This window comes from Butyrivibrio sp. AE3009 (assembly GCF_000420845.1).
Classification (GTDB): domain Bacteria; phylum Bacillota; class Clostridia; order Lachnospirales; family Lachnospiraceae; genus Butyrivibrio.
Map to the genome: position 1 here is coordinate 57,672 of NZ_ATVS01000001.1, position 226,218 is coordinate 283,889.

A 226,218-nucleotide genomic window follows, 5' to 3' on the forward strand; every position below is an offset into this window, starting at 1 on the left:
ATTCTCCGAGTCGCCAAGAGACTTGAACTCTCCGTTCTCAATATATGCCAGATCGTCATAGTCCGTAGTCTCCGTACTAAGGTTACGCTTAGTCAGATACATGTTGGTTATCCTTGCCACAAGAGCATAGAATACTGCAAAAACAGGTACTCCCACAAACAGTCCGATGATTCCCCACAGTCCTCCGAAGAGCGTGATGGCAAAGATGACCCAGAAACTTGACAGTCCCGTTGAATTGCCCAAAATAAGAGGGCCTAAAATATTGCCGTCAAACTGCTGAAGTACAATTACAAAGATGAGGAAAACCAGCGCCTTGATCGGATCTATCAAAACAAGAAGCAACGCTCCCGCAGCTCCGCCGATGTAAGGTCCAAAGAAAGGAATAATATTTGTGACACCTACAATAACGGAAATCAGCACCGGATAAGAAATCCCCAGTATCCTGCAACCAAAATAGCAGATAATTCCGATAATAAGAGAATCTATAAGCTTGCCTCCAACGAAACCAGCGAAGGTGTTGTTTACAAATCTAAAGCCTCCGATGAGCTCATTGGCATACTCTTCCTTCAAGAAGGCGTAAGCCATCTTTTTACCCATTGTGGCGAATCTCTCTTTAGCATTAAGAACATAGATTGCAACGATGAAGCCTACGATAATATCGATGAATACACCAAGCACTGAGAAAAAGCTCTTGGATGCCACCTTCACAATGGTATTCACATTTGGTAAAAGAGGCATAAGTTTCTTGGAAAGAAAGCTGCTTAAATTGGCGTAATATGCATCCAGCTGTGAATCAATGATCCTTTGTAGATCCGGATTGTTCTCAAGCAAAAGATTGGAATACTCATCAATATTCTTAATGTATACAGGGAGATTATATACAATCTCTCGAATACTGCTGATAAGCTGAGGAATGATGATCCTGAAAAGGCCATACACAATAAGAATAAAGATTCCCATAGTAAGAACAACGGAGATTGTCCTTATCTGCTTCCTTTTCTTTTTGTCCTCAGAGCCGTAAATCGATACCTTTATTCCCCTTTTTCTATAAATAGGAATCAGGATCTTCTCTTCTATTCCCTCCAAAAGAGGTATGAGAACATATGCCATTACAAGGCCGAAAATAATCCCTGACAGAGAATTGGCTATTTTTCCCAAGGACGTCATCATGTCCTTGTTTTCAAAAATAAAGGAATAGGCAAGCATTATACATACTGCCACACAAAAAACGGTCATTCCCCAGGTCACTTGATTTTTCTCAGGTTTAAGGCGCATAGCTCTTCTCCCTTTATAAGAATTTATTCTTGGATCATTCCCTCAAGTACATATGCAAGGCTGGCCAGATAGTCTTCATCAATGTCCTCGGCCTTTCCCGCATCGCATTTCTCCGCAAGAGCGGGATTAAGCGGAATCCTTCCCAGAATATCAAGTCCCTTTGAAGCAGCATAGCTCTCAATCTTGCTCTTTCCAAATACGTAGATTGGCTCATTGCAGTGAGGACAATTCATATAACTCATGTTCTCAACAATTCCGAGAACAGGAATATTCATTATATTTGCCATGTTAATGGCTTTCTCAACGATCATTTCAACAAGTTCCTGAGGTGTTGAAACCACGATGATACCGTCAACAGGAAGTGACTGGAACACGGTAAGCGGCACATCGCCGGTTCCCGGAGGCATATCCACGAACATGAAGTCCACATCGCCCCAATTAACATCTGACCAGAACTGCTTAACAATGCCTGCGATGACAGGGCCTCTCCATACAACGGGATCGGTCTCGTTGTCCATAAGCATATTAAGAGACATAACCTTCATGCCCTTCTCAGTGACAGCGGGAATAAGACCGGTTTCATCCGCGTAGTTGTGTTTGCCAATTCCAAACATCTTAGGAATAGAAGGACCTGTTATATCAGCGTCCATGATAGCTGTCTTGTAGCCTTTATTATTCATTGCAACAGCTGAAAGGCCGGTGACAAGACTCTTGCCGACACCACCTTTGCCACTTACAATACCTATTACCTTCTTAACATGAGAATGCTCAGAGAGTGCAACCTTGAAGTTGTCATCCATCTGCTTCTTAAACTCTTCCGGTGACTTAGCCATTAAAAAAATCTCCAATCATATATTAATTATTTTGAATTTCTGTAGGTCTCTTCATCCTTGGAATCCGCAATGTATTCCTCGATGATAAAGCGGGGTCTTCCCTTGGTCTCAAGATATATCTTGCCTACATATTCTCCGATAACCCCCAGGGAAATCATGATCAGGCCTCCAATAGCCCAAACTGACAACACTGTGGTGGTCCAACCGGGTATAGTATGACCTGTAAAATGTCTCACAAGACTGTAAATCAGAACTGCAATGCTCACAAAGAAAATGAAGAATCCCAGACCTGTTATCATTTTAATAGGTTTGGTACTAAGACTGGTGATTCCCTCAACAGCAAAGCTCAGCATCTTCTTAAGCGGATATTTGCTGGTGCCTGCAAATCGCTCAGCCCTCTCGTAATAGACCTTCTCTGTCTTAAATCCGATCATGGGAACAATGCCGCGAAGGAACAGATTCACTTCTCTGAATTCAGAGAGCGCCTCCAGCGCACGTCTGCTCATCAGCCTGTAATCAGCGTGATTGTACACAGTTCCCGCGCCAAGGCTGTTCATTACATTGTAATATCCTTCTGCTGTCGCTCTTTTGAAAAAAGTATCCGTCTCTCTCTTGGAGCGCACGCCGTATACGATATCCGCACCTTCATGATATTTCTGTATCATCTCGTCGATCGCATTAATATCATCCTGAAGATCTGAATCCATGGAAATCGCCATGTCGCATACATCCTTGGCAACCATGAGCCCTGCAAGAAGTGCATTCTGATGCCCCATGTTCTTGGACAATTTGATGCCTTGAAAAAGCTCATCAGACTTATGAAGTTTGTCTATTATCTCCCAGGTGGAATCTTTGGAACCGTCATTTACAAGAAGGACACGGCTGTCTTTTGAAATAAGTCCCCGTTCCATCAAGGATGACAGTTTTGCTTTTAATCTCTTTGAAGTCTCCGGCAGAACCTCCTGCTCGTTATAGCAGGGGATAACACAGAACAATCTATTATTCATACACTTTCTCCAGTTCCTAATATACCTATATTATAATAGTACAAAACTTCCATTTTTAAAAGGACATAGAAAAAGCCTTTAGATTCTCTTCATCCAGGCATCTGCCATATCAGTCCACTTGCCCACATCATCTCTGAGGCTAAAATCAATCCCCATCGCTGGCATCTCATTGCCGCCAAAGAACTGATCGATAAGCTCCTGCTTCCTTTGCTCTGACACGTTCACCCCTTTGCCATCCTTTACAGAGAAAGCTGCCCTCATAGTCTGTTCCATGCAGAACTCCCCGCCGGACCAGCCTCTGAAAAATGCATTGTTGGCAGCGCTAAGTCCATGGAAGCCCACGGGAAATACATAGTGAGCAAAAGGAACATTATTTTTCCTAAGTGCCATAGCAAAGAGATAGCTGTTCTCAACAGGCACCAGATTGTCCTCCTGGGTCTGCCAGATAAAGCACGGAGGTGTATTCTCGCTGACATGATTCTCCAATGAGAAATAATCCAGCTCTTCCTGTGTAGGCTCATTACCAAGAAGCGCTCTCACCGAATCCTTATGAGTATATTCTCCTGTCGTGATCACGGGATAAGCCAGGATAATTCCGTCTGGTCTGTTTGACACAGCTGAGTATTCCGGGTTCTTATCCTCAATATCCTCATAATGAACAGCGAGGCTTCCGCATACATGAGCACCTGCAGAAAAGCCCATTATAAACAGCTTCTTGCCGTCAATTCCATATTCCGAGCCATTTTTTCTGATATATCTCACAGCTCTTGAAACATCATTCATAGGCTGAGACTTAAGAGGCACTGACATGGTGATATCCGTTGTATAAGTAAGTACGAAAACATTCATACCCCTGTCAAAAAACTCCATGGCAGGCAGTTCACCCTCATGAGGAGTGCACATGCAATATCCGCCTCCGGGCACCACCAGCAGACAGTCGCGCTTGACGTCATCATTATGAACAAATGCCATCAGATTAGGAGTAAAGCCATAGGATGCTGCGTAAGTATATTCACCCTCACCCCAGATATCTTTACGAAATCTCTTGATCTTAGGCATTTCCATTCCCTGAAGATTGTAGTCTTCATCAGGATAATCAGGCTGCCATTTATCTGCCTTCTCTCCCGTTGCAGCCTCAATAACGCTGTAATAAGCCTCTTTGGCCTCGCATTTGCCGCTGAACAAAAGAGGATAGCTCTTCTCTCTTCTAAATCCGGTGAGCCAGCTGTTCTCATCAAGAAGGTTCCAGAAGGTAACACTGGTAATATTGGCCTTGCCTGATTTCCTTGCTTCAAGATAGATCTCGAAGAACGCCCTGTATCTCTCAGCCAGTGCGTGCATAGACTCTTCTCCCGGGGCTGCGTTGTGCATATCAAGCTCGGTGATATTGATCTTAAGTCCCAGAGCGCCGTACATCTCAAGAGCTTTTTTATAATTATCAAGATCCGGGTGATCCATCATCAGGTGAGACTGGAGTCCCATTCCGTCAACAAGGCCTTTTTCTTTAAGAGGTGTAAGAACTTTTTCAATGATGAAGTCTCTTTTCCAAGGCTCAGAAGTCTCGTAGTCATCGTAAAAAAGATCCACTCCGGGAGCTGCATATTTTCTGGCATATTCAAAGGCTTTGATAAAAAAGTCTTCGCCCACAGTCCTAAACCACAGAGATTTCCTGAAATCGCCCTCATCCACAATCTCATTAAAAACATCCCAGGCATATACTATTCCGGGGTAATTATTCTGTACGAAATCAAGAACTCCGTGAATGTAGTTCTCAAGTCTTGAAAGGATAGTCTCCCTGTCTGCAAAAGGGAACATCTCATTGTAGTTCTCGCAGAAAAACCACTTCGGAGTCTGATTGTGCCAGGCAAGAGTATGACCTCTCATGGCGATATTATTTGCCTTGGCAAATTCAAGATAAGGTATTGCGTTCTCGAAGGTAAGCGCCGGAGCAAGATTGTATTTATCAGGCTCTGCCTTGTTCTTGTCAGTATCAAGAAAGAACATGGGCTTCATATCATTCTCGCAGGTAAAGCTGTTAAACTGCTCTGTCAAAAGCTTCATATGAGCAGGTGTGTGAAGGTTCCAGCGGGAAATCGCTGCGCCGATCTTAAAATAGGATTCGTAGGCTGTTTTTAAATTCATAACTCTCTCCAAACTTATATAGTTTCTTGTTTTTGCTCTCCGAAATCTATGATAAATAAATACTCACGCCTACACTACGCATATTTTGTTGTTTTATTCTCAAATGTCGCTATAATGAACCGATCTGACAAAATAAAAAATGCGATGAAGCGAACTGCTCCACCGCATTAGAATATGCTGATCAATTCTTGTTTATGTAATTGATAAGCCCTTCACTGTCGATGATCTTCTGCATGAACTCCGGAAAAGCCTGTCCCTTGAAGCTCTTGCCTGTTGTCTCATCAGTGATGATTCCGGTATCAAAATCAATGCTTACTGTATCGCCGGCGCTGATAGCATCAGCAGCCTCCTCGCACTCAATAATGGGAAGTCCGATATTGATGGAATTTCTGTAAAAGATTCTTGCGAAACTCTTTGCGATTACGCAGCTGACTCCGGCGCACTTGATAGCAAGAGGTGCATGCTCTCTTGAGGAGCCGCAGCCGAAGTTCTTGTCTGCCACGATGATGTCTCCCTCTTTTACCTTGGAGGCGAATTCCTTGTCTATATCCTCCATGCAATGCTTGGCAAGCTCAGACCCTTCCGTGCTGTTAAGATATCTTGCAGGTATGATAACGTCTGTATCTACATTGTCTCCATATTTAAAAACTGTTCCCTTGGCGGCTTTCATTTTTTATCTCCTTATTATTATGATGTATGGTGTCAAAAGTACCTTTTGACACCATATGATATACGGATTGCTAAGCATATAGCATAATCACAATCCAAGCTCTGAAGGCTGTGAAACCTTACCTGTTACTGCGCTGGCAGCTGCAACCGCAGGGGATGCAAGGTAGATCTCCGAATCAATGGCCCCCATTCTTCCAACAAAGTTTCTGTTGGTGGTGGATACGCATCTCTCTCCTGATGCCAGAACGCCCATATAACCTCCAAGGCAAGGTCCGCATGTAGGAGTTGAAACTATGGCGCCGGCCTCAATGAAGATCTTAAGAAGCCCCTCTTCCATAGCATGTAAATAAATCTTCTGAGTTGCAGGGATGATGATACATCTGACTCCCTCAGCCACATGATGGTCTGTAAGAACCTCAGCTGCGATTCTCAGATCATCGATACGCCCATTGGTACAGGATCCGATCACAACCTGATCAATCTTAATATCATCAATATTGTCAAAGGTATGCGTATTCTCGGGAAGATGAGGGAATGCGACCGTTGACTTAAGTGTACTAAGGTCAATGGTGTACTCTTCATCATATACCGCATCGGGATCTGCTTCATATACAGTGAATTCCCTATTAGGAGCATGCTCCTTCATATAAGCCTTAGCCACATCATCCACAGGGAAAATGCCGTTCTTGCCGCCGGCCTCGATAGCCATGTTGGCAATGGTGAATCTGTCATCCATTGAAAGGTTCTTAATGCCCTCTCCAACGAATTCCATGGATTTATAAAGCGCTCCGTCAACACCGATCATTCCGATTATATGAAGGATAACATCTTTGCCGCTGACCCATTTGGAGGGCTTACCTACAATGTTGAACCTGATGGCGGAAGGAACCTTGAACCAGGCCTTACCTGTTGCCATTCCGGCTGCCATATCAGTGGATCCGATACCGGTGGAGAAAGCACCAAGGGCGCCATAAGTACAGGTATGGGAATCTGCTCCGATTATCAGATCTCCTGCCACCGTAAGTCCCTGCTCAGGCAAAAGAGCGTGCTCGATACCCATCTGACCAACTTCGAAATAGTTGGTGATCTTGTTGCGCATAGCGAACTCTCTTACACACTTGCAGTTCTCAGCAGACTTTATATCCTTGTTAGGTACAAAGTGGTCAGGTACAAGGGCAATCTTGTCCTTGTCAAAAACCCCTTCTTTGTTGAACTTCTTCATCTCGTTAATTGCAACAGGACTGGTAATATCGTTGCCAAGCACCAGGTCCAAATTAGCTTCTATAAGCTGTCCTGCCTCGACCTTCTCAAGTCCTGCATGGGCTGCCAGTATCTTCTGGCTCATAGTCATTCCACTCATACCTTATCTCCTTAATTTATATCAAATATTTATCTGTAAATATAACATAGCAAAAAGAGATTTATAACATAACAAATTTAATCGTTTTTCTTGATGTTTTTTATTGCCGCTGCGATATATATTGCAAAAATTAAAATCCCAAATAAGCTTATGCCCAGTCCTGCCTTGAATCCTTCAGGCTCGTAGTCCACCCTGATCTCATGGATTCCGCCGGACACAGGGATTGCCATAAGACCGTAATCCGCTGTTATTATAGGCGTCTCAACTCCGTCCACCTTACAGGAAAATCCCTCTGTACAGGGAACAGAGAAAAATACAAGAGTGTTGTCTTTTATCATTGAAGTCCTGGCAGTAAAGCCGTAGGTATCAGTCTCAAAGCTCTGACAGGAGGTTGTCGCTCTGTCACTGCATTCCTTAGCAAAACTGTTATAATCAAGTTCATCTGCCTTAAGATCCCCGGAAGTAAGCTCGGTCATAGCCAGCTTCCCGCTGTATTCATCAGCTATATCATCGGGAATGATAAGAACCCTCACCAGGTCATAATCATAATCCGCAGCCTTAAGTTTGTCCCACTCGGACTCCCTTATGTAATGTTCAAAGGTAAATCCCATGGGTATAAAGTTCAGGTTCTCAAAGATATCGAAACCATCCTGGTTATCAGCAAAATAGTAGCCGTCAGTACCCTCTCCGTTACTGTATACCCTGTTTTTACTGATTATTGCATTCTCAAAATAGTATCTCGCTGACAGAAGAGCTCTGGCGCCGGCTCTCGTAACAGGAATATTGGTCTCAACAGTTCTTGTTATTCCGCAGCTCCCTTTAAGGAAATCAAATATCTCCGAAGGAACCGTACTGAGGAAACAGTGTATCGAGGGCACTCCCCAGACCATATCGTAGTTGGTTGAAGTACTGTCAACCTCTCCTCTGCAGAACTGACTTTGATCCACATCCACCTTGTTAAAGAGCATCTGCTCCTGCCATTTCTCTTTGCCGCGATCGCTTATGATGGAGCTTCCGTTCTTAATCGGTATAAAGGTTGAGAGAATGCAGCTGGCAATAACAACTCCGAGAATCACTTTATCCCTGAGTCTTATAAGAGGTCTCTTTATCTCAATTCCTTCGATGTTCTTGAGCTTCTTGTTGCGGGGAAGTGCAAATACCACTCCGATCAAAAGAAGACTCAGGATAGCGGAACCTATCATGTCTCTTACAAATATCTTGTTGTTATCGGACATGTTGAAAAATACCACCTTGCCGTCATCGTTCTTGGAAGGAAGAAGGTATATCACAACAAATATAAGGAACATAGCTACCGCTACCAGCGCGCCCTTCTTGAGCTGAGGAGACTTGCCCCTCTCAAGGACCTGCGCAGTCATAAGGCACATCAGAAGAATCGGCATATAGTACCATCTAGCATAATATGCGCTGTTAAACATAGAAAAAGATGCATTGAACACGGGAACAAAAGCAAAGACAGCACACAGGATCAGCATGCTCTTTTCCCAATGTCTCTTCTTGTTAAGAAGGAAAAATGCCACTACGCCCGATATTCCAAACAGAGGAATATACGCAGCAAGAGATGCATTCTTAACAGTTCCTGTGTAAAAAAGTGTGCCTTTGCCGATGATGTCAGGAAGCATGGAAACGCTCTTAATTATATCCCAGATAAGCTTCTCGCTGGGATAGATCAGCATGTCGTAGCCGGTGATGAAATTATCAAGTCTTGAATTGCCCTGAACACCTGCGAAGGCCTGTAACAGGAAAAATGCCGCAATCATAACGCCAAGGACGCCGCCGGAAAGAGCTCTTAAGAACATCCTTCTGATATTAACAAAACTATTGCCCCTGAGGTATCTGATGCAGAAATAGATCAGCAAAAACAGTACCTGTCCGAAGAAGAAATAATAGTTAACAACGGACATGTACATGGTCATTATTACAAAAAATATAAATTTCCAGCCGGAAAGTCTGAACCTGCAGTGTCCTCCCTTGTCATCCACAGCCATAAGCTCTTCAAAGGCCATAAGAAACAGCGGGAAAAATGCCACTGAATCAGTAAAGTGGTTGAATACTATATTGCAGGCATTAAAACCGGAGAATGCAAAAAGGTAGCCGCCAATCATGGCATTGGTATATTTTCTTACATATCGCCTGATGTAGAGGTATGCGCAGGTCGCTGCAGATGCATACTTCATAGCCATGAGAAAAGGCATCAGGTAAGGGATTGCTGTTTCGGGAAATAGCGTTGTGATCCAAAAGAACGGACTTCCCCAGAGATAAAAGGCGAAATCACCGAACATGGTACCGCCAAGGTCCACATTCCAGTTCCAGAAAAACTCACCGCTTCTAACCGCCCTGTGAGCAAGGATATAGAAAGGAACCTGCTGGATATTGTAATCACCGTAATAGAAAAAGGGTAATCCTCTGGAAATAAAGATAGGAAGTACAGCAAGAATGTACATCACAAAAGAACTGGTAAACATGATCACAGGAACATACCATCTTTTCTCCGCGTTATCACTGCTCACCTTATAGTCCTTAAAACCAAAATCTGACATTTCATAATCTCCTCAAAAACAAATAGAGTGTCACTATACTATTGATATAATGACACTCTAATTAATTCTATTCTACTTAGAGGATATTTTCAAATACTTATCAGTTGTTGATAAGCTTATCTGACTCGTTGTTCCAGCTGTAGAGCTTACGGATCTCAGCACCAACCTGCTCAGCCGGATGCTCAGCAGCAAGCTTTCTCATAGCCTGGAAGTGTACCTGTCCGCCTGCCTCTGACATGTCGAGAAGGAACTCTTTTGCAAAGGTTCCATCCTGGATGTCGGAAAGGATCTTCTTCATTGTCTTCTTGGTCTCTTCTGTAACAAGCTTGGGTCCTGTGATGTAATCACCGTACTCAGCTGTGTTGGAGATTGAATATCTCATTCCTGCGAAACCTGACTGATAGATAAGGTCTACGATGAGCTTCATCTCATGTACGCACTCGAAGTATGCGTTTCTGGGATCGTAACCTGCCTCAACAAGAGTCTCGAAGCCTGCCTGCATAAGTGCGCAAACACCGCCGCAAAGAACAGCCTGCTCACCGAAGAGGTCAGTCTCTGTCTCTGTTCTGAAGGTTGTCTCAAGGATACCTGCTCTTGCTCCGCCGATACCTGCGCCATAAGCCAGGGCAAGATCAAGTGCCTTACCTGTAGCATCCTGCTCAACAGCTACAAGACAAGGAGTTCCCTTACCTGCCTGGTACTCGGAACGAACTGTGTGTCCGGGAGCCTTAGGAGCGATCATAGCTACGTCAACATCCTTGGGAGCCTTGATAAGTCCGAAGTGTACGTTGAAGCCGTGAGCGAACATAAGCATGTTGCCAGGCTGAAGGTTGGGCTCGATGTCCTCTTTGTACATCTTGGCCTGCTTCTCATCGTTGATAAGGATCATGATGATATCTGCCATCTTGGCAGCCTCTTTTGTATTGTAAACCTTGAGTCCCTGAGCCTCAGCCTTAGCCTTGCTCTTGGAGCCCTCGTAAAGACCGATAACAACGTTGCAGCCTGAATCCTTCAGGTTAAGTGCATGAGCATGTCCCTGTGAACCATAACCGATAATAGCAATAGTCTTACCCTCTAAGAGTGATAAGTTACAATCTTCCTGGTAAAAAATACGTGCATCCTGTGACATTTTGTTTTCCTCCATATCTTTTTTCTTAATATTCCTATAGTCTTTGGCAAAAGCTATATATATCAATTTTGAACTAACAAAATTAACATCTAAGTTATTCGTCGAGGTAGATTACCTTGTCTGTACCTCTTCCGAGACCTGCAATACCGGTTCTGGCAAGTTCTAAGATCTCATAGCCCTCAAGAAGCTTAAGGAAAGCGTCTATCTTGGACTGGTTGCCGGTGATCTCGATAATAAGTGAATCGGGGCTGACATCTACGATGTTGCCTCTGAAAATATTGGCAGTTGCAAGGATTGACTGTCTCTTGTCCGCCTCAGCCCTAACCTTGACCATCGCCAGTTCTCTGTAGACCGAATCCTCCGGAAGGAGCTCATGTATATCTCTTACATCCACAAGCTTGGCAACCTGTTTCTCAATCTGATCCAGGATAATGTCATCTCCCGAAGCCACAATTGTGATTCTGGTGAACCTAGGATCCGCCGTAACTCCCGCTGTAATGCTCTCGATGTTGTATCCTCGTCTGGAAAACAGACCTGAGATTCTGGAAAGAACACCGGAGGTATTATCAACCAGAAGCTGAAATACTTTTTTCTGCATTTTACTCTCCTCAAAATCTACTGAATCTCCCTTGTTTGCTTGCGCCTTTAGCACTTTAAAGTACTAATTTCTAGTTTCGTTAATTATCGTTATATCGATATATATTCGGTAGATTTTTAAATTATTTTGCACTGATTACTCTAAATTATAGCACTGTATACAATCATGTCAACAACTTTTTGTTTTCCACTTTAAACCATTGAAGTATAGCTTGCTACAGTCCTCCTTCATGCAACAGCTTCACATACTCCTCATAGCTGATCCTCACTCCGCCCATACTCTCCAGATGATCCGTATGGAACTGGCAGTCTATCATCACATAGCCATGCTCTGCCAGAATCCGTGCCAGCGAAATGAGGGCAATCTTGGAGCCGTTCTCCATATCTGAGAACATACTCTCTCCAAAAAAGCATTTTCCAAGACTTACACCATACAGTCCTCCCGCCAGTTCGCCGTCAATATAGGCTTCCACTGCCAGGGCCAGATTTCTATCCGCAAGCCTCTTATATGCAGCCTCCATGTCATCATTTATCCAGGTTCCTTCCTCAAATTCACGTTTAAGTCTGCATCTGTGCATGGTATCTGCGAAGTCCCTGTTTAACTTGACGGATAAACTATGCTTACGGGCAAACTTCCGCATGGAATGGGACACATGAATCTCGGTAGGTCTTATGATAAATCTCTCTTTGGGACACCACCACAAAATAGGTGACTTGTCATACCAGGGAAAAATGCCGTTACTGTAGGCCAGGATCAGTCTCTCCACCGACAGATCTCCGCCCACGGCAAGAAGCCCGTCGTCATCGGCAAGCTCAGGCATGGGAAAAAATATATCGTTGTCATCAAGTCTGTAAACAGCCATATCTAAACCTCTTTTAGAAGAAAGACCCGCCAGTCCTGAAACTGACGGGTCCTATAATCATTAAACCTAAATCAAAACGATCAGAAATCAACCTCTGTATCGTAGTAGCAGCACTTAAGGAGCTTCTCCATCTCTTCCTGGCTGGGCTGACGAGGATTGGATCCTGTGCAGGCGTCAAGAATAGCATTGGCTGCGATATCATGGAGTCTCTCAAGGAATACATCCTCAGCAACGAAGCCTGTCTCTGCAGGAAGTCCGTCTGCACCGTACTTGTTGATGCTGTGAGGAATATTCAGGTCATCATTCATCTTGCGGAGATACTCGATAAGAAGCTTAACCTTCTCGTCGTCGTTTGATCCGCCAAGATGCATGTAATCAGCGATTACACCGTAGCGCTTCTTGGCTGTCTCGTCCTTGGCATTGAAGGCGATAACCTTAGGAAGGTACATAGCGTTAGCTGCGCCGTGGATGATATGTGCACCCTTATCAGCAAAAGCAGCACCTGTCTTGTGAGCCATTGAATGAACGATTCCAAGGAGTGCGTTGGAGAAGGCCATTCCTGCAAGGCACTGTGCGTTGTGCATCAAGTCTCTTGACTCCAGGTCTCCCTTATAGGATTTAACCAGATTAGCCTGGATCATCTCGATTGCGTGAATTGCAAGACCATCTGTGTAATCACAGTTAGCTGTTGAAACATAAGCCTCAATGGCATGTGTGATGGCATCCATACCGGTATGGGCAACCAGCTTGACTGGCATTGTATGTGTGAGCTCAGGGTCTACGATAGCCACATCGGGAGTGATCTCGAAATCAGCTATAGGATATTTGATTCCCTTTGCATAGTCTGTGATGATTGAGAAAGCTGTAACCTCGGTAGCTGTTCCCGAAGTAGAAGGAATAGCGCAGAAATGAGCCTTGGTACGAAGCTTGGGAAGTCCGAATACCTTGCACATATCCTCAAATGTGGTCTCAGGATACTCGTACTTGATCCACATAGCCTTGGCTGCATCGATGGGTGATCCTCCGCCGATTGCAACAATCCAGTCAGGCTGGAACTTCTGCATGGCCTCAGCGCCCTTCATAACAGTCTCAACTGAAGGATCAGGCTCGATTCCCTCAAACAACTCAACTTCCATACCCGCTTCCTTAAGGTAGTCTTCTACCTTCTGAAGGAATCCACCTTTTTTCATGGAGCTTCCGCCAACACATACGATGGCTTTCTTTCCCTCAAGAGTCTTCAAGGCTTCAAGAGCTCCTTTTCCGTGATAAATATCCCTTGGTAGTGTAAAACGTGCCATAAAGAAAAACCTCCTTAAATATAATTTATTGAATAATTAGTAACCCAATATCAATTATACAGTCAGAAGGCTTTTTAATCTATTAAATTCTGAAAATATTCAGACAATAATTCGGATATTTACTGAAAAATCCGTAGCAGAAATCAGTTGAATAAGTAATGTCCGTCAACATAGACGTGTTCAATGTCACTGTCATCGCTGCTGTTATAGCGAATAGTCAAACTATCAATGTATAAAACACCGTTTTCAAGCTGTATTGGCTCCTTAACAAGCTCAGCAAGATCGTCGGAATCCGCATCCATCTTGCCCAGTTCCTCAAGCCGGGATATCTTATCGGACAGGTCTATATAACCAAAGCGAACCGGTTCATAGGCAGAAGATTCAAGCGGAATTTTGTTCGGAACGATATCTTCATACACCCTTGTGTGAATATTCGAAAAGTGGGCGTACCCTTCAGTATCATATATGTCTCTATAATATTTTGCACAAATATCAATATAACGCTGGTTTTCTGCTTCATAACCGGACTTATCTGCATAGTCCGATAATGCTTCCATTATCTTATCCGAATTATAGGTCCGATAATACTTATCAAGATACCTTTGACCTTCTACGCTGCAGTCATCTTTGATCGTATTGTATGAAGACTTGGCCCTGTTGGCAATTTCCTTGGTCACAGCCCCGCCGGAATTTACCTGCGTCATAAACTGTTCCAGCACCTTTTTCTGAGATCTTGTAACCACAGAGTAAACATTAATCGCCGGTACAAGATAAAAGACCAAAACAAAGATAAGCACCACAGGAAACAGAACTCCTCCAAGCCCCTTTTTCCTACAAAAACATACTGCATAATAAATCTCATATAATACTTCGAACACGATAAGCATTATGCCCAGATACCTGCTCATGGTCATTCCGTACTGTGATACTCTCATACTGATGCACATGATCTGAACCACTATGAAAGGTATAAACAAAAATGGAAAGACCCTTAGAGCCGTATAAAGTCTTCCTTCGGTAAAGCCCTGAGCCGCCGTCCAGATAAACAGTCCACAGCCAAAAAGAGCAGCCATAATGGAATATACCTGATTGGAGGGAAACGTCCATGTGACAATTATCTTAACTATATAAGCATAAACTATAACAAATGCCACCGCTAAAAGGGATGTGAGCACATATCCGAAAAAGACTTTAGAAAACTTGGACAGATCCTCCTCAAACCTGGAAAAGCCGATAATATAAGCGGGATACGCAATAGTCCCGGTGATCAGCCACCCCAGAAAACTCTCAACATAAATTCTAAAAAACAAAGCTTCAAACACCCAAATCATGCACAGCATTCCAAGCAGCATGACTCCATAAACAAGAGAAGCTTTCATCGTACCGAGAAATGCTTTTACCAGGTAATTCTCAAATTCTTCCCCTGACTTTTTGTACATAAAGAAAAAGGAACTGACACCGCATACAGCCAGATAGACATAGAATACACGTTCAAAGTAATCGGGAAAATACCCGAGAAGTGTCTTATCATAAGCAGATAAATATACCTCCATCCAACCGTAGATTCCGGAAATGGCAAGCCCGATCAGACTGACAATAATATAAACAAAAGACTTGTTGATCTCCTTAAGGGATGAGATCTTACCTATGCTCTTTTTATATGCAAAATTGCACTCGCATACCAAAAAAGCCGGTGTGATAACAAATAATAATATGGATAAAAACTTGGCAAAATTTGCTATGACATTACCAAAATAGATACTGAGACTAAAGAATTCATCAAGAATTCCATAAGACAATGCAGCAAGAAAAAAACAACAAACAGAAACAGGATGCTCTTTGAGAACTTCCTTGGCGCTTCCTTTTACTTTATTTAACCACAACATACTTTTTTCAAATCCCCTTTATTACTGTTCTTTACATTTTGTGAGAGCCACCGTTCCGGTGCGGGCAATCTCAACAATACTTACACTCTTTAGCATCTCGATAAAAAGCTCAATGCGGTCGGAGGTATCGCAGATCTGGATGATCATCATGTTCTTGGACATGTCCACGATCTGAGCATGCATGATCTCGCAGTTCTCCATGATATCACGTCGGTTCTCCTTATTATACTTAACCTTCATAAGCATAAGCTCTCTGTTGATACTCATGCTCTCCTTGAAGGTCTTGACCTTGATGACATCAATCTTTTTGTTGAGCTGCTTCTCGATCTGCTCAATGGTCCTCTCATCACCGGAGGAAACAATCGTCATGCAGGATACGCTGTGATCCGCAGTCTCACCTACAACCAGTGAATCAATATTGAAATTTCTTCTTGAGAAAAGACCTGCTACCTTGGAAAGTACACCGGCTCTGTTTTCTACAAGAACGGAATATATTCTCTTCATACTCATTCCTCTTTCGGATATGTCAGAATTTTACAAGTTCCAAAGGGTCTACTCTAACTTCCATAAGGCAGGACTCGTCATCCTTAAAGAACTCCTTAAGCTCTGCGTCTATATCACTGTTGCCGTTAACCTTCATATAGCCCATTCCATAGGCGGCAGCTATAAGTGCCAGATCAGGATCGCCCTTGAGTTCTACCATGGAATAATTGTCATCATATGCATAATGCTGATGCTCTCTTACCATTCCAAGGAAGCCGTTCTTCATAACGATTATCTTGATGTTGATACCATACTGTCTCATGGTGGCAAGCTCCATCATGGACATCTGGAAGGCTCCGTCTCCGGTAACCGCAACGACCTGTTTCTTCTTATCTGCCAGCTTGGCTCCCATTGCTGCGGGAATTGAATAGCCCATGGTTCCCATTCCGCCTGAGGTTAAGAATCTTCCGTTTCTCACAAGGTGGTAAGCACAGGACCACATCTGATTCTGGCCTACATCTGCAACATAGATGGCATCATCTTCCATAGCATTGGACAGTCTTGTGATAAAGTCCTTGGGTTCCACATAATCACCCTGTCTTGGAATCCTGCAGGAAGCCATTTCCTTCTTGTAGCCATTTAACAGTTCCAGCCAGTCGTCATGATCATCGGCGTGATCGTCCTGCTCAAGGAAATCCTGGAATATATGCTTGATATCTCCTACAAGAGGAATTGTGGGTCCTACATTTTTACCAATCTCGGCGGGATCTACATCTATGTGAACCATTACCTTGTTCTCTGTTATAAGATCAGGTCTGTTCACTGCCCTGTCCGCAACTCTGGCTCCAACCATAAGCAGAAGATCCGATTCATTCATTGCCCTGTTGGCATAGGGCTGACCGTTATTACCCACCATGCCGAAGTAAAGAGGATGCTCAGAGGGCATTACTCCGATTCCCATCATTGTGGATACTACGGGAACATGATTGAGTTCTGCAAATTTTCTGATCTCTTCTGTGGCCTGGCTTAAATGAACGCCGCCTCCTACGCAGATAATGGGGCGTTTGGCATTTTCAACTTCCTTGATAACCTTTTTGATCTGAACTATATTGCCCTTGACTGTGGGCTTGTAGCTACGCATGGAGATAGACTCGGGATAGCTGAATTTCTCAGTAAGCTCTGCGTTCTGCACATCGAAAGGAATATCAATAAGTACAGGCCCCTTTCTGCCGGTTCCTGCAATGTAAAAAGCCTCCTTGATGATTCTGGGAATATCATTGACATCCCTTATAAGATAGCTGTATTTAACAAAAGACTCTACAGCACCGGTAATATCAGCCTCCTGGAACACATCACTTCCAATCATGTCGCTGTTAACCTGTCCTGTTATTGCAACAAGAGGAATACTGTCCGCATAGGCTGTTGCAATGCCGGTTATAAGGTTTGTGGCACCGGGGCCTGAAGTTACGGCGCACACGCCCACCTTGCCGCTGATTCGTGCAAAACCGCTGGCAAGATGCGCAGCGTTCTGCTCAGTCCTAACCAAAACTCTCTTGATATTGCTGTTTATCATCTGATTCCAGAAGGGATCAATGGCAACTCCCGAATATCCGAAGATTACTTCAGTTTTCTCTTTTTCAAGACATCTTACAATAGCCTCTGCACCTATCATAAAAATCCTCCGTATTGGCAAGCTCTATATTTTAGTCAATATTCAAAATACTTTTTATCACTCTTACGGCATCTGCAGCGTCGGATGAATAGCCGTCAGCGCCGATTTCCATTGCATAATCTCTGGTTACAACAGCACCACCTATTACTATTTTAGCATTAACTTTGTTCTCATGTGCATATTCCACCACATTTTTCATCTCCTTCATTGTGGTGGTCATAAGCGCTGACAGAGCGATAATGCTGGCGTCGTGCTCTTTTGCTGCCTTGACGATTTCTTCCTTTGGAACATCCTTGCCAAGATCAATTACGTTAAAGCCGTAGTTCTTAAGCATCAGAGCGACAAGGTTCTTACCAATATCATGAATGTCACCGTGTACCGTTGCTATTACAACCGTAGGGAGCTTGGGTGCTCCTTCGGAATCCTTCTGAAGAAGAGGTTCAAGATATCCTATGGACATCTTCATTGCTTCTGCGCCTGAGATCAGCTGTGGCAGGAAGTATTTGCCCTTATCAAATAGCTCTCCTACTTCGTTAATGGCCGGCATCAGCACGTCATTAAGGATTACCTTAGGCTCTATTCCGCTGTTAACAGCGTTCTCTGTATCTCTGACGATCGTTCTCTTATTACCGGTGAGAACATCTTTTTTAATAACTGCGAGAGTATCATTCTCAGTTGCAGCACCGGTTGCTTCTGATGATTTGGTACTGTCTGATGTAGAAAGGCTGGCTCCTGTCCAGGTACTGTCCTTGCCAGCCTTTACCTGAAGCGCCTTGAGAGCAGCTTCCTTCTGGGCATTTCTCTCTGCAACAAGCTGCATTCTCTCGATGTATCTGATGTCAGCTCCTTCTTTTCTCTTAAGAAGGTCGGAAGCAAAGGCTGCATTCCCCAACAGTTCCTGGGAAGGATTGGCTATGGCCATGGTAAGACCTCTGTCTATAGCCATGGTAAGGAACGCTGTATTAACACTCATTCTCTCCGGAAGTCCGAAGGATATGTTGGAGAGTCCGCAGATAGTGGCAAATCCGTTATCGTAACAATAATCTATGGTATCAAGTGTATTGATGGCTGCAGAAGGTTCCGCACCAACAGTGGCGACGAGACCGTCAACCACAATATCCTCTCTGCACATTCCAAGGTCATAGGCCATCCCGGAGAGCTCTTCGATGTTACCTATTTTCTCCGCTGCATCCTTGGGAAGTCCGTCGGGATTAAGTGGTAAAAGAATAAACATCGCGCCGTATTTTTGGGCAAGAGGAAGGAAGGTCTCAGCCTTACCTTTCTCCAGCGAAATGGAATTCATAAGTGCTCGTCCGGGGTAAATACGAAGAGCGGCCTCCATAACCTCTGCTGAACTGGTATCTATACACAGGGGCAGATCAGTGATGGACATAACCTCTTCCATTACCTTGAGCATCATTTCCTTCTCATCAATTCCGCTCATGCCTACGTTAATATCAAGTATTGATGCTCCTTCACTCTCCTGACTGGCTGCAAAATCGCAGACCATGTCAAGATTGCCTTCACGAAGCTGGGCCTGAAGTTTCTTCTTGCCAGTGGGGTTGATTCTCTCTCCCACGATCATAAAAGGATCATTCATTCCAAAGGAAAGGCTTCTTCTCTCAGAAGATAAATATCTTCTCCCCACCATCCTTCTGGGAATAGGATTGCCCTCATTATCTCTTATTTCCGCAGGATCAAGAGCTCCGTACTCAGCCTTAAGCCCCTTGATGTATTCGGGAGTTGTGCCGCAGCATCCACCTATTACAGATGCGCCTGCGTTAATAAGTCTTCTCATCTCTGCAGCAAAAGTATCAGCTTCCATGTCATAGCCGGTGGTTCCGTCAGGATTAACGGAAGGAAGTCCGGCATTGGGCTTGGCTATTATTGGAACAGTGGTAACAGCAGCCATATTCCTGATGATCTCTTCCATCTTGTCAGGACCTGTTGAACAGTTAGCACCAATGGCGCACGCCCCCAGTGCCTCAAGTGTTATTGCACTTGCCGCCGCATCTGATCCATAGAGTGTTCTGCCATCACCTTCAAAGGTAAGAGTAACCATTACAGCAAGGTCAGATACCTCCTTGGCTGCGATCAGAGCCGCTCTGCACTCCTGAAGGCTCATCATTGTTTCAACCACAAGCAGGTCGCAGCCCGCTTTTTCAAGGATCTGAATCTGCTCCTTGTATACGGAAATAAGTTCTTCGAAATCAAGGTCGCCTATAGGCCTTAACTGTCTGCCTGTCATGGTAAGGTCTCCCGCAACAAGCGCTTTTTCTCCTGCCGCTTCCTTAGCGAGGTTAACAAGCTCTGTGTTAATCTCTTCAATTTTGTCCCCAAGACCATAGTCCGCAAGCTTGATCCTATTTCCGGTAAATGTAGGGGCATAGAGAATATTCGTGCCGGCCTCAACATAAGCCTTCTGAAGATCACGCATCACATCTTTATGTTCAAGGATCCAGGCTTCAGGGCATACACCTGCAGGCATTCCCGCCTTCATTAGGTTCGTCCCCGTAGCTCCGTCCAAAAATACTACTCTTTTATTACAATAATCAAGAAATTCCTGTCTGTTCATACCTATTTCCTCTGCAAAACATACTGCATTCTAATATATAAGAAAAAAAGATTAATTTACAGACTGTATAATTAACCTTTTTTCACATTAATTACGCTACGATATAATTTGGGAAGTCCATAGAAGATTATTATGGACAATATCATCAATACTACCGGCTTAACAATTCCCGGAACAGGAGGAAACACTCCCCTGATTACTCCAAGATTAAGGATTGCCAAGATCAAAACATGGTAAAAATATATGTAGGAAGATGCTTCTCTTCCCATCTCAGATAAAAGACCACCTTTTTCAGAAAGCGACTCCGACAAAAGAAGTATTCCCATCACAATAAAAAACGAACCAATGAATATTTCCTTTTCCCCGATGATAAAAGTCTCGAAGCAACTGGACAAAATACCCGTGGACAAAAAGCATATGCCCGGAATCTTCCACAGATTAACTATCCTGTTATAGTCTTCTGTTGTCTTGTCCTTTTTAAGTCCTTCTACAATATCTCCCCACAGCACTCCCAGAAGTACGTAGGGAATACCGGTAAAAAACCAGCTTCGTAGCACATATGGGGTAGTAAGAGTAATGCCAAAAACTCTCACAATCTTAAAATCCTGCATCCAAGTAAAAATATGCAGCGCAAGAAGCAAAACAGCCATAACCGGCTTGTAACATTTCCTAAGAACAGGTGCCGCTGCTATGATCACTACCAGTACATAGATCCAGGCAAACAGATACCACATATGATCAAATACATAACTATCATCGTAGATCACTGTTCCGGTATTGAATATAAGGAATCGCTTGATAGAGCCGGGATTGAATCTGCCGGCAAACACCTCAGACAACTTAGCTCCCACAAGAACATGATATAAAACTGAATATAAAAGATAGACTGTATAGACTATGACTGTGATTCCAATCGTCTTTTTAAGTGAACGAAAAGCCCTGCTTCTTATCCCTCCTGTTGTATAGACTCCGGATAAAAGATACCTTCCGGACACAGCAAAGAAAAATGGCACCGCAAATCTCGCAATAGCCTTTACATACTGTCCGAAAGGATCAGGAAACCTTACATGGATCGTAATTACCGCAAGGCATGCTATTAATTTCATGGTATATAAAAACTTATTCTGATTCATACTATATCTTAATCATCTCCAATTGTTGAGAACTGCCCTGCCTCCTGAGTGGTAACGATAACATTGTCGCCCTCCGGGATCTCGCCATGAAGAACCTGCAGCATTACCTGCACACGACTGTTGGCTCTCTCATAATACTGCCTTGCCAGGTCCTCGTTCTCCTCGCTGAACTCACCGTCATAGGCAAGATGATAATATTCATTGGCACTCTGCATATAATCTGCAGCCTCTTTGGAGATCTCGGAAATTGAATCAAATTCCTCAGGAACATCTGTGGCAGCCATGATCTTATATGCCTCGTTCATCTGATCCATAATTAAAAGAAGCTGAGCAGGTGCATCCTCAGCCTCCGGATCAATGGTATTAATCTCCGAATTATAATAGGAAAGCTTGTTATAGAATGTGGTCATGTCCTCTTTGTATGCGGTAAGTTCTTTGGAATCTTTCTTGCCGCAGCCAAACAGCATGCACATAAGAAGTACTGTTACAACCAGTACCGAATATCTCTTCACTGAATTAAACAACAATTTATTCACCTTACTCCTCAAATCAATCTGAATACTTCGACGCAGCCTTAAGTCTGGTCAGGGCTCTTGCAAGACCTGCCTGGGACTTCTTGAATTCCTTGATGGACTGCTTCTGCTGAAGATGCTCCATGGCAAACTCGTAGGCCTCCTGAGCTCTTCTCTTATCAATATCTTCAGGCTTCTCCACGGTGTTGACGATAATAGTACATTTGTTATCCGTGGTGCACTGAAGTGATCCAAGGCTCACTACACCATAGATCCACTCGCCGCCCTTTTTCTTGATCTTGATGACTCCATCGCTGATGGCAAGGATCATCTCCTCGTGATTGGCAAGAACCGCGAGTTCTCCGTCCTCACAGGGAACGATGATCTCCTCAGCTTCATCATCAAAGAATATTCCGTTAACCGATATAACCTTAAGCCCGAAGGTTGGGGCCTTAACATCACTCATAGATTACGCCTCGATCTGTTTGGCTTTCTCAATAACGTCATCAATGGTTCCGACGTTGAAGAATGCCGACTCGGGATACCTGTCCATCTCTCCTGCAATAATGGCCCTGAAGCCCTTGATGGTCTCGGAAAGAGGAACATATTTGCCCTTAAGTCCCGTGAACTGCTCTGCCACATGGAAGGGCTGTGATAAAAATCTCTGTATCTTTCTTGCTCTGTGAACTGTAAGCTTATCCTCGTCAGAGAGTTCTTCCATACCAAGGATTGCGATGATATCCTGAAGCTCCTTATATTTCTGAAGAATCTCCTGAACCTTGGTGGCTGTCTCGTAATGCTCTTTGCCTACGATATCTGCTTCAAGGATACGGCTGGAGGACTCAAGAGGGTCAACCGCCGGGTAAATACCCTGCTCAACAATCTTTCTTGATAAAACAGTGGTTGCATCAAGATGAGCAAAAGTCGTAGCAGGCGCAGGGTCCGTAAGATCGTCCGCAGGAACGTATACAGCCTGTACGGAAGTTACGGAGCCAAATCTTGTAGAGGTGATTCTCTCCTGAAGCATACCAAGATCTGTTGCCAGTGTAGGCTGATAACCAACGGCGGAAGGCATTCTTCCAAGAAGAGCAGAAACCTCAGATCCTGCCTGAACAAATCTGAAAATATTGTCAATAAACAAAAGAACGTCCTGATGCTTAACATCTCTGAAATACTCAGCCATGGTAAGTCCGGTCTCGGCAACTCTCATACGTGCCCCGGGTGGCTCGTTCATCTGACCGAAAACAAGAGCAGTCTTGCTGATAACTCCTGACTCTGTCATCTCTGACCACAGATCGTTACCCTCTCTTGAACGCTCACCTACTCCGGTAAAAATAGAATATCCGCCGTGCTCTGTGGCAATATTCTGAATAAGCTCCTGAATAAGTACCGTCTTACCTACGCCTGCGCCGCCAAAAAGTCCTATCTTACCGCCCTTTGCATAGGGAGCAAGAAGATCGATAACTTTGATTCCGGTCTCCAGAACCTCAACTACAGGGCTCTGGTCAACCAGCCTCGGAGGCTCTCTGTGAATAGTCCACTTCTCCTGAGTCTTGCATTCACCCTTGGAATCAATAGTCTCTCCAAGTACGTTAAAAAGTCTTCCCAGTACTTCTTCGCCTACAGGAACAGTTATCGAACCACCTGTGGCAATGACTTCCATATCCTTGGAAAGTCCCTCACTGGGAGACAACATGATGCAGCGAACCACATCACTTCCTATATGCTGGGACACCTCCATAACACGCTTGTTGCCTTGAACATACACTTCCAGGGCATCACTTATGTATGGAAGATCACTGTCATCAAATTTTACGTCTACTACAGGTCCCATGACCTGAATGATTTTTCCGTTTTTCAAATATGTGCCCTCGTTTCATCAATGTATTTTGCGTCGCCTTCCCGCAGGATCTGATCATTCTTCACAGCCTTCTGCACCTTGGCACGTTTAAGTGCCTTGGCGCCACTGACAACCTCAGTAATCTCCTGGGTTATCATAGCCTGTCTCTGTCTGTTGTAGGTCCTCTGCAGGCCGGATATCATCTTCTCTGCGTTCTTGTTGGCTGCGTCCATAGCCATCATTCGTGAACTCTGGACGCTGCAGAAAGACTCAACCAGCGCTCCGTAAATAAATCCCGTTACATAGTTGGGAACAATATTATCCAAAATAGCTGAAGGGCTTGGTTCCATCAGGAATTCATCAAGAATCGCGCCCGGTGCAAGGGGCTGTTTTCTGATATCCGTGATGATATCAAGAGGAAGAAGCTTCTCATATCTGGTCTCACATACCGTTCCATGAACGGTTGTATAGATGACATAGAATTCATCTATTTTTCTTGAATAATAGTAATCCAATATCTCAGCAGCAATCTTCCTGGCCCTGTGAAGAGTAGGATTCTGAGAGGTAAACATAAAGGATTCCTCTATGGGCATATCTCTTGAAATAAAGTGAAAACGGCCCACTTCTCCGATGACGAAGAGTTTCCAATTATCTCCGTCGTTCCTGATATGCTCTTCGGCAAGGTTTAATACATTGTGATTGTATGCTCCCGCCAGACCCTTGTCGTCTGTAAAGATGATGTAGCCCTTTCTCCTGTCCTTCTCCGGAATATCAAGCCTTGTCTCCAGAAAAATATTATCAACCCCATCGGGAAGATTGCTTACCACCCTCTTGATCATGGCTATGGTCGAGAAAAAGAAGGGTTCCGTATCAGTGAGCATCCTTCTAGCCTTCCGGAGCTTTGTTGAGGATATAAGGTACATCGCATTTGTAATTTTACGGGTATCGTTAACTGAATTAATACGATCCCTTATTTCCTTGATAGTTGCCATTACTCTGTCTCATCTTCCATAAACATATCAACAGCTTCAAGAATACGTCTCTTAAGCTGGTCAGACATCTGTCCGCTCTTCTCAAGCTCACTGCAAATATCGCCGTGCTCTGTGTTGAAGAAGTTAAGAAGCCTGTCCTTAAGATCTCTGACCTTAGGAACCGGCACACTGTCAAGTCTTCCGGAACCTACTGCCACAAGAATGATGACCTGCTCATGCATCGCAAGCGGATGCTCCAACGGCTGTTTCAAAAGCTCCATAAGAACATTGCCGTGTCTAAGCTGATTCTTGGTGGTCTCATCAAGATCTGAACTAAACTGTGTAAACACAGCCATTTCCCTGTACTGAGCAAGATCAACTCTGATGCTGCCGGCAGCCTTCTTCATTGCCTTGGTCTGAGCTGCGCTTCCAACTCGGGATACGGATAATCCTACGTTAACCGCAGGTCTCATACCTTCAAAGAACAGATCACTCTCAAGGAAAATCTGTCCATCTGTAATAGAGATTACATTAGTGGGGATGTAGGAAGATACATCTCCCGCCTGAGTCTCAATTATAGGAAGGGCCGTAATGGAACCGCCTCCAAGTTCAGATGAGAGCTTGCTGGATCTCTCAAGAAGTCTTGAGTGCAGATAGAATACATCTCCCGGATAAGCTTCTCTCCCCGGAGGTCTCTCCAAAAGAAGCGAAATTGCTCTATAGGCAACCGCATGCTTGGAAAGATCGTCATATACTATCAGAACAGCCTTGCCCTGACTCATGAAATACTCTGCCATGGCTGTTCCCGAATAAGGCGCAATATACTGAAGAGGTGCAGTGTCTGCTGCAGTTGAGCTGACAATTATCGTATAATCCATTGCCCCTGTTTTCTTCAGTGTCTGAATAATCTTGGCTACTGTAGAAGCCTTCTGTCCAATGGCAACATAAATACAGATAACATCCTTGCCTTTCTGGTTAATGATGGTATCCAGTGCTATAGAGGTCTTACCGGTCTGTCTGTCGCCAATAATAAGCTCTCTCTGTCCTCTTCCGATAGGGAACATGGTATCTATGGAAAGGATACCTGTCTGCAAAGGCTCATTAACAGACTGTCTCTCTATGATTCCCGGAGCCTTCTTCTCAACAGCACTGTAGCCGGACTCCTTGATATCTCCAAGGCCGTCAAGAGGTGTGCCAAGGGCATCAACCACTCTTCCGATAAAAGCCTCACCCACGGGGATACCTGCTTCCTTGTAGGTTCTGACAGCTCTGGTGCCCTGTCTGATGCCTGTATCATTACCAAAAAGGATACAGCCGATATGGTCCTCTCTAATATCCTGAGCCATACCTCTGGTGCCATCTTCAAATTCGATGATCTCACCGTAAAAAGCATGCTCTATTCCCGTAATATTGGCGATTCCGTCACCGACCCATTCAACGAAGCCCACTTCTCTGTCGCCCACTGAAAGATCAAAATCATCAACCTTGCTCCTGAACAAGGACATGATTCTGGCCGGGTCTGAATCTCCGCTGCTACGGCGGACATTTATCAGTTCTGAGCGAAGCTGCTTGGCTCTTCCGGCATCGCTCCAGTCATATTCGTAATTACCGCATGAAACAATAAAGCCGCCACCGATGGAAGAATCTTCCTGAAACTCCAGCTCGATGTCACTACTGTCCACATCAAATTTGCCGCTGAGAACAGACTTGATCTTCTCAACCTGTTCAGGGCTGGGAGCAGTGGCAGCATATCTCAGTGTTGCCTTAAGATTCTTACTCATTTTTAGCCCCTGCTTCACTTATAAATTTGTCATAGAGTTCTCTGTCGTTCTCGGTGCTATGCTTGGTTGCAGCGATCTTGGATGCTGCTTCCACAACCATATCTGCCAGCTGAGCTGCATATACTTCCTTGACTCTCTCGTTCTCTACTTCTGCATTGTGCTTAGCCTCGGTAACAATCTGCTCGCCCTTCCTCCTGGCATCATTAACTATACGCTCATACTCGTCATAGCCCTGCTTCTTGATATCAGCAAGGATCTGTTCCTTCTCCTCATCTGCAAGCTCGATTCTCTGAAGATACTCAGCCTTGGTCTTCTTGGCTTCCTCGATCATCATATCCGCTTCCTTGGAGGCCTCTTCGATCTCAAGCTGTCTCTTCTCAAGAACCTCATCGACTCTTTTGAAGAGGAACTTCTTGATCAGAAAATAAAGTATGAGTAAATTGATTACTGTCCATAATACATTCCAAAGATTAACGCTTAACACGGCTTTCCCCTTTGTCTAATAGTTTTATCATCCAAGAAACAGAATGATCATGATAGCTACTACGAAACCATAAATAGCTGTAGCCTCTGCAAGAGCACAACCAAGAAGAAGCAGCTTCATGATCTTGCCGTCTGCTTCGGGCTGTCTTGCAACAGCATCAGTTGCCTTGGCAGTTGCTATACCGATACCAAGACCTGCTCCCAAACCTGTAAATGCAGCAATTGCTGCTCCGATCGCTGTTAAACTCATTTTTTATATCCCCTTTCTACACTTTATTCAAAATTATTCAACTGCTTCTTTTATATACAATGATGTCAGGAATACAAATACATATGCCTGGATAAGGCCATCAAAGATATCAAAATACAAACTGAAAGGAACGGGAAGTCCCACAGGAAGTATATGCTTAAGAAGCTCCATAATAACCGTGGCTCCCAAGATATTACCGAAAAGTCGCATACACAGAGACAACGGTCTGATAGCCAGCTCCAGCACATTCATAGGTGCTATGACAGCCATTGGCTGTGCAAAAGCCTTGGCCCATCCCTTGACGCCCTTACTCCTGATTCCGGCGGCCTCAACCATTATAATACTCACAAGCGCCAGAGCAATTGTGACGTTAAGATCCATAGTCGGCGGTACAACACCGAACAGTCCCATCACATTGGAGCAGGCCAGGAACACCAGCACCGATACTATGTAGGTAGCGTAGTCCTTGCCCTCTTCACCCAGCATACCGACCGCAAGGCCTCGAATCCAGATAACAAAGCCCTCAACAGCTGCCTGTCGCTTGGAGATATTATGCACTTTCATATTATGGGTAAAAATCAGAATCAATATGAAGACAACTAAAATAAACACCCATGACAGTACAACGGACTTGTTAAAATCACAGTTACCGTTGCCAAAGGGCATGTGAATAAGGGTCTTGTCTTCAAGTAGCAGTTCCTTCAAAACTTCCTTAATATTCATACCTTTAATCCCCCAAAAAATCTACCTTTCTATTATAAAAAACAAAGGCTGAATGTGCAATGAAAACTTGCCTCATTCAGCCCTTAAATCATGCTTGGTACTGCTTACTTCTTGCTCTTTTTCTTACGTTTGCTTTTATCGTTTTTACTATGCTCGGTTTTTTCTTCTTTTATTTCTTGCGCGCTCTCAGAAGCTTCATCGCTGTGCTCCTTATTCAAGCCATCCTTCTCAAGCATTTCTTTATACTCCTTGAGCTCTTTCCTGAACAGATCATCCTGGGAATCGTCATAGAATAGCTGTTCCTTGCTCTCGATTTTCTCCGATACGTTACTCTTAAGTTCCTTAAGAGCCCCCGGAAGCTTTCTACCGTGCCTGTGGATATTGACGATGACAACTATGATAATTACCAATATCAAAAGGAGCACACCGATGATAATGGCAATTGTCAGGTAGTATACCCTGTTTGTATTGGGGACACCAACGGACAACACAAATTCATTACCCTCAATTTCGTAGGTATAATATCCTCCCATGGTACCGGTCTTTTCAATAGGAATTCTCTCATCTCCGTTGACCAGATACAAAAGATGTTGTTCCCCGAAGATTCCGGGCAAGCGCCTGGTCAACTCTCCCAATGCATTATTCAGCCTGAATCTGATCATATGAATATTGTTGCCATCCGTAGGTATCTTTACCTTTAGAGTTTCAAAATTATATTGAACATCTTCGGCGGTGTCTCCAGCCTTATAATTCAGAGTTCTCTCAACTTCCAGTTCATCCTCTTCTCTGAAGGCTCCGTCCACCAAAAGCTCAGACTGATGGAAATCATCATCCTCACTCTTTTCTGCAAGAGTGGTTCTGAATCTCTTATAATGTGCAGTAATTGTGGTGTCGCAGGTTATCCGCTCAACCCGATCTCTATCCCATTCGATATAGAAACCATCCTTTTCATCTACCGCAGGATATTCATCTTCATTAATGGAATCTCCATATTTTTTACTGATCTGGCCTATCTTTTCCTTACCACTGTCGAGATCATCGTCCTCAAGAATAAAGTTTACTGTGAGATTACTGAATTCATAAGGTAATTCCCGATATTGAATCATCGGCTCCGTGTCACTTGCCTCCCCGGTACCGGCTTCCTTTATCTCACTTTCCTTTTCTTCCGTCTCTTCCTCCAGCTCTTTGAATACCTTATTCTGAGATACGCTGTCATAGCTAACAGGTTCAGCCTTGAGCGCATAGCTCACCCTGTCTATACCTGAAAGATCATCACTGACAAAATAGTTATCCCTCACCTCACCGGATTCTTCGATATGACCTGCTACTGCACCGTACCAGTCTGTGGCTTCTCCGACAGTAACAATTGCCAGGCATTCCTTAATATGTTTGCCGTTTCCGGCAATTCCTCCAACGTAAGTATTGCCGTCCAGTTCTCCTTTAGCATAGGATCTGACAATATGTGCTATTGATGAACCGGCGACGCCACCTACATAGTTACCGGATGTAGATATAACCTTCGCATAACTTCCGCAGTTAAGTATCGTTCCCATCTCCTGCAGTCCGCATATACCTCCTGAATAATTCTTAAGCGCAATAATATCGCCATAGTTCCTGTTATCGCGAAGAACACATCTGGTAATATAGGAACTGTTAAGCAGGTTATCTTTATTTCCTGTCAGGTCACTTTCTCTGTCAAAATCATATTCAATTGCCATGGTACCTGCGATTCCCGAGGTATCCAGATCGCCTTTACATTCACCGTAATTGAAACAGGAATCTATTGTAGCATCTGTAGTATTGGCTGCTGCCTCATAGGATGCATCAGTTATCAGATTGGTATAATCCTTTTCAAGTACACCATCGATCGCGTCGGTATACAATTCAAGAATATTGTTAAACTGATCACTGATATCCAGAAGATCATCTATCAATACTCCGCCGGCATTGTTAACCTCCTGGTTAAGAATGCCGAAGTTATCGTTCATGCCCTGCATATTATCTGCAAGGCTGGCCGTATGAGCCTTGTACTCGGATGAAAACTGCGGAAAAGTAATGCTGTCTTTAGCTGCAATATTTCCGATAATATTCTTGGTCTGGCTTCCCGCTGTTCTGAAATTATCCGAAGCATCCTCAAGGTGATTCATCGCCTCCTGAGCATCAGATCTTACCGACTTGCCCATTTCCGGAAGGTGCTTTTCGTATATACCAAGAATAGTGGAAGTCTTGGATGCAACATCATCGGTATAGGTTCCTTTTGTTCCGGTAACGGGATTGACATAATTGGCCCTGGCATACTCATCGCAATTTGACGCAGCTATCGCAGTGGCAAGCGCATCCAGTTCGCTGTCGTCATCGTTATCTTTTATTGGAAAAGTCACACCTTCCTTGTGCTGCCAACTTCCCGGGGCATCTGCATTAAGACCACTTCCGATATTTCCCTCTCCCCAGGCTGAATAATCCGTCACCGCATTTCCGGAAGAATCTACATATACAAGGTCTGATGTGGACTCTTTTTCCAATCTGTTATCCCTGATAGCAAGGTTATAATATGTCCTTTCGGATTGGTTATACAGTGCCTTGTACTGGGCCTTAGCGCTTTCCAGTACAAGCTTGGCCTCCCTATACTGTTTGAGTTCATCCTCGTCTTTGATGTATTCTTCAATATCAAGGTGTCCAACAGCATCCTTCACATCTTCAGCTGTAGACTTGATATTTCCAACGCCTGAATCTATGTTGTCAATGGGGCCTCCGTTTTGGGAACTCTCCTCAAGTATATAATCAATTCTGGAAAAAGCCTCTGTAGCTCCGCTTGCGACACCATTTGCAAAATCTATCGCGCCATCAGCCAGATACCTTGTATCGCTCACAGCTCCCGCTGTAAACCTCTGAATAACGGCAAGTCTGTTTGATACGATGTTTGATTCATTCTTGGCATCATTAAGAGTTACCGTCACGCTGTCATGAAGCTTGGACACTGCCTGTTCAAGCTGATAGGCAACATCAGAGCTAAGGTCAACAGTAAGATAAGGTTCTGCCTGACCTACAATTCCTCCCACGTCCTTACGTCCCTTAACGGTTCCGTTGTTGGAACATCTGATGACATATCCAGACTGCCTTCCGGCAATTCCGCCTATATTGTAACCAACATGATCATAACCGACATCTGCGTTGTTAATACAATGTGAGATAATACCGATGCTGAGTCCCGCAATACCTCCAATATCAGATACGGTCACATCCCCCTTGGCTTCCTCCTTGTCCTGTTTAACCCCGTCCTTGGCGAAATTAAGGACCTTGTTAAGTCCTTCGAGTGAATCTATGGTGATCTCCGTATCGGTGTTGGTGGTATTGACCAACGCTTCATTTCTGCAGTTTGACAGGTTACCGTAGTTTTCTCCGGTTATTCCTCCAATGAAATGCTTTCCGCTTATGAAGCCTTCCGAAATACCTGAGGAAATTGTACCGCTTAACTCATTGATTCCCGCAATACCTCCAATATAGTCATTTCCTCTGACAATCCCCTTGAAGGAGCAGGCATTTAATCTGCCACAGTTATCCCCTGCAATACCTCCGACTATTGTAGAATTTCCTTCCGGTTGAACAATACCTGTGATCTTAAGATTTTGGATAAGCGCTGTTTTCTGCACATAAACAAAAAATCCTGCGTAGGAAAGTCCTCTGTCTATGTTTACTTCAGACACGGTATGCCCCTGTCCGTCGAATATTCCGCCAAAGGAAGGTATGCCGTCAAAATCCTTGCCAAGAAGCGAAATATCCTTGGTGAGGATTACTTTTTTATTGACAGACCAGGTATCAAGACTGCAGCTTCTTGCAAGTTCCATAAGTTCATCTGCCGAACTTATACTTATCTCCTCCATCTCTCCGGGGATGGTATCATTAATCTGCTGCCGAATGTCCTCATCCACATCCACAGCATTTTCTTCAGCTCTCTCCTGTGTGCCTGTCGTATACGTTAATTCAGGTGCGTTCGTTTCTGCGTCGTTTTTATCATCAGCAAAAGAGACAAGAACCGATGAAGTGAAAAGAAACGTAACAAGGAGGGCTGCCAATAATCTCTTTTTCATATCACACTTCCTCCTCTCCGGTCATAGTAATCTGATCTACATTCTGCTCCGAATCCTCCAGTTGTTCAACATCACCGTTATCAATGAATGCGCTGACATTACCCTTTACCGTTGCATGGACCACACCGTTTACAGTTCCTTCTATTCTGCCGCGTACGAAGCCGTCTATCCTCATAACACCGGACAATTGCCTTGTCTGAATAGGCATGTTCATTACAAATGCAGTAAGCTCGATCACCTTATCACCCACAAGAAGTATCTGCGGAAGGACGAACATAGTTACAATAATCGATATGATGGTTCCTCTTCCCAGACACTTTCCGATGCCGTATATAGCACAGTCTGAGGTCATGTTACCTATAAGCGTTCCTGCTACGGCAAGCATAGTTCCTGATGTGATGATGGTCGGGAAGGACAAATTCATGGTTTCAATGATTGCCTCTCTCTTGCCTCTTGTGCTTCTAAGCTCTGTATACCTGCCGGCAATAACAATGGCGTAATCGATATTGGCACCCATCTGTATGGAGCTTACGATCAGATATCCAAGGAAAAACAGGTTGTCGTGCTGCAATGCAGGGAATGAGAAATTGATCCAGATACATCCCTGAATAACTGCGATAAGAAGTACAGGCATTCCCGCAGACTTAAATGTAAAAAGAAGTACCACAAGAACGGCAAGTATGGATATCACACCTGTGACCATATTATCTCTGGAAAAACATTTTTTAAGATCCAGCTGACTGACTGATTCACCAACGACGTATATCTTATCCTTGTCGTAATACTTTTCGGTGATATCATGCAATTCTTCAATGAAGGCAAAGGTCTCATCCGATTCCTGAGGAAGTGTAGAGTAAACAAGTATTCTGGAGTAGTCCTCACCCTGAAGCTGCGCTTTGGCAAAATTCATCATTCTGTTGGCGTCTTCCAGTTTGTCCATGAGAGAATCATCAAGAGTTACATACCCTTCACTTACCTCCTGATATATGAACAAGAACATATCGATAAGCGGAACTTTGTAATTGGCAAGTCCATTCACGACCTTGGCATAATCGGAATCATTCACCGCATATGCAGCATATACAAGCTCCGCCACTTCATAATCAACATCAAGAAGCTCAGAAAACTGCCTTGGCGATAACCTGTCAGTAAGTGTATACCCGCCCAGAGCCTGCGCATTTGCAAGACCGGTGACCTTGCTTACATGCTGGTTGTTTTCAAGCTCTTCAATAAGCCTTTTTTCTTTTTCATAATCACCTGAAGGAAATACAAGTGCCAGCATGTTATCGGAGGCAAAATTTTCCTTCTGGAGATTTTCTGCCTTCTGCACTTCATTGATAATAGGAGGGGTTATCCTGCTGTAGCCAAATACATAGGGAGTCCCGTTGGATATTCTCTGGGCGGCAATGATAATGACCACAAAAGCGGGGGCGATTATATATCTTGACGCATAGGCGAATTTTCCCACAAAAGGAATCTGGGGGATAAAATTTTTGTGCTTGGTTTTTTCCATAAGACCTGAAAAGAGCATGATAATGCCGGGCATCAGTAAAAATACCGACAAAAGACTCAAGATTATGGCCTTGATCAGAACAATACCAAGATCCTTGCCGATTCCAAACTGCATAAAGAGCATGGCTATAAGACCGCCCATAGTGGTGAGGGAACTCCCCGAAATCTCCGGGATTGCCTTGGACAAAGACACAATAGCCGCTTCACGGGCTTCCATCTTGGCCCTCTCTTCCTTGTATCTGTTAAGGAGAATAACAGCGTAGTCCACAGACAGTGCCAGCTGAAGAACTATAGTAACCGAATTCGATACAAAGGAAATGGTCCCCAGAAGGAAATTGGTTCCCATCTGCACAAGAGCCGCAGAGCCAAAGGTCAACAGAAGAATCGGAACCTCAGCATAGGCCTGCGATGTAAGAAGCAGTACCGCAATGACTATCACTACAACAATAACAGAGATAACATCCATCTCCTTGCCTATAAGTTCTGACTGTATATCTCCAAGTGTAGTGGACTCATAGGAATCATACTTATCAAAGTATGCCCGTACCTGCTCAAGGCACACCAGGCATTGTTCATCCTTTTCATCATAATCAAAGGTAATATTAAAAAGAGCGGAACCGTTAGCATAATGATCACTGCTGTCATCGGCTTCACAGGAAAAAACTCCGTCCATTGCCTCTATATCCTCTTTTATCATAAGCGCCTGATCATAGGATATATTGGCCACCATAACCTTGACGGTTCCGTAGGTTGTGAACTGCTCCTGCATAAGGTCAAGCCCCTGCCTGGTTTCACTGTCGGAGGGAAGATAATAAGCCAGGTCATTCTCGACGGATACCCAGCCCCGTGATATTACGGAGAAAATGCACAAAATAGCATAAATAAGAAAGAACAGATTCCTTTTATCAACAATAAATGCGCAGATTTTCAGCATGACGCTGCCACCTGCATTCCCCTGTTTTTTTTCCATGTATATGACTCCCCCATAGTTTTGTACTATATATTATAACACAAATATATGCATGATTGTTTACATAAAGAATGGGCAGGCAATATTTTTTGCCTGCCCGAATTATTCTTATATTGCTACAATGGATTCATTTTCTATGTCGGCCTTGAAGGTAAGCTTGCCATAGGCCTTTCTGTCCTCTTCGATCTTAAGCCTGATTCCGGCTATGATGAAATAGGTTCCGGCATATACAACCTCTGTTACAAGAACCCTTGCGCCTCGGCCTTTGCCAATCTCATCTTCCAGAGCTGCTTTCTTTTCCTTCAGTTCTTTGATTTTGAGTTCCTTGGCACTGTATGCGGCGTTGATCTTGATCTTCCACTGCATTATCCGCTTATCACCGGCCCCCACTTCCTGAATTCTGATCCTCTCCGAATCCAGAGCACTGAGCTCATCCTCTTCCCTGCTAAGCTCCTTGGTAATTGCATTGTACCGGGTGAGGATCTGATTATTTACACCAATGTTGACTATTGTCTTGGCACCGCTCTTGTTTCCGAGATGTGCTACTTCCATACCGTACAGAGCATTGGCTGTACCGCCATATATGATACCGGCTCTTCCGTATGTCTTAAGAAGTCCCGATGCGAAGATCTCACAGTTGATAAAAAAGTTGGCGGTGATATTTCTTCCTTTGACAGTGGCGCCCTCAAAATACTTGGCAGAAACATTGCCCTTTGCATCGACGCCACCTCGAAGCGGGCAGGTGCAGCCTCCTATTATAATGACGTTTCCTCCGCTTATGATATCCGAGGACTCCATATGACCTCCCACAAGCACATCGCCGGTGGCTTCTATCTCACTTCCGGAATTAACATTGCCGGTCACATAAACGGTTCCATCATATTTAATCTTCTTGTCAGTTATGTTGACTTCAGGAAGGACTATGAGTTTCTGAATATGAACCTCGCCATCTTCCATCCTGATGGAACCGCTTAGTGTTGCCACATAGGTCACTCTGTCATTAAGAATCATAAAGCCGGTTCCCTTAAGGATGGGGATCTCTTTTCCCGGTTTGGCCACAAGCTCTTTTCCAAAAACGTCGTAGCCTTCTTCTCCCTTTGTTGCCTTATGATACCGGGCAACCTTATCACCCACTTTGATCTGTCTCAGCATCTCAATATTGGACAGGTCTGCGGTACCATCTTTTAAGATAGTAGGCTCCGCCATCTCAGAAGTATCAAAGAAATATTCATAATAGCCGTCCTCTCCGTTGACAGGCTGCTTTCCAACCGCCGCAACGAACTTATGGCCTATCTTCTTGTTTTTAACTACATCCGCAATGGCGTTGTAATCAATTCCAAAGGCAACTTTTGCCTTGGTCAAAAAGCCAAGAACTGCCTTCTCTGTATATGCGGCACCGTCTCGTCTTAGAGGCAATGTCATATAACAGATCATATTGTTGGATTCCACGGATATGATCTCATCTCTTCTGACAAGCATATCTTCAGCCATACGATCATCAACAGTCCTGCCTTCAAGCTTGGTAAAGATCTGTTCGCCTTCACCCTTTTCGCCTGCTGCTTTTGCCTGGGCATTAAGGTATGCACCTTCATCAAGAAGTTTTTGTCTGATGCGGTACATATCTCTTGCGGTGTACATAAGGCTGGAATACTTGCTGATATCCAGGCCTTCCTCGATGCCCATTCGTATCTCAAACATCTGATCCGCATGATAATATGGATTACAGTATGGAGTGATATCTATCTGATGCTCAAGCCCCAGTCTCATTTCCTTCATTTGCTGCCAGCCATAGGCCGGATCTGCATATTTGGCCACTTGAATTCCCGCCTCAAGACCAAAGCGTATCTCTCTTATGGCATCACCGCGCATATCGGAAGTGATGAAACGATCAATGGGAAGGATCTCCTTAAGCGATATTCTCACCTGTTCCAGCTGTTCCTCATCAAATCCCTGCTGGATATATGAAGAAATATCAATATTTTCAACAAATGCCTGATGCATCTGATTCAGGATGCTGGCATTGTACCTGTCTATGGTAGCCTGGTCAAAATTAAGGCCGTCCTCAGCTGCCTTTCTTATGGCACGCATCTTAAGATAAGGCATCTCAACTCTTGCAAAACCAGAAATGTCTATTCCTGCCTGCAGCGCCTTTCTTATCTCTCTCATCTGCTGAGAGTTAAAAGCCGGGTCAAGATAAAAGATGACAGGAACTCCCTCAGTCTTACTAAGGCCGAGCCTTATCTGCTTCATCTGATCGGCGAAGTATTCTTTTTGGGCATAGGTGGAAACATCGACTTCATCAAGAATTCCCTGCCTTATCTGGGACAGCTGCTGAGTGTCAAAGCCCTGCTTGCGGTACTCAGACATATCAACCTTCTGATGCATCTCAAGACGCATCTCCTCCATTGCTGTCCAGGGAATTTGGGGATTAAAATACTTAGTTACGTCAACCTTCTGAGTAATTCCTTTTCTGATCTCAGACAATTGGAGCGCATTAAACTTAAGGGCCTTAAGCTTTTCAACATCAGCCCCCACCTTCTTACATAGTTCCAGTTCCTTCTGATATGCCATGTCATCAAAGGAATCCAGTCCTGCGTTGGTATTCAGTTCATCAATCATATCCATTTCAGGCAGCATATTTTCTCCTATGATAATGATCTGATGTTAATATTATAAACCTTTTTAAGTTTATCTACTATCAACATACAGTGTATATTCATCAGTATTTATTGAATTTTAAGAATTTACTATACACTTCTCCGTCAACGTTCTGAGTTATTTGACATTTTCACCAAAAATCCCCCCGCTATTTTCTACGTTTTTAAGCCATGAAAGCGCTTTCATTCTGTATCTCCCTATGCTATGATTCTATCGTGTTTTGGTTTGGGAGACTAAATGCAAGTGACAATTAGGAGGTATTGAAAAATGTTTCGTAAGTATGTAAAAAAGTTATTCGTAGCCATACTGACAGCATCTGTGGTAATATCCGCAGCTAATGTGGCTACACCGGGGAAAACCGCTGAGGCGGGATCGAACATCATTGCAGATGGATGGTATTACATCAAAGATATCGGCAGTCAGAAATATCTTGATGTAGCAGGGGGAAACGATTCCAACGGCGCAAATGTCCAGCAGTGGAAAGGCATCGGAGGCGATGCTCAGAAATGGTACGTAACCAATTTAGGCAGCAACTATATCACCATCAGAAGTGGTCTTAAGGGGGGCCGCATGCTGGATGTTAACGGTGGTAAGGCTGACAATGGCACAAATATTCAGATCTGGGTTGCCAACGGCAGAGATTCACAGACCTTTAAGGTTAAAAAAATCTCCAGCGGTGTGGTAGCACTTCAGACAAAATGCAGCAATAACAAGCAGGCTGTTGATGTTAACGGCTCATCTTCTTCAGACGGCGCCAATGTTATCACAATGAAATACACCGGAAAAGCCTGTCAGCAGTTCAAATTTGAAGCCTGCAATCAGGGTTCAAGCGGTTCAGGTTCAAGCGGCGGCTCAGGCTCAGGCAGTGGCTCAGGTTCAGGCAGTGGTTCAGGAAGTGGTTCCGGATCAGGTTCAACAGCACCTTCCGGCAACACCATCACAGTTAAAAATGGTGGAACAACTCTTGAGTCAGCAATCAGCAAGGCTTCAGCAGGAACAACCATTATTATCGATGGTACTGTAAAGAGCGGCGCTGTTAAGCTTAAGAGCGGAGTACATATTTCAGGTAAGAACAATGCAACCATCGACTTCTCTTCTACAAGCGGCAATTCAGGAAGAGGAATCACAATCTCCGGAAGCGGCAGTAAGCTCGAGAACTTCACAGTTAAGAATGCAGCTGACAACGGTATTTTCATCGATGGCAGCAACAACACTCTTACAAATGTAACCTGCTGCTACAACAAGGATGCAGGCTTCCAGGTAAGTAACGGCGGTGCCAACAACAAGTTCTACAGCTGCCATTCACACCACAACGCAGATCCTAAGGGTGAGAACGCAGACGGATTTGCTGTTAAGCTTCATTCAGGTGTAGGCAACTACTTCGAGAACTGTGTAGCCGAATACAACAGTGATGACGGATGGGACTGCTATGCAGCTCACGGTGCAGTTACACTTAAGAACTGCAAGGCTAACTACAACGGCTATTGCAATGGTATTTACGGTGATGGCAACGGATTCAAAATGGGTGGTGTAGACAACAAGACATCAGGCGTTGCAGCTCACCTTGATCCTCTTAACCACTATCTTGAGGGATGTCAGGCAATCGGCAACTATGCCAGCGGATTCGACAGAAACAACCAGAACGGTGTTGTAACCATGAAGAACTGCCTTGCAGACGGCAACAAGAAATACAACTACAACTGGCCTAAGGAAGGAACTCCTTCAGCTCTTGGCAAGAAGGTCACCTTCGGAACAGCAATCATTCAGGATTGCACATCCAAAAACGGTAAGAACAACATCAAAGGCGCTACATTAAAGGGAACTTGCGTTGGTTTCTGATAATATAGACATATATTAAACGCAATTCTCCCACACTGGATACAAATAAACGAAATAGTTTGAATAAATGCAGGAAAAATGCACTTTCCTGCATTTATTTTTTATTCCGAATGTAATATAATGATTTAGCCTCAAACTACTAAAGAATGCATTAACAGTGCAGTTTGAGACCAAATAACCAAGGAGCGTATGAAAAAAATGCAGAATAACTATGATCCTGTGACAGGACAACCAATTCAGCCTACGTACAACAACCAGCAACCATACGGCAGTAATAATTATCAACAGCCTTATAATAACAGTAACATGTATCAGCAAAACGGGTTAAACAACACCAATCAGTATCCTACAAATCCCGGACAGATGCAGCCATACATGTACCAACAACAGATGGTTAGTTCACCTACTCAAAAGTCCCCATCTATAATGCTCAAGATCGCTTTATTCGGTGGAACACTTGTAGCCGCAATTTTGCTGGTTTTCGGTGGGCTCTTCATATATGACGCAGTAACAAGAAAAAGTCCGGCTCCCGAGGTTTCCGTTACCGAGGATTATATTCCCGATACTTCCGATATAGAAATTGACGAACCAGAAGCAAACACAGTTACAGATACCGGGATCACATCGGCGCCTACGTACAGCGAATCAGACAGTATTTATTCCTTTAGTCTGTTTGATGTGAACTATACACTTCCACTTGATTTCAGTACTCTTCTCGACAACGGATGGCATTTCTGCAATGAAGAAGACAAAGATAAGCAGATTCAGCCGGACGATTCAGAATATGTTGATCTGTACTGCCCCGGTGATAACCTGCAGCATTTCGAATTCAGAGTTGCCAATTTCACCTCCGCTCCGTTAAACGTTCGTGATTGCAAGGCAACACACATTTCCGTAGCAACACTGTCACTTGAGAAACTTGGAACTGATTTAAGATTCTTTGGCGGCAAGCTATCAACCAGAAACTCCTCTCGCGATGAAGTATTGGCCGCTATAGGAGAGCCCAAGTTTTCCAATGAGTCCGATTCTTCCTCGTCCTACACTTTTGTATTCGAGAACAACATGGATTGCCGTATCGTTGTAAGCTACAGTGATTCACAGCATACCAAATGGATACAGATCGTTCATCATGTAAATGAATAAATAATTGCGCCGCTAGGCGCACCTAAAAAAGAGGGTTGCCACTAAAGTGGCAACCCTCTTTTGAGTTTAATCTAAATCAGAAATTATTTATTTCTGTTGTCGTTGTAAACCTTCTTAGCCTCTTCAAGACCAGCCTTAAGTCCTGCAAGTCCTGCCTTAGCTACCTCTGCAGATGTCTCTGCAAGCTCCTTAGCGATTACCTGAGCCTTCTCAGCAGCCTCTTTAAGCTTCTCCTTGGTCTCCTCGTCTACGAAAGACTTGGTTGCATCGCAAGAAGACTTAGCAGCCTTGTCAGCGATTGCAGCCTGAGCAGCAGCAAGTCTAGCTACAGGTACACGGAAAGGTGAGCATGATACATAGTCAAGTCCGATCTTGTGACAGAACTCAACTGATGAAGGATCTCCACCGTGCTCGCCGCAGATACCAACATGAAGTGAAGGATTTACGGGCTTACCAAGCTTAAGTGACATCTCCATAAGCTTACCAACACCAGTCTGGTCAAGCTTAGCGAAAGGATCGTTCTCGAAGATCTTGGTGTCATAGTAAGCATTAAGGAACTTACCAGCATCATCACGAGAGAATCCGAATGTCATCTGTGTAAGGTCGTTAGTACCGAAGCAGAAGAAATCAGCTTCCTTAGCGATCTCATCAGCTGTAAGAGCAGCTCTGGGGATCTCGATCATTGTACCAACTTCGTACTCAAGCTTAGCGCCTGCAGCTGCGATCTCAGCATCAGCTGTATCAACAACTACCTTCTTAACGTACTTAAGCTCCTTAACTTCGCATACAAGAGGAATCATGATCTCAGGCTTAACATTCCACTGAGGGTGCTCCTTCTGAACTTCAAGAGCAGCGCGGATAACAGCCTTAGTCTGCATCTTAGCGATCTCAGGATATGTAACTGCAAGACGGCATCCTCTGTGACCCATCATAGGGTTGAACTCGTGAAGAGATGTAATGATAGCCTTGATCTCCTCTACGCTCTTGTTCTTTGCAGCAGCAAGCTTCTTGATCTCATCCTCAGTTGTAGGAACGAACTCGTGAAGCGGAGGATCAAGGAATCTGATTGTAACAGGGCATCCCTCAAGAGCCTCATAGAGAGCCTTGAAGTCTGACTGCTGGTAAGGAAGGATCTTATCAAGAGCTTCCTCTCTCTCTTCTACTGTATCTGAGCAGATCATCTCACGGAAAGCAGCGATTCTGTCTTCCTCGAAGAACATGTGCTCTGTACGGCAAAGACCAATACCCTCAGCGCCAAGCTCTCTAGCCTTCTTAGCATCTGCAGGTGTATCAGCATTTGTACGAACCTTAAGTCTTCTGAACTCATCAGCCCATGCCATGATACGTCCGAACTCGCCGGCGATCTTAGCATCAACTGTTGCGATCTGGCCATCATAGATGTTACCTGTTGTACCATCGATTGAAATAAAGTCGCCCTCATGGAACTCTTTTCCTGCAAGAGTGAACTTCTTGTTCTCTTCGTCCATGTTGATGTCGCCACAACCTGATACGCAGCACTCACCCATTCCACGAGCAACTACGGCAGCGTGTGATGTCATACCACCACGAACTGTAAGGATACCCTGAGCAGCCTTCATACCTGTGATATCCTCAGGAGATGTCTCAAGACGAACAAGTACAACCTTCTCGCCTCTCTCAGCCCAAGCTACAGCGTCATCAGCTGTGAATACAACCTTACCGCAAGCAGCTCCGGGTGAAGCGCCAAGACCCTTTCCGATAGGTGTTGCAGCCTTAAGAGCAGCAGCATCGAACTGAGGGTGAAGAAGTGTATCAAGGTTACGAGGATCGATCATTGCTACAGCTTCTTCAGGAGTCTTGTGTCCCTCATCAACGAGGTCGCAAGCAATCTTAAGAGCAGCAGGAGCTGTTCTCTTACCGTTACGGCACTGAAGCATGTAGAGCTTCTTGTTCTCTACTGTGAACTCCATATCCTGCATGTCATGGTAGTGATTCTCAAGAGTCTCACAAACCTTGATGAACTCAGCATATGCCTCAGGGAATTCCTTCTCCATCTGAGCGATAGGCATAGGTGTACGAACACCGGCAACTACGTCCTCACCCTGAGCGTTGATAAGGAACTCACCCATAAGTTTATTCTCACCTGTTGCAGGGTCACGTGTGAAAGCAACACCTGTACCAGACTCATTATTAAGGTTACCGAATACCATAGGCATTACGTTAACAGCTGTTCCCCATGAATAAGGGATATCGTTATCACGACGATATACGTTAGCACGAGGGTTATCCCATGAACGGAATACAGCCTCGATAGCAAGCTTAAGCTGCTCTACAGGATCTGAAGGGAAATCCTTGCCAAGCTGATTCTTGTACTCAGCCTTGAACTGTGTAGCAAGTTCCTTAAGATCAGCTGCTGTAAGATCTACGTCAAACTTAACACCCTTCTCCTCTTTCATCTTGTCGATGAGCTGCTCGAAGTACTTCTTACCTACTTCCATAACAACGTCAGAGAACATCTGGATGAAACGACGATATGAATCATATACGAAACGCTCGAATGCAGGATCAGGATTGCCCTTGATCATTGCATCTACTACCTCATCATTAAGACCAAGGTTGAGGATTGTATCCATCATACCAGGCATTGATGCACGAGCACCTGAACGAACTGATACAAGAAGAGGATTCTGAAGATCACCGAACTTCTTGCCGTTGAGCTCCTCCATCTTCTTAACACCTTCCATAGCCTGAGCCATGATCTCGTCGTTGATCTTACGACCATCCTCGTAATACTGTGTGCAGGCCTCTGTTGTGATTGTGAAGCCCTGAGGTACAGGAAGACCAATGCTTGTCATCTCAGCAAGGTTAGCACCCTTACCACCGAGAAGGTTACGCATTGTCATGTTACCTTCGCTGAACATATAAACCCACTTGTTCGCCATGTTTTTACCTTTCTTACCGATCCTCTAATCGGTAACCTTTCTATTTGCATATTATAACCACCATATACTTATCATTGACGGACGCTTCCGCAATGACATATATGTATTCAAGCAATCTGTTTGAGTACATATACATCACGGCGGTAGCAAACACTTCAGATAAGTTATGGATAATTATCAGACTTTATTTCCCTGCTTAGGGATGAAACTGTCAAAAATGAAAATATCGAAATTCTTCTTGGCCCGTTCAAGCTCTTCCTCACTCTTGATGGTCCAGCCTGCGGCCACGTTCCCGTACAGATGTCTGCATAGCCAAAGTGAATGGCTGGTAGGGAACTTATGATTAAATGCAATGAAATCCGGCTTAGTAATAAAATTAAGCAGTAAGCTGGTAAGAATGAAATACAGAACCCCCTTGAATTCCTCAGGCTTATCCTTGTGGAATTCATCCGAGAGCTGACCTCTCATGACATCGGGACGATTCTTCCTATACCAGAAAACACCGAGAGGATTGAAGGATTCGATACAGTAGACTCCCTTGTAATCCTTAAGAAGATCATTGACCTTGGGACATACCGAAAGGTCCTTAAGCTCAATCTTGAGCTCTACAATAAGCGGAACCTTACCATCCACCATCTTAAGAAAATCTTCAAATCTCGGAATCTTCTCATCAGAAGAAAGAAGGTGAAATTGCTGCAATTCCCGGTATGTATAATCAATTACCTTACCGGCAACTCCTATGGAACCATCAGGATTGTTACAACCTTCCTCTAAATGTGAGGCCTTGTCATCATATCTGGCAACTCTGGCCAGTGTGAAATCGTGAAAAATCACCGGAACACCGTCCTTGGTGAGCTGAACGTCACATTCAATGCCATATCCGCCATCCACAGCCTTCTTAAAAGCAGCCATGGAATTCTCCGGGGCCTCGGAAGTATTGTCATGTAAGCCTCTGTGTGCGTACAGCACCCTGGTGTAAGGCTCTCTTGAAGGCTTATGCAGCATTCTTGGCATTATCATAAGAAAATACAGCACTGCCAATGCCAGCACGATAAAGCATAAAACCTCAAAAAACAACATCCAAATCACTTCCTACTGATAATTTTTTAACTAATCCGCTAAATATTTTACAGCCTATTTGTTAATTTCGCAACAAAAAAGTCCCACAAATCGCAAAATTTGTCGGGACTTTGTATTATTGTTATTATTTTCACGCAATATCAAAAATCACTCATACAGTTCAATGCGCCGGATGCACCTCTGCATCAGCAGGAAGCGCTGTTCCCATGCCACCGATGATATCCATTACTCTGGCAAGCCCCCTGTAGGCCCTGGCTCTTGAAATATAAGGGCAGCCTGCCATCTTATAATCCGGGCCATCGGAAATGATCTCATCATCATTATCAAAATCAAAATCATTCTCATTACCCTTGCAGATATCGCCGATAATATCGAGATCATATGCCTTCTTAAGGCACTCCTCCATGGAAATGTTTCTCTTGGACTTATCCTTCTCCATAAAGCGGATTAGAAAACTTGCATATTCACCGTAGGACAAGGCATCATCGGGTCTGAAGAACTGCTTGTCGCCTATTCTCTTGATGGTTATGTCATCTATCAGATTCTCATCTATAAGAGCCTGAACATAGCCTGAATCCCATTCATCAACAGCTATGTCGGCGTATTTCTTATGATAAGGTCTGACTCCTGTCTTCCTGAAGGCCTTGAACATGCTCATAAGAAACTGCGCTCTCGGCATCTCATCATCAGGATGAAGATGCATGACACAAGGATCCAGGATTCCATATTTCAGAGCCTCATTAATGAATATACAATCTCTGATCTTGGGAATATCCACATAAGGAAGCTCTATTCCGGGGAAATCCGATGCCGGAATCTCCTTAGGAGCCTCTTCCATATCGAAGGATTTCTCTGAAAAATCAGCAGCTCGGCCGTTATCATAATCATTAATAGAACAATCGGGAGCCTTCCTGCACTCTTCTATGAACCGGTCAGCAATAATCATTGCTCCCAGATCATTGGTATGAGTAATATCACCTTTTATAAAGAAATCAGATGCCCTATCAGAAACACTGACCCACTTATCAAAAGTAAATTCATGAAGATCAACAAAAAACGCATTGCTATTCTCAGCGGCCTTGCGCGCTGCCTTCGCATAGGATGAAAGCAATGAATAATGCCTCGGCATATCCAGCTCTCTGGCTTCGCCCTCACTTAATGTGAGTGGAATACGGCTGATAGGAGAACATATTATAGCCTTGGCACCTACAGCGTCGGCCTCTTCTACATATCTAAGAAGGTTGTTGTAATATCCCTTGAACGCACTAAGGTTTCTTCTCTTCTGATCGTTATGACCAAACTGAATAACAAGAAGATCACCAGACTTAATAAGTTCCTGGACAATGGCGTAATGACCATCATCTCTGAAACAGTTGGAGGTAAGTCCTGAATGCGCCATGTTGCATACAGCCGCACCTTGGATAAACATAGATAGCATCTGGGCCCATCCGCCGCAGCTGTCCTTGGGGAAATACGGTACTCCCGCATTCTGGTCCGTAAGCGTTGAATCACCTGCGATCCAGATTACAGGAACCTCCTTCTCTTCTATAGTAATATCAACTGAAATATCATCACGTAAAACCGGAGATACAACATTCTCATCGTAGGCTAACAGGTTCTCACCGGTAAGGCTGATATAAACAGCCTTCTCTTCACATCTCCTTGAAGAAAGAGCGGGAATATACGGAGTTACGGCAGTATGGAACTCTTTCTCATAGGAACCGCCCGCTTCGATGACAACTCCGCGGTCTATCAGATTCCTTCTTCCGGCAAAAAGAATAAGATTCTCCACCTTATCAGAACCGGAAGTGATCCTTACTATAACCCTGTAGGTGCCAAAGACAGGCACCTCAGCCTTGATAATAAGGACTTCTCTGTCCGGAAAACACTCATTCTTCTCAAAAACTCTTCTGTTCCAGCCGCCGCTCTTAAGTGCCTGTTCGGAAGCTGTGGGTTTCAGAGTTCTTGCCATATCAGGCTCCCATGTCCCATAGCCTTTTTCGGTTGTAAAGGTACTATCCGCAGCACCTCCGCAAATAGTAAAATTTTTCAAAAACATCGCCATACTCCTATAAACATCTTTTTACATCTTACAACAAAGTTTATATTTTATAAAGCGAAATTTTATAAAATTTTAATACTTTTCAACCATTAATCGTCTACATCAAAATGTTCAAGCACACTTTTCTTTTTCTCAGGTCTGGTATCTCCATGCTTAACCATAGACATGGTGCAGAATGCCAGCGCCGAGAAAATAAACGCATAAGGGAAAAGCGTTTTATAAGAAACATGTTCCAAAAGAAATCCCGAGAAAATCGGAGTAAACACCTGCGCTGCCATGGAAAAGGTGTAATAGGTTCCTGTAAACTTACCTATATCTCCTGCCTTACTCATCTCAACAACCATGGGATAAGAATTGACGTTGATGGCTGCCCAGCCGATTCCAACCAGAGCAAAGAATATGTTGATTGAGGTTGAAAAATGAGGATAAAGTCCGGTGATTACAAAGCTTGCGGCCATAATCGAGATACCGATAAGGATAGTCTTCTTTCTTCCAATCTTGCCTGAAACATAAGCGATCGGCACATAGCTCAGGGTCGCAGCACCGGTGGCAACAAGAAGGCAAGTTGCGTAAGCGTTGTCATGAAGGTCCCACACCTCCACTACGAATCTTGAAAAAGCTGTAGTTACTGCGTTATAGGCGGTAAACCACAAAAATACCGATACAAGAAGAAACATCAGGCTCTTCTTAACATCCGCAGGCATGTCGTTCTTGCCACCCTCGGCTGTCTTCTCGTCATTGTCAAAAGATTCTCCCAGGGAATGAAGTCCGCCTTCAGTCTCTATGATTTTTTTGATCTTCTTCTCCTTGATAGTTACAAATACTAAAAGAACCGCAAGTATCATGCATGCAATAAGGCTCATCACAAGGGGAATATAGTTGGTCCTCGCCGGATCATCAGCTTCTTTTAACAAAACCTTGATCATCACAAGGATATAGATGCCGCCCAGGGTTCCCATAAGATTGATAATGGCGTTGGCACTGCTCCTGCAGGGAGCCGGTGTAAGATCGGGCATAAGAGAGACCGCCGGGGATCTGTAGGTTCCCATCGCAATAAGAAGAAGGAGCAAGATCACGATGAACAAAGGAAGACTTCCGCTGGGGCGGGCAACTGCTATAAGAATAAATAACAGCGCCGTGGACAGGATTGTTCCTATTACTATAAAGGGCATTCTTTTACCCATTTTGGTATCAGTCTTATCTGAAAGAGCGCCGAAAAAAGGCAGAAGAAACAGAGCCAGCACGTTATCAAGAGCCATAACCACACCGGTTGCCGTCTCACCCAGCTTAAAGGTATATTTCAGTATCTTGGGAATCTCATTGTCATAGAACTGCCAGAATGCGCAGATAGAAAAGAACGCAAATCCGATAAGAATAGTACGTTTGTAATTAAGCTTCATATTTAGTTCCCCCAATCATTTTTTCACATATAAATATATTAAGGAATGAACGCTTCTTTAGCAATGTGAAAAAGCTACAATACGAATGGTTGCATTTTATAGAAGATTCTCATATAATACGAACTGTTGCAAAGGATAGATTAATTGAATTTTGAGAGGTTATTTTTTAATGATTAGTGCAAATAACGTAACCTTAAGAGTTGGTAAAAAAGCTCTTTTTGAAGAAGTTAACATCAAGTTCACTCCCGGTAACTGCTACGGTATCATCGGAGCAAACGGTGCCGGTAAGTCAACTTTCCTTAAGATCCTTTCAGGACAGATTGAGACCACCAACGGTGATGTAGTTATCTCCGATGGCGAGCGTCTCTCCTTCCTTGAGCAGGACCATTTCAAATATGATGAGAACGTGGTTCTCGATACCGTAATTGCAGGTAATGCCCGTCTCTTCGAGATCAAGAACGAGAAGGACGCCATCTATGCAAAAGAGGATTTCACAGACGAAGACGGAATCCGTGCCAGCGAGCTTGAGGCAGAATTCGCCGAGATGAACGGCTGGGAAGCTGAGTCTGATGCAGAGTCACTTCTTAACGGACTTGGAATTGATACAGAGTTCCATTACAAGCTTATGAAGGAGCTTGATGGTGCACAGAAGGTTAAGGTTCTTCTTGCAAGAGCACTTTTCGGTAATCCCGATATCCTGCTTCTGGACGAGCCTACCAACCACCTTGATCTGGATGCTATCGCATGGCTCGAGGAGTTCCTTATCAACTTTGAGAATACAGTTATTGTCGTATCCCACGACAGATACTTCCTTAATAAAGTATGTACCTACATCGCAGACATCGACTACGGTAAGATTCAGCTCTATGCCGGTAACTACGATTTCTGGTATGAGTCATCTCAGCTGATGATCCGTCAGATGAAGGAAGCCAACAAGAAGAAAGAGGAACAGATCAAGGAACTTAAAGAGTTCATCGCTCGTTTCTCAGCTAACGCAAGTAAGAGTAAGCAGGCTACTTCCAGAAAGAAGGCTCTCGAGAAGATTGAGCTTGATACTATCAAGCCTTCCAGCAGAAAGTACCCTTACATTGACTTCAGACCTAACCGTGAGATCGGTAACGAGGTCCTTACCGTTGAAGGTCTTTCCAAGACTGTTAACGGTGAGAAGGTTCTCGACAATATTTCATTCGTAATCCAGAGAGAGGACAAGGTCGCTTTTGTAGGCGGTAACGAGCTTGCCAAGACCACTCTCTTCCAGATTCTTTCAGGAGAGCTTGAGCCCGATGAAGGAACCTATAAATGGGGTGTAACCACATCACAGGCATACTTCCCCAAGGACAACACCAAGGAGTTCGACAACGACTACACCATCACCGAGTGGCTTACAGGCTATTCTGAGATTAAGGATGCTACTTATGTAAGAGGCTTCCTTGGCCGTATGCTCTTTGCCGGTGAGGACGGTGTTAAGAAGGTTAAGGTATTATCCGGAGGAGAAAAGGTAAGATGTCTTCTTTCCAAGATGATGATCTCCGGTGCCAACTGCCTTATCTTCGATGAGCCCACCAACCACCTTGATATGGAATCCATCTCCGCTCTTAACGACGGAATGATCAAGTTCCCCGGTGTTGAGCTCTTCGCCTGCCGTGACCACCAGGTTGTTCAGACCACAGCCAACAGAATCATGGAGATTCTGCCCGACGGATCACTTATTGATAAGAGATCCACCTATGATGAGTACCTTGAAAATGATGAAATGGCAAGAAAGCGTACAGTATACAACACTGTTGCCGAAGAGGAAGAAGACGACTGATTCCACCATTTTGTAATATAGCGTAGTTAGTATCCCGCCCCGGCGGCTTACAATATTATTTATGCGAAAGCGGAGGAGAAAAAAGCATGCAGACATTTAGTCCCGTAAAAGAAGGAAAGGTTAGAGAAATCTACGATATCGGCGAGAACCTTATCATGGTTGCCACCGACAGAATTTCAGCTTTTGATGTTATCTTAAAGAACAAAGTCAACAAAAAAGGCGCAGTTCTTACACAGATGTCCAAGTTCTGGTTTGACCTTACCAAGGATATTGTTAAGAACCACATGGTCAGCACAGATACAGCTGATATGCCTGAGTTTTTCAGAACACCTGAGTTTACAGGAAACAGCATGCTTTGCAAAAAGCTCACAATGATCCCCGTAGAGTGTATCGTTCGTGGCTATATAACAGGTAGCGGCTGGAAGAGCTATGTAGAAAACGGAACAGTTTGTGGAATCAAGCTTCCTGAGGGACTTAAGGAATGCGGCAAGCTCCCTGAACCTATCTACACTCCCAGCACCAAGGCAGAGATCGGTGATCACGATGAGAACATCGATTTTGACCGCAGCGTAGAGGTTCTTGAAAAGGCCTTCCCGGGACACGGCGAGGAATACGCTACCAAGATCAGAGATTACACAATCGCTCTTTACAAGAAATGTGCAGACTACGCTCTCACTCGCGGCATCATCATTGCAGATACCAAGTTTGAGTTTGGTATCGATGAGAACGGCGAGGTTGTTATCGGTGATGAGATGCTCACTCCCGATTCATCACGTTTCTGGCCTGTAGAGGGCTACGAAGAAGGTCACGATCAGCCTTCCTTCGACAAGCAGTTTGTTCGTAACTGGCTTAAAGCCAATCCCGACAGTGATTACAACCTTCCTCAGGATGTAATCGACAAGACTATAGATAAGTATCTTGAAGCTTATAAGCTTCTTACAGGCAGCGAACTGAACGTATAAATCATAAAAAGGTTGGAGCATTTATATGCTTCAACCTTTTTGGTTATCTTACTATTCTAATTTAATTATTTAGGAATATTATCCTCACAGATTCCTTGTCGAAACAGGCTGCAAAGGCTTCATTAACCCAGTGGTCCTTATCATCGTTCACACCTGTTCCCAATAACACACCTGAATTAACAAGACTCACTTCCACTTCCACGTCCTGTTCATCAGCCCCGCGCACATCTTCAATCATTTCGGCGTTCATACTGCAATAGCTATGCATGGTCCCGTCAGCAAATTCCCGTGCCGTCTTGTATAGCATCAGATCACCAATACCTATGGTTCTGATATTCAGATAAGCCATGAAGATCAGTATCGGTATCAAAGTACCCCAGTTAACAGCAATGTTCTTTTTGGCCATCTCTTCTCCGACCATATTGGAAACCAGAGCTATAACCAAAGCAAAAGCAAGTACGATTTCCAGATCCACAAGGAAAAGAATTCTCTCCTGTCCTGTTACTCTTCCATACCCAAGACTTACCGGAAAAACTGAAGCACCAAGAATAAGCACAACTGAAACTATCCCATATAGAATCTGTTTATCCCTGATACATTTTCCCTCTGCCCTAAATGCCAGGAAGGCGAAGAACATTATTATACATGCCATTACAATATACTGATTCTTATACAGAACATATGCCCTTCCCAACAATTGTCTGATTGTATTGGCCAGTGCAGTCACGACACTGAGTCCGTGTCCCGATTCTCCCTCCAATCTGTCAAAATTTCCCGGTGACAATACATTGATCACTGCGCTGAGGACAGCTCCTGCAAACGGAAGCCAGGATAACTTTTTACTTACAGTATCTTCTTTTCCGGCTACAATCTTAGAAGCAAAACCAAGTGCTATACACAAACCGCCTGCGCAGGCAAAACCCGCCACATTCAGCGCTCCGCCGCAGCCAAGCATCAGACAAACAGCAGCTCCGATAAAACTTTTTCTTTTACCGTACAGAAAATACTGCACATACTGTTCCAAACCGATAAACGCCATAGCCATCGGAATCGTATATCCACCCGCTCCCGTGAGCCAGTACAGTTCTTCCCTGGCAGGAGTAAGATTCATTCCGGTAAAAACAACGACATTCATCATCACTAAAACAGCCGGCCACTTATATGATTCGTCAACAAGGAATCGCACCATAGAAACCAATCTAAACAGTGCATAGATAAAAAGAATAAAGGATAAAAACAAATAGATTCTGACACCGGTATAACTTAATTTAGTTATGCCTACGGCAAACATATCAAGATGGTTGGTAAACCATGCCCCCTGCCAGTTCCCATACATCCAAAGAGCCTGTGATATCGCTGCTGTAAAAATACTGGGATAATGCTGATTACTCCTTAGCATATCATAGAAATTAAAATCATCGATAACCGGCACCGAATAGATGATCCCCAGTGCCAGCACCAGAATAAAGCTCATCAGAATAAAAGCAAGAACAAACGTTAAAACAGTGCGATGCTTAATCCCCCTCATAACATCTCCCCAAGATTTAAACTATAATTCCTACCTTTCTATTTTCTCACTATAATGCAAAAAAATAAATAGTAAAATGATTATTCGTAACTGCGAAACTTACAGTACAGTCATCCTCAAGTACACGCTCACCAATCTTTACCACCGCATGGCCATGGAGACTGGCGTTCGACTGACTTGTACTAACTCTATGTCATACCAAAAAGGTGCCAGGCACCGCGTGCCTGACACCTTTAGTTTATTTATTATCTTACAGCGCCTTCTTGATTGCCTCGAGGAAGTCGCTGTATTCCTCGAAGGCAGGAAGCTCGGGATGATCTGCCTTGATCTGCTCTGTTGAGCGGAACAGGAAGCCTGCCTTGGAGGCCTGGATCATACCAAGGTCGTTGTAGCTGTCACCGGCAGCGATGGTCTCGTAGCCGATGGACTGAAGAGCCTTGACTGTTGTGAGCTTGGAGTTCTCGATTCTCATCTTGAAATCTGTGATCTCACCGTTATCGGCAACCACCAGTGAATTGCAGAAAATGGTGGGCCAGCCAAGCTTCTCCATAAGAGGAGTTGCAAACTGTGTAAAGGTATCACTGATAATGATTACCTGTGTGATCTTACGAAGCTCATCAAGGAACTCCTTTGCTCCCGGAAGGGGATCGATCTTGGCGATGGTCTCCTGTATCTCTTTAAGTCCAAGGCCATGCTCTTTAAGGATTCCAAGTCTCCATCTCATGAGCTTGTCATAGTCAGGTTCATCTCTGGTGGTTCTCTTAAGTTCGGGAATTCCGCTGGCCTGTGAAAAGGCGATCCATATCTCCGGTACAAGTACTCCCTCAAGGTCCAAACAAACGATATTCATAATACACACTCCTTCATATATACTTTAACACATTAAATCCATAAAGATTGTAGCATACATGTAGCTTCCAGACAAACCCAAAAGATTTATTTTTTGCCTGCTGCCATTTTAATAGGCGGAAGAAGTTCCTCAGGAACAAAGAGCTTACCTCTTCCTACAGCCAGATCAATATCCTTCTTATTGGCTCCATGGAAATCAGAACCTCCGCTGACAAGCAGGTCATACTTGCCTGCGAGAGCCTTCATATCTCTTTCTTCCCGTGGCTCATAGGTGGAATAAATAGCCTCCAATCCCATAAGTCCTGCTGCCTTCAGGCGCTTAACCAGATTTTCCAATCTCTCATCACTCATGCGATACAAAATAGGATGAGCCAGAATAGGCACTCCTCCTGCCTGCAGAATATGCTCTATAGCCTGCTCCGGAAGTATCTTTTCCCTTGGCACAAAATAGGGGCAGTTGTCCCCGATAAGTCTGTCAAAAACCTCCTGTCGACTCTTAACATATCCCTTTTCCATAATGAGCTTTGCATAGTGAGCTCTTGTTATGACAGCTCCGGGATTCTTCTCCACAAGTTCATCATAGGTGATGGGTATGCCGGCTTCCTCAGTGAGTTTCTTGCACATCTTGATATTTCTGTTAATTCTGGAATCCTTGAATTCCTGAAGCTTCTTCTGATAAGCTTCATCCCTGTGATTGATGTACAGGCCTACGATATGAACATCCTTGCCTTCCTCAACTGTGGAATATTCTATACCGGGCACAAACTCCATATCCGGGTACTTCCCAGCAGTATAGGCAATTCCTTCATCCAGCCCTGCGACCGTATCATGGTCTGTAAGTGCTATTGCCGAAAGTCCCTTATCATGGGCATAATCGATAAGCTCCTTAACAGAATAACTTCCATCCGAACAATTGGAATGTGTATGTAAATCTATCGCTCTCATTATTTTCTCTCCATATAAAAATTTATGACTATTGGGTCTGACATATCAGATAGCCCCTAAAATAAACTCCGCCAGGCCATCATGATTGTTATCTTCTTTGGTAACAACATCTGCACTTGCCTTAACTACATCCGTGCCGTTTATCATGGCAATGCCGCAGCCTGCTGCCTCGATCATGGACAGGTCATTCTGCTCATCTCCCGCAGCCAGCGTATTCTCTACAGGTATCCCAAGATAATCAGCAAGCCTTTTTACCGCACTTCCCTTTCCCGCAATGGAAGGAAATATCTCCATGTAATATGGATTGGAATACAAAAGGGTCAGCTCATCCCCCACCATCTCCTGAAGCGCCATTCTAAATCTCTCCTGCTTCTCATGATCATGAAGCTCAATGGCAATCATCTTGGAAGGCGGTGTCACTATATACTGCATAACATCGTCAGCCACTATCAGCGGCGTCTTAATAACCCTTCTGTAATAATCCATACACTCCCCATTCCATCTGCTGACGATATGAGTCTCATTATAGGTATGGCAGTGCATATCATATTCTGCCGCAAGGTCCATGATCTTCGGCACAAGTTCGAGCCTAATACCGGTCTTGTATACATATTTCTCATCATCAACACTGAATATTTCTGTACCGTTGGAGCCGCAAAGATAGCTCCCCTTAAAATCAAGCCCCAGCCCATTATAAACTGCTCTTGCACTGTCAATGGCCCTTCCCGTATTTATACAGAAATGATTCCCTGCCTCCGTGAACCTCCTAAGAGCCTCCATGGTAGCAGGTGTTATTATCTTCTCTTTATTCAAAAGAGTTCCGTCCAGGTCAAAGAAAAAAATCTTACTGCTCAAAATATCCTCCAATAAACATTTATAACTTTAACCATTATACCAAAAAAGGTGTCAGACACCGTGAACAAATTGTGAGTAAAGGTCACAGTTTGTTCACGGAGCCTGACACCTTATATGAATTGTATATTATCAGCCCTCTACGATAAGGTATCTGCCATCGCCGATATCAAATACTTCGTCAGCATCAAGAACGTTGCCCTCAACGTCTACACCGGATTCCTCGAAATATTCTTCGACCTCATCCGGTCCGTCAACAACAACTGCCATGCAGTCCTCAAGGAAAGCCTCTGCCTCTTCCTCATTGGATGCCACATCCTCCGGGAAAAGCTGTCCCTGATTCTCCAAAAAACATCTGATCACTGCCTCGTCATACTCGTGCATACAAATTGTCCTCCGAAACTCTATAGTAGTCCGTTATTCTTAAGTTCATGATAGAGTCTTGCAATGGGAAGCCCCACAACATTGTAATAGTCGCCTCTTATACCGGTGATGTATATTCCAAACAGTCCCTGAACGCCGTAGGCTCCTGCCTTGTCATCCGCTTCACCGGTGGCCACATAGGAAAGGATCTCCTCCTCTGTCATAGGTGCCACATCCACCAGCGTCTCCTCATGGAAAGTAAAACTGTAAGGCTTACCATCCTTCATGGTAAATACTGTTACTCCGGTATATACCGCATGGGAGTCGCCCTGAAATCCTCTGATCATATCAGCGGCATCCTTGCGGTCTCTGGGCTTACCAAGTACCCTACGTTTATATGATACAATGGTGTCTGCGCCAATTACAACGGGGATATCTGTAGAATTGGTTAAAACTTTATTAAATATCTCGGAAGCTTTCTGATAAGAAAGCTCTTCAACTATCTCCTCAGGCAGCTCTTTACTGGTAGCCTCCTCGCCTATGGCGGGTATTACTTCATAATTGGGAATCACCTTGGCAAGAAGTTCTTTCCTTCTCGGGGATCCCGAAGCAAGAATGTATTTCACTTACTCTTCTCCTTTATTACCATAAAAATATTCGAATAATATTATAATCACATATGCTTCTCAGGTACAAATACTCTTGTATTCTGAGCATTCATGACCTTGGCCGCAGCTGCTGCCTCATCTCCGAATATCTTCTGAGAATTGATCTTCTCAGCGTACTCTTCGCCGGTGGTAACCTCCTTGGAGAAGGTTCCGTCAGGCTGCATGATATGTGCCTTTACATTGTCCTTAAGCTCTGTATCAAGAATGTGCCACAGCTTCTCCCGTAGTTTCTCGTTCTCAACAGGGAAAAGAATCTCTACACGCCTCTCAAGGTTTCTAGGCATCCAATCGGCACTGGAAGCATAGAACTCAGGGCTCGTTCCGTTCTCAAAATAGAACACTCTGCTGTGCTCCAGGAAGTTACCTACAATAGACCTTACTGTAATATTCTCGCTGACTCCCGGTATTCCAACCTTAAGGCAGCATATACCTCGTACTATCAGATCTATCTTAACTCCCATGCTGCTGGCTCTGTATAACTCGGCGATAACCTCCTTGTGACAGATGGAATTCATCTTGGCAATGATCCTTGCGGGTTCACCTGCCTTGGCATGTTCTTCTTCTCTTTTGATTAGATCTATGATCCTATCCTTAAGCCACAGAGGTGCAAGGGACAGCTTGTTCCAGCCAAGGGGCTCAGAATAACCTGACAGCATGTTAAATACCGCAGTTGCATCCTCACCGTAGGACGGTGCGCAGGTAAAAAGTCCTACGTCCGTATACTGTTTAGCCGTGGAATCATTGTAGTTACCTGTTGCAAGATGCACATATCTCTTGATTCCGTCCTCCTCACGTCTTACCACCAAAGTGATCTTACAGTGAGTCTTAAGTCCCACAAGACCGTAGATAACATGACATCCCGCTTTCTCAAGCATCTTGGCCCAGACGATGTTGTTCTCCTCATCGAATCTTGCCTTGAGCTCCACCAGAACCGTAACCTGCTTGCCGTTATCTGCTGCCTTGGCAAGGGCTGCAATGATCGGAGAGTTACCGCTTACTCTGTAGAGAGTCTGTTTGATAGCCAGAACATCGGGATCCACAGCCGCCTTTTCGACGAAGCGAACCACATTCTCAAAGGTCTCATAAGGATGGTGCATCAGCACATCTCCCTCTCTTATGACCTCGAAAATATCCCTGTCGTTGTTAAAGGCCACCACCGGCTGAGGCGGCTTGTAGCTGTGCTCCTTGAGATGCTCGAAGTCGTCCAGCTTGTACACCTTCATAAGGAAGGTCAGATCAAGGGGACCCTCTATCCTGTATATCTCATTGGCATCAACTCCCAGATCACCGGCGATGATCTTAAGAAGCTTCTTATCCATATCCCCGGAGACTTCAAGCCTTATGGCCTGTCCCCACTGACGGAGCTTGAGCTGCTTCTCGATCTCCTTTAAAAGATCCTCCGCCTCATCCTCGTCGATGGATAGATCCGCGTTTCTTCCTGCCCTGTAAGGGGCACTGGTGATTATATCGTAGTTCATGAAGAGCTTACTTAAGTTCTTCTGTATTATCTGCTCTAACAGAACAATCTTGCGAAGTCCCGTTTCGGAATCTGAAGAAGGAATCTCCAGGATTCTGGGAAGTACATCAGGCACCTGTACCGTTGCAAAATCAACGCCGTCCTTGCCCTCTTTTTTCTTAAGAAGCGCACCTATATTAAGGGTCTTGTTCCTGATAAGGGGAAATGGCCTTGAAGAGTCCACCGCCATTGGTGTAAGAACAGGGAAAACGAATTCGTCGAAATACCTGTCCACATAGTCGCTCTCCTTCCTGCCAAGCTCGTTCACATCGCAGATCTTAAGCCCATTGTCCACCAGCTGGGGAACCAGGAACTGATTGTAGATCTCATACTGCTTGTCCACAAAATTGTGAACGGCAAAAAGCACTGCATCCAGCTGCTCACCGGCTGTCATGCCTGCAATATCAAGCTTCTTGTAGCCGGCATTGATCATGTCCTTAAGGGATGCAACTCTTACCATGAAGAACTCGTCCAGGTTGCTGGCAGATATAGCCAGAAACTTCAGCCTCTCAAACAGAGGATTGTGCTCATCCTCCGCCTCGGACAGAACTCTTTCGTTAAAAGAAAGCCAGCTCAGCTCTCTGTTTATGTAGAGCCTTGAATCTTCAAAATCTACAGTTTTGTTTTTGTTCTTATCCTTTATCTTATCCTTTATCTTAGCCATATCAGATGATCCTCTTTTGCCTGATGACAGGTCTTACACCAAATACTTCCTCAAAAAAGCTTGCTCTGTTTCCGAACAGTCCCTTCTCAAGGGTAATGTCCGCATTGGTATCCACATATATCTCCAGCTCTCCGTCCTTGATGGAAACCCGGACATCCTTGAACTTCTGCTTGTGGGTCCTGTCAAGGCCGTTGGCTATTCTGATTATAGCTGTGAGCTTGGCAACTCTAAGGTAATCCTCCTTGGAGAACCCTTCAAAGAACTTGCTGTTACTTGTGTAGTAATCGAAGGCCTCATGATTGAATCTGACCACGTTGGCCACGATTTCCCTCTCTCTGTGGGACAGGCCTATGATCTCCGTTGACATGATGATGTTGTAGGAGCAGTCTCCAAGGTAAACGAGACTAATGTATTTACCGCAATCATGAAGTATGGTTGCAATCTGTAAAAGAAGCCTGTCTCTTCCGGTAAGTCCGTGGAGGTCCGCCGTACTGTCAAACACCGTTAGTGCTATCTTCTGCAACGTCTCACGCCTTGATTTACTACCCATGAATCTCTTGGATATATTCTGGGCGCAGGCGATGATATCCTGTTCAAAATCATGAGGCGAACTGATGAAGCTCTTTTTCTCCGCGTACTCATAGGCTATACCGTCGCAGAGTGTAATGCCGGGAGCCCACAGATTGTCAGCCTTAGTCTCATCTAGAATACATTTGATGATAGTTCCCGATACATACAATAAAGGTACGTTATCCTCAGGAATATTAAGCTTCTTGGCTACTTCGATGGCACTGGTATTGTTGGCCTTCTCCAGGAACTTCATGTACTCCTGTCTTGTTGCATAGCCCGGTCTGTCGGTTCCCATCCTGTGCCTCTGAATAACCGGCGAAATGTAGTCGTCTACGATTATGATATTTTCTATTTTTCTGTCCTTAAGATGGATCTTGGAAAAGACACTTAGCTGGGAATTGACCAGCTCCGAAACCAGGTCTCTGTACTTAAGCTTGGTGGCATGTACTTCCTCCATGGTGGTGTGGATCCTCAAAACACCGGTGGTAAGATTCTGGGTGGCAACCAGAGCATCCTTTTCAAAGATGGATATCTGAATACTGCCGCCACCTATATCCACAATGGCAGTGGGACGTTTGATGATCTCCTCAAACTGGTCCTGTTTCAAGGCTATAGATTTGTAGTCGAGAAATCTCTGCTCTGAGTTACTTAAGATGTCGATGTGTATGCCGGTCCTTTGCTCTATCAGGTCCTGAACCACAACAATGTCCTTGGTCTCACGCATGGCACTGGTGCCGTAGGCCTGATAGTGGGTGACGCCGTAGCTGCGCATGATATCCCTGAAATCCGTAATTATCCTGATCATCTCATCCACATGGAAATTGGAGATCCTGCCGGTGGCATAGGTCTCCGTTCCAAGGTCCATGCGATGTCTGACATGGTCCAGCTCCTTTACGCCGTATTTAGCGGACAGCTCAAAGATCTTGAGCGCCATCTCATAGGAACCCACATCGATTGCAGCAAATACTTCACCCGTCATAAGAACCCCTCTATCCTTAATAATTTCCAAGTATTTTCAGCATCTTGGCCTCTTCCCTAAGGCCCCTTAATGCATTCTTCACCGCGCTGTCCTCAAGATTGCCGTCAAAATCTATGAAGAATCTGTATTCCCAGTTCCTGTCCTCAATAGGTCTTGACTCGATCTTGGTCATGTTAAGGTTGTTATAGATAAAATGTGACATCATATGGTACAAGGATCCTGCCTCGTGGGGAATCTCCATGCAGATGCTGATCTTGCCCGCACCCTTAAGGAATACCTTCTGATTGGTCACTATAATGAATCTCGTTGAATTGGACTCAGCCTGATTGACGCCCTCCTGAAGAACCTCAAGGCCGTATATCCTGGCCGCCAGAGTGCTTCCGATGGCTCCCTGGGTTATGTCCCCATCCTCTGCCACCTTACGGGCCGCAAAGGCGTTGTTTTTCATACTGATCTGCCTTATGTCGCTGTGTTCTGACAAAAACTTCGCACTCTGCATAAGGGACTGGGGATGTGAATAAACTGTATTGATATCTGAAAGCTTAGCTCCCGGAAGTCCCATAAGGCAGTGCCTAATCTCAATGATCTGTTCTCCGATGATGTAGTGTTCATACTCGGTCAGAAGATCGTATATCTCACTGACAATTCCTGCTGTGGAATTCTCTATGGGAAGTACCGCATAGTCTGCGCTTCCGTCCTCCAGGACCGCCATTGCATCCCTGAAGCTCTCCACATGGAAGCTGTTCACCTCTTCTCCGAAGAACTCCTTCATGGCGATCTCAGAATAGGCGCCCTCTGCTCCCTGGTAGCAGACTCTGCAGTTCTTGTAATCTATTGAATCGATTCTGATAAAGGGAAGTCTTCCTGAAGCACCGTGGGCCTGAAGCTTCTGGTACTGGAGCTTCCTGCTCATGGACATCAGCTGGGAAAAAAGCTCCTCAACACCTACTTTGTTAAATTCAGAATGGGTAAGTTCTCCCACTGCCTTGAGCTTCTGATCTTCTCTTTCCTTATCAAAAACCTTTTTGCCGTTAGCTATCTTATAATCAGCCACCTGTGAAGCAATATCCATTCTTTTTTCATAGAGCTCCACAATCTGTCTGTCGACCTTATCTATCTCGACTCTAAGTTCCTTAAGATCCATTTTTTCATACTCCCAAACATACGCATATATATTCATGATAGTTGATTTTGTGCTTGATAGCAAGGTTTAACGAGCCTATAATAATTCTAAGAGAGGGGTTAACCATGAATAAGAAAATTGTTATCGTTTTTTTACTTGTGGCATTTTTATCTATCGGTCTGGTTGCTGTCACCCTTTACGAGCAGCGGATCCCCATGGATCCTTCGGACGTAGGGAATATGACAGGCAATCTTCAGAACGGCGGTCTGTTTTTCGAGATGGACGACAAGGTCTATTTTTCCAATTCCCAGGAAGAAAATTGTTTATACTCCATGAATCTTGATGAATCCAAACCAAAGCGCCTTACCACCATGGGTGCCAAGTATATCAACGGAGCCAACGGCTACCTCTATTTTTACATGGATTCAACTCACAAGTCCGGCAAGGTTACAGGCCTGGGAGCCGCTTCCAATCAGTTCGGAATCTACAGGTGCACCACCAAGGGCAGGAATCAGACCTGTCTTCTTCGTGACTTCTGCGGCGAGGTTCAGCTCTGCGGTGAATATATCTATTACCAGGGCAAAACAGATGGCGGCACCCTTAACAAGATCCGCGTTGACAAAAAGGATAAACAGCAGGTTGCCAATGAGATGATATCCCCTGTCTGCTATGACAACGGCATTCTATATTACACCGGCGTTACCAACGATCACAACATACATGCTATGCGCTTAAACGGCAGCTACTCTGATACAGTGGTGGTACCGGGATACTGCTTTTTCCCTGTGGTTATGGACGGCTACATCTACTATCTCAACGGAGAATCCAATTACAGCATCTGGAGAACCAACCTCTCAACCGGAGTTCAGGAGCTTGTAGTCTCCGACAGATGTGACTGCTTCACCATGGACCATGAGCACATCTACTACTCTTTTTCCAACGCTGATCACCCCGCCCTTCGCAGATGCGATCTGGACGGAAGCAATATTTACATTTTGTACGAGGGTATTGTTAACAGTATTAACTTGACATCCCGCTATGTTTATTTTAAGGTTTTTGGAGATGATGCGACGACGTATCATATGCCCCTTGATGGTTCCAGACCTGCCTCGGTTTTCGTGGTCAGCGGCTGATTCCATATATTTTACGTATTTTACATTTAATTATTGAGGAGACGGTATGAATAAGTTAAGACACATGATGAATCCTTTGGATTTCTCGGTTGAGGAATTGGAGGCGCTTTTCGATGTGGCAAATGACATCGAAAACAACATGGAAGCCTATTCCCACAAGTGTGAGGGAAAGATAATGGCTACCTGTTTTTATGAACCAAGTACCAGAACAAGACTCAGTTTTGAAACAGCAATGCTTCGTCTCGGCGGTAAATGCCTTGGATTCGCAGATGCGGGATCTTCCTCGGCAGCCAAGGGCGAAAGTGTTTCCGATACCATTAGAGTTATTTCCTGTTTCGCAGATATATGTGCCATGAGGCATCCCAAGGAAGGCGCACCGATGGTTGCAGCTTCCAAATCCGGTATTCCCGTTATCAACGCAGGTGACGGAGGTCATCAGCATCCCACCCAGACTCTCACAGATCTTCTTACAATCAGATCACTTTACGGCAAACTTGGTGATTTCACCATTGGCCTTTGCGGAGACCTTAAATTTGGTCGTACCGTCCACTCTCTTATAAATGCCCTGACTCGTTACACAGGCATCAAATTCGTATTTATTTCTCCAAATGAATTAAGAGTCCCCGACTATATAACAGAAATGCTTGATTCCAAGGGCATCCCCTTCGAAGAGGTTGTTCGTTTGGAAGAGGTTATGCCCAAGCTTGATTTCCTCTACATGACAAGAGTTCAGAAGGAGCGTTTCTTCAACGAGGAAGACTACATAAGACTCAAAGATTTCTACATCCTTGATAAGGCCAAGCTGTCCCTTGCCAAGGAGAAGATGTTCATTCTCCATCCCCTTCCCAGAGTCAACGAGATCTCCGTTGAGATTGACGATGACCCAAGGGCCGCATACTTCAAGCAGGTTCAGTACGGTCTGTACGTAAGAATGGCACTTATCTTAACTCTCCTTGATATGACTGATGCCCATATGAATCACGATCTTCTGAGGAAGTTCTGATCTCCGGCTCAGAATATAGATTATTGTTTAAGGTAAATCATTTAGAATTTCAGAAAGAAGGATTTCTATGTTAAATATTGGAAAAATAGAAGAAGGCTTTGTTCTTGACCATATCCAGGCAGGAAAGAGCATGCAGATATACAGGCACCTTGGCCTTGATAAGCTTGACTCCACCGTTGCCATAATCAAGAACGCCAAGAGTAAGGCCATGGGCAAAAAAGACATTCTGAAGGTAGAATGTGATATCGATACCCTTGACCTTGATGTTCTGGCATTTATCGACCACAACATCACCGTTAATGTTATTAAAGCCGGTGAGATAATCGAGAAGAGATCTCTGGTTCTTCCCAAGGAGATAAAGGATGTCATCCGCTGCCACAACCCAAGATGCATCTCCTCCATCGAGCAGGAGCTGCCCCAGATCTTCTATCTGTCGGATGAGAAAAAAGAGATCTATCGTTGCAAGTACTGCGATGAGAAGTATTCCGAGACGGATCTGTCGAAGAAGTGATAGCAATAAAAAGGGGACAGTCCCCATTAACAAACTGTGAACATCAGTACCTGCCGGAAAGATATGTAGTTCACAATTTGTTGATGGGGACTGTCCCCTTTTTATTGCTATCCCCTTTTTGTTGCTATCACTTTATATATCCATTCTGCCTATTATACACATCATCCGTATGTTTTACTCTTCTTCTCTCTTCGCCCCTTAGCATCTCCTGCATAAAAGGATTATCATTTGCTCCGGACACAGAGATCGGCTGAGTCTCTTTGTTTACATAGACATCCTTAGATGATTTACCAAACATAACTTTCCCTCCTATAAGAAAAAAATTCTTTCTCTTCAAGATAAATTATAGCACGGCATAATTAAGTGTGTATGGTAAAAGAATTAAATATCTGCTAAATTATCGTCACTGTTTCTGTGCTACAATGATGCAGTTGGACTCTGGATATTCAGTTATTTCGCCCTTTTCATCAAGGAGTTCCAAGTACTTGCCAAGGTTATCGGGGTAGCCCGGTTCCAGGAACTGTTCTGCAAAAACAAGTTCAGCACCCATTTCCTTAAAAAAGTTCTTATATTCCTCCAGTGTAAAATATCCGAACTGCTCCTGAACCTCATGGGCATAGCTCTCAGAACCCCAGGTATAGGTGAAAAGGAACTCTCTGATAAAGTTGATATCACCGGTAACTGTCAGGTTCTTCTCATCGATATCGGTGACCTTTTTATCCTCCGGTATATCCTTAAGTCCCTTGAAGTCCGTCATGTAGTTCTTAAAGAAATCAAGGCCTGCTGCCGTTTTGAATCTTATCTTTCTGACAGCACTACCTTCAGTCTTAACACCGTCTCTGATAATGATCCTGCCGCCCTTATCAAGACTGTCATAGGCATTTCTAAGAGCCTTTTTCACACTGTCAATTTCAAATCTTCCGTTCTCGTTTTCAGTGTATGAATATATCTCGTGAAGTATTGATGAGAATATAACGCTGCCGGCCTTTGGTTCCAAGGTCTTATCCACGAAGTTGTGAACCTTGACTTCCCAGCTGTGTCCCTCTCTGTTTTTCTTCTGGCCCAGAGCCTCAATAACGTTGGTTGAGATATCTGTACCGATGACCTTTTTATCCGGGAACCTGGCTTCCAGCTTATCAAGTAGTATTCCACCGCCGCTTCCCACATCCACAACGCTGTCTCCTGCCACGTAATCTATGATGCTGTCCTTGGTGCTCTTTGATACATCATTCATGGTCCTTAGATACTTGTCTTCATTGTTGAGCCTGTCAAAGGCATCGCGCCTGAAGCCAAACATATCGTAGAGTACGATGATACTCTTTTCGAAGGTAAGAAGACCGCTCCTCTCTGCTTCAACGCAGAAGTCAATGAGCTTTTCACACACCCTGGAGAACTTGAAATCCACATAGGCTGAGCCGTTACGAACCTTCACATTTATGTTCACATTCTGAACGGAAGCATCAAGAAGATACTTTTCGATGATACGTTTTTTATAGATATTGATATGTTTTTTGCCCTCGTAATCGTAGTAGAGATTATCTGCAAGAGCCTTGAAGTTAAGGTGATTAACCGGGTCATTTTGTGCATCTATCACTTCAAGAATATTGGCCAGAATAATCCTTATCTGCCCCATGTTAAAATCGGAAAGCGCCGCCTCGAAATACCACAGTTCAAACCTTGGGAATATCTTTTTCTCAAAAAACTTAACGTCATTATCGAAGAACTCAATCTCCCCGGGAAGAAGCTTCTGGAGCCTATGGGCCGGCGAATATTCCTTAAGCTCTCCCCTTACGATTCCATCTATAAGAGACTCCGTGCTCTTCTTAACCCTGTTCCATATGTTGTCACTGACAGCCTTGATGATGCACTCATTAAGAGCCATGAGAAGGACCTTTAAATCATCTCTTTTAATCCCAAGAAGATCTTTATTTCCGGAAAAAGAAATCTCACCTCTAAGGGACTGACCTACAACTCCGTGGGTCTTAATAAGGGTATACACAAGTCCGGAATCTCCGGTTGCGTCTTTGTAGATCTCAGCTGAGGCTATGTTGTGAATATCCAAAGGATATCCCTTTTTGATCCACTCTTTTCTCTCAGCCTCAAGTCCTCCCTTGGCCACTTCTGACCACATAAGAGTAAGCCTCACCGCATCGAAGGTATCTGCGGAAAGGCTCTCTCTTTCTTTGATCTCATCAAGTATATCAAGAGTTCTCATTACATACATGAGAGTTTCTTTGCCCGAAAGGCTCCCCATACTTTCTAGTCTCTCGGCATTTACATAAACGTTGTCGGTCTGGGTCAGGTACTTAAGCCAGAGCTTGTCTGACAGTACCCCCTCCTTAAGATCTCCGTTCTTCTCAAAAAATGTATCAAAATTTGAACTCATTTCCCGTCCTTTCAACCGGTAACGAGTCTCCCGATACGGTCTGCGACTGAAATCTCAATCTGCATTCCCGCATTGAATTCAATGGTGTCATCAAGGATTCCGTCTGAAAAGACTACGCCGTTTTCACTCATGTTCGAGGTGATAAGAAGGTTCTCATTCTCCTCAATCTGTCCGTAGACAAGCTCTGCCTGGGTGAATCTGCTGGGATATGGCTCCCTTACCTGAAAGGTGAGACTTTTGGCTCCCCAGTCAAAGACAGGTTCCTTCACATCTCCAAGGCCGAAGCTCCTGGCCATACCTCTGAACTGTGCCATGACTGACTTATGCCACCCCGTCATGCCAAAGCCTGTTGAAATGATGATTCCCGATGATGACTGATTCTCTATCCGGTTTCTGTAATTAATGTGGTATCTGGCGGAAGTGTGATTGTCTACGCCTATAAAGAAGTCGTTTACTGCGTAAAGAACCTGACCGTCCTTAGACTCCACTTTTCCCATTGTAACATTTTTCTCTGAGAATGTATCATCGATCACCTTGGGAAGTACTCTTTCCAGGTCCCCTGTTTCAAAGGGAAGGAGCACCCCGTCCCATCTTGCGGGATCGGGGTTAATTCCTATAAGAGGCTGACCGTCAAGATATTTCATGGTGTTGGCCACGAGTCCGTCCTGGCCCACTGCAATAACTATGTCCTTGGGGCCAAAGATCATGTTGGAAATATATTCCCTGTCTATCTCCTGAAGTCTTGCCATGGGGCGAACAAGGTTCCTTACGCTCTCAAGAGCATTGTTATAATTTCTGTCCTCAAGTTCATAGTCAGAGAAATCTGCACCCAGATGCTCTATATAAAACTTCGCCTGCTCTATGGTGTTATATCTTCTCTTAAGCTCTTCGTATCTGGTGCGCCTCTTTACCAGCACCACCTTGTTCATGCCTCTGTCTGTCATCTCTATCCTCCCTAACCGTCCCCTTGTCAGATCCCAGGCCACTTACAATGGTCTTAAGAAGATCCGGTGTGATATTGAAATTCTCAATCTTGCCGGCGTTCTCTCCGATGTTCATAAATGCCTTAGCCATCAGCGTTGCGGGATCTGTCTGAGCCATTGCGCATGCCTCGACGAGGGCTACGTTCAGGTTGTTGTATGCTCTTACAATTCCTTCTACTGCATATGCTTCCTGGTCTGCCTTGATCCTTGCATTCTCGGCTTCAAGCTCCGTGTATTCCTTGTTCTTCTTTTCAAGCTCGATCTTACCAAGCATTTCCTGCTTCTCGATAAGGAGCTTTTTGGCTGTGGCCTTTTCCTGAAGATCAAATTCTTTTTCCTGCTTCTCTGTGTTCAGGGCAAGCTCTGCGCGAAGGGCCTTCAACTTAATTGCCTGCTTCATCTCCTGCTCTTTTTCTTCCTTCTCCTGCTCCTTCTCTGCCACCTTGATCTCGGTGTTGATCTCGTTCTCCTTGATGAGTCTCTCCTGCTCGATGGCTGCGTTCCTTCTCTTGTAGATGGCATCGTCCTGTTCCTTCAGGATTTCCTCTCTGGCTGCAGCTTCAAGAGCTTTTCTGGTCTCAACTGTGGGGCTGATACCAAGGATGTTTACAGAGGTGATGCTTACGCCCAGCTTTTCAATTGATTCATCCTGGGAAAGCGCTGCTGCAACCTCTCCTGCCAGCTGATCCGCCAGTCTGATGATGGTTCTGACGTCACATTTGCTGACTGCCTTGATAACGATGGCCTTGATGATATTGTTGATCCTCTTCTCCAGAACTGCCATGGTTTCAAGAATCTTGTCATCCATAGGTGCGTTGGGACTATAGGAAAAATCAAGCATTGCAGAAGCCTTGGCATAATCTGTGATCATATATGTGGTAACGCCCTGTACGTATACTCTCTGATAATCACTGGTCACAAGATCATCAAAGGCGAAGCTCCCGTCAAAGGCTGTGGAGGGAGCCACCACCAGGTTGGTTGTCATGTTGTTGTACAGAACCGATAATCCGATTCCCTCTCTCACAACCGCCCCGTTTCTGATAACCATTACATAGTCGTTTGGTCTGAATTTTTTGAATGTCATAATCTGCTCCTTACGTGTTTTGTTATTTTAATTAGTAGTATTTTGCTACTTTGCTTTGCTTGTTTATATATTAGTAGCATTTTACTACTTTGTCAACAGGCAAATTAAGGAACCCTAATAATCTGAAAGACCACGCCTCTCTGTTAGCCAGTGGCTCAGATAAATTAAAAACTGCATCTGCTGAAATACTATGGTAATGGAGATCCTGACAAAGGTATGAAAGAGATAAAAAGAAGAATTCCTTAAATTTCTTGAAGATGGGAGGTCCAAACACTGATGGATAAAGATAAAAAAGATATGGCTGGGCAGGAGTCAAAACCCAGATAGATCTGATTCTCTGGCTTGGTGCAGCTGGATTCTGACTCTTTGTATCCCTGGTTGTTGTCACAGTTGTATACACTGTCTTTATAACCCGTAAGATTAAAGGGAACAAAGAAGTTAATAATCGTTCCCATACTCATCAACCTTACAGTGTCGCTAGATGTTCCAATCCGGATTCTGTCTGATCCACGCCGGGATCCTTATTTGTCATCACGACTGAAATCTCTCCTGTCGCAGTGTTTAGTTTTAGCATACTCTGTCCGTTTTCGCCCCATCCTTGCGATAACAGGATGTCTCCTTCACTCAGGAATAAACCAAGGCCCACCTGGGAAAAGTTCTCAGTGGGTCTTATCATTTCCAGTGCAGATTCCCTGCTAAGAAACGTACTCCGGCCATTTATTGCTTCGAAGAATTCTTTGGCTATCGTCATCAGTTCCTCGGGCGTACTCCATAACTCTGAGGTATGGTTAAGGATCGATCTTATTGTGGCGTTGCTTTCTTCTCCGTCTTTTGTACGAAGCTTCCACTGATGAAGATAGCGATTGACGGGTTCATCTATATTTAGCAGCTCCTGAAGCTTCCTAACCGTTATTGCCGTAATAAACTTTGATATCGAGCACGCAGGAAAAACGGTATTCCTATCTACTGCAACACCGTTTTCCTTATCGGCAACTCCAGTGTATTTCAAGATTTCTCTTCCAGCCGCATCCCTATATGCACAGCTTACTCCCGGGAAGCGTTCATACATCTGTCCTTTAATGCTGTCAGGGCCGCTCTCCATATACTCCTTAAGGGCTATATATTCCCGCTGATATGAACCTCTTTTTTCCTCGCTTATATCAGCATAAGACTCATGTTTTGAGAACAGTTCCAGCGCATCTTGTAAAGGTATCCATTCCGGCTGTACTCCGCGGCGTATTTCAGCTTCGGTAAGGTTCATATGCCCTTTTCCCGTTACTTCGCAAGCAAAGCAGCAGCCCGAATAGCAGTATTCCTCGTAATATTCCTTCATGAAAACAACCGGTCTTATGACGCGGACAAGTACCCCTGTTTCTTCCTCGACCTCGCGGATAACGCACTCCTCGAAGGTCTCGCCTTCTTCCTGGCCGCCGCCCGGAAGCAGCCACCAGCCTGAATTTAATTCATGAGTAAGGAGGATATTTCCATCCTGTACGATAATCGCGCGAGCCCCGTCTCGCGTCTTCGAAAATGTCTCAAATCGATTCGCCCCCAATATTTCTACAGTTTTCATACCAAGCTCTCCTAATTTTTAATCGAGTATTCCCCACTTTCATCAATTGCCAGTGTCATATCTGCTGTCATAGAATCATTAAGGCAGATGCGGACATTGGCCATATCACTGTAATCTACGAATTCCGTAGCCTTCTCAAGGCTGTTGCCACTCTTGGCCTTCCTGTCAATAAGTCTGTTCCTGAGGAACTCTTCGCCTGCAGTGATCATGATCGTATAGTCAGCAAATTCTTTGAGTTTTCTCCAGCCATCTTCATCAAGAAGAAGATAGTTTCCTTCAAGAATCACTATATCTCCGGTAACCATTATGGCGTCCTCCACCGGATTGTGAAGGTGCCTGTCATAGGATGGCCAGCCGCAGTTTTCTCCTGCGGCAACTGTTTTTACTGCTTCAGTCAGCTTATCAATATCGAAGGTCACCGGGGCTCCTTTTATCTCCACCATCTTAATGGTCTTACCATCACGTTCTGTGGTGTGGGACAGTAGATACTCCTGTCTTCTGTGGAATCCATCCATACCAATGGCTTGTACATTACACAGTTCATCCCGCTCCTTAGACAGTTCCTCCAGAAAGCTGCAGAGAGTGCTTTTACCTGCACCGGGAGGTGCTGCCAGCATAACTAAGACCCTTGAGCCTTTTTCTTTCTGCAATGCAGTAAGGTGTTCAAGTAGAGGCAAAAATATGTTATTTATTGATTCTTGGCTGTAGGTCGCTCTGACATCGATGCCGTTTATGTTCTTATCAAATATTCTGTCCATGTTTTAATTACTTTCTGCTTCATTATTTTCTGCTTTTTCAAAGGACACAGTGATCCTTGTTCCAATGCCCTGTCTTGAAAGGACCTCCACGGTTCCTTTGTGGGCGTCTATGATCCATTTTGCAATGGATAGCCCCAGACCCGAGCCGCCGGTGGATGAATTTCTGGCCTTGTCGGATCTGTAGAAGCGCTCAAATATGTGGCTCAGTTCTTCACCTGCAATACCAATACCTTCGTCCTGGACTATATAAACAACCCTGTCATCAGCCTTTTTAACAGTAAGCTTGATGGTATCGCCCTTGGCGGAATACTTGGCTGCATTCTGGACAAATATTCGTATGGACTGTTTGATCATGGCAAGGTCGCCGCTTATGCAGCAGCCCTCATTTTCCTCAATATCGTACTTGTGATCGGGGTCTATCATGGAAGATTCTTCCCACACTTCCCTCATCACCAGGGACAGATCAAACTTCTCCATAGACAGCTTCTGACGCCCATTATCTCCTCTTGCAAGAAACAATAGCTGATCTATGAGCTCCTTCATATTCTCGGACTCATTCTTGATGGCAGCGATGGATTCCTCCAGAACAGCGGGATCATCCTTGCCCCAGCGGTCCAGCATATTGGCATAGCCCTGGATAACCTGTATGGGAGTTCGAAGCTCATGGGAAGCGTCGTCAACAAACCTTGCCTGCTGCATCCTCGCTTCCTGCATCCTGTAAAGCAGGCTGTTAAGAGCAGCTTCTATGCTGGCAAGATCCTCATCTCCCGTAGAGATCCTGGCTCCGTTCTTATCAGCCGGGACCTTCAAAATAGCTTCTTCCAGTTCCTCGAACTTAGTAGTATCAAGGGGTACCTCACTTATGGCCTCTGCCTGCATTGCCAGCTCGTTAAGGGGCTTAAGTTTGCGTCTGATCCTGCCGGTATGGGTAAGGGAAAAAAGAAGATTCAGAAGCTGATAGGCTATAACAGCAGTCAGGACTACTCCTGTAAAATAGACATATTCCTTCATAGGAAAGCTATAGGTTCCAATATCAGTAAAAAGATTGAGAACAACGTCCCTGTAGCTCTCACCGCTTATGGTAAAACTCCTGACATATTCATCCTCCGGAATGGTCTTAAAGCTGTTGTAACCAAATAGTCCAAAAGAAACCAGAAGTATAAGAAGATCCAAAGTAAAAAAAGCTTTCAGTTTGTTAAACCAGAAAGCTGTATTTATACCTCTTGCAATGGATGAAGTTCGTTTGCTTATATTGTTATTCATAGGCTGCCTTCTTTTATAACATATCCGACACCTCTGACTGTCTGGATAAGGCTGATGCCGTATTTGTCATCAATTTTGGTGCGAAGATGTCTGATATAAACATCTACCACATTGGTTTCACCGTCATAATCATAGCCCCAGATCTCGTTTATAAGACGCTCTCTGTCAAGGACTATGTTGCAATTCTCCATAAGGATCCTGAGAAGTTCAAACTCATAGTTGGTAAGTTCCACCGGGTTGCCGTCTGCGGTGACTTCATGTCTGTCCATATCCAGAGTCACATTGTTAATAGACAGCTTCCTGGTGGCTACCTGTGAGCCCGCGCCCTTTCTTTTGAGAGCTACACGGATCCTTGCCAGCAGCTCTTCGATAGCAAAGGGTTTGGTAATATAGTCGTCTGCTCCGGCATCAAGGCCCGATACCTTATCCATGACCGCATCTCTTGCAGTCACAAGGATAACAGGAGTATCCTTCTGAGCTCTTATTCTCCTAAGAACCTCAAAACCATTGATGCCCGGCAGCATTACGTCTAAGAGTATCAGATCATAATCGTTTGAAAGCGCCAGTTCCAGACCGCCTCTGCCCTCATCAGCCTTATCGACGATATAGCCCTCATGCTTAAGTTCAAGTTCCTCAAAACGTGCCAGCTGCGCTTCATCTTCTACGATCAATATTTTACTCATTAGTTCTCTTCATCATCCTTTTTATTAAATTCGTTTTTGATATTCTCAGCGGTCTGAGATGCCTTGTCGCAAACATCGTTAGCGTCAACGACCACCTTGTCATCCCCTATAAAATTATAGGTAAATCCAAAGAACAGACCTATAATCAGCAGTGGAAGTGTTACCCAGAAGAATCCAAGAAGAAGTATTACAAGTACAAGAACCGGAACAGCTGCGAGCTTCTGACCGTCCTTATTTACACAGAACTGAATCTCAATGCTCTTCTCAAACAGCATCTTGATGAAGCTTCCAAGTTTCCTGCAGCCTTCCTTGAAACCATTACTGTTGCAGTCCTTCTCATACTGCTTCTGTGCGATCTCGAACTTCTTGACATTCTCCATGTCCTTACTTGCTCCGGCTGTATAAGTGCCTTCATTAGGAGCAGTAACCTTGCCCTGACGCTCCAGCTCGATCATTGCATCCAGAATGTCGTAATTGCACTCTTCCAGAACCTTTTTGGCATCCTCATAGGATACGCCTGTCTTCTCTCTGAGCTTTTCAACCTTTTCAAAATTTTCCATTTCATTTACCTTCCTTTCAGATAATCATTTGTTGTTTGGTTCATTTGATATCTGAAATGATACACAGCCTAGATTAATATAAGATTTTTGAAAGATTAAAATCAGATTAAAATCGCATTAATGATCGGCTTTTATTCTCTGTAGCGGTATTCTGTCGAAAGCTTATTCTTTGTTCTGGATTTGATCTTGCTGCCTGTGGGCTCAATCTTTGGTGTTACCATGGCACGGAAATTGGTTTTGTACAGGCTTTTTCCCAGAACAAGCTCATACAGAGCCTGAAGGTCCGGCAGTGTAAAGGTATCTCCCACCATGTTAAAAGCAAGATCCGTGTGCTCGAAGGAGGCTCTGAGCTTAAGAAAAGACTCAACTATGATCTCTATGTGGTCAAAAGCCAGCTCGTCCTTGGTAACAGGAGTTGCGACCCAGTTCTCATAGGAAAGTTTGCCGTTTTTGAAGGTGGTATTGGTTATGTCATAGCATATGCTTACACCTTCATCACTGTTTTCCAGCTTAATGCAGGAATCCTCGATTCTGATATCGAACCATACTGCCTTGGATAAAGCAATCTTCACAGGAACAAGGGCAAGATAAGCGATACTCATTACCCAGGTCCTGGGGTCTCTGCCGGGTTTGGTAAAAGTATATATCTGATCAAGATATACATCCTCAAGACCGGTCTCCTCCTTGAGCTTTCTGGCTGCTGCCTGGTAGGCGGTCTCATCCTTCATGATAAATCCGCCGGGCAGAGCATAGCAGTCAAGGTATGGGTGTTCTTCTCTTTTTACAAGAAGGACCTTGAGGCCGCTGAAGCTCTCATTTACGCTCAGCACCAGAATGTCCGTGGTTACCGAGGGCTTATCATATATGGCATCAGTATATTGTTTAAGGAACTCTTTTTCCGTAAGGTTGTTTGAGTCTCTCTTAGCAGGCATATGTGTCTCCCTTTACAGTGCGTACTGGATCAAAAGTCTAAGAACATTCTCGGCTCCGTCCCTGTGGCTCCTCTCATAGCCGTGAGAAGCATAGACACCTGCGCCGATAAGTCCATGCTTTAAGTCTACACCTGATCTTAAGGTTGCTTCAACATCGCTTCCGTAGTGAGGATAGATGTCAACTGCGTAATCAGTGCCGCTCTCTTTGGCTGCAGCGATAAGTCCCTGAACTACGGGGTAGCTGTAAGGGCCTCCGCTATCCTTGGCACAGATGGAAACCTGCTTCTCTGTGCAGGTAAGGCCGTCGCCAACACATCCCATGTCCACAGAAATAGCCTCAGTGCACCCTTCCGGAACGCAGCCGGAGCCGCCGTGACCAACTTCTTCAAAAACAGTGATATGAGCATACAGCGCTCTCTTAGGAGTAATCTTCTTTTCCTTGATATATTTGGCAAGGCCAAGAAGGATGCCTACGCTGAGCTTGTCATCAAGGAATCTGGACTTGATATAGCCTTTTTCCGTCACTCTTACATTGGGTTCAAAGCATACGATATCTCCAACGGAGATTCCAAGCTTCTCTGTGTCCTTCCTGTTCTTAACATCCTCATCCAGAACTACTTCGCAGTTCTCCCAGGTTCTCTTGGTCTCATCATATTTGCCGTTAACATGGATAGAAGCGTTATTGAGCTGGAAGGTTCCCTCGTAGATACCGTCAAACTTGGTCACAACCCTTACGTTCTCAGTCTCTGCATTGTTGGGGTTCATACCTCCGAGATTGGTGAGCTGAAGCCTTCCGTTCTCCTTGATTGTTGCCACCATTCCGCCGAGAGTATCAGTGTGGGCCTCAAGTAACAGTCCGTTCTTCTTGTCCTTACCGGTGAGGTCAACAATGACGCCGCCTTTATTTGTAATAGTTGCCTTAAAGCCAAGCTTCTCGAACTCTTTCTTAACCCAGGCAGCAGCTTCCTCTGTATAGCCTGTAGGGGAATCGATGTTTAAGAGCTCTGTGGTCTCTTTTACGATAAAATCTGTGTATTTCTTAAGTGTAAGTTTCTTCATAATGTCACCGCCTTTATATTTTCTTTTTTATAAAAAGTCATATCTCTTGATCTCGCAGTTCTTAATACCGCAGGAGGAGAATTCTTCATTGGTCATCTCTCTGAAATAGGACTCAACCATTCGGGTAATGCCGTTATGGGCCACCAGGATCACCTCCCTGTCCCCGACCTTGATGTCGTCTATCAGGTTGTAGATTCTCTGGGCCAGCTGCAGCATGGATTCACCGGTGCCGAAGCGGCTGGCCATATCCTTTTTGGCCTCATGAAACTCCGCGCCGTCCCTGGGCGTTGACTCATATCTGCCAAAGTTTTGCTCAATAAGCCTTGGCTCCACCACCATAGGGATTCCCGTGATCTCGGAAATGTGCCTTGCAGTCTCCCTGGCCCTTACAAGGGGAGATGTGAGGATGACGTCTGCGGTTATGCCCAGTTCAAGGATCTTCCTGCCGGTTTCCTCGGCCTGCTTATGTCCCAATTCCGTAAGTTCTATGTCCGTGGCTCCGCATATCTTGTTCTCAACGTTCCAGACCGTCTCTCCGTGTCTGATAAAATAAAAATGATCCATGTAAAAATGACTTCCTTCTTCCTTGATTACTATAGTAATAAAATACATCCTTGTCCATTTTACCATTAAAATGCAAAAAAGCCACAGTACTCCTTTAGGAGCACTGCGGCTTCAAGTTCATATTTATTTATAGGATCAGATCAATATCCGAACTCCTGTGCCCAATACCAGCTTCCGTCACCTGTCTGGCAAATTGCGATACCAACTGTCTTGTAGCCGGCATCCATAATGTTGGCTGCATGAGTAGGTGAATTCATCCATGCTGTATATACACTGTCAGCTGACTGATAGAGCTTGGCAAGATTCTCTCCGTACTGAACATTGCTGTCTACAGTCCAGAATGCTGAACCATTGGGTCTTGTGTGTGAGAATGACTGTGTGATCTCATTGGCACGAACCTGAGCTGCATTAGTGAGAGCCTGGCTCCATGCAAGAGCGGGAAGTCCCTGAGCTGCTCTCTGCTGATTCATAAGGTTGAATACAGCTGTGCAGGCATCGGTTGCTGCCTGGCTGGATGTTGTAGTACCTGCAAGGGCGATGGCCTCATCATCGATGTAGATCTCGCCTACTCCCTCATCAAGTCCTCTTACAGCAGCCTGATCGTCAATCATCGCATCCTCATTAACTGCTCCGCAGGCGATAGTTGCAAATCCCAATACTGCGGCAAGTGCAATTGCATAAACCTTTTTTAACTTTTTCATAGTACAATCTCCTAATATCAAAACTAACGGAATACTCGATAATTTTGCCCCATATTCCTACCTAAATATTACCTTACCCCCATAGTCCAAACAATATAATAGAGATAACTTTTTTATGAAAATGAGTTAATTATTTCAAAGTATGTGTATACTTTTTGAAATTTTATTATTAAGTTAAGCTTAGTATAACAAGATGTAGTATACTAATCAGAGGTGACAACCATTATACGTTTTCGTATCACAGAATTTATTTGCTCAACAAAGGAGAAATGTATGAAAAAATTATTGTCCAAAATCCACAACGAAGGATTTCGATGGAACGACATCATTATCTTTCCGTTTTTGATGTCATATGTACTGATCTTGCTGGGACAGCTGATTGGAATTTTGCTGTTCTATATGATTTTCGGTAATCCCCACGATTACGATGGTCTTACATCAACCTTTTCAATGTATCTTCCCTTCCTTGGCATATGGTGTGTTGTGCTTCTCTACTTATTGTTCAAGCGAAACAGACCTATCTACAAGGCTCTGTGGACCCGTCCCAAGGGAAATACATTCCTTATGTTTGTGTACGGTCTTCTTATCGGAGGCGGTCTCAATGGTCTTTGCGCATTAGCTGCCTGGCTTCACAAGGATATTTTCCTCTACTACGATTCCTTCAAGCCATTGCCTCTTTTCCTTATCCTGGTGACGGTTCTTATCCAGTCCTCAGCGGAGGAGCTTATCTGCAGAGGTTTCCTGTATCAGAGACTTCGAAGAAGCTTTAAGAATCCCCTTGTTGCGATTATCGGCAACTCAGTTTTCTTCGGACTTATTCACCTTGGAAACGACGGCGTTGGCCCTCTTGCAATCCTGGATATATGTCTTTCCGGCCTTCTGTTCTCACTGATGGTTTATTACTTTGACAGTATCTGGTGCGCCTTCGCTGCCCACACAGCCTGGAATTACATGCAGAACATCATTCTGGGTCTTCCCAACAGCGGACTGGTATCCACTTTCTCCATTTTCAAGCTGGATGCCGCCACAGCTATGGACAGTGCCTTCTACAATGTAGCCTTCGGTGTTGAGGGAACTGTTTTCTCAGTAATTGAGCTGGCCATTGCCTGCCTTGTAATGTTCCTTATCGGAAGAAGACGCCAGCAAAGAGATACCCAGATCTGGCCAAAGCCTGTTGTTGCACCTGAAATGCCGCAGCAGGAAGCTGTTCCATATACTCAGCAGCAGTATAATAACATTCCAAACGATCAGAACAATCAATCCAACCAGAATAATCAATAATGCAAATTAGTTATACAGAGTACGAAAACATCATATTTCACATTGACGTCAACTCGGCTTTCCTCTCCTGGTCAGCTCTTAAAAAGCTGCAGGAGGAGCCGGGAAGCGTTGATCTGCGCACCATTCCTTCCGCCGTCGGAGGGGACGTCAAGTCCCGCCATGGTATCATCACCGCCAAATCCATTCCTGCCAAAAAATACGGAATCGTCACAGGTGAACCTGTGGTCAAGGCTCTTCAGAAGTGCCCCAAGCTGGTACTGGTTGAGTCTGATTTTGCTACCTACAAGATGTATTCACGGGCCTTTATCGAGATCCTTCACAAGTACTCTCCTGTTATCGAGCAGGTCTCCGTAGATGAGGCCTATGTAGATATGACAGGAACCTACAGCCTGTACAAGGATCTGGAGACTCCGGACTGTCCTTTTCCAATCTGTGTGGCCCATAGGATCAAGGATGAAGTCAGGGATACCCTTGGCTTTACTGTTAATGTTGGAATATCCTGTAACAAACTTCTGGCAAAGATGGCCAGTGATTTTCAAAAGCCCGATAAGATCCACACTCTTTTCCCTGAGGAAATCCCGGATAAAATGTGGCCTCTTCCCATAGGTGACCTCTACGGCTGTGGCAAACAGACCGCGCAAAGGCTTATGGGCCTGGGCATCCGCACCATAGGCGATGCTGCACATGCTGATACCGAGATGCTGCTGTCAATCCTTGGTGAGAATGCGGGAAGCTACATCTATGCCAGCGCCAACGGCTACGGTTCCACCAACGTCTCCGGTTCCTACGACGATGCCAAGAGCTACTCCAACGAGACAACACTTTCTTCAGACCTTAATTCAGACAGCTACGACAAGGACATTATTCCTGTTCTTAAATATCTGTCAGGGAAGGTTTCGGAGAGACTTAAAAAAGACCATGTATACGGCCGTACTGTCACTGTTTCGGTCAAGACAGGTAACTTCAAGCGCCACTCAGCTCAGATGCAGCTGGATAATTCTATAGATGATGCCAAGGCTATCTTTGACTGCGCTAAGGCACTGTCGGACAAACTGCTTCTTGGAACCTTTGGACTATTTGCAAAAGGAGAAGTAATAAGACTTGTGGGCGTTGGAGTAACCAAGCTTGATGACGGCTCCTACAGACAGATGAGCCTTTTTGACATGATGGAGGAAAAAAGTGATAATGCGCCCTCCATTGATACCGAGAAGATGAAAAAGCTTGATGCCATGACCGAAAAACTCACCGGCGCTTACGGAAAAGGCATTATAAAAAAAGCAAGCTCCCTTAAGCCAAAGGGCTCAAAGGAGCAATAATCCCGCCATATCTTCAGGGAGAGGTGCTTCAAACTTAAGACTCTCTCCGGATAATGGTTGTTTAAATTCTAAATGGGCCGCATGAAGTGCGGCTCTTTTCATGCCATGGTGATCTCGAATTTCTTTCCCATACAGAGAATCTCCAAGAAGGGGATGACCTATGTACTGCATATGGACCCTTATCTGATGGGTTCTGCCGGTATCGAGGTGAAGCCGAACCAGCGCATAGTCCTCAAACTGCTGCTCCACAAGGTAGTGAGTTATGGCTTCTTTCCCATCCTCTCTGACCTGGCGGATCATCCGGTCACCGGGAAGTCGTTCTATCGGAGCATTTACGGTTCCCTCTTTTTTCTCAAATACACCTGAGCACAGGGCCAGATACTCTTTTCTCCTGGACATATTTCTTGTCTGGTCTGATAAAAGAGCGGCGCTGTGTCTGTTCTTGGCAAATATAATGAGGCCCGAAGTCTCACGGTCAAGGCGCCCTATCACGCGAATAACGTGCTGCTGCCCTGTTCTGTTATAATACCCGGCAAGCCTGTTGCTGAGGGAGTCCGTGAAATGAGCATAGGACGGGTGAACAACCATGTCTCCCGGCTTATTAACCAGGATCAGGTCCTCATCCTCATAGACCACCTCTATAGGCGCATCTGAGGGGACTATCTCTGAGGCATTGTCATTATCTTCGTATATCTTGATCCGAAGGACATCTCCTTCATAAACCTTATCTATTGCTCTTGCGGGAGCAAAGTCGCCATAATCCTTGTCCTTAGGCATTTCAGGAAGAAAGGTTGTATCTTTCTTTGGATGGACTTCAGACTCTTTTATCAGGATTCCATCCTCAAACTGTTTACATCTTGCTTCTTCTCTTGCGGAGATATTAAGTACCTTACGCAGAAGCTCATGGATGGTCATTCCTGATTCTGCAGAAGTTACGGCATATTCTATTTCTCTGAAACTATCTGACACTACTATTATTTCTTCTTTCCGATTCAATTATTACTGCCAAAAAAATCAGCAATTACCTTTAGAAGCTCATCCTGCCCGATGGTCTTTTGCAAAAATCCAATGCAGTTAAGCTCATTGCTGTCCGAGACTCCGGCCAGATCTGTCCTGCCCGTAAGGAAAAATACCGGAATATCTCTGGTACTCTCATTATCATGAAGCATCTTGAGAACCTGCGGGCCGCTGACATCGGGCATCTCAAAGTCAAGAAGGATAAGATCCGCCGTATTATTCTCAAACCACTTAAAAGCCTGCTGCCCGGAGCATGCCATGGAAACCTTGTATTTTACCTTAAGCCACTGCCTGACAAGCCCCATGTAGTTGGTATCGTCGTCTATGATAAGAACAGATTTCCTTGTCTCACCGGTCGTATCCCTGTTAAAAAACTCGGTTACCACCTGAATATATTCGTCATTATCCAGAGGTCTGTCAAAGACCTTGTATACTCTGTCTTTTGGAAGCTGTGAAAGCACCGGCGATGTATCCGCAGCCTCTCCAACCAGTATAAGCTGTTTATTACCTTCTTCAAGCTTTTTTGCAAGGAATCTGATAAGTGCCTCGTCTATCACTTCGCCGGACTCCATGTAATAAGTCAGAATGCCGCACTTATCCCACTTAGCTGTGATATCTGCTTTGCTTGCAGGGACATACCCGGCTTCTATCCCACTGCTTTCCCCGCTACCTTGAATTTTCTTTACCAATACTTTGATGAAAAAGGATTCCTTGGAACCTATCATCATTACGCATTTTGGTATCATACTTCCCCTCCGAAGAACATTTTGAGAACAAATCTATTATAGCATTGTTATGTGTAGGCTATCTTATCTAAATATTCTCTTCGGCAGAAAATTTCTTTTCTTTTTTGGGAACACTATATATGGTATAATGATGTTACAAGTCATATAAATATAGGGGGATCTACGCATGAAGAAGATCTATGTTTTGGACACCAACGTTTTGATTCAGGCACCCCATGCATTGAAGTGCTTTGAGGATAACGAGGTCGTTCTTCCGCTGGTAGTATTGGAGGAGCTCGATGCCCACAAGAGAGATGAGGGCGAGCGAGGCGCCAACGTCAGGGAGGCGATCAGGATCTTGGAACAGCTCAGGGGTTCAGGGGACCTTATCAAAGGGGTCAAAATGGACAACGGTGGCTTTCTGCGGGTTGAAAAGAATTTCAAGGATGTGGAACTTCCCAAGGACTTGTCAGAATATAAGTCTGACAATCGCATACTTAAGGTCTGCAAGGGCCTTACAGATTCAAGCAAAAATAAGGTGATCCTTGTTACCAAGGACATACTTATGCGTATCAAAGCCGGTATTCTCGGCGTCAAATCAGAGGATTTTACAACACAACAGGTAGCAGACAGAACGGATCAGTACAGCGGTCGAATCGACGTGTACGCTCCCGAGGATATCTTCAAGGATTTCAAGAAAAAAGGAATTCCTGTGGATAAGGTATACTGCTGCGATGAGAACGGCAAGCAGTACACTCCCGAACTGTTTGAGAACGAGTTCGTAGTGGTAAGAGCCGACCAATCCACCAACAAAACCCAGATGGGAAGGGTCTGTGGCAGCGTCATCAAAAAGCTCGAATATGAAAAAGCCCAGCCCTATGGCGTCAAGCCAAGAAACGCCGGCCAGTACTTCCTTCAGGAAGCTCTTATGCAGCCTGCGGATGTGGCTCCTCTCGTTATCGTCAAAGGTATGGCAGGAACAGCCAAGACCTTCTACTCTCTTGCCGTGGGCCTTGAAAAAATGATCAATCGCCCCACCGGTGAGTACAGAAGAATCCTGGTGTGCAGACCCAATTCACAGTTTGATGATGACATCGGATTTTTGCCCGGTGATGAGCAGGAAAAGATCTCTCCTCTCATGAGACCCATCATCGACAACCTTGAGCAGCTCATCGACTCCAATGAGGAGGAGCGCTACAAGGATGAAAAAGAGCTTCAGGGCAAGACCGATGAAGTCTTTGAAAGAGGCATCGTTCAGTGCGAAGCCCTTAACTTCATCCGAGGCCGCTCTATTCTTAAGACCTATCTTATTATCGATGAAGCACAGAACATGACACCTACTCAGGCCAAGGGTATCATCACCAGAGCAGGCAAAGATACCAAGATCATTCTTCTTGGCGATCCTAATCAGATAGACAGACCATTCCTTGATGACAGAACCAACGGTCTTTCCTATGCCTGTGAGCATATGAAGGGAAGCCCTCTGGCCTGGCAGATCTCATTGTCAGCTTCCGAGTGCGAACGAAGCAGACTGGCGATGGATGCTATTGAGAGAATGAGGGATAAAAAAGACTTTTAAGTGAAGTCCGGAATTAGCCGATACCGGTGTCAGATGACAGAGGGACGGTTGTGAGTAGGTGGGGACGGTTCTTTGTGACTCGCTTCGTGAGTCACAAAGAACCGTCCCCACCTACTCGCAACCGTCCCTGCTATCATCCGGGCATTATTAACTTGCCAAATCTTTCTTGATATATGCAATATAAGTTGCAACAGTAACCGCTACTATCACTACAATGGCCACTGGGATGCTGTACTTAGGTGCGTCCATCCCTGCGAATATTTCCGACGCATTTGCATAGGAAAACGGTCCTATAAACAGATAATCCTTCATATCCGGAATAACTCTTCCCATAATGTCATATACATATACAACAAGCGACATTCCAAGTGCCAGGCCCATTCGGTTCTTACTTGATGTTGCGGATATCAGATATGCTATAGCTGCAACTTCCACATTCATAAGAAGCATGCTTCCAAGGAACCTGGTGAGTTCCGATATCGGCACTTCTTCTCCCAGACAGACAAATCCAAGCGCATAAAGTACAGCACAGATAACGGTAAATAAGATCAGATTAACAAGAATGGTAATCCCTTTGGCAGTTATAACCTTGCCTCTTGATACCGGCAGGGAAAAAAGGAACTCTCCCGTATGTCCGTCTTCCTCCTTGGATAGCATTGAGGATGCAAAAAATGCTGCGAACATCACGCTTCCAAGACCGTGTACGGTACCGACTTCCGTTGCGAAAAACCCGCCGATAGTTGCTATGCTTAAGGTGCTCATTCCAAAAGCATCGGAAAAGGCTCCCATCTGAGAGAAGCTATCTGCCATTTCCATCACATCGCCTTCCATACTTGTGTACATCATAATACAGATAAACCCAAGTCCTCCCACAGTCAGCGCCCAGATCAGAAGGCTCTTCAGATTTAGCCTAAATTCCTGCCCTATTATCGCTCTCATTTCGTCTCCTCCTGTCCTTCATAGAAATGCATGAACATGTCCTCCAGAGAAGGCTCCTCAATAGTCAGGTTCTCCACATGCTGTCCGCCCAGCTCTCTGATAAGGTCATTTATATCACCGTTATACATATATTCCTTTGTCTCTCCATCTGCTGTCACTTTCACGTTTTTCGCAGATGTGGCTATAAGGTTCTCAACGGTGTCCGTCTTAATAAGGTGCCCCTCCCTCATTATTGCAGCCCTGTCGCAGTATCTGCGCACCTCAGGAAGCACATGTGTGGACAGCATGCAAGTTGTCCCCTGCTCCACATACTCTTTTATCAGTTCAAAAAAAGTATTCTGCATCAGAGGGTCAAGACCGCTGGTGGGCTCATCAAAAACGAAGAGCTTGGGCCTGTGCTGCATCGCGCAAACTATAGACACCTTCTTTCTGTTGCCAAGGGACAGCTCCTTTATCTTCTTGGAGGTATCAACCTGAAGCCTTTCGCAGAGCTTTGCCGCCTCCTCTCTGCAGTCCACTTTCCGCACATCCGCAGCATATTTTATGACCTCAGACACCTTCATAGTGGGGTAAAAAAGCGCCTCAGAGGGCATATATCCCACATCCCGAAGGATCCTCTCGTGGTCCTTGACGCTGTCCATTCCAAGGATATTTATCGATCCCGAATTGAAATTCAAAAACCCCAGCATGGATCTGATTGTAGTGGACTTTCCCGCTCCGTTTGGCCCTATGAATCCAAAGATTTCACCCTCATGAACCTCGAAAGACACGTCGGATACGCCACGCTTTTTTCCGTAGGTCTTGGTAAGATTCCTAATACTTATTACGTTTTCCATAGCACTCCTTTCCGGCAACCATCCCATCGACTCATCTTATATTTTCATCTTAGGACACAAAAAAAGCGGGAACAATACAAGTTCCCGCAAGCAGCACTTATTCGCCCCTATCCTGCACTTTTTTGTGCTCTGTCTTAAAGAGGGCCAGGTCTTCATTTAGTTTTTTATCATCAATATTTCTCTTGGTCTTGTAGATCAGAATAACACATACGTAGGTCACGATCAGGTACGCCGCAAATCCCAGCGTCACGTAAATATTCTTGTCAAACCAGCTAAACAGATATGACAGAAGGCTGTAGATAAAGGTGCATATCACAGTTCCCGCCACTTCCCGGGCTCCGACGCTGTCCGCCTCATCGAAATTCCAGAGAAGGTATACCTGGGCATAACCGATGAAATAGCAGGTGAAGATCATCTCCGCCATATGAATAATGCTGGCTTCCAGGCTTCCCAAGGCAATTCTGTACATGCTGTAGAAAAAGAGAATTGCAAAAAAGTAAAGACATGCCTTGAATTCAATTCCGATTTCCTTGGTAAGATATCTCTCCCAAAGCGATACTTTCCTATTGTCCTTCTTCATGCGTTCACCCCCTTAAGAATCCTTCTAAACTCAGAAGCATAGGTTCTTGATATCAGAATATGCTCGCCGCCCTCCATGGTGGCGTCAATGCGGTTGGAGGACATGCTCCTTAGTCTCTCCACCTTTTCGATGTTGATGATCATGGACTTGCTGCACCTGAAGAACTTCACATCATTGAGCGTATCAAGCAGTCCCGCCAGGGTTCCTTCAAGCCTTACCACTTCCTTTTTGGTGTAGGCAAAAATCTTATCGTCCACGGATTCCACATACAGGATGTCGGAAGGATTAATGGATATAGTCTCCCCATCCTGCCTACCGTAGAGCTTGTCGCCGCCCCCTCTTATGGCATCAAGTATGGTACGAATTCTCTTATTTTCTTCTTTGTACCTTAGTATGACCTCATCCTCTCCCGATGAAATCCTCTGAATATCAACCCTCAACTCATTCTCCCCTTATCGCCAAGCCACTTAACTGATTTCCTAAGTGCCTCTATTGTCTTTGTTTCCAGTACGCATCTGGCATTTCTGCTCTCTGCCAGGGACAATCTGTCCTGCAGATCTATCTCTCCATCTCCAAGCGCCAAGTGATTCTTTGGAGGATTCTCTGAGCCGTCGTGGATATGGAAATGTACCAGGCGGTCTCTATGCTCAAGAATGTAAGGAACATCCTTCTCTCCGATTGCCTTGGAATGGCCTATGTCCCAGGTAAGTCCGAACTTGGGGCTCTCAAGAAGGTATTCAATGGATTTTTTCTCATAATCTCTAAATCCATCTGTGTTCTCAACTACAACAAGAATATCATCCTCTCCAATCCACTCGCTGACTAGCGTTCTGAAGGTAGCAAAGGACTTCATATAAGTATCAAAATCTCTGTCGTACATCTGAACCTTTTTATCAGGAAGGGTTATGTATATTCCATGATGCATGTGCATATTCAGAGTAAGAGGCTGCGTGCTATCGCCGTATTTATCCCTAAGCGGAAGGAGCTTCTTCATTACAGCGATGCTCCTTTGCACAGTCTCAAGATAAGCTCCTGTCACAAGGCTGTTGAAATCAGCGATATTAAGATTCTCATCCAAGTGAATGGTAAAATAGATTCCTGCCTCATCGGCAAGCTTAAGGAGCCTGTCAGTATTTTCCAGCTGCTCCACCTGATATTCCGGGAAGTTCATGTTAAGCTCAATGAACTTAAGCCCCAACTCTTTGCACAGCGAAATATTATCTTCAAGTGTCTTATTTTCTATAAGTGTCGGCATTCCAAACTGTAGCATATTGTCCCCTCCTCATTTCACACACTTATAGACTAACACAAAAAAATAAACAGACGCAAATCACACTGACCTACGCCTGTTTTACACTTATTTTTTCACAGAATATCTTACTTTCCAAAAAGCATATCCGCAACCTTCTCAAGTTCCCGTCTCTTCTGTACATCATCATAGCCTTTTTCTCTGTCATCGATTCCTTTAACCACATCAATATAGAACAGACCATGATGGTTACAGTAGAAAAAGATTCTTTTAACGCCCCGGATCTTGAACCTGGTCTCAGACCTTCCTTCCGGGTAGAGTTTAATCATCTGAAGCTCGTCTGATGATGCAGCTGCCACGAAAGAAATGTAATGTTCCTTGGTCATGCTGTGATTAATCCTGACATAATACTCGTCCTCGGAGCGCTCAATGAAGATCATATGCTTTTCATCTGAAGGCTCCGCTGTTTCCGGTGATAAAACAATCCCATGACAGCTGATGACCGCCTCTCCCATGCTGTGGATTACATTGCCGCAGACAGGACAAACATAAAATTTGGACCGCATCATGTTTGCGGAAACATTGGCGTTACTTACTGTATTCCCTGATATCAGCTCAGTGACGGATATCCTGAACACATCCGCAATGGGCTCCAAAAGAGTAATATCAGGATACCCTTTTCCCGTCTCCCACTTGGATACGGTCTTATCGGTTATTCCCAGCTTCTCTGCGAACTGAAGCTGAGTCATCTTATTCTTTTCCCGAAGCCCTCTGATAACTGCACCTGTAACATATTGGTTCATATTCACTCACCTCCATATACAGATTGTAAATCCGCTAGTATCCTCATGGTACCTACGGAAAGTAGAGTCATCATTTTTCCTGAAATGCCGTTAAGCCGCCTATTTTCAGAAAATTCCGCAACATATCGATTCCTTGCGGCGTCATGATGGACTCGGGATGAAACTGAAGTCCAAAGATCGGATACTCCTTGTGCTGTACCGCCATAACTTCACCGTCATCTGCAGTGGATATTACCTTAAGGCACTCGGGAAGCGTATCGGGAACCAGTGCCAGGGAGTGATATCTGGCAACCTTCACAGTCTTATCAAGTCCCTCAAATATCGGCGAAGTATTGTCCACCTCTGCATCTGACTGTTTGCCATGCATCAGGTGTCTGGCGTGGGATACGGTACCTCCGAAGGTCTCACAGATAGCCTGATGTCCCAGGCATACACCAAGGATCGGTATCTCTCTCCCAAGCTCTTTGACTACCTCCTCGCAGATGCCTGCATCGCAGGGCTTGCCGGGACCGGGAGAAAGAACAATGGCGGAAGGCCCCAGCTCTCTTATCTCCTCCACTGTCATGGCATCATTTCTAACTGCCTTGATGTCAGGATTGATGGTTCCTATCAACTGATACAGGTTATAGGTAAAGCTGTCGTAGTTATCGATTATAAGTATCATGGCTCAGTCCTCCTTATCCATAAGTGTGCTGGCCTTGATGGCATTTACAACAGCCTTGGCCTTGTTAACACACTCGGTAAATTCAGTCTCGGGAACGGAATCCGCAACGATTCCGGCGCCGCTTCTTACAAATACCTTGCCGTTTTTCTTATAGGCAAGTCTGATGGCGATACAGGTATCCAGGTTACCGGTAAAATCAACGTATCCGATGGCACCGCCGTAGATTCCTCTCTTGATCCCCTCCAGCTCATCGATCAGCTGACAGGCCCTTATCTTGGGTGCTCCTGACAGCGTTCCTGCAGGAAGAACACTGTCCACCGCATCAACAGCCGTATACTTATCGGAGAGCTTGCCCTTAACGGAGGATCCAATATGCATTACATGTGAATATCTCTCAATCCCCATGTATTTCTCAACTTCAACACTTCCGAACTCACAGAGCCTTCCAAGGTCATTACGGCCAAGGTCCACCAGCATGTTATGCTCCGCCTTCTCCTTCTCATCTGCAAGAAGCTCTTTTTCCAGAGCCTGATCCTCCTCATAGGTAGTTCCTCTGGGTCTTGTTCCCGCAAGAGGGAAGGTACGAATCACGCCGTCCTCTACCTTAACCAGCGTCTCCGGGGAAGCTCCCGCTATCTCCGTATCACCGGAAAAATAGAACATGTAGGGCGAAGGGTTCGTAGTACGAAGGATACGATAGGTGTCAAACAGTGAACCTTCAAAAGCAGCCTCCATGGGATTGGACAGCACCAACTGGAAAATATCGCCATCAACAATATACTGCTTGGTCTTCCTCACCTTCTCGCAATACTCCTCTTTGGAAAAAACAGGGTGGATGTCCTCAAGAAGCTTACCGGGTTCAATTCTCTTAGCCTCTCCCTTTACAATGATGTCTTCCATCTCGCCAAGCTTGTGAACAGCCTTGTCGTAGCTATGCTTAAAGACTGCTTCGTCCGCATCCACATGGGCATTGGAAATAAGCACTATCTTCTGTCTGAGATTATCAAATACAATAAGGTTCTCGAACAGCATCAGATCCATATCGCTGAAGTCATACTCATTTTGGGCCTTGAACTTAAGTGACTTCTCGGCGTACTGCATGTAATCGTAGGAAAAATAGCCAACGAGGCCGCCGGTAAAGGTAGGCATTCCCTCAAGGCGGGGAGATTTATTTTTCTCCACAAGTTCTTTCAGAAAGGCTCCGGGTGCATCGCAGTCCGACTCGGTAACCTCCCCATTTTCATCCGTTACATAGAGCTTATGTTCCTTGAGACTGATCTCCATTGTGGGATTGTAGCCAAGGAAGGAATACCTTCCCCACTGTCTTGAATCCTCCACACTCTCCAAAAGGAAGCAGTGGTCACTGACGTTCTTGAGCTTTCTCATTACCTGAACGGGAGTAGCAATATCGGAGAGGATCTCTCTTACTACGGGAATAAGCTTGTAGTCCCCTGTTCCGGCGATCTTAAGTACTTCTTCAAATGTTGTCTGGTGCATTTCATCCTCCTATTTATCTTATCCCTCTTATTTCAATAATATTTCCATTCGCGCGAGTGTGCATCCATAGCGGAGCGCTTTTTTATGAAATAAAAAAGCCCTCAGCAGAAACTGTTATAAATTTCTGCTGAGGGCGAGTAAACTAAAATCTACCCGTGGTGCCACCTCAATTTGTGATACATCACACGCTTAATAAGATACCAACATATCTCTGACCTGGTAACGGGTGTCTGCCCGTCATGAATACTTGGGAAAAAACCCTTTCACCATGCCCTCAACGGTCCATTTGCAAATCAGCTTACTATCCGGCTCTCACCTACCCGGACTCTCTGGGAGTGCTCCATCTGCTTTATCTCCGCATCATAGGTTTTGTCTGTATTTATGGACTATTATAGCTTTACCGCGTTAACCTTGTCAATTGATAAATCTTAATTATTACGTGGAAAAATTATCATCCGCCGTAATAGGTGGTAACTGTCTCACCCTTCTGTCCGAGAGGTACCTGGTGATCAAGACCAACGAATCTGCCGGTTCTGGAATCTGACCAAAGGGTCTTCTTCATCATGTTGTACTTCTCAGTATCCCATGTAAGCCAGTCGCCTTCAAGAAGTCCGCCGGTATCGCCGGAGTTGGGGTTGATGCACCAGAAGGTGTGGTTGATCTTGTTCTTGGCAATGAAGTCAGCCATGATGTAGAGATACTTCTCATTGCTGCCACCATCCATAAATCCGCCCCACTCACCGATAAGGAGAGGTGCGATATTCTGATCCTGGAGATAGAACCAGTTGTCATACCATACGTCAGCAAGAAGAGTCTCCTCTGAGAAATCCTTCTTGAACCAGGACTGCTCATATACAAGCGGGCCATAGTCGTGAGGTGAATATACGAGCTGGCTCTGATACCGGCCAAGATCTACAGGAAGGTCGCCTGCAAGTCTGAGGTTGCCGCCCCACCATTGTCCGTAGTACTTGAGCTGATCCTCTGATGCGTTGGGATCCTGTGTGCCGGAGTTGTAGTCATAGCCCGGTCTTGGAGTCTCCTCGATACCCTCTACCATGATAAGGAGGTTAGGGTTAACATCAAGGATAGCCTTACCGCAGCGGCTTGCTGCATATCTCCAGTTGTTCTCATCTGTTGAGTCATCCCACTTAGCGGAAACAGCTTCTGCCTGTGAGAATTTGCCGTGAGGCTCATTCTTAAGGTCGCAGGCGATGATGGTGTCATCATTCTTGTACTCATTTACAAACCATGTCCAGCCTTCTATCCAGTCTTCTGTTGTGAAGCCCTTAGGGCCATACCATACGTTGTAGTTGTGACCGGAGTTGTTGGCATCTGCGCTGTGGCAATCCATCATAACCTTGATACCGTTCTCTTTGCAAAGAGCAAGGAAAACATCAAAGATCTCTCTTGAGCCCATATCGGAGCCATCTGCTCTCTTAAGCTCGGGATTAGCATAGGTATTAACGTTAACCTTAACGTTCTTGCCTGACTTCCACTCAAAAAGAAGCTCTGTTGAGATAGGCACACGAACAAGGTTGATGCCGTGATCAGCCATGCTCTCAACTGTTGTCTTCATGTTGGCACTCCATAAGCCGTGGAATACTCTCTCTGAGCAATTAAAACCAAACCAGTTGGCGCCGGTAAGATATACTTCATGTCCGTACTTGTCATAGATCCTACCGCCCTTGGCATGAAGCCAGTCATCACCCTGAACAGCATCGCCTGTATAAGGATCCGGCTGTGGTGTAGGTGTAGGATCTGGCTCAGGTGTCGGAGTGGGATCCGGTGTTAGTGTAGGCTCCGGTTCCGGTTCAGGCTCGGGCTCCGGATCGGGCTGAGGCTGAGGCTCGGGTTCAGGCTCAGGTGTAGGCTCGGGATCAGGTGTGATCTCTCCGCTGAGATCTCCGTCCACAAGGATCTCTACCTTGTTACCTACATGGCTTGAACCCTGGATGCCGAACTCTACGGCATTACCGGATTCGATCACTGAGTTCCACTCCATGGGAGTGATGATGTAATAATTGCCGCTTTCTGTAATCTTAACGTTCCAACTGGAGTCGATTCCAACGTCGTTCTTGTTTATCTTAAGGGCCCATGATTCTGCTCTTTTGCCTGTGTCGTTCTTAACCTTGATCAGCACCTGGTAGCCTGAGCCCCAGTTGTTGATGGTATATGAAGTTGTAAGGCCTGTGGCAACAAAAGAGCTTATAGGAGCTGTATTTCCTGCTGCATAGGAACTAAGGCTGCAAAATCCGGAGCCTGTAATTACCATGGCGGCTGCCAGTGTTCCGATAAAGGCCTTTCTGTATATTGATCTCATTTTCTTGTGCATTGAGTATTTTCCTCCAGAAAAATGTAGTTACTACCCACAGCCCAAAGGCTGTGAATAGTAACTATGTATCAAAAGGTTAGTTAATTGGCTTCTGCAATAATTCTAACTGAGCTTCCAAGGTGGCTTGATCCCTGAACACCAAATTCAGTTGACTCGCCTGCTCCAAGAGAAGCATTCCATGACATAGGAGTGATGATGTAGTAGTCAGCGTCTTCATCGACGTTTACGCACCAGCTTGAATCGATTCCTACATCAGCCTTGCTAACCTTAAGTTTCCAAGAATTGATTCTTGTTGTTCCGTTATTCTTAACCTTGATGAGTATCTGGTAACCTGATCCCCAGTTGTTAAGTGTGTACTCAGCAGTAACACCTTCTGTAACTACAGGTGTAGGCTCTGGCTCGGGCTCAGGCTCGGGCTCTGGCTCGGGCTCTGGCTCAGGCTCGGGTTCAGGCTCGGGCTCGGGTTCGGGCTCAGGCTCAGGAGTAGGTGTAGGAATCGGATCCGGATCGGGATCTTCGATTACTACAGGATCAGGGATAACTGGATCGGGAGCAACGAAGCCTTCTCCAAGAACGAGCGTGCCACCCTCGAAGAGCTGCATTCCGTCAGGAGTAGTCATCTGGTTGTTGCTTGTGCCGCCAAGACCCTTTACGCAAGGGCTGTTGGAATAATCCCACTTGCCGGGAGCTGTGAATCTGAGCTGAAGTTCGCACTTGCACTCGCTCTGTCCGCCGGGATAGATCTGTGCGCCTGAAAGGTCAACGTCTACATAGTAGATACCGGCCTTCTCTGACTGCTTGAACTCAGAGATCTTAACTTTGTGCTGCATATATGTTGTTGAGATTGTCATGTCAGAAGCCTTGTAGCCCTGAGCAATAACGTCGCTAAGGTCGAAGAAAAGACGAAGTGTAAGGTTGTCTGTATTTCTTGCAGGCCATGCTGTGTGGTTCTCGATGACTGCCTTGATCTCAACAAAGTTGATCTTGTTGTTCTTGTCCTGAGCATTGATGCCGGCCTTAAGAACGAATTCTGCTCCGTCGGTCTTCTCAATAGCTGTAGGAGTTGTAACTGCACCGTAGCCGTTCTTCTCATACATGTATGCGCAAGCGCCTGTGAAGCCGGCATTGTAGTCACATGCAACTTCGTTTGCGATGTAATCGCTTCTGTCATCCTTGTAGCTGTCATTTGCTCCGCTGGGACCACCAACTACAGCGCCAACAAGAGTATGTCTTGATGTTGCGGGCTCAGCATTGAGGTTGTTAGACCAGCAACCATGAGCTGCTCTGTGGTGAGGGTTCTTGGGAGACTTGTCATTGTAGCCAACCATGAAGTTCTGGCCTGAGCTGCCAAGTGTGTAGTTAACTGTTCTCTCGATGTAAGAGTTAGCGTCAGCGATGTGCTGTCTGTCTGCCTTCTCAAGTCCAACATAGATTGCATCTATGAAAGCCTGGTTGTTAGCATAACGTACGCTGCCCCACTGGCTGAGGAATGAAAGTCCGCCGGGAGAGATTGTTATAGGGTTGGATCCCTCTAACTTGCCGTTCCAGCAGTCAATACTGTTCTCAATTGCTGTGTAGTACTTCTCCTTGCCTGTAAGTTCTGCAAGAAGGAGGCATGCGCCCATGTGTGTGTCATCCCATGACATTGTCCATGAGTAAGCCATCTCTGTGCCGCCCTGGAACTCTGTTCCGAAGTTCTCGGCATACTGCTCGGCCTTGGTGATGTAAGACTTGTCGCCTGTTGCCTTGTACAGCCAGCAAGCTGCAAGTGCAAGCTCATCATAGAAGCCGCTGTAAGATGTGTAAAAGCCGCTGGCTGCTGTGTAGCCTGCGTCGCTCTTAGCTCTGTCAGCCATACCAAACAAAGTCTTGGCATGTGCAAGATATGTAGCACTTCTTGAAGGATCTGTGTTCTTAAGTACCAGAGATGCAACTGCAAGAGATGCAGCAGCTTCGCCGGTAACACAGGAACCACCGTTAGCAGATGTGTCGTCAACCTTGAAGGAAGGTCTGTCCATCTTGAGCTCTACAAGCTCAGGTGCGCCCCAGAAACCATGATCCTTGCCGCCATCGCCTACCTGGTAGTAATAAGTACGTGAATCAGGGTTACATTTTACAAAATAGTCGTTGGCCCAAATGATATCATGAAGGATCCACTTGGTCTGACCGGACTTGGAATAAGCCTGAGGATTGTTCAGATAAGACCATCCAAGTACCATTGATGAGTATGCCATAGGCAGATTGAACTTAACGTTATCACCTGCGTCATACCATCCGCCGGTAAGATCCAATCCGTTATCAGCTCCATCATTAAGTCCCGAGTCTGCTCTCCAGTTAGTTCTGGACAGAGTCTCCTCGGATAATTTACCGGATTCCTGCAACTGGTAGAATAACAAAGATTTAGCCAATGCATCCCCATAATTGTAATTGCCGGCAGCCTCAACCTTGATTGACGGGAAGCTCATGCCGCCAACTATAAGTGCAGCGGATAAAGAACCCAACAACACTTTTTTGCAAAAAGACTTGATACCTTTATGCATATAACATATTCCCTCCTTACATTACATTGTTTAGTAATAAAAAATGATACCTGCGCGCATTGATATCATGTATTACTCCCACACGAAAGCCTGATAAATGTTACGAATATGTTAATATTTAAATTTTCAGTATATTTGATGTATTTTCAGCAAATATTTGCATTACCAAATACAATTATTCCCTTTTGCATATATAATTGTAACTTAAACGTTTTAGTTTGTAAATATTATCCATGTATTTTTTTGATTAATTTTAATTTTTTATTTCTCAATTTTAATTTGACTGATTTATTTTAATTTAAATATGAAAAAACCTGTAAAGATGTAACATTTTTGTCACACCTTTACAGGTATAGTTTCCTACAATATATGGTTTAGATATTATTACTGAACCGTAATTCCAACGGAGTTTCCAATGGAGCCTGCTCCCTGGATGCCGAACTCAACGGATGCGCCGGGTTCAAGAACGCTGTTCCAGGACATAGGGGTGATCACATAATAACCGCCCTGCTCATCAACGTTTACACACCAGCTGGAATCAATCTTAACGTCGTTCTTGTTAACCTTAACGGTCCAGGAGTTAACTCTTGATGCGGAATCATTCTTAACCTTGATAAGTACCTGATAGCCTGAACCCCAGTTGTTGACTGTATATGTTACGCCAAGGTCTCCTGCTACAGGTGTAGGATCTGGCTCAACGACGGGCTCGGGATCGGGCTCTACGATAGGATCGGGTTCTACGATAGGCTCAGGATCGGGCTCAACGATAGGCTCAGGATCTGTTCCGGGAATCTGGCTGCCATTAATGGTAGCAGGTGTTCCGTCAACATGCTTCATGATAGCGCTGATGATTGCGGGATCCTTCCACTGAAGAGTGCTTCTGTCAATATACATGTGGCACTCGCCGTCTGAACCTGCAGAGTTGTTCTGGTAGTAGTTGTTATCCCAAAGTACCATAGCAACGTTGCTGTACTTAGCAGCTGTTCCCCAATAATAGTCAGCCCATCTTACACGGTCTGAAGTGTTGTTTCTGTTGGTTGCACTTGTCTCACCTACAACTACAGGAACGTTCTTTGAAAGGAACTTGGAGTTAAGATCATTAAAGAATGAATCGATATCTCCCTTGTTACTGTCATCAAATCTTGTGGTGTATGTGTCGCTTGCAAGTGCAAAATAGTAAGGAATGTAAGCATGAACTGAAAGGATCAGTCTGTTGCTTGCAGTATCAGTAGGCATCTTGAAGGTATCAGTCATGCAGCCTTCGATTGAAGCATCGTAGCCGGGAACCATAACGCATCTTGTAGCGTTATTGCCGCCTGTTGATCTGATAGCATTGAGTGCAACCTGGTTGTAATCATTGATGCATGCTACAGCTTCCTTGATGTCGTTACTTGGGTTGTTACGAGGGAACCACCACTCTTCGCTGTGACCTACAAGCCTGGGCTCGTTCATGGTCTCAAATACAAGGTGATAGTCATAGTTCTTGAACTCATTGCCGATCTGTGTCCAGATTGACTTGAAATATGCCTCTGAACGGCTCTTGTTCGCATTGTTCGGAACATAGAAACACTTCTGATCGTTGATGTCATGGTGTGAATTAAGGATGACATACATATCATTTGCGATAGCATAATCAACCACTTCCTTAACTCTCTTCATGAAGAAATCAGGAATCTGATAATTGGAACCGGTTGTGTACTGGCCCCATGAAACAGGAACACGGATTGTGTTGAAGCCTGCCTTGGCTACTTCATCGATAAGTGCCTTGGTTGTTGCCGGATTACCCCAATATGTCTCCATTGAAGTTGTGCAGGGATACATGTAGGACTGAGCAAAAGAATCCAAGCTGTTGCCGATGTTCCAGCCCACTGTCATGTCCGATACAACTTCAGTGGCAGTCTTGTTAGTACCGCCTGCGGCCTGAACGTTCTTCGCAGGAATTGCAGATACGATAACAAGTGCAGAAAGAATAACAGATAATGCTCTTTTAATGCCTTTAAGTTTAGTATTGTGCATCATACGCACCTCCCTTTTAGTATGTCGCGACAAATATATAATAGGAGTATGGTCCAAGGTACGTCAACACATTTTTTGTATATTTTTTTAATAATTTTAAAATTATCTGACAACTCTCATGTGCAGTTTCCACTAAATCTCCCTAGTTTTCGCCATTATTTTGCATCAATTAACTCAATCGTTTACTTTAAAGTTTTCGTAATAAAAGTAAAAAAACGCAGGCACCTCGATGTTTTTTCGAAGTCCCTGCGTAAAAATCAGTTCAATCAACCGTTTAGTAATATTGACTAAATTGCATTAACTTATATTCCTTACAGCGCCAACCGAAACATATTTGTCGATCACTGCGCCGTAGTCCGTACCCTCCTCAGTTGAGGGATGATAGATGCCGTCAACCATGTAGAATCTGGAGCCGTTCTCCTCTTTTACCAGCTTGTAGCCGTCATCATAGAAGGCCTTCCCGGATACCTTTCTGTCATAGAGAACACCCTTGCATTCAGACAAGGGACATCCGGGGAAATTGACATTGTAGATGCATCCCTGAATATGCTCTTTTTCTATAAGATCTGCCATGATCTCTTTGAGATATCTCTCGGTTACTTCATGGCAGCCGTTATATCCTTCGGAAAAAGCAATGGACAGGCATCCCTGGAATTCGCCCTCGAAGGCGGAAGCTGCCGTCGCGGAATACTGAATATCCGATGCAACGTTGTAGCCATTGTTGATGCCGGTCATTACAAGATCCGGTTTCTCAGGCATTACCGCAATGCTGCCGACTCTTATACAATCTGCGGGCTGTCCGCTGCAGGCAAAGGCCTGCACACCGGGAACATCAAACTCATAGGGCCTTATCTCTATCTCATGCCGCAGGGTTATGCTGTGAGAAGCAGCACTTCTCTCCCCGTCAGGAGCCACAACCCAGACCTCTCCGAACTCTTTGGCACACCTTGCAAGGCGTACAAGTCCGTCTGCATGTATTCCGTCGTCATTTGTAATCAGTATCTTTCTGGGCATTAAATATCTCCTTATATTTCAGTAAAAAATCGGGATTAGATCTCTGCAGCTCTCTTAAGAGCATCATTTATATGAGGCTGGAAGTTCTCTCTTCCAACGAGGTCTACAAAGCCGTCCTTCTCCATGGTATTCATGGGCTGCTCGTTAACATGTGAGAACACAAGCTGTACGTTATGCTTTTTGCATCTGTCGTAGAGCTGTTCAAAAGAATGCATTGCGGTTGCGTCAATAGCAGGCACACCACGCATACGTATAACCAGTGCTCTTGTGAAATCCTTGAAGCTGATCTCTGCAATCTGCTCTGCGTCGCCGAAGAACATAGGACCGCTGATCTCATATACACGCACGTGCTTGGGAATATTCTTAAGCTCCGTTCCGTCGGGATCATCCTCGGGATCGTAGTACTTCCATCCGCGAACTCTTGACTCCTCGCTCATTCTCTTCATGAAAAGGAGGCATGCAAGAACCATACCAACCTCGATAGCAACAACAAGGTCAAATACGATTGTAAGTACAAAGGTAACAACAAGAACGATTATATCGCTCTTAGGTGCTGTTTTGCAAAGATGAACAAAGGTCCTCCACTGGCACATGTTATAAGCAACCATAAAGAGGATTGCAGCAATGGTAGGCATGGGAATAAGTGCTGCCAGAGGCATGAGAACCACAAGTACCAGTACAAGGCATACAGCGTGGATCATACCTGCGATAGGGGTTCTTCCGCCGTTCTTGATGTTTGCTGCTGTTCTGGCAATAGCGCCTGTGGCAGGAATACCGCCAAAGAGCGCTGAACCGATATTACCAACACCCTGAGCAACAAGCTCCATGTTGGATCTGTGCTTGGAATCGATCATACTGTCAGCAACCACACATGACAGAAGTGACTCAATTGCAGCAAGGATAGCGATTGTAAAGCCGTCTCCTGCGATTGATCTCAGGGTTCTGAAATCAAAAGAAGGCATATGAGGTGTAGGAAGTTTTCCTGAAATCTCATACAGATCTCCGATGGTGTTAACGTTCATATTAAGGAACTTCACCATAAGGATACCTACAATAACAGCAATAAGTGATCCGGGGATCTTCTGGCTGATCTTGGGCCAGATGATCTGAATAACAAGGCAGATAAGACCTACTATAACTGCCTGATAATTGATCGTAGAAATGTTTTTGACAACAGCCTCAACCTTTTCAACAGTCTCAACGGTAGTTGTTCCCGCAGGATATGTAAGTCCGCAGAAATCCTTTATCTGTCCGATAGCGATTGTAACTGCGATTCCTGCAGTAAAGCCTGTTGTAATGGTATAAGGAATAAACTTGATAAGTGATCCGAGCTTGAATACGCCCATAAGTATCAGCAGTATTCCGGCAAAGATAGTTGCAAGAGCAAGACCTTCCATTCCCTTGGTTGCAACGATTCCTGCAACTATAGTTGCAAAAGCCGCTGTGGGACCTGCAATCTGTACTCTGCTTCCTCCAAGGAAGGAAATGATAAAGCCCGCAACAATGGCGGTATACAGACCTTCCTGAGGTCCTACGCCCGATGCAAGGGCAAGAGCAATTGAAAGGGGCAGGGCAATGATTGCAACGATGATACCTGCAACAAGGTCGCTGGCGAACTGCTTGCCGTTATAACCCTTCAATGCTGTAAACAACATGGGTTTCAATCTTTCGTTTTCCATAATCTCCTCATTCTCCAAACGTTTTTTGAAAAAAAGCCACAGAAAATTATAGTCGCCTTCTCTTTATTTTTCAACAAGTTTTATCATGGCTTCCTTCCACCACTTGTTGTAAGGATGTTCTCTTGTGGGCATATTTAATCTGTTTGATCCGAACAGTACGGTTGTCGGATGTGTAAACTCCATAAAACCCCATTTTCCGTGATATGCTCCCATCCCGGAATGCCCGACACCGTTAAGCGGAACCCCCTTGACCATCATGTGAAGGCATACTTCATTTATGCAGCCCCCGCCATATTGCATGGTCTGCATTACTCTTTTGGCCCAATTAACGTTTCCGGTAAAAATGTACATGGCGAGGCTGTGCTCTCTTCTCCTTATCACATCAAGAATCCTGCCTACCTCTTTATCCCTGAAGGTAACGATCGGAAGCAGCGGACAGAACAGCTCCTTTTGCACGATAGGATCATCGGCATCGATAGGATACAGAATTGTAGGCGCAAACTTCAGAGTCTTATCATCACCTTTTCCGCCGAACACGATCTTATCCCTGTATTTGTCTGCCAGATCTGCGCACTTTTTGTAAGCGCCCTCATTAATTAAGTGCGGATACTCAGGGTTGTTAACCGGATCCTCACCAATCTGACGGTTAAAGGCTCTCATCAACTCCTTAAGGAAATCTCCTACGACCTCCTCTGCCACTGCTATCTGATTGATATTGATGCAGATCTGTCCTGCGTTCAGAGCCTTAAAAAATGCTATCTTCCTGGCCGCATCCTTAAGATCCGCATCTGCCCTTATTATGCACCAGTTGCCGGTCTCACCCCCAAGCTCAAGGGCTGTGGAAGTAAGATTCTTAGCTGCCATCTCAAGAACATGTACGCCAACCTTGGGAGATCCAGTGTAAAAAATCTTGTCAAAGCGCTGAGACAGACACATATCAGCAACGTCATGCCCACCGTCTATCACAGTCACATACTTTTCAGGAAAAGTCTTGGCAATCAGTTCCTTCATAACTGCAGTACAAGCAGGAGATTTGGAACTGCACTTGATAACTGCGGTATTTCCGCCTGCAATGCTGGCCACCAGCACCCCAAAGGACAGGATGATCGGGAAATTGAAGGGACTGATTATAAGACTGACGCCATAGGGCATCTTGTATACCTTGGTTATTATGCTTGGAAAGCAGTGGATGCCACTAAAATGAGTCTCGGGCCTTGCCCATTTTTCCAGCCCCCTTATCATCTCATTGGCTTCCATCACAACCGTCGCCACATCACAAAAATAAGCTTCCAGCGGGTCCCTTCCAAGATCCTCTCCAAGGGCCTTTTCCAAATCCTTCTGATAGGTCAGCATCGCTCTTTTAAGCGCTTTCAGCTGCCTTATACGAAAGCCGATATCCAGTGTTTTTCCCGTATAAAAAAATCCCCTTTGCTTATCTACTATCTGTCTGATTCTGTCTTCGCTATACATTGTATTTCCCTCATCACGGATCGCAGTATTCGCCGTACTCGCAGCCAACACCCTCCGCGTAAATCTCATCTATCAGTTCTTCCTTAAGGCCAAACAATGAGCGCTTGTAGAGCCTTAAGATTCCTGTTCCTGTGCCGCCGTTCCAGAGCCTGTTGTGTCTCTTATAGCCCGTAGGAGCTTCATATCTGATATTAAGCATATCTTTTTTCTTGCACTTAATTCTGGTGTCCAGTTTGGCATCCTTGGTAATCTGAACCACGTGCCAGCGGATTTCATCCTCGGTTTCCCAGCACTTAAAGAGCGTCCTTGACAGAGTCCAGAACTTGGAGAAGTTAAACTCATAGTCCTCTCCCTCATAACAGAACTCTCCCAGGAGCTTTCTGTTAAGGGCAAGGAAAAAGATTTTGGGTCTTCCTCCGCCTATCTCAAAGACGCTGTTTTGCAGCTTCTTGCCGGTGATTCTGCTGGTGAGATTATTTGATGACAGCCATACCCAGGGACTGGTAAAATCTCCGCCCCAGTTCTTGTCGGAATAGCCATTACAGGTCTCAGGCTTAAGCAGGTATTTAACGCCGTTTAAAATGATCTCGCCTTCAAATACCGTCTTCATGCCCTCTGCGTGCCAGAACATCTCAAAGGCATTGATGGTTCTGAAGAACTTGTTGGCGCCATAGCCCACATGAAATGCGATTTCTTTTTTGATATCAAAGTTCCAGCTCATGGAACCGGCATCACTCATCCACTCAGGATGCGCAGCGGCGTCGGCGGCGCTCACATCAATACTTCCCTCAGAGTGAGTCTCACTGCACATGCAGTCTGCTGCCTTGATGCTATAAGGCGCATCCGGCTGAATATCCGTATCCCATATGGAAAAGAATCTGTGGAGCTGGCCGTGGTCTTCACCCCAGAAGCCTGCATTTACCATAAGATAGGAGGGTCTTATTCCCTTCTTTTGTTTCTCCGGATCGTTCCAGACAATCACGGGCTCGTCCTTGGCAAGGCCCGGATTACAGGTAAAAAACTCAACGTAAAAAGCCTTCTTTTCGCCGGTCTTCTCATTTTCCGCAGTCATCGAATGCCACCACCAGTCGTACCCTTTTTCGGCCAAGGGTCCGCGGAGCATCCACTCATCTCTTGTAATATCATGAATATTTGCCACTGTTATTTCCTCCCCCGCTTACTTTCCAAGCTTTTCCGCAAGTTTCAGGTCAAGAGCCGCCTTTTTCTCAAGGAACCTCTTGAGCCTCTTTTTCTCCATGCCCCAGTAGAAGCTCTTTACAGGAGGCAGGACATCCATAAGCAGCTTGGAGGGCAGGAAAATCTTGCAGGGATAAATATGCTTCTTAGCCTCAGCAATGCCGTCAATCATACGCTCTGCCACAATATCAACCTTCTGCAGAGGGAAAGGCTGACCAACATCGATGCCGTCGCCGCCAACCACAAAGAAATTGGTGGCTGTGGAGACAGGGTAAACAGCCGTGAGTTTCAGATTCTTCGGCGCTTCCAGTCTTACTGCCTCCTGGAAGCCCTTCATGGCAAATTTCGTAGCGGCATACAGTGTATAGCCCGGAATCGCCATCTCACCCATGGCGGAAATTGTAAATACCATGTGTCCAGGCCTCCCCTTTAAGTGCTCCAGGTACTTGGTATATGTATAAATAGGCGAAATAGTATTCAGGTTAAAAATGTTCTGAATGCGGTCCCAGTTAACGTAATCAAACTTCTCATAATAAGGGGCTCCTGCATTGGCGATAAGTATGTCAATCTTCCCCAGAATGCTCTGGGCCTTCTCCATAAAGGCATCTACTCCCTCTTTGGTACTAACGTCGCAGTTAAAAAGATGCACGTTCTTGCCATAGCCTGTGAGCTTTTCAACGGTTCTTGACGTGGCAAAAATTCTGTTATGGTTTGCCGCAGCCGAGAGCCTGTCCAGAAGCTCTTTGCCAATGCCGCTGGAAGCGCCGGTAATTACGATATTCTTACCTCTGATAAGCTTAATCTTGTTTTTGATTCTTCGCTTTGATACAGGACTAATTCTGTTCATTGTTATCCCCCTTATAATCTCATAACTGTGTCATAAGCATCATGGCAGGCATGGGCTATGGTTCCCGATGTATTTGAGTCTCCGACTTTATATACATTCACCAAGCCAAACTCCGACAGTTCCTTATACAAACTATCTACAGGTGACACTCCAAGAGCATTCACCACTACATTCGCCTTTATCTTTTTCTGTTTTCCGCTTCGTACCTTCTCTAAAAGAACTCCTTCCTCATCCACAGAAAGAAGCTTAGTTCCGGTCATAAATTTGGCTTTTTTGCCTTGTAGCCTTTCCATGGCATCATCCACCAGCTGGAACCAGGTTCCCGGAGCAAGCGCATCTGCCATTTCAACCACGATCACTTTATTTCCTTTATCGCATAGGACTTCGCAGGTCTCAAGGCCGGTCATTCCGGAGCCTGCAATTATCACATTGCTGTTTTCTATTGTTCTCTTCCCAAGAAGCACATCCACAGCGGACACCACATTCTTTCCGTCAATTCCGGGTATGGATTTGGGTAAAAGAGGTCTGCCGCCCGATGCGATGAATACCACATCAGGCTTTCTCTCTGCGATTTCCTGTGCAGATATTTCTTTTCCGAGTTTAACCTTGACGCCCTGCTTACGAACTGCTGTCAGAAGGTCCTCTATGCACCAGTACAGGCGCTCCTTATTTATTCCCGAAGATGCAGCGATAACCTGCCCTCCGGCTTTGTTCTCTTTTTCAAAAAGTTCTACTTCGTAGCCTCTCATGGCAAGCGTCTTGCCCGCAGTAAGGCCTGCGGGGCCTGCTCCCACCACAATAGCTGTACTGCCGGCTTTGTCCTTAGGCATGCTGTAGTAGGCTCTTTCATTTGCTATGCTCATGTTAAGAGCACACTCACCGGGGAGTCCTTTGCCCGCATTGGTCATGAAGGAGCGGATACAGTTAAGGCAGCCAATGCACCTTTGAATATCCTCGGGATGGCCGTTTTGCGCCTTATTAGCCCAGTGGGGATCACAGATAAAGGTTCTGGCTGACGCCACAAAATCCTGATATCCTTCCCGAATCTGCCTCTCAGCCTGATCCGGCTCTCTGATGACATTGGCCGCGATCACGGGTATGCTGACCGTTTCCCTGATAGCCTTGGCAAGATACTTTCTCCATCCCGGCTCATAGGTTGTAGGCTCGAGCCAGCAGTTATACACGTCATAATTTGCGCTGGATACATTTATTGCATCTACGTCCAGTTCTTCCAGGCGCCTTGCGATTCTTTTGCCATCCTCAAGATTATAGCCAAGCTGCGGCTTACCTATCCGGGCATACATCTCATCTACGGAGAGCCTTACGATCAAGGGATAGTCCTTACCGCAGCGCTTCTTAATACCTGTGACGATTTCCTCAAGAAAGCGCATACGCTTATCGAAACTTCCGCCATATTCATCTGTTCTTAAATTTGTATAAGGGGATAAAAACTGTTGTATCAGATATCCGTGGGCTCCGTGAAGCTCAACTGCGTCAACGCCTGCCCTTTTGCACCGCTCAGCTGCGTCAATGAAATCACGGATAAGGTCGTGAATTTCCTTAATGCTCATCTCATGGAGTCTTGCAGCGCCATGGGGAGCCTTAGGGCACTTAGAGGGTGCCTGCACGGAAAAACAAATGCCCTTTTCCTCCATACCAAGAAGAATAGGAGTGCATTTGTACATCAGCTTCATGAATCCCGGAACCTTCTCGGCAACGGGAATGACCATGGGAAGTGAATTGATGGAACTGGCAAGCCCCTGCCTTCCCGCATGATGGAGCTGGATTGCCAGCTTGGCACCATGGCTGTGGATCTTGTCCGCCATCCTTCTCATGGGTTCAATATGATAGTCATGACTCATGGCAAGCTGAGTATAGGTTGCCGCGCCTGCCATGTCATTTACTCTGCAGATTCCGGGAATTATCAGTCCGACTCCTCCCTTGGCTCTTTCTTCATAATAATCGGACAAAGTATCTGTGACCTTGCCACTGGGCTCTCCCAGACTAAACTCTGCAGCGGTCATAACAATTCGGTTCTTAACGGTCATGGTTCCGATATTCATCGGACTAAACAAAAGATCGTACATTATCCCCCCCTAAATAATCCTATACATTCTCGCCTCATAAGGTCTCAGTAGTCCATGCCTTGCTTCAAGCAGATTTAAATCATCCCTGATAAGCTGCAATCTGTTCTCACGCAGCCTGTCACTCTTTCTTGGGTAGTTGCACAGTATCAGCTTTTTCCTGCGTTTCAGGTACTTATCCGGAAGATGGAGTTTCACCGGGAAGTGTGAGAATGAGCACACGATCAGGTACACCTCTCCCTCCAGGGCTCTCTCATACATATAGATATTCTTATCCTTATGGTTATATTCCTTATATCTTCCGTACAAAAGAGTCTGCGAGCTCTTCCTTAGCTTCAGACACTTCCTGTAGAAATTAAGGATACTGTATTCATCAGCCTCCTCAGTGGCAACATTGACCTTTTTATAATTGGGATTTACATAGAACCAGGGCCTTGCCTTACTAAATCCTGCATTCTCGCTGCCATCCCACTGCATGGGAGTTCTTGCGGAGTCCCTGCTGGATAAATGTATCCTGTGAAGCCTTCGCTCCGGGTCCTCCTTGAGATGATAGGAGTAATAATTATTCTTGGAAGATACATCCACATACTTATCTATGGAATCCAGGCGGATATTGGTCATTCCGATTTCCTGCCCCTGATAGATAAAAGGAGTTCCCCTCTGGAACAGGTAGCTCACAGCCAGCATAGTTCCGCTCTCTCTCCAGAAATGGTGGCTTCCGTACCTGCTAATGATCCTAGGATGATCGTGATTTTCCAGATACAGGGCGTTCCAGCCATCCTCTGCCAGGGCATACTGCCACTTGGAAAAAGCTTTTTTGAGCTTCACAAGAGAAAACGGCCTGTGCAGATATTCAGTGAACATGCAGTCCGCCATCATATGGTCAAAAGAGAACATCATATCCAATGACTTGGTGGGGCCTGTCAGATATTTTCTGGCGGATTTGATATTGGTCATGGGACCTTCCCCCAGCTGGAAGCAGTCGTATTCCTCGCAGACCTTGCGAAACTCCGCCATATATTCATGGATGTGAGGACCGTCCTTGTAGTGGGACATACCCTTGGCTGCGGGAAGGAAAGGAAGTGCATCGGGAAGTCCCTCTTTTTTGGATATGAAATTGATGACGTCCTCTCTGAAGCCGTCCACTCCCATGTCCAGCCAGAAGCGCATGATGCCCTTAACCTCCTCCCTCACCTTGGGATTATCCATGTTAAGGTCGGGCTGCTTCTTGGCAAAAATATGTAAATAATACTGTTTTCGTACATCATCGTATTCCCAGGCCTTGCCCTCAAAGAGAGAGTCCCAGTTATTGGGCTCATCGCGCCAGATGTAGTAGTCGCTGTAGGGGTTGTCCTTGCCCTTGCGGCTCTCCAGAAACCACCTGTGCTCGTCGGAGGTGTGGTTCACCACCAGATCCATTATGACCTTAAGGCCAAGCTTATGGGCTCTGTGAAGCACTCTCTTGAAGTCTTCAAGGGTTCCGTAGTCCGGGTGAATATCCCTATAATCCGATATATCATAGCCAAAGTCCGCATTTGGAGACGGATAGATAGGTGAGAACCAGATTCCGTCTACCCCAAGGCTCTTAATATATTCCAGTTTCTCATATACTCCGATGAGATCTCCTATCCCGTCTCCGTTTCCGTCGGCAAAGCTGCGGATCCAGATCTGATAGAAGCTCATCTCCTTGTACCAGTCCTTATGAGGGACCTTTGTATCAGTCTTTTGATTGTCCACCGATTTTTTTCCTCATCTCAGAAATGTCATCGCTAATGGTTTCAAAATCCTCTGCTATATCGCTCTTTAGTTTCTCGAAGCGGTCTGAGAGCTGCTCCCTGCGCTCCTCCATGACAGTTTCAAGTTCCTCGAAGTTCTCTCTCATGCCCTCATAGAAGACCCTGGGAGCATTGAATATCATCTCGGTTCCGTCAAGAACAATTCCCGCGGACTTGTACAGATACTCAAGACTCTGATGTTTCCTGTGGCCGAACTCGCCTCTCATGGACTTCTCATAGAGAACTCTGTATCTGTCATGAGCTGTATGTACTGCTTCCTCCCAGGAGATGTAGATCTCATCCATGGCATGCTGCCCTATGTCATGGAGGTGATCCAGGTCCTTGCCGGCGCTTAACAGAAGCTCCGCCATAGACTGGGCATTTTCTTCGATAAGAAGACCGTTTCTGTCATGGGTGACACCCTCAGCTGCACAGGAACCCTTGATAAGGACGCTGCCAAGACCGCAGGCTGCGGCTTCTCTTACAACGATTCCGTTGGTGTCATATACCGAAGGGAAAATAAAAAGGTTCGCCCTTGTATTCCAGGCACGGAGCTTCTCCCTGTCATGCTCCGGGCCGGTAAAAATAATACGGCCCTTCATGCCCTCTTTTCCCTCTGTGTGATTGATTGCGCCACCATCCACAACATCAAGGGCAATGCCGTAGTCTCTTACCCTCTGCTGCATCTGTGCAGCATCTGCGCCGCCTCCCACAAATACACAGCGATAATCGAAGTTATTCTCCGAAAGGATCTTCATGGCGTCCACAATTATTGGAAGTCCCTTGTATTTCATAAGTCTTCCGACGAAGAGAAATACAGGAACCCCTTCCGGAAGATCAAAATCCTTGGTAGTCTCTTTTACCAGAGTTTCATCTGCTCTTCCCTTAGGGAAGTCCACGCCGTTATTCATAACGATATAATCGCCCTGATAGCCCAGTGAGCGAAGGTTCTCGCCAGCGCCTTCCGATACAACCCAGACTTCATCGCAGGCTTCTATATTGCTGACCATGGTCTTAATGGTCTCCTGCTTAAGAAAGCCCTCTCCCACCGCTCTTGCTATATCCACATCGAACTTGGTGTGATAGGTAAAAACAATGGGCGCTCCGGTCTGTTTTCTTAATATCCTGGCCATAATGCAGGAAGCCGCAGGGCAGTGAGTATGGATGATGTCCGGCTCAAATTCAGCCAGCTGCGCTACTTCTCTTATGGATAAGGGATTGCCGGTTCGATAACCGTTCACGAAATCCGTTGTGTCAAAGCTTGGATAAGAAATAACTCTATAGGGATAGCCCTCATATTTACCATCCGGATATCTTGGAGTTCCCACAACGACATTTTCATTGAGCTGTCCTGTGAGGACCCTTCCGTAGTTCATTACAACATTCGCAACTCCGTCTATAACAGGCGGAAAAGAATCATTTAAAAGAACAATATTCATACAATTCCTCCATTTGGGTTTCACCTATATACTATTATGTCATGTTTTAGCAAAATTGTGCTAAAATATTGTATTGTAATGTACAATCACACAAGAGGGGAGATAAAAAAATGGCCAGAAAACAAAGTGTTGAACGAGCAAATGAACTTACCGGCGGCTTTGCAACAGCTCAGAAAACAATTGTAGTTCAGTTTAGAGAAAAAGAACGTAAAACCGATGAACTATTGCAGCTGATCAAACAGGACGCACTGTCCAAAGGCCTTAAGGACTCCGATTTTGAAAAGGTTGATATGTATATCAAGCCCGAGGAGCAGAAGGTGTTCTATGTCATCAACGGACAGACTAACGGAAGCGTTGATTTTTAAGGAGGGGGAAATATGGCAACAGTTTTTGTTGTAGCTAATCAGAAAGGCGGTATCGGCAAAAGTACCACCGCAACCAATCTTGCCGGAATTCTGGGGAAGAAGGCTAAAACACTTCTAATCGATGCTGATCCTCAGGGCAACAGCACCAGCACCTACGAAGCCAAAGTGGAGGATGTGGCAACACTCTATGACGTAATAATTGACTCAGACAAGCTTCCAATTGCGGAAGCGATCCAGCACACAGACAACGGCGACATCGTAGCCTCCGACCCGCTTCTTGTTAAGGCAGAGAAGATGCTGGACGGCGACGTTGAGGGATTCTACAGACTTAAGGATGCCCTTGAAGGACTTGATGACTACAAATACATAGTGATAGACACAGCTCCGTCACTTAATATCATTCTCTACAACTGCCTTATCGCAGCAGATAAGGTTATCATCCCCGTAACTGCAGATGCCTATTCCATGCAAGGCATTCAGCAGCTCTATGACACCATCATGGCTGTCAAGCGCAGACAGAACAGAGACCTGTCAATCGCAGGACTTCTCCTTGTTAGATATTCAGGCCGCTCCAATCTCGAGCGTGAAACAAGAGATAATATCGAGGCAGTTGCCAAGCAGATGAATACCAAACTGTTCAAAACTGTCATAAGGGAATGTGTTAAGACCAAAGAGGCGCAGGAACAGAAAAAGCTCCTTATAGACTATGCTCCGAAATGTAATACTTGTCTGGATTATGTGGAGTTCTCGAAGGAATTGATGAAGAGATAATGTATAGAAGGACGGTTGTGAGTCAATGGGGACGGTTCTTGCTGACTCACGAAGCGAGTCAGCAAGAACCGTCCCCATTGACTCACAACCGTCCCTGTCGATTCCCATTCAACTTACTCACCCTCAATAATGCACAAAATATCCTGCAGCACATTGATATATCTTCCGGTGAGCTCAATCATCTCTCTGACATGGTCCCTGCTCACCTCCAACGAATCTGCAATCTTCTCAATAAACTGCATCTCCTTCTCATCAAAATCCCCATCAGAAAACAGAAGGCCGATGATCTCCATGATCACAACCTTCCTACTCATGGTATCTGATTCTGCAAAGCAGGCTAATACTCCGTCCAAGGTTCTGGCGTGACTCATTGGAAGAGATATTCCCATCTCTGCACAGTACTGCTCTATCATAATATCTTCTTCATCGCTGATGCTGCCATTGGCCGCAGCCGCAAGTCTGGCAAGGTCGATGAATGCTTCTTTTTCGTCGTCTCTAAGTAAATGTAAAAACATAGGCTACTTCCTCAAATCAAGAATATAATTTGATTATACTATAGCAAAAGAGCTTTCGCACTATTCAGTGCGAAAGCTCTCTTTTATACTATTATTTCTTTGGTATTACTTTAAATTTACCGGAAGTCTTAATATTTGAGCCGTCTAATGTTCTGATCTTTACAGTTGCTGTACCGGATCTGCCATAAGATGTAATCTGAAGGCAATAATATCCTGAATTAACTGTGTCCGGAACACACTCAGCATGCAAAATTGACTCATTAGTAGAAGATACCTCAAAAGGATATTTGCTCAGTATCCAGCTTTCATGCTTTTCTTCACCAATTTTGAAGCCGCCGATGTATTTTCTTATTGTCAGAATAAAATGATTGTAATTCTGTGTTCTACCATTTGCCTCTTTATGAGTCCATGTTCCTGCTCCCTGAGGCAAGCCAAATCTATAGTACTTGTTAACACGTTCAACAAGATTAACTGTTCTCAATGGCCAATAAGCATTAGATCCATCTGTAGAACCTGCATACACGGTTATTCTTGCGGAGCTAAAACCATTATTTACAATCCAATCAGTGGCATTTTTCTTAGTTTTTACTGTTCCGCCTGAGATTGTTGCAACATGCTTTGCCTCATCATCAGTAAGGGTTCTCGAATTAGTTGATACAACTACTCTCCATTTAAGTTTTTTAACTGTTGGTGTTGTTTTATTTTTGCCATAAGGAGTGGAATAGAACTTCATCTTACCACCCTCTGCCAGGATGTTAGGGTTCTGATTCCTGATCTCATAATAAATCTGAGTTACAGGGTTAATAACCTTAACAGTTAGTTTAGCTTTCTTGCCGGATCCATCATCGGTTGCAGCTGTCAATGTTACAGTACCGGTGGTCTTTGCCTTGATAGTATATGATCCATTAGAGTTTTTCACAAGTGAGATTTTGTTATGGTCATATTTATCACTCCAAACAATAGGAGCTCCGTTGTCAGCAGAAACACTTACGGTTGCTTCTTTTTTAACATCTACTACTTCTTCCAAGCCAAGAGTAATCTTCTTGGTTACTGCGCCGCTTCTCTTAATCTCTACTTTTTTAGCCTTATTACGAATTGTTACGGTATAAGAAGCCTGCTTATGAGCAGGATCATTGGCAGTTGCTGTCAATGTAACCTTTGTCCAGTTAGAAACGTACTGATCAATAATAAGCTGTCCTGTTGTAGGTACAACTGTAACGCCTGATGCACCGCTTACTTTCCATGTAACTGCCTTGCTGCTTGCATCGCTGTTAGCCTTAACTTTGTACTTAGGCTTTGAACCGGGAGTAACAAACTTTGAACCGGTTACTTCAAGTGAAGTAACTGTCTTTCTAACTTCAATGGTAACGGAAGCCTTCTTGGAGCCGTTTCTGTCCTTACAAGTAATTGTTGTCTTACCTTTGCTAAGACCTGTAACAACACCGCTTGCATTTACTGATGCAACGCCGGGCTTACTTGATGTCCACATAGCAGCAGAAGAAACTGAATTACCTGCCTTATCAAGGAACTTAGCGCTTAAAGTAATTGATTTCTGTGCGCCTACCTCATAATAGATTGATGCTGACTTAACGGCGCCCTTCTTGTCGGTCTTAACATTAAATGTTGATGCATTAGCAGCTGTTGTGATTCTAACGCTTGCAACATTGGATGTTGTAGCACCAAATCTTCTGGAAGCTGCTCCGATAAGCTTGCTAACATTTACAACGTTAACATTCTCAAGAACATCAGCTGTATCAACAAGTGCAGCCTTGATATCTGCAGGAGCAACGTGTCCGAACTTGGTCATATAGAGCGCAGCTGCACCTGCTACTACAGAAGAAGCAAGAGCTGAACCGCTCACCATTACGTAATTGCCGGTCTCGTCTGTTGTCCAGATGTTGGATCCGGGAGCTGCGATATCTGCGTAAGAAGCATCTGCTACATATGAAGCAATCTTGCCTGCCTCATTGACAGCTGCTACAGCGATAACATTCTCATAAGCTGCAGGATATACACCCTTGCTGCTGACTGCAGCAACCATTGTAACACCTGCTGCATTAACTTCATCGATAACATAAGTCATCTGAGGATCGATATTAGATCCGCCAAAGCTCATATTGATAACGTCAGCCTTGTTCTCAACAGCTGTGCGAAGCTGTGACATAACACCTGCTGATGTAAGATCTGTCTTAAGGTTAAGAAGCTTAACGCCGGGAGCAATACCTGCGCCGCCGTTCTCGTTGATTCCGGCACCGATAACGCCTGCAACCATTGTTCCATGGCTTCCTTCAACGCTAGCCTCATTAACAAGGTTAAGCTCTGAAATATCAGCAATACCGTCATCGATAACTGCTACAACTACATCTGAAGTCTTGTTAAGTCCGTCCTTACCAAGGCTCAGCCATGCTGAATAAGAATCAACCATCTGGTGATGCCACTGATATTCATCAGAAGCAGGATCAAAATAAGGCTCGCTCATGAAATCGGGAAGTTCCTCAGAAGTCTCTTCCTCAGCCTCTTCCTCTGTCTCCTCAGCTTCCTCATCCTCTGCCTCTTCGGCATCCTCGGAAGCCTCTTCGTCTGAAGACTCTTCATAAGCTACTGTGTCATCTTCAGCGATATCTTCAAGTACTTCCTCTTCAGGAGCCTTAGTTACATCTACGGTCTCATCCTCAGAAACCTCTGCTGTGCTCTCCTGAGAAGCTGTCTCCTTGAATAATCCGAAATAATCTGCATCAACAGATGTAAGCTCATCATATGCAAAGAAATAATTAGGAGTAACTACAGGAAGGTTAAGACCATCAATAAATGCACATGAATATGCGCTCTCAACGCTAACCTCTGACTCAGAGAGATCAATAACAGCAACTCCGTTCTCAAAGCTCTTAAGAGAACCTGCATAAGCTGCAGCTACTTTCTCAGCATGCTCCTTAGTTTCTGCAAGAAATACTACCTCATCCTTGGCATAATCCTTGCCCTCTTCAAGTGAAGAGAAATCTTTAAAATATGTATCTTTCTTGGTAACGGATTCAGCCTTTACAGCAGCCTCAGATGCTGTAAGCTCATATCCTTCTGCCATTCCCACAATTCCTGCAGGAAGCTCTGTCTCTTCTGACATAAGAGCAGCTTCATCTTCTACTGAGCTGTCCACAGAAGCCTCATCACTTGCCTCTTCGGCAGCTTCTGTTACGTCCCCATCGGAAACCTCTTCAGGCTCCTCAGTAACAGGCTCTTCTGCGATCACTTCAACAGGCTCTTCAGCATCCTCGATGCCCTCAGACTCTTCGGTCTCCTCGTCATCGATAACTTCCAATTCCTCAACCGGTACAAAATCAGTGGAAATATCTTCGTAATTCCCAAGTGAGTCTTCCGATTCTGCTGTCAGATCATAGTCTTCTGTAAGATCAATGTTAGTGCTCTCATCAATATCTGCCGCATTTGCATACTGGACTTGCCCCACAAGCATAGCAGCAGAAATAGTTGCAGCCATAAACTGCTTGAACTTTTTCTGAAACATTCTTTCATTCCTCCCTTTTTAATAGCTTTTTTATATTATAGAATCAGAGTGGCGCATGCAAGTTTTTTCACAAAAAAAACACATAAAAAACACAAAAAAGTTCTTATCAAATTTCGATAAGAGCTGCAATAAAAATTCAATATTCAATTTAGAAAATTAAACCAATTTATTCTCAAAAACAGGCAATTTACAGCACTGTATTTTTATCTTCCCAAGTAATGGCAATTCCCTCTTTATCAATATCTGTTATAATGAAATATAGTAAACTAACAATCGGAAGGTAGGTGAGCTGCGATTATGAGAACTGAAGATGATGTTAGAAAGAAATTACAGGATGAAATAGATACTTACTTAACATGCCCGAAGTTCTCCGTGGAGGAGCATGCTCACAATATTACCATGCTGGCCTGGGTCCTAGACGTAACAGATATGGAACTCAGTGACCTCATCAAGGAATCCGAGAACGCCTTCATGGGATGAATGGCAGCGAATAAAAAAATAAACAGGAATCGGCTAAGGGTATTCCCGAAGCAGATTCCTGTTTTTGTTTTAATGAATCAATTCATTACTTATTAACTTCGCAGTATAAGAAATATTTGTATCCAAGAGGACTTGAGAAGAATCCGCTTACACTGTCGTCGATCATGTACAGATCTGTGTAGTAATAGATAGGGCAGATACATCCTGTTGACATAAGAAGATCTTCTGCCTTGTGCATAAGAGCATAACGTGTCTTGGAATCTGTGCACTTCTTAATAAGACCGATTACAACGTCATAGGTCTCAGCCCATGTTCCGTTCTCAACCTTAACGTCATAGCCAAGGTCTGTAAGGTCGATGCTATAAGCCTGAACGCCTGCGTTGTCGCCCTTGCCGAACTGAACGTCGTTGTTACCGGAAGCTGTTGTCCACATATCAAGGAAGGAAATAGGATCGTTGTAGTCGCCGAGCCATCCGTTACGTGCGATTGAGTAGTTACCAGCCTTACGTGTATCAAGGAATGTAGCCCACTCCTGGTTCTCAAGGTTGATTGTGATGCCTACTCCTGCGAAGGTTGACTGAATAGCCTCACCGATTGCCTTATGTCCCTCTGATGTGTTGTAGAGGTATGTAAGTGTAGGGAAGTCAGTAAATGTTCCTGAAGCGTCGTCATAGGTGTAGTATTTCTTAAGTGTCTCAATAGCTGATGCCCAGTTAGACTCATAAGCTGCTGTAGATACATCATAGTATCCAACATAGCCTGAACCGTTACCTGCGTTCTGATAGAACTCTGTTCCGTCAGCATCTGTAAGACCCATAGCTACGAAGGAAGACGCAGGAACCTGTCCGCCCTGTGCAATGTCGTTAACGATGTGGTTTCTGTCGATGAGAAGAGCAAGAGCATTTCTGATCTCGTTCTCTGCGTTAGCCTTCTCAGCGCCTGTAAGAGTGCTGCTGTCAGGAAGGATCTTCTCGTTGATGTTCCAGCATACATAGTAGGTTCCGAGCTGACCTGCTGTTACGAACTCGTTGGGATACTTGGTCTTGAGGTTAGCAATCTCGTTGGTAGGAACATCATCGATGAACTGCCAGTCGCCGTTCTCGAAGTTAGCGAGCTGGTTGTTTGCATCATCTGAAAGATAGAAGTTAATCTCACCCATCTTAACCTTAGCTGCGTCATAGAACTTGTCGTTCTTCTTGAGAGTGATAAGTGAGTTGTGCTCCCATGCTGTCATTGTGTAAGCACCGTTGTTTACATAGGTTGCAGGATCTGTAGCCCAGGACTCGTTGGCAACAACATCCTCACGTACAGGGAAGTATGTAGGGAATGCAAGAAGCTCGTTCCAGTAAGCAACAGGTGTTGTAAGAGTAACTTCAAGAGTCTTGTCGTCTGTGGCATGAACATTGAGCTTCTCATCGCCTGTAGCGCCGTCTGCCCAAATAGCCTCATAGCCATCAACAACCTCGAACATGTAGCCGTAGTCAGCTGCAAGAGCCTGACCTGCTGCTCTGTTCCAAGCAAACTCAAAGTCTGAAGCCTTAACAGGCTGACCGTCGGACCATGTAAGTCCGTCTCTTAATTTGTAAGTATAAGTAACTGTTCCGTCTGCGTTCTCGACACCCTCAACAAGAGCCTCAGCGCAATCAGGCTGGATCTCAAGGTTGCCGTTTGCATCAAGTCCCCACTTGGCAAGACCTGAGAAGAGGTGGCTGATAAGTGTAGCTCCATCTACAGCCGAGTTAAGTGCAGGGTCCAAGGTTGCAGGCTCAGATGCAAGGCAGACATTGATTGAGCTTGAGCTTGCACTGTCTGACTGCTTTCCGCAGGCTGCGAGGCTTAAAACCATGCATAAAACAAGTACTACTGATAATAACTTCTTTTTCATAATTACCTCCTTAGTATGAAGTTTTTTATTGAAAATATGGTTTTTCCATATTTTTCATCTTATTAAGCGATGTTCTCGGGATGATGACAGGCCACAAAATGCCTTGAACTAAGTTCCTTGAGCTCCGGCATGGACTCTGCGCACTCAGGTGTTGCATGAGGACATCTGGTTCTGAATGGGCACCCTGAAGGAGCATTTAAGGGACTTGGAATGTCTCCCGATAAGATAATTCTCTTATTGGCCCTTGCGATCTTGGGATCCGGAACGGGAACCGAAGACAGCAGTGACTTACTGTAGGGATGAATCGGATGGTCGTAGATCTCATTTGCATCCGCCAGCTCCACCAGCTTACCAAGGTACATAACTGCTATTCTGTCACTGATATGTCTTACAACAAGAAGGTCGTGGGCAATGAACAGATAGGTAAGTCCCAGCTTGTCCTGAAGCTCGTCAAACATGTTGATAACCTGTGCCTGAATGGAAACGTCAAGGGCAGATACAGGCTCGTCGCAGACAATGAACTCAGGGTTAACCGCAAGGCTACGGGCGATTCCGATACGCTGTCTCTGTCCGCCGGAGAACTCGTGGGCATATCTTGATGCATGCTCAGAGTTAAGTCCTACATACCCCATCAGCTCGAGGATACGCTCTCTTCTCTCCTCCTTGGTATTGTACAAATTGTGAATGTCCAGAGGTTCTCCGATGATATCTGATACGGTCATTCTGGGATTCAAGGATGAGTAAGGATCCTGGAATACCATGGTGGCCTTTTTCCTGAATTCCTTGATATCGGCATCGGTCTTGATAAGTTTGCCGTCGTACCAGATCTCTCCGGCTGTGGGCTTATAGAGATTAAGGATGGTACGGCCAACGGTTGTCTTGCCGCATCCCGACTCACCTACAAGTCCAAGGGTCTCTCCCTTTTTAATTGAAAAAGATACATCATCAACAGCCTTAAGAGGTCTGGATTTGAAAAATCCTACATTGACGTTGAAGTACTCTTTAAGGTGTTTGATCTCAACGAGATTTTCTGTCTTTGCTGCTTCACTCATGGGCTTCACCACCTTCCATAGACTTCTTGACGTTCATCCAGCAGGCTGCCGCATGCCAGTCATTAATCTGCATACGCTCTGCTCTCTCACGAAGGCATATCTTCATGGCATTGTCACATCTTGGTGCAAAAGGGCATCCCTTAGGCATATTCAATAGATCGATAGGTGTTCCTGAAATAGGCTCCAGTTTCTTTCCCTCTTTTCCCTCTGTGGGGATGGAACGAAGAAGACCCTTGGTGTACTCGTGGCAAGGATTGTAGAATATCTCATCGGCTGTTCCCTGCTCGCAGATGGAACCTGCGTACATAACGATAACTTCGTCGCACATCTGAGCAACTACGCCCAGGTCATGAGTGATCATGATAATGGCCATTCCCAGCTCTTCCTGAAGAGACTTCATAAGATCAAGGATCTGGGCCTGAATAGTAACGTCAAGAGCTGTTGTGGGCTCATCAGCAATAAGAATATCCGGTTCGCAGGCAAGGGCCATGGCGATCATTACACGCTGTCTCATACCGCCTGAGAACTCATGTGGATACTGATTCATTCTCTTTTCAGGCTCATTGACGTTAACGAGCCTCAGCATCTCGATGGCACGTTCTCTGGCCTGTTCTTTGTTTCTGTCGGTGTGGAGGAGAATTGCCTCCATAAGCTGATGTCCTATGGTATAGGTAGGATTCAGTGAGGTCATGGGATCCTGGAAAATTATGGATATCTTGTTGCCTCTTACGGTCTTCATAACCTTCTCGCCGGCGCCAACAAGCTCCTGTCCGTCCAATTTGATGGAGCCTGAGACAATCTTGCCTGTTCCTGCGAGGATCTGCATTATGGAATAAGCAGTTACAGATTTGCCGCTTCCCGACTCTCCTACGATTCCCAGGACCTTACCTCTGTCCAGGTAAAAAGATATTCCGTTAACCGCTTTCACTTCACCTGCGTCGGTAAAAAAGGAAGTGTGCAGGTCTTTTACTTCTAATAAACTCATTTATGTGTTCTCCTATGTATTTAGTAAGGAAGCTTAAGTGTCAAGCTTGGGATCGAAGGCATCGCGAAGTCCGTCGCCGAAAAGGTTAAGGGACAAAACGATGAGTGAGATAACAAGTGCAGGTATCACCAATCTGTAAGGATAGGAGGAAATACCATTGAGCGCATCAGAAGCCAGAGATCCAAGTGAAGGCATAGGTGCGTTAACACCAAGTCCAAGGAAGGACAGATAGCTCTCAGTGAAGATCGCGCTGGGGATCTGAAGTGCTGTTGAAATGATGATGACTGAGAAGCAGTTGGGAAGAAGGTGCTTCAAGATGATCCACTTTCCTCTTGCTCCTGCAGCCTGTGAAGCCAGGACATATTCCTGCTCACGAAGTGAAAGGATCTGACCTCTTATAAGTCTTGCCATTGATACCCAGTACAGAACACCGAATACTATGAACAGGCTTATGATGTTGGAGCCGATCTTGGCAAGAACCGTTCCGTCCAGAGCTCCTTCCATTACCACCTTAAGTACCGAAGATAACAGGATTACCATCAGCATGTCAGGCAGTGAATAAATGATATCTACGATTCTCATGATGATAAGGTCCACTTTGCCGCCGGCATAGCCTGCGATGGAACCGATTGTCATTCCGATAATAAGAACGATGATACTTGCAAAAAAGCCTACCGCAAGGGAGATTCTTGTTCCGTAAACAACACGGATGAAATAGTCACGTCCCTGGGAATCGGTGCCAAATATGTGAGGAACAACGCTCTCTCCGCTGTCGATAAGTGCCAGCTCGGAGGCTCCGTATTGGAAGGGCTTAAGATCCTTGAAGGTGTTATCAACGGGCTTACCCGGTGTCATTCCAAGCATCTGGTCATAGGAATAGGGCCAGAACATGGGAATGAAGATGGCTGCCAAAGTGATAAGAACTATAATAAAGAAACAAACTGTTGCAACTCTGTTTCTCAAAAGTCTTTTTACACTGTCCTTAAAGAACGTGGATGAAGGGCGCATCTGCACCATGTATTCTTTTTCTTCCTCGGTGGCAGGAATAAAGTCATCCATATTTATCTGTGTGCTGAGCTTAGATATATCCATTTAAAAAATCTCCTAATCTATAGTTTGTCGGAATGCTTATTCCAAAGTAATTCTTGGGTCAACAACCTTGTACATGATGTCACCGATAAGGTTCATGATTACGATAAGTGTCGCAAGAACAATGGTGGTTCCCATAACCAGAGGATAATCACGGCCGGTGATGCTGTTAACGAAGGCTCTTCCGATGCCCGGTACCGCAAAGATCTGCTCAACTACAAGTGAACCTGTAACAATACCTGCAAGCATGGGTCCGAAATAGGTAATAACAGGGATCAGCGAATTCTTAAGTGCATGACCGAAGATGATCTTGGTTCCCGACACGCCCTTGGCCTTGGCTGTTCTGATATAGTCCTGCCCCAGAACCTCCAGCATTGAAGATCTTGTAAGACGTGTTATGTAAGCCATGGGATAAAGAGAAAGCGTAAGGATCGGAAGGAATAATCCGTTCCTTGAGGCTCCGTTAGCGGGGAACCATCTGAGCTTAATGGCAAACAATATAAGAAGAAGGGAACCCATAATGAATGATGGCATGGATACGAACGCCGTGGTGATTATCATTATGATCCTGTCTATCAGCTTGTTTCTGCGAAGGGCTGCTACGGAGCCAAGGACTACGCCGCAGATAAGTGCCACGAAGGCTGCTATGATACCAAGCTTGGCGGAGGTCTTCATTCCGTCCAGGATGATGTCGTTAACGTTACGTCCCCTCTGCTTAAGGGATGGTCCGAAATCAAAGCCTGTTACTATATCCTTAAGATAAGTGACGTACTGCATTCCCAGTGGCTTGTCCAATCCGTATTTGGCTTCCATTGCGGCCTTGACCGCCTCTGTTACGGCCTTCTCACCGGTGAAGGGGCCTCCCGGAACTGCATGCATTACGAAGAAGGTCACGGTGATAACCACCCAGATCGTAACTATTGCAAGGATCACTCTCTTAACAATGTACATAAGCGTTTTTGTGTTCATAAATATTAACCTGTCCTTTGTTATTATGATGCTTTGAATTGTCAACCCGCCAAAGCGTTACCTCTTTAACGTGTGAAATTTAAAAAATATACAATGATATACAAAAACAGTACATCATTGTACTTAGAACTCAAGATTGTATACATGAATATTTTCATACAAACAACGTTAATCATATGTTTCATGCAACTTTATGTCAAGTACAATGGGTTAAAAATAGTCAAACTGATTAATTTAAATCAAGTATCCACTACTAAAACACATCTATCCGTCCACGGCGGACAAAATCTCTTTTCTTGTTCTTATTATAATACAAATGATGATTGAACGGTATTGCGTTTCAGGCATTTTTTAAAATTAATTTTAAGAAATCTTTGTCCACGAAAAAAGACCATTTGAAAAAATAAGAATGGTTTATCTTCTCAAACAGTCTTTCATCATGCATATTTATAATCTATCTTATTTGCTTGATCCTTTATTATTTCAGCCAACTTCAGCTGCGATCTTCTCCACTGTATCTGCCATCTCACTTAGTGTATCAACTCCTGCTGGTCTCTCGATAAGATACACAGGGCATCCCGATGCAACCTTAAGACACAGATCCATAAGAGGCTTCTCATTGAGCCAGGGTCCGGTAAGTCTTGCAAGGAAGAGATTCTCTCTGAGGGCGAAGAGCTGGTTAAGTCCCGAAAGCTTCTGAACAGCAACCTTGTCAGTATTTGAGACTACAATGAAGATCAGGAATCTGAGGGGTCTCTTCTCTCCCACAAAGGCTTCGTTCACAGGAACCAGGAACTTGTCCTTGTCCTCGTTAATGTAAATAAGGTCGTCCTCATCCAGTTCTCTTTTCTCAACTTCATTTCTGCAGAGCTTCTGATAGGGAAAAGCAGGATATACATTGGTGCCATCATTGTCTATTCTGACAGCAGCCACATCGTCTGCCATAATTCCGTAGCCTCGCTCCAATAAGACTTTAGTGAGGGATGACTTGCCGGCCCCGGGAACACCGCTTATAAGAAATGCGCCGTCCTTGTCTGAAATAGCACTGCAATGAACAGCCAGTGTGTTCCTCTCAAGAAGCAGCATCGCATATGCAAAACCGAGAAGCCATGGCCCCACCATCTCAGGAGTGTAGCCTTCCTTGGTCTCATATACTATCTCTTTGCCATCGGTTATCTTGTAATAACCGCCCTTATTTCTAAACACGGATCTGTCAAAATGAATATCGTAGGCTCTTGCGCCGACTGTATCAAGATGTGCCGTCACTTCGTCCTTAATGCTTCCCCGGTGTATGATCACATCTGAGGCGGACTGTTCATCAGCTGTGACGAGATGCGCAAATTCCACATCTGTCTCGGTTATAAGTCCGTAGATTTTATATTTGAACATTTTTAAGTATAATCTCCTTAAGTTTTTTACGACTAAGACATAGTAGCATATTTTTACGGAATATAAAAACCCTTGTTCATTCGCAGATATACTGAGGTTATAAAAAAAAATAAAAAAAATATTAAAAAAATATAAAATGTTCACTTTTTGTACACATTTTTGAGTTATTATTAACTTAAGTTAGTGATGCAAACGGTTCATTCGAACCAATCACTATCTCCCCCTCATAAGAAAATCGCAGGCACTCACGTCCCCCCGTGGGTGTTTTTGCGTTATAGGATTAATTTTATATAATTATAAAAAAGTAGCCGGAAGCTGTATTATTATGCACAGCTCCGGCTATATTTATGCTCAGAATTTTTATGCAAAACTCTTTTACGGATTGGCGTATTTGGAATAGATTCCGATCAGCTTGATGATCTCTTCCTCACTGAGATTCTCAGAGGCATATTTCATCAGGCCTTCCTTATCCTTCTTTTCCACGTATCCCATAACCTCGGAAACAGTCTCAGCATCCATATGGTCTTCAACTATCTCTGTCAGGGTTTCCTTATCCTCTTCGGACATATTCTGAATGGCTTCTTTGACTTCTTCATTGTCGCCTGCAATTATTTCCGCATTCTGGGTAATTACTTCAACAGTCTTCTCTGCAGCAGCCTTTTTGGTCTTCTGGGCGATCATTGGCACCGCAACCTTAATAAATATCATGATAACGACACATAAAACGATCATTGTGAACACAAGCCTGGCCATTGCAGCGCTTCTGTCCGGTCCTGCCGTATCGTATTTGACTGTATTTCGTTTGTTTTTTGACATTTTTTCTAATACTCCTATATATATTTTAGAATAGGTTATACTTCTTTTAGAGTTTTGACACAGTTTAGCAACAAGTCCTATGTAATATAATATCTATCAGAAGGAAACTTCTGAACCCCCAACAATACTTTTTTTCATACACGGGTTGTTTGGTTCCCCACCGAACAACCCCTCCTCCCAAAAATCACCACCGCAGATGCGGTGGTTTCTTTTTGGTTATTTTTATTATGATTTGAACAAGGTTGAAAGAATACCTCTTCCGAGGCTGGCACCTAGATTCCCTCCAAGTGTCTTACCGAATTTGCCGAACTTACCGCCAAAAGCCTTGCCGGCTTCACGGCCAACAGTTCCGGCAACAGAATTACCAACAGTCTTGATGGCTTGTTTCTTTCTTCTCTCCTCGGCTGCTTTCTGCTTCTCTGCAGCTTTGGCTGCTGCGGCATCTTCCTTGGCCTTAGCCTTGGCAGCTTCTTCCTCTGCCTTAGCCTTGGCTGCCGCCTCCGCATCTGCCAATCCCTTTCTCTCCAGGAACTCATAAGCTGAATCGGGATCTTCGGGCTCGTAGTACTTGCTGTACAGAACGCTCTGCTTGATCTCTTTTGCCCTGAGATCATCATCTATGCCGCCCATATAGCTCTGAGGAGGCAGGATCTTGACCTTCTGACATACAGTAGGTGTTCCGTCCTCAGCAAGGAATGAGCATACTGCCTCACCGGTTCCAAGCTCCTGAATAACATCCGCAGTCTTAAACTCAGGATTCTCACGGAAGGAATCAGCTGCTGCCTTAACAGCCTTCATATCGGAAGGAGTATATGCATGAAGTGCATGCTGGATTTTGTTACCCAGCTGTGCAAGAACGCCGTCGGGAATATCTCTTGGATTCTGGGTTACAAAATAGATACCCACGCCCTTGGATCTGATGAGCTTAACCACCTGCTCGATCTTGTCCATAAGGAGCTTCGGCGTATCCTTGAAAAGAAGATGTGCCTCGTCAAAGAAGAACACCATCTTGGGCTTATCAAGATCTCCTACCTCAGGAAGTGTCTCAAAAAGTTCAGACATCATCCACAGAAGGAAGGTTGCATACAAAGTGCCGTTATTAATAAGGCTTGTGGAATCAAGGATTGAGATCATGCCCTTGCCGCCTTCGCCTGTGGCAAACCAGTCCTTGATATTAAGTGCAGGCTCAAAGAAGAACTTGTCACCGCCTGCGATCTCAAGAGAAACAATGGCACGCATTATGGCTGCTACGGATACTTTGCTGATATTGCCGTAATCTGCCGCAAATTCCTTGTTGTTCTCAGACATATAGTTAAGAAGTGCCTTCAGATCCTTGGTATCCACAAGAAGCAGATCGTTGTCATCCGCAATCTTGAAGGCAATTGACAGAATATCCCTCTGAAGATCGTTAAGTCCAAGGATTCTTGCAAGAAGAAGTGGGCCCATCTCGGAAACCGTAGTTCTGAGAGGAATGCCCTTTTCCCCGAATACATCCCAGAAGGTTGCAGGATATTTCTGATATTTGAATCCTGCTTCATCAAGGCCAAATCTGGCGATTCTCTTCTGCATATCCTCTGAATCTTTGCCCTCAGCCACCATTCCTGACAGGTCTCCCTTAACATCCGCAAGGAAAACGGGAACCCCCATATCACTGAAGGACTCAGCCAGAACCTTAAGTGTTATGGTCTTACCTGTACCTGTTGCTCCTGCTATAAGACCATGCCTGTTGGCCATCTTAGGCAAAAGAAAAACATTCTCCCCCGATTCGGTATTTGCCACCCAAACTTTACCGTCTTTATACATACTCTCCTCCTTTTGCTACGTAAACTCCGTTATCAACTATTATAGCACCCCGCCCGCTCTTTTCTACATTATTATGTCAAATAAGCGCCATTGACTGTGCAAACATTAGTTCGTATAATGATTACATGGAAAAAGAACGCTCGTACATCTGCATAGATCTGAAATCCTTCTATGCCTCCGTTGAATGCGTGGAACGGGGACTTGATGTGATGACCACCCGTCTTGTCGTGGCTGACCCAACCAGGTCCGACAAGACTATTTGTCTTGCGGTTTCCCCTGCCCTTAAGGCTCTGGGCATTCCGGGACGATGCAGAGTGTTCGAGATTCCAAAGCACATCGACTACATAATGGCGCCTCCAAGAATGCAGAAATATCTGGATTACTCTGCTGAAGTCTACGGCATATACCTTAAATACATCTCCAAGGATGACATTCATGTCTATTCAGTGGATGAAGCCTTCATGGACGTCACCGATTATCTGTCGCTCTATCAGATGTCGGCCCGGGAGTTGGGACAGCGCATCATCAGAGATATATACGAAACTCTGGGGCTTCGCGCCACCTGTGGCATCGGCACCAATCTGTATCTCACCAAGGTTGCTCTGGACATTACCGCCAAGCACTCTCCCGACTTTATCGGAGAACTGGATGAGAACTCCTACAGGGACAAGCTATGGGATCACAAGCCCCTTACAGATTTCTGGCGTGTCGGCAAGGGAATCGCCAACAAGCTCGCCACCTACGGCATGCTGACTATGCGTGATATCGCCCACGGCGACGAGGATCTGTTGTACAAGCTTCTGGGAGTCAACGCTGAACTCCTTATCGATCATGCCTGGGGAAGAGAACCCGTATCAATTCATGATATCCGCTCCTATGAATCACAATCCCATTCACTTACTCAGGGTCAGGTCCTTATGAGCGACTACACCTTTGAAAAAGGGCAGGTGATCGCCAAGGAGATGATGGATGTCATGTGCCTTGACCTAGTGGACAAGGAGCTGGTCTCCAAGTCCTTTTCACTGATGGTGGGCTACGCCAAGGGTACTCCCATTCCCTCAGCCAAGGGAACCTTTTCCCTGGACACTCCCACCAACGCTTCTTCTATTCTTATTCCCAAGATTGCGGAACTCTACACTCAGATAGTCAATCCCGCATATCTGATCCGAAGAATGTATGTCGTGTGTAACGGCGTCACAAGCGAAGAATATCTGCAATACTCCTTCTTCATGCCTCCGGAGGATCTTGAACGGGACAGGAAAGTCCAGAAGGCCGTCCTTGAGATCAAAAACAAATTCGGCAAAAACGCTATTCTCAAGGGCCTTAACTTCGAAGAAGGTGCCACCACCAGAGAGCGCAACAACCAGATAGGCGGCCACAAGGCGTAGGTCTATCCTTTACATAACCAAGGAGTAAAACATGCCAAGGCAGAAAATGTCCATGGACAAAAGAGCCGCCCAGTTCCTCCCCTTCCAGGCAGTAAAAGGACTGGATGAAGCTCTTCGGGCCAAGGAAAAGATAACCGTTGATAAAATAGAATTGTCCGAAGAGATGTACGAGGAGCTTGATAAGAAGATGCACCTTGTCCGAAAAGGCAGCATCATCACCTGCATCTATTACCACAAGGGCGAATACATCAAGCTGACCGGAATCGTAGCCCGATTTGACGAGATCTCCAGGGTGCTTCAGATAGTTAATACAAAGATAGATTTTGACAATATCCTCGATATAGTCTTTAATGATAGAGTATCGTAAGAACGGAGGATAGGACATAAGAATGATCAGAATATTATTTGTTTGCCACGGCAATATTTGCCGCTCTACCATGGGCGAATTTGTCATGAAGGATATAGTTAACAAGCAGGGACTTGCAGGAGCCTTCCACATTGAGTCCTCTGCAACACATACGGATGAGATATGGAACGGCGCCGGAAGCCCTGTGTATCCTCCCGCCAGAGCCAAGCTTAGGGAACACGGAATAGGAACTGATGACAATGAACTTGGTGTCAGCGCCAAGAGAGCAAGATTAACCAGCAGAACCGATTATGATAAGTTTGACTTCATCATAGGCATGGACAGCGCCAATATGCGCAATCTAAATGGTATCTTTGGCGGTGATCCGGAGCACAAGCTCCATAAGATGCTGGACTACACCGACAGGGAAGGCGATGTGGCAGATCCCTGGTATACAGGCAATTTCGATGCCACCTGGAGAGACGTATCGGAGGGCTGTCACGGACTCTTTCGCAGCATTCTCACAGACAAGCGCTTCTCCAAGGAGTTATCGCAGTTCGATGCTTCTTCGGATGACAGCTTTGAACATAGCGACCATCTGACATATGATGATTTTCCCAGAGGATAATAAATGGGCAGTGCGACTTGATCGCACTGCCCATATTTTTACTCTTTACATATTACTCTTCACATATTGCTCTTCCGGCAACATAAATATAATTCTTCATGGCTGAATCAGCATATCCAACTGCAAGCTTGTTCTTGTAAGAAGGATAGATTGAATCACACTCACATCCGGTATCCTTGATATTGCCGTCCTTATCAACGCTGCAGAGCTTCCCGTCCTTAACAACATATACAAGGCTGTCAAAGGGATTGTAATAAGCAGAATAAGTATGATTGAAAGTAATTCCCTCAGCAATCATATTTGATTCTCCGTCGTGGAGCATGAACAACTGTCCGTCTCTGTTGCAGTACCACAGATACTCCAGATCCACATCTGCGTATACATCACTGATATTACCTTCCACGGTATAGGTATCACTTACTTCAGGAGTTCCGCCGGGCTTATACTGATATTTTGCAATTGTGCCGTCACCGGAGGCCACAGCATAGTAGCATTCATCACCACTTACAAAGCATGGAAGATTGTATACTTTTTCTTCAGCCAGACGAAAAGGTTCCTTATCAGCTCCCACAAACACCATCGTACCGCCGTCTTTTGCGGTAAATGCAACTCCGTCAACTGATGAGCTGGGGATGATCTCAATGTTGTAGTCCTGTCTCATGGCCATGGTTCCGCCAAATACATCAGTTATTTCGCTGTCGTAAACAACCTTGACTTCACTCATGGAGCCATCGAAATAGTACAACTTCCTGTCGTTCATGCCTATCATAAGGAAAGATTCGGCATCATTATCAACATAGATGGTCTGTGGAGCAACCTCAGTGATGAGCTTATTGGAATCAGGTCCCTTGTAGCAGTACATGCTGTAGCTGTCATCCTCATAATCATCAGCTCTTACTCCGTAGATCAGCTGTCCATCATCCGAAAGAGCCAGAATATCGCAGTTGCCGGCACATATCTCCTGCGCTTCCATTCCGATACCTGACATAAACAGTACCGGTCCATTTTCCATATACTTGGAATAGGCTACTCTCTTACCGTTTGGAGAAATAGCTGTATTATAACCGGATACTTCTTCATCTATCATGTATTTCTTATTTTCTGTCTTATCGATCAGGTAAAGAGCAGACTTCTCTTTGCCATAACCTGTAACATAAAACAGTGTATTGCCAAAATAAGATATGCCGCCATAGTTGACATCAACAGCCTCTACATTAACATCAAGGGCTGAATTAATATAATAAAAAGCTTCTCCGTCCACAATTGTCATAGCGCTGTTGCGGCAGGCAAAAGAGCCGTTAACATATTCGTCCTTGTCATAGAAGTCCATGTTGTAGGAACCTGTGTCGTTATAAAGGCCTCCGTCAACAACATATATTGTATTGCCTTCCTGTCTGTTCTGGGTTCCCTGCTTGGCAGTGTCCACAGGGGCAGGAGCAGCATTCTGAACGCCGTCACCGGCTGGATCTTCAGGTTGCTCAGGCATGTCGGGGCCATCAGGTGTCTCTCCGGGATCAGTTACATTGCTGCCGGAAGGCTGAGCACTGGCTCGCTGTGATCCTCCAAATAAGGAGGGCATAAACTTGTACGCAGCAAAACCACCTATTCCAAGGAACAATATAACGGCTGCCACCACTCCGAGGATTACCCACTTAGCTCCGGACTTACCTGCCGGCTGCTGCATTCCGGGCATCTGATTCATTCCCTGCATCTGATTCATGTCCGGAGCCTGATTCATACCGGGAATCTGGTTCATTCCCTGCATCTGATTCATGTCCGGTGCCTGATTCATTCCCTGCATCTGGTTCATTCCCGGCATCTGATTCATGTCCGGTGCCTGATTCATTCCCGGCATCTGGTTCATTCCCGGCATCTGATTCATATCCGGAGCCTGATTCATACCGGGAATCTGATTCATTCCCTGCATCTGATTCATGTCCGGTGCCTGATTCATTCCCTGCATCTGGTTCATTCCCGGCATTTGGTTCATTCCCGGCATCTGATTCATATTCTGTGCCTGATTCATACCGGGCATCTGATTCATATCCGGTGTCTGCCCCTGCGGACTCCAGACAATATTCACCGGTCCCTGTGAGGGCTGACCATTCATTCCCTGTGATACAGAGAGCTTCTCTCCGCATACATTGCAGAACTTCTCCCCAGGCTGCAATATATTCCCGCAATTACTACAATTCATACCTGTTTCCCCTTATGTATTTTTAATTCAATATGTTATCATTGGTTTGGCAATAAAATGCCAAAAAACATAATATCACAATTTTATGTAGAAAATGTGATTAAGGAGAATTTTTTATGCTATATATCATGAGGCATGGCAAAACAGACTGGAACAAGCTTGAAAAGCTCCAGGGGCATGTAGACATCCCCTTGAACGAAGAAGGAATCGCCTCTGCAAGAGAAGCCTGTGTCAAATACAAAAATGTCCCTCTGGACATCTGTTTCTGCTCTCCTTTGTCAAGAGCAAGAACCACCGCAGAGCTGTTTCTGAAAGGAAGAGATATACCCGTTGTCGTCGATGACAGACTGATTGAAATGGGCTTTGGTGAATACGAAGGTGTGACAGGATATTTCAACAATCCGGCCTGCCCGATAAATGACCTTTTCGTCAACCCCACAGCTTATGTCTCGCAGGGCGGCGCTGAAACCTTTGAGCACTTAAATGAGAGAACCCTGTCTTTTCTTGAAGATAAGGTATACCCACTTCTTGCACAAAAAAAAGACGTTCTCATCGTGGGACACGGTGCAATGAATTGCAGTCTCATATCTCACATAAAGAGAACGCCTCTATCAAATTTCTGGGATAATCTGATCGGTAACTGTGAGCTGGTTAAGCTTGTGGATTGAAGTTACCATTCTGTGGCTGTGCAGGGTTCTGTGGCTGCATAGGGTTCTGCTGAACAGGGGCTGCCTGACCAAACTGCTGGTTCTGTGCCTGCTGGAAATTAGCACTCTGATTTGGCTGCCAGTTGGATGTAGGCTGTCCTGCAGGATTGAAGCCTCCGACCGGCTGCTGACTCAGATCCTTGTTCTGCATAACCTGCTGCTGGTAAGCTCCTGTTGCGGGCTGCCAGTTCATATTCTGGGCCTGCTGGAAATTGTTGTTCTGATTGGCCTGCCAGTTGTTACCTGCGGGCTGCTGAATCTGCGCATTCTGTGCAGCCATGTTGTTAGCATACTGGGCACCCTGTGCGGGCTTCCAGCTCATATTCTGAGCCTGCTGGAAGTTATTGTTCTGTCCAAGCAGAAGATTCTGGTTATTGTTCTGACCGCCTGTTAACTGAGGCTGGCTGCCGAGTACAGTCTGAGCTCCGGGAAGCTGACCATACTGCTGCTGCATCTGCTGGCTGTACTGGAGCTGACGGATCTGCTCCTTCTGAGCATTCTTCTTGGTCTGCCACAGCCAGGAGTAATAATTCTGGAAAATAGCCGTATCTCCTGAAGCAAGAGACTTGATCTTCCTGAAAGCGATAATAACGATAGCAACCTCAAATGCAAAGAAGATTATAAGCCATACAATGTGGTTCATGGTAAGTGTGAAATCAAAGAAACCATGAACAAGTGCAGGGATCAGAAGTGCCTTCCAGAGATTGGACTTCATTGCGGGAATATTACCCTGTCCCTCACAGTACTTGGCAAATCCCACATACATTCCCATAAATACGGCAAATATTGCATGTCCCGGAATTGACAGTATGGCTCTCATAACAGATAACTCATATGAAGCATCCCAAAGATACTTAATATTCTCAAGAGCAGCGAATCCGAGTGATGCAGTCACGCAATAAACTACTGCGTCAAAGGTATAATTAAAGGCCTTGTCCTTCCAGGCTGCAATCCTGACTGCCATGAGCTTAACAAACTCCTCGGATAAACCAACCACCAGGAAGTTTGAAATGATAATATAAAAAATATTCCTGATATTACCATTGAACAAAAGATAAAGAATATTGAATCCGCAATATTCGAATAAGCTTGCGATAGCTGTTGAAAGGACACCGCATCCAAAAATCTTGGCAAGAACATCCAAAGGCTCTTTTTCTACTTTGTCCTCTTTGTAGATAAACCAAAGAAGCACCGCTGCAGGCAAAACCGCCAGCACGGTCATGACATAATGATCCATAAATTTTCTCCCATCAAAACTATTATTTCTCCTCTTCTCCCCCGTAAACAAAAACATCATACTTCAAAATCTATTAATAATCAAAGGTTATTTTCATCTTCTTCAAAATGTTTAACTCCGTCCTCAGAAAATTCCACTCTCTCCCCGTGCCAGAACCGCAGCTGCAGCTCATTTCTGGTCATTGAAGGAGAAATGTAATTACCGCTTAAGCAGTGGGCCGAAAGATCTTTTACGATGTCATATTGTTCCTTGTTATCGATCCTGGAAATAATGACCTTGCTGTTAAACTGATTAAGGAGGCTGACCCTGGTATTAATCAGGATCTTACCGTTCTCATACCCCGTTCCTTCCATGATGTTGCGGACATGGATGATCATCCCGTCAAAGCCCTTGTTGTAACCTGTTCTGTAGTCCATATACCCGGAGGTATAATTGCCGAGGAACAGCCTGATACCAAGCTTTTTGAAAACATCCATGATATATTCAAGGGAATCTATACCCATATGCGCATCATGCTCATTGATCTCAAACGCAATAAGGGAAGGATCGATCTTAAATCTCTCCATATTGTCCTTGATGGCATCAGCCACCGACTTACTGATGGTCTTGATGGACATAAAATGAATAAGCACAAACTCTATGCGCATATCCGATCTGTCAACGCCGGTGCCCAGGAATCTGAATACAGCCTCAATCATCCTGACCTCAAGCTCCTCAATAAATCCCGTTTTATCCGCAACTGCCATGAATTCCTCGGGAGCTATGGCCCCAAGCACAGAATCATTAAGAGTAAGAAGAGCCTCTGCGGAAGTGATCTTACCGGTTTTTGCATTGTACATAGGCTGGTACAACACCTTGAAATTTTTCTCGGAGATGCCTCGTCCAATGGCCTTCTCAATTTCGATCTTGCGAACAAGGAAGTCCAGATCACTTCCAATAAACACACTCTTGTCAGCGCTCTCGATATCGGCCTCCGCAAGAAGAAAGATATCATCAACGCTGTTAAATTGTCCCGGTGTTTTGGCCGCAAGGATCCTTGCCTTGATCATGGTCGCTCCTTCTCCCACATCAAAACCCTCATTAAATCTGTTGTTGATAAGCCATGTCATGCTCTCAACTTCCGCATCGCTGATATCCGGACACAGAATATAAAAGCAGGAATCCTCTGCTCTGTAGACATCGTATTTGTCATCTATTCCCACAAGGAATACACCAATCTCTCTGATGATGTTCTGGAAATTCTCAAAACCTACGATCTTGCGGTAGCTGTCTGCATCGCTTATTCTTACGCAGATGGCCACAAACTCTCTTTTCAGACTGAAGAAATTGTTAAGGTCATACAAAAATGCGTTTCTGTTGTAGGTGCCGCTGACCGAATCCACCTTGTCATCGTCCTTTTCGATCATGATCATGATTCCCATAAGGCCTATGGAATCCGCCAGTAACTCGCATACGATCTGGGGATTTAACATCTGTATTGCAGTTCCCGTCACAACCAGAAGGGAAAAATAGCTCATTGCCACCCTCTTGACGGTTCCTATGTTTTTCCAATATCTCATAAGAAGATAGAAAGAAAAAGCAGCATATACCACAGCTACTGCGTATACAACATAAATTCCCGGTCTTCTGACAAACACAAGATTCCCCTCGTGAACAAACATGAAACTAATAAAGGGATTGAGTAAAAGCAGTATTTCAAGCACAATAATAGGGAAAACAATAATGACTCTCTGCAGAAACTTTAGCTTGTACATAACTCCGCAGACCAGGATGATATAGAACAAAAAAGTTGGTATGAACGCAAAATGTGTAACAAAATACACCAGTTTACATCCATAGCAAATGACGAACTTGGCGTTAAATGCAAGTTCTGAATTCTGTGTCAGATATGAAATTATTCCGGTTATGGAATCAATAAAAGTAAGCAGCAAAAGAGTAACAAAAAGGTTGCTCCTGGCACTCCTTTTGTTTCGCATCAAAAGTGTGTAAAAAACACAGGTCAGACTTATAATTGCTGCGGCAATCCTGAATGCCAGACTGCCGTATCCACTGGTATCCATCATATCTTTTTACTCTCAATACGCTTTATTTTTGCTTTTGAAGAAAACATCAAGGGTCTGAAGAAGCTTGTCCTTACTGATAGTCTTAAGCAGGTAGTCCGCAGGTTTCAGTGAGATAACGTTGGTAACGCTGTCCCTGTCATTTTTGCCCGTAAGAAACATAACCGGGGTAGAGCTGGAAAAAGACTCGCTCCTTAGCATCTCCATTACCTTGGGGCCGTCCAGCACAGGCATATCGTAATCAAGGAGAATAAGATCCGCCTTGTTGGTAGCAAGCCAAGCCACAGCCTGGGTTCCGGAATTGGCCATGCCCACTCTGTAGGTATCCTTGAGCCACTCTCTTATCATCTGAATATAGGTAGGATCGTCATCAACGATAAGTATGCTCTTTCTTCTTGCCAGCTCGAACTCCTCGTCAGTGGCAGTAGCAACCTTATTTATAAGATCCGCCATATCAAGAGGCCTTGTAACCTCGAAGGCTATATCCTCCTTCGGGACGAACTTATGCACCAGGTCGAAGGCATCCTTGTCGCCTATTATGAGCATTATCATGTTTTCCTCGATGCACAGATCCTTGAAATAGACCATTGCATCCTTATGCTCCTCGAAATCCTGATCCGTATACAGAACTATCAGATCCGCATCATTCTTTTTGATGGCCAGCTCCGACAGTGCATAGGAAGAATCCGTCACCTCGAATCTATTGCTCAAAAGAGCATTCTTGATGGCGTTTACCAAAAAAGTTTCTTCATTTCTCACAAGCAGAATCTTTTTCTTCATGTCATTACTCCTCTATGTTCAAACGCTGCGATGCAACACTTTGTATCTGCTCCCAGGAAAGCTTGTAGGAAAGCTCTCCTATCCTGGCTATGGCCTTGGCATCATCAGGCGGCAGCTTGTATATCTTGATTGAATCCAGAACAAACTGAAGGGTGTCATAGTCAAAGCTCTTACTAACTTCGATTATGGTGCTGTAGGCATCCCTTAGCTGTGCCTTTGAAATAGGCGGCTTGTCATCCTCGTCCTCATCCTTGTCGCCTGCGATCTCCGGGATCTCCGACAGGGAATACTTCACTATGGAGAACAGGTTAAGGAGTTCGTTCTGATGAAGTTCAATGGTTTCAATGTCACCCGCATTACCGGCATCCTCCATCTCTTTTGCAAGGAGCGAGAGCTTCATGGCGCCTATGGTTCTGCTGGTGCTCTTAAGAGAATGAACATAGCTTGTGTAGTCCTTCCAGTTCTTCTCCTCATAAGTGGTCTCAATGTTTCTCTGTGCCATATCGGAGGACTCGTAATACACCTTCAATATGCTAAGATAACTGTCAACACTTCCGCAGTTCTTAAGTCCCTCCGAAGGATCGATCTCTTCAAGTTTATCCATCCAGTCGGGCCTTTCCTCCGGAGCGACTTCCGGAGTCTTCTGCGTTTGTGCCGTATCAGTCTCTTCTCCGTCAGCAAGTTCTTCCCGGGTCATAATGAGCTTATCCTTTGGAAGGAACCTGATAAGGCATTCCTCCAGTTTCTCGCTCTCAATGGGCTTACTCAGGTAATCGTCAAAGCCCTCCTTCATGAAGTTCTCCTTGGCACCTGTTATGGCGTTGGCGGTAAGAACCACCACAGGAGTATTCAGGTTGGGGCTCTCTGTATCTGCCTTCATGGCTGCCAGAGTCTCTATGCCGTCCATCTCAGGCATTCGATAATCCAGGAAAATAAGGTCATATTTCTTTTTATGCTGCTTCTCCAGACATTCCGCGCCGCTTCTGGCGGTGGATATCTTGAGCTTTGTGGGCTTTAGGAGTTCTCTTATGACAACGTGATTCATTGGCGTATCGTCCACCACAAGAACCTTTGCCTCCGGCGCTGTGAAGCTCTCCTTGTACTTCTTCTTTTCCTTGGAAGCCTCGCTTAGTTTCTGCCTGAAATCTCCGATCCTGGCATCTCCCACCACTTTCTGAGGAAGGATCATGGAAAAAGTGGAACCCTTGCCATATTCACTCTTAACGCTGATGGAGCCTCCCATAAGCTGCAGCAGACTGTTCGTAATGGCAAGTCCAAGTCCGCTTCCTTCCACGGTCTTATTCTTTTCCATATCAAGTCTCTTGAACTTATCAAAGAGATTCTCAAGATCCTCTTCCTTGATGCCCATACCCGTATCGGTGACATCCATCCTGAGCTGAATACTACCATCAAAGCCTTCATCTCCGGTTACGGTCAGTGTTACTGTGCCCTCCTTGGTATACTTGATGGCATTGTTGAGGATGTTGACTATGATCTGCCTAAGTCTCATCTCATCGCCAAACAACGTATTGGGCAGGTTCTTATCTATATCAAAAATCAGCTTAAGGACCTTTTGCTCCGCCTTGATGTGAACCATGTTATAGACATCGTTAAGTACCGAGCTGAAATCATATTCCGCCTCGGTTATCTCCATACTTCCCGCTTCGATCTTGGAGAAGTCCAGTATGTCATTTATAAGGGACAAAAGAGTTCTGCCTGCTCCCTCGATGTTCTGGGCATATTCTAATATCTTCTCGTCCTTGCACTCTCTTAAGATGACCTCGTTCATGCCAAGTACGGCATTGATAGGGGTTCTGATCTCATGGGACATATTTGCAAGGAAATTACTCTTGGCTTCGTTGGCTGCCTTCGCCCTTCTCTCCTCCATGCGAGCCATCTCTGTTGCGCGTAGGATGGCGATAAACTCATTTTTGCTGACCTGTTGAGAGAAATACTCACCTGTCAGATAGTCCGCCCCTGCTATATCCGCAAGATCAAGAAGCTCCTGGTTGTCCACATTCTGAAGGATCACCTTCTTGCCCATCTGATGCATCATCTTAAGTCTGTTTTCTATAATAATGCGGCTCTGCTCCATCTGGTTGGATTTTTCCAAAAGATCCGCACTTATCTTCACACCCTCAAACATAAGCTGGGATGCGCTCTGCATGCTAAAGAATCCTGTGCCGTAATCATCCATTAAAAACCTGATGCCGTCCCAGGCAAGTTCTGACATAATGATTCCCAGAACGTTCTGATCCGCTGTGGCGGAGGCCTCCGTCACTTCAAAAACTATCTGCGAGGGCCTTACCCCGAACTTACTGAGCAAAGACCTGACCCTCACAATAAAATCCGACTGAATAACCTGCGCCGAGGAAAGTCCAAGGCTTATGAATTCAAGACCCATCTCCTCTGCAATACCGCCTCCGAGGAAGTACAGTACTTCCTCAAGAGCAAACCATCCGAGCTTTTCTATAATACCTGTCTGCTCGGCAATAGGCATAAACTCCTCTTCCGCGATGTTTCCGAGTTCCTTATCCACGAACTGAAGCTTGGCCTGAGCACCGCAGATACTAAGCTCGCTCCTGGTATATATGGGCTTGTAATATATCCTGAAGCCGTCGTTCTGGATTCCTCTTCTGACAGCCTTTTCCACATCAGCTCTTCTTAACAGGAAGTCAAGGTCGTGTCCCCTTAGCACTTTGTCCGACTCAGTTTCCATGGTTGTATCCGACAGAAGGAACAGATGCTCAATACTTCCAAATTCTTCCGGAGATCTGGCCTGCAGAATCAAGGCCTTAAGTTTGACACTGGTGGATCCGTGGATCCATTCGTCGCCAAACCTCTGCAGTATCATCTGAGAAATATGATCGGCTCTTTCCCTGTCTACCGCCTGGCACACAACAAAAAAACAGTTGATATCGGCTCTGTACACATCTGTCCCCGGTTCAACAGTTGTCAAAAAAGAAACTACCACCGACAAAAGGCTCTCAAATTCCTCGTAGCCCGTTATTTTTCTGTAAACATCAGCATTTCTAATATGAACTGCGAAAGTCGTAAAATTCCTGCCGTATTTGAAGTAGCTACCGGTATCCTGGATAAAAACGTTACGGGTATAGGCCTTGGTGGCGGAATCCATCTTCTCGTCGTCATTTTCCAGCATTATCATAAGTCCCATAAGACCTATGGCTTCGCACATAAGCTCACATCTGATATTGAAATTCACCATCTGAATAATGGTGCCCAGAATAACCAGCACGAAGAAATATATCACTGCTATTCTGTTGAGATTATTAAGGCTTTTCCAATAGACAAAGAGAGCCGCTATTGCAAAAAGCACATAGAATGCGCTGACCGCATAAGCGATATATACTCCGGCCTGCCTGTGAAATGCCAGGTTTTTGTCCACAGTATAGACCAGATGAAAGACGGGATTGGTGGCTACCATTGCTTCCATGATTGCAAAAGGCAGTGCCAGCATTCTTCTGCTTTTTTTGGAAAATCTGTATCCGACATTGCATACAGCAAGAATATACAGCGCAAAAATGGCTGCTATAGCGAAATGTGTAAAGAAATACACAAATTGAAGCAGATGAAAAATAAAAAACCTTGTGGCAAACGGAATATCTGCGGTCCTTATCGGGTCACCAAATATACCTGTGATGGCATCAACAGCAACAATAACGAGGATCCAGAGGAAAATCGTGTTCTTCGTCCTCATTCTGTTCTTCATCAGAATAGTATAAAAAATACAGGTAACACTGATAATTACAGCAGCAAGATTAAAGGTTAAGTTCCCAAAGTTCTGAACACTGTCCATAAAAACACCTTAAGATCAGGAAGTTTACCCTTCCTCTCATCCCTGAGGAATCAGATCGCGATACCACTTGAGGGCATTTAGATATGCCTCATATACCTTATCCATGTCCATATTGCCCACAACCATAAGCCTGGATACTTCCGTCCAATCCGCATCCTCATATCTTTTGATGAAATCAAGGACAGGTGCAAATTCACCCTTTCCTTCCAGAAGGGCATCTTTGACGTTCTTGGATACCTGTACCATACTCAGTGCTTCTTCCATGGTTTTTTCCAGCATAATATCAAGAGCTGAAAACAGTCCCATAATGAACAGTTCCTGCGCCATCATGGCAAGCTCAAAGCTCTCTGCCAGGTTTTCAGCAAATTTAGCTCTTATCATTACAAGTCTTGTGATCTCACTGGGCTTGTCAGCGCACAGCTCCTTGGTAACGGCGGTATTGATCCATCTCTTGAGTTCCCTCTGTCCCAGCATTGCTGCCGCGTGACGGATGGATGTGATCTCAGAATTAAGTGCCATTCTGTTAACCATCTCAAGAAGTGAGATAACAAGCGCAGGATCCTTGCCGATAACATCGGCAGCATCCGTAAGATCAAAGTCAGGTGCATTAACAACATTTAAAAGCTCAATATAGTTAACCTTAAGAGGATTGACCTCGGTCTCGGAGTCCTTGACAGGCATTCTGAAAAAGCTGCCTTCGTACAGATCGTACCCTCCGTCATCCTTGAGTTCCTTGTAATCCTCCTGGGAATCAACGTTGACAGCGCACAGCTTGATGCCCGGATAAACTTTGTTGAAGTACATTCTTGCCTTGGACACATCGATCTTCACATGATCCAGCAAGATATAATCACACTTACTGAGGATATTCTTATATGCTTCGAAACTGCTGATGGGGAGTTTTCTGATAGCCAGCTTGTAGCCCTGTTCCTTGAGTTCTCTTACTCTTTTGACATAGGTTTCTTCAGGTGTGATGGTGTTATCCATCAAAAGCACTACCTTATTTGCCGGCACTGTACACTGAAGGGATATTTCCGCAAATATTGAAAACTGATTGATGGGAACGAAGACTTCTTTTCCTCCGGACAAAGTGGCTACGCCCATGCTGCTGACAACCTCCAGTTCATGGACTGTTCCGGCTCCGTCATATCTGGCGGTACCTTCATAATTCGGATTCAGAAAGTGGTTTTCCTTTCGCGCAAAAACAGAATATGCGCATACAGACATATTGGCGTCGAACAAAGGAATAAGTGTAGCCAGCATAAAAAGTCTCCTTTCAGGTGCATAAAGACATACTCCCACTCAAGTATATTTTAGCAAAATTAAACGGGTAATTATATTATATTTTTATAAAATTCCGCTAATTATTATCACTATACCGATAGTCACAAAAAATAGGCGCAAATCCGCTCATAACCGCTAAATATGTGTTATCATAGACATAGAATATTTTCACAAGAGTTCTTTTAAAAAAAGTAACAGGGGGAAACTAAATATGGCTCAAGTTGAAATGTTAGCCATGATTCTGGCAGGCGGTCGTGGCAGCAGGTTGAAAGACCTGACTACAAAAGTGGCCAAGCCCGCAGTTTTCTATGGCGGGAAATACCGTATAATCGACTTTCCACTTAGTAACTGTGCCAACAGCGGCATCAATGTAATCGGTGTGCTCACGCAGTACGAATCCGTTCTCTTAAACAGCTATGTTGCTCAGGACGGACGTTGGGGGCTCGACTCCAAGGACAGCGGCGTATATGTTCTTACTCCCCGCGAAAAAGCCGATGAGGGGCTTGATGTCTATCGCGGAACCGCTGATGCAATATCTCAGAATATCGATTTTATCGATAACTACAATCCCGAGTATCTTCTTATTCTTTCGGGAGATCACATCTACAAAATGAATTACGAAAAGATGCTTGCCTACCACAAGGAAATGGGCGCCGACGCTACCATTGCCGTTCGTCCCGTGCCCATGAAGGAAGCCAGTCGTTTCGGTATCATGAATACCGATGGCAAGGGCAAGATCGTAGAGTTTGAAGAAAAGCCCGCCAAGCCCAAGAGCAATCTGGCATCAATGGGTATCTATATCTTCAACTGGAAGAATCTTCGCAAGATGCTTGTTGCTGATATGAATAATCCTGACTCCGATCACGATTTCGGTAAGAATATCATCCCCAGGATGCTTGGCGAAGGTAAGAAGCTTGTTGCCTATGAGTTCTCCGGCTACTGGAAGGATGTGGGAACCATCGACTCCCTTTGGGAAGCTAACATGGATCTTCTGGATCCCAAGAACGAGCTCAATCTTAACGACTCCTCCTGGCTTATCTACACCGAGGATGTGTCCACTCTTCCTCAGTACATCGGAAAAGATGCCAAGGTTAAACATGCCTATATCACTCAAGGCGTTCGCGTTGAAGGTCAGGTTACCAATTCAGTTCTCTTTACCGGCGCTGTAGTGGCTCCCGGAGCGAAGGTTACCGATTCCGTACTCATGCCCGGCGTAGTCGTTGAAGAAGGCGCTGTGGTCACAAGAGCACTTGTGGCAGAGAATGTAAGAATAGGCGCCAAGGCCAAGGTCGGTCAGCGAAACAGTGAGAACATTCTGCTTGTTGCAAAAAATGTGAAAGGAGGTAACAAATAATGGCACCAAAAGCATTTGGCATTGTATCCTCCGCAGATAGCAGCATATATGTAGAGGGTCTTCATGATTACCGCCCTATCGGCTCCTTCTCATTCCTTGGAAGATTCAGGGTCATCGACTTCCCTATCTCCAATATGAGTAACAGCGACATCAACCGTATCCAGGTATATGTACGCTCCCGTCCCAGATCCATCGCAGAACATGTAGGATCCGGAAGACATTACAACATCAACTCCAAGCGCGGTAAGATACAGCTTCTTTTCTCAGAGAACAGTTCTACCCGTTCAATTTACAACACTGATATTTCGGCATTCCTTGAGAATATCGATATTATTCAGAGAATGCATCAGGACTACGTTATCATCGCTCCCAGCTACATGGTATATAAGCAGGACTACAGACAGGTTCTTGATGCTCATATCGCCTCAGGCGCCGATGTAACTCTTCTCTACCAGAAGGTAGATAATGCAAGAGAATACTTCAGAGGCTGCAAGATTCTTAACATGAACAAGCAAAAGGGTATTGAATCCCTTGAGAAGAACCTTGGTACCGCCAAGGAGAAAAACGTATTTATGGATACCTATTGCATGAGCAAAGAGGTATTTATCAATCTTATCAAAGAAGCTGCCTGGGAATCCTCCATCTACACTCTTGCTGACATCGTCAACATCAAGTGCAAGGAAATGGATATCAGAGGCTTCCAGCACAGAGGCTACTTTGCAGCACTTACCAGTCTTAATGACTATTACAATGCTTCTCTTGAGCTTCTTGATTACAACATTGCAAGTGACCTTTTCAGAGCAGAATGGCCCATCTACACAAGGACCACCGACTCCTGCCCCACCAAGTATCTCGATACTTCCAAGGTCACCAATTCCTTTGTTTCAAACGGCTGTGTGATTGAAGGCACCGTTGAAAATTCCATCATAGGCCGTGGTGTTACCATCAAGAAAGGCGCTGTTGTACGCAATTCCATCATTATGGCTTATGCCCAGATTGAAGAAGGAATCCGCGTTGAGAACGCCGTGGTTGATAAATGGGCCAAGATCATTCATGCCCAGAATGTCCATGGAGAGTCCGGAAGGCCTCAATATATCCGCAGAATGGACACACTGTAATACACCAGCAATACCAATGCAATCTATAAGGGCCGGTTCGGAAACGAACCGGCCCTTAATATTTTTAGGAGCAAACTTATTGTTATTATCTTAATTCCATTACTTATTTGATCTTGAACTTGCCTACGATCTCTTCCAGAGTTCCTGCGATAGCTTCCTGCTTGGAGGACATGTCATTTACATTGGAAACAACATCTGCCGCAGCCATTACGGAATCGTTCACTTGGCTTGACAAATCTGCCGTATCCTGAGTGGACTCTGCAATGTTCTGAATAGCCTTGGATACTTCTTCCATAGATGCTCTGATATTCTCAACCATCTGAGCGATGTTCTCGGAGGATCCGCCGAAGGAATCAGCGTCATCACCGTACTGTTTAGCAAGTCCTACGAACTTGTCATAATCAGGAGTAACTGTATCCTTGATAAATCCAAGGAGTTCGCCTGAAGAACTTGAAAGGGTTCCGAAAGCTCCCTGTACGCCGTCGATTGTTTCTCTGATCTGTTCAACCGCCTCAGATGTGCTGCTGGCAAGCTTGTTGATCTCAGAAGCAACTACCGCAAATCCCTTGCCTGCATCTCCTGCTCTTGCAGCCTCAATACTTGCATTAAGTGAAAGGAGGTTGATCTGATCTGCGATCTCTGCGATGGTATCGGCAAGTGTACCGATCTGATCAACGATCTTGGCCTTCTCGTTAGCTTCAATAAGATCAGCTTCTCTCTGCTCTGCAATGGAAATAGCATAGTCGTGAGCCTGTCTTGATTCTTTCTCAATCTCTTTAGCTCTTGCCTTGATCTCTGCAGCTTCGCTGCTGGTCTTCTCTGTCTCGGCAGCCAGCTGATGAACAGATGCGTTAACTTCCTCAACGGAAGCGTTAACCTGCTCTGTTGCGGCACCTGATGACATCATGGCATCGTTTACACCGGAGATATTGCCCTGAATGCTGTTGAACTGACTGGACAGCTCGTTTGCCATATTTGCAAGACCTGTAGAGGTCTCGGATACCTGTACGGATCCGTCGGAGATCTTGGTGATAACATCTTTGTTACTCTCAAACATGTTATTTAATGACTCACTCATCTGGCCAAGTTCATCCTGAGTCTTACTCTTGATCTTTTCAACGGTAAAGTCACCGCTGGCAAGTTCGCCTGCAAACTTTTTAACATTATTGATATTGCGGGCGATGCTCATTACGTATGTCCAGATAACTGCTGCGGCTGCCAAAAGTGCTATTACGCAGATGATAGTAAGCTTACGAACAGCTGAATTAACAGGAGCTTCCAGCTCTGTTATGTTCTTTCTGGTAATAAGCTTCCAGTTAACTTCCGGGATATTTACAAAGTCTATGATTATTCTGGTTCCGTTCTCCATGAAGGCTGCCATCTGAGGATCTTCATCACTCTTGGAAACGATCATCTCAGCAAGAGCTGCAAGCTCGGCATTTTCATCCGCAGAGATATTTACGCCATTCATAACATAGTCCTCATTATCGCAGGAAATATATGTTCCTACTGAGTCTACCAGCATAGCTTTTCCTGTCTCACCAAACTGGATGGCCTTAACCATATTGGCGATATCAGTTAACTCCATATCAACTGTAACGCAACCAACATATGCTCCGTTATCGTAAATAGGAGCAGAGCAGCTGGACATGACTTTTCCTGAAGTCGGATCATAATAAGGATTAGTTATGATTGCCTGTCCTTCTGACAAGGCTTTTGCATTAGTGTAGTATTCCTGGCTAAGATAATCATACTCTGCATTGCTGTAGTCCCAGGTCTCTACTATCTGAGTACCTTCCTTGTACCAGTAGGGGCCAATATATTTTTCATTTTCATCAAAAACATTTGGCTCAAACCATAGTCCCGAACCAAGCATGGAGTCATTCTCATTCAATATTTTGGAAAGAGTGGCTCCGTAGCTTTTCATATCCACAAACTTATAAGATGTGGATACCATTGCTGCGATATTTACAGCCGTTGTTCTGACAATTTCCAGGTTTCCATTCATCTCTTTTGATGCGGCAAGCGTGGTTGCATTCATCGCTTCCGTTGACTGCACCTGGATTTGCGATGACAGCTCTTTGCTTGCAATATAGGTCAGAAGAATCATCGCTATTGCAACAACCGGGAGTATGCACAACAACATCTTTGCCCTAATACTCATTTTCTTCATAATCCTTGCTCCTTATTCTGAATATTTGTATCAGTTTTGTGAATTGTTACACAAAATCCTATTTCAATTTTACATTATTGCCTTCAAATATAGTCTTAATATTGTGTAAATTTAAATTAAATAATGATAAACGTACAGCTACTTTTCTGATGTATATATAATCGTTTTTTAATAAATGTGTATTCTTTAATGTGATAAAATTTATACTAAGAAAATATGTGTGCTATTTACGCTTATGCAGAAAGGACTCTTTATGAACGCTGAACAATATCGTTGCGCAAACAGAAGCAGTTTCTATGTAACCGTGGTCATTTTAATGTGTGGTCTGGGTATCAATATCTTCAACGGATTCCGTGAAGGCTTTACCGGAGGAAAAATAGCCATCTTCATTGGCATCCTCATCGCCGGAATAATGGTCTTTGCAGGGAACATGGTATTTCCTACGATCAAAAGAGGAGCCATTCTAATAATGGGAGGTTCAACAATCTTCTATTTCATCCTCCTGATAGCCGAAGATAACCTGGTATATTTCGCCTTTGGTCTGCCGATTCTGATCTGCAGTATCATATATCTTAATGTTAGGCTATGTAAGGCAGGTATTGCTGCAATTATACTTTCTTTCCTTATTACCTGTTTGAAAGCCTACTTCGTAACACATACGCTTGATATGCTTCATGTACCGGCCTTTATCACTCTGGCTCTGGCCTTCATAGCATGCCTGTATACGGTAACACTTCTTACAAGATTCAATGAAGAAAACAACGCCGTGATCAACGAAAGTGCCGAAAAGACCATGAACACCGGTAATCAGATGGCTGAGATTGCCAATAACATAACCAATCTGTTCAATTCCTCTCAGGACAACATGCAGTCCCTTCAGGAGATCATCGAATCCCAGCATTCAGGTATGCAGGACATCGCCAGCAGTATGGAGAGCACAGCTCAAGCCATCACCGCCCAGGCCCAGAGAGTTCAGGAGATTCAGGAAGAGACAAATGCCACCGAGCAGCACCGCAAGAATATGACAACAGCTTCCGAAAATGCACAAACAGCTGTTGAGGAAGGTGTAAAGGGAATAAAAGCCCTCAAGGAAAAATCCAAAAACGTATCAGAACAGAGTCAGGTTACCGTTGATGCCACACAGGCTGTTATCAATAAGGTTGAAGAAGTTCAGAAGATCGTTGGTTCCATTATGTCAATATCCAAGCAGACCAATCTTCTTGCACTGAATGCCAGCATAGAGGCTGCAAGAGCCGGTGAAGCCGGCAAGGGCTTTGCGGTTGTAGCTAATGATGTAAGAGAACTTGCTGAGGAAACCAATACAGCTTCCACTCAAATCACCAACATCATCAACGAACTCAATGAAGATGTACAAAAGGCAATGGCCAGCATCGACGATACTGTTAACTCCGTTACCGAGCAGAACGAAATGATCGAATCCGTTGGTGAGAACTTCAACTGCATTGACGAAAATGTAACAGAGATGCTGTCACGCTTTGCTGAGATCGGCGAAGGCATGAAATCCATCGCATCCTCAACCACAGAGATCAACGATAGTATCTCCAATCTGTCAGCTACCAGTCAGGAGGTTGCTTCACTCTCCAATGAGGGCGTACGCTCCTCTGACGCAGCAGTTGCCAAGTTTGATGAGTTCAAAGGCATCCTGGGAGATATCTTCCAGCAGGCCAATAAGCTTAAGGATATGCAGACTAATTAAATTAATATCTTTTGTTGGCATTATTTAATCAATTTCACCGCCTCCGGCAGAGACTAATTAAGTGTCCTGCCGGAGGTTTTTTAATATTATGAATTTATAAATTTTTTAATTTTTTTCTACAAAAAGATTAACTTTTTATCCGATTTTACGATATAATATAAGAGAGCAGGATTTACCTGCGACTTAATTATTAGACTATTCAGGAAAGGAGGTAGACAGTGTATGACAGCTACATGTGATGTTAAGATGGAAATCATGGACTGCATCCGACGCGACTGTGAAGATGAGTACTATCCGGATCCGGAGAAGGTTGCTCATATCACCGGTTTGCCATTGGGGGTTGTTTTTGATTTGTTAATCGAACTTAAAAACCAGGGTTGTCTTGGAAAAAGATGATCTTTCTCAAATAAAACGGAGAAAACCATGGAAGATACGCAGTATTAAAAGGTCCTGTGCTGAATGAGCATAGGACCTTTTCCTTTTATATAAATATTCAGTTGATATTCTTAAAGCATCTCAACAGGCTCGTGTGAGAAATCTGCAATGCCGTTAGTGTACAGTGCTCTGACAAAATCAATGGCTCTCTGGCCGGACTCTTCTATCGCCACATTCTGGCTGTAGATATATTTGATACTGTCACCGGTACTAAGAAGGAAATCCATTTCTGTTCCGCTGATCTGACCATCGCCAAAGTCCAGCGGCTTAACTTCAACAGCTGTGACCTCTTTAACAACGCCTTCGCTAAAAAGAACTCTCATTAAAAACCCTCCTTGACACAAAGATTAAAATAAAAACACTTAACCATATTTTAACATCAAATTGTTGCAATTGCGATACTCTTTGGATAATTGTCTCATTTATGCTATACTAAGCTTTGTGCAAGAATTATAATTACTGAACATTAAAGGAGTTTTTTATGGTCAAATTTGGCAAAATCGGCGCTTATTTAACCGGCGTCTGTTTATCTATATCTCTTCTCACGGGATGTGTATCTTCCGCAGACAAGAATGCTGCCAAGGATACTGCCGACAATTTCCTCAAGGTAGTTGCTTCAGGTCAGACCGAAGGAATCAATGACTACTGTACCGATGAGGTTGCATCCGGCACCTTCGTCAAGCTCTTCGATTCCGGATACCTGGCAGAACAGATTCTCTCAGGTCAGGATACTTCGGATCTTACTGCGGAGACCTTAAGCGAACTGGATGAGTTCTGCAACCTCTTTTCCAACATGGTAACAGGCTATGAGGTCAAAGAAGTTACCGCCAATGATGACGGTTCTGTCACAGCCATCGCAACAATAACCACTGATTTTCCTGTAGATATCATCAAGAGCAGCTCCACCTCCGAGAAGGTAATGGAGGCCGCAGGCGCCTACTCTTCCGAACACGAAGAAGAGATTGCCACTCTCTACGCCGAGCAGGGCGAAGAAGCCACTCAGTCCAAGATACTAAATGATGTCTTTCTCGTAGCTTTGCAGACCTATGAAGACCTTATTAAGGCTTCCGCACCTCAGGACTATGCAATAGCCCTTAAACTTGAAAAAAACGCCGATACAGGCACTTATCTCGTAACAGGCGTAACAGATTATCTCAGCGCCGCTGAAGGAGCTACAACAGCCGCAGAAGAGACCTCTGTACAATAATCGACAATAGCTGATAATATCTGATCCAAGATAACAAAACACCCCGAAATTCCATATCAGGAATTTCGGGGTATTATTATGTCTATTTATAAGCTTATCAGAACAGACCAAGCAACAGCCATGCCAGCAGTACGATTCCAACAAGAATACCAAGGCTTATGGGTACTATGGTTATCCAGGCCGACACTATCATGGCAAAGAGATCACCTTTTTCAAGATTATCTCCCACCGTAGGCTCTATCCTGTCCTCATTTGGATCATAGTACTCATCGTCATAGATATCGGGAGTACTCTCCTTCTTGTCCTTATTTACTTTGAACAGTCTGTCTACTTTTCTATTCCACCACATACAATTACCTTATACGAGCTTATGGTGACAAGCTACGAAGTGATTAGGAGAAATCTCCTCCCAATCGGGAACTACATGCTCACAGATCTCTGTGCAGTACTTACATCTTGTGTGGAACTTACATCCCTTAGGAGGGTTAACAGGGCTGGGGATATCTCCTTCGAGAACAACCAGATCCTTCTTCTCCTCTGTTGTGGGAATTGATTCCAAAAGCGCCTTGGTGTAAGGATGAGCAGGTGAAGCAAAAATGTCTTCTGAAGTAGCAAGCTCAACCAGGTTACCAAGATACATAACACCGATTCTGTCTGAGATATACTTAACAACGGAAAGGTCATGTGTGATGAAAAGGTATGTAAGGTTCTTCTGCTCCTTAAGATCTGACAATAGGTTCAGGATCTGTGACTGAATTGAAACGTCAAGAGCTGAAACCGCCTCATCACATACAACGAATTTAGGGTTAACGGCAAGGCTTCGTGCGATACCGATACGCTGTCTCTGTCCACCGGAGAACTGGTGAGCAAATCTGTTAACGAAATAGCCTGCGAGACCACACTCTTCCATGATCTTGATAACCATGTCCTGCATTCTCTCGTTGTCTTTCTTGCAGTAGCTGTGAGCCTTAAGGCCTTCTCCGATAAGGGTTCCTACAGTCATTCTGGGATTCAGTGATGAATATGGATCCTGGAAGATATACTGAAGCTGATCTCTTATGAGACGAACCTCGTTGTAGGAGAGTCTTGCAAGGTCGATACCCTCGTCTCTGCAAGCTTCATGCTTATCAAACTCAGCGTTGCTCTTATAGTTCTGTCTAAGTTCCTCGATTCTCTTATCGATACCGGCGATGATGTTCTGATCATCCTTCATGGACTGCTCGAAAGAATCCGCCTTCTTCTTAAGAGAAGCAAGCTTGTTCTTTTCTGAATCTGTTGCCTTGTCGCCCTTCTTGTTTACAACGTACTCAAGCTCGTCATAATCAAGCTTAGCTGACTGATACTTGCCAATGTCCTTGGAAAGCTGAGCACAGGCATTGTATCTCTCCATATAGATCTTCTCGATGGGAGCAAGATCATCTGCAACGATGAAACCACCAACAAGGTTAACGATGTTGAGGTATGCATCCTCTGCAGTTTTCTTCTTGGCCATAAGGTCAGTGTGAAGCTGAAGTTTCTTCTTATCATCGGCTGCATCGTACTCTTTCTGAGCCTTTTCATAATCAGCCTGATACTCATTCATTTTCTTCTTGAGCTTGGTAAGATTAGAAACAGTCTTCTTTACATACTTAGGTGCAAGCTCATCCAGAGAAGAACCATAGTACATTGTTCTTCCGTCTGTCTGACGGTAAAGCTGAAGAAGTGTACGTCCAAATGTGGACTTACCACATCCTGACTCACCTACAAGACCAAGGGTCTCGCCTTCGTAAATATCAAGTGAAATGCCATCGTTGGCCTTTACGTACATTCCCTTTTTACCAACGGGGAAATACTGCTTTAAGTTTGTGATCTTCAGAAGGACTTTATCATTTTGTGGCATGACGATCCTCCTTTCTAGCATAGAAACATCTTACTAACTGGCCCTCGCGTACCTTGGTAAGCGGTGGCTCTTCGTTCATGCACTTCTCGGTAGCATATTTGCAACGAGGTGCGAACTTGCATCCCTTGGGAAGCTTAAGAGGATGAGGTACTGCTCCCGGGATAGCATCAAGTCTCTGGTTGGAAGGAGTATCAAGTCTCGGAATGGAAACCATAAGTCCTTCAGTATATGGATGTGAGTACTCTGAAACATGGAATACAGTCTCAGCATCTGTCAGCTCAACAACCTGTCCGCAGTACATAACGGCGATGGTATCAGCGATCTGTCTGATAACACCAAGGTCATGAGTAATGAAAATGATTGATGTATTGTACTCAGTCTTAAGGTCATTCATGAGCTTAAGGATCTGTGCCTGAATTGTAACATCCAGCGCAGTTGTAGGCTCATCGGCAATAAGAAGCTTGGGCTTGCAGGCAAGAGCCATAGCGATCATAACACGCTGTCTCATACCACCTGAAAGCTGATGAGGATACTGCTTGGCAACGATATGAGGGTTAGGGATCTTAACGTCCTTAAGCATCTCGATAACCTTCTCAGCTGCCTCTTTCTTGTTCATTCCCTGGTGGATGATGAAAGGCTCACTAACCTGTCTCTCAACAGTAAATACAGGGTTTAAGCTTGTCATAGGCTCCTGGAAAATAACTGAGATGTCGTTACCACGAACCTTGTACATTTCTTTCTCTGAAAGCTTGGTAAGGTCTTTTCCTTCGAAAAGGATCTCACCGCTGTCAATATATCCGTTACCGTCAAGAAGCTGCAGAATACTCATGGCAGATACACTCTTACCGGATCCGGACTCACCTACTACGCCAATGGTCTTTCCTTCATCAACCGAATAGGAAACACCGTTGACAGCTCTAACTATGCCCTTTTTTGTTCTAAAAAAGGTATGTAAATCTTTTAATTCTAATAAAGCCATCTTTATACTCCCTTATTTATCACGGTCAGATTTTGGATCCATTACATCTCGAAGCGTATCACCTACAATGTTTATACAAATACAGGTAACTGCAAGGAATAATGATGTAAATACCCACTGCCACCAGTAGTTCTTGATAATGGTTGAATTGTTGGCACCATTAAGCATGTTACCCCAGGTAGGTCTGGGATAGGTAACACCGAATCCAAGGTAACTAAGTGATGACTCTGTAAGCATACAGGTTGCAAAATCCAGGGTCAGTGTAACGAAGATGATTGATACGATGTTAGGCAGGATGTGTCTGAAAGCAATACGTCCCTCTCTTACACCCATAGCCTTGGCAGCCGTAACATACTCATTCTCACGGGCAACAAGAACCTGTCCTCTAACCATTCGTGCAAGACCTGTCCAGGTAAGGATACCAAGGATAGCCATCAGGATAAAGATCTTCTCATTCTCTGAAATATCCATCTGAGCCATGATAGCTGAAAGGATAAGTGCGAAAGGAAGGAAAGGAATAGCTGCAAAAATCTCTGCCACACGCATGAGGATGATATCAACAGCTCCTCCGAAGTATCCGGAAAGACATCCAACGATAATACCGATGATTGTAGAAATGATAACCGCTACAGCACCGATGGTCATGGTCATCTTACCACCCTGGATAATACGCTGGAAGATATCTGCGCCGTATCCGTCGGTTCCGAATAAGTATCCCTTAAGTCCCCACTTGCCAACAAGTGCATTATTTGAATCAACAGCGTAGCTCTGGAAAGCACCGGCAAAGATCTTAGCAGTCTTGCCGTTTACATCTGCAGGAACATCTGTCTGGTTAAGTGTTGAACCGCCCCATGAAAGCACTCTGCCCTCAGAAGTAAGAGCTGTATAGTGATAGGTTCCGGCAGCAAGCTGCTCAATTGTCTCACCCTCATGAAGCTGAGGCATAGGAACTGAGTCCTGAGGGAAGTTACCTGCAAAGAACAGGCTTCCGTCATCCAACAAACCGCAAAGGTGATTGTTTGTTGCATAAATTGATGTGATCTTTCTTCCGTTCAAGAACTTCTTGGAAGCCTTGGCGGAAGAATTGATGTTGGCACGATACTGATCGTAAAGGCCTCTCTTACCTGTGTAAACAGATGTACCCTGCTCGGTAAGACCAACTATATAGTTAAGTGTAAAGTCGATGTCAATAAGTCCATCCTTATCAACAAAGCTGTTGATATTCTGATAAGCATTGGTGTTACCCCAAATATAAAGCTTACCGTCGTTCATAAGGATAGCAGTACACTGATATCCGCAAACAAGCTTCTTAACATTGGCAACATCAATTGTTCCTGTTACAAGCTCTGTAGGCATAGGAATGATGTTCTCTCCTACAGAAACAGCCTTATCGATTTCCTTGGTTTCTTCAACCTCGGCTGCAACTTCTTCAGCAGCTGCTTCCTCTACTTCGGCGCCTTCCTCAGAAGACTCCTCTGCTGCAGAAACACCAGCCTCTTCAAGAAGAGCAGCGTCCTCATCGCTGACTGACTCCTCAGCCTCTTCAAGCATCTCAAGAACTTCCTTATCAGTTGTAACATACTGGCCATGCTTGTTGGAACCCCAGCCATAAACCTTACCGGTCTCACTGATGGCGATGATATGGTCGATACCTGCTGCTACATAAGCAATCTTGTCATTCTGTACAGACTCAGGAATCTCACCGATATTGATACCGGTTGTTCCAAGCTGTGTAGCTCCCCAAACATAAACCTTACCTGCATTTGAAAGTCCTACTGAGAATGAACCATAGCTGTCGATCATCTTGATATCATTCTTAAGTTCTGAGGGAACCTTCATCATGCTCAGTGTGGGAGCAACGTTTTTCTGTGTAACTTCAGTATAAGAATCATAATATTTTGGCATGAAAAGCGGTCCGATAAATACCAGCAAGAACATACCTATAACCACGCATAATGCTCCAACAGCGAGCTTGCGTTCCATGAAATTTCTGATTATCTGCTGAATTGGGGTTACTACTTCTTCAACATCCACGGAATTAGCAAGTTCTCTGCTTCCGCCGAAGAATGCTCTGCGTACCCAACCGCACATACGACTAAAAAAATTCTTCTTTTTCATCTCAATCTCCATGCTCCTTAGGCGCTTACTCTGACTCTGGGGTCAACAAGTCCGTATACAATATCGATTATCAGGTTGCCTATAAGAGAAATAGCAACATAGAAAAGCTGTAACAGTACAACTACGTCAAAGTCCTGTGTACGAAGTGACTGGATCATCAGCTTACCCATTCCGTTGATACCAAAGATATTCTCAAACATAAGTGATCCGCCGAAAATACCAAGGAACCATCCTACAACAAGTGTAACAATAGGAATAAGAGCATTTCTCCACGCATGGGAGTAGATAACTGCCTTCTCTGTAACACCCTTAGCTCTTGCAGTTCTGATGCAGTCAAGGGAAAGAGCATCGATCATAGAAGCTCTAACGTATCTTGTCATAGAACCCAGTGAGCAGAATGTCATAGTAATAAGAGGAAGTGCCATGTAGTACATTCTGTCTGTGAACCACTTCCATCCTGTGTAGTTACTTCCCGGTGTCTTCATACCACTGGGAGGGAATATTCCAAGCAGTGAGCAGAAGATCCATACGAAGAGGATAGCTGTAACGAAGGAAGGAAGTGAATAACCGATGATGGTTACCACCTGCATTACCTGATCGCCTTTGCTTCCCTTCTTAACGGCACAGACAATTCCAAGAGGGATTGTGATTCCAAGTGCCAGGATAGTTGCAAAAATATTTATGAAAACAGTATTCTTCATCGGCTGTTTAACAACGTTAATAACGTCATCCTTAAGCTCATAAGAATAACCGAAATCTCCCTGAATAAGTCCGGAGTACTCTCCGTAATAGTTTGGCATGAAGCCTATCCATCTAAGATACTTAACAACCATGTTTTTGGTATCAGTACCGTACTTACGCTGATATTCCACATACAAATCCTCAAACATCTTCTCTTTTTCAGCTTCACTGGCATTACGAAGACGAGTTTTCATTGTAGTCATCTCTGCTTTTGCATCTGTGTAAGCTCTGTTGTTTGGAACCAGATTGTATATAAGGAATAGTATAAAGGATAATACTACAAGAACAGCCAGCATATAGCCAATTCTCTTAAGGATATACTTTCCCATTTGATGAAACCTCCTAAAAATATCTTTCTATATAAACTACCCTGATCCGGGCAGAAATATTCGAAGTCATAATCAATCTATCAATTTAAATCTTTAACTCGTTAAACCAACATAAATCCACGGTCACGATATACTTCATCATGACCGTGGACCATAAGTCAGTTACTCATATTAACACATTTCTACAAATAATGGAAGTAGAAATTATTTGTTCCAATAAATATCTGCCTTGTCCTTGATGTAGTACTGAGAATTGTCATCGTACATGCTAGGATCGATTGTCATATTGAATGAATAGTCATATACAGCTGAGTTGAAACCAGTTGCAAAGTTGAAGCAAGTGTAAAGAGGTGTTCCGCTGTAGTAGCCGTATACCTGCTGCTGATAGAGCTCATCAAGCATGGGAGCGAAGTCACCGGTTGTCTTCTGAACTACGAAACCGGCTGCTGCAATGTTGTCGTTCTGCTCGAAACCTGTTACAAGGAGATCTGAGAACTCGTTGTCAACAGTACCGTACCAGTTAAGTGCAAGAGGCATGTAGTAGTCACCGTTAACCTCTACAGTCTTGTAAGCACCATCGATTGACTGATAGTTCTTATCCTTCTCTGTAGCAACATCGCCTGCAATCTTCTTATAACGAACGCCCTCAGTGTACTCGCCACCTTCTGCGTTGTATACCCAACCGTCGTTCTCAAGAACTTCAATAGCTGAATCTACGGATGTATCATAAGCATCAAGGAGCATGCCCTGGCTAACAGCCTGCTTGTACATCCAAGAACCTGCATAGTAAGGTCCGTCTACAACTCCGCCGTAACCACCGGTGAAGTCCTTGGCAAATGTAGCTCTGTCCATGCAGAATGCGATAGCCTGACGAACTGCTGTGTACTGTACAGGACCAAAGTCGTTACGGAAGCCAAGCTTACCATAACCAGCTCTTGAATAGTGTGTGTAAACATATGCGCCGTCGGAGCCATCAGCAAGTGCGATAGCTTCGTCTGTTGCAGAACCACCTGTGATAGCTGCAAGAACGTCTACACCGCCTGCCTTGAAGTCCTCAAGCTGTGTCTCAGCGATAACCTTCTTGTAGATTACCTTCTGGATTGAAGGCTTAACACCCTCATAGTTACCCTTGAAGTTCTCGTTGATCTCAAGAACTGCTGACTTGTCGCCTGCATCGAAGGACTTAACTACGTAAGGACCTGAGTAAGGATACTTGGTATCTGTGTTATTGGAAGACTCTGTGATGTGTGCAGCCATCTTGAAGCTGTCACCGTTCTTCTCATAGAAGCCATCCTCAATGTAAACACCCTCACCGTCATCAGCGATATCAAAATCACCGAGCCAAAGCTCCTTGGGTGATGGATAAAGTGAAGCGTATGTGATTGCATAGAAATAAGGAAGGTACTGAGGATCTACTGTTACAGAGAATGTGTAATCGTCGATAAGACGAACACCCTTCATAATCTTAGATGCGTCATCAACACCATCGTTTGTTCCGTCGTACTTGTTGAATGCGTCGAAACCAACAAAGTTCATAAGAGCTCTGTGATCCTTGCCGGCAGCCTCAGCAGCTACAGGAGTTGAGAATGCAAGTACTCTGTAGAGATAGTTCTTAGCCTTGATAGGTGAACCATCTGAGAATACAAGGTCATCCTTGATCTTGATTGTGTATGTCTTGGATCCGTCATCGTTATCTGTATCATCGAAGCTGTCTACAACAGTATCGTTAACAACATAACCACCCTCCTTGGTAGGAGCTACAGTCTCAAGACCGTTTGTAAGGTTCTGAATGTCAAGGTCAGCTGATCCGGGTGAGCTTGCACCGAAGATTGCGTATCTGAACTTACCTGAAAGGTCTGTTGAGCTTCCCAGGATGATTGAGTTGTCATCCTTCTCTGAAGTCCAGTCGATAAGTGCTCTTGCAGGATCCCAGTAAGGGTTGGTAGGGAACTTGTCTACGCCCTTGATAGCTGCGTTGTAGAGATCATAGTACTCGTTTGAGTAAAGAGGAATCTCAGGAAGAAGGTGATTCCAACGTGTGATGTAGTATTTCCACCACTCAGCGTATACTTCATCTTCTGTAGCGAAGCTTGTTCCTTCTGTAGTGGTGTTGTAAACCATTGCCATTGAAAGGAAGTCAAGACCGAGCTCATAGCTCTCGCCGTCAACATTGAGGTATGCAAGTCCTGTGGACTCATCCTCTGTTACATCATTGATTGTGATCTGCTTTCCAAACTTGTCATAGAGAGATACATAATCCTTATCCTCTCCATACTCTTTACCTTCGATCATCTGAATTGATGAAGGCTCATCAGCAGTTGATACGTTCTCTTCTTCAACTACTTCTTCAGCCGCTTCTGTTGCTGCATCTGCAGCTGTGTCAGCTGGCTGTTCCTCAGTAACCTGAGTGTCCGGTGTTGTCTCTGCAGGTGTCTGCTTTCCGCAAGCTGATAATGAACCAACTACCATGGAAAGTGCAAGCAGAGATACAAGTGCTTTCTTTTTCATATTTGCCTCCCGTTTTTTTATTTATATGTAATCACATTTCTTATAAGAATATGTGTACATACCTAACAATACTTTTTATTACATTTATTTTTTACTTTGATACCTAAATGTATCATCACTTTACCATTTTAAATTGCCGCATCAAATAATGCAACAACTAATTAATTATAGGTAGCTATAATTATTTTTTTATCAAATTTTCTTCTTCATCTCATCAGCAAGATATTCGATGGTTCCGTCCCTGAAGGGGCTCTTAAGTCCTACCTTATCAAGCATGGGTTCATAGAAATCCTTGGCTGAAAGTTTGCACAGCTCGAGGTAATGCTGCCATGCCTCAGTAAAGTCCTTGTCCATCCATACTTTGAACTGCATAGCCACTACGCTTGCCAGTACATAATCTATGTAGTAGAAAGGTGACCAGAAAATATGTCCCTGTTTCTGCCAGAAGCCGCCCTCATCAAAAAATGGATCTCCGTCAAAGTCAAGCCATGGTCTGTAGGTCTTCTCAAGTTCCTTCCATACAGCCTTCCTCTCGGCAGGTGTCATCTCGGGCTTGTCATATACAATATGCTGGAACTCATCAACCATACATCCGTAAGGAATGAAGGTGATGGAATCCTGAAGATGCATCTTGAGGTAATCATCCTTCCTGTCTCCGAAGAACTTCTCCATCCATCCGTAGGTGAAATATTCCATTGACATAGAATGAATCTCTGCAGTCTCCATTGTGATGTCATTGTGTTCAACGATCTCATCGTCTCTGGTCACATAGCCCTGGAATGCATGTCCGCACTCATGGGTAATTACATCCACATCTCCGCTGGTTCCGTTAAAGTTGGCGAAGATATAGGGAGACTTATATTTAGGAAGGAAGTCCATATATCCGCCGGCCTTCTTGGTCTTTCTGCCAAGGACATCAAAGAGCTCGTTCTCGGTCATGAAATCAAAGAACTCTTTTGTTTCGGGAGAAAGTTCTGAATACATCTCCTGTCCGGCCTTAAGTATCTCATCGGGATTGCCGATGGGAGCAGGGTTGCCGTTTGTAAAGAAAACATCGTTGTCGTAGTACTTGAGCTCATCTACGCCGATCTGCTGTTTTCTCTTCTCCTGGATCTCACATACAAGGGGAACAAAAGACTCCTTGATCTGCTTCCTGAAGTTCTCAACCTCAGCTCTTCTGTAGGAATTTCTAACCATTCTGTTATAGCCAAGTTCTACATAGCTGTCATAGCCAAGTTCCTTGGCCTGCTGTGTTCTGTTCTTGACAAGCTTGTCATAAATATCATCAATCTCATCGGTAACAGACTCAAAGTATTCGGAAAGAGCCTTCCATGCACGCTGTCTTGTGTCTCTGTTCTCGGCTGTAAGGCACTTACGAAGGAGTGATATGTTGTACTCCTCTCCGTCAAAAGGAATCTTGGCGGAAGCAATAATGTTGTCATATCTGCTGATAAGTGCGTTCTCTTCCTGCATGAGGGGAAGGATCTTCTCATCGATGGATTTGTTTGCAAGTTCAATATTCTTGAATGCAACCTTGCTGATCTTCTCCTCAAGGTACTCTCTGTATGGTGATTCATACAGAACCTTGCTGTAATCATTGCTGAGATTTGAGATCACAGGTGAGATCTCATCGATGTAATCATTCTCCTTGGTGTAAAACTCTTCAGAGGTATCGATATCATGTCTGAATCTGCCAAGTTTGATATTAGTATAAACATCGCCTATGAATTCATAGTACTTCTTGTGAAGTTCAAAGAGCTCTTCTCCACTTCCTACATTCTTACTATCAGTAATAAGTTGCTCAAAAAATGCCTTGACCCGATCCAGGTCCACATGCTCATAGGGCATCTGTGATAATTTCATGATTTCATTACTCCTTATACGAAATATTATAAAATATAAAAGGATGTTTCTCCACCGTAGCGGCAAGAAACATCCCATAGTCTCTTATAAATCTTAAGTGTCTATTTAACAATTTGCATCGTTAAAGTATTTCTCTACCACTTAAGCAGAAATTATACTATATTTTAACACTTTAATCAAGCAAATCGCCAAATTAGTTTAATATTATTTTAATATTTTTGCAAGTACCATTTTCCCGGCCAGGAGATCTCGCAGGATTCCAAAGCACTCTCTTACCATATTATTGGGAATAAACCGAAACTGCATATAGGCTGCTATACCGCACACCCGGGCATCGGTAATCTTCTTTGCGATATGCACTCCTCTGAATACGTGAAAGCCATTGGTGACTATACCAATCCTGAGATCTTTGTCTTCCGGATATCTGCTCCTGATTATTTCCATCGCGTTCTCGATGTTTTGCACAGTATCAAGGGAAGTATTCTCAACCAGGATTCTGTCCGGAGATACCCCGAGAGAAACAAGATAGTCTTTGCCTCCATCTCCCTCACTCATGGATTCATTGCGGCCCTGACCTCCTGTGGTAACAATTATGGTCCCCGGATTATCATCAAGATATTCCTTTGCCTTCTGCAGTCTGTATCTGTAGATGACACTGGGACCACTTGAACGCATCTGAGCCCCCAGAACTATAATATAATCAAGGTTCTTTTCACCTCTATCAAAAAAGTGAGATAAGATACATATCTGACACAGGAGAAAAACCAGCGCTACAGCTGTCAGAAGCACATAAGAAACGCCCTTAATCGCAACAGGAGCCTTCTTCCACCTATTCTTCCCCGCAAGGAAAAAGCATAGGCCAAAGAAAGCTACACCCCCAAGCCATATTATAAAAGAGAAGGTTCCGCTGCCAACAAGATATACCATTATCGAGTATAGAAAGCACAAAGCCGCAAGAACCGCCCAAAGAATTCTTACACGTGGTCTGAAAATGTCTTTTATCATCTCAATATTCTCTCCACAAAATATAATTCATATCCTCCAGCCAGGTATTGCCATTAGCTCTGCGGAGGTTCATTCCTGAAACAAATACTCCGTAGGCTTCCACAATATCCGATGTATCATGCCCGGGTTCTATGCAGGTTGCGCAGGAGCTGATAACATAGGGGATGCCCTCCTTGGTTCCAAGATACATCATGATATGGCCTTCCATGAATACCAGAGAGCCCGGCAGCATCTCTTTCAGGACGCTCAACTTCTTGGCAGTAGTCATTTTGGTGCAGTCTATGCTTCCGAGGTCGTAGGTTCTGGCGATGGCCTTGGCATTACGGGGAAGTTCAAATCCAAAACAGGCATAGACCTGACGGACAAATCCGGAACAGTCATTGGAGGACAGTGTACCACCGTATCCATATATCTTCCCCTGAAACTTAAAAGCCTGCTCCAGTACTGCTTTAGATGTCATTTCAGGGTAGCCTGCGCAAACATCTTTGGAGACAGGAATGAGGACTCTCTCCCAATACAACTTCCCATCATCACCCCTGCAGGGCACCTCCGCGCGGTAGCACCCCCAGGCCATTCTGTCATATTCACCATCATCCCCGTCAGAAACGAGTTTTATCTTAGTTCCCATGGGAAGAATCAGGCCTGAGGCCTGTGAATTTCGTGCATTTCTCTCAAGTATGATCTCACTTCCCGTAACCATCAGGAACTGCTCAGGGTGAGATGCTTCATACCACATTGTTTTATCATCGCACAGAGCGACCGTATCCTTATGAACCCAGCCGCAGTAGGATCCGTTTATAGCAAAAAACCACTCTCCGTCCCTGCTTTCCGCCAGTATGACCACAGGAATACCCGGCATGAATTCTGAGCTTATCAGTTCATCAAAATACATTTCCTCCGGATCTGCGGCAATGAAATCATCACAGGGCAGAGTCCGCCCGTCACTCCTTACTACGCATATTCCATAGAAAGGTATGACTTGTTCCTGCAAACAGTCAAGGCCCATATTACTTCTGATCTCATCAAAGTAATCCTCTCCAACTTCTTTGCCCTCTGCATAAAGAGGCCCATTTTCCCTGAGTTCATCAATGAGCTCCGGTGCCATCAAGGAAGCCACTACATCGCCGTCAATTTTCTCAGGGAGATCATACATATATAACTTTCTGTTACTGAAGCTCCCTTCCGGCCTGTATTCAACATAGGCTGGATTATTGTCGTTGAAGTCCTCTATTTCATCCCCGGTAAAAAGAACCTCATCCTCGGCCCCCACAAGCCAGTAACCGGGAACGAGCATATCCGCAGTCGTTCCTTCCACTGTCCCAACAAGACCCTCGTAGGGGTCAGCCGCACTCTCATCAGATACAAAGGACGAGCTCGCCTTGGTCACACCATGAAGCTTTACCCCTTCAATAGCAGTGGCACCAATAAACACTCCAAACAGTATTCCATATACCAAAGTAGCTGACTTTCTCTTCATGCCTTTTCCCTCCGAAGCCTCTCGAAATGGCCGCATATCATAAAAAACGGAATTGTAAGGTACATTGACGAAGAATAAATAAGGGGCACCGGTTCTGCGATGCCGATGATCAGTATTCCTGCGGCGCAGGCAGCCAGACAGCTAACCTCCAGAGACCCTTCTCTGTCAAAAAGACTCTTTACCGCAGTTATTCCCCACGTAACGATAAGAGCTACCCATATAAGGAGCCCCGAGAATCCATGTATCCTCATAATCTCAAGGAACGTATTGTGAGCATGAGCCTCCATGATCTCATGATGTCCGCTGTAGGAATCTCCTATGGTCTCTTTACTAAGTGTGGATACTCCCAACAAGAAATGTCTTATGCTCCTGAAACAGGACCTGATGCAGCTCGCCCATATATAAGTCCTGCTTGAAAAGGTTCCGTCATCATCCAGTATCCTTCTGCTACGAAGTTCAATCATTTTTCCCTGTGAAAAGATATCCAACAAACCTTTATAAATATCCTTTGGAAGTAAAAAAGACTCTGCTACAAGGATCATGACCAGCAAAAAAGCCGCTGTGACAGATAAATATCGGAATATTACACAATCTTTTTTATCGCCGCAAAAGCGTCTGTAGCCTGACGAAAATGTCACGATGCCAAGAGCTGCTGCCACTCCGATAGCCCCTGTCCTGCAACCGGTTAATCCAAGGCAGAACCATCCAAGAAACGCAGCTACGATGTAATAGATCTTTCTCACGCCCTTCGTTGACACAAGTCCAAGGATAGAAACAAACAGGAGCGATGCACACACAAAGCCAAATCTGTTGGCATTTCTGAGGGCGCATAATCTTCCGTTTCTAAAGCACCCTGTCACAACGGATGCCGGAGATATTCCTATGAACAGAGTCTGCGTGGCATGGTAAAGAGCAGAAAGGCATATCAAAAAATCTGCCACTGATATAGCAAGCACTGATACTCGCAGCAGCTTAACCGAATCAGGAACAGTCCGCGATGCATAATATACCGCCAGGATCATCATCCACGCACATATGAATTTGGAACAAAAGAAGGAAAGTGAAATTCCGAAGGCAGCGATAGCTGAAATCCAGGAAAAAAGCAAAAAGACTGAAAAGAGGACTGTATCTGAATTTAGATACAGTTGCCTCCTTATCACGCAATATAATACGATGACCAATCCTGCAAGGCCACCTACCATATATAAGATGTTAGTCAAACCTGCGCTTAACATTCCCCCTAAAACCTTCCCCCAAAAAAGCTTTAGTCCTATTATAGATGGCGCCTTAGGATGTTTCAAGAAGTCTCTTGTACTCAAACAGCTTTTTGCATAGTTTCTCAAAATTGTTTTTGTAAAAGGCCACCACCTCATCTGCGGTTTCTACTGCCATATCATACTGCTCATGAGTCACAATGCCTGAAGCAAGAGCTTCATCGAGCTCCTCGGTATCTATGGTGTGGGGAATTCCTTTTTGAGAAATAACCACATCAAGAAAAAGATCATAGAATCTGGCGTCCCCATCGGGATCCACCTCATTTTTCAGAGTGATATCCACGTAGTGCTGAAACAATTCTCCCTCATGGAACATAGCTGTCAGAGTATAGTTGCCATCCTTAGGTGCCAGCTCCAGCCACTGATAGCCGCGGTCTGCGATGCACAGCCTTCCTTCCGGCGAATCCACCTCATCCCTTGCCACTCCTGTGAAGGTTATAAGGCCGATGCCCCCTTCAAAATGCTCATCCTTATGATATACACAGGTAAAATCCCTGTCAGAATCCTTGTACCACTCCCGTCTGTCCAGGTTTTTCTCTTTAATTTCCAACATACTTTTTCTCCGATTATTATGTAATACTCTTGTCAGCTCACGGATAGCATCATGCACATCAGTGTCCGATCGCCGTGAAGTCCGCAAGTCTTCTCATTATAACCTGAGTAGTTTCGTCCACAAATCTTGCTGACCTCTCCTTGGTCAGGTACTGATAATTCCTGTGAAGATCCCCGTGATTGTCACTGTGATAGAATCCGCAGATGTATTTTCTTCTGTCTGCGAAAGCGTCCACAGGGAACTCCTTCATAAAGACATTGGTTACATCCGTAGCATCCTCATATATGTGGAAGGCTCTGAAATCAAGGTGTTCCTCCAGATACAGAAAGTCCAGATCATACCAGTCCGCCTTGTTCTTCCAGATAAAGTCCTCCAGAGACATGTTCTCTTTGGTGGCATTTTCTTCAGATACTCCCTCTGAACGGGTCATCTGCATCCACTCTATATCTGTAAGAAGATGTGTAAGGTAACCAAGGAAAAAAGAGTACTCACGAGTAGAATATTCACTTATCAGTTCCTTCGTAAAATACTCGCTCACAAATTTGTCAATATCAATGAATTCCTTAACTCCGGGCTTTGTCCTGTAATGGGTCACGACCCCGGAAGGTGTAAATACTGTCCAGTCATCGTTTGGAACTCCGCTGTCCGGAGCTATATTTCCCAACACGAAGGCTTCTTCATCCAGCCCCGGAATCTCATCCAGGATCCTGTCTGCAATTCTTAAATGTACCATCCATGATGCCATGAGTTTTCTCCTTTGCTGTCTTATTCCATGAATTATGTAACTGTCACTATGGCCATGGTAAGCTATGCCCCAGGGGCAAGGTCAACAAGTTTTTGATCACTTCCTCTTAATTGCCTTGACTATCAGGAAATCCGGCTTATGAAAAAGGTCCCTCTGATCCGGATACTTCTCAAGAATCTTGTCATCAGGAATCGGCTCTATCATCCTCTCGACACTAAAACCGTTGTCCACCAGAGTATTCACTATGGTGGAGAACATGCGGTGATATTTCTTCAGATTGTCCACGAACCAGGTTGTCTCCCTCTCCCCCTCAACTCCGTAGTTGGATAGATTGACGTAGATCTTATTTCCGGCTTCGTCCCTGGTCCACCTTGGTCCCTGTCCATGGGTGCTGGTAAGGGGATTCTCCTGGGAAAAGATAAAGAACCCGCCATCGCATAATTTCTCATTAATCATCCCTACTACTCCGGAGAAATCCTCCACATAGTGAAAGGCAAGGGAACTGATCACAATATCAAACTGCCCCTCTACTTTATCAAGCTCCTCCATGGGAAGTCTTAAATAGGTTATTCGCGGATCGCTATTCTCCTCCCCAGCAACCTCCAGCATCTTCTCTGATATATCAAGGCCAACAACTTCCGAAGCACCTCGATTTACATACTCTATGCAATGCTCGCCAAATCCGCAGCCCAGATCCAGTACCTTTTTTCCAGTAAGATCCGGCAGTAGGGAAAAAGAGCGGGAATCTCAAATAAATTGTTGGCACTTCCCTCGTTACCTCGTAGTTTCCTGTAGCCCTCAAAGAACGTATCGTTGTCGTAAATATTCTGCTGTGCCATATGTCCTCCCCTAAGCCAAGTAATATCTCTGTTAAATGGTCATTATTATATTAAAGCCTAATTCTGCGAATATTTCCATAGCAAAAGGGAAGACTCGACAGTTTTATGTGTTGATAAATATATTTTCATACGTTTTTCCATTTATTAGAGAACGCTTTACCGTTTTCTTTAGTCACTCAGCAACTGTTTAATAAGTGTTTAAAGTATAAAGGGGGATTAAAATGGCGCGAAAGCACATTAAGATCTTTTCTCAACGCAACGTTATATAGGAATCTGGATGAGTCCTCCCAGTACATTGTGAACAGTTGCAAGGAAAATATGAGCCTTGATGATCGCCAGCTCGGTTCTACTGAATTTGCCCCACTTAATAACGATAAATTCTTTGCTCTCGATCATGCTGAGATCAGAAATCCGAAATATGGCTATCGTAAAAAAGGTGAGATTACTTATGACAACGCTACTTTGAAGAAATATGGCAATAAATACGTGCCCTACTGGCTACGTTCTACAATCGACGAAAAAAACATGCTTACCCATGCAGATTGCGCTGAAGTAAATTACGACGCAGCCACCTACAGATATTGGCCCACTCTTCGTAGCTATCGTAAGGATACAGAGCAGGGAATAAGTCCTGCCTGCAATATCGATATATCCAAGATCCTTTTTACTTCCAAGGCTAACGGCTACTTTAGATTCACTTTTTTGGCTGAATACAGAAATATCGAAGTTCCCTCAGGCAAAAGAATAAGCGTCAGAGGAAGTGTCATAACCGTACCATTTCACATTTCAGGCAGGTCACTGGATGATTAGTATGGTGAACCTCACAATTCCGACACTCATAGTTGTCTTATCCTGTAATCCAAGTGTCTGTCAGTTACTACTTTGGCATTCAGAAACACTCGAGGTTAGAGAAATATGCTATACAAGTGTCGCTTTTAGGTAAAATTCTGTCATTTGAGGCAAGATCAACACTTGTCAGACAAACACATTGATGTATAAGTGCTCATCCCCTTGTTTTAGGCACTCCTACAGCTATCCAATTGATTATCAAGTGTTGGCACCCCTTATCATTGGCACTCCTAAATTCAGTCATTGAGTTACCGAGTGTTTTTTCAACAAAGTCAACTGCAACTGGCACGTATAATCCAATTGAGCGACTTTAGGAGTGTCATCAGCTGTTCCTGGATTCTGATCCAGAGGCGCTAGTATCCAGCCACCCTGCTTTAGCAGGGCTTGCCCTTTGTCCACAACATGGTTGGTCGGTTAAGCTGAAATTGAACGCTCAATTCCTAATATGTGAGACTTCATTTTGAAACCATACTTTTCATACAAATGAATCGCCTTATTTCCATCGACTACTTTCACTTCCAGATGCTTGACATTATTCTGATCAAACATCTGCATTGCCCAGTCCATGAGCTCTTTACCGAACCCTTTTCCTCTGAATTCTTCCTTTACCACCAAGTAGTCCAGTTTGCCGCTTTCACCGTTAATATCGACTTTGCAGAAGCCGATAATCCGGTTCTCGATTTCAGTGACTGCTATATAAGATTCCTGATTCCTTAATGCAGCTTCAAATGATTCCAGAGTCTTTTCATAGGGCTTTAAAGGATAATAGCCTTTGAAATTCACAGATACATCATTGTGATGCTCTGATAACTCACAAATACAATCGTAGAGCTTACTTATCTCATTCGGTTCTATTTCTCTCATGCTCATTCACCTTCTACAACTTCCATCAACGTCATAATGGCATATTCTTATTTTAGATTATTAATAGTTTCATTTATTATCGTTTCTGAGTCTGCTCCAATTATATCGAGGCCGGTTGCCTTGATCAGCTCTACATTTTCAATTCCATAGAAGTTCTGGGCAAGAGCTTTTATATAGCCAAATCCAAACTCCTCCGGGACATAGTTCCCGCCTGCTGTCATGACATAATAAAGCTTGTTTGCCTTGCACAGGCCCTTGGGAAATCCCTCAGGTGTATATTCAAAAGTGATCCCAAGCACATTTATAGCCTCAATGTACTGTTTCAACATTGCAGGAAAAGACAAATCCCAGTAAGGCGCCGCTATCACAATGGCATCTGCCTCCGCAAACTGCCTGGCTAATGCAAACATGTCATCTTCAAAAGCCCCTTTCGAAATCAGATCATCTCTCTTTTTTAGATATGTCTCATCCGTTACGCCAAAGGAAATATCCTCAAGGGATACGCGGGCCACATTTTCACCCAGCTTTTCCAAAAGAGCTTCTGCAAGTCTCTTTGTTCTCGAATCTTTTCTAACACAAGCGTCCACAAATAGAATCATTTTGCCCTCCTCAAACTGCTGATATGTCATCATAAATGCTCATATCTTCATGCCACAGTTATTTTCCTATAATCAAAGACCATAGCTACCATAGCTATGATCTTTAGCATTGTTCCATCCAATATTCTTATATCCTTGCTGTTCTTCATACAGCCTTTTCCTCGTCCATGCCTGCAAGGTAGGCTGCGATAGGCTCTATATATCTTATATCCGATATGTCATAGGATGATGCCATCCTATCGAACATGGCCTTCTGCTCCGGAGTAGCATCCTTTTTATTTCTGATGGCAGATACAAACATCTTCATTGTGATCCTGGTGGGGGCACTCATTTTTTCATAGCTCATTCCGCCCTGGCAATAGAAGAGCTTGATATAGTCCCTCTGCTCATCAGTGAGAGCATTCTGAAGAAGCGCATCCACCTGAGGTTCGCCATTAGGAGTTCCTCCCACGCAGAACATAGCAAGGCGCTTATTCTTCCAGTTCTCTGCTTTTTCAAGAAACCACTTGGCCTTTACAATTTTTTCAGCCATTGCCCAACCGCCATAGCAGATCGCATCATAGGTGTCAAAATAGTCATTCCCCTTCTTCTGTGCTTCCTTAAGATCAAGAAGATCTCCGCCTACTCTGTCAGCAAGCCACTGAGCATACCTTTTGGTAAAACCTGTCTGTGATGTGTAAATAATCAGTGTTTTCATGTTATTCTCCTCCCTCATTTTTAAATAAATTCGTATTTCTCTAAGAAAATGTCTATATGCTTTTCAACAATCTGAAGAGCTTCCTTCTTTTTTCTTGGTTGTCTATCCAGAAGCTGGACCATGATTGTAATGGGGGATATAAATTCCAGCGCAATTATCGCTGCGTCCCCCTTCGCCATCTGCCCCCGGTCCATCATTTTCTGGAAAATTGATGTATATACATCCTGAAGATATGTGAGCTGATGCCTGGTAGTAAGCTTAGCCAGAGTAGCATTTCTGTACTGCTCCATGGTTATGAGCTTTCGCATCTTTTTAGCAGTGTCATTCTTAAGGGTGAAATCCAAAGATCTCAAAGCATATGCCTTAAGATCCTCTCCGGAATTAATTCTGTCCGGCAGATTGTCATTCGCCCCCATGCCTTTGAGATATTCATCCTCCGCAGTATCGATCACTGCTTTTAGAAGGTCCTCTTTATTTTTGAAATACTTGTATATCGTCGGTCCCTTGATCCCAATTGACTCTGCTATCTCATCCACCCCGGTTCCGTCAAATCCTTTTTCGGAAAACAGATCTCTTGCAGCCTTTATCAAGGGTTCCTTGGCGTTTGTTCTTGGCATATGGCCTCTCCTACATAGATACAGGCAGTTTTTCTAACTATCGTTACCAATTATAAGTTAACGAGCGTTCACTGTCAACGATTCATTTCCGGTTAAATTTCTCCATCAAAAAACAGACCTTATCACTTGCACAAATAAAGTCTGTTTTACACTGATATTTCATCCGATAAGCAGTCTCTTTATCTGTGAGTCTGTAGCAATCGGATATATCTCTTTCATATGGTCTATAATAGCTCTGCCGGAGTCTTCAGGTTTTTCACAGTACCTTGACGTCACATGCTCGTAGCCCCAGATTGATTCAGGCCTGGAATAAACAGCTATAGGCCATCCGTAGAATTCGCCCTTCTTGTTCTTCCGTTGCCTGAAGTCCCTGACGCACAGATATGTTTTCATCTGAAGGTCCGTAATTGTACCCTCAAATCCCTTCTCGCCTCCTTTTCCAAAGCCGGCTCTTGCCTTGACTTCATTGGAATACAGCTCAGCCTCTGCCTCGAAAAGATCCATTATCTTTTTCTGGCGTCTCGAGGCTTTCTCATCATCCCAGAGCGCATCGAAATCATAGCCATCACGGCGGAGATTAACAAAGTATGGAAGCCACTTCTTAGATATAAAGCCCGCTTTCTTAGCAAAAAACTTGCCGTATGCCACTTCACCGCTACGGGCAATTATCTCACGCCATTCCCATGGGTCAACCTCCTGATCACCGCACCACCAATACCCCGGCACGGTTCTCTCCTCAAGAGAAAATCCGGGAATGTCATTTTTGAATAATGGCAAAAAGCCAATTTCATTTATGTAGTCTATTGCTTCCTGTACTGTATGGATGCATTCCGGGTCGTTCCAGTCCACACCATACATGATCCATGTTCCGCTCTCATTTCCCATACACTCACCAACTCTTCCTATGCTTATATAAGCCTATAATGCATTTTCAACAACCGGCAAAACTTTCTTCTCTATGAACTCCACCCTGTCAAAGATCCTTGGCTTAAATGTACCTGTTATTCCCACAGATACATATTTCTCTTTATTTACATAGATTATATTTCCGCTGTCACCAATCGCCGCATATACATCTCTGTCATCGTAGGGTTTGTACCATAAGTAACCATAGTTCATGTAGCCAAAGCGCTCCCCCAGCTTAATGTGAGGTGCCAGCATGTCATTCAAATATTCTTCAGAAATGATTCTTTTCCCATTGAAGTTTCCGCCGTTAAGAACAAGTGCGCCGATCACAGCCATATCTTTTGCCGACATGCATAATCCCCAGCCTGCGGTAACGCAGCCCTGTGGATCAGAGTACCACTCATATTTCCTTGGATTCTTGTTCATAAAGAAATCAAACTGATCTTCTTTGGAACTGTCACCGTGTGGTATTCGCTTCGGAAGCCCCAACGGTTCAAATAGATTTTTGTTAGCGAAATCAATGCATTTCTCTCCGGTGGCTCTCTCGATTATTCCTGCCAGTATCTGAATGCCCAGTGTTGCATACCTAAACTCTCCTGTGATCCCATTACGACCTCCAAGATAATCCAGGATTGCAAGAGTAAAGTCCGGTGAAGTGCACACCTTTTTCCAGGGCTCTGACTTACCCTTATAGGGCGCTGTCATTGTAAGCAGGTGCCTGATCGTGACATCATAGATAGTTTTTTCTCCGCGCTTTACAGTGTAATCCGGAAAAAAATCCATCACCTTCTGATCCAAATTCCTGATATAGCCTTTGTCCAGCGCAATTCCCGCAAGCAGTCCCATAACACCTTTTGTTACGGAGTTTACATTCATCGCATCCTCAGTCTTAAATCCATGCCAGCAATCATCATATACTTTATCCCCGTCTTTGATCGCATAGATCTGACAGATATTGCTCTCATTTCCGGTGCTCTCTGAAATTAATGCGTGAAGTTGTTCTTTATTCATGATAAAAGCCTCCTCTTAGGAAAGATTTGGACGTCCTAAGAAAAGGCTAATATGATTAAAAATTCTTTTCAAGAAAAATCTTAAAAATATTTAGCCGGATCCTTCAGACTGGCTGGTGGATGCTTCATTTCCGGCCTCTGAACCGTTATCGCCATTTCCTTCATTATTTTCGGTGGATCCACTATTTGAGGACTCTTCTTGCTTTTCTCTTTCTTCCTCTTCCTGTTTCTTCTCTTCTTCTTTCTTTTGCTCTTCTTCCTGTTTTTTCTTTTCTTCTTCTTCTGCTTTCTTTTGCTCTTCTTCCTGCTTCTTCTTTTCTTCTTCTTTCTTCTGCTCTTCTTCCTGCTTCTTCTTTTCTTCTTCTTTCTTCTGCTCTTCTTCCTGTTTCTTCTTTTCTTCTTCTTCTTCTTCTTCTGCTTTCTTTTGCTCTTCTTCCTTCTTCTTTTCTTCCTCTTCCTGTTTCTTCTCTTCTTCCGCTTTCTTCTTTGCTTCCTCGTCTTCTGTCACAGTACTACTCTGAGAAGAAGCATCTGAAGCATTCTGATCTTCTATGATTCCCATCATGTCCATAAGGTCGCCAAGATTGCCGTCGTTAATTCCTGATTCATCACCAGTTGTAGCCTTGACCTTGTTTGGATCAGGCTTAACATACTTAACTACATATTCACCCTCATCAGATATTCCAGGCACTGGGTGCTCTACTATGTAATTGAATATGGCTTCGCATCCTTTCCCAGAATAATGAAGTCCGTCGCCACCGTTATACTCAGACTTTACCTGTCCATCAGATTCTTTGAGGACTTCAGCGATATCAAGATAGAAAATGTGTTTCTCCTTTGCAGTCTCCAAAAGGAAATCATTGTATTTGTCTATCAATGCGTTCTGCACATAGTTTTTGTACATTCCGTTATCATCTACGGGACCTATAGACACAAGTACAATATTGGAATTAGGCGCCAGCTCGGATACACTGTCTATAAGTGAAATAAATGTATTCTTGTAATGATCCTCGCTGGAATCATTGATTCCGTTTACACCAAGAAGAATATATATAACCTGAGCCTGATGAGACTCCAGGTAAGATTTCATAGTATATTCTTTTCCAGCATTGTTCATGAATATATTGGATGCAAATGCCGGATGTGATATTCCAATCTGTGCAAGTGCGGAATCATCGTTAAAAAAGCCGTAGTTAACCATGGCTACGGTTCTGGAATCGCCCAGGAATACGCATCTGTTAAGATATCCCTTCTTAGCACCTTCTTTTTTAACAAGTACAGTTGTATCCGAAGTAGATTCGGTCTTGGTTTCTTCGGTTGCCATCTCTACTACAGGCATGTCTGCGTCACCGGATGCTCCCTCGTTTGCAATCTGGGTTTCTCCACCGTTCTCACTCAAAGAATTGTTCTTAACACCACTTATGTACGCCATAACCAGGATGATAGCAAAGGCAATCACCACTATTCCCAATGAGATGGCAATCAGCTCCTTTGTACCAATATGCTGCATTATATTATCAAGTTTTCTCGCTGTATTTCTCTTTATTTTCCTAAGTTTCTTAAATATATCATTCCTCATGTGTATTCTATTTTCCTTCAATCGATTTTTTTAGGAATTCTTCGCTGAGGTCTGAAAGAATCCTAAAAGGTCCTGTCTTTTTTATTCCCTACAAGCTCCAATCTGTCATCGTCAATAATGCTGTGATTTATCGCTGTTTTCTCACCTGTAATTCAGCAATTGAAATATAATGCTTAACATCAAATTCTTCCGGAGCATTTTCATTCAGCATCTTAATATGTTCCTCATTCCATGCCTTAAGCTGAGTTTCATCCATTGCTGCGCCAACTCCTCTGCAGGCACGCATACGGCCATGCCAGCTATCTCTTGTAAATGAGACGTCAACCCGAAACTCCTTCTGCAGTACCTTGTCAAAGCTTGCAAGCAGCTCTTTAGGAACGAAGACAGGATGAACGGTATCTCCATAGGAAGACCAATTGGGATTATGCTTTAAGATGATTTCTTCGCTTTTTCCTGCAATATCGTCTTCATAGGGGAGCCATCCCATGTACAGAATAAGCAGCTTTCCTCCCGGTTTCAGCATTCGTGCAAATCTCTCGGCTATCACCTTTGCATCCAGATACCAAATGCACTGGCATACTGTAATAACGTCAAATGTATTATCCGGGTAATCTACTTCTTCAGCGGGGCATGCATAGAATTCAATTTCCATCCCGTTCTCCGCTGAGAGTCTCTTTGCCTGTTCTATCTGATTCTCCGAAATATCGGTTCCTATCCATTTTGCGCCATAGCGATACATATTTCTTGGAAGGACACCGGTTCCGGTTCCGATATCCAGCACCTTCTGTCCATCCCTGCACAATCCCAGATCCAAAATGCTTTGATAGAATTCATCCGGATAAATATCTCTGTATTTTGCATAGTCTTTAGAAGTATTTCCCCAATCAAAAACCTTACCGTTATCTATATCTGAGAATTGCATATGATTCCTTTCCCCGATGCCTTTTCTTCATCACATATTTCTAAATAAGTATCCCTGAAAAATGGTCGATTTCATGCTGGATTATCTGCGCTGTAAAGTCCTTGTACTTGCCATGTTGAGGCTTAAGATCCTGAATAACCCTTTTGTCAGCCTCTGTTGCAGGCTCTGACTTTTGCTGCAAAAACATTATATCTTTAACTATCTGCTTAACCATTACAGTTTTCTCCTTGCAATTATCTTATTGAACACATCACAGATATCCGTTTCCAAAGAGTAAAGGTATTTGATTCTTCCTATCGTGTTTATAGTTTCCGTTTCTCCTGACTTAATATCTTGCTTTGTGGTGCCTTCTAATCTCAATGCACGTTTCATGTTATACTCAAGCCATTCTACCCATGTATACGCTATACCATATAGTTTATTATATGATCTAAAACCATTATCATATTCACTTAAATATCCATTATAAAAAGATGCCAGATTCTCACTGCTATATCTCTGATTAACTGTTCCCGCCCACTGGAGCGAAAGGTCAAGGCATGACGCTATAGGATTACTATATCCCAAGCATTCCAGGTCGATTACAAAAGGCTCTCCATTGTCCCACATATGTTGCATGCTTATTTCAACAGTCCACCATGAAATACACATTCATAGACTTTCTGTTCGTTCTGATATATTTCTTCATAGCCCTGAAACCAGGTAAAATCACCGGTCACTTATGGTCCTATCAGCCCCTGCTTTAATAGGATAAATTGTCTTGCCTGTTCATTAGTAATAGTTTTCATATGACCTCGGATATCAGTGTGCAAATCACCAGATTTTTATATAAGCATCCCCGAAAAATGGTCAATCTCATGCAGCCATTCAAGCATTTCTTTCATTAGTCGTCTCCTTTTATCAAGTGTTTTGTCTGTTTTCTCTCAAACTTAGATATGTATATTACTTAATTGTAATCTTTACATCAGGTAAGTATCAATCTGTTTCTTAATTATTACTGCGGATCATTCATTTTTTCCGCCAAGTTCCTTTTTTATATAAAAGCCTATGAAAACACTTCAAAGCAACAGGTTTTAATATGCTATAATATGCTGGTATTACTAATATTAAACCTTATTTTCTTAAGAGTGGGGAACCTATGATAAGAAATAACGATTTTACTCTTGAATATATCGGCGACACTCCTTGTCTGCTAACGCATGGTCAAAGCGCAGCAGATAGGAAGAAAAGCTTATTTCTAAATGATACCGGTGTTTTTATCTGGAATTTACTCTCCAAAGATCTGACAATTGAAGAAATCTTTGATAGTTGCTATGAATACTTTGAGATAAACGAGGCAGATCGCCCTGACGCAAAGCGTTCCATTCAAAGCTTTATGGATTCCCTTTGTTATTCAGGAATGGTTATAGATACTGATTTTTATAAAAAGCTTAAACTCAAAAAATATGTCAGCATGAATATTGCCGGTATCTGCGTAAATCTGTTCGGCAAGGAAGAACTGTTTGATGATAGCTTTATGTCTTTTGCCGATGATGAATACACTTGCTCAGCTGATAAAACCCAGAATATTTATGTCTATCATATTGCACCTGTAATACATAAATCCGGTGAACTGATCATTCGTGATAAAGAGGTATCCATCATAAAAACATGTGATGAATATATTCTCATTTTCCCGTTATGGGAGCATGTTGACGAGCTTCATATATCACCGGACGGACAGAAGGTATCTGTTTTTGTTAAAGATACTGATAATGCCAAGGAAGAAGTATTCTGGGCTATTCGTCACGCTTTCCTTTATATGGCAAGAATCCATAACTTATTTGCCATACATTCGGTTTCCGTAGAGTATGATCACAAGGCTCTTCTCTTTTCTGCCGGATCCGGGATCGGCAAAAGTACACATGCAGCGCTTTGGAATAGGTTGTACGGCGTAAGACAGATCAATGGCGATTTGAATCTATTGGGAAAATGTGATGATGGCAAAATATATGCGTATGGCATGCCATGGTGTGGAACTTCAGGAATCTATGATGCTAAAGACTATGAGCTTAAAGGAATAGTACTGCTTCGTCAGGATCCAAAGAATTTTGTAAGTCATATGCAGCCGGAAGCTAAAGCTCTGGCTATTATGAACCGAATCATCTCTCCGATGTGGAATAGTGAGATGTCCTTAAGCGTTATTCGCTTCGCGCAGGAAGTTAGCGCTGACTATCCTGTATGGAATTACAGCTGCAACACCACAGATGATGCAGCTGCATTCATAAAGTCCCAAATCGATAGTACAACAGTTTAAGTATTCAGGCGATGCTTTCCATCTCGCTGATTTCCTCATCAGATAACTTACAGCAGTTGCCGTTTCTGATAGCATATACTCTATCGCATTGTTTTAATACTGAAGGTCTATGTGTAGTAATAATAGTGGTCCTAGGATATTCATCTGCCATGATATTCTTAAGGACCTCTTTTTCTGTCCATACATCAAGAGCAGAGGTTGCTTCATCCAGAAGAAGTATAGGCGACTGTCTAAGGATTGCTCTGGCAATAGACAACCTCTGGGCCTGTCCCTCTGAAAAGCCACTGCCGTGCTCTCCCATCTCACTGTTTATGCCTTCAGGAAGTTTCTTGACAAAGTCCCACGCACAAGCCATTTTCAGGGCTTTGATGATCTCGTCATCCGTTGCATCCTTTTTTACATTTCTCATATTTTGAGCTATAGTTCCCGAGAACATTGTATTTCCTTGTGGAACATATGCAAAAAGACTTCTCGTTGCAGCTGTTGCATAGAGACTATCTTCAAGTTCCCCATCACCGGTCGTTATACGCACCTGTCCCTCACCGGGTCTTATTATAGCAAGAAGAAGTCTTAGCATAGTTGTCTTTCCTTCGCCTGAAGGTCCGACAAATGCAACTGTCTCATGAGGATTAGCATTAAATTCAGCCTTGGAAAAGACATTTTCTGCACCTTCGTAAGCAAATGACACGTCCCTGGCTTCTACTCCTATTCCCTTACCTGCATGCTCCTGTTCAAATCTTTCAACCTCTTCGGCATTGGAATAATCATCTCTTGGAAGGTCCAGTATGCTTTTAACTCGGTCAGCTGAGTTAAACAAGCTAAGAGATGTTGGTACAAAACTGATAAGATTAGAAACTGAGCCTGTAAGAGAACTTGAAAGGCCTATAAACATGGTCATTGTTCCGTATGTGATAGCTCCGCTCCAAACCTTATATACGCCCCATGCCTGTGCAGAGTAGGATACAAGCATAGATACAAATGTCAGTATAAAAGTATTGAGCATTGATATCTTCTGGTACTTAAGCGTAGCTTCTGAATATCCTTTTTGTATTTCTTTTAGCCTGTCTATGTGATATGACAGCATATCAAAAGCTTTTATTGTCTGAATATTCGAGAAGGTCTCCTGATGAAAACCGTTCATTCTGGCGGATGCTGACATAGTTCCCATTCCGCTCTTTCTCATCATCTTCATAGAATAGCGCGAACTGATCAGTGTTATCGGGATGCTGGCAAGCGCAAAAATAGCAAATGTCCAATCGTATATGCAAACCATATATAAAGCGGATGCAAATCTGAAAATATAGATTATAAGGTTTGGTACGAGTGTCAAAATTCCTGATGCAATATTGGAAGCGTCACTTCCGCATCTCATAACAAGGTCACCGGAATGATATTTAGACAGAGATTGCCAATCCGTTTGTAATATTCCTTCAAAGATCTGCGCCTTTATCTCATTATTAACCTTAAGACTGATTTTGGTGGAAAGGTAACTTGATATCTGCGAAACACAAGTATTCACTACCGTAAGTACAATCATGATCATAAATGTGCGCAAAAGTTCCCCTGTGCGATGTCCTGTGATTATATCTACCAGGTCTCGTGAATTAAGGCTTGTAAAAAGACCAAGTATTATTCCGGTCATGCCAAGTAAAGTGTATATTACAATAGCGGGTATATGGTTTATTGCATATCCATATATCCACTTGAATATCAATAGCTTGTCTTTTAGCTTTCCTTCTTTAATTTTGTTGAAATAATAACTTATCTTCCCCATATCGTAAAAAAGAAGCACCACGTTCATATGTGGTGCTCCAATAAAAATCTTAAATAATTAGTTAATAGCCTGTACATCTCTTATTTTAAGTTCAGTCATTGTACCACTTGTACCTGATTCACGAATAGAACCGCCTTCAACAATAGCTTGGAAAACGAAATCTGTCCATTCGTTAGCATTAAGATGTCTATTAACATCAATACGAAAAGATGTATCAGATTCTTTTGTTATTGTATACTCAGAACTTCCAAAGCTCTTAATTGGTATTATTGAATCAATATAGATACTGAATCTCTCACAAACCTGATTTAATGGATTCTGGAAGTGTACTCTGACGTCTGTATGAGATCCGCCATTGTTGTTATCGTCATTAAGCCATGCGCTGGGTGGATTCGGAACAGGAGTTCCACTTCCGCCAAAAACACCTTCAGCTGTAAAATCGATACCAAGTTCCATTAACTGTGGTGCTTCAAAAGTCTTCATTATATACCCCCTATTAAAATGGATTTTATATCATCCATTTTCATTTTTTATAGTGAAATTATAAAATGATTTATAACAAATGACAATTAAATATCGATAATCTAACAAAATTGAAAGATTGCTATTCCTTAAGTTCCATGTTCCAGGTTGCAAACCATACTCTGTCTTCCGGGTTATCAAGGCATCCTTGAAGCATCTCTGAATATGCCTTCTGCATTTCCGGATTGTTCTCGTCATCTATAATCTTCTGCATTTCCTCATCTGATATCGGATGCAGGAGTAGCCTTTCCGTCTTTATTTTTATCATGTATCTCCTTACTTGACATCCTTTTTCCAGAAAAATGAATAATGATGTTTCTTCCTGAAGCCAAGCCTCTCATAGAATTCCATATCGGAAATCACGTAAGCCCTGGTTGCTCCAAGGTTTTTGGCTCTGCGAAACGCTTCAAATATCAAGGCTTTTGCAATGCCCTTCCCTCTGTATGCCGGTAAAGTACAGACAGGCTCAACATAAACATAATCAGTCCCTGCCATATACCAAAGCAGACAACAGGCCACCATTTCTCCCTTTTCATTTACTGCTGCAACACCTAAGTCCTTATTAAAATGCTTTCTGACTCTTGGAACAATCTCCTCTTCTCTCTCAAATTCTGCTTTATCCTCACCATGATCAAATCCCTGCCAGAAAAGCCATTGAAGGTCATAAGCATCCTTCACAGGATCCGGACAAAAGAGCTTAAGGCCATCCGGGAGTTCTGCTTCAAGCGAATCAGAAAGACTCCTTTCCATGATGGTCTCATCCTGGTCCGAGGGTATAAATCCAAGGCTCTTTGCCATCTCTAATTCGTCTGCATTCTCATCACAGATTGCCAGTCCAAAGCCGGAATCATCCCTAAGCTCTTTGCAGGCGTACTCCAGAACGGCCTTATATAAATCTATATACTCCGGAAGTACTCCGCAAAAGCCCTCGCCAAAATACATATCGTAGATAGCAGCGCCAACGATTTTGCCATCCACAGTCCAAAGGCCAATGGAATTCTTTAAGCTCTTATCAAATTCAGGATGTTCAATCATCCATTCCAGCCTTGCCCAGTTCCAGTTAATATGCCTGTCATCGTTCTCATTTAATGCAATCAGAAAAGAGCACAAGGCCTCATAATCACTGTCATTATAATTCTTAAAATCTATATTAGCTCTCATAATCAATATCTTCCTTATAGTTTACTCAAAAATCTGTCCGGGCAGCTTAAGCTTTTCTTTTGGCGGAAAGTTCTTATCAAACTCTTCAACATCAGCATCTTCCGGAAGGTCATGGTATCTGATTCCGAACTTGCTGGCATAGTCAAAGCCGCTGTGTCCATAGAAACCAATATTCCCTTCAAAAAGCACCGCTCCAAAGCCCATTTCTGCAGCCTTTTCAAGAGAGTAGTCCAGGATTGCCTTGCCATATCCTTTTCTTTTAAGCTCAGGAGCGATGCCGATCGGTCCCATTGTAAGAACATCGATAGTCTTTCCATCATCTGCCTCAATAGTAGTTTTCATAAATATGTTCTGACCGATAAGCTTGCCGTCTTTCTCCATGACAAAATCAAGTTCTTTTACAAAAGCAGGATCATCCCTAAGGACATGTATAACATAATGCTCACTACATCCCGGGCGATACACGTTCCAGAGGACTCCCTTACAAGGTTTTCAACTTCTCTGTACTCTTCTTGAATCCGGTCACTTTTTGTAGCAATGCCAGAACTGACTTCTTGCCTCAAGCACAAACTCACCGTCTTTTTCAATTTTATCTTCAAAATATGCAAGGAGCTTGTTCTCATATCCGGCAATAGCTTTCTCATGAGCCCTGTAGTAATCCTTCATCTTCTCCACGATTTCTTTTGCCTCAGTGTAATGCCAAAAATTAGGCAAAAGAACTGACTCCACCCTTGCAAAACATTTCTCCATCATGGATATATACTGATTTCTCTTCTCTGTCTGACCTGCTATTGTTTCATCTATGAATGATGAGTCTTCTCCTATAGCTTCAATAGCTTCTTTAAAGAGATTGTTCCAGTTTGCCACGTTAGCACCGTTGAAAGAAAACAGACCATCCTCTGCGACTACCTTGCTGGCATGTGCCACGATAGCTTCGATATCTTTTATCTCAGAATCAAGGTAATGAGCTATAACTACGTCATATTCGCCATTTTCATCAATCTTATCCCAGGTCTTCTCATCCTCAAGATCTGCAAATTCAAGCTTAATGTCTGCGCCTTCAGGCAGTTTATCTTTGTTCTCAGGAATGAACCTTGCAAAATCATCTGCCCAGCTGCCGTGAATGTCATACCCTGTAATCTTTGTTCCCTTGGGAATGTCAGTCCAATTGTTTCTCCAGAGCTTAGCGTATCCGCATCCCAGATCAAGAACTCTTTTTCCGTCTTTAAGATCAAGAGAATTGAAGATTCTCACATACCAGTCAAGTTCTCCGCTTGTATGCTTCAGTGCATCCCAGTGGCGCTCATCAGCAGACTGGTCAGCACTTACATACTGTACGATTTCTGCAACGTCATCCCAGTCAAGTTCTTCCTTTCGTGCCAAAGTTCTTTTAATTGCGTCAGTGATCTTCTCCAGTTGATATTTCTTTTCCTCCATCTTCTGAAGCTGAATTTCCAGCGCACCCTTAATGTCACTGGCTTCACCGCTCTTTAGATTATCTCTGATTTCTTCGAGGGAAAACCCTATCTGCTTAAGTGCCACAATCTTTTCCAAAATCTGCAGTGCTGCGTCATCGTAAAGACGATAGTTACCTTCAGAGTATTCGGTGGGTTTAAGTAGCCCTTTTTCATCATAAAGACGTATTGCCTTCTGTGATACTCCCGCTTTCTTTGCCATTTCTCCTGATGTCATTTTCTTTTCCATTTTGGGAACCTCCTTATTTGTTTATAAAACCACCTTAAGGGATTCCCTAAGGGAAGAGTCAACAGGCTTTTTGTTTTTTCAAAAATTTCTAAGTTTCTAAGTTGTATGATAACGCTTCTTAACCTGTGCTCTGCACGTGCAACAGATAAAAATCATCAGCATATATGCACTCTCCCTGCACATACGGTTCCAGGTTTTCCTTATGCCACCGTACCATTCTGGGCAAAATCTCGATACGATCAAAACCGTCATAAAAAAATCTGCCGTAAACCCCTCTGCCGGCTCATGAATCTGCAACAAATAGTCCTTTCCTACACGATAGGTCAGATTCTCATTGTGTCTCAGCAATTCTATTTCCAACGCATTGATATTGTAATTGGCTAACGCCTCTTGCATGCAGTCGTGCTCCATAATTAACCCCTCAACTTATGATCTCTATCTGTAATCTCGATATGCTCCTTTGCAGATTTTAATTGTTCAAGTAAACAGCAGACTTCGACGTCGTTTACAGTGGGCAAAAACTCACAATGCCGTAAGCTGCTCTACTCCGGACTCAGACTGATCTACCTCGGGATTTCGGTTTGTCATAACAACAGAAATCTCTCCTGTCACGAAATTCATTTTCAGCATGCTCTGTCCGTTTTCTCCCCAGCCCTGCGACACCATCGTGTCATTGCCTCGCAGGAACAGACCAAGGCCAATCCACGAAAAATCTTCTGTCGGCTTAATCATCTCCCGGGCAGATTCCCTGCTCAAAAACGAGTTCCTGCCATTTACCGCCTCATTAAATTCTTTTGCAATCATCATCAGTTCATAAGGCGTACTCCATAAGCCTGAAGCGGCAAGGTCCGGAATCTGCGGGTATTTACCGGGGATTAATACACCTTCACCGTCATATCCTGCAGCCAAATTCCGTTCTTTTTCCCGAAGTTCTATAGTCTTAAGTGAAGCAAAGAACGTCTTCTTAAGTCCTAACTGCGAAAAAACATATTTGGTAACGACTTCTTCAAAGTCGGCTTGCATAACCTCCTGAATCATCAATTGCAGCACACAATAGCCCGCATCGCTGTATTCAAATTCTGTTCCGGGCTGTTTTTCCGATGCGGTGCGTCGCTTATTATATGGAGTTCTGCCCTCCAAAACATCCAATACACTGACCTGAGGGTCGTTACGGCGAAGCCCGTAAAAAGAATCTTCCCCATCAACTATCCCGGAGGTATGATTAAGAATCGATCTTATGGTTGCATTGCTTTCTTTTCCGTCAGAAGCAAGCAGCTTCCACTGATGAAGATAGCGGTTGACAGGTTCGTCGATATTGCAAAGCTCCTGTTCCTGAAGCTTCATCACGGTTATGGCAGTAACAAACTTTGATATCGAACAGGCCGGAAAAGCGGTGTCGCCATCCACCGGAATACCGCTTTCTTTGTCGGCAACCCCGTCATATTTTAAAGTTTCTCTTCCCGCTGCATCCCTGTAAGCACAGCTCACCCCCGGGAAGCGTTCAAATATTTGTCTCTCAGAGTTTTCGGACTCATGATTCATATAGTCTTTAAGCGCTATATATTCCTGCTGATATGAGCCTCTTTTTTCCTCGCTTATGTCCGCGTATGATTCATGTTTTGAGAACAGTTCGATTGCATCCTGCAACGGAATCCATTCCGGCTGTACTCCGCGCTGCTTTTCAACATCGGTAAGTCTCATCTGCCCTTTTCCGGTTACTTCGCAGACAAAGAAATACCCCGTATAACGGTATTCTTCGTAATATTCGTGCATCGTCAAAAACTGCTCTGTCAAGCGGACGATAAGGCCCGTTTCTTCTTCGACCTCGCGAATCACGCAGTCCGCAGGACTTTCTCCTTGTTCAATTCCTCCACCCGGAAGCAGCCACCAACCGGAGTTTGATTCATGCGTAAGAAGAATCTTTCCGTCATGTATGATGATTGCTCTGCTGCCGTCGCGTGTCTTTGTATAATTATCAAACCGGTTCGCTCCCAGAATATCTACCGTCTTCATAGCCTTCTCCGCTTTCCGCCTAGACATACGCTTCCTCTCGGATCTTCCTCATTCTCGACCACACATTATCACCATAATTACTGAGCATGACTGTGATCATCCCGTTATTTGGATTGTATTCGGAAATTGCACTCACTCCGTCATCGACTCCCTGCATATATACATAATCCTGTCCTTCGGGATTATCGATGATCCATACTCCGTAGCCATAGTATCCCTCTTCCGGATCCTTCCCGTCTCCGCTCTGCTTGGAAAACATCTCCGTTACCATTTCCTCTGAGAGCAGTTCATGTCGGATCAGACCGTTCCAGAACTTCACGATATCCTCTATGGTTACGAATGCTCCTCCGTCACCGGTTCCCTTTGCTCCGACGGAATAAATATTCGTGCGATAATCTTCCTTTTCGGGACAATAAATGTAGCTGTTTGCACATTTCGCAGGCAGTTTATCAAATTCGAAGTATTATTTGATGCAATCAGATACCTCCTGTTTCTCCTACACACTATAATCCTTTTCAAACCTTCATACTCTTTAATCCTGCGAACTGCTTCTTCCAGCTGCCTGTGTCCGTATCCCTGTCTCTTATACTTTTCCCTGATTCCATTCTGCCCGATTTCGACATACTCAAGTCGATTACGCGGATCCCAGGTAACAAATCCTATGGGTTCTCTGTCCATACAGGTGACCAGTCCGTATTTTTCCGCAATCTCTGGATTATCGTAAAAGAAATCTCCCCTGTCACGAAATTCATTTTCAGCATACTCCCGCCATTTTCTCATTCCTGCGCCATATAGGCATATAGTGTTACCCACTTATTCTCTTCTCCGACGTTTCCGACCTTGAATGCAGGTACGCTTTTTGATGCTGTCAGCATATATCTTCCATTTTGCTGCCTATGCTGATTCAACACTTTATATCCGGCCTGCATGGCTTCCGAATCCGGCTCGCATCCCAGTACACGCAGAGCATATACAATCTGATGTGCTCCGATTTTTATGGGATCGGGCGGAAAGAAGGTCCCTAACATCACATCTACCATGGGCGTCTGCATATCGTCTGTCCGGTAGAAAATGTTTCTTTTGGCAAAATAATGTACCAAGGCATCAGCGCATTCCGGCCTGTAACTTTTAAGCGATAGTTCCGCAACCAGCAAAAGGTATTCAACCGTCAGTCGAGCGCAACTCTTATGCGGTTTCCTGGGATCATTAATCTTTTTGTTGGTGCTAATGCACCCAAATCCGCCATCCTCTTTGATGAGCTTAAGAACACTGTCTATCTCCCTTTTTACGACTTCTTCCTGACCGTATCCCAATTTGACCAGATTCCTCAGCAATAACGGTTTGATCCATTCTTCCCGCCCTCCTGCTTATTTCTTCTTTACAGGAATCCAGATTGCAGCGTGATAATCCGAAGCACTCGGGTCTCCGTCGCCATACCACTCAATGTTAACACGACCCGGGAACTCAAAGTCAGGGTTACCCGGCAGCCACTCTTTCCAGATTTTTGTGTTTACATCCTGAAGCGCTTTAGGACAAGGTCCGGAACAATCGAAAATCGCCCAGTCAAAATCCGGAAGTTCATAAACGGTCATGCCTTCCGGCACATCGCCGCCCTTGTAAATACCGGCAACAATATAACTAATACTACACGGAACTACAAAAGAAATCCTGTCTGTTTATGCTCCGTTTTGTCCGGCTTAATCTATTATCTGTCTATCCTTGCTATTCTCCCAATACTGCGCGTCCTTCCTTGCGGATTTCAACGAAACAACTAATATTTTTATGCACTCTCTCCCTGCTTTTCTAATTGCAAAACCTCACGGCATTTTGTTATAGCTTCACCCGCGGCTAATCTTTTTTCTACAATTTCTCTTACTTCTGCGCACCATGCGTTGGTTTTTGCTATATCAGAGCAAAGTTCATTTAATATCAGGTCACATTCCTTAAGCGCATCCTCATATTGTTCATCTGACAATTCTCCTGTGTCATGCGCCTGATCCAGTTCATCGCGATCATCGATTTTCACATCACCTTCAGGAGTAAAGATAACATCCAGATATTTGTCTATGAAAACGGCTATACCATCTTCATCATATTCAAGACCTTCAATGATATCTACGTACCAGATTGATGGACGATACTTAGCGTAAAAACTCTCGGGATAGTTTGCTCTTTCCACGTCGTGAGTATCATCCGGAAAATACTTTACAGTTATAACTCTGCTGGTATTGTCTGGAATCAGTTCCAGCCAGGTCATGTCCTCTCCAGTAACCTGTATTCTACCTGCCTTAGGAGTTTCCCAATAATTTGCTTCTCCATCAGTAAATCTGATGAGACAAACCAATCCATGAAAGCTCTCGCAGTCAATTCTCATCTGATAATATGGATAATACTGGAATCCCCAACCATCTCTATTAAGTCTCTTGTGCTTCATTATCATTCTCCACTTTTCCAGTTTTTTAACGATTCAATTCATACCAAACATCCATCTCAGCTTTTTCAGGTATTTCAAACATAGATAGTAACTTATTTAGCAAGCCTTCATCCACATAAAAGTCTGATCCACCATTTCCTTCTTCGATTCTTTTATTACGCTCTTCTATGTTACGATTCCAAGTAGCATCATCACCATCTATAGTAACTGTGTTAACCCTTACCTTGTCGAATACAGCTTGAATATCTTCCTTCGCCCCTTCAAATTTTGGCCACGCATCTATTCCATCATCTCTTTTTCTGGGGATTATGTGAATATGGAAATGAGGTACAGACTGTCCGGCACTTTCGTCACTGGCATTAAGCAGGTTAATACCGTCATATCCACAATGATCTGCCAGATGATTGGAAACCGTTTTTACGGTCTTCGCAACGGCAGAAAGCGTATCTGCATCACAATCCAAAATGTTCTTACAGTGTTTCTTAGGAATAACCAGGATATGACCATCGACATCCTTTGCTATATCCATAAATGCTAGCGTTTCATCGTTCTCATATATTCTTAGCCCCTGTATTTCACCAGAAGCTATCTTACAAAAAATGCAGTCTTCCATTTTCTGTCTCCTTCATAAACTGGATTTATTGATCAAGCATTATCTCAAACGCTATCATTTTTGTCATATTCCTTTATAATTTCCTTCATTCCATAAACTTCCCCATCATCACAAAATTACTTACAGGGTAGAAACCTAAATTACTATAAAAATTTATGTGTCTATCATCGTTTACGCTGTTCAGTTCTATTATTGAGGCATCATTCTCATTAACTACTTTTTCTAAATGCTTTAGAAAATCTGTTCCATAGCCCTTTCCCTGATGCCCCACAAATATCACTATTTCCTCGAGAAAATAGCCTCGTATATCATCATATTCCTTAAAATATCCCATAAGATATCCGGTTATATTATCATCCTGATCTGTTTGGATCATGCACATAGAGTCTTCCATCGTTAAGACCTGATGAATTCTCTTATATGCTTTTTCATATGTCCAACAGCACTCTTCAACAGTATTGTAGTATTCAATGTTTTTCTCAACTACATACTGAAGGTCATCTACCGTCATTTCCCTGTATTTCATTTATTCAAATCTCCGTTAATTTTGCCTTCTTCATGGTCTGAGCAAAGCTCTCATCAACATGCTTTATCGTTGGTACATGTATAAAAACAGCTCTTCCATTAAACTTCTCTAGAATATTCCAATATTTCAAATCTTATCTTTTCAAAATCCTCATAAATAAATGCTCATCATCTTCGCCAACCTTATAGGCTCCGTTATTTAGCATTACCTTTTGGGATGCGATATTATCCTTGTTGACGCGCAGGTAGATTTCATCTTCAGGCACGATCTCTTTTGCCTTTAAAAGAGTTAATCTAAGCCCTTCCGTTCCATATCCCTTGCCACGATACTCCTTTGAAATGCTATATCCTATGTGACCCGCGCCTTCACGAAGAGCGTCGGTAAGGTGATGTCTTATCCTAAACTCACCAATTAGTTTATCTTCATCCCATAAGTAGTAATAGGTTTCAGGTACAAACCAGTCAGGCATATCGACCGGGTTTTCATGAGAAATCTGCTTAGGAAGAACTTTTTCTTTATACTCATCAAAAGAAACTCCACGATAAGAATTGGTTAAACCATTCTCGTCTTCCGGTAAATTCGTTGTATACTCCCACTGTGCTTCTACATCTTGTAAGTTAATCTTTCGAAGTTCCATACTACTCACCTTTCACCATTATAAATTGCGCACTAAATAATCATAGAATAGCAGGGCTTTCCAACATATACAATAGCTACAACCAAGTACTCCCGAGCAAAATTTAAGAGGCACTCTATAAAAGAATGCCTCTCTTTCGTCAAATCATCTTAAAATGCTTAAGCGCTTCTGTGATAGCCTTCTCTTTCTCTGGTGTAATTCCCGGTTCTGCTTGAATACAACGTCTTTCTGCAGCAATTCCTTACGAGCAAAGGCAGATTCTTTCACCCAGCTATTTGCCATACTATAAACATCATATAAGTGCCTTGCATATCTTCTAGGCAGAACCTTTCCTTGCGGAAAATTAGCCATCTTATGAAGTATTGTAAGTTTCTCCCAGAAGGTTCTCTCACCTAATACATATCTCCTTTATTACTTTATATATCCACGCTGTCGTAGTTATTGCCTCACAAAGTATAATTTCCTTATCCGCCTTCGACAGCACATTTGATAATCTTTCTATATCTTCCTGCTGTATTTTATCTTTACCTATATACTTAATTGCCTGAATGACAGCTATCGTAATGAAACTTTTACCAGATATTTCCTTATTGGCACAATGCTTAAACTCAACCTGATACGAACCGATTTCATATTTACGATATGGGCCATCACTTATATAACTCCAGGTATTAGGTACCTGTGTAGATAAATGCAGATAATTTAAAGCCGTCTCTCCTGAAGGAGCAATAGTCCAGTTATGTTTTCTGGCAATAGCTTCTGCTACTTTCTCAATATTAGGAGCACTATACTCTCCTAATAACTTACTGTAAGACGGCTTGTCATATATTCCCTTTATAACCCGCCTGATTGTTCCAGATTCACCAAGCCTCGATAATGCCTTGTTGGTAGGATCTGTTCCAGCAATATCAATAAAATCTATAGCCGAAAAAGCATAGCCAGAGCCGGAATTCTCTATTCTTTTTTCTATTTCAATCTGATATTTTTCTCTCATCTTACATTCCTTTCGTCAGATAAATTATATAGTTTATCTGACGAATTTGCAAGATTTCTCACCATTTTCGTCAGATAAATTGTATAGCTTATCTGACGAGCTGTCACAATTATTATGCAAAGATTGTGACAACATAACATACTTCAAATCAGTTATTCGGAATTTCCGAACAACTGCCAAAGAACTCAATAATCTGTTTCACCGACACAGGATAAAAGTTATTTGCATCCACACCAACATCATACCTGAGCACACCTTCGTTCCTGTTCTGCATAGTTATGATGCCTTTAAGCCCCATATGTAAATCACTTGTAAAATATATCATTCGCGCCCCTTTACACTTCTATCTTCTCAAACTCCCTCGATACCGAATCAATCACTACCATCGCAGATTCACCGATTTGCCGTCCGTCTCGATAAGTAGAAAATACATCCGTTGAGATAAATCCATTTTCCTCATAGATCTTATCAACTGGAGTATGCCCTACAACCTGCATAAATGTCTCTTTTCTAAAAGCATCAACATTTCTGTGCTGTGGCCTAAACCAGAGTGGAGATTGATCATTCCAAAGATATTTTGGTGAGGCTTCATTTATAACAGATAAAATCTCATCTATATCAGCATCAATTAGTTCTTCATTCAAGTAGCTCACAAAGTCTTCTGTCAGCCCACCATGGCAAAAAAGGACATTATCAATCCTATGGATAATAGCTATCTGTGAAGGATCTGGCAGCGCATTAGTCAGCTCCTCCAGTTTGGATATAACTGTTCGCTCCGAATACGGAGAATAACCTGTTTCGAGCTTGCCCCACGGATAGCTAACGTCATGATTGCCGTAGCACCACAGAGTATCAGGATACTCTTTTGCAAATCTGATTGCCCGGTCAAATGTATCTCTATAGCGTGCAATATCAAGCTCTTTATCCCAGTCATCAGGGACATCCATTAAGCACACTGCTCTATCAGCTTTTCCACTGCGCATTATCTCTTCTGCTCTATCAAAAATCCAGCTTTTCAAATGGATATCAGGTATTACAAGAATTTTCATTTCTTATACTTCTCCTTAAGTTCTTTCTGAAACTCCTCACGAGTCGCATCACCATTGAGCATCCTTCCAAGCTCCTTTTTTCCTGAATCACCAAGTCTGAGGTTGCTAATTTCCAACGTGGCTTCAGTCTGACGTAAAGCATCATAATAAGCCTTGTAACGATATGCAGTTCTCCTGCTTATCTTGCCTTCTGCTACAATCTCCATGATCGTCATGCCACTTTCAAATTTGACAGCAAAGTCATTATATGACTGTGTCCAAGCTGTATCATGTTTCTGTCTGCCAGCAAACTTACGACCTCTGTATTCCTCAAGCTCAGCTTTCAGATTAGCATTTTCCACTTCCAGTTCACTAATCCTTTTCAGAGCATTTTCCAAAGTGGTTATCATATTCACCTCCTGTGCCAAAATTTTTATGACACAATTATAGCCATTCAAAAAGAGAGTGTCAATTTAATATTGACACCCTCCATAAATCTATTCTTATTAACAGGCAGTTTATTGTTTAAAGCGCAATCTTTATTGTCTTCCTATCAGGACTCTTGGCTACTACTCTATCCTTATCACCATCCGACCAGAACCGATCCATGATATAGCAGTCGTGGCAGCAATACTTCCGGCCCTTCTTCCCATATGATGAAAAGAAGCGACCACAATAGGTGCAGACTTGATTGTAATAAGCGTCAGCAGATTTATTACCTGCCTCAGGATGCTCTTTCCACCATCTTCTCCTGCATTCATCTGAGCAAAAGAGCTTTTTCCCGGAATGAGGCTTTCTTACAAGATGCTTTCCACAATACTTGCAGTCATCGGGAGTATTGCGTTGCTCCCTATATTGCATCTTTACCTGCTCTGCATATCCATCAAGGCCATGTGTCTTACAATAGTACCTGACATTCTCACGAGAAGTTCCAACAACTATGGACTTATACCCAAGTCCCTTATGTCGCAGCTCCGTAATCTGACGTGCCATTTCTGCATTCATTGCGATACCTCCTTATTTGGACATATAGTATTTGTCCGCCGAAGCGGTATACCATACATCACTTATAAGGAAGGAATAGTCAAGAAGCATTAATCCCACTGCATTAAGTTCGCCACTTCATTTTCTGTGCCACATTTAGGGCACGGTAGCATACTTGGGATAATGTCAGAATTTTTCTTCATAACATTCCCACACTTACTGCAAATATGACTATATTCCCTTATCAAATGATAATTTTCTTCCAAATCAAAACGCATTACACAAGGCTCGTGTCCAAGTTCTTCAACAGTTTTTTCGCCATACGACCGCCTCTTTAAAAGCTCAATATCATTCGGTGCGTACAATAATAGATTTGCATCCACCTTCCAGTTACCACAATTATCACATATAAACAGTTCACGTTCTGCATCCACTGCAGCATAAGGTGTTTCTCTGAAAAGCTTCTGCATTTCTTCACCATACTTACCATTATCTATACTTTCCAGCGTTTCTCTATACACCTTAGGAAAAAGAAATCCTATCCCCAAAAGTTCATTGTCCGCTAAAAGTACATAATTTTTGCTTCGATTTAGTCGACCAGTTTCCTTCTAAATAGTCCTCAAACCCGCATGGTTAAGTGGTGGCGTCCCACCACTATTTCACAATGAAGTTCTGCTCTCGCCCCAAAATACGGGGCTCGCCAGAACAACCGCGCCTGTAACACTCAGCCTTCGCTGCCGCTCGTCTTCGTTAACAGGACGACGGTTTCAACATGACTCGTCCACGGGAACTGATCCACCGCAACTGCCCTGGAAATAGCATACCCATTGTCCTGTAATATCTCCAGATCTCTGGCCAGTGACGTAGGTTTGCAGGAAACATAGATCATATATGGAACGCCGTAGCCTATGATCTTGCTAAGAGCCTTGGGATTGATACCGTCACGGGGCGGATCAAGGATTATCATATCCGGCTTGGTCTCAATGTCATCCAGGACCTTGAGCACGTCGCCTGCAATAAATTCGCAGTTATCAAGGTTGTTGAGCCTTGCATTCTCTTTGGCAGCCTCCACGGCCTCTTCGACGATTTCGACGCCGATTACCTTGTCGGCTATAGGTGCAAGAAGCTGGGCGATGGTGCCGGTTCCGGAATAGAGGTCATAGATGACGCCATCTTTCCTGATCTTCTTCTGATCAAACAAAGATATAATGTAGCCTCTTACTGTCTGGTACAGAACCTCGGCGCTAAGGCTGTTGGTCTGGAAGAAGGAAAAAGGTGTGATCCTGAACTTAAGACCAAGGAGCTGCTCATAGAAGAAGTCCTGTCCATAGAGGATCTCGGTTCCTTCATCAATAACCGCATCAGCTAAGGCATCGTTCCTGGTATGAAGAATACCCACGATTCTACCACTGAGCTCCAATGATAAAAGGGCATCCTTGAATCCTGTAAGATCATGCTCTTCCTGAGTTGTAGTAATAAGGTCTACCAGAATATCTCCGGTCTTTACTGCCTTTCTCACAAGAAGGTGTCTAAGGTATCCTACCTGCTTCATCCTGTGATAGAAGCTGATCTCCTTCCTGTCATACATAGGAGAAAAGTAATCCACAGTAGCAGATAGAATAGCTCTGTAATCATCATCCACAATTCTGCAGCCGCTTACGGTAACAATATCGTAGAAGCCACCTCTCTTATGCATACCCAAAGAAAGGGGTCCACCCATGACTTCATCTCCAAAGGTGAACTCCATCTTGTTTCTGTAGGCATACTTAATGGGACTTGTCTTGATTCCCTCCCAGGTCCATCTCTCCTGCTGCCTCTCAAAAGCAGGCTGCAGGAGCTTCCTTACCTGCTGTTCCTTAAGACCAAGCTCCTTAACATAGGGCATCGTCAGATAACTGCAGCCGCCGCATTTACCGAAATGTATGCAGGGACTCTCATGGGAATCCGAAGGCTCCTCCAGGACTTCCAGTAGTCTCCCCTCTGCCTTATCCTTACGAACTTTCTGTATCTGAACCGATACCTTTTGATCGGGAAGGACGTTCTTGACAACGACCTTCCCTTCTTCTGTTTCAATTATTCCTTTATTGGGGAATTCTACGCGTTTAACAATTCCCTCGATTATATCTTTTTTCTTCACTCTTAATTCTTAACTTTCCTTCATGAAGTCGTCATCGTCGAAATCATCATCGAAATCGTCGAAGTCGTCATCATAATAATCATCTTCAAATGCCGGTGTCATGTAGCGGTATACGAGGTATGAAATGATTGCTACAGCCGAAATCGATCCAAGTACAGCAAGGATCCACAGGATCACGTTGGAAGGCTTCTTGGCGTTAGCGGCTTCCCTCTTATCAAGAAGTTCGTTGATACGTGTCAGTTCAATAATGTCATCAATCTTAGATTTTACTTCCATTTGTAGCCCCTCCATTTGTTAATATGTCAATATCATTATAATTATACCACATTAATGACCCTTACAGTTTCTGTAACTTGGCAAAAGCAGCATACATAACCTTCTGCCCGCAGTCATCGAACATTACCGTAACCTTATAATCTCTTGGTCCTTTCTCAAGGGCAGTAACCGTTCCCACGCCATACTTCACATGGGAAACTCTGTCTCCCTCGCCGTAATCCGGCTGAGAAGTTGTAGTTGGCATTCCCTTGGAAAGGCCTGCCAATGAACCTTTGGTGTAAGTCTTGGCAGCTGAGGCGATGTATGGCTTGTCCTGAGGAACAGCTCTTGGCTTCACCGGTGCCGGTTTAGCCTTGATCTTGTAGGTATTGGCAAGCGGTGAACTGCCGCCGGTGTATCCTGTGCCGGGCTTGTAGGTACTCTTTATGCCGGATCTGCCGCCGGAACCACTGCCGGATGAGCTGCCTGCTCCATAGCCCTCCATGCCGCTCTCATAGGCCCCTCTTCCCTTGAAGGTGTACTCAACGCCGTCGTACTCATCTATAGAGTCATCGTCATCATCCATCATAAAAGAGGGCAACGACGAAGCTCTGGAGGTCTTCTCGATAAGGTCCCTTGGAATCTCATTTACAAATCTGCTGACATCATTAAAAAGAGTCTGTCCTCTAACCATTCTCCTCTTTGCATAGGTAAGGGTGAGGTGTCTCTTGGCTCTTGTGATTCCCACATAAGCAAGACGTCTCTCCTCCTCAATGGCCTCAGGATCTGCATCTTCGTTCTGCAAAGTCATGTAGCTGGGGAAAACGCCCTCTTCCATGCCCGCAAGATAAACATGTTCAAACTCAAGTCCCTTGGCGCTGTGAAGGGTCATAAGAAGAACCTTCTCGTTGTCCTCGCCTATTCTGTCGATGTCGGCAACCAGAGCAACTTCCTCCAAAAATCCCGTAAGGGAAGGAAGCTCTGTCTCCTCGTTCTCCTCATAGGCTGCTGCCTTGGAAATAAGTTCGTCCACGTTCTGGGCTCTGTCGTTATCGCCGCTGTCATCGTCATCATCCAGCGTCTTCAGATAGTCCATATATCCTATAGTATCGATCACATCCTTGATGAGTTCTTCAAGAGACATCATCTTCTGTCTGGTTCTGAAGGCCCTTATCATCGTAACGAAATCTGTCAGCTTGCTTGTACTTCTTGATACAGCCACGATCTGATCTGCTTCGCAGAGGGCGTCAAAAAAGGTTATCTGCCTCTCGTCAGCATAATTCTGAACGTAATCGATAGTTGTCCCGCCGATACCTCTCTTGGGAACATTAATTATTCTTTTTACAGCAACGTCGTCCCTGCCGCTGTCAATTACCTTGAGGTATGCGAGAATGTCCTTGATCTCACGCCTTGAATAGAAGTTGGTGCCGCCCACGATATCATAGGGGATACCCTCGTGAACAAAGCGCTCCTCCAGAAGTCTCGACTGTGCATTGGTTCTGTACAAAACAGCGCAATCGCTGTAGGATAATTTGCCGTTTCTCTTGAGCTTGCCTATATCCGAAGCAATAAACTCTGCCTCGTCGTATCCGGTGTCAAACTGCATCAGCCTGGCCTTCTCTCCGTCCTTTTCATCGGTCCAAAGAGCCTTGTCCTTACGGCCATAGTTGTTTCTTATAACGGCATTTGCGGCATCCAGGATCTGCTGAGTGGATCTGTAATTCTGCTCCAGCTTGATCACCACAGCTTCAGGATATACCTTCTCAAAATCAAGGATATTCCTGATGTTGGCGCCTCTGAATCTGTAGATGCTCTGATCATCGTCGCCCACAACGCACAGGTTCCTGTACTTATCCGCCAGAAGCCTTATAAGCTCAAACTGCGCGGTGTTTGTGTCCTGATACTCATCCACCATGATGTACCTGAATCTCTCCTGATAGGAATCAAGCACGTCCGGATTGTTCTTGAACAGCTCCACCGTCTTCATGATAAGATCATCGAAATCCATGGCGTTGTTCTTTTTAAGAGCAAGCTGATACTCGGTATAGGCCTTGGAAATCTTGGCTTTGATAAAATCGTTCCCGGATACGGAAAAATACTCGTCCGGAGTAACCAGATTGTCCTTGCACCTTGAAATGCTGTTCATGATCTGCTTGAGCTTAAGCGTAGAGGTCTCAAGCTGATACTTTTTACAGATGTCCCTCATAAGAGTCTTGGAATCATCTGTGTCGTAGATGGTAAAATTGCTGTCGTAGCCCAGTCTGTCGGCATACCTTCTAAGAATCCTTACGCAGCTGGAGTGGAAGGTGGAGACCCAGATGCTCTCAGCACCAAAGCCTACAATCTTATCTACCCTCTCTCTCATCTCCCCCGCTGCCTTGTTGGTAAAGGTGATTGCCATAATATTCCAGGGGTTAACGCCGCAATCATCAATAAGATACGCAACACGATGTGTCAGGACTCTTGTTTTGCCGGAACCTGCTCCCGCCAGTATCAGCACCGGTCCGTCGGTCTGGAAAACCGCCTGTTTCTGCTGCGCATTAAGTGTATCGTTTATTCCCATTAAAAAATTCCTTTATTAATCTCAGTTCTTTTTCTTTTGTTTCAATTCTTCCTTGGCCTTTGCTTTCTCCTCTGCATCCTTCTCGTTGATATTGTCAAGGATCTTCTCGATAAGAAGCTTTTTCACATAGACATCATAGGATAAAAGAGATACAAAGGAAAACATCTGCATTCTCTTTTTCTCCTCCTCTGACAGCTCCATATCATCAAAGGTGTGAAGTGACCTGTCGTATTTTTTCTTAAGATCCTCAATGAGGGGCTCCAGCTCCTCGTTCTGAAGATCATAGGCCGTGTTGTAGATCTTACTTAAGTTAAGCTCGTCGTCGCTGACATGAAATCTCTCCTTAAGCGGAGTGATCAGTGTCTGAATGTCATTGATGGACAAGATGCTCTTATAGTAATAAATGAAGATCAAAAGAATAAGATGATCCTTGGAGTACTTCTTCCTGACAGGTGGCGGAAGAAGGTCATTTTTGGCATAGTTATTGATCATGGTCTTGGTCAGCACCTTGTCGGTGTCAGGGTGCCTTGTGGTGCGGTTAAGGCGCTCAGACATAAAGGTGGTGAGCTGATCCATATACAGATCAATATTTGGCATCTCCTCCAAAGGAATCGCATCGATCCTCCCAAGGGATGCTATAACGCTGTTCATAAGATCATCATTATCTATAGTCATCTTCTTAAGTCTCCGTTAATTAAGCCTTGGCCTCCATGGCCTCTCGCCTCATTTCCCTTGCATTCTCAAGGGTAGTCTCAGTGAGTTTTTCTGCTCCGAGAAGTCTTGCGAGTTCGCCTGTGGAAGCATCTTCGTCAAGGGCATATATTCCTGTGACGGTTCTGCCCTCATCAAGCCCCTTCTCAATCATAAAATGAGTATCCGCCATTGCGGCAATCTGTGGCAAATGGGTAATACAGATGATCTGGTGATCTTTGGCAAGGGTTCCCAGCTTGCGGGATACCTTCCATGCCGTCTTGCCGCTGATACCGGCATCTATCTCATCAAAAATAAGTGTGCTGATATCATCCTTGTCCGCAACGACAGTCTTAAGTGCCAGCATAATTCTGGACAGCTCACCGCCGCTGGCTATTTTTTCAAGAGGTCGAAGCTCCTCGCCGGGGTTGGTGGAAATCATAAATTCCACATCATCATACCCTCTGGAAGATACCTTTTCCTCATCACTTCTAACATCAATCTCAAATCTGACATCAAGGAAGTTAAGGTCAATAAGTGCCTCCTTAAGCTTATCCTTAAGGGATGCGGCGCCTTTTTTCCTTATGTCGGATATCTTCTTGCAAAGCTTCAAAACTTCCTCTTTTGAGGCCTCATATTCTCTTGACAGCTTGCTTCTGTACTCATCAAGGTCTGACAGCGTATCCAGTCTTTGCTGCTTCTCATCAAGGGCCTTCAAAACCGACTGAAGGCTTCCGCCGTACTTATCCTTCAGATGGTTGATAAGATTAAGTCTGTCCTCTGTGGTCTGAAACTCCTCATCGTCAAACTCCAGATCCTTGATATAGCCTGACAAAGACCTGTTGAAATCACTGAGAAGATTCTCCACATCTGAGAGCTGATCCAGAAGTCCCTGGAGCTCTTGATCATAGTAAGCAACCGATGACAATTCCCTTACGGCTCTTCCAATGATATCTGAGGCACTCTCCTCGGAATCCCCTGAGCCCGTCATGGCTGCTGCCGTATAGGCTGCCTCGGAGATCTTCCTGCTGTTGACCATCTTGTGGTAGGCGCTCTCAAGCTTCTCATCTTCGCCTATAACCACCGCAGCATCCGAGATTTCCTGAACTTCAAATTCCAGTAGTTCCTGCTCTCTTATCCTTGATGTTTCATCCATCTCGGTCTCGGAGAGTTTCTCGGAGATGTCCTTCATTTTTTTGTACTCATCGGAAAGATTATCAAACAGGTCCTTTAATCCATCCATACAATAATCATCAAGAATCTCCAAGTGTTTCCTTTTGTGAAGAAGTTCCTGATGATCATTTTGTCCGTGGATATTTATAAGAATGTTAGAGATTTCCTTGAGCTGTCTGGCTGTTACGGTCTCACCGCCAACCTTGGACACGCTCCTATTTGGCATCAGCTTTCTCTGGATTGTAAGACTTCCGTCTTCTTCTATGGGAATGTCCATTTCCTCAAGAAGCTGTCTTTGAGCGTCACTTTCGATTCCGAAAGTCAGCTCAACCAATGCGTATTCCTCCCCGGTTCTTATAAGGCTACCGTCAGCCTTTCCTCCAAGGGCCAGATTAACTGAACCAATCACCACAGATTTACCTGCGCCGGTCTCACCGGTCAGTATATTCAGCCCCTTTCCAAACTCGATCTCCTGCTCCTTGATAAGAGCAAGATTTTTCACATGTAAAGTGTATAACATATAAACCTCATCCTTCTAGAAAATGAGTTCCCCCGCCTTGCTTTTAAAAGCAAAATTTATTGAAAAATAAAGGTTAGTTTTCCTTTATCATTTTCTGCATATGTTCCATTACTTCCACTGCATCCTCATTGGTCTTAAGCGCCACCATGATGGTGTCATCACCGGCAATACATCCGAGAACCTGCGGAAAATCAAGCGCATCTATGGCTGTTGCAAGAGCCATAGCCATACCTGAAACGGTCCTTACAACAATCAGATTCTGAGCTGTGTCCATACTAAGATATCCGGCCTTGAGAACGCTGACGTACTTATCCTGCATAACATCACTGTCTGCTGTAGTATATACATACTTCTGTCTTCCGTCCTCTGTTACCTGCTTGGTAAGCTTCATCTGTCTGATGTCTCTGGACACTGTGGCCTGAGTTACATCATAACCTGCCTGCTTAAGAAGGCAGGCAAGCTGCTCTTGAGTCTCAACTACATTTTTGGCGATAATTTCGATGATCTTATCATGTCTGTTCCTCTTCATTAATAGTTTCCCTTCCTTCTATCCTTCTATCATTTATCAAACTTTTTACCGAGTACCTCAATAAAGCTGACTCTGTTAAGTTTGATTATCTTTGTTGTTTTCTTAGACTTTATGACCTCAATCCTGTCTCCGGTCTTAAGGTCTATCACTCCGCTTCCGTCAAAAGAAGCTATGACATTCTGAACACCGTTATCTCTTCCGGGGCCTATCTCAATAGATATCTTGGTATCCGCAGAAAGCACCATACTCCTGGAATTCAGGGTATGCGAGCATATAGGTGTTACCAGTATCATGTGCGCTGATGGCTCCACTATCGGGCCGCCGGCAGACATATTGTAACCGGTGGAACCTGTGGGCGTTGAGATTATCACTCCGTCTGCATGATAATTGGCAAGAAGAAGATCATTGATGTAGATATTAAAGTTAATTACCTGAATCGCCGAGCATCTGGTAACTACAATGTCATTTAAGGCATAGTCCTTTTTCTCGCCGATACTGCCCTTGATCATCATCCTGTCTTCGATATGGTAATTACCGGAGAGAATTCGTTCAAGAGCCTCATCAATGCCGCTTTTTTCGACCTCCGCAAGATATCCCATGGTGCCAAGATTGACGCCGATTATTGGAATATCCAGGAAAGCAATACTTCTTGCCGCCTGCAGCATTGTACCATCTCCGCCAAGCACGATCACACAGTCGCTGGATTCCGGGATAGTGCTCATAAACTTCCTGGCACCTGTAGTATCAGCAGGGTTCTTCAGATCCTCCGCTATATCACAGGTCTTGCCATGAGCCTTAAGGTAATCCCTGATATAATGCGTAACCGAAAGGTCCGCATCTTTGCTCTTATTGGTAACTATGCAAAAGTGTTCCATACTTATACATCCAGATTTCCATGGGCTGCTGCCACAGTTCTTGTTATCAGTTCTTCCATTCCCTCAGTATGGGAAAAACCGGTCTTTTCCGCCTCAATTTCCCGAAGAAGCTTCTCGCCCTCAGCTTCGGTAAGCTCTGCAACCTGCAGATTCATCTCCGGGTCTTTTTGAATATGTACAAGGTACTCGATATTCCCTTCAGGTCCCTTGATCGGAGAAAAATCAAGATGCAGAACTTTAAAACCTGCTATCTTAGTAAAATCCACGATTCTGTGAACAACTTCCTCGTGAACCTTAGGATCTCGTACAACGCCCTTCTTACCTACCTTCTCCTTGCCGGCCTCAAACTGGGGCTTAATAAGGCACACCATCTCTCCGCCGTCCTTAAGAAGTCTTCTGGCAGGAAGAAGAATCTTGGTAAGTGATATAAAAGAAACGTCACAGGATGCGAAATCCAGATCATCTCCGATATCATCCCTTACCATATATCTGAAGTTGGTCTTCTCCATGCAGACCACTCTGTCATCGCTTCTAAGCTTCCAGTCCAGCTGTCCGTGACCTACGTCCACGGAATATACCTTGACTGCGCCGTTTTGCAGCATGCAGTCTGTAAAGCCCCCGGTGGAGGCTCCGATATCCATGCACACTTTATCTTTTAAAGAAAAATCAAAATTTTTGACCGCCTTCTCCAGCTTAAGACCGCCTCTGCTGACATAGGGAAGCTTCTCTCCTCTTACCTCCAGCGATGTGATCTTTTCTTCGGAAAATGTGGTTCCCGGCTTGTCCTCACGCTGGCCGTTGACAAAAACATCACCTGCCATAATAAGAGTCTTGGCCTTCTCCCTTGAAGGTGCAAGTCCTCTCTCAACCAAAAGGACATCCAGTCTTTCTTTATCCTTAGCCATATATCACCTTTGTATTTCTCTCAAAACTTTTTCTGCTATGGAATCAGCATCTATTCCAAGTTCTTCCCTCAATCTGTCAACACTTCCGTGGGTAACAAACTTATCGGGGATAGCAATCTGAAGAACGCTTGCATCAAGTCTGTGCTCATCGATGTAGGCTCTTACCTTCTCGCCAAAGCCGCCGCTTGCCACATTCTCCTCCATCGTCACAAACAGCTTGTGATCTCTGGATGCAAGATGTATATACTCTGTGTCGATGGGCTTAACGAATCTGGCATTTACAAGTGAACATCTGATTCCGTTATTTTTTAATATATCTCTGACCTTCTCAGCTATCTTGACCATGGAGCCGACAGCCATGAGGCATACATCCTTCTCTTCATAGATAGGCTCGCATTTGCCAAGTTCTATCGGTGCTCTGTACTCAGACAGTCCGTCATAGGCATTGCCCCTGGGATATCTGACTGCAACCGGTGATCCAAGGTTAACTGCGAATTTAAGCATATCCGACAGCTCCCACTTGTTCTTGGGCGCCATGATAGTCATATTGGGCATGGAGGACAGATAGGACAGATCAAAGATACCCTGATGGGTCTCACCGTCGCTTCCGACAAGTCCCGCCCTGTCTATTGCAAAAGTAACCGGCAGGTTCTGCAGACATACATCTTCAAGTATCTGATCATATGCCCTCTGCAAAAATGACGAATACACAGCAAAAACAGGCTTGTATCCACCCGTAGCAAGTCCCGCCGCATAGGTAACGGCATGCTCTTCGGCAATACCGGCATCCACAAATCTGTCAGGATACATATTCCTGAATCTCTTAAGTCCTGTGCCGTCAGCCATGGCTGCTGTGATGGCAACCACCTTCTCATCCCTGGCACCGAGCTTGCACATAACGGTGCTGAAAATATCCTGATAATTGGCTGTGGTCCTTGGATTTTTCGGAAGTCCGTTTTCCACGATAAAAGGCTCCGTGCCGTGGAATCTTGCGGGATGTCTCTCCGCAGGCTCATAGCCCTTGCCCTTCTTGGTCATAACGTGGATCATGACAGCCTTTTTGACCTTCCTTGCTTCCTTGATGGTCTTAACAAGTGCTGCGGTATTATGACCGTCTACAGGGCCAAGATAAGTTATTCCAAGGTTCTCGAAAACCATCCCCGGAATAAAGAGCTGTTTAAAACTGTTCTTGGCTCGCCTGATGCCATCTACCATCTTGGGATTGGAGTTACGAAGCTGCTCATACACATCCCATTTAAGATTAAGATATCCTTCTGCTGTGCGGACAGAATCGAGGTATTTCCTCATTCCTCCAACGCTCTCCGAAATGGACATCTCATTGTCGTTCAGAATAATAATATAATTGGTCTCCAGCTTGGCTGCATTGTTCAGCGCCTCATAGGCAAGACCTCCAGTAAGCGACCCATCTCCGATTACGGAAACAACCGCATAATCATCTCCCTGCAGATCTCTTGCCTTAACCATTCCAAGGCCTGCGGAGATAGATGTTGAACTGTGTCCTGTGTCAAAACAGTCTGTATCACTTTCGCATCTCTTTGGAAAACCGCTGATTCCGCCGAACTGCCTGATCGTATCGAATTTGTCCTTCCTTCCCGTAAGAAGCTTGTGTGTATAGGACTGATGCCCCACATCCCAGATGATCTTATCCTTGGGAAGATCCAAAGCCACATGAAGAGCCATGGTAAGCTCCACGGTTCCAAGATTGGAAGCAAGATGTCCGCCTGTTACCGATATATGCTCAATAAGAAAGTCCCTGATCTCCTGTGCCAGCTCGGGGTACTTGGATTGTGGGATTTCCTTTATGTCACCGGTCTTATTTATTTCATCAAGAAGCATTTTTTCGCTCCTTTCCCCTGTAATCACTTGTTTCTGTATATAAGATACTCAAACAGCCCGTCAAGGAAACTGTCTCCAAAGCCCAGCTCCGACAATATGGCTGAGGCCTCGTCCGACATCTGCTTAACCTTATTCCTGGCCTCTTCCATGCCATAGAGACTGACATAGGTTGTCTTGTTATTCTTCTCATCGGAACCTATGGGTTTACCAAGTTCCTCCTGATTGCCGACAATATCCAGAATATCGTCTTGAATCTGGAATGCGATTCCAACGTTGCTGCCGGCTCTCTCCATCATATCGACCTGCTTTTTATCAGCGCCGCCAAGAATAGCTCCCACCATAAGTGAGGATTCTATTAAGGCTCCGGTCTTGTTTTCGTCAATGTAAGCAAGAACATCCTTCATATCGGCGCTGCCAAGATCGGCATTCTCCGCCATTATATCAGCGCACTGTCCGCCCACCATTCCATAGATTCCCGCCTTGGTTGCAAGGACTTCTAGAGCTGATAAAAATCTGTTCTTGTTCTCTCCGTCGTAGGAAGGCAGTTCCTTTCCTGTAAGGGCTCCCTTCACCGCTGTCTCGAATGCAAAATTAAGAAGTCCGTCTCCCGCAAGAGTAGCCATTCCAGCGCCATATACTGCGTGTGTGGTCTTCCTTCCCCTTCTGTACTCATCATTGTCCATACAGGGAAGATCATCGTGCACCAGAGAATAGGTATGTATCATCTCAATGGCAGCCATAAAAGGCTCCACCACACTCTCATCTCCATTGCCGGAAAAAAGCCTGTAGGACTCCAGCATCATTACGGGTCTCAGGCGCTTGCCTCCAGCCATAAGGCTGTAATTCATAGCCTCGATAACTCTCTTTGCGTAGCCCTCCTCGGCGGGTAAAAATCTCTTAAGTACATCCTCTACGTGGGATGCTCTGTCCAGGAGCTGTTTTTCAAAAATCTGATCTGCCATTTACTCAAAATCCTCCAGGCTTCCGTCCTCGGATATTTTCTGAACCTTCTGTTCCACCACTGCAATAGCTTCGTGGCAGCTCTTTAACAGCTTCATTCCCTCCTGATATTCCTTGAAGGAATCCTCCAGAGTAATATCCTCATCCTCAAGGGCTCTTATCTTCTCTTCTATTTTCTTGAAAGCTTCTTCTACAGAGAAGCTCTGCTCTTCTTCAACTGCTTTTTTTCTGGTTGCCATATGGTCGTCCTCAGTTTCTGTCTATTTGACGGCTCCCTGTAACTGTTGCCTCTATGACGCCGTCGGTGACGTATACTTTAATATCATCTCCCTTGGATACATCCCCTGTGTTTCTGATGTTCCTACCCTCGTCATCGGTGGTGTAGGAATATCCGCCTTTTAGTCTGTCCAAAGGAGAAAGTCCCTTAAGTTTCTCAATATCCAGGTCCAGCCTGTGTCTTAAGGATATCAGACGCCTATCCATAAGCGCCTTCAACGTATCTTCTAACTGATCCATGCGAAGATACTGCTCTTTTATCTTACCTGCGGGACTAAGGAGCCTAAGCGTCTCATAGAAGCGCTCTGACTTGTACTTGTACCCGCTAATTATCCTATCCATATTTTTATACAGGATCGCTGAATAATCCTCCAGATCCTGCACAAATCTTCTGTATTCAAAAACCGCAAGCTCTGCCGCTGCTGAAGGTGTAGGTGCCCTTCGGTCCGACACAAAGTCTGCAATCGTGGTATCTGTTTCATGTCCTACTGCTGAAATAATAGGGATGGGGCAGTCAAAAATAGCCTGTGCGACTATCTCCTCGTTGAAAGCCCATAAATCTTCTATGGAACCTCCACCTCGTCCAACGATGATAACATCGACCTGCTTGGAAGCTAAGGTCTCTATGCCCCTGACAATACTCTCAGCGGCCTGATCACCCTGAACAATGGCAGGATAAAGAATAATCTGAATATGCGGATTTCGCCGCGTCGCCACATTGATTATGTCGCGAACTGCTGCTCCGGTGGGAGCGGTCACAACGCCGAGAGTTCTTATAAATGCCGGAATAGGCTGTTTGTAATCCTGCGCAAACATGCCCTGTTCCTCTAGCTTTTTCTTTAACTCCTCATACCTTTCATAGAGAGCACCGGCGCCATCAAGCTCAATCTGCCTTGCATAGAGCTGATACTTGCCGTCTCTCTCATAAACGGTAACCGAACCGGATGCCTTAACCTGCTGGCCTTCCTTCATTCGAAATTTGAGCCCGCCCCGCTCGGCATCCGAGCGAAACATGACGCAGGAAATAGCCCCTCCGGCATCCTTAAGCGTAAAATAGATATGACCGGAGGAATGATACTTACAATTGCTCACCTCTCCTTTGATCGTTATTGATCTGAGGAGAAAATCCTGAGCAAACATATTTTTTACATATGCATTAACCTGTGTGACTGTATATTCACTGCGCAAATTTAGCTAACACTCCGTTTACGAAAGCGGGTGAACCGTCCTGTCCATATTTCTTGGCAAGCTCTACCGCCTCGTTAATAGCAACTCCTGTGGGTACGGACTCGTCATATTTGATCTCGTACACAGCAAGTCTTATTATGGTGAGATCCACCTTGGCCATGCGACCGGTGTCCCATCCTGAAGTCTTGTCATTTATAGCTGCATCGATCTCTTCCAGCTTCTCGGCAATCTTCTCATATTTATCTCTGATATAATCCGCATCTGACTTGGAGAACTCAGTGTCACCTGTTGTGGCAAACAGCTCTTCCTGCTCGGGCATATCTTCAATCGGATTAAATTCTACGCGAAAAAGAAGCTCAAATATCTTCTCTCGCAGCATACTTCTATTCATCATATTTTCCATTCCTAATCAGTAAAAAAGGTTGTTACGGTTCATGACTTGGGCATTGTAATGCCGGCAATCCTTACATTGACGTCGGTAACCTGAAGCCCTGTCATATTCTCGATGGCGGCCTGAACTCTGGTCTGAACCTGTTGGCAGGTAGCCGGAATATTGTAGCCGTAAACCATCATAAGTGCAAGATCAACCTTAACCTCAGAAGCTGCAAGTGCTACCTTGGCACCCTTGTTCAGGTTCTTCCTGCCGACCTTCTCAAGAACATCGCTGGTATAATTGCCTGCCATAGCTGATACTCCGTCAACCTCAAGAGCTGCCAGAGCTGCGATTCTTGCAACTACGTCATCTGCAATCTTAACTGTTCCAACCTCTGCTAATTCTTTTCCCATTATTAGTACCTCGCATAAGTATTGTATGTATCAAGAATGTATAAACATACAAAAATAGTATAACATATTACAGCCAGAATATCATAGTTTTGGTATCGGCAAATGTAGTATAAGAAACCGTACCGGTTTCATCATGTAGATAATCAAACACTCCCCTCTCGGTGATAAGCATCTGAAAAAGTGCATCATACACAGCGTCGGAAGCACATTTGATAGTCACATTCTCACTTCCGTCTGCATAACGCCTCTCAAAAAGATCTCTCACCAGAGCTGGTTCAGCATAGGTAAAATATTCGTCCTCGCGGACATAATAATTGTCCTTCATGCTGTTACAGGTAGGCATATAGATAAGATCCGAGATCTGGTGATTCCTGCTGATCTCCTGCGTGGAAACATTGAGATAATCATAGTTCACGGAAGGGAACTTGGTGGAATCCGCCGACTCTCCCGAAGAAGTCTGATAAGAAGCATCTCCCCAGGTTACATCCATGTAATAATACGCATCGTTACACAGAACCAGATTCCAGGCGTGCCGAACTCCCGTTGAATTCTTGGTTGTAACGGTCCCCGTAACCAGTGTGCAGGGAATACCCAGCTTGTTAAGAATAAGCTGCGCCGCCTTGGAATAACCGTTGCAGACACTTCTGCCGTCTATAAATACTGAGCAGATATTCTGGTTATCTCCGGCGTCCACATCATATTCTGTATTGTTTATGATATAGTCATAAACATATTTGATCGCATAATAGTCATCGGTAGAAGAAGGTGCGCCGGCCAGGCAAGCGTTAACGGATTCGTTGATCAGTTGCTGCCTTCTATCCACTTCATCCTTGTCATACAGGTAATTGCCTGTGAAGGTGATCTTGGTAATAACATTATCCAGGGTGTAATTGGTATACTGATATCCGTCCACATAGAAGATCTCGGGATGATCCGTCATTACATAGTCAAAAACCAATTCGATGGCATCATCGCTGGTGGTTGACACCAGAATATCCTTTCCCATCCCCTGCATAATAAGAAGAAGCTCAGCATAGAGAGTCTTGCCGGAATCGGTAAGCCTCTCATAGGCATAATTGCCCTCCTGCTGCCTCTTTACAGATTCAAGATTTGCCTCAGTGATGCCAATTTCCTCCCTGGCAGCCTTGAGCTTCTCATCCGTATCGGAATCCTTAAGCTTCCTGTAGCTGGACATAAAGGAAGAATCTGCGTGACCGACATCCTCGTCCCGTTCCCTGTCCTGGGATAGTACAGCTCCGTCGTTCATCCCGGAAGCCGTCTCCGCCATGGCAGCGGCATCCTCATTGTCCCCCTCGTAGGTTACAGCAACCGAATCAGCCGGAATATCCTCGGATACAACATAGGACTGTTCATGTGAAGAAATCACCCCTTCTTCATATTCATCGGGATTCTTGACTCCTATATCCTCCAGATACTGATTCCATGCTTCCCCGCAGCCTGTCAGAGCACTGACAGCAATAATAACACTGCTCATTAAGGCAGTGACTTTTTTAAATCCATAATGCCTTTTAAGCAAATATTTTCCCCTCAAAAAATAGAATTTAGTTCTTCTTGAATTCGGAGAGAACAAGCCCCTTATTTCTCTCCATTGTCATGCCGACGCTCCATTCGTTAATAAACAAAAGAAGCGGTCTGTCGTGCATATCCTTGATCTTCTTCATATCGGAAGTGCCCACAAGCGCAGACATATCCACGTCCTCGTTATCTACCCATCTGATATATTCATAAGGGAGACTTTCAAGTATTATGTCTACATTGTACTCGCTCTCAAGTCTGAATTTCAAGACATCAAACTGAAGAACACCGACAACGCCGACGATGATCTCTTCAAGTCCGGTATTGAACTCCTGGAAAATCTGAATAGCGCCTTCCTGAGCAATCTGGGTGATACCCTTGACGAACTGCTTACGCTTCATGGTATCAACCTGTCTTACCCTTGCGAAATGCTCGGGAGCGAAGGTAGGAATTCCCTCATAAACAATGTTTTCCTTGGGCATACAAACAGTATCTCCGATTGAGAAAATACCGGGATCAAATACACCCATGATATCTCCGGCATAGGCTTCGCTTAAGATCTTTCTCTCATCAGCCATAAGCTGCTGAGGCTGGGAAAGACGCATTACCTTGCCGCTCTGTACATGCTTAACTTCCTTGTCTGCATCATATCTTCCGGAGCAGATACGCATAAATGCAACTCTGTCTCTGTGGGCCTTGTTCATGTTGGCCTGGATCTTGAATACAAATGCAGAAAACTCTCTCTCAAGAGGATCAATAACCTCTCCGTCAGCTGAAGTTCTGCCTGTGGGAGGTGTAGCCATCTTGAGGAAGTGATGAAGGAAGAGCTCAACTCCGAAGTTCTGAAGAGCAGATCCGAAAAATACCGGTGTGAGCTGCCCTGCTCTTACAGCCTCAAGATCATACTCAGCTCCTGCTCCGTCCAAAAGCTCGATCTCACCTACAAGCTTGTCGTAAGCATCCTGTCCGATCTCGCTGTCAATGGCAGCCTTATCGTCAAGGCTGATGATGGTCTCTTTACCTTCCTTGGTTCCCTTCTGGGTCTCTGAAAAGGTTACGATATGTCCCTCTCTTCTGTCATAGATACCCTTGAAGCCCTTACCTGAACCGATAGGCCAGTTCATAGGACATGTGGCGATACCAAGGTTGTTCTCGATATCATCGAGAAGATCAAAGGTGTCCATGGCATCACGATCCAGCTTGTTGATAAAGGTAAAGATCGGAATATGGCTCATGGCGCAGACCTTGAAGAGTTTTCTGGTCTGAGCCTCAACACCCTTACTTGCATCTATTACCATGACAGCAGAATCCGCTGCCATAAGTGTTCTGTAGGTATCCTCAGAGAAATCCTGGTGACCCGGTGTATCAAGAATGTTGATACAGCATCCTTCAAAATTAAACTGAAGAACTGAAGATGTAACGGAAATACCTCTCTGTTTCTCAATCTCCATCCAGTCAGATACCGCATGTCTTGCGGTGGCCTTACCCTTAACGCTGCCGGCCATGTTGATGGCTCCGCCGTAGAGAAGAAATTTCTCGGTAAGTGTTGTCTTACCTGCGTCAGGGTGGGAAATGATGGCAAAGGTACGTCTCTTATTTATTTCATTAATTGTTTCTTTTGTATTACTCATATTAACCTCAATCTATTCAATATTAAGGCCGGTATGCAGTTGCATGCCGGCCAATTGTTTGTTACCTCAGAATAGAGCAGGTTACTGCTGAGCTACATCCTTCATTGAGAAGCTGATTCTGCCCATCTTATCCTTGCCAAGGCATACAACTGTAACTGTGTCGCCAAGTGTAAGAACATCCTCAACGTGATCGATTCTCTCCTTGGAGATCTTGCTGATGTGAACCATGCCCTCTTTTCCGGGAGCGAACTCTACGAATGCGCCAAACTCCTTGATGCTTACAACCTTACCTGTGAAGATCTGGCCCTTCTCAAAGTCTGAAACGATGATGTTAACCATGTCAACGGCCTTCTGGATCATCTCTGCATCCTCACCGCAAACAGATACCTTACCATCATCTGTGATATCAATCTTAACTCCTGTGCGAGCGATGATCTCGTTGATGGTCTTACCTCTCTGACCAACTACATCGCCGATCTTCTCAGGATCGATCTGAACTGAAACAATCTTAGGAGCATACTTGGATACTTCCTTACGAGGCTCTGCAATAGCCTTGCTCATGCACTCATCCATGATGAAGAATCTAGCCTCACGGCACTGTGCGATAGCTGTCTCAACGATAGGCTTAGTAAGACCGTGGATCTTGATATCCATCTGGATAGCTGTGATACCGTCCTTAGTACCTGTTACCTTGAAGTCCATGTCTCCGAAGAAATCCTCAAGACCCTGGATATCTGTAAGTACTACGAAATCGTCATCTGTATCACCTGTTACAAGACCGCAGCTGATACCTGCAACCATCTTCTTGATGGGAACACCTGCAGCCATAAGTGACATACAGGATGCGCAGGTTGAAGCCATTGATGTTGAACCGTTGGACTCGAAGGTCTCTGATACGGCACGGATTGCATAAGGGAACTCCTCAACACTTGGAAGAACAGGAAGAAGTGCTCTCTCTGCAAGGGCACCATGTCCGATCTCTCTACGTCCGGGTCCTCTTGAAACCTTGGTCTCACCTACTGAGTAAGCAGGGAAGTTGTACTGATGTACATATCTCTTGTCAGCTGCGAAAGCGTCAAGGCCTTCAACCTTCTGAGCCTCTGAAAGAGGTGCAAGAGTTACTACATCACAGATCTGTGTCTGTCCACGAGTGAACATAGCACTTCCGTGTACTCTTGGAATAAGGTCAACCTCAGCTGCCAGAGGTCTGATCTGCTTGATCTCACGGCCGTCAGGTCTCTTGTGATCCTTGAGGATCATCTTACGAACGGTCTTCTTCTCATACTGGTAAATAGCCTCACCGAGGATTGCAAGCCACTCTTCGTTGTCTGCAAACTTCTCTGTAAGTCTATCTGTGATCTCTGCAATGTTGCCCTCTCTGGTCTGCTTGTCATCTGTGAATACAGCCTTCTCCATCTCTTCCGGAGGAACAACTTCCTTGATTGCTGCAAAAAGCTCTTCGGGAACTGCGCAGCTTGTGTACTCGTGCTTAGGCTTACCAACCTCTGCTACGATACCCTTGAAGAACTCGATAAGCTGAAGGTTCACATCATGAGCCTTGTAGATAGCTTCCTTCATCTTCTCCTCAGGAATCTCGTTGGCACCTGCCTCAATCATGATAACCTTCTGTCCTACAGATGCAACTGTAAGCTTGAGATCACCTGTATTCCACTGCTCCTGAGTAGGGTTAACGATAAGCTCACCATCGATCATACCCATCTGTGTCATAGCACAAGGGCCATCGAAAGGAATATCTGAAATAGAAACTGAAACTGATGCGCCGAGCATAGCTACAAGCTCAGGTCTGCACTGAGGATCAACTGCCATAACCATCGTCTCGATAGTTACGTCGTTTCTGTAATCCTTAGGGAAAAGAGGACGCATAGGACGGTCGATAACACGGCTGGTGAGGATAGCGTTCTCAGAAGGCTTGCCCTCTCTCTTGTTGTAACCGCCGGGGAACTTTCCTACAGCGTAGAACTTCTCGCCATACTCTACTGAAAGAGGGAAGAAGTCGATTCCGTCTCTGGGCTTAGCTGATGCTGTTGCTGTACAAAGCACTGTTGTGTCGCCGTACTGCATGAATGCGCAGCCGTTAGCCTGTTTTCCTACCTTGCCGATTTCAACCTTAAGTGTACGGCCGGCCAGTTCCATTGAATAAGTCTTTACCATTTTTTTCTCCTTAATCTCTCCTGCTCATCCGCGGTCCATCATCCGCATGTTGCGCTTCAGGTGCGTGTGCAGGCTTTGTCATGTTGATATTACTTGGTACTTTATATGAAGCATAGGTTTCAAGGTCATAGCTAATACCACGAAATCGCACTATTAACTATAACTTTGAATCCCTGATTCATATAAAAAATTAAAGACGGAATAAGCCGATCATCCAATCAGCTTTATCCCGCCTTTCAATTTCATGAATTACTTTCTGAGACCAAGATCAGCGATGAGCTTACGATAAGCCTCGATGTCCTTCTTCTTGAGGTAACCAAGAAGGCTACGTCTCTGACCAACCATCTTAAGAAGACCTCTTCTTGAGTGGTGATCCTTAGGGTTCTTCTGAAGGTGCTCATTGAGCTCCTGAATTCTCTCTGTAAGGATAGCTACCTGAACTTCCGGTGAACCTGTGTCTCCGGCCTTTCTGGCAAACTTGTTGATAACTTCTGTTTTCTTTTCCTTTGTAATCATGTTTTTCTCCTTTTAAATCTGTAATCCTGAAATCCGCCCGGTACACAGATGCGGTTGGAGTATCCAACATCCGAGTAAAGGGTAGTTTCTGTAACAATTGCGGACATTATGTCAGCAACTAAGATATACTAGCATAAAATTGCCACATTGTAAAGTAACGCTGTTTTAGCTGACTGCGTAGCTCTCTTTTTCAACAAGAGCATATATGTCTTTACCGGTCTTTTCTTCAAAATATGTTTTCAGAGCCATGACGGAATCCCATTTCTCCTGAGGGAAACTGCCATATCGACGTTTCACATCATTCATGCGATCCTCAACGCTCACGACGCCTTCACTACCCGACAGTGCATCACAGATCTGGATCAGCCTGTCGTATTCATCAAGTGAAATCTTACCAAGCTCTGCAACGATGAGTTCGTATTCTTCCTCGGAAGTATCCGCCCTGCCGATATACTCATCTATTCTCATGTTGTTAAAAGAGTGGGTAAGGCATATTCTTGCCACCTCATCATATCCAAGGGACATCATATATGAATAGCCGTCCGAGACATGCCCCAGATGTCTTACTCCAAACTTTCTTCCGATGTCATGGAGAAGTCCTAAGATATAAGCCTTCTCAGGGTCCATATCACCGCATCCTAAAGCTATTCTCTCAGCACAATGAGCAGCCACACGGCTGTGATTCCCCCAGGGCCCGGGATTACACTTTTCTGCTTCAGCCAAAAGTTTCTCTGCTTCTGATCTTGTAGGTAACATACAATCCCCCTTCAATGCTTAGTTCCTTTTGCGATGAGCATTCCATACTCTTTTGGTAAATCAATGGTTCCATTAATTGCATGTCCCTTAAGTATCTCAGTAATCTTATTCACAGGAACATCCAATATTGCCTTGAAAGACGCAAGACTGCACAAATATCCTACCAGATCATCTATGTCCGTTATATGAAGTGAATCCTCATAGATCCTTGTTTCAACTTCTTCAAAAGCCGATCTTAAAATACCCTCACCATTTTGCATTGTGAAGTTATGGTTCGGTTTAAAACTTTCACCGCCAAGCTCAAACCACTCCGCAAGCTTGTCAGTAAAGTTATTCTCACCTAAAGTTGTGGTGTAAAACGCCCCATCAGCCCTAAGTACTCTGCGCACTTCACTGATTCCTTTATTGATGTCCGGCACGTGATACAGCATGGAATTAGCTATAACCATGTCAAAAGAGTTATCTTCAAAGGGGAGATTCTGTATATCTGCCAGTCTGTACTCTATATTCTCTCTTTCTCCCAGATTCTCTTTAGCTGTAGCAAGCATCCCCTCTGATAAGTCAGTCATAACAAGCTTACCGAACCTTGATAATAATTCGTCGCGCCCTAACCAAATACTACCTGTGCCACAGCCCAGTTCCAAAACCTTCATGCCTTCATTTATTTCATAATTGGATACAGTCCAATTACCATATCCCAGCTTATTAGTGGAATACTTATCATGAAAATTCAGTCTCGTATCCAATCCTTTGGAAGTAGCATACTGCTCCTTTACTGCTGCCGAATCATTTGAACTACCAATTTTCATCATGTTTTCCTCCTGTTGTCATATTGTATGTTCATATGGTAAAGGCAGCCCCAAGGGCCGAGTCAACTACTTTTTTTATTATTTTACCGGAGGCTTCCAGGGCTTAGGTGTCAAAAGAGTTGTCTTTCCAATATCGGGAAGTACATCGTAAACCGAGCATCCCATCCTGCTTTCAAAGTATTCCTTGATACTAAAGGCCACTTCCCAGCCCTTAATGTAACCTTCCATGATTCCGTATCTTCTTGTGACATCCACGAATCTCTTTTCAAGGATTACAAATCCATAATCCACCGCCAGGGAGTCACACAGCTGAATAAGCTTATCATAATCATCAGCTTCGCAGTCCATGATATAAGCCTTTATTGCCTTCTCATGCCGGGTTTCCGGTTCATAATCAAACTCATCCTTCATCAAAAGATAGGAATGAGTCATGCAGATTCTTGCTGCTTCATCCCAGCCCTTTTCCATGCAGTATTTATAGCCGTCATAAACATGTGTGGGGATATCGGTTATACCGGCCCTTCTGCCTATATCGTGCATTAGACCTACTATATAGGCCTTCTCAGGATCCAGCCCCGGCACCTTCTCAGCGATATTTCCGGCTGCGATTCCGGTATTCATGGAGTGCTTGACCCAGGGGCCGGGATTAAGCTGTCCTGCTATCTCAAGTTCCTTTAGTGCCTCATCTATTGTTGGTAACATCTTCCTTCTCCTTCCCCCGAAAGTACATCATCACTTTTTTCTTATATACCAGCTGTAACCGTAGAAGATAAGATTCTTTTGTTCTCCGCCAAAAATAGGCGCAAGTGTCTCCAGCATCCATTCTCTGGCCTCTTCAGTGCTGATGTTTCCGTTTTCTATCTGTGCATTAACATTTGACTGGATCAGCATGAAATCCACAAATTTCTCAAGGTCGAAGGAATACTCCATGTCATATTCAGTCTGCTTCTCCATGAGGAAGCCTTCGGGAAGATCCTCCTGAGTCCACTTGTTCTCTTTCCTTGGTGGCTTGGGGAATTTCTTCAGATACTCGTTCTGATACCACTGTGTGTAGGCGCCATTTCCTGCCATTCTGTCGGTGATTCCAAAATCATAAATAACGATGACTCCATTGCTCTTAAGAACCTGAGCCATATTTGCCATGAATCTCTTCTCATCCACCCAGTTGATGCAGCCTGCAGCAGTTACGATATCATACTTTTCTTCAGGAATCTTAGTCTCCTCTGCCCCTGCAACATAGAAAGATAACGCAGAATCCTCTGCATACAGCTCCTTGCATACTTCAACCATGGCATCTGCGATGTCCGTTCCTGTTACCTTATCACAGATAAGCCTAAGGGCCTTGGTAGAAAGTCCTGCTCCGCAGCCCACATCAAGACCGTTTCCAAATACATAGTCTTCGCCCAGACCTAAATCTACCTTCAGCTGCTCTATTACCGATTTGTGAAGCCAGGGTCTCTTAGCATACCCCAATGCAATTCTCTTTGAATCAAATGACTTATTGTTCAATTATCCATACCTCTCAATTCCAAAATTCATATCCCAATTCATCAATATAATCGGGCACCTTTATTTCTTTCCCCTTCGTATCAATTGCTCTGTAAAAGAAAGGCTGATTCATAAGCTCCACAGAATCATCGAATTCCATGAGGAAATTATTATCAGTATCATCCTTAAGCGTATATATTCTCACATTCTTGTAATCCGGGTCAGCAACAGATGAACTGTTTTCATCCTGAATGACATAGCCTACACAGCCGTCGATATATTTGGTATTAAAAGCATTGTTGATCGTTCCGTAGCCAATGTAGGATCTGCCGTTGTACTCTATCATTCCAAACAGAGCGTCATCACTCTCCGTGTCTTCAAAGGTTCCGAGTTCAAATGCAATGGCATCATCGGGTAATGCCGGATATTCTATCCTTCCGCAGCCCGAAATAGTTAATATACCTGCCAGCAAAGCTATGCAGGCTCTTGTCTTCATACTCCTGCTTCCTTTCAAAACGTCTCATTACCTCCTGTAAATGATGTTAATGTCTTCAAGACGTAGCCAGTAAAATCCTGCTCTCTCTAAGGGTCTTGGACTGGTCATAATCGTATTCTATAGTGTTGATGTTGGCGTGGGGATATAACTGGCGAAGCTTCTTAAGTACGCCTCTCTCTGCCACATGGCTTACAAGGCAGCCAAAGGGATGAACGATAAGTATCTTGTCATAGCCCTGCTCTATCATGTGCATGGCCTCTGCCATAACGAGCCAACCATCGCCTATGTTGTAATATTCGCTGAGAATATCCACTGACTTTTTTCTCATCTCCTCAAAACTTCCGTCCGCATAAAAGCCGTTCTTTTCAAGAAGACTACTCATTTTGTGCTGCATTCCCTTGAGATAATCGATTATCTTCTGGTAAATCGTAAGCTCAGCCTTGGAAGCGTTGTTAAGTTCCGCGGACTTCATTTCAGTGAACATGACATAGGTACAGTAATTCAAAAAGCCTTCCATTCTGTATTCCATGCCGTTGTCAGCAAGGAACTGCTCCAAATGCCTGTTTCCTATGGGTGAGCACTTGATGTATATCTCTCCTGAAATACCAACTCTGGTGAGTTTTTTCTCGTCACGGGAAAAACGTTCTATCTTGAGGAAATCGTCTATGATCTCCTGATATCTTTTTTCCCTGAAAAAGAGGTTCTTGCCCGCTGCTATGTCAGCGGAAATCCTCTTATTCCAATCGTCGTAGATACATTTAGCCTGCCCGTGAATCTTCTCATAGGGTCTTGTCTGCTGATACAGTGTCATCAACAGATCGCCGTAACATACCGCTGCAATGGCGCCGAACAGCATCTTAGGACCGATCTTAAAGCCCGGATGAGCTTCAGAGCCTCTGAAATTCAATGACAGAACCGGAATCCTATATCCGCTTTTCTTGACACACTGAATGATCAGGTCGTAGTAATTACCTGCTCTGCAGGCGCCTCCCGCCTGAGGTTCAAGGATAGCCATATGCTCCTTGTCCGTATTATCTGATTCAATATGAGCCATGAGATTGCCGATGATATCCATTGCACAGGTGCAATATCCGGAATTAACAAGAGACAGCATATTGTCCGGAAATTCATAATATTCCGGAACAATATCCAGCTTGTAGCCGCCAAGTCCAAAGGCAGCAATGAGAAAATCATTATGATAATGGAGCATGTCAGGCATATAGATAGTATGTGTCTTCTTCATGCTCCTTGAGAAAATCGTATTATCTTTGTTCATTTATTACTTCCCACCAACACTACTTACAAAAATAAGGCATTGGAATATTACTTCCAATGCCTTAAATCATATACAAACCTCAGGAATTATTCAACACTATTTATCAGTGCAAAAATCTCTTCCTTGATCTTCTTATTGGTCTCAAGAGCATTCTCTCTGCTGTCCCTGTTGGAATAGAAGTAGAATTTGATCTTGGGCTCTGTTCCTGAAGGTCTTACAGCAAACCAGCTGCCGTTATCAAGGAACAGTCTGATGGCATTCTGAGGTGGAATATCCTCGAAGCCTTCAATATAATCGATAACCTTCTCAACCTTGGCTCCTGCAACCTCTGTAGGAAGGTTCTCTCTGAACCACTTCATCATACGCTGAATACGCTGTGCTCCGGGGATTCCCTCAAGAACCATGTTGGGCTCATCCTCAGCAAAGAAACCGTACTTGGCATAAATCTCCTGAAGAACATCCCAAAGGGTCTTGCCCTGCTTGCGATAATATGCTGCAGCCTCTGCAACAAGCATACCTGCTGAGATTCCGTCCTTATCACGGATATCCTCGCATACAGCATAACCTACAGACTCCTCATAACCAAAGAGGTAGGTGTATCCGTTCTCATGGAGGTAAGGAATCTTACCGCAGATGTTCTTGAAGCCTGTAAGGGTCTCAAACATCTCTACGCCGTAGGCCTTAGCCATTATGGTTGAAAGGGTTGAAGTAACGATAGACTTAACCATTGCTCCCTTGGCAGGAAGTGTGCCTGCATCTTTTCTTCCCTCAAGGACATAATTAACAAGAATATATCCTGTCTGATTGCCGTTAAGAGGAATATAATTGCCCTTGTCATCTCTGATCTCGATAGCAAATCTATCGGAATCAGGGTCAGTAGCCATTAACAGTTCAGCTCCAAATTCTCTTCCGTACTGCTCTGAGAGCTTAAATGCCTTGGGATCCTCAGGGTTGGGATATCCAACTGTAGTAAAATCAGGATCGGGATTTTCCTGTTCAGGAACGATTTTCCAGTTGTTGAAGCCTCTGTCTGTCAGCATCTGTCTGAAAGGAATTGATCCGCAGCCGTTAAGAGGTGTGTAAACCAGCGGAATGGAAAGATCCAGCTCATCTCCCTCATGAATTGCCATACCCTCGATCTTATCAAGATATTCTCTGTCATATTCTTCACCGAGAACAATGATCTTGCCTGCTTTAACGCCCTCGTTAAAATCAGACTTCTTAATGCCGCTCCAGATGTCAACAGCGTTGATCTTCTCTGTCATTCCGTCAGCAACATCTGATGAAACCTGACATCCGTCGTCCCAATAAGCCTTGTAGCCGTTATATTCCTTGGGATTATGTGATGCTGTGATGTTAATTCCTGAAACTGTTCCCAGTCTTCTGATCATGAAAGCCAGCTCAGGAGTAGGGCGCAGATCCGGGAAGGTATAAACCTTGATGCCGTTAGCTGCAAAGATACCTGCTGCCAGCTGTGAGAATTCCTTGGAAAAATGTCTGGGATCATGGGCGATGATAACACCCTTCTCCATATTCTCTTTGCCTGATTCTACGATGTAGTCGGCAATACCCTGAGAAGCCTTACCAACAGTAAAGAAGTTCATCATATTGGTTCCTGCACCAACCTTGCCGCGAAGACCTGCGGTACCAAATGCAAGATCCTGGTAAAAACGCTCCTCGATCTCCTTGTCGTTGTCTTTGATATTCAAAAGTTCAGCTTTGAGAGGATCGTTGTCCTCAAGATGTTCAAGCCATTCGTTGTATCTTGCTTTATAATCCATAGTTATACCTCCGTTAATTTATATTATATTTTACCATTAATAGGTGCCTGTCCCCATTAACAAATTGTGAACAACACAGAATTCCGACAGACATTTACGTTCACAGTTTGTTGATGGGGACAGGCACCTTAATATCATCTCACTGCCTGGCAGCCTCAATATCGCTCTGTATCTGTTCTTTCAGCGCCTCAAGGCTATCAAACTTCATCTCCGGTCTCACAAACCTCTCCAGCGCGATCCGTGCGTATTCTCCGTACACATCTTTATCAAAGTCATAGATATAGGTCTCAACACCAACCTTTTCCTTCTCGGAAATAGTGGGTTTTCTCCCTATATTGGTCATACCGCGATATTCTTTTCCATCAAGATATACCTTGCTGGCGTACACTCCAAAGGGCGGAAGAAGCTTATTCTCAGGCGGGATAACATTGACCGTGGGAACCCCGATGGTGTGACCGATATGATTGCCGTGTTCAATCTCACCGCCTACGCTGTACTCTCCACCAAGAAGCCTTTTTACCATGGCCATGTTGCCATCGGCTACTTCGTTCCTCACTCTTGTGGAGCTGACCTCATCGCCGTCGATACGTACCTTCTCAATAAGCTCCAGCTCGTAGCCACACTCCTTGGACAGGCTCCTTAAGAGGTGCTGATCGCCCCTTCCCTTGTCTCCGAAGGAAACATCGGTGCCGGCAGCTATGTACCCGGCATGAAGCTTCTCAACCAGTATCTTCTTAACAAAATCCTCCGGCGGTGTTGCGGCAGTCTCTGCTGTCAGCGGAAATTCAATGAGCACATCAATGCCAATCTCTTCGAAGGCTTTCCTCTTCTCCTCCCTGGTAAAAAGCTGCCTGACCGCTTTCCCCAGAAAGAATTCTTCCGGCGACGGATCAAAGGTAAAAACCACCGCCATAAGGTCATCCACCTTCTGCTCCAGAATATAATTAAGGAGCTTCCTGTGTCCCAAATGAATTCCGTCAAATTTGCCTATTGCAACGGCGCTTTTTCCGTCTATCTGAAATTCTGTTGTTCCTGAAATTATCTGCATCAATCTGTTTCTTTCGTAGGATTATTTTTCAAAAAAGAATTTGTCCACATCGAAGGTCTTCTTTTTTGCGCTGTATCTGTATATGCCAAAGAAGGTGCCGTCTTCGCCGTATACTCTGAATTCGTTGCCTTCCTTGAACATCTCATCGTCATATTCGGTATCATTGACCCCATCGGGATTCTCATCCACCAGGTTGTCTTTCCTGAAGCTGTTGCCGTTTTCGAGAAGACCTCTTGCGGACGTTTTAACATGAATAGCATCAAGGTCTCTGAAAATATACTCCGGGGACTCGATAATGTCCATAAGAGTGCCGTTATCTCTAAGCTCCTCAACCTTGGACAGCGGAATAGCCGTATCTATTCCAAAGGCTCCCACTCTGGTTCTTGCCAGCTGAGCCATGGCGGCGCCGCAGCCAAGTGACAGTCCGATATCGTGACAAAGAGTTCTGATATAGGTTCCCTTGGAGCACTTAACCTCCATGGTAAAAACGTGCTCATCCCCAAGATGCTCATCATCCAGAATAGTGATCGCACTGATATGGACCTTTCTGGGCTTTCTCTCCACCTCAATTCCTTCACGGGCCAGCTCATAGAGCTTTTTGCCGTTCTGTTTGATAGCGGAATACATGGGAGGTATCTGATCGTAGTCACCCACAAAAGCCTGTACCGCTTCGCGAAGCTGCTCTCCGGTGACATTGACCTCTCTACTGTCAACCACAGTTCCGGACATATCCTGGGTGTCCGTGGTGACACCAAGCTTGCAAACTGCGATATACTCCTTATCATGATCTGTAAGCATCTCCACCAGCTTGGTTCCCGTTCCGAGACATACCACCAGAACTCCCACAGCGTCGGGATCCAAAGTTCCGGTGTGACCGATCTTTTTCTGCTTAAGTATTCCCCTTAATTTGGCCACAACATCGTTGGATGTAAATCCGGGCTCCTTGTAGATATTTATAAGTCCGTTATACTTATTTGCCATTAAATCCTGTTTCTCCATTAAGAAAAATAATCCCACCGGGATATCCTCAAATATCAAGGTGGGATTAAAGTCTGTATTATTCTTCTGTTCCTTCAAGCTGCATATGGATGTACTTGGTGATAGCGTTGATCGCATCATGAGCCGTACCGTTCATGGTACAACCTGAAGCACGTACATGTCCACCGCCGCCAAATACCTGAGCTATCTTGGATACATTAACAGCTCCGTTACTTCTAAGGCTTACCTTGTACTCCATTGGCTCGTTCTCATACATGAATATCGCACAATCAACTCCGATAGTGAACATCAGCTGATTGACAATACCGTCGAGATCGCCGCCTGTGCAGTTATAGAACTCCATAGTCTGCTTGGAAACAACCGAAACGCATACTCTTCCGTCGAGAAGAAGGATGCTCTCAAGAAGCGCTCTTCCAAGGATCTGATTCTGAAGATAGGTCTTCTCGTAAAATACGTGATCGATAAGGCTGGTAAAATCAAAGCCGTAACCGATGAGCTTGGCAGCAACCTGAAGCGTCTTGGGTGATGTGGAATTGTACTTGAACACTCCGGTGTCAGTAACCATACCTGTGTAAATAGCCTTGGCAGCCTCAATATCAAGCTTGTCTTCCTCAACACAGTCAAAAACAAGTTCGCAGGCTGAGCTGGCTGTGGGAACCACATATGTGATATCTCCGGTTCCGGTATTGCTGATATGATGATCGATATTGAAGGTCTTCTTCGCTGCATCAAAAATCGGCTCTGAACCGCCAAGTCTTCCCTTCTCACAGTCAAGGCAGATAAACAGGTCATAGCTGTCAACATCTGTCTCAAAAGAAGTGTTTATCTTGTCACTGTCCTTAATGAACTGAAGCTCCGGTGGAACGTCCTCAAGAAAAACGTCTACCCTTATATCAGGATAGTTCTTAGTTATGTAAAGGTACATTCCCATGCAGGAGCCTATGCAGTCTCCGTCAGGTCTTACATGGCCACTGATCGCTACGGTTTTGACACCGCCTAATAACTCATCAATCTTCATCTCTTACTTCCTTACTCTTCATCTTCATCTGAGAACTCTTCCTCAGATTCTTCTAATTCTTCGCCTCTGGCAAGTCTTGCCTCGTTATCCTTGGCAGTTACTTCGTCGATCATCTTGGACATATTGATTGCATACTCGATGGAATCGTCCATGATGAATCTAAGCTCAGGTGTATATCTCATATTCAGCTCCTTGGCAAGGGTTGAACGGATATAGCCTGCGGCGCTCTTAAGCCCCTCTGCGGTTCTGTCTCTGTCTTCGTCATTACCCATGACTGTGACCCAGACCTTGCAGGTCTTAAGGTCAGGAGCAACCTCCACGTCCATAACAGAGGTCATGGGGCTGATCCTGGGATCTTTACTGTAACGGATGGCTTCTGAAATAACCTTCATTACCTCTCCGTTTATTCTTTTATTTTTGTTACTGTTTTTACGCATATATTTTCCTCCGCGATATACGGATCATTACTGGCGAGGAACCTCAACCATCTCGTAAGCTTCTACAAAATCGCCTTCATGGATCTGATCAAAGCCGTCGAATACAAGACCGCACTCGAAGCCTTCCTTAACTTCCTTGACATCATCCTTGAATCTCTTAAGGGATGCAAGATCACCTTCGAAGATCTGCTCGCCGTCTCTTGAGATACGAACCTTGCAATCCTTCTTGATGATACCGTCCTTAACAAAGGCACCGGCAATGTTACCAACCTTGGAAGCCTTGAAGATAGCACGAACCTCGGCATGTCCTGTAACTCTCTCTTCGTATACGGGAGCAAGCATACCCTTCATAGCGTACTCGATCTCTTCGATTGCCTGGTAGATAACCTTGTAGAGCTTAATCTCAACACCTTCATGCTCAGCCATGCTCTTAGCAGTAGCATCGGGACGAACGTCAAATCCGATAATGATAGCATTAGATGCAGCAGCAAGAGTAACATCAGACTCATTGATAGCACCTACGCCACCGTGGATAACCTTAACAACAACTTCATCATTTGAAAGCTTGAGAAGTGACTGCTTAAGGGCCTCTACGCTACCCTGAACGTCAGCCTTGATAATGATATCAAGTTCCTGAAGTCTGCCTTCCTCAATCTTGGAGTAAAGGTCATCAAGGGACATCTTAGCCTTGGTCTCTTCGATAAGGTCTTTCTTGTGCTGCTGAAGGTATGTGTTGGCATACTGCTTGGCCATCTTGTCTGTCTCATGTGCAAGGAATACTTCACCTGCATTGGGAACATCTGAAAGACCAAGTATCTCAACAGGCTGTGAAGGAAGAGCTTCCTTAAGCTTGTTGCCCTTATCGTCTACCATCGCTCTTACCTTACCTGAACTTGCACCTGCAGAAATGAAGTCACCTACATGAAGTGTACCCTTCTGAACAAGTACGTTGGCAACGGGACCACGTCCCTTATCAAGTCTTGCCTCAAGTACAAGACCTCTTGCCTGTCTGTCGGGGTTAGCCTTGAGCTCAAGGATATCAGCTGTAAGAATTATGGTCTCAAGGAGGTCCTCAATACCCTCTCCGGACTTGGCTGATACGGGAACGAACTCTGTTGTTCCGCCCCAATCTGTGGAAATAAGACCGTACTCGGTCATTTCCTGCTTAACTCTGTCTATATTTGCATTGGGTTTATCAATCTTGTTAACCGCAACGATGATCTCAACCTCTGCAGCCTTGGCATGGTTGATAGCCTCTACTGTCTGAGGCATAACACCGTCATCGGCAGCTACTACAAGTACTGCGATATCTGTAGAATTGGCACCACGCATACGCATAGCTGTGAATGCTTCATGACCGGGAGTATCAAGGAATGTGATCTTCTGATCATTTACAGATACAGTATAAGCACCGATTCTCTGTGTGATACCACCTGCCTCTCTGTCAGTTACAGAGGTCTTACGGATAGCATCAAGAAGTGATGTCTTACCATGGTCAACGTGACCCATTACGCAGACAACCGGAGGACGCTTCTTAAGTGTCTCTTCTGCGTCATCTTCCTCCTTAAGAAGTTCCTCGATAACGTCTACAGGAACCTCCTTCTCGCAGATGATATCGTACTCGATAGCTATATTCTCAGCTTCCTCATAGGAAAGCTCTGTATTAACTGTTGAAATCTGGCCTGCCATAAAGAGCTTCTTGATGATAACAGAAGGCTGCATTCTCATCTTCTCTGCAAGCTCCTTGATGGAAACCTTCTCAGGGATAGTGATAACCTTGATCTGCTCCTCAGGCTCCTCCACCTTCTTAACCTCAGGCTTGATGAATCTGCCGACTCTCTTACTTCTTGGCATCATCTCTTCCTGCTCATAAGCAAGATCCTTCTTGTTTCTCTTATCCTTCTCCTGGCCCATGCGACGTCTTTCTTCGTCTCTGTGGTTACCGCCCTCTTTTACGGGAGCCTCGAAACCACCGGATCTTCCGCCGCCCTGCTTGTCAAACTTGTTGCCGCCGAACTTGTTGTCCTTGCCTGCACCGAATTTGCCGCCCTGGCCGGGTCTTCCACCCTGATTGTCACGACCGCCGAAACCGCCCTGGTTCTGTCCGTCTCTGCGGAAGCCGCCCTGACCGCCTCTATTACCGCCGTCTCTGTTATCACGGGGCTGGAAGCCTCTTCCATCCTGACGATTGCCGCCCTGACCGCCTCTGTTGTCTCTGTTTCCGCCGGCCCTGTTATCACGAGGCTGGAAGTTTCTGTTATCCTGACGATTGTTATTAGCAGGCTCTCTGTTCTCCCTTACCTCTCTTTGCTTGTTCTCGGGAGCAGGTGTCTGAACCTGAGGCTGTGCCTGAGCCTGTACCTGAGGTGCGGGCTGAGGAGCTGCTGCAGGCTTAACCTCTACAACAGGTGTTACAACCTCAACAGGAGCTTCCTTCTTGGGCTGTGGCTTGGGAGCAACAGACTTGTTAACAGGTGTGTTGTAGCTCTCGAGCTGTGAAGGAGCTGTCAAAGGCTTAATGGGATGATAAACGTTCTGGGACTGAGCAAAGGTCTTCCTCTGTCCGCCGTTTCTGTTATCCCTGTTATCTCTGTTATCACGGCGCTGATTGTTTCCGCCATTTCCCTGGTTATTGGAACCCTGTCCGTTATAACCGCCCATCTTGGAATTGCCGGCATTGGTTACCATGATAATCTTTTTCTTTTTCTTGGGAGCGTCTCCGGCTTCGGGAGCAGGCTTCTTAACGTGCTTCTGCTCTGAAGCTGTAGCAGGCTTCTGCTCTGCAGGCTTGTCAGCCTTTGGAGCGGGAGCTTCCTCTTTCTTCTCTGCCGGAGCAGCCTTGGGAGCAGATTTGCCAAAATGCTTTCTTGCAATCTCAGCATCACCCTCCTCTATGGAACTGTTCGAACGCTTCGCTTCTATTCCCTTCTCCTGTAAAAAGCTGATAAGCTCTTTTCCTTCGCATCCAAGCTCACTGGCAAGTTCGGATATTTTAATTTTTGCCATTCACATTTCCTCCGTACTTTTTATTCAAGGTAGTTCTTTCGAAGCGTTTTTGCAAAGCCTTCGTCCATAACCGCAAGGCTTGTTCGAACATCCTTACCAATTGCATGTCCCAGATCTTCTTTGTTTCCGAAAAAGATCATGGGAACGTTATAATAACTACATTTATCACTGAACTTTTTCCTGGTGTTATCAGAAGCATCCTCACTTATGATAACCAGTTCAGCTTTTTTATGCCTTATGGCTTCCAGCACGGAAAACTCACCGCTCTGGAGCTTGCCGGCACGCATGCATAAACCAAGTAATGAATATATCTTGTTAGAATCCAATATTTTATCCAAGCTCCTTCTCAATTCGCAAGGTAACATCGTCCGGGATCCGTGATTTAAGGGAACGTTCAAGGCCCTTGTTCTTAACTGCCTTCCTGAAGCACTCTGCATTGTTGCACACATAGGCTCCGCGGCCGTTGGCCCTTCCCGTAGTATCAAGAAGTATCTCATCCTCGGGTGTCTTGATAACCCTGATAAGTTCCTTCTTCTCCTTCATCTCTCCGCAGCCGACGCATTTTCTCATCGGAATCTTTTTAGGCATAATTATTCCTCTGTTTCTCCGGCTTCCTCAGATTCCTCGTACTCGCCTTCCTCGTACTCACCCTCTTCGTACTCGCCTTCTTCGTACTCCTCGTACTCCTCATCATAATCTTCGTCATCCAGATAATCTTCCATTCTGAATCCGGGAGCATCCTTAGCCTGAGTCTCGCTCTTGATATCGATCTTGTAGCCTGTAAGTCTTGCTGCAAGTCTTGCGTTCTGACCTTCCTTACCGATGGCAAGTGACAGCTGATAATCAGGAACAACAACCTTGGCGCTCTTCTCATCGGGATCAGCAAATACTGCTACGATCTTGGCAGGTGAAAGAGCATTCTGAATAAGGTTACCGGGGTTCTCATCCCAGTTGATAACATCGATCTTCTCGCCGTTAAGCTCATCAACGATGAGATTAACTCTAGCGCCGTTAACACCTACGCAGGCACCAACCGCATCAACGTTAGGGTTGTTGGAATATACGGCAATCTTGGTTCTGCTGCCGGCTTCTCTTGCGATTGACTTGATCTCTACTGTTCCGTCCTGAATCTCGGCAACTTCCTGCTCGAAAAGTCTCTTAACAAGATCGGGATGTGTACGGGATACAAGAATTCTGGGTCCCTTGGAACCGTTCTTAACCTCAAGAACGTATACTCTGATACGCTGTGTAGGTCTGTAGGTCTCTGTCTTAACCTGCTCGTTCTCGTTCAAAAGAGCATCTGCACGGCCCAGGTTGATGCTGACATTTCTTCCTACAAATCTCTGAACAACACCGGTTACGATGTCATGCTCCTTCTCGAAATACTCGTTATAGATAGCACCACGCTCTTCCTCACGGATCTTCTGAAGAATAACGTTCTTGGCGTTCTGGGTAGCAATACGTCCGAATTCCTTGGAATTAAGAGGAACCTCAACCATATCGCCTACTGCAGCCTTCTTGCTGATCTTCTTGGCATCATCCAGGGAGATCTCGATCATAGGATCCATAACGTCATCTGCAGTCTCAACTACTTCCTTCTCTGCGAAGCATCTGAAGTCGCAGTTGTTTCTGTCAACCTCAACTCTTACGTTGTCTGCCTTGCCGAAGTTATTCTTGCAGGCTGTGATAAGTGAATTCTCGATTGCATCAAACAGAGAATCCTTGCTGATGTTCTTCTCCTTCTCCAAAAGGTCAAGGGCATCCATTAATTCTTTACTCATGGTAATCTCCTTTTTTAATCAAAAATCAAGTGCAAGTTTGATCACTGATATTTCTTTTCTTACAAAAACTTCATCTGTTCCATTTATATCAACGGTAACTGTGGTCTCATCAAAACCCTTAAGTGTACCGGCAAACTCCTTAACTCCCTCTCTGGGCTTAAAGAGCTTGAGCTCAACATCCTGTCCTATGCTGTTGGCAAAATGTCTGTCCTTCTTGAGCTGTCTTCCAAGTCCGGGACTTGAAACCTCAAGTGTATAGGCCTCTTCAATAAAATCGTCGGCATCCAGCGCATCCGAAAGTGCATGATTCACATCCACGCAGTCATTGATGTTGACGCCGCCTTCCTTGTCGATATAGGCCCTTAAATACCATTCTCCCGCTTCCTTGACATATTCAACGTCGTAGATGGAAACACCGCATTTCTCAGCGATGGGAGTAAGGAGAGCCTCGGTCTTAGCTTCAATATCGCTCTTCTTCATAAAAACGTATACCTCATTAAGTACATGCATGACAACCAATTGTCTATGCAGCAAAAAAGTGGGCTCTTCGCAAGCCCACTTCCTAGTTCCACGCTTAAAATACCACAAAAACGACTTTTCGTCAAGTCCCTATTATCATAGCATTAGCAGAAAAGTCACTTTCAGCCCTTCCAAACTCCGCAAGCACCCTTTTCCCCTCGGGAATCACATAGGTATTGTCAGAGGAATCAGCAAATCTGTGGAAAAGAACCAGTTCCTTATCCTGCCACTTTCTTACATAAAGCTGATTGCCTGTAGGATTGTTGTAGCTGTTTGTGGTGTACTGCTGCAGCGTAGTTGTGCCGTATTTTATAATATCCTTTGCCTTATCATAAAATTCCATGCCGGCCTTTACGATATCCCACTGCCAGTCCGCCAGATCATAAATATCACCACTAAGGCACATTCTTCCAAAAAAGGTGTTAATCAGAGAATACTCAAGGCGGGTCCTGTCATCATCTTTTCTAAGCACCGCCCAAACTTGCGTCTGATCAGGCCTTATCACCCTGTGCACATTTGCCGCAATAAGAGGAATTGCCTTGGTCTCATGGGCATCTGAAAAGCTTGCCTGACTTGCAATCTCCATCATTGAATAAACAAGTCTGTGGCCGCCGCTGGAACAATTCTCTATTACCAGATCCGGAATCTCTTCCTTCATTTTTTTAAAGAACTTCCTTGTTCCCTGAACCTTGGTAAAAAGAGCTTCTCCAAGACTGTCTCCGCCATCGCAGCCGATTCCTATGGAGTCGTTATAGTCCACCTTAATATATCCAAAACCGCAATCCTTAAGGTGTTTAATCACCTTCTCTGACAGATGCTCGATAACCCACGGATTCTCCATATCCCAGAAACGGCGTCCCGCAACAGTCAGGGGATATCCGTCCTTTTTAAGCAGATATTCCGTTTTATCAAAATAAGGGCTGTGAGGTCCCACAACCTCCATCTCATACCAAAGTCCCGGGATCATGCCCTTGGACCTTATATAATCCGCAGCTTCCTTCATACCATTGGGGAAAATATCCCTGTTCACTTCCCAGTTGCCTACGCTCTCAGCCCAGTCGTTCTTAAGCCCGTACCAGCCGGAATCAATGACAAAATACTGGATTCCTTTGCCCTCAAGAACATCCGCCTGTTTTCTGATGCTATCAATGGTAGGATTGCCCCAGCTGGTGCAGTATTCGTTAAACATGATACCCATGTGATCATCCACGGGTGAAATATCCGGATGCTGCGCCTTCACCAGTTTGTCGCACACCTCTTCCAGAGAACTGCCTTCAGCAATAATGGCATCCGGGGTTATAAAGCTCTCCCCCGGCGCAAGTTTTTTTATCCAGTGGCCAAAATCCCTGTCTGCTATTCCGCCCATCACAAGAAATTCCTGGGTTTTCTTGCATGAAACCTCTATCTGCCAGGAGGAAGCAAGTCCCATAAGGATTCCCACAATATGTCCGGACTCAGAATTCTCAAGAGCCACGAAAGGAAAATACTTTCTCACAGGCATAGAGCCCACATTTCCAAATTTGAACACTCTTGTGGAGCAGCCATTCCAGGATTTTTCCAGATGAAGATCTTCTATAGTCTCAGTCCTTAGCTTGCCCTCCGCACTCCAGAAGCTAAGGAGCCTGTGGATCTTGTCAGCCTTTACTCCGGATAATGCAAAAGAAGCGATCATCTCAAGCACAGCTTCTTTGTCACTGCCGTTCACAAATTCCGCGAAAACTCTCTTTGCGGCATTATCTTCCTTTTCATGAACCTTAAGAATATGGTGCCTGTCATCCTCATATGTATCCAAACGCTCTTTTCCCGTATCTGCAGAACCGGTTTTCTTAAGTCCCCAGAAGGTATCACTGGAGCACATACTCATGCCGCAGGAAAAACCGCCCGCATATCCATCTCCCAATAGTTTTACTTCACCTATAAGTTCCATATCTTACTCCTTATGAACATTATATTCGCTATATCATCTTTTATTGTATAATATTGTGTATGTTCACAGAGGTGACAAACCATGTCAAAATCATGTTCAAGCGCCAGTTCTCCCGAATTTCCACGCATACTTGTCGACTTCATCGGGGGGCGAACTTGCTTCATACTTCATGAAGTCATATATCGTCTGTATTTCCCACTCAGAAATATTGGGATAATCCGACAGTTTTTTATACAGCACGCCATCCCAACATTCCGTAAAGTGAAATTCGCCGATCTTTATCTTCATGCCCGCTCCCTGTAATCCGGAATCCCTACAATCTTTGCGGCCTCGGTAAAATATTCTTCCTCGATATAAGGCCAGGTCACAGGCTCCTTTGTGGCCTCTTCCTGGAGACTTGCGGCTTTTTTCAAAAAGTCCACAGTGATGTCTTTGCCTGTTTTCAGCACATAAACGTTGTTGGCAATAAACCATTTTCCCTTATCCATAAGGCCCTTTTCATAAAGAGCATCAATAACATAATCCACATCATAGGGGATATTTAAAAGCTCCGCTTTCCATGAGGGGCCTTCCGGTTCGTTCTCATCATAGCCGTGAAGAATCAGGCACTGGGCCTGTCCCGGGGCATGTATGGCTATTCCTGTGGAGCCGGTGTTGAAATAGTGCTTTCCCTCTGCCTCAAGCTCAGTCTGAATATGGGTGTGAGCGGCAACAATATAGTCGGTATCAACCTTCTTAAGCCAGCTCTCGGCACTGCCATCCTTGGCCAAAAGAAGCTCCCGGCTGTTTTCCGGTGAACCGTGGCAGCAAATTATGGCAGGATAGCCCGGGCAATCATACTTAAAAGAAATTGGCATGGATTCGAAGAAATCCAGATCCTCGTCCGTCAGCAGTTCATAGGTGTAAAGAAGGTTGCCACAGGCTGAATTGTAGATCCAGAGCGGTTCATCGGACTCCCCGCGAATAACCTTTCTCTGCCCCAGAAGATAATCCTCGCGATTTCCCCTTATGGCAGTCACCTTGTATTTTCCCATGAGTTCCCGCATATACTGCATTGTCTCAACAGCGTCGGTGGTATCGGACACATAGTCCCCCAGGAGAAAAAACTCTGTGATTCCCCTGCCAATCATATATTCCGCCGCTGCCTTAAAAGCGGTGTAGTTGCTGTGTATATCTGAAATTACGCCTATCTGTTTTGTCATTTTTCACACCAAATATTCTTTACACTTGTCAAAATGCATTCCGGAGCAATTGTTTACTCTGGCTATCACAGGCTCCACCTCATCCAGCTTGTACCACTTAAGGTCGTCCACCTCTACAGAATCTGCGAAGTCGCTCTTATTTACATATGCGATGAAGCCGATCATGATAAGCTGCTTGAGTTCAAAATAGTAACTGGATACATACTGGCATCTGTTTACTGTCTGGCCGGTCTCTTCCTTTACCTCTCTGGCCACAGCTTCCTCGATGGTCTCCCCCTCTACCATGTAGCCTGAAACTACAGTCCACTTATCCTCGGATATGTAGTTCTGCTTAAGGAGAAGAACTTCGTTGAGCTCGTTCACCACCAGCACTTCCACTACAGGCAGGGGATTGTTGCCGTATATTCTTTTGCAGGCTGGGCAGATCTTGCAGTCGTCATCCCCAAGTCTTATTTCATCAAGTTTATGTCCGCATTCTGCGCAGTATTTAAAAATCATTGTTGCTCTCCTTTATATGTTTACTTGTGCCAAGCATAATACATGCCCTAAGGGCATAGTCAATCACTCATTTTCTTAGAATGATCATCTCTCCATTTTTATAGTGAAGACTTGATTTATCTTCTTTGAATCCGTTCTGCTTCATAACCGATATCAGTGTATGCATGAAAAATCCATGGGTAACCAAGGGGCAATCTGAGTTCCGCTCTCGCACCACTCTTTCATCATTTCATTGAACTGCTCGAAATAAACCAAATCCGGTTTTGCCAAATACAGTTTCATTTTAGGCATTTTCATCCCAAATAGTACTCCTTATCCTCTTTTCACAATCATAGCCCTTATTATATTAGATATTATCTGAATTTGAGAAGTCGCAAATGTCATAAAGCCGCATCTATTCTATTATTGAATTCGCCCAATAAAACAAATATTGCTTCCATCGCAGTAGGTGAATCCAGCAAAAAAATCTGGACTTTACCATCGTCATGCTTTCTGTCAGCGTTCCCGGTATTCCCGGAGCAAATATGGTTTTCTTGAGCATTCTTCTTGCTCACCTGGAGGTTCCCGTTGAAGCAGTGGGCCTCGTTCTCGGAATTGATGCCATTCTCGATATGATAAGAACTGTTTCAAACACCACGGGAGATATTGCGGTATCCCTGATCGTGGCAAAAAGTGAAAACCTAGTAGATATGACTAAATGGGAAAAGAAAAATGGACAAAAAAAATCCTAAACCAAAGTGGCTTAGGAAATCGGGTTGGGCTGTTATAAAACATTCAATACCTCGTAGCGGAATCGAACCGCTGATTCTGCCGTGAGAGGGCAGCGTCTTAACCGCTTGACCAACGAGGCACGGTATATTGTCCACTGAAG

General features: G+C 44.5%; 200 protein-coding genes, 1 tRNA gene and 1 pseudogene (1 of these 202 cut by a window edge). 25 read left to right on the top strand and 177 right to left on the bottom strand.

What is annotated here, in order from left to right; genetic code table 11:
* From G588_RS18530 to G588_RS0100365, 27 genes are all read right to left on the bottom strand, one after another.
* Window positions 1-1,221: the 5' portion of an AI-2E family transporter gene (locus G588_RS18530; protein ID WP_196804914.1), read on the bottom strand. The gene continues 102 nt to the left of window position 1, outside the view; only the first 1,221 of its 1,323 coding nucleotides appear in the window; the start codon lies at window positions 1,219-1,221; its stop codon lies off the left edge, out of view.
* Window positions 1,222-1,298: 77 nt separating this feature from the next.
* Complete coding sequence (locus G588_RS0100235; protein ID WP_022776745.1) at window positions 1,299-2,108, bottom strand: Mrp/NBP35 family ATP-binding protein; 810 nt, start codon at window positions 2,106-2,108, stop codon at window positions 1,299-1,301.
* 26 nt (window positions 2,109-2,134) lie between these two features.
* Complete coding sequence (locus tag G588_RS0100240; protein WP_022776746.1) at window positions 2,135-3,115, bottom strand: glycosyltransferase family 2 protein; 981 nt, start codon at window positions 3,113-3,115, stop codon at window positions 2,135-2,137.
* 78 nt (window positions 3,116-3,193) lie between these two features.
* Complete coding sequence (locus tag G588_RS21940) at window positions 3,194-5,257, bottom strand: endo-1,4-beta-xylanase (RefSeq protein ID WP_022776747.1); 2,064 nt, start codon at window positions 5,255-5,257, stop codon at window positions 3,194-3,196.
* Between the two features lie 181 nt (window positions 5,258-5,438).
* A complete protein-coding gene (gene leuD / locus G588_RS0100255) occupies window positions 5,439-5,927 on the bottom strand; it encodes a 3-isopropylmalate dehydratase small subunit (RefSeq protein WP_022776748.1) in 489 nt (162 codons plus the stop codon).
* Window positions 5,928-6,014: 87 nt separating this feature from the next.
* The gene (leuC, locus tag G588_RS0100260) at window positions 6,015-7,286 is read right to left on the bottom strand and encodes a 3-isopropylmalate dehydratase large subunit (RefSeq protein WP_022776749.1); all 1,272 of its coding nucleotides are present in this window, start codon (window positions 7,284-7,286) and stop codon (window positions 6,015-6,017) included.
* Between the two features lie 77 nt (window positions 7,287-7,363).
* The gene (locus G588_RS0100265) at window positions 7,364-9,844 is read right to left on the bottom strand and encodes a YfhO family protein (protein WP_022776750.1); all 2,481 of its coding nucleotides are present in this window, start codon (window positions 9,842-9,844) and stop codon (window positions 7,364-7,366) included.
* Window positions 9,845-9,944: 100 nt separating this feature from the next.
* The gene (gene ilvC, locus G588_RS0100270; protein WP_022776751.1) at window positions 9,945-10,973 is read right to left on the bottom strand and encodes a ketol-acid reductoisomerase; all 1,029 of its coding nucleotides are present in this window, start codon (window positions 10,971-10,973) and stop codon (window positions 9,945-9,947) included.
* 94 nt (window positions 10,974-11,067) lie between these two features.
* Entirely contained in the window at window positions 11,068-11,571 is a 504-nt protein-coding gene (ilvN, locus tag G588_RS0100275) for an acetolactate synthase small subunit (RefSeq protein WP_022776752.1), read from the bottom strand.
* A gap of 214 nt (window positions 11,572-11,785) precedes the next feature.
* Entirely contained in the window at window positions 11,786-12,433 is a 648-nt protein-coding gene (gene aat, locus G588_RS0100280; RefSeq protein ID WP_022776753.1) for a leucyl/phenylalanyl-tRNA--protein transferase, read from the bottom strand.
* Between the two features lie 80 nt (window positions 12,434-12,513).
* Window positions 12,514-13,731, bottom strand: a complete 1,218-nt coding sequence (locus G588_RS0100285; RefSeq protein WP_022776754.1) for an iron-containing alcohol dehydrogenase — start codon at window positions 13,729-13,731, stop codon at window positions 12,514-12,516.
* 143 nt (window positions 13,732-13,874) lie between these two features.
* Window positions 13,875-15,617 carry a DUF4153 domain-containing protein gene (locus G588_RS0100290; RefSeq protein ID WP_022776755.1) on the bottom strand — a complete coding sequence of 581 codons (1,743 nt, stop codon included), beginning with the start codon at window positions 15,615-15,617 and terminating at the stop codon, window positions 13,875-13,877.
* Window positions 15,618-15,638: 21 nt separating this feature from the next.
* Complete coding sequence (ilvN, locus tag G588_RS0100295) at window positions 15,639-16,121, bottom strand: acetolactate synthase small subunit (RefSeq protein ID WP_022776756.1); 483 nt, start codon at window positions 16,119-16,121, stop codon at window positions 15,639-15,641.
* A gap of 22 nt (window positions 16,122-16,143) precedes the next feature.
* The gene (gene ilvB, locus G588_RS0100300) at window positions 16,144-17,772 is read right to left on the bottom strand and encodes a biosynthetic-type acetolactate synthase large subunit (protein WP_022776757.1); all 1,629 of its coding nucleotides are present in this window, start codon (window positions 17,770-17,772) and stop codon (window positions 16,144-16,146) included.
* A gap of 31 nt (window positions 17,773-17,803) precedes the next feature.
* Window positions 17,804-20,347 (bottom strand): homocysteine S-methyltransferase family protein, encoded by a 2,544-nt coding sequence (locus G588_RS0100305; protein WP_022776758.1) that lies wholly within the window; start codon window positions 20,345-20,347, stop codon window positions 17,804-17,806.
* A gap of 71 nt (window positions 20,348-20,418) precedes the next feature.
* Window positions 20,419-21,453, bottom strand: a complete 1,035-nt coding sequence (locus G588_RS0100310) for an acyltransferase family protein (RefSeq protein ID WP_196804915.1) — start codon at window positions 21,451-21,453, stop codon at window positions 20,419-20,421.
* Between the two features lie 35 nt (window positions 21,454-21,488).
* On the bottom strand, window positions 21,489-21,992 hold the full coding sequence (locus G588_RS0100315) for a hypothetical protein (RefSeq protein WP_196804916.1): 504 nt from the start codon (window positions 21,990-21,992) through the stop codon (window positions 21,489-21,491).
* A gap of 37 nt (window positions 21,993-22,029) precedes the next feature.
* Entirely contained in the window at window positions 22,030-22,458 is a 429-nt protein-coding gene (gene atpC / locus G588_RS0100320) for an ATP synthase F1 subunit epsilon (protein ID WP_022776761.1), read from the bottom strand.
* Between the two features lie 3 nt (window positions 22,459-22,461).
* Window positions 22,462-23,853 (bottom strand): F0F1 ATP synthase subunit beta, encoded by a 1,392-nt coding sequence (atpD, locus tag G588_RS0100325; protein ID WP_022776762.1) that lies wholly within the window; start codon window positions 23,851-23,853, stop codon window positions 22,462-22,464.
* A complete protein-coding gene (gene atpG / locus G588_RS0100330) occupies window positions 23,850-24,824 on the bottom strand; it encodes an ATP synthase F1 subunit gamma (RefSeq protein ID WP_022776763.1) in 975 nt (324 codons plus the stop codon). The genes atpD and atpG overlap by 4 nt, the downstream gene beginning before the upstream one ends.
* Entirely contained in the window at window positions 24,824-26,584 is a 1,761-nt protein-coding gene (gene atpA, locus G588_RS0100335; RefSeq protein ID WP_035787571.1) for a F0F1 ATP synthase subunit alpha, read from the bottom strand. Before atpA ends, atpG begins: the two co-directional genes overlap by 1 nt.
* Window positions 26,577-27,068: an ATP synthase F0 subunit B gene (locus tag G588_RS0100340; RefSeq protein WP_026668481.1), complete on the bottom strand. Its 492-nt coding sequence runs from the start codon at window positions 27,066-27,068 to the stop codon at window positions 26,577-26,579. Before G588_RS0100340 ends, atpA begins: the two co-directional genes overlap by 8 nt.
* A 27-nt stretch (window positions 27,069-27,095) precedes the next feature.
* Window positions 27,096-27,317: an ATP synthase F0 subunit C gene (gene atpE / locus G588_RS0100345; RefSeq protein ID WP_022776764.1), complete on the bottom strand. Its 222-nt coding sequence runs from the start codon at window positions 27,315-27,317 to the stop codon at window positions 27,096-27,098.
* A gap of 33 nt (window positions 27,318-27,350) precedes the next feature.
* On the bottom strand, window positions 27,351-28,040 hold the full coding sequence (locus G588_RS0100350) for a F0F1 ATP synthase subunit A (RefSeq protein WP_022776765.1): 690 nt from the start codon (window positions 28,038-28,040) through the stop codon (window positions 27,351-27,353).
* 104 nt (window positions 28,041-28,144) lie between these two features.
* Entirely contained in the window at window positions 28,145-32,128 is a 3,984-nt protein-coding gene (locus G588_RS0100355) for a hypothetical protein (protein ID WP_022776766.1), read from the bottom strand.
* Window position 32,129: 1 nt separating this feature from the next.
* On the bottom strand, window positions 32,130-34,610 hold the full coding sequence (locus tag G588_RS18540; RefSeq protein ID WP_022776767.1) for an efflux RND transporter permease subunit: 2,481 nt from the start codon (window positions 34,608-34,610) through the stop codon (window positions 32,130-32,132).
* Window positions 34,611-34,718: 108 nt separating this feature from the next.
* On the bottom strand, window positions 34,719-37,247 hold the full coding sequence (locus tag G588_RS0100365) for a DUF342 domain-containing protein (protein WP_022776768.1): 2,529 nt from the start codon (window positions 37,245-37,247) through the stop codon (window positions 34,719-34,721).
* Between the two features lie 288 nt (window positions 37,248-37,535).
* Between G588_RS0100365 and G588_RS0100370 the strand changes: the two genes are divergently transcribed.
* Together G588_RS0100370 and G588_RS0100375 are read left to right on the top strand one after the other, a co-directional pair.
* Window positions 37,536-39,107 carry an RICIN domain-containing protein gene (locus G588_RS0100370; RefSeq protein WP_022776769.1) on the top strand — a complete coding sequence of 524 codons (1,572 nt, stop codon included), beginning with the start codon at window positions 37,536-37,538 and terminating at the stop codon, window positions 39,105-39,107.
* A gap of 198 nt (window positions 39,108-39,305) precedes the next feature.
* The gene (locus tag G588_RS0100375; RefSeq protein ID WP_155830713.1) at window positions 39,306-40,250 is read left to right on the top strand and encodes a hypothetical protein; all 945 of its coding nucleotides are present in this window, start codon (window positions 39,306-39,308) and stop codon (window positions 40,248-40,250) included.
* Between the two features lie 83 nt (window positions 40,251-40,333).
* Here G588_RS0100375 and ppdK read toward each other — a convergent pair whose 3' ends face one another.
* From ppdK to G588_RS0100395, 4 genes are all read right to left on the bottom strand, one after another.
* Window positions 40,334-43,171, bottom strand: a complete 2,838-nt coding sequence (ppdK, locus tag G588_RS0100380) for a pyruvate, phosphate dikinase (protein WP_022776771.1) — start codon at window positions 43,169-43,171, stop codon at window positions 40,334-40,336.
* 177 nt (window positions 43,172-43,348) lie between these two features.
* Window positions 43,349-44,251 carry a glycerophosphodiester phosphodiesterase family protein gene (locus tag G588_RS0100385; protein WP_022776772.1) on the bottom strand — a complete coding sequence of 301 codons (903 nt, stop codon included), beginning with the start codon at window positions 44,249-44,251 and terminating at the stop codon, window positions 43,349-43,351.
* A gap of 160 nt (window positions 44,252-44,411) precedes the next feature.
* On the bottom strand, window positions 44,412-46,310 hold the full coding sequence (locus tag G588_RS0100390; RefSeq protein WP_022776773.1) for a GDSL-type esterase/lipase family protein: 1,899 nt from the start codon (window positions 46,308-46,310) through the stop codon (window positions 44,412-44,414).
* A 92-nt stretch (window positions 46,311-46,402) separates the two neighbouring features.
* Window positions 46,403-47,713 carry an MFS transporter gene (locus G588_RS0100395; protein ID WP_022776774.1) on the bottom strand — a complete coding sequence of 437 codons (1,311 nt, stop codon included), beginning with the start codon at window positions 47,711-47,713 and terminating at the stop codon, window positions 46,403-46,405.
* Between the two features lie 169 nt (window positions 47,714-47,882).
* Here G588_RS0100395 and G588_RS0100400 point away from each other — a divergent pair, with 169 nt between their 5' ends.
* Together G588_RS0100400 and G588_RS0100405 are read left to right on the top strand one after the other, a co-directional pair.
* Window positions 47,883-49,523 (top strand): ABC-F family ATP-binding cassette domain-containing protein, encoded by a 1,641-nt coding sequence (locus tag G588_RS0100400; RefSeq protein WP_022776775.1) that lies wholly within the window; start codon window positions 47,883-47,885, stop codon window positions 49,521-49,523.
* Between the two features lie 86 nt (window positions 49,524-49,609).
* Window positions 49,610-50,485 carry a phosphoribosylaminoimidazolesuccinocarboxamide synthase gene (locus G588_RS0100405; RefSeq protein ID WP_022776776.1) on the top strand — a complete coding sequence of 292 codons (876 nt, stop codon included), beginning with the start codon at window positions 49,610-49,612 and terminating at the stop codon, window positions 50,483-50,485.
* Between the two features lie 61 nt (window positions 50,486-50,546).
* On the opposite strand, the gene G588_RS0100410 is transcribed toward G588_RS0100405, so the two are convergent.
* The 9 genes from G588_RS0100410 to pheA all read right to left on the bottom strand — a co-directional run bounded on the left by G588_RS0100410 (window position 50,547) and on the right by pheA (window position 60,563).
* Window positions 50,547-52,013, bottom strand: a complete 1,467-nt coding sequence (locus G588_RS0100410) for a hypothetical protein (protein WP_022776777.1) — start codon at window positions 52,011-52,013, stop codon at window positions 50,547-50,549.
* A 250-nt stretch (window positions 52,014-52,263) separates the two neighbouring features.
* Window positions 52,264-52,863 carry a bifunctional phosphoserine phosphatase/homoserine phosphotransferase ThrH gene (thrH, locus tag G588_RS0100415; RefSeq protein WP_022776778.1) on the bottom strand — a complete coding sequence of 200 codons (600 nt, stop codon included), beginning with the start codon at window positions 52,861-52,863 and terminating at the stop codon, window positions 52,264-52,266.
* Window positions 52,864-52,949: 86 nt separating this feature from the next.
* Entirely contained in the window at window positions 52,950-53,807 is an 858-nt protein-coding gene (locus tag G588_RS0100420) for a PHP domain-containing protein (protein WP_022776779.1), read from the bottom strand.
* Between the two features lie 45 nt (window positions 53,808-53,852).
* Entirely contained in the window at window positions 53,853-54,662 is an 810-nt protein-coding gene (locus G588_RS21080) for a Cof-type HAD-IIB family hydrolase (protein ID WP_022776780.1), read from the bottom strand.
* Between the two features lie 129 nt (window positions 54,663-54,791).
* Window positions 54,792-55,043: a hypothetical protein gene (locus tag G588_RS0100430; RefSeq protein ID WP_022776781.1), complete on the bottom strand. Its 252-nt coding sequence runs from the start codon at window positions 55,041-55,043 to the stop codon at window positions 54,792-54,794.
* A gap of 20 nt (window positions 55,044-55,063) precedes the next feature.
* Window positions 55,064-55,648, bottom strand: a complete 585-nt coding sequence (locus G588_RS0100435; RefSeq protein WP_022776782.1) for a Maf family protein — start codon at window positions 55,646-55,648, stop codon at window positions 55,064-55,066.
* Window positions 55,649-55,695: 47 nt separating this feature from the next.
* Window positions 55,696-57,870 carry an RNA degradosome polyphosphate kinase gene (locus G588_RS0100440; RefSeq protein WP_022776783.1) on the bottom strand — a complete coding sequence of 725 codons (2,175 nt, stop codon included), beginning with the start codon at window positions 57,868-57,870 and terminating at the stop codon, window positions 55,696-55,698.
* 1 nt (window position 57,871) lies between these two features.
* Window positions 57,872-59,419 (bottom strand): Ppx/GppA phosphatase family protein, encoded by a 1,548-nt coding sequence (locus tag G588_RS0100445; RefSeq protein ID WP_022776784.1) that lies wholly within the window; start codon window positions 59,417-59,419, stop codon window positions 57,872-57,874.
* 16 nt (window positions 59,420-59,435) lie between these two features.
* A complete protein-coding gene (gene pheA / locus G588_RS0100450; RefSeq protein ID WP_022776785.1) occupies window positions 59,436-60,563 on the bottom strand; it encodes a prephenate dehydratase in 1,128 nt (375 codons plus the stop codon).
* A gap of 104 nt (window positions 60,564-60,667) precedes the next feature.
* Here pheA and G588_RS0100455 point away from each other — a divergent pair, with 104 nt between their 5' ends.
* The 3 genes from G588_RS0100455 (at window position 60,668) to G588_RS0100465 (ending at window position 63,189) form a co-directional block, all read left to right on the top strand.
* Window positions 60,668-61,675 carry a DUF5050 domain-containing protein gene (locus G588_RS0100455; protein ID WP_022776786.1) on the top strand — a complete coding sequence of 336 codons (1,008 nt, stop codon included), beginning with the start codon at window positions 60,668-60,670 and terminating at the stop codon, window positions 61,673-61,675.
* A 46-nt stretch (window positions 61,676-61,721) separates the two neighbouring features.
* Window positions 61,722-62,678: an aspartate carbamoyltransferase gene (gene pyrB, locus G588_RS0100460; protein ID WP_022776787.1), complete on the top strand. Its 957-nt coding sequence runs from the start codon at window positions 61,722-61,724 to the stop codon at window positions 62,676-62,678.
* Window positions 62,679-62,745: 67 nt separating this feature from the next.
* The gene (locus G588_RS0100465) at window positions 62,746-63,189 is read left to right on the top strand and encodes an aspartate carbamoyltransferase regulatory subunit (RefSeq protein WP_022776788.1); all 444 of its coding nucleotides are present in this window, start codon (window positions 62,746-62,748) and stop codon (window positions 63,187-63,189) included.
* 127 nt (window positions 63,190-63,316) lie between these two features.
* Here the strand turns inward: G588_RS0100465 and G588_RS22310 are convergent, their stop codons facing one another.
* From G588_RS22310 to G588_RS18575, 13 genes are all read right to left on the bottom strand, one after another.
* Entirely contained in the window at window positions 63,317-63,487 is a 171-nt protein-coding gene (locus G588_RS22310; protein ID WP_022776789.1) for a hypothetical protein, read from the bottom strand.
* Between the two features lie 105 nt (window positions 63,488-63,592).
* Window positions 63,593-65,575 carry a methyltransferase gene (locus tag G588_RS18550; protein ID WP_022776790.1) on the bottom strand — a complete coding sequence of 661 codons (1,983 nt, stop codon included), beginning with the start codon at window positions 65,573-65,575 and terminating at the stop codon, window positions 63,593-63,595.
* A gap of 11 nt (window positions 65,576-65,586) precedes the next feature.
* Window positions 65,587-66,519, bottom strand: coding sequence for a sugar kinase (locus tag G588_RS0100480; RefSeq protein ID WP_022776791.1), 933 nt, complete (start codon window positions 66,517-66,519; stop codon window positions 65,587-65,589).
* A complete protein-coding gene (locus G588_RS21085) occupies window positions 66,455-67,642 on the bottom strand; it encodes an SPFH domain-containing protein (protein WP_022776792.1) in 1,188 nt (395 codons plus the stop codon). Before G588_RS21085 ends, G588_RS0100480 begins: the two co-directional genes overlap by 65 nt.
* A gap of 466 nt (window positions 67,643-68,108) precedes the next feature.
* On the bottom strand, window positions 68,109-69,215 hold the full coding sequence (locus G588_RS21090; protein WP_022776794.1) for a serine hydrolase: 1,107 nt from the start codon (window positions 69,213-69,215) through the stop codon (window positions 68,109-68,111).
* 11 nt (window positions 69,216-69,226) lie between these two features.
* The gene (locus tag G588_RS0100500) at window positions 69,227-69,973 is read right to left on the bottom strand and encodes a nucleoside/nucleotide kinase family protein (protein ID WP_022776795.1); all 747 of its coding nucleotides are present in this window, start codon (window positions 69,971-69,973) and stop codon (window positions 69,227-69,229) included.
* A gap of 3 nt (window positions 69,974-69,976) precedes the next feature.
* Complete coding sequence (locus G588_RS18565; protein WP_022776796.1) at window positions 69,977-71,236, bottom strand: sensor histidine kinase; 1,260 nt, start codon at window positions 71,234-71,236, stop codon at window positions 69,977-69,979.
* Entirely contained in the window at window positions 71,233-71,919 is a 687-nt protein-coding gene (locus G588_RS0100510; protein ID WP_022776797.1) for a response regulator transcription factor, read from the bottom strand. The genes G588_RS18565 and G588_RS0100510 overlap by 4 nt, the downstream gene beginning before the upstream one ends.
* Window positions 71,919-72,479 carry a hypothetical protein gene (locus G588_RS0100515; RefSeq protein WP_022776798.1) on the bottom strand — a complete coding sequence of 187 codons (561 nt, stop codon included), beginning with the start codon at window positions 72,477-72,479 and terminating at the stop codon, window positions 71,919-71,921. The genes G588_RS0100510 and G588_RS0100515 overlap by 1 nt, the downstream gene beginning before the upstream one ends.
* Window positions 72,480-72,610: 131 nt before the next feature.
* On the bottom strand, window positions 72,611-73,411 hold the full coding sequence (locus tag G588_RS18570; RefSeq protein WP_022776799.1) for an NUDIX domain-containing protein: 801 nt from the start codon (window positions 73,409-73,411) through the stop codon (window positions 72,611-72,613).
* 12 nt (window positions 73,412-73,423) lie between these two features.
* Window positions 73,424-74,470 carry a M42 family metallopeptidase gene (locus tag G588_RS0100525; RefSeq protein ID WP_022776800.1) on the bottom strand — a complete coding sequence of 349 codons (1,047 nt, stop codon included), beginning with the start codon at window positions 74,468-74,470 and terminating at the stop codon, window positions 73,424-73,426.
* Between the two features lie 27 nt (window positions 74,471-74,497).
* Window positions 74,498-75,034, bottom strand: coding sequence for a histidine phosphatase family protein (locus G588_RS0100530; protein WP_026668486.1), 537 nt, complete (start codon window positions 75,032-75,034; stop codon window positions 74,498-74,500).
* Window positions 75,035-75,174: 140 nt separating this feature from the next.
* Complete coding sequence (locus G588_RS18575) at window positions 75,175-75,735, bottom strand: CAP domain-containing protein (protein WP_022776802.1); 561 nt, start codon at window positions 75,733-75,735, stop codon at window positions 75,175-75,177.
* 273 nt (window positions 75,736-76,008) lie between these two features.
* Between G588_RS18575 and G588_RS18580 the strand changes: the two genes are divergently transcribed.
* On the top strand, window positions 76,009-77,016 hold the full coding sequence (locus G588_RS18580) for a CPBP family intramembrane glutamic endopeptidase (protein WP_022776803.1): 1,008 nt from the start codon (window positions 76,009-76,011) through the stop codon (window positions 77,014-77,016).
* A complete protein-coding gene (locus G588_RS0100545; protein WP_022776804.1) occupies window positions 77,016-78,332 on the top strand; it encodes a DNA polymerase Y family protein in 1,317 nt (438 codons plus the stop codon). Before G588_RS18580 ends, G588_RS0100545 begins: the two co-directional genes overlap by 1 nt.
* Here G588_RS0100545 and G588_RS0100550 read toward each other — a convergent pair.
* Both G588_RS0100550 and G588_RS21095 read right to left on the bottom strand, forming a co-directional pair.
* Window positions 78,318-79,301 (bottom strand): RluA family pseudouridine synthase, encoded by a 984-nt coding sequence (locus G588_RS0100550; protein WP_051139885.1) that lies wholly within the window; start codon window positions 79,299-79,301, stop codon window positions 78,318-78,320. The genes G588_RS0100545 and G588_RS0100550 overlap by 15 nt on opposite strands.
* 23 nt (window positions 79,302-79,324) lie before the next feature.
* Entirely contained in the window at window positions 79,325-80,095 is a 771-nt protein-coding gene (locus G588_RS21095) for a response regulator (RefSeq protein ID WP_022776806.1), read from the bottom strand.
* Between the two features lie 166 nt (window positions 80,096-80,261).
* Between G588_RS21095 and G588_RS0100560 the strand changes: the two genes are divergently transcribed.
* A complete protein-coding gene (locus tag G588_RS0100560) occupies window positions 80,262-81,653 on the top strand; it encodes a PhoH family protein (RefSeq protein ID WP_022776807.1) in 1,392 nt (463 codons plus the stop codon).
* A 147-nt stretch (window positions 81,654-81,800) separates the two neighbouring features.
* Here G588_RS0100560 and G588_RS0100565 read toward each other — a convergent pair whose 3' ends face one another.
* The 19 genes from G588_RS0100565 to G588_RS0100655 all read right to left on the bottom strand — a co-directional run bounded on the left by G588_RS0100565 (window position 81,801) and on the right by G588_RS0100655 (window position 106,614).
* On the bottom strand, window positions 81,801-82,592 hold the full coding sequence (locus tag G588_RS0100565) for an ABC transporter permease subunit (RefSeq protein WP_022776808.1): 792 nt from the start codon (window positions 82,590-82,592) through the stop codon (window positions 81,801-81,803).
* Window positions 82,589-83,428 (bottom strand): ABC transporter ATP-binding protein, encoded by an 840-nt coding sequence (locus tag G588_RS0100570; RefSeq protein WP_022776809.1) that lies wholly within the window; start codon window positions 83,426-83,428, stop codon window positions 82,589-82,591. The genes G588_RS0100565 and G588_RS0100570 overlap by 4 nt, the downstream gene beginning before the upstream one ends.
* Before the next feature lie 97 nt (window positions 83,429-83,525).
* Window positions 83,526-84,008, bottom strand: coding sequence for a DUF3021 family protein (locus tag G588_RS0100575; protein ID WP_022776810.1), 483 nt, complete (start codon window positions 84,006-84,008; stop codon window positions 83,526-83,528).
* Entirely contained in the window at window positions 84,005-84,448 is a 444-nt protein-coding gene (locus G588_RS0100580; RefSeq protein WP_022776811.1) for a LytTR family DNA-binding domain-containing protein, read from the bottom strand. The genes G588_RS0100575 and G588_RS0100580 overlap by 4 nt, the downstream gene beginning before the upstream one ends.
* Window positions 84,445-85,278: a sugar phosphate isomerase/epimerase family protein gene (locus G588_RS0100585; protein WP_022776812.1), complete on the bottom strand. Its 834-nt coding sequence runs from the start codon at window positions 85,276-85,278 to the stop codon at window positions 84,445-84,447. The genes G588_RS0100580 and G588_RS0100585 overlap by 4 nt, the downstream gene beginning before the upstream one ends.
* A gap of 107 nt (window positions 85,279-85,385) precedes the next feature.
* Complete coding sequence (locus G588_RS18590; RefSeq protein ID WP_022776813.1) at window positions 85,386-86,060, bottom strand: helix-turn-helix domain-containing protein; 675 nt, start codon at window positions 86,058-86,060, stop codon at window positions 85,386-85,388.
* 70 nt (window positions 86,061-86,130) lie between these two features.
* Window positions 86,131-86,724 carry an anthranilate synthase component II gene (locus G588_RS0100595; RefSeq protein ID WP_022776814.1) on the bottom strand — a complete coding sequence of 198 codons (594 nt, stop codon included), beginning with the start codon at window positions 86,722-86,724 and terminating at the stop codon, window positions 86,131-86,133.
* Window positions 86,725-86,727: 3 nt separating this feature from the next.
* Window positions 86,728-88,221: an anthranilate synthase component I gene (gene trpE / locus G588_RS0100600; protein WP_022776815.1), complete on the bottom strand. Its 1,494-nt coding sequence runs from the start codon at window positions 88,219-88,221 to the stop codon at window positions 86,728-86,730.
* A gap of 451 nt (window positions 88,222-88,672) precedes the next feature.
* Entirely contained in the window at window positions 88,673-90,553 is a 1,881-nt protein-coding gene (locus G588_RS0100605; protein WP_026668489.1) for a cellulase family glycosylhydrolase, read from the bottom strand.
* A gap of 80 nt (window positions 90,554-90,633) precedes the next feature.
* Window positions 90,634-93,093 (bottom strand): glycoside hydrolase family 9 protein, encoded by a 2,460-nt coding sequence (locus tag G588_RS18595; protein ID WP_051139886.1) that lies wholly within the window; start codon window positions 93,091-93,093, stop codon window positions 90,634-90,636.
* A 384-nt stretch (window positions 93,094-93,477) separates the two neighbouring features.
* Complete coding sequence (locus tag G588_RS18600; RefSeq protein ID WP_022776816.1) at window positions 93,478-95,112, bottom strand: cellulase family glycosylhydrolase; 1,635 nt, start codon at window positions 95,110-95,112, stop codon at window positions 93,478-93,480.
* Between the two features lie 294 nt (window positions 95,113-95,406).
* A complete protein-coding gene (surE, locus tag G588_RS0100620) occupies window positions 95,407-96,123 on the bottom strand; it encodes a 5'/3'-nucleotidase SurE (RefSeq protein WP_022776817.1) in 717 nt (238 codons plus the stop codon).
* 35 nt (window positions 96,124-96,158) lie between these two features.
* Complete coding sequence (locus G588_RS0100625; RefSeq protein WP_022776818.1) at window positions 96,159-97,802, bottom strand: SulP family inorganic anion transporter; 1,644 nt, start codon at window positions 97,800-97,802, stop codon at window positions 96,159-96,161.
* Window positions 97,803-97,865: 63 nt separating this feature from the next.
* Window positions 97,866-99,272, bottom strand: a complete 1,407-nt coding sequence (locus G588_RS0100630; RefSeq protein WP_022776819.1) for an aldehyde dehydrogenase family protein — start codon at window positions 99,270-99,272, stop codon at window positions 97,866-97,868.
* Window positions 99,273-99,285: 13 nt separating this feature from the next.
* Window positions 99,286-100,431 (bottom strand): tocopherol cyclase family protein, encoded by a 1,146-nt coding sequence (locus tag G588_RS22315; RefSeq protein WP_022776820.1) that lies wholly within the window; start codon window positions 100,429-100,431, stop codon window positions 99,286-99,288.
* Between the two features lie 18 nt (window positions 100,432-100,449).
* Window positions 100,450-101,316 (bottom strand): SDR family NAD(P)-dependent oxidoreductase, encoded by an 867-nt coding sequence (locus tag G588_RS18605; protein WP_022776821.1) that lies wholly within the window; start codon window positions 101,314-101,316, stop codon window positions 100,450-100,452.
* Window positions 101,317-101,327: 11 nt separating this feature from the next.
* A complete protein-coding gene (locus tag G588_RS0100645; protein WP_022776822.1) occupies window positions 101,328-103,403 on the bottom strand; it encodes an oxidoreductase in 2,076 nt (691 codons plus the stop codon).
* Between the two features lie 9 nt (window positions 103,404-103,412).
* Window positions 103,413-105,137 (bottom strand): glycoside hydrolase family 13 protein, encoded by a 1,725-nt coding sequence (locus tag G588_RS0100650; protein WP_022776823.1) that lies wholly within the window; start codon window positions 105,135-105,137, stop codon window positions 103,413-103,415.
* Window positions 105,118-106,614, bottom strand: a complete 1,497-nt coding sequence (locus tag G588_RS0100655) for a glycosyltransferase (protein ID WP_022776824.1) — start codon at window positions 106,612-106,614, stop codon at window positions 105,118-105,120. Before G588_RS0100655 ends, G588_RS0100650 begins: the two co-directional genes overlap by 20 nt.
* 110 nt (window positions 106,615-106,724) lie before the next feature.
* Between G588_RS0100655 and G588_RS0100660 the strand changes: the two genes are divergently transcribed.
* Both G588_RS0100660 and G588_RS0100665 read left to right on the top strand, forming a co-directional pair.
* Window positions 106,725-106,979: a DUF6465 family protein gene (locus G588_RS0100660; RefSeq protein WP_022776825.1), complete on the top strand. Its 255-nt coding sequence runs from the start codon at window positions 106,725-106,727 to the stop codon at window positions 106,977-106,979.
* Between the two features lie 12 nt (window positions 106,980-106,991).
* Window positions 106,992-107,750 (top strand): ParA family protein, encoded by a 759-nt coding sequence (locus G588_RS0100665; protein ID WP_022776826.1) that lies wholly within the window; start codon window positions 106,992-106,994, stop codon window positions 107,748-107,750.
* A gap of 113 nt (window positions 107,751-107,863) precedes the next feature.
* Here G588_RS0100665 and G588_RS0100670 read toward each other — a convergent pair whose 3' ends face one another.
* Window positions 107,864-108,265, bottom strand: coding sequence for a hypothetical protein (locus tag G588_RS0100670; RefSeq protein ID WP_022776827.1), 402 nt, complete (start codon window positions 108,263-108,265; stop codon window positions 107,864-107,866).
* 91 nt (window positions 108,266-108,356) lie between these two features.
* A complete protein-coding gene (locus G588_RS18610) occupies window positions 108,357-111,782 on the bottom strand; it encodes a S8 family peptidase (RefSeq protein WP_022776828.1) in 3,426 nt (1,141 codons plus the stop codon).
* A gap of 297 nt (window positions 111,783-112,079) precedes the next feature.
* On the opposite strand from G588_RS18610, the gene G588_RS0100680 reads away from it, so the two are divergent.
* On the top strand, window positions 112,080-112,262 hold the full coding sequence (locus tag G588_RS0100680; RefSeq protein WP_022776829.1) for a hypothetical protein: 183 nt from the start codon (window positions 112,080-112,082) through the stop codon (window positions 112,260-112,262).
* Window positions 112,263-112,347: 85 nt separating this feature from the next.
* Here G588_RS0100680 and G588_RS0100685 read toward each other — a convergent pair whose 3' ends face one another.
* From G588_RS0100685 to G588_RS0100720, 8 genes are all read right to left on the bottom strand, one after another.
* Window positions 112,348-114,147, bottom strand: a complete 1,800-nt coding sequence (locus G588_RS0100685) for a peptide ABC transporter substrate-binding protein (RefSeq protein ID WP_022776830.1) — start codon at window positions 114,145-114,147, stop codon at window positions 112,348-112,350.
* Window positions 114,148-114,209: 62 nt separating this feature from the next.
* Window positions 114,210-115,199 carry an ABC transporter ATP-binding protein gene (locus G588_RS0100690; protein ID WP_022776831.1) on the bottom strand — a complete coding sequence of 330 codons (990 nt, stop codon included), beginning with the start codon at window positions 115,197-115,199 and terminating at the stop codon, window positions 114,210-114,212.
* Window positions 115,192-116,184, bottom strand: a complete 993-nt coding sequence (locus tag G588_RS0100695) for an ABC transporter ATP-binding protein (protein ID WP_022776832.1) — start codon at window positions 116,182-116,184, stop codon at window positions 115,192-115,194. Before G588_RS0100695 ends, G588_RS0100690 begins: the two co-directional genes overlap by 8 nt.
* 33 nt (window positions 116,185-116,217) lie before the next feature.
* Window positions 116,218-117,276, bottom strand: a complete 1,059-nt coding sequence (locus tag G588_RS0100700; protein ID WP_022776833.1) for an ABC transporter permease — start codon at window positions 117,274-117,276, stop codon at window positions 116,218-116,220.
* Window positions 117,277-117,312: 36 nt separating this feature from the next.
* The gene (locus G588_RS0100705; protein ID WP_022776834.1) at window positions 117,313-118,242 is read right to left on the bottom strand and encodes an ABC transporter permease; all 930 of its coding nucleotides are present in this window, start codon (window positions 118,240-118,242) and stop codon (window positions 117,313-117,315) included.
* Between the two features lie 483 nt (window positions 118,243-118,725).
* Entirely contained in the window at window positions 118,726-119,631 is a 906-nt protein-coding gene (locus G588_RS0100710) for a hypothetical protein (protein ID WP_022776835.1), read from the bottom strand.
* Between the two features lie 375 nt (window positions 119,632-120,006).
* Window positions 120,007-120,447, bottom strand: a complete 441-nt coding sequence (locus G588_RS0100715) for a hypothetical protein (RefSeq protein WP_022776836.1) — start codon at window positions 120,445-120,447, stop codon at window positions 120,007-120,009.
* Between the two features lie 225 nt (window positions 120,448-120,672).
* Window positions 120,673-122,250, bottom strand: a complete 1,578-nt coding sequence (locus G588_RS0100720) for a helicase HerA-like domain-containing protein (protein ID WP_022776837.1) — start codon at window positions 122,248-122,250, stop codon at window positions 120,673-120,675.
* Window positions 122,251-122,375: 125 nt separating this feature from the next.
* On the opposite strand from G588_RS0100720, the gene G588_RS0100725 reads away from it, so the two are divergent.
* The 3 genes from G588_RS0100725 to G588_RS0100735 are packed head-to-tail and all read left to right on the top strand — an operon-like array spanning window position 122,376 to window position 124,612.
* Window positions 122,376-123,638 carry a Y-family DNA polymerase gene (locus tag G588_RS0100725; RefSeq protein WP_022776838.1) on the top strand — a complete coding sequence of 421 codons (1,263 nt, stop codon included), beginning with the start codon at window positions 122,376-122,378 and terminating at the stop codon, window positions 123,636-123,638.
* A 31-nt stretch (window positions 123,639-123,669) separates the two neighbouring features.
* A complete protein-coding gene (locus G588_RS0100730) occupies window positions 123,670-124,005 on the top strand; it encodes a YolD-like family protein (protein ID WP_022776839.1) in 336 nt (111 codons plus the stop codon).
* Between the two features lie 22 nt (window positions 124,006-124,027).
* Window positions 124,028-124,612, top strand: a complete 585-nt coding sequence (locus tag G588_RS0100735) for a low molecular weight protein-tyrosine-phosphatase (RefSeq protein ID WP_022776840.1) — start codon at window positions 124,028-124,030, stop codon at window positions 124,610-124,612.
* Between the two features lie 52 nt (window positions 124,613-124,664).
* Here the strand turns inward: G588_RS0100735 and G588_RS0100740 are convergent, their stop codons facing one another.
* Window positions 124,665-126,809, bottom strand: a complete 2,145-nt coding sequence (locus G588_RS0100740; RefSeq protein ID WP_155830714.1) for a hypothetical protein — start codon at window positions 126,807-126,809, stop codon at window positions 124,665-124,667.
* Window positions 126,810-126,925: 116 nt separating this feature from the next.
* Here G588_RS0100740 and G588_RS0100745 point away from each other — a divergent pair, with 116 nt between their 5' ends.
* Window positions 126,926-127,477: a histidine phosphatase family protein gene (locus tag G588_RS0100745; protein ID WP_022776842.1), complete on the top strand. Its 552-nt coding sequence runs from the start codon at window positions 126,926-126,928 to the stop codon at window positions 127,475-127,477.
* On the opposite strand, the gene G588_RS0100750 is transcribed toward G588_RS0100745, so the two are convergent.
* The 5 genes from G588_RS0100750 to G588_RS0100770 all read right to left on the bottom strand — a co-directional run bounded on the left by G588_RS0100750 (window position 127,461) and on the right by G588_RS0100770 (window position 136,673).
* The gene (locus G588_RS0100750; RefSeq protein ID WP_022776843.1) at window positions 127,461-128,753 is read right to left on the bottom strand and encodes a PrsW family intramembrane metalloprotease; all 1,293 of its coding nucleotides are present in this window, start codon (window positions 128,751-128,753) and stop codon (window positions 127,461-127,463) included. The genes G588_RS0100745 and G588_RS0100750 overlap by 17 nt on opposite strands.
* An 80-nt stretch (window positions 128,754-128,833) precedes the next feature.
* Complete coding sequence (locus tag G588_RS0100755; RefSeq protein WP_022776844.1) at window positions 128,834-130,816, bottom strand: EAL domain-containing protein; 1,983 nt, start codon at window positions 130,814-130,816, stop codon at window positions 128,834-128,836.
* Between the two features lie 12 nt (window positions 130,817-130,828).
* Window positions 130,829-131,593, bottom strand: a complete 765-nt coding sequence (locus G588_RS21100; protein ID WP_022776845.1) for a response regulator — start codon at window positions 131,591-131,593, stop codon at window positions 130,829-130,831.
* Between the two features lie 4 nt (window positions 131,594-131,597).
* Window positions 131,598-135,410, bottom strand: coding sequence for an EAL domain-containing protein (locus G588_RS21105; RefSeq protein ID WP_022776846.1), 3,813 nt, complete (start codon window positions 135,408-135,410; stop codon window positions 131,598-131,600).
* A 36-nt stretch (window positions 135,411-135,446) separates the two neighbouring features.
* Window positions 135,447-136,673: an EAL and HDOD domain-containing protein gene (locus G588_RS0100770; RefSeq protein ID WP_022776847.1), complete on the bottom strand. Its 1,227-nt coding sequence runs from the start codon at window positions 136,671-136,673 to the stop codon at window positions 135,447-135,449.
* 232 nt (window positions 136,674-136,905) lie between these two features.
* Here G588_RS0100770 and G588_RS0100775 point away from each other — a divergent pair, with 232 nt between their 5' ends.
* The gene (locus G588_RS0100775) at window positions 136,906-138,048 is read left to right on the top strand and encodes a glucose-1-phosphate adenylyltransferase (protein WP_022776848.1); all 1,143 of its coding nucleotides are present in this window, start codon (window positions 136,906-136,908) and stop codon (window positions 138,046-138,048) included.
* Window positions 138,048-139,166, top strand: coding sequence for a glucose-1-phosphate adenylyltransferase subunit GlgD (gene glgD, locus G588_RS0100780; protein WP_022776849.1), 1,119 nt, complete (start codon window positions 138,048-138,050; stop codon window positions 139,164-139,166). The genes G588_RS0100775 and glgD overlap by 1 nt, the downstream gene beginning before the upstream one ends.
* A 103-nt stretch (window positions 139,167-139,269) precedes the next feature.
* On the opposite strand, the gene G588_RS0100785 is transcribed toward glgD, so the two are convergent.
* Complete coding sequence (locus G588_RS0100785; RefSeq protein WP_196804917.1) at window positions 139,270-141,330, bottom strand: methyl-accepting chemotaxis protein; 2,061 nt, start codon at window positions 141,328-141,330, stop codon at window positions 139,270-139,272.
* Between the two features lie 262 nt (window positions 141,331-141,592).
* Between G588_RS0100785 and G588_RS21110 the strand changes: the two genes are divergently transcribed.
* Window positions 141,593-143,056, top strand: coding sequence for a methyl-accepting chemotaxis protein (locus tag G588_RS21110; RefSeq protein ID WP_026668496.1), 1,464 nt, complete (start codon window positions 141,593-141,595; stop codon window positions 143,054-143,056).
* 222 nt (window positions 143,057-143,278) lie between these two features.
* Window positions 143,279-143,452 carry a hypothetical protein gene (locus G588_RS22320; RefSeq protein WP_022776852.1) on the top strand — a complete coding sequence of 58 codons (174 nt, stop codon included), beginning with the start codon at window positions 143,279-143,281 and terminating at the stop codon, window positions 143,450-143,452.
* A gap of 110 nt (window positions 143,453-143,562) precedes the next feature.
* Here the strand turns inward: G588_RS22320 and G588_RS0100800 are convergent, their stop codons facing one another.
* Window positions 143,563-143,814 (bottom strand): hypothetical protein, encoded by a 252-nt coding sequence (locus G588_RS0100800; protein ID WP_022776853.1) that lies wholly within the window; start codon window positions 143,812-143,814, stop codon window positions 143,563-143,565.
* A 158-nt stretch (window positions 143,815-143,972) separates the two neighbouring features.
* On the opposite strand from G588_RS0100800, the gene G588_RS0100805 reads away from it, so the two are divergent.
* Window positions 143,973-144,698: a hypothetical protein gene (locus G588_RS0100805; protein ID WP_022776854.1), complete on the top strand. Its 726-nt coding sequence runs from the start codon at window positions 143,973-143,975 to the stop codon at window positions 144,696-144,698.
* A 97-nt stretch (window positions 144,699-144,795) separates the two neighbouring features.
* Here the strand turns inward: G588_RS0100805 and G588_RS18630 are convergent, their stop codons facing one another.
* The 14 genes from G588_RS18630 to G588_RS22925 all read right to left on the bottom strand — a co-directional run bounded on the left by G588_RS18630 (window position 144,796) and on the right by G588_RS22925 (window position 161,008).
* Window positions 144,796-145,047: a hypothetical protein gene (locus G588_RS18630; RefSeq protein ID WP_022776855.1), complete on the bottom strand. Its 252-nt coding sequence runs from the start codon at window positions 145,045-145,047 to the stop codon at window positions 144,796-144,798.
* 9 nt (window positions 145,048-145,056) lie between these two features.
* Window positions 145,057-146,577 (bottom strand): ABC transporter ATP-binding protein, encoded by a 1,521-nt coding sequence (locus G588_RS23235; protein ID WP_022776856.1) that lies wholly within the window; start codon window positions 146,575-146,577, stop codon window positions 145,057-145,059.
* Window positions 146,564-147,556 (bottom strand): ABC transporter ATP-binding protein, encoded by a 993-nt coding sequence (locus G588_RS0100820; protein WP_022776857.1) that lies wholly within the window; start codon window positions 147,554-147,556, stop codon window positions 146,564-146,566. Before G588_RS0100820 ends, G588_RS23235 begins: the two co-directional genes overlap by 14 nt.
* 12 nt (window positions 147,557-147,568) lie before the next feature.
* Complete coding sequence (locus G588_RS21115; RefSeq protein WP_022776858.1) at window positions 147,569-149,674, bottom strand: ABC transporter permease subunit; 2,106 nt, start codon at window positions 149,672-149,674, stop codon at window positions 147,569-147,571.
* Window positions 149,675-149,691: 17 nt separating this feature from the next.
* Window positions 149,692-150,744, bottom strand: a complete 1,053-nt coding sequence (locus G588_RS0100830; RefSeq protein ID WP_022776859.1) for an ABC transporter permease — start codon at window positions 150,742-150,744, stop codon at window positions 149,692-149,694.
* Between the two features lie 204 nt (window positions 150,745-150,948).
* On the bottom strand, window positions 150,949-153,252 hold the full coding sequence (locus tag G588_RS0100835) for an ABC transporter substrate-binding protein (RefSeq protein ID WP_022776860.1): 2,304 nt from the start codon (window positions 153,250-153,252) through the stop codon (window positions 150,949-150,951).
* Between the two features lie 192 nt (window positions 153,253-153,444).
* The gene (locus G588_RS0100840) at window positions 153,445-155,115 is read right to left on the bottom strand and encodes a M3 family oligoendopeptidase (RefSeq protein ID WP_022776861.1); all 1,671 of its coding nucleotides are present in this window, start codon (window positions 155,113-155,115) and stop codon (window positions 153,445-153,447) included.
* Between the two features lie 204 nt (window positions 155,116-155,319).
* Window positions 155,320-156,120 (bottom strand): YdcF family protein, encoded by an 801-nt coding sequence (locus G588_RS18640; RefSeq protein ID WP_022776862.1) that lies wholly within the window; start codon window positions 156,118-156,120, stop codon window positions 155,320-155,322.
* A 1-nt stretch (window position 156,121) separates the two neighbouring features.
* A complete protein-coding gene (locus G588_RS0100850) occupies window positions 156,122-157,597 on the bottom strand; it encodes an NlpC/P60 family protein (RefSeq protein ID WP_022776863.1) in 1,476 nt (491 codons plus the stop codon).
* Window positions 157,594-158,817: an O-antigen ligase family protein gene (locus G588_RS0100855; RefSeq protein ID WP_196804918.1), complete on the bottom strand. Its 1,224-nt coding sequence runs from the start codon at window positions 158,815-158,817 to the stop codon at window positions 157,594-157,596. Before G588_RS0100855 ends, G588_RS0100850 begins: the two co-directional genes overlap by 4 nt.
* A 67-nt stretch (window positions 158,818-158,884) precedes the next feature.
* Window positions 158,885-159,424 carry a DUF402 domain-containing protein gene (locus G588_RS21120; protein ID WP_022776865.1) on the bottom strand — a complete coding sequence of 180 codons (540 nt, stop codon included), beginning with the start codon at window positions 159,422-159,424 and terminating at the stop codon, window positions 158,885-158,887.
* A 58-nt stretch (window positions 159,425-159,482) separates the two neighbouring features.
* A complete protein-coding gene (locus G588_RS0100865; protein ID WP_022776866.1) occupies window positions 159,483-160,169 on the bottom strand; it encodes a zinc dependent phospholipase C family protein in 687 nt (228 codons plus the stop codon).
* 96 nt (window positions 160,170-160,265) lie between these two features.
* Window positions 160,266-160,895 (bottom strand): class I SAM-dependent methyltransferase, encoded by a 630-nt coding sequence (locus G588_RS18650; RefSeq protein ID WP_330361391.1) that lies wholly within the window; start codon window positions 160,893-160,895, stop codon window positions 160,266-160,268.
* The gene (locus tag G588_RS22925) at window positions 160,832-161,008 is read right to left on the bottom strand and encodes a hypothetical protein (protein WP_242830321.1); all 177 of its coding nucleotides are present in this window, start codon (window positions 161,006-161,008) and stop codon (window positions 160,832-160,834) included. Before G588_RS22925 ends, G588_RS18650 begins: the two co-directional genes overlap by 64 nt.
* 183 nt (window positions 161,009-161,191) lie before the next feature.
* On the opposite strand from G588_RS22925, the gene G588_RS0100875 reads away from it, so the two are divergent.
* Window positions 161,192-161,818, top strand: coding sequence for a DUF6273 domain-containing protein (locus G588_RS0100875; RefSeq protein ID WP_242830326.1), 627 nt, complete (start codon window positions 161,192-161,194; stop codon window positions 161,816-161,818).
* Window positions 161,819-162,271: 453 nt separating this feature from the next.
* Here G588_RS0100875 and G588_RS0100880 read toward each other — a convergent pair whose 3' ends face one another.
* The 11 genes from G588_RS0100880 to G588_RS23500 form a co-directional block, all read right to left on the bottom strand.
* Window positions 162,272-162,721, bottom strand: a complete 450-nt coding sequence (locus tag G588_RS0100880) for a GNAT family N-acetyltransferase (protein WP_022776868.1) — start codon at window positions 162,719-162,721, stop codon at window positions 162,272-162,274.
* A 47-nt stretch (window positions 162,722-162,768) separates the two neighbouring features.
* Window positions 162,769-163,353 carry an NAD(P)H-dependent oxidoreductase gene (locus G588_RS0100885; RefSeq protein WP_022776869.1) on the bottom strand — a complete coding sequence of 195 codons (585 nt, stop codon included), beginning with the start codon at window positions 163,351-163,353 and terminating at the stop codon, window positions 162,769-162,771.
* Between the two features lie 112 nt (window positions 163,354-163,465).
* Entirely contained in the window at window positions 163,466-164,017 is a 552-nt protein-coding gene (locus tag G588_RS0100895) for a flavodoxin domain-containing protein (protein WP_022776871.1), read from the bottom strand.
* Window positions 164,018-164,037: 20 nt separating this feature from the next.
* Entirely contained in the window at window positions 164,038-164,634 is a 597-nt protein-coding gene (locus tag G588_RS0100900) for a TetR/AcrR family transcriptional regulator (protein ID WP_022776872.1), read from the bottom strand.
* A 159-nt stretch (window positions 164,635-164,793) separates the two neighbouring features.
* Window positions 164,794-165,519, bottom strand: coding sequence for an AlkZ-related protein (locus tag G588_RS0100905; RefSeq protein WP_022776873.1), 726 nt, complete (start codon window positions 165,517-165,519; stop codon window positions 164,794-164,796).
* Between the two features lie 33 nt (window positions 165,520-165,552).
* Window positions 165,553-166,551, bottom strand: a complete 999-nt coding sequence (locus G588_RS0100910) for a serine hydrolase domain-containing protein (RefSeq protein ID WP_022776874.1) — start codon at window positions 166,549-166,551, stop codon at window positions 165,553-165,555.
* A 90-nt stretch (window positions 166,552-166,641) separates the two neighbouring features.
* Window positions 166,642-168,129 carry a GDSL-type esterase/lipase family protein gene (locus G588_RS21125; RefSeq protein ID WP_022776875.1) on the bottom strand — a complete coding sequence of 496 codons (1,488 nt, stop codon included), beginning with the start codon at window positions 168,127-168,129 and terminating at the stop codon, window positions 166,642-166,644.
* 127 nt (window positions 168,130-168,256) lie between these two features.
* The gene (locus G588_RS0100920; RefSeq protein WP_022776876.1) at window positions 168,257-169,051 is read right to left on the bottom strand and encodes a class I SAM-dependent methyltransferase; all 795 of its coding nucleotides are present in this window, start codon (window positions 169,049-169,051) and stop codon (window positions 168,257-168,259) included.
* 40 nt (window positions 169,052-169,091) lie between these two features.
* Complete coding sequence (locus G588_RS22660) at window positions 169,092-169,265, bottom strand: peptide deformylase (RefSeq protein WP_022776877.1); 174 nt, start codon at window positions 169,263-169,265, stop codon at window positions 169,092-169,094.
* Window positions 169,265-169,660 carry a hypothetical protein gene (locus G588_RS0100930; RefSeq protein ID WP_155830717.1) on the bottom strand — a complete coding sequence of 132 codons (396 nt, stop codon included), beginning with the start codon at window positions 169,658-169,660 and terminating at the stop codon, window positions 169,265-169,267. The genes G588_RS22660 and G588_RS0100930 overlap by 1 nt, the downstream gene beginning before the upstream one ends.
* A gap of 11 nt (window positions 169,661-169,671) precedes the next feature.
* Window positions 169,672-169,770: a DUF5680 domain-containing protein gene (locus G588_RS23500; protein ID WP_242830322.1), complete on the bottom strand. Its 99-nt coding sequence runs from the start codon at window positions 169,768-169,770 to the stop codon at window positions 169,672-169,674.
* Between the two features lie 419 nt (window positions 169,771-170,189).
* Between G588_RS23500 and G588_RS21130 the strand changes: the two genes are divergently transcribed.
* A complete protein-coding gene (locus tag G588_RS21130; protein ID WP_022776879.1) occupies window positions 170,190-171,347 on the top strand; it encodes a PqqD family protein in 1,158 nt (385 codons plus the stop codon).
* Window positions 171,348-171,351: 4 nt separating this feature from the next.
* On the opposite strand, the gene G588_RS0100940 is transcribed toward G588_RS21130, so the two are convergent.
* From G588_RS0100940 to G588_RS0101235, 59 genes and pseudogenes are all read right to left on the bottom strand, one after another.
* A complete protein-coding gene (locus tag G588_RS0100940; RefSeq protein WP_022776880.1) occupies window positions 171,352-173,148 on the bottom strand; it encodes an ABC transporter ATP-binding protein in 1,797 nt (598 codons plus the stop codon).
* A gap of 30 nt (window positions 173,149-173,178) precedes the next feature.
* The gene (locus G588_RS0100945) at window positions 173,179-173,604 is read right to left on the bottom strand and encodes a hypothetical protein (protein ID WP_022776881.1); all 426 of its coding nucleotides are present in this window, start codon (window positions 173,602-173,604) and stop codon (window positions 173,179-173,181) included.
* 121 nt (window positions 173,605-173,725) lie between these two features.
* The gene (locus G588_RS0100950; RefSeq protein WP_026668499.1) at window positions 173,726-173,911 is read right to left on the bottom strand and encodes a hypothetical protein; all 186 of its coding nucleotides are present in this window, start codon (window positions 173,909-173,911) and stop codon (window positions 173,726-173,728) included.
* 8 nt (window positions 173,912-173,919) lie between these two features.
* Window positions 173,920-174,804, bottom strand: a complete 885-nt coding sequence (locus G588_RS0100955; RefSeq protein ID WP_022776882.1) for a GNAT family N-acetyltransferase — start codon at window positions 174,802-174,804, stop codon at window positions 173,920-173,922.
* Between the two features lie 21 nt (window positions 174,805-174,825).
* Window positions 174,826-175,269 carry a GNAT family N-acetyltransferase gene (locus tag G588_RS18665; RefSeq protein WP_022776883.1) on the bottom strand — a complete coding sequence of 148 codons (444 nt, stop codon included), beginning with the start codon at window positions 175,267-175,269 and terminating at the stop codon, window positions 174,826-174,828.
* A 57-nt stretch (window positions 175,270-175,326) separates the two neighbouring features.
* Complete coding sequence (locus G588_RS0100965; RefSeq protein WP_022776884.1) at window positions 175,327-176,508, bottom strand: MerR family transcriptional regulator; 1,182 nt, start codon at window positions 176,506-176,508, stop codon at window positions 175,327-175,329.
* 522 nt (window positions 176,509-177,030) lie between these two features.
* Window positions 177,031-178,521: a serine hydrolase gene (locus G588_RS21135; RefSeq protein ID WP_022776886.1), complete on the bottom strand. Its 1,491-nt coding sequence runs from the start codon at window positions 178,519-178,521 to the stop codon at window positions 177,031-177,033.
* 19 nt (window positions 178,522-178,540) lie between these two features.
* Complete coding sequence (locus tag G588_RS18675) at window positions 178,541-178,966, bottom strand: serine hydrolase (protein ID WP_155830718.1); 426 nt, start codon at window positions 178,964-178,966, stop codon at window positions 178,541-178,543.
* Complete coding sequence (locus tag G588_RS22935) at window positions 178,855-179,334, bottom strand: GNAT family N-acetyltransferase (RefSeq protein WP_242830323.1); 480 nt, start codon at window positions 179,332-179,334, stop codon at window positions 178,855-178,857. The genes G588_RS18675 and G588_RS22935 overlap by 112 nt, the downstream gene beginning before the upstream one ends.
* Complete coding sequence (locus G588_RS0100990) at window positions 179,298-179,855, bottom strand: hypothetical protein (RefSeq protein WP_022776889.1); 558 nt, start codon at window positions 179,853-179,855, stop codon at window positions 179,298-179,300. Before G588_RS0100990 ends, G588_RS22935 begins: the two co-directional genes overlap by 37 nt.
* A 33-nt stretch (window positions 179,856-179,888) precedes the next feature.
* Window positions 179,889-180,188 (bottom strand): GyrI-like domain-containing protein, encoded by a 300-nt coding sequence (locus G588_RS0100995; RefSeq protein WP_330361392.1) that lies wholly within the window; start codon window positions 180,186-180,188, stop codon window positions 179,889-179,891.
* 113 nt (window positions 180,189-180,301) lie between these two features.
* A complete protein-coding gene (locus G588_RS21145; protein WP_022776891.1) occupies window positions 180,302-180,955 on the bottom strand; it encodes a DUF402 domain-containing protein in 654 nt (217 codons plus the stop codon).
* Between the two features lie 25 nt (window positions 180,956-180,980).
* Complete coding sequence (locus G588_RS18690) at window positions 180,981-181,568, bottom strand: HIT family protein (RefSeq protein ID WP_022776892.1); 588 nt, start codon at window positions 181,566-181,568, stop codon at window positions 180,981-180,983.
* 85 nt (window positions 181,569-181,653) lie between these two features.
* The gene (locus tag G588_RS0101010; protein ID WP_022776893.1) at window positions 181,654-182,094 is read right to left on the bottom strand and encodes a GNAT family N-acetyltransferase; all 441 of its coding nucleotides are present in this window, start codon (window positions 182,092-182,094) and stop codon (window positions 181,654-181,656) included.
* A gap of 133 nt (window positions 182,095-182,227) precedes the next feature.
* Window positions 182,228-182,731, bottom strand: coding sequence for a GNAT family N-acetyltransferase (locus tag G588_RS0101015; RefSeq protein ID WP_022761850.1), 504 nt, complete (start codon window positions 182,729-182,731; stop codon window positions 182,228-182,230).
* A 144-nt stretch (window positions 182,732-182,875) separates the two neighbouring features.
* A pseudogene (locus G588_RS0101020) lies at window positions 182,876-183,109 on the bottom strand (nucleotidyl transferase AbiEii/AbiGii toxin family protein); the annotation flags it as partial.
* A 10-nt stretch (window positions 183,110-183,119) separates the two neighbouring features.
* The gene (locus tag G588_RS0101025; protein ID WP_022776895.1) at window positions 183,120-183,725 is read right to left on the bottom strand and encodes a DUF6088 family protein; all 606 of its coding nucleotides are present in this window, start codon (window positions 183,723-183,725) and stop codon (window positions 183,120-183,122) included.
* Window positions 183,726-184,060: 335 nt separating this feature from the next.
* On the bottom strand, window positions 184,061-184,774 hold the full coding sequence (locus G588_RS0101035; RefSeq protein ID WP_022776897.1) for a metallophosphoesterase: 714 nt from the start codon (window positions 184,772-184,774) through the stop codon (window positions 184,061-184,063).
* Window positions 184,771-185,163, bottom strand: a complete 393-nt coding sequence (locus G588_RS18695) for a hypothetical protein (RefSeq protein WP_022776898.1) — start codon at window positions 185,161-185,163, stop codon at window positions 184,771-184,773. The genes G588_RS0101035 and G588_RS18695 overlap by 4 nt, the downstream gene beginning before the upstream one ends.
* A 115-nt stretch (window positions 185,164-185,278) precedes the next feature.
* On the bottom strand, window positions 185,279-185,758 hold the full coding sequence (locus G588_RS0101045) for a hypothetical protein (RefSeq protein ID WP_022776899.1): 480 nt from the start codon (window positions 185,756-185,758) through the stop codon (window positions 185,279-185,281).
* A gap of 89 nt (window positions 185,759-185,847) precedes the next feature.
* The gene (locus G588_RS0101050; RefSeq protein ID WP_022776900.1) at window positions 185,848-186,285 is read right to left on the bottom strand and encodes a hypothetical protein; all 438 of its coding nucleotides are present in this window, start codon (window positions 186,283-186,285) and stop codon (window positions 185,848-185,850) included.
* A gap of 176 nt (window positions 186,286-186,461) precedes the next feature.
* On the bottom strand, window positions 186,462-187,874 hold the full coding sequence (gene rlmD, locus G588_RS0101055; RefSeq protein WP_022776901.1) for a 23S rRNA (uracil(1939)-C(5))-methyltransferase RlmD: 1,413 nt from the start codon (window positions 187,872-187,874) through the stop codon (window positions 186,462-186,464).
* Between the two features lie 9 nt (window positions 187,875-187,883).
* A complete protein-coding gene (locus G588_RS0101060) occupies window positions 187,884-188,150 on the bottom strand; it encodes a hypothetical protein (protein WP_022776902.1) in 267 nt (88 codons plus the stop codon).
* A 61-nt stretch (window positions 188,151-188,211) separates the two neighbouring features.
* A complete protein-coding gene (locus G588_RS0101065; RefSeq protein WP_022776903.1) occupies window positions 188,212-190,692 on the bottom strand; it encodes an ATP-dependent helicase in 2,481 nt (826 codons plus the stop codon).
* Window positions 190,693-190,713: 21 nt separating this feature from the next.
* Window positions 190,714-191,367: a DUF1836 domain-containing protein gene (locus G588_RS0101070; protein WP_022776904.1), complete on the bottom strand. Its 654-nt coding sequence runs from the start codon at window positions 191,365-191,367 to the stop codon at window positions 190,714-190,716.
* Window positions 191,368-191,386: 19 nt separating this feature from the next.
* Window positions 191,387-193,075 carry a DNA repair protein RecN gene (recN, locus tag G588_RS0101075; protein ID WP_022776905.1) on the bottom strand — a complete coding sequence of 563 codons (1,689 nt, stop codon included), beginning with the start codon at window positions 193,073-193,075 and terminating at the stop codon, window positions 191,387-191,389.
* Window positions 193,076-193,148: 73 nt separating this feature from the next.
* A complete protein-coding gene (locus G588_RS0101080; protein ID WP_022776906.1) occupies window positions 193,149-193,604 on the bottom strand; it encodes an arginine repressor in 456 nt (151 codons plus the stop codon).
* A gap of 29 nt (window positions 193,605-193,633) precedes the next feature.
* The gene (locus G588_RS0101085; protein WP_022776907.1) at window positions 193,634-194,479 is read right to left on the bottom strand and encodes an NAD(+)/NADH kinase; all 846 of its coding nucleotides are present in this window, start codon (window positions 194,477-194,479) and stop codon (window positions 193,634-193,636) included.
* A 2-nt stretch (window positions 194,480-194,481) separates the two neighbouring features.
* Entirely contained in the window at window positions 194,482-195,384 is a 903-nt protein-coding gene (locus tag G588_RS0101090) for a TlyA family RNA methyltransferase (protein ID WP_022776908.1), read from the bottom strand.
* A gap of 3 nt (window positions 195,385-195,387) precedes the next feature.
* The gene (gene dxs, locus G588_RS0101095; protein ID WP_022776909.1) at window positions 195,388-197,241 is read right to left on the bottom strand and encodes a 1-deoxy-D-xylulose-5-phosphate synthase; all 1,854 of its coding nucleotides are present in this window, start codon (window positions 197,239-197,241) and stop codon (window positions 195,388-195,390) included.
* Between the two features lie 23 nt (window positions 197,242-197,264).
* The gene (locus tag G588_RS0101100) at window positions 197,265-198,203 is read right to left on the bottom strand and encodes a polyprenyl synthetase family protein (RefSeq protein WP_022776910.1); all 939 of its coding nucleotides are present in this window, start codon (window positions 198,201-198,203) and stop codon (window positions 197,265-197,267) included.
* Window positions 198,204-198,440: an exodeoxyribonuclease VII small subunit gene (gene xseB, locus G588_RS22330; RefSeq protein WP_022776911.1), complete on the bottom strand. Its 237-nt coding sequence runs from the start codon at window positions 198,438-198,440 to the stop codon at window positions 198,204-198,206.
* Between the two features lie 10 nt (window positions 198,441-198,450).
* Window positions 198,451-199,665 (bottom strand): exodeoxyribonuclease VII large subunit, encoded by a 1,215-nt coding sequence (gene xseA / locus G588_RS0101110; protein WP_022776912.1) that lies wholly within the window; start codon window positions 199,663-199,665, stop codon window positions 198,451-198,453.
* The gene (gene nusB, locus G588_RS0101115) at window positions 199,655-200,056 is read right to left on the bottom strand and encodes a transcription antitermination factor NusB (protein WP_022776913.1); all 402 of its coding nucleotides are present in this window, start codon (window positions 200,054-200,056) and stop codon (window positions 199,655-199,657) included. Before nusB ends, xseA begins: the two co-directional genes overlap by 11 nt.
* A gap of 41 nt (window positions 200,057-200,097) precedes the next feature.
* Entirely contained in the window at window positions 200,098-200,451 is a 354-nt protein-coding gene (locus tag G588_RS0101120) for an Asp23/Gls24 family envelope stress response protein (protein WP_022776914.1), read from the bottom strand.
* 67 nt (window positions 200,452-200,518) lie between these two features.
* Window positions 200,519-201,946, bottom strand: a complete 1,428-nt coding sequence (locus G588_RS0101125) for a transglutaminase domain-containing protein (RefSeq protein ID WP_155830720.1) — start codon at window positions 201,944-201,946, stop codon at window positions 200,519-200,521.
* Between the two features lie 67 nt (window positions 201,947-202,013).
* Entirely contained in the window at window positions 202,014-203,618 is a 1,605-nt protein-coding gene (locus tag G588_RS0101130; protein ID WP_022776916.1) for a peptide chain release factor 3, read from the bottom strand.
* 81 nt (window positions 203,619-203,699) lie between these two features.
* Window positions 203,700-205,790 (bottom strand): polyribonucleotide nucleotidyltransferase, encoded by a 2,091-nt coding sequence (locus tag G588_RS0101135; protein ID WP_022776917.1) that lies wholly within the window; start codon window positions 205,788-205,790, stop codon window positions 203,700-203,702.
* Window positions 205,791-206,039: 249 nt separating this feature from the next.
* Window positions 206,040-206,306, bottom strand: a complete 267-nt coding sequence (rpsO, locus tag G588_RS0101140; RefSeq protein ID WP_022764670.1) for a 30S ribosomal protein S15 — start codon at window positions 206,304-206,306, stop codon at window positions 206,040-206,042.
* A 165-nt stretch (window positions 206,307-206,471) separates the two neighbouring features.
* The gene (locus tag G588_RS0101145) at window positions 206,472-207,062 is read right to left on the bottom strand and encodes an HD domain-containing protein (protein ID WP_022776918.1); all 591 of its coding nucleotides are present in this window, start codon (window positions 207,060-207,062) and stop codon (window positions 206,472-206,474) included.
* An 11-nt stretch (window positions 207,063-207,073) separates the two neighbouring features.
* Entirely contained in the window at window positions 207,074-207,874 is an 801-nt protein-coding gene (locus G588_RS0101150) for a class I SAM-dependent methyltransferase (RefSeq protein ID WP_022776919.1), read from the bottom strand.
* 75 nt (window positions 207,875-207,949) lie between these two features.
* The gene (locus G588_RS0101155) at window positions 207,950-208,573 is read right to left on the bottom strand and encodes an HD domain-containing protein (RefSeq protein WP_022776920.1); all 624 of its coding nucleotides are present in this window, start codon (window positions 208,571-208,573) and stop codon (window positions 207,950-207,952) included.
* Between the two features lie 30 nt (window positions 208,574-208,603).
* The gene (locus tag G588_RS0101160) at window positions 208,604-209,380 is read right to left on the bottom strand and encodes a class I SAM-dependent methyltransferase (protein WP_022776921.1); all 777 of its coding nucleotides are present in this window, start codon (window positions 209,378-209,380) and stop codon (window positions 208,604-208,606) included.
* Window positions 209,381-209,393: 13 nt separating this feature from the next.
* A complete protein-coding gene (locus G588_RS0101165) occupies window positions 209,394-209,855 on the bottom strand; it encodes a hypothetical protein (protein ID WP_022776922.1) in 462 nt (153 codons plus the stop codon).
* 55 nt (window positions 209,856-209,910) lie between these two features.
* A complete protein-coding gene (locus tag G588_RS21150; protein WP_022776923.1) occupies window positions 209,911-211,131 on the bottom strand; it encodes a 2-hydroxyglutaryl-CoA dehydratase in 1,221 nt (406 codons plus the stop codon).
* 86 nt (window positions 211,132-211,217) lie between these two features.
* Entirely contained in the window at window positions 211,218-212,912 is a 1,695-nt protein-coding gene (locus tag G588_RS0101175) for a phospho-sugar mutase (RefSeq protein WP_022776924.1), read from the bottom strand.
* Window positions 212,913-213,051: 139 nt separating this feature from the next.
* The gene (locus G588_RS0101180; protein ID WP_026668503.1) at window positions 213,052-213,960 is read right to left on the bottom strand and encodes a bifunctional riboflavin kinase/FAD synthetase; all 909 of its coding nucleotides are present in this window, start codon (window positions 213,958-213,960) and stop codon (window positions 213,052-213,054) included.
* 21 nt (window positions 213,961-213,981) lie between these two features.
* Window positions 213,982-214,941, bottom strand: a complete 960-nt coding sequence (gene truB, locus G588_RS0101185) for a tRNA pseudouridine(55) synthase TruB (RefSeq protein WP_035787575.1) — start codon at window positions 214,939-214,941, stop codon at window positions 213,982-213,984.
* Window positions 214,942-215,017: 76 nt separating this feature from the next.
* Entirely contained in the window at window positions 215,018-215,977 is a 960-nt protein-coding gene (locus tag G588_RS0101190; protein ID WP_022776927.1) for a DHH family phosphoesterase, read from the bottom strand.
* A gap of 11 nt (window positions 215,978-215,988) precedes the next feature.
* Window positions 215,989-216,414, bottom strand: a complete 426-nt coding sequence (gene rbfA, locus G588_RS0101195; protein WP_022776928.1) for a 30S ribosome-binding factor RbfA — start codon at window positions 216,412-216,414, stop codon at window positions 215,989-215,991.
* A 27-nt stretch (window positions 216,415-216,441) separates the two neighbouring features.
* Window positions 216,442-219,420, bottom strand: coding sequence for a translation initiation factor IF-2 (infB, locus tag G588_RS0101200; RefSeq protein ID WP_022776929.1), 2,979 nt, complete (start codon window positions 219,418-219,420; stop codon window positions 216,442-216,444).
* Window positions 219,421-219,440: 20 nt separating this feature from the next.
* A complete protein-coding gene (locus G588_RS0101205) occupies window positions 219,441-219,758 on the bottom strand; it encodes a YlxQ family RNA-binding protein (protein WP_022776930.1) in 318 nt (105 codons plus the stop codon).
* Window positions 219,751-220,008 (bottom strand): RNase P modulator RnpM, encoded by a 258-nt coding sequence (gene rnpM / locus G588_RS0101210; RefSeq protein WP_022776931.1) that lies wholly within the window; start codon window positions 220,006-220,008, stop codon window positions 219,751-219,753. Before rnpM ends, G588_RS0101205 begins: the two co-directional genes overlap by 8 nt.
* Before the next feature lie 2 nt (window positions 220,009-220,010).
* Window positions 220,011-221,201, bottom strand: coding sequence for a transcription termination factor NusA (nusA, locus tag G588_RS0101215; RefSeq protein WP_022776932.1), 1,191 nt, complete (start codon window positions 221,199-221,201; stop codon window positions 220,011-220,013).
* 18 nt (window positions 221,202-221,219) lie between these two features.
* The gene (gene rimP / locus G588_RS0101220; RefSeq protein ID WP_022776933.1) at window positions 221,220-221,681 is read right to left on the bottom strand and encodes a ribosome maturation factor RimP; all 462 of its coding nucleotides are present in this window, start codon (window positions 221,679-221,681) and stop codon (window positions 221,220-221,222) included.
* A gap of 121 nt (window positions 221,682-221,802) precedes the next feature.
* Complete coding sequence (locus G588_RS0101225; RefSeq protein ID WP_022776934.1) at window positions 221,803-223,647, bottom strand: glycoside hydrolase family 36 protein; 1,845 nt, start codon at window positions 223,645-223,647, stop codon at window positions 221,803-221,805.
* 96 nt (window positions 223,648-223,743) lie between these two features.
* Window positions 223,744-223,935 carry a hypothetical protein gene (locus tag G588_RS18705; RefSeq protein ID WP_022776935.1) on the bottom strand — a complete coding sequence of 64 codons (192 nt, stop codon included), beginning with the start codon at window positions 223,933-223,935 and terminating at the stop codon, window positions 223,744-223,746.
* Window positions 223,932-224,849: a metallophosphoesterase family protein gene (locus G588_RS18710; protein WP_022776936.1), complete on the bottom strand. Its 918-nt coding sequence runs from the start codon at window positions 224,847-224,849 to the stop codon at window positions 223,932-223,934. The genes G588_RS18705 and G588_RS18710 overlap by 4 nt, the downstream gene beginning before the upstream one ends.
* A gap of 3 nt (window positions 224,850-224,852) precedes the next feature.
* Window positions 224,853-225,347: an NUDIX domain-containing protein gene (locus G588_RS0101235; RefSeq protein ID WP_022776937.1), complete on the bottom strand. Its 495-nt coding sequence runs from the start codon at window positions 225,345-225,347 to the stop codon at window positions 224,853-224,855.
* 485 nt (window positions 225,348-225,832) lie between these two features.
* On the opposite strand from G588_RS0101235, the gene G588_RS0101245 reads away from it, so the two are divergent.
* A complete protein-coding gene (locus tag G588_RS0101245) occupies window positions 225,833-226,078 on the top strand; it encodes a cation:dicarboxylate symporter family transporter (RefSeq protein ID WP_022776939.1) in 246 nt (81 codons plus the stop codon).
* 47 nt (window positions 226,079-226,125) lie between these two features.
* On the opposite strand, the gene G588_RS0101250 is transcribed toward G588_RS0101245, so the two are convergent.
* Window positions 226,126-226,197, bottom strand: a tRNA-Glu gene (locus G588_RS0101250).
* Window positions 226,198-226,218 lie beyond the last annotated feature (21 nt).

Bases quoted from the DNA above. Each gene is read 5' to 3' on its own strand.
- G588_RS0100235 (WP_022776745.1), bottom strand. From the start codon at position 2,108: ATGGCTAAGTCACCGGAAGAGTTTAAGAAGCAGATGGATGACAACTTC.
- G588_RS0100240 (WP_022776746.1), bottom strand. From the start codon at position 3,115: ATGAATAATAGATTGTTCTGTGTTATCCCCTGCTATAACGAGCAGGAG.
- G588_RS21940 (WP_022776747.1), bottom strand. From the start codon at position 5,257: ATGAATTTAAAAACAGCCTACGAATCCTATTTTAAGATCGGCGCAGCG.
- leuD (WP_022776748.1), bottom strand. From the start codon at position 5,927: ATGAAAGCCGCCAAGGGAACAGTTTTTAAATATGGAGACAATGTAGAT.
- leuC (WP_022776749.1), bottom strand. From the start codon at position 7,286: ATGAGTGGAATGACTATGAGCCAGAAGATACTGGCAGCCCATGCAGGA.
- G588_RS0100265 (WP_022776750.1), bottom strand. From the start codon at position 9,844: ATGTCAGATTTTGGTTTTAAGGACTATAAGGTGAGCAGTGATAACGCG.
- ilvC (WP_022776751.1), bottom strand. From the start codon at position 10,973: ATGTCACAGGATGCACGTATTTTTTACCAGGAAGATTGTAACTTATCA.
- ilvN (WP_022776752.1), bottom strand. From the start codon at position 11,571: ATGCAGAAAAAAGTATTTCAGCTTCTGGTTGATAATACCTCCGGTGTT.
- aat (WP_022776753.1), bottom strand. From the start codon at position 12,433: ATGGCTGTTTACAGACTTGATGACAACGATATATTTTTTCCCATGCCT.
- G588_RS0100285 (WP_022776754.1), bottom strand. From the start codon at position 13,731: ATGGCACGTTTTACACTACCAAGGGATATTTATCACGGAAAAGGAGCT.
- G588_RS0100290 (WP_022776755.1), bottom strand. From the start codon at position 15,617: ATGTTGTGGTTAAATAAAGTAAAAGGAAGCGCCAAGGAAGTTCTCAAA.
- ilvN (WP_022776756.1), bottom strand. From the start codon at position 16,121: ATGAAGAGAATATATTCCGTTCTTGTAGAAAACAGAGCCGGTGTACTT.
- ilvB (WP_022776757.1), bottom strand. From the start codon at position 17,772: ATGATAGGTGCAGAGGCTATTGTAAGATGTCTTGAAAAAGAGAAAACT.
- G588_RS0100305 (WP_022776758.1), bottom strand. From the start codon at position 20,347: ATGAACAGACAGGAATTTCTTGATTATTGTAATAAAAGAGTAGTATTT.
- G588_RS0100310 (WP_196804915.1), bottom strand. From the start codon at position 21,453: ATGAAATTAATAGCATGCCTTGCGGTAATTACGATCCATGTAAGGTTT.
- atpC (WP_022776761.1), bottom strand. From the start codon at position 22,458: ATGAGTGATGTTAAGGCCCCAACCTTCGGGCTTAAGGTTATATCGGTT.
- atpG (WP_022776763.1), bottom strand. From the start codon at position 24,824: ATGGCAACTATCAAGGAAATAAGGGATCGTATTAATTCAGTTAACGAT.
- atpA (WP_035787571.1), bottom strand. From the start codon at position 26,584: ATGAGTAAGAATCTTAAGGCAACACTGAGATATGCTGCCACTGCTCCC.
- atpE (WP_022776764.1), bottom strand. From the start codon at position 27,317: ATGAGTTTAACAGCGATCGGAGCAGCAATTGCTGCATTTACAGGTTTG.
- G588_RS0100350 (WP_022776765.1), bottom strand. From the start codon at position 28,040: ATGAATATTAAGGAAGTTTTGAAGGAACTGCTACTTGAAGACAAGACC.
- G588_RS0100355 (WP_022776766.1), bottom strand. From the start codon at position 32,128: ATGAAAAAGAGATTATTGGCAGCCCTCCTTGTTACGTTTCTTTTCACT.
- G588_RS18540 (WP_022776767.1), bottom strand. From the start codon at position 34,610: ATGGAAAAAAAACAGGGGAATGCAGGTGGCAGCGTCATGCTGAAAATC.
- G588_RS0100365 (WP_022776768.1), bottom strand. From the start codon at position 37,247: ATGCTGCCTGAAATGGATATGATTGATGAACTGAATACCAACGCAGGA.
- G588_RS0100370 (WP_022776769.1), top strand. From the start codon at position 37,536: ATGTTTCGTAAGTATGTAAAAAAGTTATTCGTAGCCATACTGACAGCA.
- G588_RS0100375 (WP_155830713.1), top strand. From the start codon at position 39,306: ATGCAGAATAACTATGATCCTGTGACAGGACAACCAATTCAGCCTACG.
- ppdK (WP_022776771.1), bottom strand. From the start codon at position 43,171: ATGGCGAACAAGTGGGTTTATATGTTCAGCGAAGGTAACATGACAATG.
- G588_RS0100385 (WP_022776772.1), bottom strand. From the start codon at position 44,251: ATGTTGTTTTTTGAGGTTTTATGCTTTATCGTGCTGGCATTGGCAGTG.
- G588_RS0100390 (WP_022776773.1), bottom strand. From the start codon at position 46,310: ATGTTTTTGAAAAATTTTACTATTTGCGGAGGTGCTGCGGATAGTACC.
- G588_RS0100395 (WP_022776774.1), bottom strand. From the start codon at position 47,713: ATGAAGCTTAATTACAAACGTACTATTCTTATCGGATTTGCGTTCTTT.
- G588_RS0100400 (WP_022776775.1), top strand. From the start codon at position 47,883: ATGATTAGTGCAAATAACGTAACCTTAAGAGTTGGTAAAAAAGCTCTT.
- G588_RS0100405 (WP_022776776.1), top strand. From the start codon at position 49,610: ATGCAGACATTTAGTCCCGTAAAAGAAGGAAAGGTTAGAGAAATCTAC.
- G588_RS0100410 (WP_022776777.1), bottom strand. From the start codon at position 52,013: ATGAGGGGGATTAAGCATCGCACTGTTTTAACGTTTGTTCTTGCTTTT.
- thrH (WP_022776778.1), bottom strand. From the start codon at position 52,863: ATGAATATCGTTTGTTTGGACCTTGAGGGAGTACTTGTACCGGAGATA.
- G588_RS0100420 (WP_022776779.1), bottom strand. From the start codon at position 53,807: ATGAGAGCGATAGATTTACATACACATTCCAATTGTTCGGATGGAAGT.
- G588_RS0100430 (WP_022776781.1), bottom strand. From the start codon at position 55,043: ATGCACGAGTATGACGAGGCAGTGATCAGATGTTTTTTGGAGAATCAG.
- G588_RS0100440 (WP_022776783.1), bottom strand. From the start codon at position 57,870: ATGGCTAAGATAAAGGATAAGATAAAGGATAAGAACAAAAACAAAACT.
- G588_RS0100445 (WP_022776784.1), bottom strand. From the start codon at position 59,419: ATGACGGGTGAAGTATTTGCTGCAATCGATGTGGGTTCCTATGAGATG.
- pheA (WP_022776785.1), bottom strand. From the start codon at position 60,563: ATGGATCTTAAGGAACTTAGAGTCGAGATAGATAAGGTCGACAGACAG.
- G588_RS0100455 (WP_022776786.1), top strand. From the start codon at position 60,668: ATGAATAAGAAAATTGTTATCGTTTTTTTACTTGTGGCATTTTTATCT.
- pyrB (WP_022776787.1), top strand. From the start codon at position 61,722: ATGAATAAGTTAAGACACATGATGAATCCTTTGGATTTCTCGGTTGAG.
- G588_RS0100465 (WP_022776788.1), top strand. From the start codon at position 62,746: ATGTTAAATATTGGAAAAATAGAAGAAGGCTTTGTTCTTGACCATATC.
- G588_RS22310 (WP_022776789.1), bottom strand. From the start codon at position 63,487: ATGTTTGGTAAATCATCTAAGGATGTCTATGTAAACAAAGAGACTCAG.
- G588_RS18550 (WP_022776790.1), bottom strand. From the start codon at position 65,575: ATGAGTTCAAATTTTGATACATTTTTTGAGAAGAACGGAGATCTTAAG.
- G588_RS0100480 (WP_022776791.1), bottom strand. From the start codon at position 66,519: ATGACAGACAGAGGCATGAACAAGGTGGTGCTGGTAAAGAGGCGCACC.
- G588_RS21085 (WP_022776792.1), bottom strand. From the start codon at position 67,642: ATGACATTCAAAAAATTCAGACCAAACGACTATGTAATGGTTATCAGA.
- G588_RS21090 (WP_022776794.1), bottom strand. From the start codon at position 69,215: ATGAAAACTGTAGAAATATTGGGGGCGAATCGATTTGAGACATTTTCG.
- G588_RS0100500 (WP_022776795.1), bottom strand. From the start codon at position 69,973: ATGGACAGAATATTTGATAAGAACATAAACGGCATCGATGTCAGAGCG.
- G588_RS18565 (WP_022776796.1), bottom strand. From the start codon at position 71,236: ATGAATAACAATATAAGCAAACGAACTTCATCCATTGCAAGAGGTATA.
- G588_RS0100510 (WP_022776797.1), bottom strand. From the start codon at position 71,919: ATGAGTAAAATATTGATCGTAGAAGATGAAGCGCAGCTGGCACGTTTT.
- G588_RS0100515 (WP_022776798.1), bottom strand. From the start codon at position 72,479: ATGGAAAATTTTGAAAAGGTTGAAAAGCTCAGAGAGAAGACAGGCGTA.
- G588_RS18570 (WP_022776799.1), bottom strand. From the start codon at position 73,411: ATGCCTGCTAAGAGAGACTCAAACAACCTTACGGAAAAAGAGTTCCTT.
- G588_RS0100525 (WP_022776800.1), bottom strand. From the start codon at position 74,470: ATGAAGAAACTTACACTTAAGAAATACACAGATTTTATCGTAAAAGAG.
- G588_RS0100530 (WP_026668486.1), bottom strand. From the start codon at position 75,034: ATGGATCATTTTTATTTTATCAGACACGGAGAGACGGTCTGGAACGTT.
- G588_RS18575 (WP_022776802.1), bottom strand. From the start codon at position 75,735: ATGAAAAAGTTAAAAAAGGTTTATGCAATTGCACTTGCCGCAGTATTG.
- G588_RS18580 (WP_022776803.1), top strand. From the start codon at position 76,009: ATGAAAAAATTATTGTCCAAAATCCACAACGAAGGATTTCGATGGAAC.
- G588_RS0100545 (WP_022776804.1), top strand. From the start codon at position 77,016: ATGCAAATTAGTTATACAGAGTACGAAAACATCATATTTCACATTGAC.
- G588_RS21095 (WP_022776806.1), bottom strand. From the start codon at position 80,095: ATGATACCAAAATGCGTAATGATGATAGGTTCCAAGGAATCCTTTTTC.
- G588_RS0100560 (WP_022776807.1), top strand. From the start codon at position 80,262: ATGAAGAAGATCTATGTTTTGGACACCAACGTTTTGATTCAGGCACCC.
- G588_RS0100565 (WP_022776808.1), bottom strand. From the start codon at position 82,592: ATGAGAGCGATAATAGGGCAGGAATTTAGGCTAAATCTGAAGAGCCTT.
- G588_RS0100570 (WP_022776809.1), bottom strand. From the start codon at position 83,428: ATGGAAAACGTAATAAGTATTAGGAATCTTACCAAGACCTACGGAAAA.
- G588_RS0100575 (WP_022776810.1), bottom strand. From the start codon at position 84,008: ATGAAGAAGGACAATAGGAAAGTATCGCTTTGGGAGAGATATCTTACC.
- G588_RS0100585 (WP_022776812.1), bottom strand. From the start codon at position 85,278: ATGCTACAGTTTGGAATGCCGACACTTATAGAAAATAAGACACTTGAA.
- G588_RS18590 (WP_022776813.1), bottom strand. From the start codon at position 86,060: ATGAACCAATATGTTACAGGTGCAGTTATCAGAGGGCTTCGGGAAAAG.
- G588_RS0100595 (WP_022776814.1), bottom strand. From the start codon at position 86,724: ATGATACTTATAATCGATAACTACGACAGCTTTACCTATAACCTGTAT.
- trpE (WP_022776815.1), bottom strand. From the start codon at position 88,221: ATGCACCAGACAACATTTGAAGAAGTACTTAAGATCGCCGGAACAGGG.
- G588_RS0100605 (WP_026668489.1), bottom strand. From the start codon at position 90,553: ATGCACAAGAAAATGAGATCAATATACAGAAAGGCCTTTATCGGAACA.
- G588_RS18595 (WP_051139886.1), bottom strand. From the start codon at position 93,093: ATGCATAAAGGTATCAAGTCTTTTTGCAAAAAAGTGTTGTTGGGTTCT.
- G588_RS18600 (WP_022776816.1), bottom strand. From the start codon at position 95,112: ATGATGCACAATACTAAACTTAAAGGCATTAAAAGAGCATTATCTGTT.
- surE (WP_022776817.1), bottom strand. From the start codon at position 96,123: ATGCCCAGAAAGATACTGATTACAAATGACGACGGAATACATGCAGAC.
- G588_RS0100625 (WP_022776818.1), bottom strand. From the start codon at position 97,802: ATGGAAAACGAAAGATTGAAACCCATGTTGTTTACAGCATTGAAGGGT.
- G588_RS0100630 (WP_022776819.1), bottom strand. From the start codon at position 99,272: ATGTATAGCGAAGACAGAATCAGACAGATAGTAGATAAGCAAAGGGGA.
- G588_RS18605 (WP_022776821.1), bottom strand. From the start codon at position 101,316: ATGAACAGAATTAGTCCTGTATCAAAGCGAAGAATCAAAAACAAGATT.
- G588_RS0100645 (WP_022776822.1), bottom strand. From the start codon at position 103,403: ATGTACGATCTTTTGTTTAGTCCGATGAATATCGGAACCATGACCGTT.
- G588_RS0100655 (WP_022776824.1), bottom strand. From the start codon at position 106,614: ATGAATATTGTTCTTTTAAATGATTCTTTTCCGCCTGTTATAGACGGA.
- G588_RS0100660 (WP_022776825.1), top strand. From the start codon at position 106,725: ATGGCCAGAAAACAAAGTGTTGAACGAGCAAATGAACTTACCGGCGGC.
- G588_RS0100665 (WP_022776826.1), top strand. From the start codon at position 106,992: ATGGCAACAGTTTTTGTTGTAGCTAATCAGAAAGGCGGTATCGGCAAA.
- G588_RS0100670 (WP_022776827.1), bottom strand. From the start codon at position 108,265: ATGTTTTTACATTTACTTAGAGACGACGAAAAAGAAGCATTCATCGAC.
- G588_RS18610 (WP_022776828.1), bottom strand. From the start codon at position 111,782: ATGTTTCAGAAAAAGTTCAAGCAGTTTATGGCTGCAACTATTTCTGCT.
- G588_RS0100680 (WP_022776829.1), top strand. From the start codon at position 112,080: ATGAGAACTGAAGATGATGTTAGAAAGAAATTACAGGATGAAATAGAT.
- G588_RS0100685 (WP_022776830.1), bottom strand. From the start codon at position 114,147: ATGAAAAAGAAGTTATTATCAGTAGTACTTGTTTTATGCATGGTTTTA.
- G588_RS0100690 (WP_022776831.1), bottom strand. From the start codon at position 115,199: ATGAGTGAAGCAGCAAAGACAGAAAATCTCGTTGAGATCAAACACCTT.
- G588_RS0100695 (WP_022776832.1), bottom strand. From the start codon at position 116,184: ATGAGTTTATTAGAAGTAAAAGACCTGCACACTTCCTTTTTTACCGAC.
- G588_RS0100700 (WP_022776833.1), bottom strand. From the start codon at position 117,276: ATGGATATATCTAAGCTCAGCACACAGATAAATATGGATGACTTTATT.
- G588_RS0100705 (WP_022776834.1), bottom strand. From the start codon at position 118,242: ATGAACACAAAAACGCTTATGTACATTGTTAAGAGAGTGATCCTTGCA.
- G588_RS0100710 (WP_022776835.1), bottom strand. From the start codon at position 119,631: ATGTTCAAATATAAAATCTACGGACTTATAACCGAGACAGATGTGGAA.
- G588_RS0100715 (WP_022776836.1), bottom strand. From the start codon at position 120,447: ATGTCAAAAAACAAACGAAATACAGTCAAATACGATACGGCAGGACCG.
- G588_RS0100720 (WP_022776837.1), bottom strand. From the start codon at position 122,250: ATGTATAAAGACGGTAAAGTTTGGGTGGCAAATACCGAATCGGGGGAG.
- G588_RS0100725 (WP_022776838.1), top strand. From the start codon at position 122,376: ATGGAAAAAGAACGCTCGTACATCTGCATAGATCTGAAATCCTTCTAT.
- G588_RS0100730 (WP_022776839.1), top strand. From the start codon at position 123,670: ATGCCAAGGCAGAAAATGTCCATGGACAAAAGAGCCGCCCAGTTCCTC.
- G588_RS0100735 (WP_022776840.1), top strand. From the start codon at position 124,028: ATGATCAGAATATTATTTGTTTGCCACGGCAATATTTGCCGCTCTACC.
- G588_RS0100740 (WP_155830714.1), bottom strand. From the start codon at position 126,809: ATGAATTGTAGTAATTGCGGGAATATATTGCAGCCTGGGGAGAAGTTC.
- G588_RS0100745 (WP_022776842.1), top strand. From the start codon at position 126,926: ATGCTATATATCATGAGGCATGGCAAAACAGACTGGAACAAGCTTGAA.
- G588_RS0100750 (WP_022776843.1), bottom strand. From the start codon at position 128,753: ATGGATCATTATGTCATGACCGTGCTGGCGGTTTTGCCTGCAGCGGTG.
- G588_RS0100755 (WP_022776844.1), bottom strand. From the start codon at position 130,816: ATGATGGATACCAGTGGATACGGCAGTCTGGCATTCAGGATTGCCGCA.
- G588_RS21100 (WP_022776845.1), bottom strand. From the start codon at position 131,593: ATGAAGAAAAAGATTCTGCTTGTGAGAAATGAAGAAACTTTTTTGGTA.
- G588_RS21105 (WP_022776846.1), bottom strand. From the start codon at position 135,410: ATGGACAGTGTTCAGAACTTTGGGAACTTAACCTTTAATCTTGCTGCT.
- G588_RS0100770 (WP_022776847.1), bottom strand. From the start codon at position 136,673: ATGCTGGCTACACTTATTCCTTTGTTCGACGCCAATATGTCTGTATGC.
- G588_RS0100775 (WP_022776848.1), top strand. From the start codon at position 136,906: ATGGCTCAAGTTGAAATGTTAGCCATGATTCTGGCAGGCGGTCGTGGC.
- glgD (WP_022776849.1), top strand. From the start codon at position 138,048: ATGGCACCAAAAGCATTTGGCATTGTATCCTCCGCAGATAGCAGCATA.
- G588_RS0100785 (WP_196804917.1), bottom strand. From the start codon at position 141,330: ATGAGTATTAGGGCAAAGATGTTGTTGTGCATACTCCCGGTTGTTGCA.
- G588_RS21110 (WP_026668496.1), top strand. From the start codon at position 141,593: ATGAACGCTGAACAATATCGTTGCGCAAACAGAAGCAGTTTCTATGTA.
- G588_RS22320 (WP_022776852.1), top strand. From the start codon at position 143,279: ATGACAGCTACATGTGATGTTAAGATGGAAATCATGGACTGCATCCGA.
- G588_RS0100800 (WP_022776853.1), bottom strand. From the start codon at position 143,814: ATGAGAGTTCTTTTTAGCGAAGGCGTTGTTAAAGAGGTCACAGCTGTT.
- G588_RS0100805 (WP_022776854.1), top strand. From the start codon at position 143,973: ATGGTCAAATTTGGCAAAATCGGCGCTTATTTAACCGGCGTCTGTTTA.
- G588_RS18630 (WP_022776855.1), bottom strand. From the start codon at position 145,047: ATGTGGTGGAATAGAAAAGTAGACAGACTGTTCAAAGTAAATAAGGAC.
- G588_RS23235 (WP_022776856.1), bottom strand. From the start codon at position 146,577: ATGCCACAAAATGATAAAGTCCTTCTGAAGATCACAAACTTAAAGCAG.
- G588_RS0100820 (WP_022776857.1), bottom strand. From the start codon at position 147,556: ATGGCTTTATTAGAATTAAAAGATTTACATACCTTTTTTAGAACAAAA.
- G588_RS21115 (WP_022776858.1), bottom strand. From the start codon at position 149,674: ATGAAAAAGAAGAATTTTTTTAGTCGTATGTGCGGTTGGGTACGCAGA.
- G588_RS0100830 (WP_022776859.1), bottom strand. From the start codon at position 150,744: ATGGGAAAGTATATCCTTAAGAGAATTGGCTATATGCTGGCTGTTCTT.
- G588_RS0100835 (WP_022776860.1), bottom strand. From the start codon at position 153,252: ATGAAAAAGAAAGCACTTGTATCTCTGCTTGCACTTTCCATGGTAGTT.
- G588_RS0100840 (WP_022776861.1), bottom strand. From the start codon at position 155,115: ATGAAATTATCACAGATGCCCTATGAGCATGTGGACCTGGATCGGGTC.
- G588_RS18640 (WP_022776862.1), bottom strand. From the start codon at position 156,120: ATGATAAAAGACATTTTCAGACCACGTGTAAGAATTCTTTGGGCGGTT.
- G588_RS0100850 (WP_022776863.1), bottom strand. From the start codon at position 157,597: ATGAAGAGAAAGTCAGCTACTTTGGTATATGGAATACTGTTTGGAGTG.
- G588_RS21120 (WP_022776865.1), bottom strand. From the start codon at position 159,424: ATGTTGGAAATTAAAGAGAAAAACCTGGACAGACGGGAGTGGTACAAG.
- G588_RS0100865 (WP_022776866.1), bottom strand. From the start codon at position 160,169: ATGGCATCATGGATGGTACATTTAAGAATTGCAGACAGGATCCTGGAT.
- G588_RS22925 (WP_242830321.1), bottom strand. From the start codon at position 161,008: ATGGCACAGCAGAATATTTACGACAACGATACGTTCTTTGAGGGCTAC.
- G588_RS0100880 (WP_022776868.1), bottom strand. From the start codon at position 162,721: ATGAGAGAAATAGAACCGAATGAGATAAGTAAGCTCTACGATTGTATT.
- G588_RS0100885 (WP_022776869.1), bottom strand. From the start codon at position 163,353: ATGATGACATATCAGCAGTTTGAGGAGGGCAAAATGATTCTATTTGTG.
- G588_RS0100895 (WP_022776871.1), bottom strand. From the start codon at position 164,017: ATGAAAACACTGATTATTTACACATCACAGACAGGTTTTACCAAAAGG.
- G588_RS0100900 (WP_022776872.1), bottom strand. From the start codon at position 164,634: ATGCCAAGAACAAACGCCAAGGAACCCTTGATAAAGGCTGCAAGAGAT.
- G588_RS0100905 (WP_022776873.1), bottom strand. From the start codon at position 165,519: ATGGGAAATGAGAGCGGAACATGGATCATGTATGGTGTGGACTGGAAC.
- G588_RS0100910 (WP_022776874.1), bottom strand. From the start codon at position 166,551: ATGAATAAAGAACAACTTCACGCATTAATTTCAGAGAGCACCGGAAAT.
- G588_RS21125 (WP_022776875.1), bottom strand. From the start codon at position 168,129: ATGAGGAATGATATATTTAAGAAACTTAGGAAAATAAAGAGAAATACA.
- G588_RS0100920 (WP_022776876.1), bottom strand. From the start codon at position 169,051: ATGCAATTCTCAGATATAGATAACGGTAAGGTTTTTGATTGGGGAAAT.
- G588_RS22660 (WP_022776877.1), bottom strand. From the start codon at position 169,265: ATGGTTAAGCAGATAGTTAAAGATATAATGTTTTTGCAGCAAAAGTCA.
- G588_RS0100930 (WP_155830717.1), bottom strand. From the start codon at position 169,660: ATGTGGGACAATGGAGAGCCTTTTGTAATCGACCTGGAATGCTTGGGA.
- G588_RS21130 (WP_022776879.1), top strand. From the start codon at position 170,190: ATGATAAGAAATAACGATTTTACTCTTGAATATATCGGCGACACTCCT.
- G588_RS0100940 (WP_022776880.1), bottom strand. From the start codon at position 173,148: ATGAACGTGGTGCTTCTTTTTTACGATATGGGGAAGATAAGTTATTAT.
- G588_RS0100945 (WP_022776881.1), bottom strand. From the start codon at position 173,604: ATGAAGACTTTTGAAGCACCACAGTTAATGGAACTTGGTATCGATTTT.
- G588_RS0100950 (WP_026668499.1), bottom strand. From the start codon at position 173,911: ATGATAAAAATAAAGACGGAAAGGCTACTCCTGCATCCGATATCAGAT.
- G588_RS0100955 (WP_022776882.1), bottom strand. From the start codon at position 174,804: ATGAGAGCTAATATAGATTTTAAGAATTATAATGACAGTGATTATGAG.
- G588_RS0100965 (WP_022776884.1), bottom strand. From the start codon at position 176,508: ATGGAAAAGAAAATGACATCAGGAGAAATGGCAAAGAAAGCGGGAGTA.
- G588_RS21135 (WP_022776886.1), bottom strand. From the start codon at position 178,521: ATGAAGACGGTAGATATTCTGGGAGCGAACCGGTTTGATAATTATACA.
- G588_RS21145 (WP_022776891.1), bottom strand. From the start codon at position 180,955: ATGAAGCACAAGAGACTTAATAGAGATGGTTGGGGATTCCAGTATTAT.
- G588_RS18690 (WP_022776892.1), bottom strand. From the start codon at position 181,568: ATGGAAGACTGCATTTTTTGTAAGATAGCTTCTGGTGAAATACAGGGG.
- G588_RS0101010 (WP_022776893.1), bottom strand. From the start codon at position 182,094: ATGAAATACAGGGAAATGACGGTAGATGACCTTCAGTATGTAGTTGAG.
- G588_RS0101015 (WP_022761850.1), bottom strand. From the start codon at position 182,731: ATGGAACTTCGAAAGATTAACTTACAAGATGTAGAAGCACAGTGGGAG.
- G588_RS0101025 (WP_022776895.1), bottom strand. From the start codon at position 183,725: ATGAGAGAAAAATATCAGATTGAAATAGAAAAAAGAATAGAGAATTCC.
- G588_RS0101035 (WP_022776897.1), bottom strand. From the start codon at position 184,774: ATGAAAATTCTTGTAATACCTGATATCCATTTGAAAAGCTGGATTTTT.
- G588_RS18695 (WP_022776898.1), bottom strand. From the start codon at position 185,163: ATGATAACCACTTTGGAAAATGCTCTGAAAAGGATTAGTGAACTGGAA.
- G588_RS0101045 (WP_022776899.1), bottom strand. From the start codon at position 185,758: ATGAATGCAGAAATGGCACGTCAGATTACGGAGCTGCGACATAAGGGA.
- G588_RS0101060 (WP_022776902.1), bottom strand. From the start codon at position 188,150: ATGGAAGTAAAATCTAAGATTGATGACATTATTGAACTGACACGTATC.
- G588_RS0101065 (WP_022776903.1), bottom strand. From the start codon at position 190,692: ATGGGAATAAACGATACACTTAATGCGCAGCAGAAACAGGCGGTTTTC.
- G588_RS0101070 (WP_022776904.1), bottom strand. From the start codon at position 191,367: ATGACTATAGATAATGATGATCTTATGAACAGCGTTATAGCATCCCTT.
- recN (WP_022776905.1), bottom strand. From the start codon at position 193,075: ATGTTATACACTTTACATGTGAAAAATCTTGCTCTTATCAAGGAGCAG.
- G588_RS0101080 (WP_022776906.1), bottom strand. From the start codon at position 193,604: ATGAAGAGGAACAGACATGATAAGATCATCGAAATTATCGCCAAAAAT.
- G588_RS0101085 (WP_022776907.1), bottom strand. From the start codon at position 194,479: ATGGAACACTTTTGCATAGTTACCAATAAGAGCAAAGATGCGGACCTT.
- G588_RS0101090 (WP_022776908.1), bottom strand. From the start codon at position 195,384: ATGGCTAAGGATAAAGAAAGACTGGATGTCCTTTTGGTTGAGAGAGGA.
- dxs (WP_022776909.1), bottom strand. From the start codon at position 197,241: ATGCTTCTTGATGAAATAAATAAGACCGGTGACATAAAGGAAATCCCA.
- G588_RS0101100 (WP_022776910.1), bottom strand. From the start codon at position 198,203: ATGGCAGATCAGATTTTTGAAAAACAGCTCCTGGACAGAGCATCCCAC.
- xseB (WP_022776911.1), bottom strand. From the start codon at position 198,440: ATGGCAACCAGAAAAAAAGCAGTTGAAGAAGAGCAGAGCTTCTCTGTA.
- nusB (WP_022776913.1), bottom strand. From the start codon at position 200,056: ATGAATAGAAGTATGCTGCGAGAGAAGATATTTGAGCTTCTTTTTCGC.
- G588_RS0101120 (WP_022776914.1), bottom strand. From the start codon at position 200,451: ATGGGAAAAGAATTAGCAGAGGTTGGAACAGTTAAGATTGCAGATGAC.
- G588_RS0101125 (WP_155830720.1), bottom strand. From the start codon at position 201,946: ATGAGCAGTGTTATTATTGCTGTCAGTGCTCTGACAGGCTGCGGGGAA.
- G588_RS0101130 (WP_022776916.1), bottom strand. From the start codon at position 203,618: ATGAGTAATACAAAAGAAACAATTAATGAAATAAATAAGAGACGTACC.
- G588_RS0101135 (WP_022776917.1), bottom strand. From the start codon at position 205,790: ATGGTAAAGACTTATTCAATGGAACTGGCCGGCCGTACACTTAAGGTT.
- rpsO (WP_022764670.1), bottom strand. From the start codon at position 206,306: ATGATTACAAAGGAAAAGAAAACAGAAGTTATCAACAAGTTTGCCAGA.
- G588_RS0101145 (WP_022776918.1), bottom strand. From the start codon at position 207,062: ATGTTACCTACAAGATCAGAAGCAGAGAAACTTTTGGCTGAAGCAGAA.
- G588_RS0101150 (WP_022776919.1), bottom strand. From the start codon at position 207,874: ATGATGAAAATTGGTAGTTCAAATGATTCGGCAGCAGTAAAGGAGCAG.
- G588_RS0101155 (WP_022776920.1), bottom strand. From the start codon at position 208,573: ATGTTACCAACAATAGATGAGGCACTAAAGGAACTTGAGATAGCAGGA.
- G588_RS0101165 (WP_022776922.1), bottom strand. From the start codon at position 209,855: ATGAAGACAAGAGCCTGCATAGCTTTGCTGGCAGGTATATTAACTATT.
- G588_RS21150 (WP_022776923.1), bottom strand. From the start codon at position 211,131: ATGAACAAAGATAATACGATTTTCTCAAGGAGCATGAAGAAGACACAT.
- G588_RS0101175 (WP_022776924.1), bottom strand. From the start codon at position 212,912: ATGGATTATAAAGCAAGATACAACGAATGGCTTGAACATCTTGAGGAC.
- G588_RS0101180 (WP_026668503.1), bottom strand. From the start codon at position 213,960: ATGCAGATAATTTCAGGAACAACAGAATTTCAGATAGACGGAAAAAGC.
- truB (WP_035787575.1), bottom strand. From the start codon at position 214,941: ATGGCAAATAAGTATAACGGACTTATAAATATCTACAAGGAGCCCGGA.
- G588_RS0101190 (WP_022776927.1), bottom strand. From the start codon at position 215,977: ATGAAGATTGATGAGTTATTAGGCGGTGTCAAAACCGTAGCGATCAGT.
- rbfA (WP_022776928.1), bottom strand. From the start codon at position 216,414: ATGCGTAAAAACAGTAACAAAAATAAAAGAATAAACGGAGAGGTAATG.
- infB (WP_022776929.1), bottom strand. From the start codon at position 219,420: ATGGCAAAAATTAAAATATCCGAACTTGCCAGTGAGCTTGGATGCGAA.
- rnpM (WP_022776931.1), bottom strand. From the start codon at position 220,008: ATGCCTAAAAAGATTCCGATGAGAAAATGCGTCGGCTGCGGAGAGATG.
- nusA (WP_022776932.1), bottom strand. From the start codon at position 221,201: ATGAGTAAAGAATTAATGGATGCCCTTGACCTTTTGGAGAAGGAGAAG.
- rimP (WP_022776933.1), bottom strand. From the start codon at position 221,681: ATGAAGAAGAGCGATATTGAAGCTAAGACCGAGGCTCTCCTTACTCCC.
- G588_RS0101225 (WP_022776934.1), bottom strand. From the start codon at position 223,647: ATGGAACTTATAGGTGAAGTAAAACTATTGGGAGATGGATATGCGGGC.
- G588_RS18705 (WP_022776935.1), bottom strand. From the start codon at position 223,935: ATGAAGATAAAGATCGGCGAATTTCACTTTACGGAATGTTGGGATGGC.
- G588_RS18710 (WP_022776936.1), bottom strand. From the start codon at position 224,849: ATGACAAAACAGATAGGCGTAATTTCAGATATACACAGCAACTACACC.
- G588_RS0101235 (WP_022776937.1), bottom strand. From the start codon at position 225,347: ATGATTTTTAAATACTGCGCAGAATGCGGACATAAACTTGATGAAATA.
- G588_RS0101245 (WP_022776939.1), top strand. From the start codon at position 225,833: ATGCTTTCTGTCAGCGTTCCCGGTATTCCCGGAGCAAATATGGTTTTC.